The organism is Flavobacterium sp. KH_001 (genome assembly GCF_057840745.1).
Genome location: NZ_CM174520.1, coordinates 634,385 through 865,070, shown reverse-complemented (window position 1 = coordinate 865,070; position 230,686 = coordinate 634,385). Strand labels below are relative to the sequence as shown.

The window sequence follows — 230,686 nt, the reverse complement described above, 5'->3', positions numbered from 1 at the left end:
GTAGCCATGAATTTAATTTTTTGCCCTTTACGAATTTCTCCATTCATAACTCTGAAGATTACTTCAATTCCACGAAACGGATTGTAATGTGAATCAAAAATTAAAGCCTGTAAGGGCTCGTCCACATTTCCTTTTGGAGCAGGAATTTTTTCGATGATGGCAGCTAAGATGTTCTCAACACCAAAACCTGTTTTTCCAGAAGCATGAATAATATCTTCTAGTTTACATCCTAATAAATCGATGATATCGTCACTAACTTCTTCCGGATTAGCACTTGGTAAATCAACTTTATTCAAAACCGGAATAATTTCCAGGTCATTTTCTAAAGCTAAATATAAGTTCGAAATAGTTTGTGCCTGAATACTTTGTGCAGCATCAACAATCAAAAGCGCCCCTTCACAAGCCGCGATAGATCGTGAAACTTCGTATGAAAAGTCAACGTGACCAGGAGTGTCAATTAAATTTAAAATATATTCCTCTCCTTTATAAGTATATTCCATTTGAATGGCGTGACTTTTAATGGTGATTCCACGCTCGCGCTCCAGGTCCATGTTGTCAAGCAATTGTGCTTTTTCTTCACGAGCTGTAACGGTTTGTGTAGCGCCCAATAAGCGGTCTGCCAGTGTACTTTTACCGTGGTCAATGTGTGCAATAATGCAAAAGTTACGTATCTTCTTCATTTTATTATTTCAATTCTCTTATGCGAGTTTTAGTAATTTCCGGATATAAATTTGCCCAGTAGCAATTGCGTTAGAGCATGTTATTAAGGCGCAAAGATAGCGCAAAGTTTTGGATTCTGGAATGTAGTTGTCTGATTGTTGGATTCTCTAATTCAAAACAGGCTTTAAAATTCAAAATTAAATCCTTTTTCAGTCAGTTTCTTGTAAATATCAGGATCAAATTTGTACAATTTTGCGGCTCTGTGTGAAACATCTTGTTGTTTTTCATCTAGGGCAACTAACAATTTCATATGCAGAATTTTTCTGCGGAAATTTGATTTTTCCAATTCAATTCCTAGAATTTCTTCATACAAATGCATTAATTGTAATAAAGTGAATTTTTCAGGCAAAAGATTGAATCCAATTGGCGCTTGACGCACTCTGTTACGAAGTTGCATTAAGCTAAATTCTAGGATTTCATTGTGGTCAAAAATCAAATCTGGAATTTCATTGATCCTGCACCATCTTGCCTCCTTTACTGCTAAACTGGCTTTAACATCATAATCTTCTTGATTTACAAGAGTGTAATATCCAATAGTTACAATACGACGGTCTAAAACCCTTTTTGGATTTGTAAATGCCTTTAGCTGTTCCAGGTAAATATTATCAAGAGTAGTAAGTTCATAAAGAATTCTGTGTGCGGCATCATCGGCGCTTTCTTCTCTTTTCATCCAACCACCTAATAATCCCCAGTTTCCTTCGCTTTCTCCACTGGCATGCTGTACCAAAAGGACTTCAAGGCTGCCTTTTTTAAAACCAAAAATTACGCAATCAATTGAAATTCCATCAACTGCTGGTGTCGAACTATGTAAAACATTATCGATTTTAGAAATTTCTTTAGGATGTAATGATGCCATTCTTTGCTTGTGTCAGCGTGTTATTAAAATTCAAAATTGAAACCTTTTTCGGTTAGTTTATTGTAAATCTCTGGATCAAATTTATATAATTTTGCCGCTCTATGCGAAACATCTTGTTGTTTTTCATCTAAAGCAACCAATAATTTCATATGCAGGATTTTTCGTCTGAAATTTGATTTGTCCATTTCGATTCCTAAAATTTCTTCGTATAGATGCATTAACTGTAATAAAGTAAACTTTTCAGGCAAAAGATTAAAACCAATTGGGGCCTGACGAACTCTGTTTTGCAGATGTTTCAGACTGTAAGCCAGAATTTCGTTATGGTCATAAATTAAATCCGGAATAGCATCAATTTTATACCATTTGGCATCAGCTGCTGTAAAACCGGCTTTAATATTATAGTCTTCTCGTTTTACCAAAGCATAATATCCGATAGTGATAACACGTCGCAGCGGAAAACGATCCGGATCTCCAAATGCTTTTAGCTGCTCCAGATAAATATTATCAAGACCGGTAAGCTCATTTAATAAACGATGTGCTGCATTATCTGTACTTTCTTTTTTATAAATCCATCCTCCCGGAAGACCCCATTTCCCTTTGCTGATTCCTTCGCCATGTTGAACTAAAAGAACTTCTAAACTTCCTTTATCAAAACCAAATATGACGCAGTCAATCGTGATCGCATTCATTGCGTTCTGTTCACTTTTGATGATTGCATCGGCAGTTATATTTTTATCCATGTGCGATAGAAATTTCGACAAATTAAACAAATAAAATGCATAAGTGTCTTTGTTGATTACTTAATATTTTTTTAACATAGTAAAAATCTGATATTCAATTGTTTGAAATCCGAATAAAATTGAATTTAAAAATCAGAATTCTTTAAATGATTGATTATCAAAAATATAATTCAGTATTTTTTTGATATTATTTATTTCATTTTTGACTATAAACTTGTCAGATCGGTAAAATTGAATCTGCATAAATCCGAATTAGAAAAAAATAACCTTAATATTTTGCTAATATAGAAAAAAAGTTTTACACTTGTAGTCAAATTTACCATAAGATAAGTTCAAATTGACTATAAGTTTTAAAAGAACAATTTTAGTAGTAAAAAAAGCAATCGAAAATAGTCTTATCCATTAAATATTTTTTGTTGATGAACGCAAGAACACTTTAATCAGATATAACCGTAACTAACTTAATTTAACCAACTTTTATTTATTATGAAAAGCAAAAATTGTATGAAAACAACAATGTCCTCGTTTTGTACGGCGCTGTTGTTTAGCTTATTTATGATACAGGCGGGCGTTGCACAGGCGCAATCCCGAGCTGTAAGTGGAAATGTGACATCGGGCGTTGATGGAATGGGGATTCCTGGCGCAAGCGTTGCAGTACAGGGAACTAAAATCGGTGCTTCAACCGATTTTGATGGAAATTATAAAATAGAAGCAAAAGCCGGTGATGTGCTGGTATTCTCTTTTATTGGATTCAAAAGTCAAAAAGTAACAGTAGGAACGCAGCAAACTGTTAATGTGAAGTTGCAGGAAGAAACTGCAGAACTTAAAGAAGTAGTTGTTATAGGGTATGGCTCGCAAAAGAAAACACTTGTAACCAATGCTGTTACGCAGGTTAGCGGTGAAAATCTTGCCAAAACAAATACAACAAATGCACTTCAGGCACTTCAGGGACAGGCCGCCGGACTTCAGATTACTTCTACTTCAGGACAACCGGGAGAAGGTTTGAATGTGGTTATCAGAGGGGCTGGTTCAATTGGAGGCAGCAGTCCGCTTTATGTTGTTGATGGAATATTAACAGGTGATATTTCTTATTTGAGCAATTCAGATATCGAATCTATTTCTGTTTTAAAAGACGCGGCTTCAGCTGCAATCTATGGTTCACAAGCTTCAAACGGTGTTATTTTAGTAACAACAAAAAAGGGTAAGAAAGGTAGTGCAGGACAAATTACATTTGATCAGTATTATGGCGTTCAGTCTGTAGCAAGAAAAGTAGATTTGCTTGATGCAACAGAATATGGTGTCATTTTAAATGAAGCAGCCGTAAATTCAGGTAAAGCTCCTTATTTTACAAATGATCAAATTGCAGCATTAGGATCAGGAACAAACTGGATGGACAAAATGTTTACTGATAATGCAGCTACTAAGAATTTCGCTTTTGGCGCATCAGGTGGTTCAGATACTTCTGTTTATTCTACTTCATTATCTTACTTAGGACAAGAAGGAATTGTTGGCGGAAAAGATTTGTCGAATTATGACCGTTACAATTTCAGATTCAATTCAGAACATAAACTGTATAAAGATGTCGTTACTATAGGAGAAAATTTAAGTTTTGCCTATGTTGACAAAAACGGAATTGGTGTTGGAAATCAATACAGCAACTCTTTGAGAGGAGCCTTTCAGGCAACACCGTTATTACCAATGTATGACGAAAATGGTAATTTTTACGATACTAGCAATGACAATGAGCCATGGTTAACAGGTGTTGCAAATCCTTATGCTTTGATGACTTACAATAATCAAAATGAGAGTAATAATCAAAAATTATTAGGGAACGTTTATTTGCAAATTCAACCTATAAAAAACCTTACACTTAGAACAACTTTAGGTCTTGATTATAATGTTAGCGAAGGGCATTCTTACTCTCCGGTATATCAATTATCAATTTACGCAAATAGTGCTTTTGACAGAGTAAATCAAAATATGTTTAAAAGCAAAAGTATCAACTGGGATAATTTGCTAACATATAAATTTAATGTAGCTGACAATCATCATTTTGAAGCTATGGCTGGTACTTCTTATATTAAATACGATCAAAGTTCTATAGAAGCAGCCAATGCAGATTCTGTTTTTAACGATTTAGAGCACGCCTGGATAGATAATACTACAAATAAGGATGGTGCAAGAATGTCAATGAGAGGAAGTAAGTTTGAGAATATATTAATGTCTTACTTTGGAAGATTAAATTATAACTACAAAGAAACTTATTTGTTAAATGCAACGCTTAGAGCAGATGGTTCGTCAAAATTTGCTCCTGGAAATCAATGGGGTTATTTCCCATCTGTATCTGGTGGTTGGGTAGTTTCAAACGAAGAATTTTTAAGAGATTCAAAAGCACTAAACTTCTTTAAATTAAGAGCAAGCTGGGGTCAGGTAGGAAATCAAAGTATTCGTTCTTTCCAATATTTAGCACTTGTAAAATCAAATACTACTAACTATAGTTTTGGTGACGAAGAAGGTGTATTAACTCCGGGAAGTTATTTGCAAAACATAGCAAATCCTAATTTAAAATGGGAAACTTCAGAACAAATTGACCTTGGTTTTGATGCCAGATTTTTAGACAACGCATTAAGTGTAAATTTTGATGTCTACAAAAAAACGAATAAAGACTGGTTAATTTTAGCTCCAATCTTAGCCACTGCTGGTGCCGATGCTCCATTTATTAATGGTGGTGATGTAGTGAACAAAGGGGCAGAGTTAAGTTTAAACTACCAGAATAAAATTGGAGATTTTAATTATACCATCAGTGCAAACGGTGCGTATAATAAAAATGAAGTTGGTAAAATTCCTAATGCAGATGGAATCATTCACGGTTTAAGTAATGAACTTTATGATAATGCAGGTGAATTCTACAGAGCACAAAACGGATTCCCATTAGGTTATTTCTGGGGATACAAAACTGGAGGTGTTTTTCAAAATCAGGAACAAATCAATAATTATAAATCTGCCAGTGGTGTAGTGTTGCAGCCAAATGCAGCTCCGGGAGATCTTATCTATCAAAATGTTAATGGAGATGATAAAATAGATGCATCTGATAAAACAAGTATTGGAAATCCAAATCCTGATTTTACTTTTGGTTTATCTATTTCTGCTAGTTACAAAGCTTTTGATTTCTCAGCTATGGGGAACGGTGTTGCCGGAAACCAAATCGTTCAGTCTTATAGAAACCAGTCGGGTGCTTACGGAAATTATACTTCTGCAATATTAAGCCGTTGGCATGGAGAAGGTTCTTCAAACACAATGCCGAGAGTAACTGAAGACAACAGAAACTTCACTCAATTTTCTGACTTATATGTTCAGGATGGAGATTTCTTCAGAATCAGTACGATTACATTAGGATTTGATTTAGCGAAAATGAAGCAATCAAAACCATTTTTTGCAAGTCAGTTTAGAATGTACTTCTCAGTATTAAATCTTTACACTTTTACAAAATATGATGGTATGGATCCTGAAATTGGATTTGGTTCTTCAAATAATGATCAGAAATTTTCATCAGGTGTTGACGTAGGGTATTACCCAAGACCAAGAACATTCATGTTGGGATTAAATGTTAAACTTTAATAAATAAAAAAATGAAAAATACATATTTATATATTTTCTGTTTTAGCTTATTGTCTCTGGGTTCTTGCAGTTTAGAAACAGAGCCTTTAACACAACAAACAGATACAAATTTTTACAAAACTAAAGATGATGCTTATGCTGCTTTAGTAGGATGTTATGATGGTATGCAAGTTGCAACTGGCGCTTCTGGCTTGGGAGTTCCGGTTATCAGTGAGGTAATGTCAGACGATTGTTTTGGCGGAACTGGTGCCTCAGATGGTTACAACTACGCAGCTATAGATGAATTTGATATTACACGTTCACCTTCAGATGTAGACATGTTAAATAATAACTGGATAGCATATTATAAAGCACTTTATCGTTGCAATGTCTTTCTAACTAAAATGGATCAGATCCAATGGGATGGAGACACAGCCTTGAGAAATACGTATGAGTCTGAAACCAGATTTATCAGAGCTTATCTTTATTTTGAAATGGTTCGTTTATGGGGAAATATTCCTTTACTAACAGCGCCTTCGACTGAGAATATTCCACAGGCAAATCCAGATGAAGTTTATAAAGCGATCGCAGAAGATTTGGTTTTTGCTTCAGACAATTTACCTTCAGTAGCCTATAATGCTACAACAAGCGGACGTATAACGAAATGGGCAGCAAAATCGTTATTAGGACGTGTTTATTTATACTATACAGGTTATTATGGAAAAGCTGATTTAGCAGGAGTAGTTACTAAAGCTCAGGCTTTAGGTCATTTAGAAAATGTTATTGCAAATAGCGGACATGGTTTAGTGGCTGATTTCTCAACACTTTGGCCAGCAGCTTCTGTTGATAAATATGCAGGTGAAAATAATAAAGAAAACGTATTTGCTATAAAATATACTTTTACAAGTGATTATAATGGAAATACAGATGGTAACCATTGGTTGGTAATGTTTGGAATGAGAGAATACTCTTCGTACCCTTATGGACGTGGTTGGGGTATTACCGTAAATTCTAAATTATGGAATGCTTATAATGCCAATGATACTAGACGTGTTTCAACTATGATTGGAATTGAAGAAGAAGATATTGATTTTGATAAAATAAACAGCCAAAGAGAATATACAGGTTACTACAACAAAAAATATGCTCCAATGGTAGACAAAGATGGGAAAGATCTTCCGTTAACTATGGGTAGTCAATTTTGGGATATTAGTCAATTTCAGGATTATGTGGTGTTGAGATATGCTGACGTACTGTTAATGGCAGCTGAATTAGGAAGCGGAAATTCTCAGGCTTATTTTGATGAAGTAAGAAAAAGAGCTTATAAAGAGAGTTTTTCAACTTTACCTGTTACTGCTGAAAATATTTTGAAAGAAAGACATTTAGAGTTTGCACTTGAAGGTGTTAGATACTGGGATTTATTACGTCAGGGAATTGGAACAGCTTCTTCGACTATTGCTGAAACGACTACTTTATTAAGTGGAGGAGTTGCCGGAACAAAAACAATTACGGCTGCTAAAATTCAGGCAACAAAAGGATTACAGCAGATTCCGAATACTCAGATTACATTGTCAAATGGAGTATTAAAACAAAATGCCGGTTGGTAATTTTAATTAAAAAATATAAGAAAATGAAAAATATTAAATTATTAATGACGTCATTTTTGATGTTGGTAATGTTACTATCATCTTGTTCTCCTGAAACTTATTCGTTAGATGGTCAGATGAACAAATCAGATATTAAGTTTGAAATTACTCAGGATTTTGTAGCAGATCCAGGTGGAAATACTGTGATAATGAAAAATACAACCCCAGGTGTTATCTTAACCTGGGATTATGTAACTGGAAAATCAGACAAGGCTACTGAAACGGTAAAATATGCCTTTAAAGGAAATTATACTATAAAAGTTACAGCTGTAACCGGAGGTGGTATTGTTGAATTAGACCCTGTAACGATTACCGTTACTAAGGATAATTTAAACTATGTAAACGATCCTTTGTGGAATTTACTTTCTGGCGGAGTAGGAAAATCAAAAACATGGTATTTAGATTTAAATGCTGATGGGGTTTCAAAATATTTTATGGGACCGATGTATTTTTATGGTACTGACAACGCATGGTTAGAAGGTGGTGATAATGGATGTTATGGTGCAGATTGTTGGAATTGGAGTCCGGAATGGAAAGGCAATACATGGATTGCAGCTCAAGGTGATTACGGAAGTATGACATTTAGTTTAGATGGAGGTCCATTTTTAACAACAGATCATAAAATGAGTCCAGCTTATGGTAAAGAATCAGGAACATATTTTCTGGATATTAACGCAAAGACCTTAACTACTTCTAATGCTACTATTTTACATCCTAATGAAAATGAAAATTGTGTTGTTGATTGGAGATCGATGAAGATTATGTCATTAACTGAAAACACTTTGCAGGTTGGTGTTTTAAGAAAAGGCAGCTGTGAAGGTCCGGCGACTCTTGTTTTTAACTTTATATCAAAACAATATAGTGATAATTGGGTACCAGCAGTGGTTGCAGATCCAAATCCGGCTATTGATTTAAATGGAGGAACAGTAGATGATTTATTATCAACAACAACTACAACCACTAAAACATGGAGCTTAAGCAAAGACACTCCTTTTAACTGGACTGATTTGAATGGTGCACTTTTAAACAATTGGAATTCTGTTGCCGATTATGAAGCTGCAGGTTGGACAGGATATGTTGCTAGTGATCAAACAAACGTTGTTAAAAACAAAATAAGTTTCTCAAACGATGGTAAAGTATCAACTGTAGATAGCAATGGTGTAACAAAATCAGGTACTTATGCTACAGAATCAGGTACTAACATTATCACATTTAGCGGTATTTCACCAACATTCCCAATAGGAAGTTCTTGGGCATCAGTTTCTACTACAGAAGAGAACCAGTGGAAAATCGTGAAAACTGCAAAAACTGGAAATGTTGTTACGGATATCTGGTTTGGAAAAAGAGATCCAAGCAAGAGTGAATATATGGTTTTCCATTTTGTCTTAAATTAAAATTGAATTAAATAGTAATACATTTTGGTTTTTAAAAGGTTATTAGCTACCAGGAGTTAGAATTAACACTAAACTCCTGGTAGCAATTCCAGAATATTTAGGATCTGTTTTTAACGAAGAAATGTAGAACTAAAGAGTAATAATATAATGTATCGATAGGTGGTGTATTTTAAACACTTATCGATACATTTATATACTTTAAACCATTTAAGAAATAATGAAATATTTAAACCTTTTTAAAACACTTATTCTTTTTTCGCTTTTTGCACTTTTGAGTTGCAGTAAAGGGAACAATGATGTTTTTACTTCTAGAAAAATCTCTTTTAATACTGATTGGAGTTTTCATCTAAATGATAGCATCATAGATAAAGACACTATTGGATCTTCAACAAAATGGAGAACTTTAAATGTTCCTCATGATTGGAGTATTGAAGGGAAATTTGATGAAAAAAGCCCGGCCGGTTATGGCGGAGGAGCGTTAAACGGAGGTTTAGGCTGGTACAAAAAAACTTTTAAAGTTGCTGTTGAAGACAGCAGCAAAGTAACTTCAATCATTTTTGATGGAGTTTACAGAAACAGTGAAGTTTGGGTAAACGGACATTATTTAGGAAAACGCCCAAACGGATATATTGGTTTTCAATATGAAATTTCTCCTTACTTAAATTACGGAGACAAAAACAACGAAATAATTGTTAAGGTTGACAATTCAAAGCAACCCAATTCACGCTGGTATTCTGGTTCAGGAATTTTTAGAAACGTCTGGATCGAAACTACTGACAAACTTCATGTTGGACAATGGGGAACTTATGTTACCACTCCAAAAGTTACTGCCGAAAAAGCCTCGGTAAATTTTGAAACGACAATTCAAAATCAAAATTCAGCTTCAAAAAAAGCAACAGTAACCACTACTATTTTTAAAGAAGACACTAAAGTAACATCCGTTACTCAAAATATAACGATTGGTGCAAATACACATCAAACCATCAAACAATCTGCAGAAGTTGAATCACCAATTTTGTGGTCAGTTGAAAAACCGGAATTATACACCGCAGTTACTGAAATTGCTGTTGATGATAAAATCGTTGATCAATACAAAACCAATTTCGGAATCAGAGATTTTAAATTTGATTTGAACAAAGGTTTTATTTTAAACGGAAAACAAGTTAAAATCAAAGGAGTTTGTATGCATCATGATTTAGGTCCGTTAGGTGCTGCAATCAACACACGTGCTATCGAAAGACAGTTAGAAATCTTAAAAGAAATGGGTGTTAACGGAGTCAGGACTTCTCATAATCCTCCCGCTCCGGAACTTCTAGACCTTTGCGATAAAATGGGTTTCATTGTCATGGATGAAGCTTTCGATATGTGGAAGCAAACCAAAACCAAATACGATTACGGAAATGACTGGGACAAATGGCATAAGAAAGATTTAATTGATCAATTGCTTCGCGACCGTAATCACCCAAGTATTTTTGTTTGGAGCATCGGAAATGAAATTCCGGAACAATGGAACGAAAATGGTGTGAAAATAGCAAAAGAATTGGCCGCAATTACACGCCAATACGATAAAACGCGTCCACTTACGGCAGCAATGAATCCGCCGGTGAATATGAATATTGATGAAGTGACGTTACAGTTTGAGAAAAACAATGTATCGATTAATCCGCTTGCGGCATCTGGAGTTTTAGATCTTATTGGATACAATTATGCGCATCAAACGTACGAACATCACCTAAAAAACTTTCCAAATACACCTTTTATAGCAACAGAAACAACTTCAGGTTTACAGACAAGAGGCTATTATGATGCCGTTTCAGATACCATAAAAAAATGGCCGGTTAGTTGGGATAAAAAATTTGAAGGAGGAAATTCAGGAAATACCGTTTCAGCTTACGATCAGGTGCAGACGCCTTGGGGATCAACGCACGAAGCAACTTGGAAAGTAATTAAAAAACACGATTTCCTTTCCGGAATGTATATCTGGACAGGTTTCGATTATATCGGAGAACCAACTCCTTACGAATGGCCGTCAATCAGTTCCTATTTCGGAATTGTAGACTTAGCCGGTTTCCCAAAAGATGTTTATTATATGTACCAAAGTGAATGGACAGATAAAACGGTGCTGCATATTTTCCCACATTGGAACTGGAAAGCCGGACAAACCGTTGATGTTTGGGCGTATTATAATAAAGCGGATGAGGTTGAACTTTTCTTAAATGGAAAATCAGTCGGAATCAGAAGTAAAAAAGGAGATGATCTTCATGTAATGTGGAGAATTCCTTTTCAGGCCGGAACATTAAAAGCGGTTTCGCGCAAAAACGGAAAAACAGTTTTAGAAACCGAAATCAAAACGGCAGGAAATCCAGCCAATTTAAAATTAACGGCAGACAGAAGCAATATCAAAGCGGACGGAAATGATTTATCATTTGTAACCGTAGATATTTTAGATGCAAAAGGTGTTTTAACACCAAATGCCAACAATGAAATCAATTTCTCTTTAAAAGGAAACGGAAAAATAGTAGGTGTTTGCAGTGGAGATCCGGTAAGTCATGAACCTTACAAAGGATCTAAACACACAGCCTTAAATGGAAAATGTTTAGTAATTGTTCAATCTTCTGATAAAACAGGAAGATTAGAATTAACCGCTAAAGCGAATGGATTAAAACCCGCAACAATTGTAATCACAGCAGAATAAAATAATAGTAAAAGATACACGATGAAAAAAATACAACTAGCTTCTTTATCTCTATTCCTGGGATTGTTAGCGACGCCAAAAGCATCGGCACAAATTCAAAACGCAGATGTTTTGAATGCTCCAATAGACATCAGTAAAGATTTTCAGAATTACCTGAACACTTTTTATTTTGCTGATGAATTAACTGGTTTTGATCCGGCAACCGGAAAAGGGACTATAAAATATTTGAGATACAATTACAAAACGCGTCAGGCTTTCAACAACATGATGATGAAACCTGATGTGGAGAAACCAAACGAATTTCCAACAACAGAATATGATGTTTCGCCTGAATTGCCTTTCCAGATTCAATTTGTTTCAGACAGAACGATCCGAATCAAAACCACTTCCGGACCACAATTTCATCCGGAAAAAGAGTCTTTAATGTTGATTAACGGCGTTGCGCCAAATCATCCTGAATTATGGAAATATTCTAAAATCGAAGGTGGTCACAGTTATACGAGTAAACATGGAAGAGTTGAAATTTTGACAAAACCGTGGCACGTAAAAATCTATGATGAAACTGGAAAATTATTGACGAGTACGCTTCATGATTCAGATTTCAAAAATACCTATACACCAACACTTCCGTTCTCATATGTTCGCAGAAACAGCGATTACTCCAGAAGTATGGGCGCTGCTTTTAGCTTAGAACCAGACGAGAAAATATTTGGTTGTGGAGAATCTTTCACGCAATTCAACAAACGCGGGCAAAAAGTAGTTTTATGGACGGATGACGCGAATGGAATCCAGAATGAAACGATGTACAAACCGGTTCCATTTTACATGAGCAGCCGTGGTTACGGCGTTTTCATGCACCATTCAACACCCATTACAGTTGATTTTGGAAGATACTTTGGAAGTGCCAACGAAATGTATATTGGAGATGACGAAGCCGATTTATTTTTCTTTATCGGAGAACCAAAAGACATTTTAGATCAATATACAGATTTGACCGGAAAAGCAGCGATGCCACCACTTTGGTCGTTTGGATTCTGGATGAGCCGAATCACTTACTTTACTGAAAAAGAGGGAAGAGAAGTTGCCAAAGATTTACGTAAATATAAAATCCCAACTGATGTAATACATTTTGATACAGGTTGGTTTGATGTAGACTGGAGAAACAATTACGAGTTTGCAAAATCTCGTTTCCCGGATGCTCAAAAAATGATGTCTGATCTAAAAGACGATGGTTTCCATGTATGTTTATGGCAATTGCCTTATTTCACGCCAAAAAACACATTGTTTCCTGAAATCATGGAAAAAAATTTAGCAGTAAGAGATCGTAAAGGAAATCTTCCTTACGAAGATGCTGTTTTAGATTTCTCAAATCCTGAAACTGTTACCTGGTATCAATCAAAATTGAAGAAATTATTTGATCAGGGTGTTTCTGTTTTCAAAGTCGATTTTGGAGAAGCTGCTCCGCCTGACGGAATTTACCATTCAGGAAGAACAGGTTTCTACGAACATAATTTATACCCATTACGATACAATAAGGCTGTTGCTGAAATTACGCAGAAAGAAAAAGGATACACTTTAATCTGGGCAAGAAGTACCTGGGCAGGATCTCAGCGTTATCCTTTACATTGGGGTGGAGATGCTGAAACTTCAAACGGAGCCATGTCGGCTGAATTAAGAGGCGGACTATCCTTAGGATTAAGCGGATTCAGTTTCTGGAGTCATGATGTGGGTGGATTTGCAACAAAATCGCCTGAGAATTTATACAGAAGATGGGCGCCGTTCGGAATGTTTACTTCACACGTAAGAAGCCACGGTGAGCCTCCACGCGAACCTTGGTTATACAGCAAAGACTTCTTAGAAGGATTTAGAAAAGCAGATAATATGCGTTATGAATTGATGCCATATATCTACGCTCAGGCAAAAGAAAGTTCTCAAAAAGGTTTACCAATGATGCGTGCCTTATTTGTAGAATATCCAAACGATCCGGGAGCATGGTTAGTTGATAATGAGTATTTATTTGGTTCAAGTATGTTGGTTGCTCCGCTTTTTGAAGAAGTAACAGAAAGAGATGTTTATCTTCCGGAAGGAACATGGATTGATTACCAAACTAAAAAAGTATACCAATCAGGGTGGCATAAAATCAAAGCGGGCGAAGTGCCAATTGTGGTTTTAGTAAAAGACGGAACAGCATTGCCTCATATCGCTTTGGCACAATCAACAAAAGATATGGACTGGAGCAAATTAACGCTGAAAGTATATGCAAGTGATGCTACAACTTCGGCGAAAGCCAAAGTCTTTTTGCCTGAAGGAGATGCTGTTCAGGAAATTACAGTGACTAAAAAAGGTAGCAATTTTGAAGTTGCACCAAATGCATTAAGTGGAAAAACCACTTTTAAAACAGAGTGGATTAAATAAATCAGTTGTTTTTATCCCGTAGGGATTTAATGTCGGTAGCAATATCAATCATTGTCGTAATTTTTCCCGTTAGGGAATACACAAATAAGAATATGTAGTCCCTGACGGGACATTAAACCGGTTTTCTGTTTTTCTACCAACATTAAATCCCTACGGGATAAAAAAGTATAAAATGATTAAAGGTTGAGAATTAAAAATTAGAAATCTGCCAGATCTGCTAAATCTGCGTGAGACAAAAATTAAAAAATCATTTTGAATCTTTTATCCCGATAGCTATCGGGAGTGGCAAAAAAAACATCCCCAACAGGATAAAAAATAAGTTTTAGTTTAGTTTTTAAATCGGATGAAGTTTTGAGCGCTTCATCCGATTTATTTGAGAATTCAAGAAAAAATATCATGAAAAAAAATCTAGTTCTTTCCGCCGTACTGCTTTCCATTACGATTGGATACAGTCAGAAAAATAAAAATGCTTACGAATTGGCTTCGCCAAACGGGCAGAATAAAATAAAATTCGAGCTGGTAAAAAATGCTCCAAAATATGCTGTATCACACGGAAAAACCGAGGTGATTACGCCATCAGATATGGGGTTTTTATTAAAAGGAAATGAAAACTTAAGTTCTGACTTCGAAATCAAAAATGTAAAAAATACTTCATTTGATGAAACTTGGGAACAGGTTTGGGGAGAAAAGAAAAACATCAGAAATCATTACAATCAGCTTTCGGTTGAATTACAGCAAAAAAGCGGAAATAAACGTAAATTAGAAATTCAGTTTCGTGCTTTTGATGATGGAATCGCTTTTAGATATTTGTATCCAAAACAAAATGTAAAAGACAGTATTTTCATTATGGATGAAAAAACGACTTTTAACTTAAAAGAAGATGGAAAAGCCTGGTGGATTCCGGCAAACAGAGAAAACCGTGACGAATATCTTTTTAAAGATGCTCCTGTAAGTACGCTAGATACTGTTTTAACACCGCTTACAATCGAAAGTAAAAGCGGATTGGCATTGAGTTTTCATGAAGCCAATTTGGTAGATTTTGCCAGTATGACTTTGGTTAACACAACCGGAACACAATTGAAATCAGATTTAGTGCCTTGGGCAGATGGAGTAAAAGTTCGTGTAAAAGATACGTTTACTTCTTCTTGGAGAACACTGCAAATTGGAGAAACTCCGGGAGATTTAATTACATCTTATTTGATTTTAAATCTTAACGAACCAAACAAATTAAAAAATACAGCAAGTTATTTCCAACCCTACAAATACTTCGGAATCTGGTGGGGAATGCACATCGGGAAATATACTTTTTGGGAAAGCGACAAACAAGGAGCAACAACCAAACATGCCGAAGAATATATTGATTTTACAGCCAAAGAAGGTTTTCATCATTTATTGATTGAAGGCTGGAATAAAGGCTGGACACCTGCCTGGTATGAAAACCACATGCATATGTTCAGTTTCACAAAAAGTGCCGACAATTTCGACTTAGAAAAAGTGGTGGAATACGGAAACAAAAAAGGCGTAGCACTTATTGGTTACCATGAAACGGGTTCAAACTTAATTAACTATTTAAAAGAAGTAGACGAAGGTTTTGCATTGTACAAGAAATTAGGAATGCATTCGGTTAAAATTGGTCACGTAGGTTCTAAATTGAACATGAAAGAAAATCATTTCGGACAATTTGGAGTAAATTATTTCAGATATATTTTAGAAAAAGCAGCGCAATATGATTTAGCTGTTTTATACCACGAATCGATAAAAGATACCGGAGAAAGAAGAACTTTCCCGAACATGGTTTCGAGAGAAGCGGCACGTGGACAAGAGTATAACGCGTGGAGCGAAGGAAATCCACCTAATCACTTAACGATTATTCCTTTTACCAGATTACTTTCAGGTCCAATGGACTTCACACCTGGAATTTTTGATGTAGAAGTAAAACAAGGTTTCCCTGGAAAAAGAGTACACGGAACTGCAGCGCAACAATTGGCATTGTATGTAACGATTTATGCACCAATCCAGATGATGGCAGATTTACCTGAAAACTACGAAGGAAAACCAGCATTGCAGTTCTTAAAAGATGTTCCAACAGACTGGGAAGATACTAAAGTATTAGAAGGAGCAATCGGACAATATATTACAACAGTTCGTAAAGACAGAAAAAGCGCTGACTGGTATTTAGGAACAATAACAAATGAAAAAGCAAGAGACGTAAATGTTGCCTTGTCATTTTTAGATCCAACAGCAACTTACGAAGCTCAGATTTATGCTGATGCAGAAGGAACAGATGAAACACACAATCCTGCTGCAATTGCGATTTCTAAGAAAACGGTTAAAGCGTCAGATGTATTAAAATTACATTTAGGTGGTGCTGGAGGAACAGCAATTAGATTCAAAAAACTATAATTAATTTGATATCCTAACAGGTTTCTAAAACCTGTTAGGTATATTTTACGCTATGATTAGATTTCAAAAAATATAATTTATAAAAATTTAAACCCAGGGTTTAATAGACACATTTTTTTAAATGAAAAACCTTTCGCTACATATCGTTTTTCTTTTGTCGATCAATTTGATGTTGTCGCAGCAAAAACAATATCCTTTTCAGGATTCTAAATTAGATACTGAAAAGCGTATTGATAATTTGTTGTCATTAATGACACTAGACGAAAAGATTCAGGCCTTAAGCACGAATCCGTCGATAAAAAGATTGGGTGTTACAGGTACAGGTCATGTAGAAGGACTGCACGGTTTAGCTTTGGGCGGGCCGGCAGAATGGGGTGGAAAAAATAAACAACCAATACCAACTACCACTTTTCCTCAGGCTTATGGTTTGGGAGAAACCTGGGATGTTGATTTACTTCAAAAAGTGGCCAATGTTGAGGGTTACGAAACGCGATATGCTTTTCAGAAATACCATCGCGGCGGATTAGTTGTTCGTGCTCCAAATGCTGATATAGCAAGAGATCCACGCTGGGGACGTACCGAAGAAAGTTATGGAGAAGATGCTTTTTTTAACGGAAAAATGACCTTTGCTTTTGTAAAAGGTTTACAGGGAAATAATCCAAAATATTGGCAGACCGCTTCCTTAATGAAACACTTTTTAGCCAACAGTAATGAAGACGGGAGAACGTATACTTCATCTGATTTTGATGAAAGATTATGGAGAGAATATTATGCCCTGCCTTTTCAAATGGGAGTTGTTGATGGAGGATCGCGTGCTTACATGACGGCTTACAATAAAGTAAACGGAATTCCGGCAATGGTTCATCCGATGCTGAAAAACATTACCCAAAAAGAATGGGGACAAAACGGAATAATTTGTACCGATGGAGGCGCATTCAAATTATTGCTTTCAGATCATAAATATTATGCTGATAAATATCTGGGTGCTGCTGCAGCTATAAAAGCCGGAATCAATCAGTTCCTGGATGATTATACAGAAGGTGTTTATGGTGCTCTTTCGCATGGTTATTTAAAGGAAAAAGATATCGATGCTGTTATTCGTGGGAATTACAGAGTGATGATTCAACTCGGAATGTTAGATGTTACGGATGAAAACCCGTATGCCAAAATCGGAACAGGAAGAGACACCATTGATCCGTGGAAAACCGAGGCGCATAAAAAAATCGCTTTAGAAGCCACCCAAAAATCTATTGTTTTGCTTAAAAACGATACGAATCTATTGCCTTTACAAAAAGACAAATTAAAAACAATTGCGATAATCGGGAATCGCGCTGATGAAGTGCTTCTCGATTGGTACAGCGGAACACCTCCATATACGATCACACCTTTGCAAGGAATAAAAAATAAACTGGGCAACAACGTCGAAATTCTATATGCAAAAAATAATACAGATGGCAAAGCGGCTGAAATAGCTAAAAAAGCAGATGCAGTTATTGTCATAGTCGGAAATCATCCGGTTTGTAATGCGGGCTGGGCCAATTGTCCCGTTCCAAGTGAAGGAAAAGAAGCTGTAGACCGTCAATCGCTGACCTTGGAACAGGAAGATTTAATTAAAGTAGTATATCAGGCTAATCCTAAAACTATAGTGGCTTTAATAAGCAGTTTTCCTTACGCTATAAACTGGACGCAAGAACATGTTCCTGCTATTGTTCACATGACACAAAATAGTCAGGAAACAGGAAGCGCTTTGGCAGATGTTTTATTTGGAGACTATAACCCGGCTGGTCGTTTAACGCAGACCTGGGTAAAAAACATAACCGATTTACCGGATTTATTAGACTACAATATCCGAAACGGCAGAACCTATATGTATTTTAAAGGAAAACCTTTATATGCTTTTGGCCATGGATTAAGTTATACCACTTTTAAATACAATTCAATTGAAACGAGTTCGGAAACTATTTCAAAAAATGCTGAAATAAAAATTACAGTTTCAGTTACCAATACGGGAAACAGAGATGGAGATGAGGTAGTTCAGTTATACATAAAACAATTACAATCAAAAGTGGAGCGTCCTGAAAAAGAATTAAAGGCATTTCAAAGGATTTTCTTTAAAGCCGGAGAAACGAAGAATGTCGTATTGACTTTAAAAGCAAAAGATTTAGAATATTGGAATACAGTAAAACAACAATTTGAACTGGAAAACAATACTATTGAAATTCAGGTAGGAAGTGCCTCAGATGCTATTCTGCTCAATAAAAAAATAACCGTGAAATAATTGAAATGAAAAGAAAAGGGATCATACTGCTTATTTTAATATCACTTTACAATGCTGAAATGTTTGGACAGCAGACCAATGCTAGTTCAGACAGAATCATAAAAGTTGATTATAACAAAACTTCAGGAGCATTAAATACGATGTTCAAAGAATGTATTGGTGCCGGAAGAGCCAATGAAGGATTGCGTGCCGATTGGCAACAACAATTGGCAATGACCAAAAAAGAATGTGACTTTAAATACATCAGAATGCATGGTTTATTGTCTGATGATATGGCGGTTTACAGAGAAGATGCCAAAGGAAATCCTGAATACAATTACCAGTATATCGACGTTTTGTATGATTTTCTTCTGAGCATTAAAATGAAACCTTTTGTTGAATTAGGTTTTATGCCAGAGGCTTTGGCTAGTGGAAAAGAAACGATTTTTTGGTGGAAAGGAAATGTAACCCCTCCAAAAGACTATAAAAAATGGGAAGATTTAATTCGCAACTTAACACAGCATTTTACAGAAAGATACGGGGCCGAAGAAGTAAAAACATGGTATTTTGAAGTTTGGAACGAACCTAATTTAACGCCAGGTTTCTGGACGGGAACGCAGGCAGAATATTTCAAACTGTATGAATATGCAGCCCGAGGCATAAAAACAGTAAATCCAGCTTACAAAGTAGGAGGTCCTGCAACAGCGGGCGCAGGCTGGGTTCCGGAAACAATTGATTTTTGTGTTAAAAATAATGTGCCGTTAGATTTTATTTCGACACATACTTATGGAGTAAATCAAGGTTATTTAGATGAATTTGGAACTTCGGGAACGGTTTTAAGCAAAGATGATTCCAGTATAAGCGGTGATGTAATCAATTCCCGCAATCAAATTTCAAAGTCGGCTAAGCCAAAATTAGAATTGCATTATACAGAATGGAGTTCTTCTTATACTCCGGCAGATCCTATTCACGACAGCTATCATTCGGCAGCTTATATTTTGCAGAAATTAAAACAAGTTGGTAACGCGGCAAACTCAATGTCATACTGGGTTTTCACTGATATTTTCGAAGAACCGGGCCCAAGATTTACCCCTTTTCATGGCGGTTTTGGATTATTGAATACACAGGGAATTAAAAAACCGGCTTATTTCTCTTATTCTCTTCTGAATAAACTGGGAGAAACAGAACTTCAGAATAAAGATACTTCTTCATGGGCGGCTAAAAATTCAAAAGGAGATGTTCAGTTGTTGTTTTGGGATTTTACCAATACACATCCCGGAGATAAGGTTTGGAATCAGACGTATTATGTTCAGGATTTACCGTCTCAGTCAAAAGGAATTGTAAAAATTGAAGTCGAAGGCCTTCAAAAAGGGAAATACAATTTGGAGATTTATAAAGTGGGCTATAAATCAAATGATGCTTACGCCGATTATTTAGCCATGAATAAGCCAAATCAGCTTACTATTGATCAGGTAAAGAAAATTAAAGAACATAATAATGGAGCTCCAATTGCAATTGAAAAAGTAATAATTGATTCAAAAGGTACCTACCGTAAAGATTTTAAAATTAACGAAAATGATGTTGTTTTATTCAATTTCGTAAAGCAATAAACTATTAAAAACCACAAAGTATAAAATAAATTATCAAGTATGAAAAACAAAATAATATACCTGTCAGCAGCAGTAGCTTTTGGGTTGTTTGCTTCTTGTAAAAAAGACGTACAGTCATCAGATTCTAATGCAGTGCAGACAGAAAAGCACCAGGGAAAAGAGATCGGCTCTGAACACGATGAAGAAATAGATAAATTGGTTTCTCAAATGACATTGGAGGAAAAAATTGGAATGTTGCATGGTAACAGTATGTTCAGTACTGGTGCTGTAGAACGTTTAGGTATTCCTGAATTAAAAATGGCTGATGGACCTTTAGGAGTTCGTGAAGAAATTTCACGTGACAATTGGGCTCCAGCCGGTTTAACAAATGATTTTGCAACTTATTATCCGGCAGGAGGAGCATTAGCTGCAACCTGGGATGCAGAAATGGCTTATACCTTCGGGAACAGTCTTGGACAGGAAATGCGCGCGCGTGATAAGGACATGTTGCTCTCACCGGCAATTAATATGGTGAGAACGCCGCTTGGCGGAAGAACTTATGAATACATGAGTGAAGATCCGTTTTTGAATAAAAAAATTGCAGTGCCTTTAGTTGTTGGTTTACAAGACAATGATGTAATGGCGTGTGTGAAACACTTTGCAGCGAACAATCAGGAAACGAATCGTGATTTTGTTGATGTACAAATTGACGAACGTACACTTCGTGAAATTTATTTACCAGCATTTGAAGCTGCAGTAAAAGAAGGACATGCCTATGGAATTATGGGAGCTTACAATAAATTCAGAGGTGAGTACTTATGTGAAAATGATTATATGCTGAATAAAATTCTGCGTGATGAGTGGGGCTTTAAAGGAATTGTAGTTTCAGATTGGGCTGCGGTACATTCAACAGCTAAATCTTTAAAAAGCGGTTTAGATATTGAAATGGGAACACCAAAACCTTTCAACGAATTTTTTCTTGCTGATAAATTAGTTGCCGCAGCAAAAGCAGGCGAAGTGTCTGAAGCAGAAATTGATATCCATGTAAAAAGAATTTTACGCACTTTGTTTCAGGTAAAAGCTATGGGACCAGATAGTAAAAATCGTGTAAAAGGAAGTATTTCTACCGAAGCACATTATCAGGATGCTTACAAAATTGCTGCTGAAGCAATTGTTTTATTGAAAAATGAAAACAACGCATTGCCTTTAAAGTTAGACGGAGTAAAATCTATCGCTGTAATTGGAAACAATGCAACAAAGAAAAATGCTTTAGGCGGATTTGGTGCAGGAGTGAAAACAAAAAGAGAAATTACACCTCTTGAAGGTTTGAAAAACAGATTGCCATCATCAATCAAAATTAATTATGCTGAAGGATATTTAGAGCGTTATGATGAAAAAAACAAAGGAAAATTGGGTGATATTACACTTAACGGTCCTGTAACTATTGACGCATTAGATCCTGCAAAAGTGAACGAAGCGGTTGAAGCTGCGAAGAAATCTGATGTTGCGATTATTTTTGCGGGTTCAAATCGTGATTATGAAACAGAAGCTTCAGACCGTAGAACTTTAAAATTGCCTTTTGGACAAGAAGAATTAATCAAAAAAGTACAAGCAGTAAACCCGAGAACTATTGTTGTCATGATTGCCGGAGCTCCTTTTGATATTAATGAGGTAAGTAAAAATACTTCGACCTTGGTTTGGAGTTGGTTCAATGGTTCTGAAGGAGGAAATGCATTAGCAGATGTAATCTTAGGAAAAGTAAATCCGTCAGGAAAATTACCGTGGACAATGCCGGTAAACATTGTAGATTCTCCTGCACACGCAACAAAAAGTTTCCCAGGCGGAAAAACCGTTAATTATGCCGAAGGTATTTTAATTGGATACCGTTGGTTTGATACTAAAAATATTGCACCGTTATATCCTTTTGGATACGGATTGTCATACACCAATTTTGCTTTCGAAAATGCTAAAGCCGATAAAACTTCTTATGCTGAAAATGAAACTATCTCGGTTATTGTTGACGTAAAAAACACAGGAAAAGTAGATGGAAAAGAAGTGGTTCAATTGTATGCTTCAAAAGGAGATTCAAAAGTAAGCCGTGCTTCAAAAGAATTAAAAGGATTCAAAAAAGTATTAGTAAAAGCGGGTAACTCTGAAACAGTAACGATTAAACTTCCTGTAAAAGAATTGGCTTACTATGATGTGGCATCAAAAAAATGGGTCGTTGAAGCTGGAAAATATACTTTGAAAGTGGGTAATTCTTCAAGAGATATCAAAAAAGAAATTGCGATTACCATCAAATAAATAGATTTCACATTAATTGTGTGTGTTTTAATAGCTTAATGACAAGTGGTACTTGAAAAGTTATTTTCTCAAATGCATTTAATGATTTTTAGAATAATAATTAGAAACCACTTAATTAACTATAAAACCAAATTAAAATGAAAAGAATAATAAAAAGCTACCTGTTAAACACGATTTTGTGTTTATCCTGGATAAGCCTTTTGGCCTGTAGTTCTGATAAAGAAGCTACTCCGGATAATCCAGGTCCGATTGTAAAAACACTTACGGCTAATGTAGAGAAAATTGATTTTCAGAGCGCGGCAAGTACCTCAGAATTTATAGTTACAGCAAATGCAACTAATTGGACTGTTGCGGCATCAGAAGCAAGTTGGTTGACATTTACTCCGGCTACAGGCGTTTCTGGCAGAACAACAATTACAGTAAAAGCTTCAGAAAATACAAGTTCTGCAGTAAGAACAGCTGTAATTACAATCAGTTCAAGCGAAGTAGCATCAGTAAAAGTAACCGTTTCCCAAGCAGCAAATACTGGTGGTTTGTATCCAAATTATAATACAAATCCAATTGCTGCAGATGCTACAGGAATGAGCAGTACTGCAGTTCAATTAGCAGCTAAGATGAAAATGGGCTGGAATATTGGAAATACCCTTGAAGCTACAGGAAGTGAAACAGCCTGGGGAAATCCAAAAGTTACAAAAGCATTAATTGATCTTGTGAAAGCAAATGGTTTTAATGCTATTCGAATTCCGTGTGCTTGGAATCAGTATGCTAATGGTACAACTGCAAAAATCAGTGAAGTATGGCTGGATAGAGTTAAAGAAGTCGTTCAGTATTGTGTTGACAATGATATGTATGTAATTGTAAACATCCATTGGGATGGCGGATGGCTGGAAAAAAATGTTACCGAAGCCAAGAAAGTAGAAAACAATGCCAAACAAAAAGCTTTCTGGGAACAGATTGCAACTCATCTACGCGGATTTGATGAACATTTGCTTTTTGCAAGTGCAAATGAGCCGGATGTTAAAGATGCTGCGGAAATGGCAGTGTTAAAGTCATACCATCAAACGTTTATTGATGCTGTTCGCTCTACCGGAGGGAAAAATGCATATCGAAATTTAATTGTACAAGGGCCATCGACAGATATTGAAAAAACAAACCAATTGATGACCTCATTACCTACCGATTCAGCAGCAAACAGAATGATGGCTGAGGTTCACTTTTATCCTTATCAGTTTACTTTAATGACCGAAGATGCTGACTGGGGAAAAATGTTTTACTATTGGGGAGCAGGAAATCATTCAACTACAGACCCATCACGTAATGCGACCTGGGGAGAAGAGGCAGATGTAGATAAGTTTTTCCTAATGATGAAAACACAATTTACAGACAAAGGAATTCCTGTGATTTTGGGAGAGTTTGGAGCGATAAAACGTAATTTGACTGGTGATGCACTAACATTGCATTTAAAATCAAGAGCTGCATTTCTAAAATATGTTGTAAAACAGTCAAGAGTAAACGGCATGGTTCCATTCTATTGGGATGCCGGAAATTTAGGGACAAATACAATGTCATTATTTGACAGAAGTACTAACACTGTATATGATTCGCAGGCTTTAACTGCATTGCAGGATGGATTGAAATAAAAAGTATATATTTGATAACATAGATTGAACCGCAAAGTTCGCAAAGCAAGCGCCATGTACGCAAAGCTTAGCGAACTTTGCGTAATTCATAGCGAACCTTACGGTTAATTTTAAATCTAAAAAAAAATGAAAAAACATATAACCTTTCTTTTAGTGCTGTTGAGCATAGTAGCTAATGCCAATGTAAAAATGCCGTTATTGTTTTCGGACGGGATGGTACTGCAGCGCAATAAAGAAATCCCAGTTTGGGGTTGGGCTGATGCCAATGAAAAAGTCGAAGTTCATTTCAACAAACAAACCAAAACCATAGTTGCCGATAAAAACGGAAAATGGATGGTTCGTTTATCTGCTGAAAAAGCCGGAGGGCCTTTTGAACTAACCATTACAGGAAAAAACAAAATTGTTATAAAAGATGTTTTGGTTGGAGAAGTATGGATTTGCAGCGGACAATCCAATATGGAATTTCAGGTATCAAAGACCGTGAATGCCGAAAAAGAAATAGCTGATTCCAATTATCCTATGATCCGTCATTTTGGAGTAGCGCAGGATTTAAGCGGAAAACCAAAAGACGATCTAAAATCAGGAAAATGGGAAGTTTCAAGCAAAGAAACGGTTGGTAATTTTACAGCTGTTGGTTATTATTTCGCCAAAAAATTGTACGCCGAATTAAAAATTCCAATCGGAATCATCAATACTTCCTGGGGCGGAACCAACGTAGAAACCTGGACAAGCCGTGAAGCTTTCCAAAAAAGCGAAGATTTCAAAACCATGATTGCTGAAGTTCCAACATTAAATATGGATTCGATTTCAAAATTGTATGCCAGACAAATGAAAGAAAGAGTCGAAAAAATTCAGGGAACTCCAGTAAGTACAGAAAACGAAAACACTTTCAAAGAACCAACATTCAATGATACAAATTGGGGTGAATTAAATACGCCAAGTTTATGGGAAAATCAGCCTTTGGGCGATTTAGACGGAATTGTCTGGATGCGAAAAACCATTACACTTTCAGCAGAAGATATTAAAAATAAAGCCGTTTTAAGCCTGTCAAAAATTGATGATGAAGACATCACTTATGTAAACGGAATCGAAGTCGGCAAAAATAGCCAATGGGATTTCAAACGTGTGTACGAAGTTCCTGCAAACGTCCTGAAAGTAGGACAAAATGTTATTGCCGTAAGAATCGTCGATAACAGCGGCGGCGGCGGAATCTACGGAGATGCAGCCGACTTAAAATTAACTTTAGGAAACAAAACAATTCCGCTTGACGGGAAATGGAAATTCAAAGTGATAGTCGTAAAAACATCATTATCACCAAACAGTTATCCATCATTATTGTACAATGCCATGGTAAATCCGTTAGTTCCTTACGCGATCGAAGGCGTTTTATGGTATCAGGGAGAAGCCAATGTTTGGAGAGCCAATCAATACAAAAAAGCATTTCCGTTAATGATCAGCGACTGGAGAACAAAATTCAATCAAGGTGATTTTCCTTTTTACTTCGTTCAATTATCTACTTTTGATGAGTTCAAAGGCAACAGCAAAGTTGGAAGCCGTTGGGCAGAACTTCGCGAAGCACAGTCGGAGACTTTGAAACTGAAAAATACAGGAATGGCCGTAACCACCGATATCGGAAACGCAAAAGACATTCACCCAACCAACAAGCAAGACGTTGGATTGCGTTTGGCAGCAATTGCCTTAAACAATGTTTACGGTAAAAAACAAGTGTACAGCGGACCAACGTATAAATCGCAGGAAATAAAAGGAAACCAAATCATCCTGACTTTCGATAACATCGGTAGCGGTTTATCAGCTTCTGATAATTCCCAAAACCTAAAAGGCTTCGAAATCGCAGGTGCCGACAAAGTTTTTCATTCAGCGAAAGCGATAATTAAAGACAACAAAATAATCGTTTCAAGCGAAAATGTTTCAAATCCGGTTGCCGTTCACTACGGCTGGGCAGATGATGATACCGAAATCAATCTTTTCAACAAAGAAAAATTCCCGGCATCACCTTTCAGAACTGATAATTGGGAGATGATTACGGCTAATGAGAAGTATAAGGTTAGTAAATAGTTGGGCGTGCCACCAATATAAAAAGGGGCTGACTTTAGCACCGCTTAGTCGCCCCTTTTTATATTGCTGTCGGGCTTTCGCTGCTACTGCGGTAGCTTAGCTCTATCCCTCACGCGGGTGAGGGGTAAACAAGAAAATATCATTTTTATAATTGATTAAACGTATATTATAATCGAAAATAGTTCCATAGGAACGAAATATCGGTAGCAACGGATGTAAATCCGTTGGTAAAAAATGAACATCAGCATAAAGCTCCGTAGGAGCGACATATTTTAAACGCAACAAAAATGAACGCAAACCTCACAAAAAAAACATTTTTCATTTTACTAATCACATTTTTCTATACAAAGGGAAACGCACAATCCAATCATGTTTTATGGTACAATCAACCCGCTGAATTTTTTGAGGAAAGCCTTGTTTTAGGAAACGGAAAAATGGGAGCAACTGTTTTTGGAGGAGCCAATTCAGATAAAATCTATCTGAACGATGCAACGCTTTGGTCGGGCGAACCTGTAAATGCCAAAATGAATCCGGAAGCTTACAAAAATATTCCGGCAATTCGTGAAGCCTTAAAAAATGAAAATTATAAGCTGGCAGATGAGTTAAACAAAAAAGTGCAGGGTAAAAACTCAGAATCTTTTGCGCCTTTAGGAACTTTAGAAATCAATAATACTGAAAAAGGGAAAGCGGTAAATTACCATCGCGAACTGGATATTTCGAATGCCATATCAAAAGTAAGTTACGAAATGGCGGGCATAAAATATACCCGCGAATATTTTGTCTCGGCTCCGGACCAAATTATGGTAATCAAATTGACAAGTGATAAAAAAGGGGCTTTAAATTTTGATATTAATTTAAAGAGTTTATTAAAATCAAATGTTGAAGTTCGAAATAATATTCTCGTAATGACAGGTACTGCGCCCATTCATGAAAATCCGGGATACACTGTTTTACCAAAATATCTCGAAGTAAAAGAAAGAGGAACAAGATTTACCACTTTAGTCCAAATCAAAAAAACGGACGGAAAAATTACAAATTCCAGAGAATCCATAAGCTTAAAAGACGCAACAGAAGCTATTATTTATGTTTCTGCCGCAACAAGCTTTAATGGTTTTGATAAAAATCCTGCAACAGAAGGTTTAGACGATATAGCAATTGCATCACAAAATTTGAACAAAGCTTATGCAAAACCATTCGATAAATTAAAGGAATCACATATTGCAGATTATCAAAAGTTCTACAATCGTGTCAATTTGGATTTAGGCAAAACAACCGCTCCAGATTTGCCAACAGACGAAAGATTACTTAGATATTCAGAAGGAAAAGAAGATAAAAATCTGGAGATTTTGTATTTCAATTTCGGACGTTATTTATTAATAAGTTCTTCTAGAACAATGGGCGTTCCGGCAAATTTACAAGGAATTTGGAATCCGCATTTAAATCCGCCCTGGAGCAGTAATTACACTATGAATATCAATGTAGAAGAGAATTATTGGCTGGCCGAAAACACCAATCTTTCAGAAATGCATTTGCCGCTTCTAAGTTTTATTAAAAACCTTTCGGTAACCGGAAAAGTAACCGCAAAAACATTTTACGGTGTAAATGAAGGTTGGGCATCTGCACACAACTCTGATATTTGGGCAATGACAAATCCGGTTGGAACGTTTGGAAATGATGATCCAAGCTGGGCTTGCTGGCCGTTATCTGGTGCCTGGCTGAGTACACATATTTGGGAACATTATGTTTTTACCCAAGACAAAAGTTACTTGAAAAATGAAGGTTATCCAATTATGAAAGGCGCATCTGAATTCTTTCTGGGATGGATGATTACAGATAAAAACGGAAAATTAATTACATCGCCATCAACTTCACCTGAAAATAAATTTATTGCACCAGACGGTTATATTGGAGCAACAATGTATGGAGGAACTGCAGATCTGGCGATGATCAGAGAATGTTTTGATAAGACCATTAAAGCTTCAAAAGTTTTAAACATTGATTCAGCTTTCAGAACAAAACTCGAAACTGCGCTTTCTAAATTTCATCCGTATCAAGTGGGTAAAAAAGGAAATTTACAGGAATGGTATTTTGACTGGAATGACGAAGATCCAAAACACCGTCATCAATCACAGCTATTCGGACTTTTCCCAGGTGATCAAATTACACCTGAGAAAACACCAGATTTAGCTGCAGCATCCAGAAAAACACTCGAAATAAAAGGCGATGAAACCACTGGTTGGTCAAAAGGCTGGAGAATCAACCTTTGGGCAAGACTTTGGGACGGAAATCGTGCTTATAAAATGTACAGAGAATTACTTCGCTACGTAGATCCGGACGGAAAGAAAACGGAGAAGCCAAGACGAGGAGGAGGAACGTATCCGAATTTATTCGATGCGCATCCACCATTTCAAATTGACGGAAATTTTGGTGGAGCAGCCGCCGTTGCTGAAATGTTAGTTCAATCTGATGAAAATGAAATCAGATTATTGCCTGCTTTACCAGATGCCTGGGAATCGGGATCTGTGAAAGGAATCTGCGCCCGTGGCGGATTTGAAATTGAAATGGAATGGGGAAATAAATTACTTAAAAAAGTAACTGTATTTTCTAAAAATGGAGGGAAAACAACTTTAATAAGCGGTAATAAAAAGCAAGATATCACATTGAAAAAAGGAGAAAAACTAGAAGTGAACTGGTAAAATAATTCTGGATGTAATCTTTATCAAACCTAACAGGTTTTTAAAACCTGTTAGGTTTTGTTGTTTTAAATTATTCCTTTTCAGAAGTTTCCGTGGATTTTTTCTCAGATTCTTTAGCATGTTCTTCTTTAAAAGATTCATACCATTTTTCAATAGACGGATACACAAAAGCTGCCACTTTTTTTACCGGATTATAAAAAATAGATTTATCTAAAGTTTCTTTTTTCGCAAAAGTATTATTGAAGTTTATTTTCTCAAAAAGAGCAATAAAAACACTCATAATCAAAATGGTTTTCAAAACTCTGAAAAAAGCACCACCAAGTTTATTAGGTAATCCCAGGAAAGCGAAATCGGCAATTCCGGTAAGGATTTTGGCTAAAAAATAAACCCCTATTACAACCAGAATAAAAGTCAGGATAAAGGCAGTTATCTGAATCGTGTTGGGATTCCAGGAAACATGTTTCATGATTATTTCCTTCATTAAGGAAGAAAATTTAATCGCGATGTAAATTCCCAGCAATAATGAAATGAAAGAAGCAACTTCTACAAAAAGCCCATTTTTAAAACCTTTGTACAAACTAAAAGCCAAAAGTGCTCCAAAAATCATATCGAAAAAACTCATATATCTCTTGTTTTATTGAGGCGCAAATATAAAAGAATTATCTGTTTTTTGAGGCTCAGAGGTTCATAGATGCAAAGGGGCAAAGGTTTTTATTTTCTGATGTTTTATTTTTTAAGGTCATTGGATTTGAAGTCCGTATCTTTGCACTTCTAATTTTAGAGTTTAGATTGTAGATTTTAGATTTAAAAATCGAAAAATCGTTACGCAATCTAAAATCTACAATCTAAAATCATAAATTAAAAATGTCCAGAGATACACAATTAAAAGAGCGTTGGGAAAAGCTCGTCGATATACTATCCAATCAGTTTTCGCAAGGTGAAGACTTAGATTTAGATGCCATTATTTACTTAATCGGAGTTCAGGAACTCGGAAAAGTGCATCGTGAATTTAAAAAAGATGAAAAATTAAACTTAATGCACATTGCCATTTGCCGTTTATTAGAACCATACGGATTCTATGAATTCGAATATTTTGATGAAGACGGATGGCCGCATTACAGAGTAAAAGAAGAGTTACCGCCTTTAAAAGCAGGGGAACAATCGGTTTTGATGAAAGAAGCGATTGTGAATTATTTCTTAGAAAGAGAAGTTATTGATTAGTTTTTAGTAGCAGTCACAGTTATAAGATTGTCAATCACTGAAAACTGTGACTGCTACTGTTTACTTTCAACTAAAATCACTAAATTTGCTCTCTCAATTATTGAAGGAAAATGATAGACAAGATAAAACAGCATATAGAGGAAGCCAAAGCCTTTAATGATAAAAATAAAGAATCTTTAGAGCAGTTCCGAATTAAATATTTAGGTAGTAAAGGGTTATTAAAAGAACTTTTTACAGAGTTTAAAAATATTCCGAATGACCAGAAAAAAGATTTTGGACAGGTAATAAATACCTTAAAAACCGTTGCTGAAGAAAAAGTAAGAGTTATTCAGGAAGAGCTGGAAAGCAAACAGGAGACAAAAGGTATATTTGGTGATTTAACCAGATCTGCCGAGCCTGTAATTATTGGTTCGCGTCATCCTATTTCTATTGTAAAAAATCAAATTATAGATATTTTTGCCAATATTGGTTTCAACGTTTCTGAAGGTCCTGAAATCGAAGATGACTGGCATAACTTTACTGCCTTAAACTTACCGGAATATCATCCGGCTCGTGATATGCAGGATACTTTTTTCATCCAGACAAATCCTGATGTGTTGTTGCGTACGCATACATCATCTGTTCAGGTACGTTATATGGAAAATAACAAACCGCCTATTCGTACTATTTCTCCTGGGCGTGTATTTCGTAACGAAGCTATTTCTTCACGTTCACACTGTATTTTCCATCAGGTTGAAGGTTTGTACATTGACAAAGATGTTTCTTTTGCCGATTTGAAACAAACATTACTTTATTTTACTAAAGAAATGTTCGGAAAATCCAAGATTCGTTTACGTCCGTCATACTTTCCATTTACAGAGCCAAGTGCCGAAATTGATATTTATTGGGGTCTAAAAACAGAAACCGATTACCGTATCACAAAAGGAACTGGATGGTTAGAAATTGGTGGTTGCGGAATGGTTGATCCAAATGTTCTTAAAAATTGTGACATCAATCCTGATGAATTCAATGGTTTTGCTTTCGGAATGGGAGTGGAGCGTATCGCGATGTTATTGTATCAAATTGGTGATATCCGTATGTTTTACGAAAATGACGTTCGTTTCTTAGAGCAATTTAAAGCAAATATATAATTTAAGTCGTAAGGTCATAAAGTCGAAAGTATAAAGTCTCAACATAATGGCTTTAGACTTTCGACTTTATGACTTTTGACTTTTAAACTTTTGACTAATATGAAAAAAGACATAACAATCCCAGAAGTAGAAAACGTATTCCTTGCCGCTGTTCAGGAATGGAGTGACGATTTTATGGAAAAAGTGTGGTACGCTTATCTGGTAAACGATAGTGACTTTAATTTAGACAGCGTTATGGTTGTTTCAAAAGCATTTGGAACAATTGATGGCGAAATGAAAAAAACTTCTGTTTTACGTCATGCCTTTGTTGAGGTTCCAGCTGTTTCTGTAGTTAAAATAGAAATGATAGAAAAAAGCCTTTTGGTTTTAAATAACGAATTCATGGTGACTTTCTTCATCGGAAACACTTTGTACGACAAGAAATTTATCTTCAAATCAAACCTAATTAACGAGAACGATACGGAAGAAGTGCCGATTTTGTTTGTTGAAGGGGTGATGGTGAAGTAAGAAAATAGAGAATAGAACATAGAAAATAGAGAATAGAACATAGAATATAGAGCATAGAGAATATAGCATAGAAAATACAGTATAGATATAGACTTTAGATTCTACCTAAAACAAAAGAGTCAAGACAAAATTATTATATTCGTCTTGACTCTTTTTTATTCTTAGTAATTAGAAGTCTATATTCTATGTTCTATTCTCTATATTCTTTTTTCTTAATCCAAAGATTCCGTCAATTTCTTAAACACAGTCTTAGCATCCTTTCCTTCATATAAAACAGCATAAACAGCATCAATAATAGGCGTTTTAGCACCGTAACCCTGATTTAGCTTATAAGCACTTTTGGTAGCGTAATAACCTTCTGCAACCATGCTCATTTCCATCATGGCACTTTTTACCGTGTAGCCTTTTCCGATCATATTTCCGAACATTCTGTTTCTCGAGAAGACAGAATATCCAGTAACCAATAAATCGCCCAAATAGGCGGAATCATTGATATTACGTTTCATTTTATGAACCTTTCTGATGAATTTCTTCATCTCACGGATTCCGTTACTCATCATAACCGATTGGAAATTATCACCATAACCTAAACCATGGGCAATTCCGGCTGCAATTGCATAAATGTTTTTAAGCATTGCGGCATATTCAGTACCAATAATATCGTCTGAAATTTTAGCTTTGATATAATTTCCGGAAAGTGATTTTGCTACGATAGAAGCTTTTTCAGGATCTCCGCAGGCAATTGTCAAATAAGAAAGTCTTTCTAAAGCTACTTCTTCAGCATGACAAGGACCAGTTATAACTCCAATATTGTAATATGGAATATCGTATTGAATGTGAAAATGCTCGCCAACAATTAAACTCGTTTCAGGAACAATTCCTTTAATCGCAGAGAAAATAATTTTATCAGATAAAGAAACGGTCATGTTTTTCAATTCCGCATCTAAAAAAGCAGAAGGAATAGCAAAAATTACATAATCTGCGTATTCGATTGCTTCGTTGATATTGTTGGTTAATTTAAGCTTTTTGGTATCAAATTCTACCGAACTTAAATAGTTAGGATTGTGTTTGTATTTTTGAATGTGCTCTATTGCAGCGTCATTACGCATATACCATGCAATTTCGGAAAGATTTACGCAAAGCATTTTTGCAATTGCTGTTGCCCAACTACCTCCTCCAATTACTGCAAATTTTAAATTTTCGCTCATTATTTTAATAATTTGAAGCAAAAGTACTTAATAAAGTAGTAATAACACAAAATCTCATTTAAGAAATTTGTAATTGACCTTTAATTGCGAGGGTTTTCAGCTGATTAAAAAAAATATTAAAAATATTTTCATCATTAATACAATAAAGTTGATATCATTACGTTCTAAGTAGTTATAAATTAGAATTTAATGAGTTTAGCAAAAAATGAGTTAGTTAGTTTTGTTTTAGTATTTTAAAAAGGCGTTCCTAAATATTTTAAGAACGCCTTTTTTGTTAAACTCAAATTCCAATTTTCTGAAATTCCAATTTCAAAAAATAATTCCAAATCCCAATAACATATTCTAAGTATTGGAATTTGGAATTTCAAAATTTTGGAATTTTATTTATTAATAGCTCATCTCAACAATAGACTTCACTTTGTCCAAAGTCACCAATTGATTCTCGCCTAACCCTTTCCAGTTTCTTTCATCAAAACGTTTTACAATAAAATCAGCTGTTTCCTGATAATCGTTTGTGTATTGCGAAAGTTTAGTGTCCATTCCCATTGTATGGAAGAATTCTACGGTTTTATTGATCGCTTCTTTAGCAACTTCATCATCAGAACCTGTTAAGTTGAAGATTCTTCTTCCGTATTGCGCTAATTTTCCTTTTTTGGTATCAAACATCACTTTGTATAAACTTGGGCCAATAATCGCTAAAGTTCTAGCGTGATCAATTCCGTATAAAGCAGTTAATTCGTGTCCAATCATATGTGTTGCCCAATCTTGTGGTACGCCTTTCTGAATTAATCCGTTTAAGGCCATTGTACAACTCCACATAAAGTTTGAAGCCAAAGCATAATCGGCCGGGTTCTCAACAACTTTAGGACCAACTTCAATTAGCGTTTGTAAAATTCCCTCAGCAATTCTGTCCTGTAAAAAGCCTTCATGCGGATACGTTAAATATTGCTCCATTACGTGTGTGTACGCGTCGACAACTCCATTTTGCAATTGTCTTTTTGGTAAAGAAACAATAACGGTTGGGTCGCAAATAGAAAATTTTGGAAACAAGGCACTACCACCAAAAGCTAGTTTTTCCTGCGTTGCTGCAATAGTAACCACAGAACCAGAATTCATTTCGCTTCCTGTAGCCGGTAAAGTCAAAACGGTTCCAAAAGGCACGGCATTTTCTTTAATTAAAATTCTTTTTTGTAAAATATCAATCGGATTTCCGTCGAAATTAACGGCTGCCGAAATAAATTTTACACCGTCAATTACAGATCCGCCTCCAACTGCCAGGATAAAGTCTATTTTCTCGGCTCTGATTACTTCAACAGCTTTCATCAAAGTTTCAAAATGCGGATTTGGTTCTATTCCACCAAATTCCACAATATCAAAACCTTTTAGATTGTTGATTACCTGCTCGTGAACGCCATTTTTAAAAATACTTCCGCCGCCATAAGCCAATAAGATTTTGGCTCCTTGTGGAACTAAAGTGGAAAGTTTTTCAATTTGTCCTTTTCCGAAGATTAAATTCGTAGGATTGTATAATTCGAAGTTTATCATTTTTTTATTTTTAAGGTTCTGAGGTGCTAAGGTTCTGAGGTTCTAAGTTTTTTTGCCTTAGCAACTTAGTATCTCAGAACCTTAGAGCCTTTTTTTATTTTAAATTTTTATTAGTTAGTGAATAAGAGGTTAGTTTTTAAGTTACCAGCAGGAAAATCTTAGCATCTTAGTAACTTAGAACCTTAGTCCCTTATTTACCCAATTTTTGCAATAATTTACCAGCTACTAATTTTGATGATGCCGGATTTTGTCCTGTAATTAAAAGTCCGTCTTCAACAGCATAAGGCTGCCAGTTTGGTCCTTTTGAGAATTTACCTCCGTTTGATGAAAGAGCATCTTCTAGCAAAAACGGAACTACTTTGGTTAAACCAACAGCTTCCTCTTCTTCATTGGTGAAACCCGTAACTTTTTTACCTTTAACTAAGTATTCACCCTTTACTTTTACGTTTTTCAAAACGGCTGGAGCGTGGCAAACAAATGCAACAGGTTTGTTATGCGTGTAAAATGATTCGATTAAATCAATTGAGTTTTGATCTTCCACTAAATCCCAAAGTGGTCCATGACCTCCAGGATAAAAAACCGCATCATAATCTTTTTGATTTACAGTCGAAAGTTTTAAGGTATGTTTTAATTTTTCTTGTAAAACTTGATCAGCATCAAAACGTTTTGTGTCTTCTGTTGCTGATGCCGGATCAGCACTTTTTGGGTCAATTGGCGGTTGGCCCCCAAGTGGAGAAGCAATCGTAATTTCGACTCCCTGGTCTAATAGTTCATAATAAGGTGCAGCAAATTCTTCTGACCAAAATCCGGTTTTTTCTCCAGTGTTACCCAGTTTATCGTTACTGGTAACAACAAATAATACTTTTTTCATACCTTTTTTATTTGATTTTTGAGCCGTAGCTGTTATGCTACTGGCGGTGAATGCTATAATTGCGAGTAATGCTATTTTTTTCATAGTTTTAAATTTTCATCAAATTTACGGCTTAAGTGATATTAGTAAAAATAAAATAAACTATGTTTGTAATAAATATATTTATATCATGGTAAATCTGGAATGGTACAGAACCTTTAAGTCGGTTTATAAAAATGGTAATTTTTCAGTCGCTGCAAAAGAGTTGTTTATTAGTCAACCCGCAGTAAGTCAGCAGATATCAATGCTAGAAGCGCATGTAGGTTATAAATTATTCAATCGGAAGTCAAAAGGGGTTGAAGCAACCGAATACGCTAAGTTACTCAATAATTTAATTATTGATGCACTCGACAGATTAGAAAATGTTGAAAGCGGTTTTAGGGCTAAAGCAGAAGATTCTAAACGATTAATTTCGATTGGCGTGTCCAAAGATTTGTTTAATTGTTTTGCGAGCACCCTAATCTCGAAGTTTGATTTAATTGATTTTACTTTTGCTGAAGATGATGTTCTTTTTTCGCTTGTCGATGCTAAAAAACTCGATTTTGCGATCGTAACGAAAAGGTTTGATACGTTTGATACAATTTATGAAATCATCGGAAAGATTAAGCTGGTTGTAGTTGGTTCATCAAATTTAGATATAACCGATTTTCGCCAAAAATTAAAATCAGATAATGCTGCAGAAATAGAGCAGTGGCTTAACGATCAAAAATGGTACAGTCACGACGCGCGAATTCCACATGTGAAATTATTCTGGTTACACGCATTCAATAAAAAGAGACCTGCAATAGTGCCCAATTATATCATTCCATCAGAATCTGAGATGTTGGAAATGTTATCCAGAAATTCCGGAATTGCCATCACCTGGAATTGTAATTCACGAAAATATATCAAAGAAAATAAATTGCAACTGTTGTGGAATAGTTTTCACGTTCCGGAGGAGTATGTGTATTTGTTGAGTGCTAAGAACAATAATTTAAGCTCGTTTTTTGATACTATTTCTAAAGAATTAAAATTGTTTTTTGGAAATAGGATGTAGAGATTGTACTATTATGGAAGGTTTGGAATAGATTGAAATACATAAAATGAGAAATAAAATTGAATCTGGTTTATTTGGTTTAGCAATTGGAGACGCATTGGGCGTTCCTGTAGAATTTGAGTCCAGAAGTTATTTAAAACAAAATCCAGTTTCTGAAATGATTGGTTTTGGAACTCATTCTCAACCTTTGGGAACTTGGAGTGACGACAGTTCTTTGGCTTTTTGTTTGGCAGAGGTTTTATGTGGAGATTTTGACTTATCTAAAATAGCGTCAAACTTTGTAAAGTGGTACAGTACAGGATTATGGACTCCTCACGGAAAAGTTTTTGATATTGGAATTGCGACAAGAAAAGCAATTCATAATATAGGAAAAGGACATTTGCCCGAATTATGTGGGGGTTTTGAAGAAGGTGATAATGGAAATGGGTCATTAATGCGAATTTTACCTTTAGTTTTTCATCTAAATAATGAACAAGATATCGAGAAAGTCTATCAAAAGGTAAAAGCAGTTTCTTCCATTACACATGCTCATTTTCGCTCTGTATTTTCCTGTTTTATTTATGTGGTTTATTGTTTGGAAATTTTAAAAGGAAAAGAGAAAATTGTAGCTTTTAGGGATATGCAAATTATTTTATCAAATTTTATGGAAGATAAAAAGTTTAATCCGTTTGAAATTCAATTGTTTGATAGAATTTTAAAGAATGATGTTTCAGCTTATCATGAAGAGAATATTCATTCTTCAGGATATGTTCTTGATAGTTTACAAGCAAGTTTTTGGTGCTTTTTAAATTCTAATTCTTATGAAGAAGCTGTTTTAAAAGCAGTTAATTTGGGTGAAGATACAGATACAACCGGTGCAATTACTGGTGGATTGGCCGGTATTTATTATAGGATGGAAAATATTCCAAGTAAATGGGTCCAAAGTTTGGTCAGAACTAGTGATATTAAAGATTTAGCAGAGCGATTATCAAAAAAGTTAATGTTGTAGTTAAAGCGTTGTAATAAAAATGAAAAAAGCCTGAATTCTTAAAATTCAGGCTTTTTTTATTTCTTATAAAAATTATTGTGATCAATATATTCCCAAACCTTTGGAGGTAAAAGCGGTTGAATATTTTTCCCTTTCTTAATATTGTTTCGAATAAAAGTTGAAGAGATCTCCACAACTGGTGCATCAATAATATGAACTTTTGGATGCGATTTTAATTCGACATTTTCCGGTTCTTCAGAAATTCGTGGATAAACGTAGATTTCATAATGATCTAAAATCACTTCGTAGTTTTTCCACTTGTGAAGCGTTTTCAAATTATCTTCTCCCATAATCAGTGAAAATTCATTATTTGGATATTTCTCCTGCAAATGAACCAAAGTATTCACCGTATAGTTTGGCTGAGGTAATTTAAACTCGATATCTGAGGGTTTTATTTTCGGATAATCTTCTGTTGCCAGAAAGACCATTTCGAGTCTTTGATGATCGTCTAATAAAGTCGCTTTCTTTTTTAACGGATTATGAGGTGTAACCACCATCCAAACCTGATCTAAATCGGCGAACTCAGCCATGTGATTGGCAATAATCAAATGACCAACATGAATGGGATTATACGTTCCGAAATAAAGGCCTACTTTCATAGTTGTCTTGTTTCACAGATTCACGAAGATTTGACAGAGATTCGCAAAGTAATTTATAAAAATTTTGTGTATCTCTGCGTTTTACTTTGTGCAGCTCTGTGTAATAACTTATTTGTTTACAAAGTCTTTTACCAATTGATACGCTTCTTCTTTGGCAGTATCTAAATCGTAGTTTTTGATAATTGTGTCAAATTGTGGAGCAGTAGCCAATTCTACTGAAGCTTTTGCGATTCGCATATTGATTTTGTCATCACTTTCGGTAGAACGTTGTTTTAAGCGGCGCTTTAATTCATCAACACTTGGTGGTTTAACAAAAACAGCTAAAGTTTGTTCCGGGAATTTATGCTTGATACGCAATCCACCGGCAACATCAATATCAAAAATCACATTTTTTCCTAAAGCCCAGATTCTTTCAATTTCCGCTTTTAAAGTACCGTAAAAGTTATCGCGATAAACTTCTTCCCATTCCAGGAAATCTTCGGCTTTAATGTGTTTTTTGAATTGTTCCAACGAAATAAAATAATAATCTTTTCCGTGTTCTTCTTCTCCGCGTGGGTCGCGTGAAGCCGCCGAGATCGAAAATTCTAAGTTTAAATCTTCTTTCCCAAGTAAATGTCTTACGATAGTTGTTTTTCCTGATCCCGAAGGTGCTGAGAAAACAATTAATTTTCCTTTGTTCATTATGGTATGCTTTAGGCTTTAGGCAGTATGCTTTAAGCTTTATTACTTTGTATTTTTTTTGCTTAAAGCCTAATGCTTAAAGCTTACAGCTTTTTAAAGTACGTTTAAAACCTGCTCTTTAATCTTCTCCAATTCATCTTTCATCATCACAACCAATTTCTGCATTTGAGCATGATTTGATTTTGAACCCATCGTATTAATTTCACGACCCATTTCCTGAGTAATAAAACCTAGTTTACGGCCATTAGCTTCGGTTCCTTTAATGGTTTCTAAGAAATAGTCTAAGTGATTCGTCAAACGTACTTTTTCTTCTGTAATATCCAGTTTCTCTAAATAATAAATCAATTCCTGTTCGAAACGATTTTCATCCACATTCACTTTCAATTCAGAAATAGCAGTCTGCAAACGATCTTTTATAGCCTGAACGCGTTCCGGATCAAGTGCCAAAGCGTCGTTCATATATTGACGGATATTTCCAATTCTAAGATTAAATTCTTTTTCAAGCGATTCACCTTCGTCTTTTCTAAAAGTTAAGATGTTTTGTAAAGCTTCCTCAATGATAACCTGAATCTGATCCCAATCGTTTTCATCGATTTCTTCGCGCTCTGTTTTTAGGGTATCAGGCATACGAACGGCCATTTTCATTAGCTCCGTTTCATCGGCATCAGGGTAAACTTCTCTAAGTTGTGCAATATAATTTTTTACAACAGGAACATTTACTTTTGTCGAAGTTTGTTCAGAAGTACTTTCAATGTAAATTCCGAAATCAATTTTTCCTCGTTCAAGTTTTGTAGAGATTTGAGTTCTTAAACCTAATTCCATTTCGCGGTACAGCGACGGCATTCTTACGTTTAAATCTAAACCTTTACTATTTAAGGATTTTACTTCGACCGTAATTTTTTTTGTAGGCAATTGCAAAGAAGATTTGCCAAACCCTGTCATAGATTGTATCATATAATTGAGTATAAAGGCGCAAAGATACTAAAAAATTCACAGTGAGAGTTTCTAGTATTTTAAAGCCATAATTTTAGTTTTTTGGGCGTTCCCTCTGGGCCGGGCTATCCGCTCCAATCTTTTTTTGAGCAGAAAAAGCTCAAAAAAAGGATTTCCGCTGCAAACGAAGTTCACTGAACACTAAAATAAAATAAAAGTGGAGTGAAGTAATCCCTAACGCGCGTACCGTTTCTTTAAGAACTGTCAGGTATTATTTTTCCAAAGCTTTCATAGCTTGTAAAGTAACTGGCTGGCTGTTGCCAATATAAATTTTACCGTCAATAATAAAAACCGGACGACTCAGGAAAGTATAATGTTCCAGAATGTATTTTTTAAAATCAGCTTCCGTTAATGATTTGTTTTTTAAATCCATAGACTTATACAATTGCGCTTTTTTACTGAATAACGCTTCATAACTGCCAGCAAGTTTGTGCATTTCTTCCAATTCCGCTTCGGTAATCGGATTTTGTCTGATGTCATGAAATTCCAGATTGTGATTCGCCGGTAAACCTTTTATAATTTTTCTACAGGTGTCGCAAGAAGCTAAGTAATATATTTTATTCATGATTTTTAAATTTAGTGACTACAAAGAAAATTCATTTGAAACTGAAAAATGCCTAATTTTAGAAAAAAATTATAACTATGAATTCAGTTTTTGAAGTACAAAAAACCATTAGAGAAATTCTTTTGAAAATTTTAGACAATCATTCATTAGAACAGTTAAACAAAATCCCGACAGGATTTAGTAATAATTTGATTTGGAATATTGCACATTGCGTATCGACACAACAAGTTTTAGTCTATAAGTTATCAGGTTTGCCAATGAAGGTTTCAGAAGATTTTATAAACAAATACAGAAAAGGGACCAAACCGGAAGGCGATGTTTCGCAAGTAGAAGTAGATGAAATCAGGACTTTACTTTCTACAACTTTAGAGCAGGTTCAGAAAGATTTTGCTGATGGTATTTTTCAAACCTACACAGAATATACTACAAGTATGGGTTACACTCTTAAGAATATAAATGGAGCTTTAGATTTTAATAATTATCACGAAGGAATTCACACCGGAATCGTAATGAGTATTAGAAAGTTCGTATAAAAAAGAAATCCCGCCTTAGCGGGATTTTTTTATTCTACTATAGTCTCAATAGTGACTTTCATTGCGCCGGCACCTTTGCTTCGGGTAATGTCCATAAAAGCTCTTTTTGAAAGGTCTAATTCGCGAGTTTTAACAAACGGGCCTCTATCAGTAATTTTAACGATTACAAATTTTCCATTGGCTTCATTTGTTACTTTTATTCTGGTTCCAAATGGAAGTTTTTTGTGCGCAGCGGTGTATTTATTGTTGTCAAATCTGCTTCCGTCTGCAGTTTTTCTGCCTGTAAATTTATCGGCATAATAGGAAGCATGTGCATTTTTTTTGTATGGTTTTAATTTTAAACCATTGTCTGTAAAAACAGAATCGGTAGGTAAAGCGATTTGGCCTGTTTTGTTGGTTTTAATAGTGTCCTGCGTAATTTTAGGCTCTGTTGACCTGACTTGTTGACTCATAACGTAAGTAGCGCAACTTAAAAAAGTTATAGAAAATACGCTGAGTAAAATGTTTTTTTTAATTCTCATGGGTTATTCTTTTTCAGACTTGGGGAGTTTGTACAAATAATATGCCGAGATAAAAAAAGCCCTCTTTTTAGGGCTTTAATTGGTTTTTTAGAACCAAAGGTTCCAAGGGATTCTACTCAATATAAGTAATAATCCTAATCCGTAAAAAATAGCAAATGTTTTAAATTTTGCTTCGCTATTAAGTATTTTTTTATGTTTAGACCATCCAATAGTAATTAGGATGATAGCTATGATGTTGATTAAAGGGTGCTCTAATGATGTTAATCGAAGTTCAGCATTAGACATTTCTCCAAAAGCTGCTTTTCCAAGCGGAGATACAAAATAAAGAATTAAACCAATCAACAATTGAGTGTGTGTTCCGATTAAGGCAAACAAGGCGATTTTGCGGTCTTTTGCGGTAAACTCTTTTTTAGAAGTTAATCCTAAAATGGCATTTACAACGGCAATTAATAAAAGTAATAATGCCAGATAAGCCCATCCGGAATGGAATTTTTGTAGAAAATAATACATAAAACATTTTTTTTGTTCAAAACAAATATAACAAAAAAGGCTATAAAAAAACGGCATCAAACTTAAAAGTCGATGCCGTTTATGATATTTATTTAGATTCTAAATATTAGAAATCGTAACGTAGTCCAAAGTTCCAAGTTCTACCAAATCCGAAGTATACCTGATTAGTAGTAGCGATACCTTTGTATGTTGATACAGTTGGCACGTCAGCTGCGAATATGTTTGTTTTCGCTTCTGAAATGTAAGTATAATCAAATACGTTGTTTACGTTTAATCTGAAACCAACTGAATTGCTTTTAGTTTTTCCAACTAACCATTTGTATGATAAACCAGCATCAACTAAACCAAAAGCAGGTAATTCTAATGATCCTCTGTTATCTTCCTTTGTAAAGCTTCCTGGAGAAATTGCAGCATATAATTTTTCAGTATAGTTATAATTTGCATCTACAGTAAAACGAGGTAATATTTCGTATGTTGCTCCTAAAGCAGCAGTTAATTGTGCAGCATCACCTACTTTTACGCCATCAAGGAAAAGAATAGTGGTTGTTCCTCCACCAATATTATTGTTACCTGAATCGTAACGGTTACTTGTACTAGTTCCTTCATATTTCCAGTCTCCAATAGAGAACATTCCAGTGATGTTAAGTTTGTCTGTAACTCTTGCTCTTCCGTCAAACTCTAAACCTGAGTGGATTTCTGTAATTCCAGCGAAATCATAATAACCTCCCGGGTTTGTTGGGTCATTATCATTAGATCTTTGGTATCTGTCTTTCCAAGATGTACGGTAAACGTTTACGTTAGCAGTGAAGATTCTAGAACGGAAACCGTAACCAGCTTCTAAGCCAAAGATTTTCTCATTAGTTAAGTTACCATTTACTAAAGAAGCGTTGTTTGGGTAAACAGCGTTAAAGAATGGTTGTTTTGAGTAATAACCTGTATTAAAGTAAACATTATGGTTTTCATTAATGTTGTAGTTAGCTCCACCTTTTACGTTACCACCAAGAATGTTTTCGTAATCAGTGCTTGATAATGGATCTGAAGCTAAATATTTGAAATAATCAACTCTTTTGAATCCTTGTTGAGAAAGTGCACCTTGTACAAATACAGTTAAGTTATCGTTAGAATATTCTAATTGAGTAAAACCTCCGTACCATCTAACATCTCCATCATTATAGAAGTTGATCTTTTGTTCATCATCTGTGCTTTTGAAAACGTTCCAAGCTGGATAAGTTGAGTAAGTTTCTGTTAAAACTCTATTAGGATTATTTTTATCAAGATTATCAATATAAGAATCTGCTCCTAAAAGATTATTTAAATTTTGATAGTGAATTCCTTTATAACCTCTAACATCAACACCAATATCCCAAGTTAAGTTATCAGTGAATTTTTTGTTGAAGTTAACAATTGCTCCATACCAGTTGTGTGAGTTAACTGATGAAATTTGAGAAATACCTGATGTATTGTTATAAACTCCTGCACTGCTTCTACCTGTATCAACGCTGTTTTGAAACTGCCCGCTTGTACCATTTGTTGCACGAGTATAATCTACATTGTTGGCTCCTCTAATAACTTGTTGCCCTGTATTCCAGGCAACGATTTTATCATAATCAACTAAGCCGTCTGCTGTTCTAAATGCGTTACTAGCGTAGTTATTTGCCGCAGCACCACCCGCTCCTCTAGATCCTCCTCCACGTCCGAAAGAAACGTAAGCTACGGTAGATAATTTTGAAGTTTCGTTAATCTGGAAATCATAGTTTAACGAAATAACTGGCTTGTGATAGTAATTTCTTACCATATTAAATTCCTGTCCATTTTTATATCCCCAGTCAGAGTTATATTTGATATTTGGATCAGATTCTGTTCCGTATTTTTGATACTGTGCGATCGTGATAAAAGTTGATCTCTGATCGTGCCATTGTGGAGCACCTGTTATAGTAAGCTGAAAATCGTGCTTGTTGTTTTTTGTAGCGTAACCAAGACCAATATAGTAGTTGTCCCCGTTAAATTTTGTCGCGTCTACATAACCATCACCCTGAGTGTGGCTATACAATACAGATGCAGATAATCCGTTGTCTAATTTTCCTGTGTTGTAAGCAACGTTTGATTTGAAGAAATTATCATTACCAAAAGAAGTACCTACTGTACCACCTTGTTTCAAATCTGATGCTTTAGTAATGTAGTTCATAGTTCCTCCAACAGAAGCAATTGCTAATTTTGAAGACCCTAAACCTCTTTGTACCTGAATTGCAGACGTAACATCTGATAAACCAGACCAGTTACTCCAGTAAACAGATCCGTTTTCCATGTCGTTAACCGGCATACCATTAACCATTACGGCAATATTATTTTGGCTAAATCCACGAATAGTGATTCTTGAATCTCCGTAACCACCACCTGATTTACTAACATAAACTGAAGGTGTGCTTTTTAAGATTTCTGGAAGCTCTTGGTTTCCAAGTTTTTCCTGAATTTCTGAAGCTTTAATTGTAGAAACTGCAACAGGTGTTTTTCTGTCTTTTGCAATATCTACTGTAGTACTTTTTACTACAATTTCGCTTAGTTCGTTTGAATTAGAAGCTAAAACGATTGTGCCTAAATTAGTAGTAGCTCCATTAGATACTGAAAATCTTACAGTTTGGTTTTGATAACCTAAAAAAGAAATAACGATTTCTCCTGTACTACTTGTTGTGCTAAGTGTGAATTTACCGTCAAAATCTGTAGAAGTAGCTGTTGTAGAACCTTTAATCACTACGTTAGCTCCCGGCAAAGAACCTGTACCGTCGGTAATTGTACCAGTAATTTTTCCCTGAGAAAATGCGGTCGAAACTATCATGAACAACAGTCCAGTAAGTAACCAATTTTTCATTGTCTTCATTTGTTATTTAGTTTATTGTTTTTGGCAAAATTATAACAAATAACTCAGATAGTGTTATCAAAATGTTAAGAAAAGTCAGTTTTATCTATTGTGTTGCGCATTAAAATGATTTTTTCTTTTTTTGTTAATTAAAATAATGTTTTTTTGAATTTAAGCGCTTGTTTTTTGTTAAAATCATAATTATTCGAACAGTGCTGTAGGTCTAAACTTGCAATAATCAATGATTTAAGGTTTAAAAGTGGCTTATTTATACGAAAAAACGCCTTAATTTTAGTTAAATCAAGGCGTTTCAGTTTGTTATGAAAACTCTTAAGAATATACTATTTGTTCTTTAAAAAGTGGTTCAACAAAAATGATGTCGAACTATCATGACTTTTTACGGTTTTTGAATTTATTTCGTCTAAAATAGAATTAGCCAATTGTTTTCCTAATTCAACTCCCCATTGATCAAAACTAAAAATGTTCCAGATAACACCCTGAACAAAAATTTTGTGTTCGTATAATGCGATTAGTGAACCTAAAGATTTAGGTGTTAATTTTTGAATCAAAATGGTATTGGTTGGTTTGTTTCCTGTGAAAACTTTAAAAGGCAATAAGTATGATGCTTTTTCTGGAGAAAGTCCTTGTTTGTCAAATTCAGCCTGAACTTGTGCCGGAGTTTTTCCGTTTAATAAAGCTTCTGTCTGAGCAAAAAAGTTTGACATTAATTTATCGTGGTGATCTTCGTTTCCGTATAAAGGTTTTACGAATCCAATAAAATCAGTCGGAATTAATTTTGTTCCTTGGTGAATTAATTGGAAGAAAGCATGTTGCGAATTTGTTCCCGGCTCTCCCCAGATAATCGTTCCGGTTTGATAGTTTACCGGTTTTCCGTCACGGCCAACACTTTTTCCGTTACTTTCCATTGTTGCCTGTTGCAAATACGGAGCTAATTTTTGTAAATATTGAGTGTAAGGAATTAAAGCTTCACTTTCAGCTCCAAAGAAATTATTATACCAAACACTTAATAATGCTAAGATTACCGGAATGTTTTCATCAAATTCTGCCGATTTGAAATGTTCGTCCATTTCGTTAGCACCATTCAATAAATCATTATAATTATCAAAACCAACAGCCAAAGCAATACTTAAACCAACAGCGCTCCATAAAGAGAATCTTCCGCCAACCCAATCCCACATAGGGAAAACGTTGTCTGGATTAATTCCGAATTCGGTTACTTTTTGAATATTAGTAGAAACAGCTACAAAGTGTTTTGCAATATCTTCCTGAGAAGCCGATTTCAAAAACCATTCTTTGATAGTTTCAGAATTTGATAATGTTTCCTGAGTGGTAAAAGTTTTAGAAACAATTAAAAATAAAGTGGTCTCCGGATTTAATTTTTTGATTACTTCATTTACGTGATCACCATCCACATTCGAAACAAAATGTAAATTCAGGTGGTTTTTGTAAAATTGTAAAGCTTCAACCGCCATAACCGGACCAAGATCTGAACCTCCAATTCCGATATTAACAATATCAGTAAAAGCCTTTCCGGTGAAGCCTTTTCTTTGACCAGAAATTACTTCATTTGTAAAGTTTTTGATTTTGTTTTTTACTTCATAAACTTCTGGAATTACATTCTCACCATCAACTTTAATTGTTGCTGATTCCGGAGCACGTAATGCAGTATGTAAAACCGCTCTGTTTTCTGTTTGGTTGATGATTTCTCCACCAAAATATTGAGCAATTGCCTCTTTTAATCCAATTGAATTTGCTAATTCTAATAAAAGTGAAATGGTTTCCTGACTAATATTATTTTTAGAATAATCTACTAAAAAGTCATTCCATTGTAAATTGAATTTTTCAACTCGGGCATTATCTTGTTGAAACAATTCTTGTATAGTAGTTTCGTGAATTGCATTATAGTGGTTTTGCAGATTTTTCCACGCTTCAGTCCCGGTTGGGTTTGTTGTGTTTAAAGCCATTTTTGTATTTAATTTGAGAAAGTGGTTATATGTGGTTTCTAAAACACAAAAATACTGAAATAACTTTTAAAAGCTTTAAGCTTCACAATTATATAACAATTAGTTACGAAAACGTTTTATAGGATTATCGCTTTTGAATTTTTGTAGTTATGATTATAGCACCATCATTTTCTTTATCATTATATATTATGCGACTGCTGTTTTTGTTTAAGAAGTCTAAGCTTAATATGTCGGATTTTTTAAGGGGTAGTAAAATTGTATCTTGTTTTTTATTGTAATTAAAAGGATTTCCGTCTATTACAATAAAAGGCGATTTGCCAATTTGGTCTTTCTCAATTGCATGGTTGATTGATTCTAATACAAAGTATTTATTTTTATCTGAGTCATTTAAAACAAAAGCATGTTGGTTGGAACATCCGATTGCTAATATCGATGAAAGTAGTAATAAGGTTCGTTTCATTAAGTGATCCGATTAATTAAGATGAAATTTTCATTACCAAATCTTCCACCACGGTCTTTTGTTAACTTCAATGGTTTTTTTCTCGGTATTAATTTCGATTCTTTTTGATAACTCAATTTTGATTTTCGAATCGTCAAAAAACAATTCACCAGCATCATTCATTCCAAGAGGAGATTTTGTTCTTTCTTTCCATTCTTCAGTTTGTAGTGCTGTAACTAATGCCGAATGAATTTTATCCTTAAATTTTTTTCGTGCTTTTTCTATAATTTCTTCTTCCAGGTTTGAAGATGAATTTTTAAAAAGTGAAATCGAATTGTCAGGAATGTTTAAAAGGAAAACCTGCGTTTTGTTTTCTATTTTCTGAATATCCAATACTTTAAAATAAGCAATAGTATCTAATAGAAAATGACCAATTTTTGCAGAATCAGGGTTGAATTTCGATAAATCTTTTGGATGGGCACTTGCAATTAAATACCTGATATTTCCGGAAAGGCCGCCGCCCAATGATGACATATCAGTAAAACCCTTTTCCTGAATTATTTGGCCTACTTTATAATTAGAAATTAAATTGTCAGGTAAATCAGTATCTCTGTAAAATAGTTTTAAACCCGAAAAAGTTTCATTGTAAATTGCTTTAAGACGTGCATTTTTCATTAGACTTTCGATTTCAGATATTTACAAATTACCAATACTATCCAATTCTCTTTTTAGTGGTTCCATTTGTTTCATGAAACGGTTTTTGTCATTTCCAGTCAAAGATTCTCCGGTTGGTAAGTTCAGTCGAAGCGCATCAACCTGAATTCCGTTTTTCCAGAATCTATAACAAACGTGTGGGCCGGTTGCAAGACCGGTGCTTCCAACTAGTCCAATGGTCTGTCCTTGTGTTACACGTTGCCCGCGACGAACTAAAATTCGTGACATGTGCAAATATTGAGTAGAGTAGGTTCCGTTGTGTTTTACTTTTACGAAGTTTCCATTTCCAGCTGTGTATCCGGTTGCTTCTACAACTCCGGCAGCGGTTGTCGAAATAGGTGTTCCGGTTGGAGCAGCATAATCGGTTCCTTTGTGTGCTTTCCAGGTATGTTGTACCGGGTGGAATCTGTTTGCTGTAAATCGTGAGGTGATTCGACTAAATTTAATTGGTGTTTTTAGGAAGAAGTTTTTCAAAGTTTTACCCTGATCATCATAGTATTCAACTTTTCCTGAAAGTGTGTCTTTTTCAAAAGGAAAAGCATAAACGATTTTTCCTTTATATTCAAAAAAGGCAGCTTCAAGATCTTCAACACCATCATAAGTTTTTCCGTTGATAAAGCGTTCGGTGAAAATTAAACCGTAACGATCTCCTTTTTTTAGTTTGAAGAAGTCAATTGACCATGAAAATACTTTGGTGATTCTGCTGGCTAAAGCTGTTTCTACACTTGCATTTCCTAAAGTTTCAGATAATGAACTTTTTAAAACACCACCAATTATTTTACGTTTAAAAGTAACAGGTTTTATTTTTTTATACGCTTTTGCAATACTATCCCTTAAGTCAACAACATAATAGGTTAGTGCATCCGGTTGATAAATAAAGACTTGTAATTTATTGGTTTTATTTTTAGCGCGAAGGAGTGTATAAGGTTTGTTGTAACGAATCGTCCTAACATTAAAAGAATCTTTTACCTGTTCGACAATATTAAATACTTGTTTGTCACCAATATTTTGATTTTGGATGATGGATCCAAAGGAATCTCCTTTTGATATTGTATCATTAACAACATTAAAGTCGGCGTAATTAAAACCAAATTCTACTTTTTTAGTTTTTGGTTTAGTGATTTTAGTTTCAACTTTCTCATCAGTTTTATTGCATGAAAATATTGAGAATAAAACGATTATAATTACGAATGCTTTTTTCAAACTTTTATTTTTTGTGGAAAATTAAATGGTTTCTTCATTTCCCCAATTGGACAATTCTTCTTCGGTCCACAATTTAGGAAAAAAGATGCGTCTTTGGTATTTTGGATGCATATATTTTTGCCAGTCACTTCCACCGGTTGCTTCTCCGTTACCTTTTCCGCTTTCTAAAATGTATTTTCTTGCCGTGTTCAAATGCTGCATAACCCAAGTAATATTCACTGTTTTATCATAATGACGCATTGCATTTATTAGTTCTTCATTTTGCTGATCTGTTTCTGGTAATTGAGTGAATTTTTGCCAAATATTTTTAGTCTTAAAAGTAGACATTTGTCTTAAAAAGGTAACTTTATATTTGTTTTCAAATTCCTGAAGCAGGTATGATTTTTCACCTGTTTGATAATCTTTACCGGCAGCTTGCCAATAAAGGTGCTCAAAACTAGTTTCTAAATCAGTGTTTTCGTCAAAATTTGGCTTGTATCTGCGATCTGTTAAATTGATTACATCAGTCGATGCAAATTCAATCAATCTATATTGTGCACTTTGAAAACCACTTGCTGGCGTAAGTGTATTTCTGAATTTCATATATTGATCGACTTCCATTCCGTTTTCCATGATACTGAATGAATTAGTAAGCATGTCAAAATATCTTGTGATTCTTGATAATCTTTCGCTGAAAAAAGCAACCTGAATATTTTCGGTATTGGCAATCTGATCAATTTCCCATAAAATCATCTTGAAAATTAATTCATTTACCTGATGATACATAATGAAAACCATTTCATCAGGAAGTGTCGTGCGTTGTGTTTGTAAACTTAAAAGCGCGTCAGTTTGAATATAGTCCCAGTAGGTAATTGGTTTTGACCAAAGTAAGCCTTCAAGCTGCACATCAGTTTTTTGATTTATAGCTTGAAATTTAAGGTCAATTTCGTTTAAGATTGATTCTGAATGATCAGTAAGGTTCATTATTTTTTTGCTTTAAATGGATTTTTTAATCCTTTATATTCGTCGAGATCTGCTTTAAGCGACCCTACCGCAAGATCCGCTTTAATTCTAATCGGAACTTTGTTGTCGTCATCTGTTATCCAGAGTGTTAAGCTTTCTTTTTCTTTAAAAACTCTTCCTGTTTGTACCATTGGTTTAAATACCATTGTAGAAACGGTGCCAAATTTAGTTGTAATATCCTGACGACCTATATATTTTAACTTAAATTTTGTGATTTCATCATCAAAAAACATGTCAATCGTAATAGATTCACCCGATTTAAGTTTGTCTATATTGGGGTGATTTCGTAAAAAATAAAAAGAAGAAACGATATCCTGCACATTATCTGTTGTAATGATCGTTTTTTCTGACTTTCGTTTATAGTCTTTTACTAATACACGATTCTCTGCCTGATTAAAAATACCTTCCTGATTTTTAGTATAGCCGCCTTCGTCTATTTTTCGGATATATCTATAAGGACTTCCGGTTTCTTTGTCAAAATAGCTTTCGTATAAATCTTCTACTTTAAAAAAGAATTTTGACATTCCGGTTGTGTAACCTTTACCCACCGCATGATGCACTTTTTTATTATTTATTATAGCGTCTTTAATTTCGAGTGTGGCATAACCAGCATTGACAATTCCGTAATGGATCCTGAATTTGAAGAATTCTCCCGTGCCAAATGCATCTTCTTTTTGAGTGTCAAAAGCAAGAGTAGTGAGAATTAATATGATGAGAACTAGCTTTTTCATAGTACAATATTTACATTTCATTATAAAGATAATTAAATGCAAATTCTATTCCAAATGTACCAAAACAAAAAAACTCAGTCAAGGAATGACTGAGTTTTTATGCTATTAACTAACCAAAAAACTATAAATTATGAAATTTATATCAATTCGGAAGGAAACCACCCCTTCCTGATTTGCGAGTGCAAAGATATGCGGAAAGTTCAAAAAAGAAATAGCAAAAGGCAAGTTTAACATAATATTTGCATAAAAAGCATCGTTTTACAGAGAATTATCCTGTTTAATGTAAAAATTTTGCGCTTTTACAATGTTCCTCTCAATTCTTGCTCTCTCTCAATCGACTCAAAAAGGGCTTTAAAGTTCCCTGCACCGAAGCCTTTTGCTCCCATTCGTTGAATAATTTCAAAAAATAGTGTTGGCCTGTCCTGAACTGGCTTAGTAAATATCTGTAATAAGTAACCATCTTCATCGGCATCAACCATGATGGCTAGTTTCTCAATTTCGTTTAAATCTTCTTTCATCATGTCCATATGAACACCTAATCTTTCAGGGATCGCCTGGTAATAAGTATGTGGTGGAGCAGATAAAAAATCAACACCTCTTGCTTTAAGTTGCGAAACCGTTTTGATAATATCATCTGTCGCAATGGCGATATGCTGAATTCCAGGTCCGCCATAAAAATCTAAATATTCTTCAATCTGAGATTTTTTCTTTCCTTCAGCTGGTTCATTGATTGGGAATTTAATTCTTCCGTTTCCATTAGACATTACTTTACTCATCAAAGCTGAATATTCAGTATTAATTTGTTTGTCATCAAATGACAAGAAATTTACGAATCCCATAACGTCTTCGTAGAATTTTACCCAGGTATTCATTTCGTTCCATCCCACATTTCCAACCATATGGTCAATGTATTTCAATCCGGTTGGTTCTGGGTTGTAATCTGATTTCCATTCTTTATAACCTGGTAAGAAAACGCCGTTGTAGTTTTTTCTCTCTACAAAAATGTGAACCGTTTCTCCATAAGTATAAATTCCGGAACGAACTACTTCTCCAAATTCATCTGATTCAACAGTTGGTTCCATGAAAGAACGGGCACCTCGTTTCATAGTTTCTTCGTAAGCACTTCTTGCATCTTCAACCCAAAGAGCGGCTACTTTTACGCCGTCGCCATGTTTTTGAAGATGTGCGTGAATAGGAGAATCTTGTGTTAAAGGAGTTGTCAAAACAATTCTGATTTTGTCTTGTTTCAAAACATAAGAGGCTTTGTCTTTAACTCCGGTTTCTAATCCGGCGTAAGCTAATGATTGGTATCCGAAAGCAGTTTTGTAATAATGGGCAGACTGTTTTGCATTTCCTACGTAGAATTCTACATAATCTGTTCCTAATAATGGAAGGAAATCTTGTGCTCCTTCAAAGATTTTTTCTAATCCGTATTCTACTGATTTTACTTCTTTTGACATAATGTTTATTTGTTTAATCGGTTAATCGTTTATTTGATTTCCGAAATGTTTTTTAAGATTGTTTTTTTAACCGCAAAGTTCGCAAGGATTTTACGCTAGGTTCGCAAAGTGTATCATAGCGATCTTTGCGTAAAATCCTTGCGAACTTTGCGGTTAGATCGACTCGATGAATTTACTCCGTCCAGGATTTATAGTATTGTCCATCATCCAATCCCATAGCTTCTTCCGTAACCATCAATGGTCTGAAAGTATCAACCATAACAGCTAATTCCTGGGTTTCTTTATGACCAATGCTGCGTTCCATTGCGCCTGGTGCGGGACCATGCGGAATTCCTTTTGGGTGTAAAGTGATATGACCTTGCTCGATATTATTACGGCTCATAAAATCGCCATCAACATAATAGAGTACTTCGTCAGAATCTATATTGCTGTGATTGTATGGCGCCGGAATTGCTTTCGGATGATAATCGTAAAGTCTCGGGCAGAAAGAACAAACGACAAAAGTGGCCGTTTCGAAAGTTTGATGTACCGGAGGCGGTTGGTGAACACGTCCCGTTATAGGTTCAAAATTATGAATTGAGAATCCATATGGAAAATTGTATCCGTCCCAACCCACAACGTCAAAAGGATGTGTGGCGTAAACTACTTCGTGAATCATGCCTTCTTTTTTGATTTTAATTAAAAAATCACCTTTTTCGTCATGTGTTTCCAACTCATTTGGCAAAATAAAATCACGTTCGCAAAATGGCGAGTGTTCTAAATGTTGCCCCGATTGGTTTTTATAACGTTTTGGAGTATAAAAAGGAGAATAAGATTCAACGTAAAATAGTCGGTTTTCTTCCGTCTCAAATTCTATTTGGTAAATAATGCCTCTAGGGATAATAAGATAATCGCCATATTCAAAAGGAATATTTCCTAGCATGGTTCTTAATTTTCCTTTTCCTTTATGGATGAAAAGCATTTCATCGGCGTCGGCATTTTTGTAGAAATAATTTCGAAGTGATTCTTTAGGCGCTGCTAGTCCTATAATACAGTCTTTATTGACTAACATGGCTTTGCGGCTGTCTAAAAAGTCATTCTCCGGTTTTAATTCAAAACCTTTAAAAAGTAATGATTTTATGTTTTTTCCGATTGCAATTTTTGGTTCAACCGAATAAGAGTTTAAAATTTCTTTGACCTGTGTTGGTCTGTGAACATGATAAGACAACGACGAATGTCCGTGAAAACCTTCGGTACCAAACAATTGTTCGTAGTAAAAACCTCCGTTTGGCTTTTCGAATTGGGTGTGTCTTTTTTGAGGGAAATCTCCAAGTTTATGATATAATGGCATGGCTTTTCAATTAGATAATTTGTAAATTAGATAATTCGAAAAAGGTGAATTGTGTGAACAGAAAACCAGCCCAACTTTGTGCTGACTAATTATCTCAATTCGATAGCTTCACTCAGGATTTCTCTTGATGAGGAATTGAAGATATTCTAATAAACCTGTCCATTTTGTTTTCATTATAACAAATGTCGTAATTTTTATTGATTTAAATTATAAATCATATCATTTAAGAGCGCAAATTAATCTAAAATTTTCGACATTACAACGATATAGTTATAGAATAATTCAATTTTTTCTCAATTAAAGCAAAAAAAGGAACAGTTTGCAAAAGTTGCGACCAGTCAAAAAGATTTGATAACCTGAGCAGAAAAAAATTAACCGCAAAGTGCGCAATTTTTTTACTATTAGACTTTTATAAAAATAGAAAGTTCGCAAAGCCTTATTGATTAAGCTTTGCGAACTCTGTATTTTCTGAAGATTACTATCAGATAAAAATCATTGCGAACTTTGCGGTTAAAAATCAAAGTCAGGATTAAAACATAAATCCAATACTAAACCAGGTAAAACTTTTAGACAATTCAGGAGACCATGATTGTTTAATTTCAATTGGACCAATAATAGTCTCTAATCCATAACCTACTGCATAGCCCGAATATTTAGGCATCGACACCCAATCAACAGTAGAAAAAATGTCATCACCCAGATTGGCGTAATTAGCAGCAAAGTTGACATGATTCTTTTTGAAAATTTCATAATCAAAAGTAATTCCTGCTTTGATGAAACTGTTTCCGGAAATACTCAGGAAATCATATCCGTAGAAATAATTGAAGTTATTTATTTTATTATAACCGTATCCACCTAGGATATAATCGAAAAATGGAACACTGTCGTTTCCAAAAGTTAAACCTGCATCAGCTTCAAATTTAAAAGTTGCTCTTCTAAATAAAGTATTAGCTATGGCAACTTCAGCTTTTGCCATAGAATAAGGTTTAAAAGTTTTGGTGTAATCTGAAGATCCTAAATACGTCTGTACATCTGTTGAAAAGAACAATCCGGAGCGCGGAAAGCTTTTCTTGTCAAATGAATCATATTTTAAGTAACCAAAAGCACTAAAATAACTGCTTTTATCGATAACATTATCTGTATTGGACAAGGTTGGCGAATTTATTTTTAAATATTTGTATTCTAAACCACCACCCATCAAAAACTTTTGTACAAAAATGGTTTGAAAATAGGCCTGATTGCTAACATCCATAAAATCAACATTTATTAAATTGATATCAGGACTTGGAGAAGCAAAATTTCCCAGATTGCTGGTTACATTTCTGTTAAATTGGTTTAGTCTTGAACGAAATCCAAAGCTGATGTTAAAACCATTTTCGACATAATAGTTTAAGTCATATCTAAAATTATCTCCTAAAATGATATCTAACGAAGTAACGTCATTTTTCAGGAATGTTTTTTTATGTGTAAGATTCAATAGAATAGCACTTTTATAAAGTCCGTCATAATGCAATCCCAGTTTTAAATAGGTTTGGGTTGGGTTTTCTTTCAGCACAAGATCTAAATCGTCTTTTTCTCCATTTGGTTGTAAACAATAGGAGATAGTGCTAAAGTTTTGGGTTGCATTTAAATTATTGATTCCGGTTTTCAGGTCATCATAGGTTATAGTACTTCCTGGTTTAAAACGAAGTTTACCATTGATGTATTCTTTAGTGTAGTTGTCTAATTGGTCGCTATTAATTTTTTTGATTTCAATGGTGTCAGTTTCGACTTTTAATTTTGGTTTTTTATAAAAATTTTCTTCAGTAACTAATGATTTAATTTTTTCGTAAACCGCAAAAGTGGCCTCTTCTCCTTTTCTGATGATTTCTTCTCCTCTGTCAAATGAAATTACACCAAAGTCACGAATGTCTGGTTTTACATATACATCAGTATCTTTTATTTTACTTTTCATTTTATCAATCGACTGGAGATTGGTAATCTGAACTAAAATTCGGGTAGCGTTTTTAAGATTTTTTCTTTTTAACAAATCGTCCTGAACATCAACACCAATTATAATATCGGCACCAAGATTTCGGACTTCCTTAATGGGGTAGTTATTGACAACACCACCGTCGACTAATAAATTGCCGTCAATTTCGACTGGAGTAAATAAAGATGGAAAGGCTGAACTTGCCATCATAGCCTGAACCAGATTTCCTTTGTTTAGCAAAACCTCTTCACCGGTTTCGATATTGGTTGCAATACATAAAAACGGAGTTGGGAGTTTATTGAAGTCACGCACATGACGAACATTTCTGGTCAGACTGCTCAATAAATTATAATTGTACATTCCTTTTGAAAGTGCCTCCGGAATTCCAACTCTGAAATTACTAAAAGGCAAAACTATGGCATATAATTCATCATTTTTTTTGCCATAAAAGTTTTTAGAAGATCGTGGAATATAATCGTTTATTAATTCGTCAAAATTAGTTTGCTTAAAGATGGAATCGATTTGGGAGCCATTATAGCCAGAGGCGTAAAGTCCACCAATTACAGCTCCCATACTGGTTCCGCCAATGTAGTCAATTTTTATTCCGGCTTCTTCCAGAACTTTTAAAACGCCAATATGTGCAAAACCTTTTGCGCCACCGCCACTTAATACTAAACCTATTTTTGGACGTTTAACGCTGTCTTGTTTTTGTACTTGCGAGAAGGAGTTTTGAGAATTGAATAATAAAGTAAGAAAAACTATTATGCTCCAAAAGCTTCCGATAATTGTCGGGACAGAAGAAAATCCTTTCGACCGGGTATTTGAAATGGAAAGCTGAATTTGGCGCATAAAAATATACTAGTTGGTTTTGTAAAAGTCGACAATTTTTTTGGCTTTTGATACTCCTATAACGTCAGATATTTCTTTTTCTGAAGCTAATTTTAATCTTTTAACACTTTTGAAATGTTGTATTAAAGTCAGCATGGTTTTTTCTCCAATTCCCGGAATGCTTTCTACAGATGAATTAAGTGCAGCTTTGCTTCGTTTGTCACGGTGAAATGTGATTCCGAAACGGTGCGCTTCATTACGTAATTGCTGAATTACTTTTAACGTTTCTGATTTTTTATCCAGATACAACGGAATAGAATCTCCAGGATAAAAAAGTTCTTCCAGACGTTTTGCAATTCCGATAATGGCAATTTTCCCACGTAATCCTAAATCATCAATACTTTTTAAAGCTGCTGATAATTGTCCTTTTCCTCCATCAATAATAATTAATTGGGGCAAAGGCTCTTTTTCGTCCAATAATCTTTTGTAACGGCGGTATACAATTTCCGTCATCGACGCAAAATCGTCTGGGCCTTCAACTGTTTTTACATTAAAATGCCGATAATCTTTTTTGCTTGGTTTTCCATCTTTAAAAACAACACAAGCTGCAACTGGATTTGTTCCCTGAATATTCGAGTTGTCAAAACATTCTATATGTCGCGGCTCAACCGGCAAACGTAAATCTTTTTGCATTTGCGCCATAATACGATTAACGTGGCGATCCGGATCTACAATCTGTAATTGTTTTAGTTGTTCAATTCTATAGAATTTAGCATTTCTAATAGATAAATCTAAAATCTGTTTTTTATCTCCAAGTTGTGGAACGGTTGTTTTAATTTTTTCCCCTAAATCAACTTCAAACGGAACAATGACTTCTTTTGATAATAAATGAAAGCGTTCGCGAAGTTCAATGATAGCTAATTCCAATAATTCTTCATCGCTTTCGTCCAGCTTTTTCTTAATTTCTAAAGTATGCGAACGAATAATCGATCCGTGTGAAATTTGCAGAAAATTGACATAAGCTGCACTTTCATCAGATACAATCGAAAAGACATCGACATTGGTGATTTTCGGATTAACAATCGTAGATCTTGATTGATAATTCTCGAGAACTTCTATTTTTTCTTTAATTTTCTGGGCTTCTTCAAAACGTAAATCCTGTGCATATTGATTCATTAAACGCTTGAAGTCCTTCATACTTTCTTTAAAATTCCCTTTCAAAATTTCGCGAATCGCATCAACTTGTCGCTGATAATCTTCTAATGATTCTATTCCCTCACAAGGTCCTTTACAATTGCCAATATGATATTCCAGGCAAACTTTAAATTTACCGGAAGTTATATTTGATTCACTTAAATCATAATTGCAGGTACGTAGAGGATACAATTCTTTGATTAACTCCAAAATCGTGTGCACAGTTTTGAAATTAGTATACGGCCCAAAATATTCAGAGCCGTCTTTAATCATTCTTCGGGTAGAAAATATTCTCGAAAAAGGCTCTTTTTTGATGCAAAGCCAAGGGTAACTTTTATCATCGCGAAGCAACACGTTATAACGCGGTTGCAAGGTTTTGATTAAGTTGTTTTCTAATAAAAGGGCATCCGTTTCCGTAGGAACAACGATGTGTTTTATAGTCACTATTTTTTTTACGAGCACATTCGTTTTTGCCGTATCGTGAATTTTATTGAAGTAGGAGGAAACCCTTTTTTTTAAATTTTTGGCCTTCCCAACGTACAATATTTTTTCGTCTTTGTCATAATATTGATACACGCCGGGATTGTCCGGCAAGGTTTGTATTTGAAGTAATAAAGACGGTTTATGCATTCTGTTTTTGTTTCTGTAGATGGTCGAAAAGCATTCTGAAAAACCGTTCTGTTTTTCGGGAAAAGCTTAACATGGATTTAGATTCAAATTTACGAAATCAAAAGAATAATTTCTATATTTAGATTTTATAATTCTATATGAAAAATAACAAGCCCATGATTATTTTTGGCGAACCGGTTTTGCCAGGAGAAAATAGAACAATAAACGTTGAGATTGCCCGATTACACACGACCACAAAACTGAATATTCCGGTTATTGTGCGTCGTTCTAAAATAGATGGTCCGGTGGTTTTGTTCTCAGCCGGAATTCACGGTGACGAAATAAACGGAGTCGAAATTGTGCGACAGCTGATCAGTAAAAAAATAAATCGGCCAACACGCGGGACCATCATTTGTATTCCGATTATTAATATGTATGGTTTTGTAAATAAATCAAGAGAATTTCCTGATGGCCGTGATTTAAATCGTGTTTTCCCCGGAAGTAAAAAAGGTTCTCTCGCTAGTCGTTTTGCGTTTCATATTGTGGCTGAAATTTTGCCTGTTATTGATTATGCAGTCGATTTTCATGCCGGAGGCGCAAGCAGATTTAATGCACCACAAATCAGGATAAGTGAAAACAATCCGGAATTAAAACTTTTGGCAGATGTTTTTAATGCGCCATTTACCCTGTATTCAAAAAATATTACGGGTTCTTTTAGAAATACATCTGAAAAAGCAAATGTAAAAATGCTGCTTTTTGAAGGGGGAAAATCATTGGATATTAATAATGCTATCGCCAATGAAGGTGTAAAGGGAGTGAAGCGTTTGCTGAATTACCTGAACATGCTCGATTCAAAACAAATTGTTGAAGACGCTCTTTTTCCTTCAATTTACATTAAATACTCGGTTTGGTTGCGGGCTAAATGTTCTGGTTTATTGCACGATTATAATTTGATTGGAAAATTTGTAACCAAAGGAACAATTCTGGCGATTATAACAGATCCGTTTGGTAAATTCGAGCAAAAAGTAAAAGCGCCACATGATGGTTACATCATCAATGCCAATCATTCGCCAATTGTTTATGAAGGCGATGCTATTTACCATATTTCTAAAACCCTTCCTGATGGCGACGAATAAAAAAGAATTACGCTTACACTATAAAAATCTTCGAATAGAATTGTCAATAGATGATATCGAAGAAAAAAGTCTGGCTATTGCCAATGAAGTATTGAAATTGCCGATCTGGGAGAAAACCTATTACCATGTTTTTCTTCCTATTGAAGAACAAAAAGAAGTCAATACCGAATATATTCTACATTTGCTTTCTGGAAAAGATAAAGAAATTGTGGTGTCGAAAAGTGATTTTGAAACAAGGAAGATGTTTCACTTTTTATTGACTGATAATACTAAAATCAAAAAAAACGAATATAATATTCCCGAACCGATAAATGGCTTACCAGTTCCATCTGAAACTATTGAAGTTGTTTTTGTGCCACTTCTGGCTTTTGATGTTTTTGGAAATCGCATTGGATACGGAAAAGGTTTTTATGATAAATTTTTAGCCGAATGCAAACCGGAAACCATTAAAATTGGACTTTCGTTTTTTGAAGCGGTAAATCAAATTGATGATGTTTTTGAATCTGATGTAAAGTTGGATTATTGTGTGACGCCTGAGAAGGTTTATAAATTTTAAAAGAAGTAATTATTATTTAAATTTATGAGAAGCAGATTCCTTTTTAACTTGATGTTTTTTCTTGTTTTATTTGTAGGCTGTAAGTCCGATGATAAGGAAAATATAGAAAATGTTCTTTTAAAATCTGCATTGAAAACAGATGATAATAATATAAACGAGGTGTTTGTTGTTTTTTATGAGGGTAAAAAAGGAGTAGAGTTTCAATCTAAAAAGAATTTTACGTTTAGTCTTAAATATGGCAATTCTTCTTTTAAGTATAGTGATTTTTCTGAAGAAGGTCTTTTAAAAAAAAATAAGGATAGTATTTTAGTATCTCACGATGAAAAGAGAAAAATTGACAATTTTTTTAAACATGAAAATTTATTATTTAAAAATGTTTATGGGGACACGATAGGAGAGAAATCTCTTTGGAAAATTTACTTTATAAATAAAGAAGGATCAATTTTTAAATTTATGGATATTGACGGTGAAACGCAAGATCAAGAGATAAAATCCTTAAAATCTAGTTGTGATTTTTTACTAGAAAAGTTAAAGGACAAATCGTAAAATAAGGTATTTGAAGCTTGTATTTTTATTCTTAGTTATAAGTAAATGTGTGCTGTAGATAGATGAAAAATTAAGTTTACTTATATCACTTACATGGTTTAAATATGCAATAAAGAGTAAAATAAAAAATCCCAAACATCAATTTTATAATTGGAATTTGGGATTTTTATATTGTAATTTAAGAAATTTTATTTCACTTCCTTAATAGTCGAAGCATCAATCCAGCCTTCGGTTCCGTCTGTTAATTCTATTTTTTTCCAGTTTTGAAGTGTTTCCGTTACATAAACTTTCGCACCTTCATGCAATACAAAAATAGCCGATCCTGCTTTTTGTGGTTCGCTTCTAACTTCGCTAACTTCTGAAAAAACAATTGCCGGACGATCGTTGTCATAATGATCTTTCTCTGACATTGCTGCTGCAACACTTAGCAGTACACCAACCAGCAATACAAACATTCCAATAAAATATAATCTTTTTGAAAGCGTAAGCTGCGAAAAATAATACCCAATAAAACTCAATAAGAAAAGAAAAGCAATCCCTACAGCAATTTTAGCCCAGGTATTGTAATCGAAAATTCCTGTAAAGTTTTGGATCAATTTTGCAAAACCTACTTTCGGAACTTCTTTAATCTCGTCAATAGTTAGTTTTTTGGCGAATTTTAAGTTGTTTAAAGTCTGTTCATCGTGTGGTTTTAAAACCAATGCTTTTTCATAATTATAAATCGAGGGAGCCACCTTATTTAGTTTGTAATAGCAATTCGCCAAATTAAAATATAATTCAGCCGAGTGTTCTTTATTTTCTTTAAGAACATTTTCATATTCCTGCGCGGCTTGCTCAAACTTGTTATCCTGATACAAAAGATTCCCTTTTTCAAAGCTGCTTTGAGCAAAGAAAACCTGAGTAATTAATAAAAAGAGATATACTATATTTTTCATTCTTATTTTATTTAAAGGAAAGTTTTTTAGAGAACTCTCAAACTTTGTGAACTTAAAATCAACACAATCCAAATCACTTTTCTTAGCGCACTTTGTGGTAAAATTAACTTAGCGGTTAAAAAATTAAATGATCTGTTTTTCTAATTCAGAGATAATCAAAACAGCCTTATCAAAATCTTGCTGAATCGAAGCACTTGAAGCCGGAGCATAACGCGCAAATTCACAGTTCTCTGTCAAATTAATGAAACTCTGAACCGTTTCAGGGTTTGCATTTCTGGACAATAATAATTCACGAATATTGTCTTTGCTCATTTCTGAAGTTTCGATATGCAGTTTCGCTTTCAGGAAATTATGCATTGCTTTCTCCAAAGCAATATAAAATGGCTCTTTATTGTTAAGCTGTTTTTTAGCTTCAGACAAATATTTCTTAGCCAGCTTATTGTTCATTTTAATTCGGTTTCCGAAAACATCGCTGTCAATTGCTTCTTTCTTCTTTTTAACCAAAACAATAATTGGTAAAATAAGGAAAGGTGCTAATAACAATCCGTAATATAAATTTGAACCATAAAAATCATTTTTAGTCATTGATACTAAAGTAGTTTTTGGTTTGATGTATCTGAATTGTTCTGTTTTAGTAATCGCATTTTTCGCTGCACTTGCTGTTGCGTTTGCTTCTGCCTGCATTGGTCCGTCTAAAACGTCAACTGAAATTTCCTGAGAAGTAATGGTTTTATATGATCCGGAACTCAAATCAAAATATGAAAACTGCATTGGTTTTATAATGTACTTTCCTTTGTATTGCGGAATGATAGTATACTTGTCAGAAATTTTTCCTGACATTCCAGCCAATGAAGTGGTCACTTTTTCGTCATGAACAGGATCGTACATTTCTAATGCATTTGGAACAACTGGTTTCGGAAGTGTAAACAATTTCATGTTTCCGCTTCCTGCAGCACTTACAACCAAATCAAGACTTTCGCCATTTTTTAAAGTAGTTTTGGAAGGAGTAACCGTAAAATTGAATTTACCAACAGCTCCTGTGAAACCTTCAGGCTTACTACCTTCAGGAAGTGGTCTCACATTGATGGTTTTCGCTCCTGCTGAAACGACTTTATTATCCTCAGAAAGAATCATTTGACCAAACATGTCACGACGATTTGTGGGTAATTGCACCCCAATATCAAGTGAAAGAGGTTCAATTGTGAGTTTTCCTGATTTTTGCGGATATAAAATGGTCTTTTTCAAAACTACAAAATAGCATCTTTGTCCTCTGTAACTTCCTTCTTCAATAGCTAACTGTTTGATTTCTATATTCTGATTCCAGAAATCATTGTATTTTGGTTTTCCTAGTTCTTTAAAACCGGTAACATTAATGTTGTTGAAGTATAATTTATAAACCACAGTGATTGGTTCATTCAAATATGGATTTGTTTTTGAAATTTCAGCAACCAAATTCAATGTTTCACTTCCGGCGCCGCCTTGTGGTCTAGGATCGTTTGGATCTCTTTCTTCGGCAACAGCATTGGTTACAACGATTTTTTGAGGGGTCGTTTTGTATTTCTGACCATTAAACTCAATTGCAGCCTGTTTAATAGTTAAAGTTCCTTTTTGTGCAGGTTGTAATATATAAGAATATATTTTTTGAAAAGAGCTTCGTCCGTTAACCCAGGATTGACTTATCTGCTGACTTGGTCCTGCTACAATTCTAAATCCGTCAAATGAAGGCTGTTCGAAGTTATCCCCGTCAACATTCATGATGAAGTCAATACGAAGTCTCTCGTTTATACCAAGCGAGTTTTTGCTTACTCTGGCTTCAAATTGAACTTGAGCCATAAGCCCTTGAAAAGTGAATAGTAATAGAATTAAATATCTTTTCATTAAATTGTTTTCAGTTTTTGTTTAACTGTTTAATTGTTATTTGTTTAATCGGTTTTTTTAAAGTTTTATTGTCTATTCGAATAAACAGTTAAACGAATAAACGATTAACCCAAAAAATTACCAGTCTTTTTCTGTTTTCTTCGGACTTCCTTTTACTTTTTGAGCATTTACTTTGTCCTGAATTTTCTTTTCTTCGTTGTTAACGGCATCTAATAAATTCTGAACACGTTCTTTTGAAATTCCGCCAGGCTGTGGTTTTGGTTCTCCTTTGTTGTCTGATTTATCATCTTTCTTCGGATCATTTTTACCATCTTTCTTATCCTTGTCTTTGTCGCCTTTGTCGTCTTTTTTGTCTTTATCTTTATCCTTATTTTTGTCTTTGTCCTTGTCCTTATCTTTGTTTTTATCCTTGTCTTTGTCTTTATTCTTATCCTTGTTTTTATCGTTTTTCGGAGGATTTTCTTTTAATTTTTGTTTGGCCAAAGCATAATTATAACGCGTTTCATCATCAGTAGGATCATTGCGCAAAGCTTGTTTGTAAGCTTCAACAGCTTGCGTATAATCTTTCTCTTTCATGAAAACATTTCCTAAATTATGAAATGCCTTATGTTTTTCAGGTCTTGTTTTTGCGTTTTTAATCGCGCTTCCATAAGCAAATTTTGCCTCAGAAACCTGGTTTTGTTTGTAAATGGTATTTCCTAAATTATAAGAAGCTGCGGCTTTTTTTGGGAATTTTGACTTCGAAATTCTATAATTTGCCTCAGCATCAACAAATTTATTCTGCTTATATTCTTCATTGGCATCAGGCAATGTCTTGTCTTTTTCCTGAGCCGAAACAGCTAAAGAAAACGTTAGTAAAATATAAAGAAGTAAATTTTTCATTCTAATTTTTTTAATTTTTTGTTCCGAAATAAATTCCAAAACAATTATTTCTTTTCGTTAAATAAATTCAATTCTTTTATCCAGTTTGTTTTTCTTTCCAGAAGGAAAATATCGACAAACAACAATAAGAACGCAAAGCCTAAAAACCATTGAAATTGCGATTGGAAATCGGCCATTTGAGTTGCTTCGAATTCTGTTTTCTGAATGTTATTTAATGCATTTTTTACGTAATCTAAAACCTCTTTGGTACTTCCTCCATATACATAGCCGCCTTTTGTTGCTTTTGCGATTGCTTTCAGTCCGTCCTGATTTAGTTTTGTAATAACAACTTCTCCGTTTTGATCTCTCTGGAAGCTTTTTACGATTCCATTTTCTTTTAACGGAATAGTACCGCCTTTTTCTGTTCCGATACCAATTGTAATAATTTTCATTCCCAATTTGTTGGCTTCTTCCGCTGCTGCAGAAGCACCTTCAGAATGATCTTCTCCGTCAGAAATCAAAATCAATAACTTGCTTGTTTTGCTTTTTTCATCAAAATAAGTAGAGGATAATCGAATAGCTTCATCCAAAGAAGTTCCCTGAGATGAAACCATATCCGGGCTCATACTTTGCAGGAACATTTTAGCTACGCTATAATCGGTTGTAATTGGCAAAACCGGGAAAGCACTTCCCGCATAGGCAACAATTCCGATTCGGTCACTTCCTAAATTATTGATAATCTGCGAAACCAATTGTTTACTTTTTTCTAAACGACTTGGTGCCACATCTTCGGCCAGCATACTTTTAGAAACGTCGACTGCAAAAACAATATCAATACCTTCACGTTTTACGGTTTCCATTTTAGTTCCAATCTTCGGATTTACTAATCCGATAATCAAACACGCAAGTGCTAAAAGTAGTATGGATAATTTTAATACAGGTTTAAAAACAGAACGTTCAGGGCTCAGTTTTTTAACCATTTCCAAATCACCAAATTCACGTTGTTTTTTTCTTTTCCAATACATATTGAAAAGGAAAATACACACCACAATTGGCAGTAAGAATAAAAGGTATAAATATTTTTTTTCGTCTAATTCCATATAATTTTTAAATTCCAATTCCGATAGCTATCGGGACAAATTCCAAATTCCAATTCTTCTTTTTATTTAAAACTTTTCAAATTCCAAATTCCAATTTGTTATTTGGAATTTCAAAAATTGGAATTTTTTAATTTTGAAAAAATTAAATAAAGCTTCTGTAAACTGTATTTCTTAAACCAACTTCTAACAACAATAAAAAGGCTGCCAGTAAAACAAAACCTCTGTATTTTTCGTCGTAATCATAGAATTTTAATTCCTGAATTTCTGTTGTTTCTAATTTATTGATCGCGCTGTAAATTTGTGCCAAACGTTCGTTGCTTGTTGCTCTAAAATAGGTCCCGTCTGTTTTACGGGCAATACTTTTCATTAATTTTTCGTCAATTTCAACCTTTTGCATTTTGAATAAAAAACCTCCGTTTGGTGCGTATGCGTACGGAGATGGTGCCATTCCGTTGGTTCCAACTCCAATCGTATATACTTTTATACCGTATTGTTTTGCAATATCGGCAGCCGTTTCAGGCTCAATAAAACCGGCATTATTAACACCGTCTGTCATTAAAATAATGACACGGCTTTTAGCTTTGCTGTCTTTAAGTCTGTTTACTGCTGTTGCCAATCCCATTCCTATTCCTGTTCCGTCTACTAAAAGATTATCGTATTTAATTTCTTTTATCGCTTCTAAAATGATTGCTTTATCGCTTGTGACTGGAGTTTTGGTATAAGCTTCAGAAGCATATAAAACCAATCCAATTCTGTCATTTGGTCTTTCCTCAACAAATTCTCCGGCCACTCTTTTTAAGGCCTCCATACGGTTTGGCTTTAAATCTTTAGCCAGCATACTTCCTGAAACGTCAATTGCCATTACAATATCAATTCCTTTGGTTGTTTTAGTCTGATTGCTGATATCTACTGTTCTCGGCCTTGCCAATGCAATAATCAGAGAACTTAGCGCAATAATTCTGAATACGTATAAACAAGGTTTTAATTTTGTTAATAAGGATTCGCTGTTTTTAAAACCCTGAGTTGAACTCATTTTTAAAGTAGGCGATTGCTGATTTCGTTTCCAGAAAAACCAAGCGATTGCAATTGGAATTAAAAGAAACAACCAAAAAAATTCTGGATTTAAAAAAGTTATCTTTTCCATTAATTGCTCGCTTTTTGAAGTTCAACAGAATTTAAAATTCGGGTTGTAATGTCATTTGCATATTTGTCGCCTTCCTGATGTAAAATCATAATTTGCTGTAATCCCTGATCTTGTTTAAAAAGCAAAATTTCATAATATGCTTTTGTACTTGTCTTGCTGGCAGGATTTAAAACTGTCATTGTTCCATATCCTTTTAGACCCTGAATACCTGAATTAGTCTGGAAATCTTCTTGTTTTACAATAATATTTTGCCCTCCCTGGGCTTCAATAATTTTTAAAGTACCCTCTAAAGTTTTTGCTAAATCAAGTTCAAAAGGATTTTTAAATTTACTGGTTGAAACGGTAACATAGAAATTGTCAATCATACTTCCGTAGGCGAAAAGCTGCATTTCTTTGATCAAAGCCATCGCTTCTTTAGGTAATACTTTTTGGGTGTCCATTCGTTTTAAAACTTTTGGAGTTTCAATTTGAACAGCTGGATTTCCGTAAGCACTTTTTACCCATTCACCTTCTAATAATTCTTTTGAAGGATGACCAATAACATTATCCTTTACATAAGCGAAGCCTTTTGTTATAACGAAAAAGGTTGTTGTCGCAGTTAATAAGAATACAACTGTTGCCACGGCAAGAGTAATTCGTTTGTTGCGTTTTTTACGCAATTGAAGCTGAATTTGCTTTTGTCTTTGCGCTTCGTTCAATAATTGATCTTCTTCCTCAGCCGGAACTTCAGTCGGGATTGCATTATCAAGCGTTAAAATTACTTTCTGAATTTTATTTCTGTCATCCGTAATTTCAAAATCTAAAGGTTTAGATTTTGCAAATTTTACTAAATCCGCCTGACGTAAAACGCGTTCTAAATTCTCAACGGTTTCAGGAGTCAAAGTCATTTTCTTTTTGGTAGAAGCCAATCTTATCGCCTGAATCAATTCAGAAGTAGTGCTTTCCATTGCCGGAATATGAATCGCTTCTTCAATATAGTTACGGGCAATATCCGTCAGTTCACTATAGTATTCTTTGATTTCGCCTTTTTGAACTAATTCTTTTGATTCCAGGTTATTCAATAAACTCGTCGCTTTTTCGATTGGCGTTTTATAAACTTCTTCTTCGATTTTTTTCTTCTGATGTTTTTTAACATACCAATATACAAAAGCACCTATTGCAAGAATTACAATTACAATCAAAACATAAATCCACCAATCGTTATTACTTTCAGCACTGGAAATATCTTTGATGTCGTACATTTTTTGTTGTAAAGTATCCACTTTTACATTGGCTACTTCAACGCGAATAGAATCTGATAAATAAGGTTTTTTATCAATTAAAATTTTGATACCCGGAATGGTATATTTTCCTGAATCAAATTGGGTTAAGCCGTATTTTTTTATTAATTCGTAAGTGTCGTTTTTCTTAACGGTATCAATTGGATAGGATTGAATTACTTCTAAAGGACCAATGTTTTTTAACTTCGGAAAAACAACTTTCGATTTTGAGCTTACAACCGTTTTAAGCGTTAACTTAAATTCGGCTCCAATTTTATTTTTTGTAGTATCAATACTTGTTTCAACTTGTTTTTGTTGCGCAAAAACAGCTGAAGTAAGCAAAAATAGAAATATGTAAAATTTTAATTTCATTTGATTTTTGATTCAGATTTTAGTCTAAAACGAATGCTTATTTTTGAAAATTTATTTTTTTGAAACGTGATAATCGTCGAATTTTCAAATTAACGGGACTTGAAATAACCGAGTAATTTTGTCACGTAATTTTCGTCGACTCTTGTGTTTACAACACCAGCTCCTGATTTACTGAAAATATCTTTGAAATAATTGACTCTTTCCTGATAATGTTTTTCATAATTCATACGGACTGATTTAGATCCTGTATCGACCAATTGAATTTTTCCCGTTTCAGCATCAAGCATATGAACCATTCCTAAATTCGGGATTTTTTCTTCGCGGATGTCATATACTCGTACACCAGTAATATCATGTTTTTTAGAAGCAATTTTTAAGGTCTGTTCGTAATTTTCAGACATGAAGTCAGAAATTACAAAAACGATCGCTTTCTTTTTTTGCGTTCCTGATAAAAACTTCAACGCTTGCGAAATATCCGTTTTATGGCTTTTTGGTTCAAATTCGATCAATTCACGAATGATTCTCAAAACGTGCGAACGGCCTTTTTTGGGTGGAATATACAATTCGACATTATCAGAAAATAATATTAATCCGATTTTGTCATTGTTTTGTGTAGCCGAAAAAGCCATCGTTGCCGCAATTTCGGTGACGATGTCTTTTTTGAATTGACTTTTTGAACCAAAACCTTCAGAGCCCGAAATATCAACCATTAACATCATGGTCAATTCTCGTTCTTCTTCAAAAACTTTTACGTGGGCTTCGTTATAGCGTGCGGTTACATTCCAGTCGATGTTACGAATATCATCGCCATATTGGTATTGACGCACTTCGCTAAAAGTCATCCCGCGCCCTTTAAATGAAGAATGGTACTCTCCCGAAAAGATATGATTGCTCAGTCTTTTGGTTTTGATTTCTATTTTCCGTACTTTTTTTAAAAGCTCTTTTGTATCCATTTTTTATTAGTGTTCAGTGATCAGTTAGAAAGTGTTCAGTTTAGTTCAAATTCTAAAAGCTCTTCTGTCTTTTGTTAGTGTTCAGGGAATTAAAGCATCAGTTGTTACTGAATACTAAAATCTGAACACTGAGCACTTTTTTTAAGGTACTTCAATCTCGTTTACGATTTTGTTGATAATGTCTACAGAAGTAATGTTTTCGGCTTCAGCCTCATACGTTATTCCAACTCTGTGACGTAAAACATCATGTACAACTGCACGAACGTCTTCTGGAATTACATAACCACGACGTTTGATGAAAGCGTAACATTTTGCTGCATTGGCTAAATTGATACTTCCACGTGGTGATGCTCCAAAACTAATAAGAGGTTTTAAGTCTGCAAGTTTGTACTTCTCTGGATAACGAGTAGCAAAGATGATATCTAAGATATATTTTTCGATTTTTTCGTCCATATAAACTTCACGTACCGCTTCTTGCGCACGCAAAATTTGTTCTACAGAAACTACAGGATTTACTTTTTCGTAACTTCCTTTTAGGTTTTGACGAATTACAAAACGTTCTTCATCAATTTTTGGGTAATCAATTACCGTTTTCAACATAAAACGATCGACCTGTGCTTCCGGAAGCTGGTATGTTCCTTCTTGCTCCACCGGGTTTTGAGTTGCCAGTACTAAAAACGGACGATCTAGTTTGAAAGTCGTGTCGCCAATAGTAACTTGTTTTTCCTGCATCGCCTCCAAAAGTGCAGACTGAACTTTCGCAGGAGCACGGTTAATCTCATCGGCAAGTACGAAATTGGCAAAAATTGGCCCTTTTTTAATAGAGAATTCATTTGCTTTGATGTTGTAAATCATCGTTCCGACAACATCGGCAGGTAATAAATCTGGAGTAAACTGGATACGGCTGAAAGAACCCTGTACCGCTTGCGACAAAGTATTTATCGCTAAAGTTTTGGCTAATCCCGGAACTCCTTCAAGTAAGATATGCCCTTGTCCCAGAAGCCCGATTAATAAACGCTCGACCATATGTTTCTGGCCCACAATAACTTTGTTCATTTCCATTGTAAGAAGGTCTATAAAAGCACTTTCTCTCTCAATTTTTTCATTTATCGCTCTAATGTCTAAAGTCGTTGTATTTTCTTCCATATAAATATTTTTAAAACCTTTTTAAAACGTTGATTTTTATGCCTAGCTTTTGAGAGTGCAAATTGAATATTTTTTGAGAAGTAAGATGTTAAAGAATGGTTAAAACTTCGACCAATGCACTAATTTTAAGGACGAATTGTGAATCTATTTTTATATTTTTAAGAACTTTGATGATTATGCTCTACAAAAGCATATTTATTACCAAAAATAACGCAATAAAACCATGAGCAAAACAACGTTATCGCCTATAATTTCGGGCACTATGAATTGGGGAGTTTGGGATAAAAACCTTACAACTAAAGAAATGGAAAATATGATACAGATCTGTATCGAAAACAAAATTACCACTTTTGATCACGCTGATATTTACGGATCTTATACTACAGAAGCAGATTTTGGAAAAGCTTTCCACGCAAGTAAAATTTCAAGAGAAAAATTACAGTTAATTACGAAGTGCGGAATTCAGATGATTGCTGAAAAACGTCCGGAAAATAAAATCAAACATTATGAATATTCGAAGGAATATATTATCTGGTCTGCTGAGGAATCTCTTAAAAAACTAAAAACAGATTTTATTGATGTTTTTTTACTGCACAGACCAAGTCCGCTAATGCAGGCCGATGAAATTGCTGAAGCGGTGGAGAAACTAAAATCAGAAGGAAAAATTATTGATTTTGGACTTTCAAATTTTACTAGTTCTCAGACCGAATTAATTCGTTCAAAAACAGAAGTAAGCTTTAATCAGGTACAATTTTCGGCGACACATTATGAAGCGATGACGGATGGAAGCTTAGATTATATGCAGACGCACGGAATTCGACCATTGTCATGGAATCCACTTGGGACCGTTTTTAGAGAAGATACTAAAAAGACACGCCGTTTGAAAAAACTGCTTGCTGAATTGGTTCAAAAATACAGTTTTGGTTCCGATACACTTTTGTTGGCCTGGATCTTAAAACATCCTGCAGGTGTAATTCCGATCGCAGGAACGGTAAATATTGCCAGAATTCAGTCTTTGATGAAAGCAGCCGAGTTAGAAATGGACAAAGAAGACTGGTTTGCGATCTGGACGGAAAGTATGGGCGATGACGTACCTTAATTTTTTAAAATGAACATAAAAAAACAGCTATTCTAATTTTTGGAGTAGCTGTTTTTTATGTTTAATTATTTTTTATTCTAAAATCAGCGTGTTCATGTTTGAGATTTGCCCATTAACCACAACCACATTAGGAACCACTAAAGGTGGCAATTCCGAAGTTATGTCTGGCGTAATTGTTACGGTATAAGTTCCCGCCGGAATACCGTTTAGTTGAAATACTCCTAGTTCATTTGTATAAGCAGAAACAGTTGTGTCTCCAACCTGAACAGATACTACAGATTGAAAAGTGAAAGGCGTTACAATTCCTTTAATTATTCCAGATGTTGCGTTTGTAGATACTCTGATTACCGGATGCAAATTGAAGCCACCAGATCCGCCTGTCTCCACAACAACAGAATGTTCAACATCAAAATCTAATAAAAAGTCATAAGTTGCACCACCAGTCAAGGTTTGGTTAACTTTTAATTTTAAACCTGATTGTTGCGCACTTGGGGTTTTTAAAGGATAAGTAACTCCATCTTTTTTTACTGAATTATGTTCTCCAAGAATTAATCTGATTTGGCCTAAAAAACCCGATGGCACCTCGTTATCTGCTAAAAGAACATTTACACCACCAGTTAAATCAAGTAAATTGTATATTCCTGGTGTAATATTTCCAATGCTTACCCATCCTTCCTCTCCGGTTTCTGAAGTGCTTTTAATTTTAACATCTAATACTTCAACGTTTACTTCATCATAATCTCCCGGAGCATCCGTCATTCGCACGGTTACTTTCGAAGTTTGTGCGCTACCGTTATCGTCATTGTTACTGCAACTTGTTATAAACAAGGATAATACTACGGTGAGGAGAAATATTCTAAAATTAAGATTTACTTTTTTCATAACTTTCTTTTTTTTTAAATTAGTAAATTAATAACGCAGAATAAAATTCATTTAGTGCCTTAATACAGTAATTTTGCATAGTATTTAATCAAATCTTAAGGAAAAGTCGGACTATATCTTAAAAAGTCGGAAATTTAAAATATGAAAAATGGTGTATTTAGAAAAATTTGATAAAAAGTTTTATTCTGAATTGATCGACTCCATCAAAAATGCAAAAGATTTGATGCAATTTGGCGGACCGGAATTTACTTTTCCCTTAACGGAAGAGCAAATCGATAAAACACTTTCTGATGAAAACAGAATTGCTTTTAGAGTTGTCAATACTGCTGATGGAAATACTATCGGACATTGTGAAATTTATTTTAAAGATGATTCGGCAAAATTGGGCAGAATTCTAATTATTGATGAGAACCAAAGAAGAAAAGGGATTGGCGAAAAAATGGTAATTTTATTGCTGAAATTTATTCGGGAAAACAGGAAAGAACGAAATATTGAACTGAATGTTTTTGATTTTAATATTGGGGCTATAAAGTGTTATGAAAAAGTAGGTTTCACGATTAATCCGAATAAAAAACTATTTAGCGAAGTTGATGGCGAAACCTGGACGGCACTTAATATGGTATTGAATTTAGAAGATTGGAAAAATAATAACTAAAAGATAAAATATTTGCCAGAGATTAAAGGATTAAATTGATTTTTCAATCTGTGAGAATCCTTTAATCTGTGGCAAAAAATAAAACAAAATTTAGAATGAAAAAAACAGTTTTAATTACTGGAGCTACAAGCGGAATTGGAAAAGCAACCGCACAAATAATGGCAAAAAACGATTATAAAATTATCCTTTGCGGAAGACGTAAAGAACGTTTAGCTGAACTCGAAAAAGAACTTTCGGCATTTACTGAAGTGTATTCTCTTTCTTTTGATGTTCGTGATAAAGAGGCCGTTTTTTCAACTATAAATTCATTGCCAGCAGAATTTTCGCAAATTGACGTTTTAATTAATAATGCTGGAAATGCGCACGGCTTAGACCCAATTCAGAATGGAAATATTGATGATTGGGATGCTATGATCGATATTAATGTAAAAGGACTTTTGTACGTTTCTAAAGCGATAATTCCACAGATGATCGAGAGAAAAGCGGGGCACATTATTAATATTGGATCCATTGCCGGTAAAGAAGTGTATCCAAACGGAAATGTATATTGTGCATCAAAACATGCCGTTGATGCTATTAATAACGGAATGCGAATGGACCTGAATCCTTACGGAATCAAGGTAGGAGCAATTCATCCGGGAATGGTTGAAACCGAATTTAGCGAAGTGCGTTTTAAAGGTGATGCAGACAGAGCGTCTAATGTATACAAAGGTTTAGACGCCTTACAAGCGGAAGATATTGCAGATATTATTCATTTTGTGGTCTCAAGAAAATACCATGTAAATATTGCGGATTTAATTGTGTATCCAACGGCACAGGCCTCGGCAACGATAGTTAAGAAGAATATTTAGATTTTTAGACTAACTTAGACTTCTTAAGACAGCGAGACTATCGATATAAAAGTCTAAAAATCTAGCATCTAAGCAGTCTAAGTTAGTCTAAAAATCCAACAATCTAAGAAGTCTAAACAGATGATCAACAAACGCCTTTTAATAAAAAACCTGCTCGCTCATAATGATGAGAGCAGTTTTTATGATAAAAAAAGGCAGTTGAATTTACATACTCGGGAAGGAAAAGGAAAGTTTCTAAAACACATTTGTGCCCTATCAAATTCTAACCCAACCAATAATTCATATATCGTAGTTGGAGTTGAAGATCAGGATAATGAAATTGTCGGTGATGATTTCTTTGATGATAGCCGAATTCAAAATCTCGTCAATGCTTTTTTAGAAAATCCACCTAAAATTCAATATGAGAATGTACCGTTTCCGAATCTTCCAAAAGACAAAGTAATCGGATTGGTTACGATTAAACCCAAGAACAAAATTTCGTATTTTAAAAAAGGAATTCACACTATTTTAGCGAATAGCGTTTTTATTAGGCGCGGCAGTAATTCGGTTCCTATTGAAGGTGAAGTAGAGAAGAATTACCAGAATACAGAAACGGTAATTGGAATTGAAAACAGCTCCCGAAACAGTATTCAGTATACACTTGACGGCGTAATCGATTTTATGAATTTCAGGCACAAAGACATGTCGCCGAAATATCGGGTTTTTAAAGAATTATTTGTGATTTGCTGGGCAGGAGTTCCTAAGAAATCGCGTGATAAAACCTTTCTTTCCAGAGTTGATATTGAATTGATCAACGAACAAATTAAACTTTTTTATTCGGCGCAAGATGTTGTTACCATTGTTTTTGATGATGATAGTTTTACGATTACAGAATATGTTCCGTTAGGCTTAAACGATAAAACAAGTTATTATCCTTTAGAAGAACAAACCATTCGTTTTTTTGATAATGGTTATTACAAAATCGACCGGAAAATGCTTTTTCAACCACCGGAATTCAATCGAAAAATGCTGTATCATATTTACAATTCGAATATGGCATTACTTCAAAAATTACAAAAAGGATTTACATTGTCACAACGTGAAATGGTTGATCTGGAGAATCTTCCTTCGACTTTTATGATTTGTTATTTGAATGGTTTTGATGAAGCCAAGCAAAAACTAATCGATTCAAAATTGCTTTTGAAACCTTTTTCGCAGGTGTATTTGTCTTTTAAAGAAGCGCTCCGAATTCTGCGAAAGATGAAATATGATTTTCAGGAAGGAGCAAAGTAGCAAAGGTTCAAAGGTTTTCCGTAGAGGCGCACAGCAGTGCGTCTAACTCACAGTGTTTTTTTTAAAATTACTGATACAATAAAAACTTATCAACTTCATCATAAGGAAATAAAAGCTCTTTTGGGCCATCTGCGTAAGATGCAGCTTCATAGGAGTTAAAATATAAAAGCAAGCCTTCTTCTGTATAAAAAATGTTCTGAGGTAATTGAAATTTATCATTTTCGAACATTAAACCTGTTGCGTTAATGTTGGCTTTTGCAGGGATTTTATATTTGGCGCGGAAAGCTTTTTCGGCGAAAGCCTTAAACTCTTTTTCATTTTTAAAAATTTGATCTGAAAAAATAATTTTTCCTGTTTTCGGATTAAATAATAAAGAGCGATACCCCTGATAACCGTGCGCGCCGCCTGTAAATGTATAATGATCGATTTTTATATTAATTATTTGGGCGGATTCAAATTCTACATTTCCTTTAATTTTGCCTTCCCATCCAAAGGTTTCGTTTGCGAATTTTTGATGCATTTCTTCATAAGATTCAATGAAAGAAGCTGTTAGTGCTTTGTAGTCGTTTAGTTGTATTGGCTTTTCACCAAAATAAGTAATTTCTTTTATGACCAAAAATATTTTTTTGTTGATGCTGTCTGCTACAACGGGAATATTTTTTGCAATCGGAATGTCAATAGTAATTATTGGGCAATCTGTTTTGCAGGGAAGGTTGGATTTTTTCTCAAATGTTTTGTTTTCAAATGAAAGTTCTTTGCTACAGCTAGTGAATATTAAAAACAAAAAGACTAAAAAAGTATACTGTTTCATATCTAAAAGTGTTAATTATATATAAAGGTAAGAAGTTGTGTCCGGATTAGAATAAATTAAACGGTAAATTTGTACCAGAATTAAAGATTAAAAATTTGTAACTATATGAAATTCAATACTAAAGTAATTCATGGCGGTCAACATCATGATCCAAGTACGGGAGCAGTAATGCCACCGGTTTATCAAACTTCAACTTATATTCAAACAAGTCCGGGGCAGCCTTTGGGCGATTATGAATACAGCAGAGCTTCAAACCCAACTCGTTCAGCGTTAGAAAACGCTTTGGCCAGTATTGAAAATGGTACTCGCGGATTGGCTTTTTCATCTGGATTAGCGGCTACTGATTGTATTTTAAGAGGTTTAAAAGGCGGAGATGAAGTCATTGCAATGGATGATTTATACGGTGGAACTTACAGAATGTTCTCCAGAATTTATAAGGATTCCGGGATTAAATTTCACTTTGTTGATATGACCGATATTGCTAAATTGAAGTTATTAATCAATGAAAACACAAAATTGGTTTGGGTAGAGACGCCCACGAACCCGTTAATGAAATTGGCCGATATCGAAGAAGTTGCCAAAATTACCAAAGAGCATAAAATTTTATTTGCGGTTGATAATACTTTTGCAACACCATACTTGCAAAAGCCACTTGATTTAGGTGCTGATATTGTAATGCATTCTGCGACAAAATATTTAGGTGGACACTCTGATGTTATTGCCGGAGCTTTAATCGTAAAAGATGAAGCTTTAGGAGAACAATTACATTTTCAGCAATTTGCAACTGGAGCAACATTGGGGCCAATGGATAGTTTTTTGGTTTTAAGAGGAATTAAAACACTTTCATTAAGAGTTCAAAGACACTGTGAAAACGGAGAAAAAGTAGTGGAGTTTTTAACTAAACATCCTAAGATAAAAACGGTTTACTATCCTGGATTACCAAGTCATCCGTTTCATGAGATTGCAAAAAAACAAATGAAAGCTTTTGGCGGAATGGTTTCATTCACATTTGTTTCTGGTAAAAAAGAAGATTCAATTGCTTTCTTAGAGAAATTAAAAGTATTCACTTTGGCAGAATCATTAGGTGGAGTTGAATCGTTAGCGAATCATCCCGCTTTGATGACACATGCTTCTATTCCGGCAGATAAGAGAGCAGAAGTTGGTATTACCGATGATTTGGTTCGATTAAGTGTTGGTATCGAAGATGCAGAAGATTTAATCGCCGATTTAGAACAGGCATTAGCATAAAAAGCTAAATTCTAAAATAAAAAAAATCCCAAATTCCAATTAATTATTTTGGAATTTGGGATTTTTATATTTTGAGATTTCTTTAAAATTCTAAGTAATGAATGTAACCAACATTAAGCCAAACCTGCCAGTCATTTGCTTTGTTTTCTTTAAAAAGGTCTTTGTTTGGATTTAAACCGTCAACCCAGTCAGAACTAAAAGACTGAAAACGACATTCAAGCATTAAGTCGCTCATTGTTGTTAGTTTGTAATGTACACCTAAACCAGCTGTTGCTGATAAAACAATACCGTTTTCACTTGAAAAACCATACTGACGACCATCTGATGGGACTAGATATTTTACAGGGGTAGTTTCTATAGTTCCTAATGGTCCAAGGTCAGAGCTTACTTTAGTAGTGTAGTAACTTACTAAAAAACCTAAACTTATATAAGGACTAAAACTACCAACATTGTTTTCAAAATCATGTATTTTAATAAATGAGAATTCTCCTTGAGCACCAAGACTCAATATGTTAGATTTTCCATTCATAGCTCTCAATCGCAAGACTCCTAAAGTTGGTGGATTTTTTTCTACATAACGACCAAAATGCTCGAGGTTGGTGTTAGTAAAAGATAACTCTGATCTGATCTTTACATGTTCTGAAAAAAAAGTTTCGTGATTGTTATTTGCTGAAAAGTTAATAAAATGAACTAATCCAATACCAATACCTCTGTTTCCAACATTGGTTTCAAGGTCATGCCTTTCACCATAATCTGATTGAAGAGTAACGGGTCCGAATATTATTCCTACTTCTTGTGCAAAACTTTGCGCATTCGATACAGTTGAAATTCCGATGAAGGCGAATAATGTGAGTATTATAGGTTTAAACATATCTTTGGGGCTTTCAAATCAAGGCAAATATATAAAAAACATGTACGATTCAAAATATAATATTGTTCTATTAAAAAATAAGTAGCAAAATACTTAATTTGTTAACTTTAAGTTGGTTGTTTTGATGTAAAATTAGTAGTGTAAAATACTATTATTGGTAAAGTTTGAAAATTACACAATTCAACGCTGTAAACTAAAAAAAATCACATTAGATTCGCATTTTGTTATATCTTTGTGTGTTGAAACGAAAACGTTTTCTTAAACGTATTTTCTTATTTAATTGAGCGAAAATTAAAATAATTTATCTGAATAATTTATTTAAAAATGGAACAAAAAATAAATGAATTTATGGCTCTTGTAGAGTCTAAAAATCCGAACGAGCCAGAGTTTCTTCAAGCCGTTAGAGAATTTGCAGAAACGGTAATTCCATTTATTGCAGAACGTAAAAAATACGATGGAAAAAACTTACTTCTAAGAATTGCTGAGCCAGAACGCTCTATAATATTTAGAGTTCCATGGGTTGATGATAAAGGAGAAATAATTGTAAACAGAGGTTTTAGAATTCAGATGAATTCAGCAATTGGACCTTACAAAGGCGGAATTAGATTTCATCACTCTGTGAACCTATCAGTTTTAAAATTCCTTGCTTTTGAGCAGGTTTTCAAAAATAGTTTGACTACACTTCCAATGGGTGGAGGTAAAGGAGGTTCTGATTTTGATCCGGAAGGAAAATCGGATGCTGAGGTAATGCGTTTTTGTCAGTCTTTCATGACGGAATTATGTCGTCATATTGGTCCTGATTTAGATGTACCTGCTGGAGATATTGGTGTAGGAGCAAGAGAAATTGGATATTTGTTTGGTCAATATAAAAGAATTAGAAATGAATTTACTGGTGTTTTAACCGGTAAAGGAATTGCTTACGGAGGATCATTGATCAGACCTGAAGCTACAGGATACGGAGTTGTTTATTTTACAGATCAAATGTTGCGTACTATGGGACATGAGATTAAAGGTAAAAGAGTAGCAATTTCCGGATTTGGAAATGTGGCTTGGGGAGTGGCACTAAAAATAAATGAATTAGGCGGAAAAGTGTTGACTATTTCTGGTCCTGATGGTTATATTTATGATGAAGACGGAATCTCTGGAGAAAAAATTGATCATATGCTTGAAATGAGAGCAAGTGGTGATAATAGAGCAGAAAAATATTTGGAGAAATATCCAAATGCTGTTTTCCATAAAGGGAAAAGTCCATGGGAAGTAAAGGTTGATATTGCAATTCCATGTGCTACTCAAAATGAGTTAAACGGTGAAGATGCTCAAAAACTAATTGACAATGGCGTTTTATGTGTTACTGAAGCTGCAAACATGCCATCTACATTAGATGCAATTAAATTATTCTTAGATAATAAAGTATTATTTGCTCCAGGAAAAGCGGCTAACGCTGGCGGTGTTGCTGCATCTGGACTTGAAATGACACAAAATTCAATTCGTCTAAACTGGACAAGTGAAGAAGTTGATTTAAGATTAAAAGATATTATGGTTGGAATTCACAACCAATGTAAAAAATACGGTGTTGGAGAAGATGGTTATGTGAACTACGTAAAAGGAGCAAACATTGCCGGATTTGTTAAAGTTGCCGATGCTATGCTTGCACAAGGTGTAGTATAATTTTTATTACAATTTAGAAATGCCTTCATTTGTTTTACGACAAATCGAAGGCATTTTTTATTTATAAAAGAACAAAATTCTAATACTTTCGTTTGTATTATATTTGTCTATCTGAATATATCAAATAATGAAGAAAAGTTTTTTCTATATTTTGTTTTTACTTTTTATGCAATTTACTTTTGCTCAGAATTTGTCGTGGCAAGGCTACTTTTCGTTTAATGAAATAAAAGATGTTTCAGAATCTTCGACTACCGTTTATGCAGCATCGGAGAATGCTTTATTTTCAAAAAACGCTGCGACAAATACAGTTAAAATAACGACTACTGTTGAAGGACTTTCTGGTCAGACCATTTCTGCTGTATATTATAGTGAAGCATTCAAAAAAACAATTGTAGGTTATGAAAATGGTTTAATGATTGTAATCAATGAAACGGATGGCAGTATGCTAAAAGTGGTCGATATCATTAATAAGCAATTAGCTCCAAATCTGAAAAAGATAAATCATTTTATGGAACATAATGGTTTAGTTTATGTTTCTTGCGATTTCGGAATTGTGCAATTCAATTTAACAACTTTACAATTTGGTGATACTTATTTTATTGGTGATAATGGTGCAGAAATCAGTGTAAAACAAACTGCTTTTTTTAACGGATTTATTTATGCAGCAACATCAAGCGGTATTAGACGAGCAAATAGTACAAGCCCGAATTTAAATGATTTTAGTCAATGGTCCGTTGTGAATTCTGGTGATTGGTCAAGTGTTGAAGCCTTAGATACAGAACTCATTGCAATTAATACTGTTGGGTATATTCATAGGTTTAACTCCGCTATTTTTGTTGGTTTTTTACAGCTCCCACAACCTTCTGTAGATATGCGCACCAAAAATCATAATTTATTTATTACGATTCCTAATACGGTTTATATCTATAATAATCAAATGATTCTGAATCGGCAGATTTCAAATGCCCAGGTTTTAGATAATACAGTGGCTTTTACTTGTTCTACAGCTGTCGGAGATGTGATTTATATCGGCACGAAAGAAAACGGTTTGTATTCATCTTCTCTTTTAAGTAATGGTACTTTTGAAAATAATACGCCCACGGGTCCGGCACGAAACAACATTTTCTCCTTAGATGTAACTCCAAATGTGCTGTGGACGGTTTATGGTGATTATGATTCTTTTTACAATCCCTATCCTTTAGATAGTTATGGTATAAGTAAGTACAATACTTCTGGCTGGTTGAATATTCCTTATTCTGAAGTTTATGACGCCAAATCTATGACCAGAATTATTGTAAATCCAACAAATGAAAAGCAGGTTTATGCGAGTTCATTTTTCTCCGGATTATTAAAAATAGAAGATGATGTGCCGAATTTTTTATATGACGAAAAAAATAGTGGTTTGGAATCCATTACTACCGAAGGTCCAAATTATATAGATGTCCGAATTAATGGAGCTGCTTTTGATAAAACGGGAAATCTTTGGATAACCAATAGCCGGATTAAAAACGGATTGAAAGTTTTAAGAACCAATGGTCAATGGGGGAGTTATTCGATGACCTCAATTATTGATAATGCTGAAGCTTCAAGTTATGCCAATATTTTGGTTGACAGAAATAATGTAAAATGGATCGCAACCAATAGAGATGGAGTGGTTGGCTTTAATGAAGCAACAAATACCTTCAAAAAAATGACATTTGGTGCTGATGTAGGAAATCTTCCAATTGCAGATGTGAGATCAATCGCAATCGATGCTAAAAACCAACTTTGGATTGGAACAACAAAAGGATTGCGTGTTTTGTCGAATATAAGTAGTTTTCAGAATGACAGTCAATTAAAAGCAAACCCGATTATTATAATGGAGGATGATTTGGCTCAGGAATTACTTTATGAGCAATTTATTACTTCTATCGCCGTTGATGGTGCCAATAATAAATGGATAGGGACTGCCGATTCAGGTGTTTTTATGGTGTCGCCAAATGGTCAGGAAACAAAATATCATTTCACGATTAGCAATTCGCCTTTGCCAGGGAATGTTATAAATGATATTAAAATTAACAGCACAACCGGAGAAGTTTTCATTGCTACAAACAAAGGAATGATTTCTTTTAAAGGAATTGCAACCGGTGCCAATGAAGATTTAAACAATGTTTACGTGTATCCAAATCCGGTCCGACCAACGTATTCAGGAACTGTAAAAGTGGCTGGGTTAATTGATAAAGCCAATATTAAAATTACCGATATTGAAGGTAATTTGGTGTATGAAACTACTTCAGAAGGCGGAACAATAGAATGGGACACAACTGCTTTTGGAAGATATAAAGTGGCCTCAGGTGTCTATATGATTTTTATTTCTGCTCAGGATGGAGGAGAAACAAAGGTCAAGAAAGTGATGATAATTAGATAATTAGATAATTTTTTAATGTAATGTCTAAGAAGTCTAGTGTCTAAGAGGGCTAAAAATCCAATAATCTAAAAATCTAAAGTTGTTAGTCAAAACCAAAGCAATAGTAATCTCCTCTTTAAAATTTCAGGAAAAAAGCCTGATCGTGAAATGTTTTACGCTTTCAAATGGCCTGAAGTCTTACTTTGTGCGCGATGCTTTTTCTAGTCGGAAAGCCAGCCAGAAAATTGCTTATTTTCAGCCGTTTTCAATTTTGGAAATTGAGGCGGTTCATAAAAATAAAGGAACTTTAGAAAATTTTAAAGAAATCAAAACCGCAGTTCCTTTTCAGACTATTCATACGGATGTAGTGAAAAGTACAATCGTAATGTTTCTTTCAGAGATGTTGCATTATTCCATTCAGGAAGAAGAAAAAAACGAATCGCTTTTTGAGTTTTTAGAAACAGCATTGACCTGGTTAGACCATCATGATGAAATAGCTAATTTTCATTTAATTTTACTTTTAGAGGCAACAAAATACCTTGGTTTTTATCCGGATACTTCTGAAAATGATTTGCCGTATTTTGAAATGATTGAAGGTGTTTTTACACTTTTTAGCGGAGTAAATTCTTTAACAGAACACGAAACAAACCTTCTAAAAAAGCTAATTGATTTACGATTTGATAACGATCAAAAAGTTTTTCATGTGATAGAAAGACAAATACTGCTGAAAATTCTTATAGATTATTATAGTTTTCATTTAGATGGATTCAAAAAACCTAAATCTTTAGAGGTTTTAAAGGAGGTTTTCTCTTAAATCTTCAAAAACAACAATTTTTTTTGCGGAATATACCTGAAATTTCCTTTCAGTACTCTTTTTTCTGTCATCTTTTATCTATTTTCCTCAAAATTCCTTACTTTCGCACCTCGTTTAAGAAAAGGATAAAATGAGCACAAAATTTACTGAATACAAAGGACTTGACTTACCAACAGTAGCGTCAGAAGTTCTTGATTTTTGGAAGAAAGAAAATATATTTGAAAAGAGTGTAACTACTCGCGAAGGTGCAGAGCCTTACGTATTTTTTGAAGGTCCGCCTTCAGCAAACGGATTACCGGGAATTCACCACGTGATGGCGCGTGCGATTAAAGATATTTTTTGCAGATATAAAACTCAAAAAGGTTTTCAGGTAAAAAGAAAAGCCGGATGGGATACGCACGGATTACCTGTAGAATTAGGTACCGAGAAAGAACTTGGAATTACAAAAGAAGATATTGGTAAAACAATTTCTATCGAAGAATATAACGAAGCGTGTAAAAAAACCGTAATGCGTTATACCGACGTATGGAATGATTTGACCGAAAAAATGGGTTATTGGGTAGATATGGAAGATCCATATGTTACTTATAAACCAAAATATATGGAGTCTGTTTGGTGGCTTTTGAAACAAATCTACGATAAAGGTTTGTTGTACAAAGGTTACACGATTCAGCCTTATTCTCCAAAAGCAGGAACTGGATTATCTTCTCACGAAGTAAATCAGCCTGGAGCTTATAGAGATGTTACAGATACTACGATTGTAGCGCAATTCAAAACTTTACCAGAAACGCTTCCAGGCTTTTTACAAGGTTTTGGAGATATTCACATCTTAGCCTGGACGACAACTCCTTGGACATTGCCATCGAATACTGCTTTGACAGTTGGTCCAAAAATCGATTATGTTTTAGTAAAAACATTCAATCAATATACTTTTGAGCCAATCAATGTTGTTTTGGCTAAAAATTTAGTTGGAAAACAATTCGGAAAAGGATTTTTTGCAAGTGAAGATGATGCTGATTTCGACAAAGTAAAAAATGGCGACAAACAACTTCCGTATAAAATCTTAGCAGAAGCAAAAGGTGCGGATTTAGTTGAAATTCGTTACGAACAATTATTACCATACGTATTGCCTTATCAAAATGCTGAAAATGCATTTAGAGTAATTGCCGGAGATTTTGTTACAACTGAAGATGGAACAGGAGTTGTGCATACCGCTCCGACTTTTGGTGCTGATGATGCTAAAGTAGCAAAAGAAGCTAAACCGGAAGTGCCGCCAATGTTGGTTTTGGACGAAAACGGAACGGCAGTTCCTTTAGTAGATTTACAAGGTAAATTCACTTCTCATGTAGGTGATTTAGCTGGTAAATATGTGAAAAACGAATATTATGATGCAGGTCAGGCGCCAGAGCGTTCTGTAGATGTTGAAATTGCTATTCGATTAAAAGAAGAAAATAAAGCCTTTAAGGTTGAAAAATACGTACATAGTTATCCACACAGTTGGAGAACTGATGAGCCGTTATTATATTATCCACTAGACTCTTGGTTCATTAAAGTAACCGATGTAAAAGATAGAATGTTCGACCTGAACGAAACTATCAATTGGAAGCCTAAGTCTACTGGTGAAGGACGTTTTGGAAATTGGTTGAAAAATGCCAACGACTGGAATTTATCTCGTTCTAGATATTGGGGTATTCCGTTGCCAATTTGGAGAACAGAAGATAAAAAAGAAGAAGTTCTTATTGGTTCTGTTGAAGAATTGTACAATGCGATTGAAAAATCTATTGAAGCTGGTTTTCAAAAAGAAAATCCGTTCAAAGGTTTTGAAATCGGAAATATGTCTGAAACAAATTATGATTTAATCGACTTGCATAAAAATGTAGTGGATCAAATTACTTTAGTTTCGGCTTCAGGCCAGCCAATGAAACGTGAGAGCGATTTAATTGATGTTTGGTTTGATTCAGGAGCAATGCCTTACGCCCAATGGCATTATCCTTTTGAGAATAAAGATAAAATTGACGAGAATAAAGATTTTCCTGCGAATTTCATCGCTGAAGGTGTAGATCAGACTCGTGGTTGGTTTTATACTCTACATGCTATCGGAACTTTGGTTTTTGATAAAGTAGCATATAAAAATGTAGTTTCAAATGGTTTAGTTTTAGATAAAAACGGACAAAAGATGTCGAAACGTTTAGGAAACGCGACAGATCCTTTTGAAACAATTGCAGAATATGGTCCTGATGCCACACGTTGGTATATGATTTCAAATGCAAATCCGTGGGACAACTTAAAATTTGACATTGAAGGAATTGCTGAGGTTCGTCGTAAATTCTTCGGAACTTTATACAACACTTACTCTTTCTTTTCGTTATATGCGAATATCGATGGGTTTAAATACGCTGAAGCGGAGATCCCGTTAAACGAAAGACCTGAAATCGATCAGTGGATTATTTCTGAATTACATTCTTTAATCAAATTTGTTGATGAATGTTATGAAGATTATGAACCAACGAAAGCAGCGAGAGCTATTTCTGACTTTGTTCAGGAAAACTTAAGTAACTGGTACGTTCGTTTATGTCGTCGTCGTTTTTGGAAAGGAGAATATGCTCATGATAAAATTGCAGCTTACCAAACGCTTTATACTTGTTTATTAACGATAAGCAAATTAAGCGCTCCGATCGCTCCTTTTTTCATGGATAAATTGTACCGAGATTTAACGAGTTCTACAGGATCTGAGCAATATAGCAGTGTTCACTTGGCTGAGTTTCCAAAATTTGTCGAAAACTTTGTTAATAAAACGTTAGAAAGCAAAATGCAGAAGGCGCAAACCATCTCATCTTTGGTTTTATCGCTTCGTAAAAAGGAGATGATCAAGGTGCGTCAACCTTTGCAAAAGGTAATGATTCCGGTACTTGACGAAAATCAGAGAGCTGAAATTGAGGCTATTTCTGAGCTTGTAAAAGCGGAAGTAAACGTGAAAGAAATCATACTTTTAGATGATGATTCTGGTATTTTAGTGAAGCAAATTAAGCCTAATTTTAAGGCTTTGGGACCACGTTTTGGAAAAGATATGGGTCTGATTTCCAAAGAAATACAAGCTTTTTCGGCAGATCAGATTAATCAGTTGGACAAGCAGGGAGCGCTAGATATTGTTATTGCTGGAAAAAATGTAACTTTATCACTAGAAGACGTCGAAATAACATCGCAAGATATTGAAGGATGGCTGGTTGCAAATTCAAACGGAATTACGGTTGCGCTTGATATTACAATCACTGAAGAATTGAAAAACGAAGGAATCGCAAGAGAATTGGTAAACAGAATTCAAAATATCCGTAAAGATTCTGGATTTGAAGTTACCGATAAGATTAAGGTTCAAATAAAAAGAAGTGGTTTGCTAGAAGAGGCCATTCTTAAAAATGAAGACTATATTAAGTCTGAGACATTAACAGATGATTTGGTTTTTGTTGACGTTTTAGAAAACGGCACAGAAATTGAGTTTGATGATATTAAAACTGTGATATTAATTTCAAAATAATATAATAAAATGATAGATGAAATTACAAGATACTCTGATGCTGATTTAGCAGAGTTCAAAGAAATAATTCAAAATAAAATACAAAAAGCACAAGCCGATCTGGATTTAATTAAAAGTGCTTACATGAATGATTTGAATAACGGAACTGATGATACTTCTCCAACTTTTAAAGCATTTGAAGAAGGAAGTGAAACTATGTCTAAAGAAGCAAACTCACAGTTGGCTATCAGGCAGGAAAAGTTTATACGCGATCTAAAAAATGCATTATTCCGTGTTGAAAATAAAACATATGGTATCTGTAAAGTAACAGGTAAATTGATCAGCAAGGAAAGGCTTAAAATTGTTCCTCATGCTACAATGAGTATCGAAGCTAAAAACCTGCAACGATAATATTTGCAAATTGCAAAAGAATTAACGCTCCATTAGGAGCGTTTTTTTTGATTAAATTACTACTTTTGCGCATCAAAAATTCATAAAATGTCATTACGAAAAGCGTATATCCTTATATTTTTAGTTTTACTTGTTGACCAGATTTCAAAAATCTATGTAAAAACCAATTTTATATTAGGAGAAGAAGTTCAAGTTTTAAATTGGTTCAAAATTCATTTTATTGAAAATGAAGGAATGGCATGGGGGACAAAAATCCCTGGGGAATATGGGAAATTGATTTTAACTGTTTTTAGAATTTTTGCGGTTTTCGGAATCGGATATTGGTTGGCAGATGCCATCAAAAAGCATCAATCTACTTATTTGATTGTTGCAATTGCTTTGATTTTTGCAGGAGCAGCCGGAAATATTCTAGATTCTGTTTTCTATGGAGTAATTTTTGATGACAGCACGCATAATTTGGCAACACTTTTTTCGCCAACTCCATACGGTACATGGTTTCATGGTTTGGTAGTAGACATGTTTTACTTCCCAATCTGGGAAGGCAATCTTCCAACCTGGATGCCTATCTTTGGAGGTAAACATTTTATGTTTTTTAATGCTATTTTTAATGTTGCCGATATGGCGATTTCTACAGGTGTTGGTATTTTGCTTGTTTTTAATAAAAGAGCATTTCCAAAACACTAAACTTACTTTATAAAAATTCAAAAATAAATAAATTCCAAATTCCAATATTTAAATTGCTTCTTGCATATAAATATTGGAATTTGGAATTTTGCATTATTGGGATTTGATATTTATTGTGTTATTTTTACAACAGTAAAACCAAACTTATGCAAAGTCCGTCTTTCTCTATTTATGATGCCTCAGCAGGTTCGGGAAAGACCTATACTTTGGTTAAAGAATATCTTAAAATTATTCTTTCTTCTCCTAGAAATGATGCCTATCGTAATATTCTGGCAATAACTTTTACCAATAAGGCCGTTCATGAAATGAAAAGCCGTATCGTGGGCAGTTTGTCTGAGTTTGCCAAAGACGAACCTTCGGCGAAAGCCATGGATTTAATGGAGGACTTATCTCGAGATACCGGTCTTTCTGTAATTAAAATCAAAATAAAATCTCAAAACATTATTAAGCACCTAATTCATAATTATGCTGCTTTTGATATTTCTACAATTGATAAATTCACGCATAAAGTAATTCGGGCTTTTGCTCACGATTTAAATTTACCAATGACTTTTGAGGTGACGCTGGATACCGAGAATTTATTGGTAGAAGCTGTTGATGCTATTATTGCACAAGCAGGTCAGGATGAAACTTTAACCAAATTGCTGATTGATTTTACGATGGAAAAAACCGACGATGATAAGAGTTGGGATGTTTCGCGTGAAATTTTAGAAACAGGAAGGTTGGTTTTAAATGAAAACAATCGAAATGAAATTGTTCATTTTCATGATAAATCGATTGAAGAATTTGTTGTCATTAAAAAGAAAATGTCGGTTTTATGTGTCGACTTAGAAAAAGAGAACGCAGAATTAGCTTCTGAAGCTCTAGCTCTAATTGATAAAAATGGTATCGATTTAAAATCATTTTCAAGAGGAACTTTTCCGAATCACCTGGAAAGTATTCGCGAAGGGAAATTCAATCCGCGAAATAAAACTTTTCATGAATTTGATGATATCGCTATCAATAAAACCGCAAATGACCGCGCGTTGATTGAGAATATTATTCCTGAGCTGCTTTTGACTTTAAGCGGAATTTATAAAAACTTTGAAAAAAGAGATTTCTATAAGGCTTTTTTGAAAAATATAACCCCACTTTCTCTACTGAATACAGTAAGTAATGAGTTGGCTAAAATTCAATCAGAACAAAATATTTTATCTATTTCTGAATTTAATGCCATCATTCATCGTGAAATTCAGAACCAGCCGGCGCCTTTTATTTATGAACGTCTTGGTGAAAGATATCGTCATTTTTTCATTGACGAATTTCAGGATACTTCTGAAATGCAATGGCAAAATTTAATTCCACTTATTGATAATGCACTTTCGGGTCAGGATGATTTTGGAAACAAAGGTACACTGATGATTGTGGGCGATCCTAAACAATCCATTTATCGCTGGCGTGGAGGAAAAGCGGAACAATTCATTGAATTAGGTAAAGATTCAAATCCGTTTAATAATCCGGAAAAAGTAATTAAACATTTAGATACTAATTATAGGAGTTATAGTGAGGTAATTGATTTTAATAATGCTTTTTTTAAGCTAATTTCGGCCGAATTTTCTAATGATGATTATAAAGATTTATATGAAAATCATAGTCATCAGAACTCTAATTCAAAAAAAGGAGGGTATGTGAATGTTTCTTTTTTGCCAATAATTGAAAAGAATGATTTTGCTGACGAAGAAGAGGTTGTTGAAAAATCAGATTTGTATGTTCTGGCAACTTTAAATACAATTCAGAAAGTACTCCGTGATGGTTTTGAATATCGTGACATAGTAGTTTTAACTCGAAAAAGAGATCAGGGAATCGCCGTTGCGAATTACTTAACCGAACAAAATATTCCACTTTTGTCATCAGAAACTTTAATGATTCAGAATGCAACAGAAGTTCGGTTGATTATTCATTTATTAAAGTATCTGAATAATAGTATTGATTTGGAGGCTAAAGCTAATTTTCTTCATTTTTTGGCGACAACAAAAGAGCTTGAGCTGCCAATTCATGATTTTATAGCTGCCGGAATGGGGCATAGAAATGAAAATGAGTTTGAAAAATGGCTCTTAACTTTTGATGTTTCGCTTTCTTTTGAAGATGTTCGAAAAAAATCACTTTATGAAGCTGTTGAGATTATCATTTCTAAATTTGTTCTGTCGTCAGAAGGAAATGCTTATGTGCAATATTTCCTGGATATTGTTTTAGAGCGTGACATTAGAAATCAGGCTGGAATTGCAGATTTTTTAAGCTACTGGGATAAAAACGGAGAAAAATTTAGTATTCCTTCTCCAGAAGGAAATAATGCTGTTCGAATTATGACGATTCATAAATCTAAAGGTTTGGAATTTCCTGTTGTAATTATGCCTTTTGCAGAAGAAGATTATAGCAGAAAGCCAAAAGATAAATTATGGCTTGATGCAGAAGATGCTGATTTAGGCGTTCCAAAGGCTCTGATTGACAATAGCAGTGCCGTTGAAGGTTTTGGAGAAAGTGCTTCTGCTGTTTTTAATCTGAAAAAACAAGAAGAGCTACTTGATAATATTAATGTTTTGTATGTGGCCCTAACTCGTGCTGAGGAACAATTATATGTTATTTCTCAGACTATAAAAGAGAGAAAAGATGGAGAGTTTCCGGGTAATATGGCTTCTTTTTTTATTAAATATTTGATAAACAAAGGGATTTATGAGCCTGAAAAGCTGGAATATGAATTTGGAAGTAGAACAAAGCTTTCTGCTGTAGGTAAAACATTAGATTTGGTAAAGACAATCCCAATTGTTTCAGAAGTTTTGAATCCGAAAAATATTAAAATCGCTCAGAAGGAATCTTTGATGTGGGGAACGCATCAGCAAGAAGCGATTTCGTATGGAAATGTAGTTCATGAGATTTTGGCATTTGTAAAAGATAAATCAGATGTTGAATTAGCAGTTACAAAAGGAATCGAGAATGGTTTGATAACATTTGATCAAACAGAGATGGTTTTAAAAACGCTTTATGAAATTGTGTCGCATCCTGAATTAAGTATCTGCTTTGATGGGAAGAATAATGTTCTTACCGAGCAGACTATAGTTCAAAAGGAGGGTAGAATTTTAAAGCCGGATCGAATTGTTTTGACTGAAAATAAAGAGGCTTATTTGTTGGATTATAAAACGGGAGCAATAAACTCAAAATATACACAGCAAATTCAGGAGTATCAGGATGCAATTGAAGATTTAGGCTATAAAGTGTTAAAAAGAGCTTTGGTATACATAGGAACCGAAATCGATGTAGTAAATTTGTGAAAAAATTAATCAGTTGTTAATAGCTTAAGTGAGGTAAGTTGTTAATTTTTAACATATTAAATATAGTAAAATGTACGGTAAAATTAAAGAGCATTTGCAAAACGAATTGCAAACAATTGAAGAAAGCGGAATTTTTAAGAAAGAACGCATCATAACTTCAGAACAAGGAGCGGAAATAACTATTTCTACTGGAGAAACAGTTTTGAATTTTTGCGCCAATAATTATTTAGGACTTTCGTCTCATCCTGAGGTTGTTCAGGCAGCGAAAGATACAATGGATACACATGGTTTTGGAATGTCATCTGTTCGATTTATTTGTGGAACACAGGATATCCATAAAACACTTGAAAAAAAGATTGCAGATTTTTATGGAACAGAAGATACCATACTATATGCTGCAGCTTTTGATGCAAATGGTGGTGTTTTTGAACCTCTATTAGGAGAAAACGATGCGATTATTTCAGACAGTTTAAATCATGCTTCTATTATAGATGGTGTTCGTTTGTGTAAAGCAGCTCGTTATCGCTATGAAAATAGTAATATGGAAGATTTGGAACAACAATTAATAAAAGCAAATGAAGCTGGAGCTCGTTTTAAAATAATTGTTACTGATGGAGTGTTCTCTATGGATGGTCTTGTAGCGCCTCTGGATAAAATTTGCGATTTAGCAGATAAATATGACGCAATGGTTATGGTAGACGAATGTCATGCCGCTGGGTTTATTGGTGCAACCGGTAAAGGAACACTGGAGGCTAAAGGTGTTATGGGAAGAGTGGATATTATCACAGGTACCCTTGGTAAAGCATTAGGTGGTGCGATGGGTGGTTATACAACTGCAAAGAAAGAAATTATTGAACTATTGCGTCAACGTTCAAGACCATACTTGTTTTCAAATTCTCTTGCGCCTGCTATTGTGGGGGCTTCAATTAAGGTTTTTGACTTATTAGAAAAAGATACTTCATTAAGAGATAAATTAGAATGGAATACGAATTATTTTAAAGAGGGAATGAAAAAGGCAGGTTTTGATATCATTGATGGGGATTCAGCTATTGTTCCTGTAATGTTATATGATGCAAAACTGTCTCAGACAATGGCAAATGAGCTTTTAAAAGAAGGAATTTACGTGATAGGATTTTTCTTTCCGGTGGTTCCAAAGGACAAAGCAAGAATTAGAGTTCAGTTGTCTGCTGCGCACTCTAAAGAGCATCTAGACAAGGCAATAAGTGCATTTAAAGTTGTCGGAGAAAAGTTAAAAGTTATATAATTCCCATTTTAAATAATTTTTGTAGGTTTTTTTTAACATTTCATTTTGTATTTAAAAATTTTGGTGTTACTTTTGTCTGTAATTAACTAAATTGTAATTAAAAAAATTAAGTATGAAACATCTTAACAAACTTTTAGTTGCTGTGATGATGGTGATGGGTTTAAGTTCTCACGCACAAGACAGTAACAATCCATGGGCTATCTCTTTTGGAGTTAATGCCGTTGACACTAGAACCAGTTCTGGTGCAGGAAGTGGTTTCTTTGACCAACACTTTTCTCAATTTTTCGCTGCAAAAGACAACTGGAATATTCTTCCTTCTTTGTCTTACATTGGAGTGAATAGATATGTAGGTCACGGTTTCTCTGTTGGTTTACAAGGTTCTGTAAACAAAATTGATAAAGCTGTTTATTTCAGACCATCTGCTCCTGGGCATGACGGAAGAGGTAATGTAGTTACTAATCCTGGTGATTTAATGTATTACGGAATTGATGCTACTATCAAATATAGCTTCCAGGAATTAATTAAATCTAAAGTAATTGATCCTTCGTTATCTGTTGGTGGAGGTTATACTTTCTTAGGAGATGATAGTTTTGGAACGGTTAATCCAGGTGCTGGAGTTACTTTCTGGTTTACAGATGCTATTGGTTTAGAGCTTGCAACTAGATACAAATGGGCTGTTGCTGCTGGTTCTGGAGACAATGTTGGAAGAAATGATAAGAATGGAGAAATTGATACTCCATCTCATTTTCAACACACTTTAGGTCTTGTATTCAAATTCGGAGGTAAAGATACTGACGGAGACGGAATCTATGACAAAGATGATGCTTGTCCAGATGTTGCTGGTTTAAAACAATTCAACGGATGTCCTGATACTGACGGAGACGGAATCGTTGACGCTAGTGATGCTTGTCCAGATGTTTTTGGTTTAGCTGCATTAAACGGATGTCCTGATACTGACGGAGACGGAATTGCTGATAAAGATGATGCTTGTCCAGATGTTGCTGGTTTAGCTGCTTTAAAAGGTTGTCCAGATGCTGACGGTGACGGAATCGCTGACAAAGATGACAAATGTCCTACTGTTGCTGGTCCTAAAGAAAATGGTGGTTGTCCTTTCTTAGACGCTGATAAAGATGGTGTTGCAGATAAAGATGATGACTGTCCTACAGTTTACGGTCCTGCTTCTAACAGAGGTTGTCCTGAAGTAACTACTGAAGCTTTAGAAGATCTTAAAGTTCAAGCTAGAGCGGTATACTTTAACTCAGGTAAAGCTACTTTCAAAACTGGAGACAAAGAAACTCAAGCTAGATTAGATGCAATCAAACAAATCCTTATCAACTATCCAAACGCGAAATTCAGCATTGAAGGACACACAGATAGTACAGGTTCTGCTAAATTGAATCAAAAACTTTCTGAAGACAGAGCTGCTGCTGTAATGAACGCTTTAATTGAAAGAGGTGTTAACGCAGAGAACTTAACTTCTAAAGGTTTTGGACCTTCTCAACCAGTTGCAAGTAATAAAACTGCTGCAGGTAAAGCTCAAAACAGAAGAACAGAAATTAGACACATTGGTTCTAAATACCAAGGTAAACTATAATTTACTGTTTAAATAAATACTAAAAGCCATTCTTAATTGAATGGCTTTTTTTATTTTTATCAAATGATAAATACTTCTTTTTTAGAAAAAATTGCAACTGTTGTAATTCGTGATTTTTCTGCAAAACTTGCTGAAACAACTCTAGTTTTACCAAATAAAAGGGCTAAAGTCTTTTTGATAGAAGCTTTGAAAAAAGAAACGAACAAAACAATTCTTTCTCCTGAAATTATCAGTATTGAAGACTTTGTGCAGGATGTTGCTTCAATTCGCTCTGTAGATTCAATTGAATTACTATTTGAATTCTATGAGGTATATCTTTCTGTTACTGAAAAACAAAACCAACAATCATTTGAGTTATTCGCTAATTGGGCAAAAACACTTTTGCAGGATTTTAATGAAATCGATCGTTATCTTTTAGAACCGTCTCATGTTTTATCTTACTTAAAGGATATTGAGGATATTAAAAAATGGGGAATTGAAGTTGAAAACAAAACAAAGCTTTTAGAAAATTATATTGATTTTTGGAAACTTCTTCCCTTATATTATAATTCATTATATGAACATTTACTAAATAAATCAATTGGATATCAGGGTCTGATTTACCGCGAAGCAGTCAACAATTTAGAACATTTTTCGAATACAATTTCTAATCGGACTTTTATTTTTGCCGGATTTAATGCTTTAAATGCAGCTGAAGAAAAAATAGTACAGCATCTTCTTACTCTCGACCGGGGTAAGATATATTGGGATGTAGACCAGACTTTTTTAAACGATCCTTATCATGATGCAGGTCTTTTTGTACGACGTTTCAAAGAAAACTGGAAGCATTACAAAGCAAATCCATTTGAATGGATTGTAGATGACTTCTCTCAATCTAAGAATATTAAGGTAATAGGAACTCCAAAAACTATCGGGCAGGCAAAACTTGCAGGGAGTATTATAGAGAATATAATTATCGAAAATGAAATTTCTTCACTTGATAAAGTTGCAATTGTTCTTGGCGAAGAAAACCTGCTTATGCCGGTTTTGTATGCATTACCATCTTCTGTAGGTGCATTAAATATAACTATGGGTTATTCTGGTAAAAATAATCCCTCGCAAATACTGATTGCCAAATTGTTTAAAATGCATACTAATGCGCTTTCTAGAAAAGGCGAGAGCTATGTGCTTTATTACAAAGATATACTTGATGTTTTGACGCATCCTTTGGTTGAACCGTATGCTAATGCTAGTAATCTGGTAAAGATTATCAAAGAGAATAATTATACTTTTATTAGCCATAACAGACTTATTGAGCTTAATTTTAATCCATCAAATTTATTTTTCTTATTATTTAAAAAATGGGATAATGGGGCAGTTGCAGTTCTCGAAAATATTTCGAAACTTTTACTTTTAATAAAAGAAAACTTTAGTAATGATAATGAAGATGAAAAAATAGCTAAGGCTTTTGTGTATGCCATTTTTAAGGTCATTAATAAGTTGACTAATTATTACCTGCAACATAAGCATATTGATAATATCGATACTTTGTACGCGATTTATAAACAGGTTATTGATGTTGCTGAAGTATCGTTTGAAGGTGAACCTCTTCGCGGATTACAAATTATGGGAGTTTTAGAGAGTCGTGTTTTAGATTTTGAAACCGTAATTGTAACTTCTATGAATGAAGGAAAATTTCCGGCTGGGAAATCTCAAAATTCTTTTATTCCTTATGATGTAAAGAAAGAGTTAGGTCTTCCAACATTTAAAGAAAAGGATGCTATTTATACCTATCATTTTTATCACTTGTTACAAAGGGCAAAAAATATATATCTAATTTACAATACCGAAAACGACGGTTTAGATGCTGGTGAGCGTAGCCGTTTTATAACGCAGTTGGAAGTTGAAAAGCAACCTAAACATAATCTGACTTTTGATATTTATAACCCTGTTTTGCCCACGACAGCCTACCAGCCAATGGTAGTCCCGAAATCTGACGCGGTTATGGAGCGTTTAAGAGAAATTGCAGTATCAGGTTTTTCTCCCTCTGCATTAACAAGTTATATTCGCAATCCAATTGATTTTTATTTCCAAAAAATACTCCGTATCAGGGAGGTAGAAGAAGTTGAAGAAAACATTGCTTTAAATACACTAGGAACTATTATTCACGAAACCTTAAAAGCGCTTTACGACCCTTTCGTAGGTAAATTTATTTCAGAAAGCGACATTTCGAATTGCTTTAAATTGTTAGACGATGAAGTTTTAAAACAATTTAAATTGGTTTATAAAGAAGGTGAAATTAAAAAAGGAAGAAACCTTTTGGCTTTTGAAGTGGCTAAACGTAATGTATCTAACTTTCTGAGAATGGAGTTAGAATCAATTAAAAATGGCGATGCAATTCAGATTATAGCTTTAGAGCAAACATACGGGCGTGAACTCGTTCATCCAAACTTGCCATTTCCTGTCCTAATTAAAGGAAATGTTGATAGAATTGAGCTACGCAATGGAAAAATAAGAATCATTGATTATAAGACCGGAAAAGTCGAAAAGACGAATGTGATATTGAAATCCTGGAACGGATTAACACAGGAGCTTAAAAACGACAAAATTATTCAGGTTCTGGCTTATGCGTTTATGTTTGAAGAAGAAGCAAAAGATTTTCCAATAGAAGTAGGAATTATATCTTTTAAAAATTTAAAGTCAGGATTTTTGCCTTTTGGATTTAAAGAAGAAAAAGAATTGGATATAACCGTTACAAAAGAAATTCTGAATAGTTTTCTGGAAGAAATTGTAGTGCTGTTAAATGAAATCTTTGATGTTAGTATTCCTTTTGAAGAAAAAATTAATTAATGGACAGAAAGCTATTAAACATATTTGAGTTTTTTAAGACAACATTACCTGTGAATTTAACGATCTGTATAATCTCTGTTCTAATTGGGGGATTTGATTATTTTTTTATAATGTTTGTTGGATTTGGATTTTTAGTGAGTATTGGTTTTAGGGAATTATACCGTAAAAATGATTACTTGTTTTATGCGAATAATGGTATTCCAAAATGGCAGCTTTTATTTGTTTGCTATCTTTTTGCATGTTTTACGGTTGTTATTGTTGGTTTGATAGATTTTATAATAAGGAAGTTAATTTGAAAAAGCATATTCTGGAAGTCGATGGAATTCAAATCAGTTATAATGGTAAATTGCTGCTGTCTGATGTATATCTAAAGTGTGAAACTAATGAAATTATCGGTTTATTAGGGAGAAATGGTTCGGGAAAGTCAACTTTGTTAAAAATTATTTTTGGCTTGGTTTCATCGCCAAATAAATGTATTAGAATTGATGGAATTTCAAAGAACAACAAAAACATGTTTAGTGAAATTGGATATTTGCATCAGGACCAATTTATTCCTAATCATTTTTTTGTAAAAAAGGTAATTTCATTATCTATCGATAAAAAAGTAATGAAGGATTTTTGTGAAGACAAACTGATTCAGTCAATCTTCGAAAAAAAAATAAAATGTTTGTCAAGTGGTGAATTGCGCTATCTTGAAATTAAAATTGTACTTTTCAATTCCTCTAAATTTGTTTTGCTTGATGAACCCTATAATGGATTAGCTCCGTTAATGATTGACGTTGTTAATGAAATGATATTGAATAATACACATAAGAAAGGTATTATTATAACAGATCATAATTATCAAAATGTATTAAAGATTTCAAATCATTTAGTTTTAATTAAAGATGGTAAAACGCATCATCTTAAAGAAAAAAAAGAGCTTGTTGAAAAAGGTTATCTATTAAATTCCACTTCTTTATAATCAAGTCTTTTTGATTTTTCGTTTAATGTATTTTGCTTTTCTCCTTCCCGAAAACTAATTCGTATGACGTTTAACGAGATGGAAATTTTAGGAAATAACACTTAATTTCATCGTGAAAGAGAAATTAGAGTCTAATTATCAGATTGTTAATTAAGATTAACGAATCGTAATGTTATATTTTTAAAAGAATCCTTTCTTTTTGTTAAGATTTGTTATTTAGTCTGTTTTAAAAATAAAGAAAAGATAAAGTATAGACAAAAGTGAGTTTTAATCTTAAAATCAGGCTTTTTTTAACAAGTGTTTGTTGAACAATTACGAATATTAAAATATCTTTGGGCCATCTAAAAAAGGGTTGAACCGATTTGATAAAGAGCAATCGTATCTAAATCGAAAAATATATATTATTACAATAATTAAGATTTTTTGCCCCCACAAATGATAAAAAGGCTGTTTCAAAATTATTTTGAAATGGCCTTTTTTGATTTTATTTACTAAAGAACTCTTGTAAAATGGGTTTTAATTCTTCTTTATTTTCAATCTGGCTCATATGTCCATCTTCAAATGAAATTAATTCGACAGTTGTGTCTTCAATTTGAGAAAGGCTATCTTCATAATTTAAAACCGGATCTTTTTTTCCTAATATCAATAAAACCGGAAATCTATTTTCATGTAAAAGCGCTTCGCGATCTTTTCTAATTTTCATTCCCTCGAGAGAAGCAACAATTCCTTGTAAAGGAGTTTTTAAAGCTTCTTCTTTTACTTTTTCAATTTCATTGGCTAATCTTGCCCTATTATTCTCACTGAATAAATTGGCAATTGCCAAACTAACAAAACTTACATAATTCTGTTTTACCGCTTTTATCGCACGAGTTCGGTTTAGTTTTTTCTCGGCGCTGTCTTCTTTTGAAGTTGAGTTCAGCAAAACTAGCTTCTGAATATGCTGCGGATATAATTCGGCGAAAGCCAAACCAACATAACCGCCCATAGAATGTCCCAGAATAATTGCTTTTTCAATCTTTAACGAAGCTAAAACTTCCTGAACAGCATTTGCATTTTCTTCCATAGTATTCACATACCCTAAACAATCTGATTCACCATGTCCTAATAAATCAACTGTGATAACGCGATATTGTTTAGAAAAAAAATCAACGTATTCCTGCCACATTTTTTTGTTTTCCAGAAAACCGTGAAGCAGTACAATTGCATTTCCTTCGCCCGCATCGGTATACGATATTTTGGTGTTTTTATAAAGAATGTTTTTCAACATGAGAATTTAAATTTTAAATCACAAAGATAAGAAAGCGTAGGCGGTATAAGAAATATATATCCTTTTGAGTTGATATTTATTCAATAGTGTTATTACATTTTTTATATCAAGTTGTACTTTGAAATAAAAAAAACGGCTTTCAATCCTGAAAGCCGTTTGTAGTTTTTTATTCTTAATTTAAAAGCGATTGTCGCCATCTAGAAGGTTTCCAAGCCCGCCAAGCAGGCTTCCTTCTTCACGACTGTTTCCGCCTGATCGTGGTGCCGATGCAATGATTCTGTCAGCCAATCTGCTAAAAGGTAAAGATTGTATGTAAACGGTGCCGGGACCTTTTAAGGTTGCATAAAACAAACCTTCACCTCCAAAAATAGAGTTTTTGATTCCGCCTATAAATTCAATATCATAATCGACATCTTTAGTAAAGCCAATAATACAGCCCGTATCTACTTTTAGAACTTCACCAGCAGCTAATTCTTTTTTAGCCATTGTTCCGCCAGAATGAACAAATGCCATTCCGTCTCCTTCTATTTTTTGCATGATAAAGCCCTCTCCGCCAAATAAACCGCGGCCGAGTTTTTGTGAAAATTCGATTCCAACCGAAACACCTTTGGCGGCGCATAAGAAAGAACTTTTTTGACAAATAAATTTACCTTGAAATTGTGTCAGATCAATTGGGAGAATTTTTCCAGGATATGGAGAAGCAAATGAAACTTTACTCTTGGTATTTCCCTGGTTTAAGAAGGCTGTCATAAATAAGCTTTCGCCGGTAAGAACTCTTTTTCCGGCATTCAAAAGTTTTCCAAACAAACCTGAACCTGATTGTTGTTGGGATCCGTCTCCAAATATAGTTTCCATCTGGATATTGTTTTCCATCATCATAAAACTTCCAGCTTCGGCAATTACTATTTCTTGTGGATCAAGTTCTATTTCTACGTATTGCATTTCTTCTCCAAAAATCTTATAATCTATTTCGTGTGCTTGCATGATTTCTAGTGTTTTAGTTTTCTGAATAAGTCGAATGTGTGTTTGGAATGTTACAAATGAGATATTAAATTTAAGTGAAAAGAAAATTCACCAAAAGAAATTTTGTGCTTCCTGTAATAAAAAAACGGCTTTCATTTCTGAAAACCGTTTCTGTTTTGTTATTATTTTAAAAAAGAGTTGATCTCTCCAAAATAGTTCTCTTTTGCATCCAGCCATCCATAATGTCGGCAGTTTTCAAGCAAAATCAGTTTCGAATTGGGTAGTGTTTTTTGAGCCAGTTCTCCAATTTCATTGCTGATCACATCTTCTTTTCCCTGAATAATTAAAACCGGATTTTTAAAAGATTTCAATTTGGCTGCGCAGTCAAAATTAATCTTTTGCATATCCTGCCAAAGCAATCCATTTATTTTTGAATTTCCCTGAGTTAATCTTTCAGCAATAATCGGAACATATTTTTGATCGTAAACATAAGCCGGCGCCATCGCTCTTCCACGTCCTAATCGGGCAGCGTACGAAGTATCCCCTTTTTCGATTTTAGATTCCCAATAATTCATGGAGTCTTTTTCGATTTTGCTTAAATTTTGTTCAATCAAATTGGGTCCTTTTAATAAGCTCAGGTCAATTCCGCCAGACGATGATAAAACCAGTTTATTAATGCTGTTTGGATAAATCGTTGCGTAATAAGAGGCTAACATTCCACCAAAAGAATGCCCTAGAATATTCCATTTTTTAATTTTCAGATGTTTTCTCAAAGCTTCAATATCTTCAGCCATAATTTTCATCGAAATAGTTTTCGAATTCAATTCTTTCAATTCCGATTTGCCGGTGCCTCGTTGATCATAAATAATCGTTTCCTGAGTTTCCGCCAAAATCTTAGCCATACCTTCAAAACCATTACTGTTCATTCCGGGTCCGCCGTTTATAATCAAAAGCGGTTCGCCTTTTCCGAAAATTTTGTAATAGGTTTTGCTCGAATCATCGTTAGTAGAATAACCTTCAGTTTGAGCGAAAGTATTCACCAAAATCATCAAAAAAACAAATAGAAAAATCTTTTTCATCGTAAGATTATGAGTTCATTAAGCTTTCAATTTCATCTGCCTCAATCGGAATGTTGCGCATTAAGTTAAAAGGTGCTCCTTTTTCCTGAACCACAACGTTGTCTTCTAAGCGAATTCCGAAACCTTCTGCCGGAATATAAATTCCTGGTTCAACCGTAAAAACCATATTGGCTTTCATTGGTTCGTGAAGCAATCCGTAATCGTGCGTGTCTAATCCCATGTGGTGAGACGTTCCGTGCATGAAATATTTTTTGTAAGCTGGCCAATCCGGATTTTCGTTCTGAACATCCGCTTTATCAATTAAGCCTAAACCTAATAATTCCGAAGTCATGATTTTACCAACTTCAATATGATATTGTTTCCAAAGCGTTCCTGGAGTCAACATTGTTGTTGCTTCATTTTTAACTCTCAAAACCGCATTGTAAACTGCTTTTTGTCTTTCAGAGAATTTTCCAGAAACCGGAATCGTTCTCGACATATCGCTTGAATAATTAGCATATTCTGCCGCAACGTCCAGCAAAATCAAATCTCCAGCTTTACATTGTTGGTTGTTTTCGATATAATGCAAAACATTCGCATTATTTCCTGAAGCGATAATTGGTGTGTAAGCAAAGCCTTTAGAACGGTTACGAATGAATTCGTGCGCTAGTTCAGCCTCAATTTCATATTCCGTAACATTTGGTTTTACGAATGAAAGCAATCTACGGAAACCTTTCTCCGTAATATCACAAGCTTGCTGAATCAAATCGATTTCTTCGCTTTCTTTTACAGAACGAATGCGTTGCAAAATTGGGTTGCTTTTGGCCACATTGTGTGCTGGGTAACGTTCTTTCCACCATTTTATAAAACGAGCTTCACGTGTTTCAGTTTCAACAGTCGCACGGTAATGTTCGTTTGTATTGATGTACATCGTATCAGCATACGTCATCATTTCGTTCAAAACTTTATGAAAATCCTGCAACCAATAAACCGTTCTGATTCCCGAAACCTGATATGCACGTTCCTTAGTCAGTTTTTCTCCTTCCCAAACCGCGATATGATCGTTGGTTTCTTTCAGGAAAAGCATTTCTTTTTGATTCTCATAAGGCGCATCCGGAAACAAAAGCAAAATACTTTCTTCCTGATCAACACCACTCAGATAAAAAATATCTCTATGTTGTGCAAATGGCAAAGTACTGTCCGCACTAACCGGGTAAATGTCATTAGAATTGAAAACGGCAACACTGTTAGGTTTCATTTCTGCCGTGAATTTTTTGCGATTTTTTACAAAAAGAGCGCTGTTTATTTGATGATATTTCATAATAAATTGATTTTTGAACTTCAGATTTCAAAATTAGTGATTTTTGAAGAAGTGGTGCAAGATTGATTTATTAAAGTTTTCTTATTTGTTTTTGGTTTTGCCACGAAGGCGCTAAGGCACGAAGTTTTTTTAATTGAAAGGTGCGCCAGGGTTTACGGAAAGTATACAAGTTTATTTTTTTTCTCGCATAGTTTTGTCATCTTGACGAAGGAAAGATCACACAAGTAACTCTACAAAGATTGGCAAGTTTGTGTTATGCAGAATCTTAATACGGGCGTGTCCCTCCGGGCCGGGCTTTCGGCTATATTCCCGATTAACAAAAACTACGGCTAAAAAGCCTTGTTTTTCTAAATCGGGAGATACCGCCTCTATCCCTCACGCTCACGGTTTCATAAGGAGTTTATTGTTTATAGAGGAAATGAGTTCTTTCAATTGTGGGAATTTGTATATTGGCTTGCTAAAGATGTTTTATGAATATATTATATTTTAAAAGATATTTCGATGAGTCACGTATTGAAAAAAGTGAAAATTGGGGAACTTGTATTTATTATTTTGAAACGAATTTCAATGGAGAAATACTTCGCCAAATTGAAATTTACGAAAATGGGAAAGTGTTAAAATATAGTCATGAATTTATTGAAGATGAATATGGATTTCTGGCAGATCAAGAAATTGATCTATTAGAATTTAAAGAATTTAGCATAAATAAAAGCGAATTTGAAGATCAATGGAAAATATTATAAATTACATCAGTGGAGACGCTACAAATCCAATAATAGATGGAAATAAAGTAATTGTGCATATTTGTAATGATATTGGTGGTTGGGGTAAAGGATTTGTATTGGCAATTTCGAAGCGTTGGAAACAACTTGAAATTGAGTACCGAAAATGGTTTAATTCAAAAGACAATTTTTTACTTGGACAGGTACAATTTGTAAAAGTTGAAGATGATATTTGGGTTGTAAATTTAATAGGTCAGCATAGAATAAATAAAGATGAAAAAGGGAATGCTCCAATTCGTTATGAAGCTATAAAAATAGGATTTAAAAAAGTTGTTCAGTTTGCAAAGGAAAATAATGCATCTGCCCATATGCCAAGAATAGGTTGCGGGCTTGCGGGCGGAACTTGGGATAAAATAGAACCTCTTATCAATGAATCTTTCTTGAAAAATAACATTGGAACTTATATTTATGATTTTAATTTGAAGTAAAAAAATAATGTATTCAAACCTCCAAATAAGAAAAGTCAAAACACAAGACCTAGATTTCGTCTACAAATCAATCTGCGAACTTGAAAACGAAGAATTAAACTTCGAAGTCTTCGCGGCAATCTTCAATGAAAACATAGCCAACCCAAACAATATTTATCTAATAGTAGAAAACGACAACGAAGGTTTAGGTTTTATTAGTTTTCACACGCAAAATCTTTTGCATCATAACGGGCGAGTTGGCGAAATTCAGGAGTTTTTTATAAATCAAAATCATCGGGGCAAAGGTATTGGAAGACAACTTATAGAAAAGATCATGCAATATGCAGAAGAGCATAACTTAAAAAGCATCGAAGTAACCACAAATAAAAGAAGAGTAGAAAATGTCATGATTTACGAAAATCTTGGTTTCACTTTATCGCATAACAAGTTTACTATCTATAAATAAATAATGAAAGAACTAAATTCATCAATAAAACATCATTTGGTCGTTGGGCTTCTTATTGCCTTATGGATTTTTGCTTTCGCATTCATCATAAAACCTTTTGATGACGGAACTTTAAATTTCCGATCCTGGTTTTTCATTAGCTTTGGTTTTAGTGTTTTGGCCTTTTTGTGCTATAGCATTTTGGCGGTTCTTCAAAAAAGCATTTACAAGAAAATCTCAAAATGGAATCTCAGTTTAGAAATCGGAAGTATTATTTTCTTTTTTATAATTTACCTATTTGGAATTTATGTCTTTTATAAAAGTCCAATTTTAAAAGGCGGATATACTTTTACTGAGTTTTTCTCCATAATCTTCATCAAAATAGCATTGATTTTAACCCCGGTTATAATTCTGGCCAGAAGATATCTAATCAAACTCATTCCCGTAAAAGATGATATTCTGACATTCACAGGAGAAAATAAATTAGACATTTTAAAAATCAAAAAAGCAGATTTAGTTTGTATTTCCAATGCTCAGAATTATGTGGAGATTTTCTATCTCGAAAACGAAAAACTCCATTCAAAACTGATTCGTTCTTCGCTCAAAAAGATTCTCGATGATTTTACTTTTTTAATCCAAATTCATCGTTCTCATTTAATAAATCCGTCACACTTTAAGTCCTGGAGAAATTCAAATACTGTTATTCTGACTCAAATTGAGCTTCCGGTTTCTAAGAATTATAAAGAAAGTATATTGACTTTTTAATTCGTATCTAAAACAATTTGTTTGTGCTAACTAACAATTAATGGTAAGGGAAAGTGAAATGAAATCTATATATTTGAATTGATTTTTTAATCTTAACCCAAACTAAAATTAAATATGAAGAAGATTTTTACCTTATTTATTTTACTTTTTGTATTCAATATTTCTGCGCAAAATCAGCTTCAATTTGATAAAAAATTTGTTCAGAGTGAAGATAAATGGGTGGCATTTTCCCCAGACAGTACAGGTGCTCATCCGTACGGATTTATATACATCGATCCACAAGCCGGACTGACATTTGATTATGAAGGAACATTTAAAATAGATCAAACGGGTAAGTTTATTCCAAAAAGAAGAGAGATTGACGGACAGATGAAATATCGTTTGGAGCCAAATAACAATTTGGTAGCTTTTATTTCTGAATCAAAGTTTGAAGAATTGCATATTAATAAAACACCTGAATGGTTGAAGTTTTATAAAGAAGATGAAGGGACAGTCAAAAGACTTTACAATTGGGGTTTTATGTATAATGGTTGGAACGAATGTGAAAAAGGCCTGGAATATCTTGAGAAGGCTCAAAAAATAGATCCTGAATATAAAGGTCTTCGGGTTGAGTTGGCATTTTCTTATAATTGCCTGAAGCAGTATCAAAAAGCGGTTGATGTTTTGAAAATTGCATTACAAAAAGAACCTCTTGATGCTTATACGAATAAGGAATTAATTTATGCAGAAACTAAAAATGGTAATTTGCAAGAGGCAGAAAATGTATGCCGCAAAGTTTTTAAAGAATGTGCGGATAAAACGTATAATGCTGAAAATGCCTACAATGTCTTGCAGGCATATTACATTAAAAAAGATATTGAAAAATTCAACAAATGGTTCGCTGAAGCTAATTCTTATTTGATGAGTGATCAAAAAATTAAACCTTTAGCGGAACAAATGAAAATTGAACTGAAACAATAAAATTACAAGCATAAATTGAATAAACACCTAAAATACCTAATCTATCTCTTTCTGGCTTTCGTCGTGATTGCAAGTGATGGTACTTTAGTTTCTCAATCAAAATCGGCGGATTATTATCAATCTTCGTTTGTAATTTCAAGACGAGAATTAGATGCTGAAAAATCTCGTTTATACATATTCAATCAATTTGTTTCCCGAATTAAAATTTCGTTTTTAATTCCTGTAAATTATCTCGAGTTTAAACTGGTTCGCACTTTTCAAATTCAGATAATTCAAAAACTACAAAATCTTCTTTATCAAAATATTAATTCATTTATAAGACAAGCTGTTTTCATAAATGAAACAATCACTTCAAACAATTTATATAAAAGTTTATACAGCGCTTAGATAATTTCTGAGCATTTATGCGCTTCAACGCATAAGATGATACAATAATGTCTAATCATTTATCATTTTCAAAATGTATAAACACAAAAACAAAACACGTTTAGAGCAATCTAGGCGACCACTTCATTGGATAAAAAGAAAATTACTTTTAATTATAACTGCCTTTATGCTCGGAATGTCAAACGGAATGCATGTTCATGACGAGGCTCTTAAAGGAAATCAAACTTATACAGAACAGCATAAGAAGGATTGATTTTTTAGTTAACCGCGAAGTGCACAAAAGTTTTTATCTATGCACCGTCTTAAGATAAGTTCGCAAAGCTTTGCGAACCTTGCGTAATTCTTAGCGTCCTTAGCGGTTAAATTTAATAGTAAAGCATAAAAAAACCGAAACATTAAGCTTCGGTTTTTGTGTTTATTGGAATTTGGAATTTTATTAATTAATCCATTTATAATAACGAGCCCCAATCAAATTAGGAATCTCTTTTTCAATTCGATCTAAAACCCATTCGTTTTTAGGAGTTCGAACACTTTGTTTTTGTTGTTTTTTATGAAGGTTTTCATAAGTTTCGAAACCAATTTCAATACTTTCTTCCAGATTTTCAAAAAGTTTTACTTTCGCTAAAGCCGATTGCCATTGGGGTTGAATTGTTCCTTCAAAAACTTTCGATTTCGATCCGCTTCCGTACGCCAGGAATCCGAACTTAGTTCCGGCAACTTCTTGCTTTGTATCGTAATAATGAGCCAAAGTTGATAATAATCCCATGAAAATAGAACCGGTATAAAGGTTTCCAATTAAAGAAGAAGCTAATTCGGCAGGTTGCAATTTCTCGGTTACAAACTTTTTATAGTCATCAGATTTTCCAACTTCTTTAATTTTATTCTGATAATCTGCCGGTTCGATATTTTCGGCAATTATTTTATCAGCACTGTCTAAAGCATAGATTTCAGATAACATTCGTCGCCCCTGAAAAGAATAGGGAAGGTGCATGATAATGCTATTCCAGGTATTGTATAAAGTTTCGGTCGTATTTTTTAATTTCTTGAAAGAGAAATACGCATTACGCGTACGATCCATATAACATTGATTTGAATACTGACCGTCAAAAACCGGTTGGTCTTTATGGATTTCGATTTCAGCTTCTAAATTGTCAAACCACGGATCGTTGTTTTCGTTTTTCGTAATCGCTTCTTTCGAAAGTGTTCGGTAAGGTTTGAAAAAGTCAAAAACACCTTTTGTGCTTGTTGCCCAATTTTCATCAAAAGCAATAACTCTTGGGTTTGAAGTCACCAACATTGCCAAAGCTCCGGCACCTTGTGTATATTCTCCGGTTGAATTTAAATCGTATTTCGCAAAATCGGTAGTAACCACAATTGCTTTTTTCGTCGGATTCAATTTTACAAAATCAATACAGTTTTGTAAAGCGTCAACACCACCAATACAAGCAAAAGTAAAATCTACAACATCACATTCGGCAAGAGAATCTTCGCCAAATTTTTGTTCCATTAGGTTGATTAAATACGAGCTGATTGGTTTTGAACTGTCGATACCGCTTTCGGTGCCCACGTAAATCCGGCTGATTTCATTTAAGTTTATTTCGTTCTCCAGAATAAGTTTAGTTAAAGCATTTGCTCCAAAAACTACAGCATCCTGGTGAACGTCTGGTAATGTCATTTTAAGTAATCCGAGACCCTTTTCTAATTTTTCTGGTTCAATATTTCTGGCAACTGCCAAAGTTCTGATGGGTAAGTGTATGTTGGCTACATCAAAAGAGATAGCATCAATTCCTGTTTTCATTCTCATTTTTTTTGAAGCCGATAAAGGTAAAATTATGTAATGGAATGACCATTTTTTTCGTCTATAAAATTTCGAAGTGAAGACACTTTTGAAGAAAACAAATTAAAAGTTTGATTAAAATAGTAATTTGATAAAGTTTTGTGACTGTCTGTCGGGCTGATATAGGTGGTAAATACAATCTGTAAAGTGTATGTTTTTAGTTTTTTATAATAAAATTATTTGATATTAAGTATTTTTTATACGTAAAAGTACGTACTACGTAGTCTATTTTAAAATGATTATAAATAACAACGAAATGGTTGTAGTTCTTTGTTAATTGCGTTATTTTTGTCTAATTTTTTAAAACAAACTACTTAAACACTTATGGCACAATCTGCACAGTTGAATGCTTCCATCTTAAAGAAAGTGGCTATGGCTCTTTCGGGAATATTCTTAATCACGTTTTTAGCGCTGCATGTTACCTTAAATTTCATTTCTGTTATTAGTGAAAATGTTTTTAACGAAGCATCTCACTTTATGGGTTACAATCCGCTAATTCAATATGTAATGCAACCTGTTTTGGCATTCGGAGTAATTTTCCATTTCGTTATGGGATTTGTACTGACTGCTCAAAATACTGCAGCAAGACCAATTGCGTATGCAAAATACAATGGAGCAGCAAATGCTTCATGGAGTTCTAGAAATATGATTATTTCTGGATTAGTAATCTTGGCTTTCTTAGGATTGCACTTTTATGATTTTTGGTTTCCAGAAGTTAGTTATAAATACATTGCAGGTACTGCACCAGATGCTACAAGGTATTATGGAGAATTAGTGCACAAATTCCACGATCCAATTCGTACAGGATTATACTGCATTTCTTTCGTGCTTTTAGGTTTTCACCTTTGGCATGGATTCGCATCTTCTCTTCAATCAGTGGGAATGCACAATAAATACTCTAGGTTTTTAAGTAAAGTAGGTTACTGGTTTGCAGTTGTAGTGCCAGCACTTTTCGTAATTATCGCATTATTTCATCATTTCAATAATTAATATCAATTATAATGGCATTAGATTCAAAAATTCCAAATGGTCCTATTTCGGACAAATGGACAAATTATAAAGATCATATTAATTTAGTAAACCCTGCTAACAAGCGTAATTTAGATATTATCATTGTTGGTACAGGTTTAGCTGGAGGTTCTGCAGCAGCTACTTTGGCTGAGTTAGGATATAACGTAAAAGCATTTTGCTTTCAGGATTCACCAAGACGTGCGCACTCTATTGCAGCACAAGGGGGAATCAATGCAGCAAAGAATTATAAAGGTGACGGTGACTCAGTTTACAGATTGTTTTACGATACTGTAAAAGGGGGTGACTACCGTGCACGTGAGGCAAACGTTCATCGTTTGGCTGAAGTTTCGGCAAATATTATTGACCAGTGTGTTGCTCAAGGGGTGCCATTGGCTCGTGAATATGGCGGACTTTTAGATAACCGTTCTTTTGGAGGAACTTTGGTTTCTCGTACTTTTTACGCACAAGGACAAACCGGACAACAATTATTGTTAGGAGCTTATTCTGCAATGAACCGTCAGATTGGTCGTGGTAAAGTAAAAATGTACAACCGTCACGAGATGCTTGACATCGTAATCGTAAACGGAAAAGCAAGAGGTATTATCGCTCGTAACTTGATTACAGGAGAAATAGAAAGACATTCTGCTCATGCAGTAGTAGTTGGTTCTGGAGGATACGGAAACGTATTTTTCTTGTCAACAAACGCTATGGGAAGTAACGCAACAGCAGCTTGGAAAATTCATAAAAAAGGAGCGTTTTTCGCAAATCCTTGTTACACACAAATTCACCCAACCTGTATTCCGGTTTCTGGAGATCACCAGTCAAAATTGACTTTGATGTCTGAATCGTTACGTAATGATGGTCGTATTTGGGTTCCTGCAAAATTAGAAGATGCTCAGGCTATTCGTGAAGGAAAGAAAAAAGCAACAGATTTATCTGAAGCGGAAAGAGATTATTTCCTAGAAAGAAGATACCCGGCTTTTGGTAACTTAGTACCACGTGACGTTGCGTCTCGTGCAGCTAAAGAAAGATGTGATGCTGGTTTTGGAGTTAACAAAACAGGTGAAGCAGTTTACTTAGATTTCGCAGCAGCAATTAAACGTTACGGAACTGAAGATGCTTATGTAAAAGGTTTAGATGATAAAGATGCTGCTTTGGTAACTAAACTAGGAGCTGCAATCGTGAAAAGTAAATACGGGAACTTATTCCAGATGTATTACAAAATCGTTGACGAAGATCCTTATACAACACCAATGATGATTTACCCTGCGGTTCACTACACAATGGGTGGAACTTGGGTTGATTATAACTTAATGACTACAATTCCTGGATGTTTCTCAATTGGAGAATCTAACTTCTCTGATCACGGAGCAAACAGACTTGGAGCTTCTGCTCTGATGCAAGGTTTAGCTGATGGATATTTCGTACTTCCTTATACTATTGGAGATTATTTAGCTCCGGATATTAAAATGGGAGAAATTTCTACAGATTTACCAGAATTCGTAGAAGCAGAGAAAGCTGTAAAAGATCAAATCGACAGATTTATCAATAATAAAGGAACTCATTCTGTAGATTATTTCCACAAGAAATTAGGAAAAATCATGTGGGATAAAGTAGGTATGGCTCGTAACGCTAAAGGTTTAACGGAAGCTATCGAAGAAATTGCCGCTCTACGTGAAGAGTTTTATAAAGATGTAAAAGTTCCTGGAAGCGCTAACGAATTTAATCAGGAATTAGAGAAAGCGACTCGTGTTGCCGATTTCTTAGAGTTAGGAGAATTGTTCGCAAAAGATGCATTGCACCGTAATGAATCTTGTGGAGGTCACTTCCGTGAAGAATACCAAACTGAAGAAGGAGAAGCACTTCGTGATGACGAAAACTTTGCATACGTTGCAGCTTGGGAATACAAAGGAAAACCAAGTGATGCCGTATTACACAAAGAGCCTCTAGTTTACGAAAACATTAAATTAGTACAGCGTAGTTACAAATAGCAATTAGTCAAAAGACAAAAGTCTTAAAGTCTAATGGCAAATGTCAAGCGACTTTCGACTTTCGGCTTTATGACCTTCAAACTAAAACAGTATGAAACTTACATTAAAAATATGGCGTCAGAAAAACGCCCAAGATAAAGGGGGAATTGTTGATTACCCAATCGACGGAATCGAACCAGATATGTCTTTCCTTGAAATGCTTGATGTTCTTAACGAGCAATTAATCAACAAAGGAGAAGAGCCAGTAGCATTTGACCACGATTGTCGTGAAGGAATCTGCGGAATGTGTTCATTATTCATCAACGGAGAAGCACACGGACCAGACAGAGGAGTAACAACTTGTCAATTGCACATGCGTATGTTTAAAGATGGTGATACGATTTTTATCGAGCCATTTAGAGCAAAAGCTTTCCCGGTAATTAAAGATTTAGTTGTTGACAGAAGTTCTTTCGACAGAATTCAACACGCAGGAGGATTTATCTCAGTAAATACTTCTGGAAATACAATCGATGCAAATACAATTCCAATTAACAAAGACGACGCAGACAAATCATTTGATGCTGCTGCTTGTATTGGTTGTGGAGCTTGTGTTGCAACTTGTAAAAACTCATCAGCAATGTTGTTCGTTGGTGCGAAAGTTTCTCAGTTTGCTTTGTTACCGCAAGGTCAGGTTGAGGCTACTGATCGTGTATTAAACATGGTTCACCAAATGGATTTAGAAGGTTTTGGTAACTGTACCAATACTGGAGCTTGTGAAGTAGAATGTCCTAAAGGAATTTCTCTTGAAAATATTGCACGTATGAACCGTGAGTATTTAGCTGCAAGTTTAAAAGGATAATTTTAAGAAATAGTTTTACATATAAAAAACGCATTCATTAAGTTGAATGCGTTTTTTATATGTAATAATTTATTTTAATAAATATCCTATATTTAATTCCTAAACAAAACCATTAAATGAAAAGAATTTTACTTATTGTGTTGCTCATTTTAAGCTCGAAAAATTATTCACAGGTTGCTGTAACACCTTCTTATAGAGGGGAAAATGAAGAATTTGAAAACGGAGAGCTAGAAGATTTTAAAAAGACTACTACGATATTTGTATTGCCAAATATTTATAAAAAAGAAGAATACGAAGAAATTTTAAAAGAAGTTTGGACGGTTACACCTTATAAAGTTATTGATTTCAAGGAATTTAATCGATTGGATTTCATCAATGGCGATTATTCATTTGCAGAAATTTTTGGAGACATCTTAAGAAGTTCAAAAGGAACTATGTATTTTCATACAAATCTTTCAATAAAAGTTTTAGATAAAAAAGAGTTTTATAAGACATTTGAAAAACTTAAAACTGATGATAAAAAGTTTGATGAAAAATTAAGAAGTATTCTGAATGAAAATTCTTCATATATAGCTAGAATACCACTTTGTGCTACTAATAAATTTTTAAGAGATGCTTTGGGATCTATAGATTTAATGAGAATGAAGTTTCCAGATGAAAAAATGAATGACCTTTATCTTCAAATGTATACAGAACAAAGTTTTACAAACACAAATTTAGGAATGCTGAAGAATTATTTTCAGGAGGTTAATAGGATATTAAATAAAAATGAGCATTGTGGACTTTATGATGATTTTGTTACTCCAGAAATAAAAAAGCTAAAAGATTCTGATTTATATATTCCAGAAGCTTATTTAATGGAATACGATTCGTGGAGATTTTCGGAGAAAATCAGAGATGAGAAAGATATTAAGAAACTTTTCGAAGATTATAAATATAAATTCCAGTTTATAAAAGATAAAGATCTGGAAAGTAAAATTTTAAATAATGAGGAAATATACTATTTAAGATACGTTAGTATGAATGCTAATAAATATTTGCAAATCGTTAATGGAAGGACTGGGGAGCCAATTTATTACTTTTATGGTGCAATGACTTACAATTTAAAAGATGATGATTTTAAAAAAATTAATAAGGCAGTAGAGGCAAAGTAATTTATCTTAATATATATAAAACGCATCAGACATAACTAGCTGATGCGTTTTTGTTTTAATTGTTAAATAACTTAGACTTGTTTCTGTACCTCCTTTTTGCTTTACATACTGATAAAATAATAATTGATTACATTTGTTTTTGCTAAAAAAGGATTGAAATGAACGACAATGAATTAGTAAATTATACCAAGGAAGAACGAAAAAATCACATCATAAAAGAGATTAATCTGCACACGCGGGTAAGTTTTGAAACCTTATCTGCTAAGCTGGGAGTTTCGGAAGATACGGTAAGGCGTGATATTAACGAATTAGAGACAGAATCTTTGCTGATTAAGGTCAAAGGTGGTGCGATGACAAAAGGATATCATTACGCGTCTTCTAATCAAACTTATGAAATTGAGTCCAAACAGATAATTGCTCAGAAAGCGGTTAGTTTGCTACATGATGGTATGGTGTTATTGCTGGACGGCGGAACTACGATTAGAGAGTTTATCCGATTAATTCCAAACGATTTAAATCTTACCATTTTTACTATTACTGTTGTTACGGCTGTTCAGCTTCTGGACAAACCAAACATTAAAGTTATCATGATTGGAGGAAGCATATCTTCGTATAGTCAGATGTGTGTAAGTGGTGAAGTATATCACCAATTGGCTAATATCAAAGCAGATTTATTGATTTTAGGAACCAATGCTTTAGATGTTGAAGGTGGTTATTCCGATTCTGATTGGGAAACCGTACAGGTTAAAAAAGCTATGATTCAGGCGTCTAAAAAAACAGCAATTATTACTATTACAGAAAAGTTGAATACAGTTTTAAAAATGAAAATTGCAGGCTTATCAGAAGTTGATTATATAGTTACTGAAGTTGATCCGAAGAATAAAAAATTACAAGCTTATAGTAAGGCCTTTCCGAACTTAGTTTTAATTTGATTTCAGGCTAAAAAGTACAATATGAAAATCGCACTAATTCAATCTGATCTTTCTTGGGAAGATCCATCTGAAAACAGGAAAAATTTTGAATCGAAGATAAATCAAATCGATTCGGAGGTAAATCTTATTGTTTTGCCGGAAATGTTTTCGACAGGATTTACGATGAATGCTTCTGAAGTTGCTGAAACTATGCAAGGCGAAACCGTTCTATGGATGCAGTGTGTTGCTAAGCAAAGAAAGTGTGCTCTTGCCGGAAGTTTAATTATTGTTGAAAAGGATCAATTTTATAACCGAATGCTGTTCGTTTTTCCGTCAGGGGAAATAAGGCTTTATGATAAACGCCATTTATTCTCTCTTGCTGGCGAAGATCAAACGTATACAAGCGGAAAAGAAAAAGTAATCGTTGATTATTTAGGCTGGAAAATTTGCCTGCAGGTTTGTTATGATTTAAGATTTCCGGTTTTTGTGCGAAATGTCGAGAGTTACGACCTTATTTTGTATGTCGCCAATTGGCCAAAAGTGCGCGCCAATGCCTGGGATATTTTATTGAAAGCACGGGCTGTTGAAAACCTAAGTTATGTAGTTGGAGTTAATAGAATTGGTCTGGATGCTAATAATTATGAGCATATTGGACATTCACAGGTAGTTGATTTTTTAGGTAATTATGTATTGGAACCACAAGAAACAGAGGGAGTTTTTGTTGTAGAATTAGATAAAGACATAATGTTGGAAACAAGAAAAAAACTTGATTTTCTGAGTGATAAAGATGTTTTTGAAGTGAATATTTAAAACTCCTTTAGGACGAAAATTTCTTCTTTAGAATTTTTATTTCGAAGAATAATTTGCTTGTATTTCCATACCGTTCCAATTTTATCGGCAGAAATATCTAATTTACCATTTCCCTTAGTGCCTTTAATTCTAAAAGATAATGAAACTGAATTGTTGTTATTTGAATAGACGGCATTTCCTTCTAAAAGGGCTAATTTATCAATTGGCTGAATTATTCCGATGGACTGTACTATTCTTTTGTTGGAATTGGCCCTTTCAATAGCTTTTTCATAAAGTAAATTGTCATTATATGCCTGAACAATATCACTTATACCTTCGGGAGAATTTGAAGTCAGAAAAAATCCAAAAATAGAAATAATTAAAATAGTTGAGGGAATTGACCATTTCCAATTTCGTTTAAGCCAGCTTTCCTTTTCAACTAATTCATTTTCCATTTTTAATTGGATTCAGGTTAAAGTTTAAAAGGCTTTACTCTTCTTTGCTTGTTCTTTTTTCTTTTTGGCGTCTTCTTTTTTCTCCAGTTCCGGGTTATAAGGAATGCTCATATCAACCGTTTCGTCGACATCCCAATTTGTTCGGACATCAACTTCTTTTTGATAATAAAACACTTCTTCGGCATAGGTTTTCTTTAGGAAATTCCCTGAATCGTAGATTTTATTTTTATTGTCGTCGTAGGTTATTCTGAGTGTAAATGAACTAGGTTCAAGTAAATCAAATGTGAGTTTGGTTTCTCCTTCAGAATACTGACTCGCAAGAACCGCATCTCCTTTTTTATTGGTCATTTCAACAATAATAGGGAAACGTTTTACATTCTTTAAATTCAAAATTAAATTACCATAATCAGCATATTCTTTAGTAGTTAATTTGTACGATAAAGTGTCATTTGACTTATCGAAAAAATCGGTTAAAGCGCCTGGTAAAAAGGTGAACTTGTATTTTTGTAAAGGTTCTTTCTTGAAATCAACATAGAGCTTTTGGTCGAATTCATCATATTCGGTAGTAAAGTCGACTGCAACCGAATCTTTATTGATTAAATTAATCTTTGATTTGTCAAATTTAACCAAAGGAGTCGCCGTTTCTAATGTAAAACGGTCTCTAAAATTAAGAACGCCACTTTGCTTAGCAGTAATATTCAGTGTGTCTTTTTTCTGGTCTTTAATTTTAAAGGTGAATTTCTTATCGTAATTCTCACTGCTGATTTCCATTGATAAAGAATCGACTTTTATGGGCTTGTACCATACCTGCAAAGAATCCTTTTTAGGAAATCTGGTTACAATAGATTCTAAAATTTCACCATTGTTTTTAAGAACTACTTTAGGTTTAGAATTGGTGAAATCCTGTTTACTGTCGTACGGAAGGAATAATCGGTTTCCTGAAGCTTGTATTGGCTTTAGGGCCTTTAAAGGTTGTGATTCCTTAAAAAGCTCTAATTCAAAAAGAGTATCATTTGGTACTGTAATGTAATGTTTTATGAAACCTATTTTGTCATCTTTCGGATTAAATTTATTGTTGCTTCCTTTGTCTTTTAAAGCGACTAAAAGATACTTTCCGGCTTTTAAATTCTCTAATTTAAAAGTTCGTAAACTATCTAATGTGTTTGTAATATATCTTGGAAATTCTTTGTAAACAACAGAGTCTTTAAATTTGTCATTCACGTCATAAAGCATTACCGAAACAAAATTATCGGCATTTTTCTCGTACGCATCTTTTATTCTTCCGCCTATTGAAAGGGAGTCGATATAAGATCCGGTAGAGAAAACATATTTGAATTGATTGTATGCATTTCCTTCGTTGTTATCTGCAATACTTTGACCAAAATTCATACTGTAAGTAGTGTTGGGCTGTAAAGTATCTAAAATTTTTATGGTAATTTCTTTACTTGCAGTAGTTGGCAAAATGATCGGTTGTTGCTTCATTGGCGGCGAAATGATCAACTGCTTATTGGTATTTTTAAGTTTTACATATTCATCAAATGTCAAAACAATCTCTTTAGCCTTAAAATCAGTGCTGAAATTTTTAGGTGTGCTGTATTTTAAAACGGGAGCCAGCGTGTCTTTTAATCCTCCTGTGATACTTCCTCTTTTGGCACAGCTCATCGTTAAAAATATCAGTAAAAAGGGAATATATTTAAAGTTGTTTTTCAACATAACAGTTTTGAATTTGATTGCACAAAATAACGATTATATTTGCTTTAAGCGAAATTTTTTATCTATTTATTAGGATTTAGAGCATTTAAGTTTTTTCGTATTTCTTAAATTGAGAACGGGTAATTTAGTATAATTTCTTACTTTTGAGATCCAAAATATAATTTCTCTTCGTTTTGATTAAAAAGTCTTTTCTGATTTTCTTCGTTTTTTTACTAACCGCCTGTAGTAAAAATGATAAGCCAATTATTGCTTTCTATTATTGGAAAACGGTTTTTAGATTATCACCAACGGAAAAAGAAGTTTTAAAAGATAATAATGTTAAGAAACTTTATATTCGGTATTTTGATATCGGTTTGAATCCCAAAACTACAGAACCAATTCCTGTTAGTCCAATACATTTTCAGGAAAACATCAATAAATTTGATATTGTTCCAGTGGTTTTTATTCAAAATAAAGTCCTTTTAAAATCAAATATTGATATTGATGATCTGGCTGAGAAAACACTTTATTTAGTAGATCAGATTAATGTCAAAAACAGAATCAATTGCATCGAAATTCAAATTGATTGTGACTGGACACTCGGAAGCAAAGAAAATTATTTGAAGTTCATAGAACGATTTAAGAAACTTTCGCAGAAAAAACTCTCGGCGACAATTCGATTACATCAGGTTAAGTATTTTAAAAAGACTAAAATTCCGAATGTTGATTCAGGTGTTTTGATGTATTATAATATGGGGACAATTGCTCCCGATTCTGTAAATTCTATTTATGATCATGAAATTGCAGGAAGATATCTCAAGAGCCTGAAAAAATATCCATTGCATCTTGATATTGCGTTACCCATTTATTCGTGGGCAATTCATATCAGAAACCAAAAGGTGATTGGCCTGCGATCTAAGCTGAATGTGGCTGAGTTAAAAAAAGACAAAAATTTTGAACAGCTTAATACTTTGTTTTTTAAAGTAAAAAAGTCAAATTACAAAAATGGATTTTTTTATGAGGAAGGCGATGTCCTGAAGATTGAAGCAATTTCTGCTGAAGATTTAAAAACAATGGGAGAGGAGTTGAGTGAAAATGTGGCAAACACTCCAAAGGAAATTATATTTTACGATTTAGATGAATTCAATTTAAAAAATTATGAAAAGAATATTTTTGAGCAAGTTGTTTCTTGTTTCTAGTGTAGCCTTATTTACTGTTTACGGAATAATTTACGCTTGTGGGGGTGGAGACGACTGGGATTTCTTCGGTTATAATTCAAATTTTACTCCTGAAACCTTTACGGATAAATCGTATTCTCCGCTTTTTTTGTCAGGAGATGTTTTTTACGGAATTGGTTTTGATACACAACACAATTCAAGATTCAATGAAGATTTAAAATCAGACTGGAATACTTATTTGAAAGCAAATGTAGATACAGCAACCGTAAGATATTTTTTAATTGGAGATCTTACGCCAAGATATTCTGATGAAGCTAAAGCTGCGAAAAATAAAGCGGAGATTACAGATCTTCACGTATTTTTTAAGACTAAAAAAGCAAGTGCAGCTTCTCTAAAATGGGGAAAGAAATTAAATTTAAAAGACGATAAAATTAAGAGTTTTATCGAATTTTTGTATTTGGCACAAAAAATTGAAACGGTTTCTATCAATGAGGATTATTGGAGTTATGATCCTGTGGTAGCGAAGACTTTCAATGATTTAAAAATGATTCAGTCTATTGAGAATGTTTATAACACGACATCAGACGCTTTCTTGAAAAACAGATATTGGTTTCTAACGGTCAAAGCTTATTTTTATAGTAGCAATAAATCAAAAACAGTTGAATTTTTTAATAAAACTGAAAAATCAGTTCCTAAAAATACATTGTATTATCGTGCACTTTCTTATGTGGCTGGAATCAAATATCAGCAGAAAAAATATTCAGAATCCAATTATTTATATGCTCAGGTTTTTGACAAATGTCCTGAAATGAGAGTTGTGACGGCTTATAGTTTTCATCCGCAAAATGAAACGGACTGGAATAAGTCTTTGGTGATGGCAAAAGATAATAAAGAGAAAGCTGCACTTTGGGCGATTCATGGTTATTACAAAGATGAAACACAAGCTATTGAAAAGATTTATGAATTAGACCCTAAAAGTGAGCATCTGAATTATTTACTTACCCGATTGGTGAATAAACAAGAGCAGGATATCAATAATTCTTTTGAAGAAAGTGCGAAGGAAAATGTACCGGCAAAAAAGCTTACTGTTGCTGAAACCAAAGAATTAAACAAAAGTAAGATTGATAAAAAGGCTTTTGATTTAGTTTCGAAAATTACCATTGCATCAAACACTGAAAAGCCTTATTTGTGGAATATTGCTTTAGGATATTTGCAGACACTAAAAGGAGAGTACGCAAATGCTGATAGTAATTTTGACAAGACAGAGAAAATAATGCCAAAAACAGAACTGGCGAAATATCAGTTGAGACTGCTTCGTTTTGTAAATAACATGAGTAAAATTGATAAGCTGACCAATGCTAATGAGAGAACAATTTTAGCGGATCTGAATTGGTTGTATCAAGAGCTTCCTAAAACATATAAAGGACAGGAGTTTCGTTATCAGAACGCTTCCTCATGGAGCAGAAGTTATTTAGCGACACTATATAAAGCATCTGAGAACCCGGTGATGACTGAGATATTTGGAGAATCTCGTTACAGTTATTGGAATGACGGAAATGCTTTTTATGATAATGAAAAAAATCTTTTAGCGATGAAAGCCTTTTTAACTAAGTCGGATAAAACAGAAATAGAAAAAATAGGAGCCGGAATATATAGTTTGAAATTAAAAGATATTAATAATTTTCAGGCTGTTCAGGCTACTTTCAAAAATAAAATTCCTGAAGCAATTGCTTTTATTAAAGAAACAGATTCTGTTCAATATCATAATTTCTTAGGAAATCCGTTCAATGGAAATATTAAGGATTGCCATGATTGTGAACATGCGGCGTATCAGAAGAAGAAATATTCTCAAATTGAATTTTTGAATACTATAAAGACAATGCAGGACAAATTAGCTCAAAAAGAGGATGTTTATACGAATAGTTTGTTACTTGGAAATGCGTTTTATAATATCACCCATTTTGGAAACGGAAGAACTTTTTATGAGATTAGTATAGTAGGTTACGGTTCAAGCCCGTACTCCTTTAGGGATTCAATGAAAAAGATGATTACCAATTGTGACGTGTCTAAGATGTACTATCAAAAAGCATTTGAAGCGGCAACTACAAAAGAGCAAAAGGCAAAATGTATTTATTTATTGGCAAAATGCGAGCGCAATGATTACTATAATAAAAAGTATAATAATGTGACCAATTGGTGGAGTGTTGAAGATGATAAAATTAATTTTATCGCCTGGACTGGATTCAAAGCTTTAAAAAAGGATTATTCTGATACTAAATATTATCAGGATGTTATTGCTGAGTGTGGTTATTTTAAAACGTACATTAATCAATAAGCTATAGTTTATATTTGTATTATAATAATTAAAAGAGATGGTAAATAAAATTGAACATATAGGGATCGCAGTTAAAAATATTAATGATGCCAATGTATTATTCGAAAAATTACTGGGAGTTCCGTCTTATAAAGAAGAAGAAGTAGCAAGTGAAGGAGTATTGACATCTTTTTTTCAAACAGGAACAAATAAGATAGAGCTTCTAATGGCTACTAATCCAGAAAGTCCAATTGCGAAGTTTTTAGAAAAAAAAGGAGAAGGAATTCATCACATCGCTTTTGATGTGGAAGATATCTACTCCGAAATAGACCGTTTAAAAAGTGAAGGTTTTGTATTGATAAATGAAGTTCCGAAGAAAGGTGCTGATAATAAATTGGTGGTTTTTTTACACCCAAAAAACACAAATGGGGTTTTGGTTGAGCTTTGTCAGGAAATAAAGTAAAAAATCTTATTTACTTATTAAGAAATAATACATTGAAAATCAATTGCGTTTAGAAATAGTGAGGTTGTAATTTGAAATTAAATAGAAATCATATCTTAAAATATTTGCAGTGAATAAAAAATAGTAGTAATATTGCATCCTCAAACCGGTCCTATAGCTCAGCTGGTTAGAGCACCTGACTCATAATCAGGTGGTCCCTGGTTCGAGCCCAGGTGGGACCACGTAGTAAAAAAGCTTCATAAATTTTTTATGAGGCTTTTTTTTATGATTAAAGTTGTAATTTTAAGAAAAACTTATACATTTGCTTCAGAATTGTAGCAAAAAACTTGTTTTTTGTGAGAAATTTCTATAAATGACCCCAAGTCTAATTATAAATACGGTGCTAATTATTAGCATGTTAAACTTATGAAAATCAATAAAACTATTTTTTTTGCATTTTTTTTAGTTGTGGTTAATATATCAGCTGTTTTTGCTGAAGATAACCCGCTTCCGCAACCGCCGGAGCAGACGTCTAAGACGGCTAGAGGTGGTGGTTCAACTAATAGGCAGCAGCTTCCAGGTATGCCAATCGATCAGGATCTTATTTATCTTGTAGTGGCAGGACTTGCTTTGGGAATTGTGATGATTTATAAAGATAAAATAAAAAAAGCTTCAGTGTAAAACTGAAGCTTTTTTTGTAACTATTTTTTGGATTTATTTGTTGATAGAATAAAGTCTTGAAATGTATTTCCCTACAACATCAAACTCTAAATTTATTTTAGTGCCAACTTTAAAATTTTTGAAATTAGTGTTTTCAAAAGTATAAGGTATAATGGATACACTAAATTCATTTTCTTTAGAATTTACAACCGTTAAGCTAACGCCATTCACTGTAATTGAGCCTTTCTCAATAGTGATGTTGTTAAGGTTTTTGTCGTATTCAAAAGTGTAGTTCCAGCTTCCGTTCGCTTCTTCAATTTTAATACAGGTTCCGGTTTGGTCAACATGGCCTTGTACAATATGTCCGTCAAGACGATCGCCTAGCTTCATTCCTCTTTCCAGATTAACAATATCGCCCGTTTTCCAATCTCCAATATTTGTTTTTAAGATTGTTTCTTCAATAGCGGTTACGGTATAAAGTGAATCTTTTACAGCGACAACCGTTAAGCAGATTCCGTTATGAGAAACGCTTTGGTCAATCTTTAATTCGTTTGTAATAGAAGAGTCGACTGTGATGTGAAGATTATTTTGGTCTTTTTGTATTTCGTGAATCCTTCCAAGGGTTTCTATAATTCCTGTAAACATTGTTGTTTTATTTTACTAAATTTGCACATCAAAATTAGTAATAAATAATCTGAGCTCATGAATAAAAAAGCAGAAAATATAATTGTTGGAATTTCAGTTGGAGATTTAAACGGTATTGGAAGCGAAGTTATACTTAAAACATTCGAAGATTCTCGCATGTTAGAAATGTGCACGCCGGTTATTTTTGCAAATGCCAAAATACTTTCTTTCGTTAAAAAGAGCATGACTTCTACCATTCAGTTTCACGGAGTTGATAAGTTAGATCAGGTTTTGCCGGGTAAGGTGAATGTTTTTAATCTCTGGAAAGAAGGAGTTGATATTAATTTAGGGACTAACGATGAGAAAATTGGAGAATATGCCATAAAATCTTTCGTGGCTGCCACTAAGGCGTTGAAAGAAGGAACAATTGATGTTTTGGTTACGGCTCCAATTAATAAATATAATATTCAGTCAGAAGAGTTTAAATTTCCGGGACATACAGATTATTTAGATCAGGAATTGGAAGGTAATGCCTTGATGATGATGGTTCAGGATAATTTGAGAGTTGGTTTACTGACAGATCATGTTCCGTTAAATGAAGTTTCATCTCATTTGACAGAAGAGCTTATCACAAGAAAAATCGAAACGGTAAGAAAATCTTTGATTCAGGATTTTAGTATTGTAAAGCCAAAAATTGCTGTTTTAGGATTAAATCCGCATGCTGGTGATGGTGGAGTGATTGGAAAAGAAGATGATTTGGTTTTAAAACCAGCTTTAAAGAAAATATTTGATGCCGGAACGATGGTTTTTGGTCCTTTCCCTGCTGATGGTTTCTTTGGAAGTGGTCAATATGAAAAATATGATGCTATTGTAGCAACGTATCACGACCAGGGATTGATTCCGTTTAAAACATTATCTTTTGGTAAAGGAGTAAATTATACGGCTGGTTTAAACAGAGTAAGAACATCGCCAGATCACGGTACAGCCTACGATATTGCTGGAAAAGACATGGCAGATTATAATTCATTCAAGGAGGCAGTTTATCTTGCGATTGATATTTTTCGTTCGCGTAATCAGTATGAGGAGATTAGCCAAAAACCTCTTAAAATAAAAGAAAAACAGTTATAAACAAAAAAAGGTGAATAAGATTATTAGTTTTATAATAATTTTATATCTTTGCACCCCAATTCAGGTATCTGAGTTTTAGATATGAATTGGTCAAATTGATGTTAAGATGAGCAAATCAAAAGAATTTTTAATTCCTTTCATAGGATTAAAGCTGGGAAAACACCATTTTGAGTATCAAATAAGTAACGCGTTCTTTGAGAACTTTGATTACGACGAATTTCAAAGTTCGGATATCAAAGTGAGTTTAGTTTTAGATAAGAAAAGCAACATGTTAGAGTTGGAATTCAAACACAAAGGAACCGTAAACGTACCTTGTGATCTAACCGGCGAAGATTTTGATCTTCCTATAAAAGGGAAAATGAAATTAATTGTCCGTTTTGGAGATGAATTCAACAATGATAATGAAGAGTTGTTAATCTTACCGCACGGAGAGCATGAATTAGATGTTGCACAATACATTTATGAAATGATTGCTCTTTCGGTACCGCTAAAACGAGTTCATCCAGGAGTTAAAGACGGAAGTTTACAAACTGAAGCCTTAAAAAAACTAAATGAACTGACTGTAAAAGAAGTAAAAGAAGAGAAAAAAGAGAGTAAAAAAGAAGAAGATATTGACCCGCGTTGGGACAAATTAAAGCAACTATTAACGGATAAATAATATAGTAAAATGGCACATCCTAAGAGAAAAATCTCGAAAACAAGAAGAGATAAGAGAAGAACACATTATAAAGCTACTGTAGCTCAAATCGCTACATGTCCTATTACTGGAGAAGCACATTTATACCACAGAGCTTACTGGCATGAAGGTAAAATGTATTACAGAGGGCAAGTTGTTATCGATAAATCTGTAGCGGTTGCTTAATACGTTTTTGTAAATTATACTAGAACTCTCACATAGTGAGAGTTTTTTTTGTTGGTTATAATTTTCTTTTTTTAAGAAATTATCTACAAATTAATTTCGTTTTTTTTTGTAATTTTCAAGTCTTTTAAAAATTTTTCAAATATGCTGTATTTGAAAAGAAATAATAAAATATAATGAATACAATCACAGCCGCAATTACCGCTGTTGGAGCCTATGTTCCGGACTTTGTTCTTTCAAACAAAGTGTTGGAAACTATGGTCGATACTAATGACGAATGGATCACTACTCGTACCGGAATTAAAGAAAGAAGAATTCTTAAAGATGCTGATAAAGGAACATCGTTTCTTGCTATAAAAGCAGCACAGGATTTAATAGCAAAAGCTAATATCGATCCTTTAGAGATTGATATGGTTATAATGGCAACAGCTACTGCAGATATGCCGGTGGCCTCTACAGGAGTTTATGTTGCAACAGAAATTGGAGCTACTAATGCATTTGCATACGATTTGCAGGCAGCGTGTTCAAGTTTCTTATACGGAATGTCTACTGCTGCAGCTTATATACAGTCAGGACGTTACAAAAAAGTTTTATTAATTGGTGCCGATAAAATGTCATCAATTGTAGATTACACAGACAGATCTACTTGTATTATTTTTGGAGATGGAGCAGGTGCTGTTTTATTCGAACCAAATTATGAAGGCTTAGGCTTACAAGATGAGTATTTAAGAAGTGATGGTGTAGGACGCGATTTTCTTAAAATTTCTGCAGGAGGTTCTTTAATTCCTACTACAGCAGAAACTGTTCAAAACAGACAACACAATATTATTCAGGACGGAAAAACCGTTTTTAAATATGCTGTAACTAATATGGCAGATGCTAGTGAATTGATCGTTAAAAGAAACAATTTGACTAATGAAGATGTTGACTGGTTAGTACCACATCAGGCAAATAAGCGTATTATTGATGCTACTGCAAGCAGAATGAACCTTGAAGAGTCTAAGGTATTAATGAATATTGAAAAATATGGTAATACAACTTCAGCAACTTTGCCATTAGTATTAAGTGATTTTGAACACAAATTCAAAAAAGGAGATAATATTATTTTAGCTGCTTTTGGTGGTGGATTCACTTGGGGATCTATTTACCTGAAATGGGCTTACGATACAAAATAAATTAAAACTAAAAACGAATCATTATGGATTTAAAAGAAATTCAAAACCTAATCAAATTTGTAGCAAATTCGGGAGTTGCAGAAGTAAAGTTGGAAATGGATGATGTGAAAATCACAATCAGAACAACTTTAGAAGGAAATGTAACTGAAACTGTACAGCAATTGCCAGCTCAGGCTGCATTGCCACAAGCTGTTGCTCCTCAACAAGCAGCCCCAGCTGTTGTTAATGTAACGAGTGAGGCATCTGTTCCAGCTGAAGATTCTAAATTTATTACTATTAAATCTCCAATTATTGGAACCTTCTACAGAAAACCGTCTCCAGACAAACCAGTTTTTACTGAAGTAGGAAGCACTATCGCAAAAGGAGATGTTCTTTGTGTAATTGAAGCAATGAAATTATTCAACGAAATCGAATCAGAAGTTTCAGGTAAAATTGTAAAAATTCTTGTTGACGATATGTCTCCTGTAGAATTTGATCAACCTTTATTCTTAGTAGATCCATCATAAAAAATTTAGATTTTAGATTTTAGATTTTAGATTGATTTGCAATTTGTTAATCATCTAAAATTATCTAATGATCAAATTGTCTAATTATCTAATTAAAATAAGATGTTTAAAAAAATATTAATTGCGAATAGAGGAGAAATTGCACTTCGTGTAATTCGTACATGTAAAGAAATGGGAATTAAGACTGTAGCGGTTTACTCTACAGCTGATGCAGAAAGTCTACATGTAAAGTTTGCTGACGAAGCGGTTTGTATCGGACCTCCTCCGAGTAACTTATCGTATTTGAAAATGTCAAATATTATTGCTGCTGCAGAAATTACAAATGCAGATGCAATTCATCCAGGATATGGATTTCTTTCAGAGAATGCTAAATTCTCTAAAATTTGTCAAGAGCATGGAATCAAATTTATTGGTGCCGCTCCTGAAATGATTGATAGAATGGGAGACAAAGCTTCTGCAAAAGCTACAATGAAAGCTGCAGGAGTTCCATGTGTACCAGGTTCTGACGGATTATTAGAATCTTTCGAACAAACACAAAAATTGGCTAAAGAATTTGGTTACCCGGTTATGCTTAAAGCTACTGCCGGTGGTGGTGGAAAAGGAATGCGTGCCGTTTGGAAAGAAGAGGAATTATTGAAAGCATGGGAAAGTGCACGTCAGGAAGCTGCTGCTGCATTTGGAAATGACGGAATGTACATGGAGAAACTTATTGAAGAACCACGTCATATCGAAATTCAGGTTGTTGGAGATTCATACGGAAAAGCATGTCACCTTTCTGAAAGAGACTGTTCAGTTCAACGTCGTCACCAAAAGTTAACTGAGGAAACACCTTCACCTTTCATGACTGACGAATTGCGTACTGCAATGGGAGAAGCTGCTGTAAAAGCTGCTGAATTCATTAAATACGAAGGAGCCGGAACGGTAGAATTTCTTGTAGATAAACACAGAAATTTCTATTTCATGGAAATGAACACTCGTATTCAGGTTGAGCACCCAATCACAGAACAAGTTATTGATTATGATTTGATTCGTGAGCAAATTATGGTAGCTGCCGGAATTCCAATTTCAGGAAAAAACTATTTACCACAATTACACGCTATTGAATGTCGTATTAATGCCGAAGATCCTTATAATGATTTTCGCCCTTCACCAGGAAAAATTACTACACTTCATATGCCAGGAGGACATGGAGTTCGTTTAGATACTCACGTTTACTCAGGTTATAGTATTCCACCAAACTACGATTCGATGATTGCTAAGTTAATTACAACGGCACAATCTCGTGAAGAAGCGATTAGTAAAATGCGAAGAGCTTTAGATGAATTCGTAATTGAAGGTGTAAAAACTACAATACCTTTCCACAGACAATTAATGGATGATCCAAGATATATTGCAGGAGATTACACAACTGCATTTATGGATACTTTTAAAATGAATCCAATCGAATAATTATAAAGGCTGTCAATTTTGGCAGCCTTTTTTATTTTACATTATATTTTAAACCCGATAGATTTCGAAATCCATCGGGTTTTGTTGTTTAAAATGCTTTAGTAAACACTTAAAGTGTATACTTTTTACACATTATTTTTTCTAATTACACACTTTTTAATATTTCTCAATTTTGGCACACTGGTTATAAAGCCTTTAAAAATAAGGGTTTATGTGATTTTGTGCTTAATGTTTGGCTTGCGGCATAATAATTTCATTATCTAAAGCGTAAACAACTATTAAACTAAATATCATTATGAAAAATTTATTCTTATCAGCCGCTATTGTTTTGGGAAGTTTATCTTCATTCGCTGCTACAGCTCCAATGACAAACTCTATTATAAAAACGATTTCAATTCAAGATGAATATACTGAAATTAAATTAGAGGAATTACCGGCTCCTATAACGGAAGCTTTGAAAAAATCATTTCCGGATGCAGTACTTTCTAAAGCTTATAAAAATGCAAAATCTGAATACAAACTAGATGTAACTGTAGGAGAAAAAGTAGGTTCTCTATACGCTAATGCAGACGGAACCTGGATTAAAAAATAATTAAAATAAAAAGCGCTATGTTTATTCAGATAGCAAACACTAAAATAAAATTAAGAATACTAAAATACAACTATTATGAAAAATCTATTTTTATCAGCCGCAATCGTTTTGGGAGGTTTAACATCATTTGCTTCAACTTCTCCAATTTCAAATACAATCGTAAAGACAATTTCTATTCAGGAAGAATACACAGAAATTAAAGTTGTAGAATTACCAACTGCAGTTACTGATGCGCTTAAAAAAGCATATCCGGATGCAGTGCTTACTAAAGCATATAAAAATGCAAAATCAGAATACAAATTAGACGTTACTGTAGGAGACAAAGTAGGTTCTCTTTACGCTAACGCAGATGGAACATGGATTAAAAAATAATCTAGAACCATTCAGTTTAAATTTTAAATATTATACACACCATTAAATTAAATATCATGAAAAATTTATTTTTATCAGCCGCAATCGTTTTGGGAGGTTTAACATCATTTGCTTCAACTTCTCCAATTTCAAACACAATCGTAAAAACAATTTCAATTCAGGACGAGTACACTGAAATCAAAGTAGAAGAAGTACCAGCTGCAGTTACAGATGCGCTTAAAAAAGCTTATCCGGATGCAGTACTTTCTAAAGCTTACAAAAACACCGCTTCTCAATATAAATTAGAAGTTACAGTAGGTGACAAAGTAGGGGCGCTTTATGCTAATGCAGACGGATCTTGGGTTAAAAAATAATCAATTAACTACTAAAAAACTATCATTATGAAAAAGTTAATCTTATCGGCAGCAATCCTGTTGGGAGGGCTGTCAATGCAGGCAGGAGTTATTGATATGAAAAATACAATAACACAATCAGTAAATATTCAGGATGAGTACAAAGAAGTTGATGCTGTTCCGGCAGCTATTAAAACAGCTTTAGACAATGCTTATCCAGGTGTTAAACTTGAAAAAGCATATGTAAACGACAAAAAAGAGTATAAAATCGAGGTTACCGTAAGAGGTGAAAAATCGATTGTTTACACTGATGCAACAGGAAACATCATTAAAAAGTAACCATTAAAACCCCATAATATGAAAAAGTTAATTTTATCGGCAGCTATCCTTTTAGGAGGTTTGTCAATGAATGCAGCAACTCCGGTTGTTACAAATTCAATTATTTCAGTAAATATTCAGGATGAGTATACTGAAATTAAAGAAGACGCTGTTCCAGCTGCAGTTAAATCAACAATTGAAAAATCGTTTGTAGGTTCTAAATTGGAAAAAGCATGGAAAAATGCTAAGGATGAATATAAACTTGAAATTTCAAAAGAAGGTAAGAAATATACCTTTTTTACAGATGCTTCAGGAAACATCATTAAAAAATAATTAAAAAGAACATTATGAAAAAGTTAATCTTATCAGCAGCAATAATTTTGGGAAGTTTATCAATACATGCAACAACTACAGAAGCTGAAGGTGTAAAGATTGCTATCAATGTTCAGGATGAATACAAAGAAGTTGCTACAGATGCAGTTCCGGCTGTAATAAAAACAGCTTTAGAAACAGCTTATCCTGGCGCAAAGCTAGTGAAAGCTTATACAAATGAAAAAAAAGAGTATAAACTCGAAATATCAGTTGGTGACCAAAAGGCTACTGTGTATTCAGATGTCAATGGCAATTGGTTGAAAATATAATTAGGTGAATTAGATTTATGTTTTTGGTAAAAAAGAGGTTGCGACGTGCAATCTCTTTTTTTTTGCATAATTTTATGAAAATACAAGTTTAATAGTATTATTTTAGCAAAAAAGACCCTAAAAACAGATGTCAAAGATATTACTGATAGAAGATGATATTTCGTTTTGCAAATTATTAGAGAAATTTCTAATAAAAAAAGCATACGATGTAACCGTTGCTTTCTCGGCAGAAGAAGCCCGAGTGGCAGTGAAAAAAGAATCTTTCGATTTGATTCTGACAGATCTGCGTTTGCCAGATTCTGACGGCATCGGACTTATGTCTGAATTTAAAACAGCTTACCCTGAAATTCCTGTTATACTTATGACTGGATATTCCGATGTTAATACTGCAGTTAAAGCCATTAAAAATGGTGCAGCCGATTATATTTCTAAACCGTTTAATCCTGATGAGGTTTTATTGGTCATTACAAATGCTTTAAATAATTCTGTAGCAGAAGAAGTACCGGCAAAAGAAAAAAAAGCTCCAAAAAAGAAAGAAACTACTTCTTCTGAAAATGAATTTGTAAGAGGTATCTCTGTTGCCTCCAAAAAATTATTAGATCATATTCACTTGGTTAGTCCAACGGACATGTCGGTATTAATTATTGGAGAAAGCGGAACAGGAAAAGAAATCATCGCCAAAAGCATTCATCAGCAGAGTACGCGTAAAAACAATAATTTTATTGCAGTTGATTGTGGTGCTATTCCGAAAGAGTTAGCGGCAAGTGAATTTTTCGGACATTTAAAAGGATCTTTCACAGGAGCCATTAGCGACAAGATGGGTTATTTTGAAGCGGCAAATGGCGGAACTCTTTTTTTAGATGAAATAGGAAATCTTTCTTATGAAAATCAAATTCAGCTGTTGAGAGCACTGCAGGAACGAAAAATAAAGCCTGTTGGAAGTAATAAAGAAATTAACGTCGATATCCGCATCATAACGGCTACAAATGAAGATTTACGTGAGGCAGTAAAAAACGGCGATTTTAGAGAAGATTTATACCATAGAATCAATGAATTCTCTATTCTGTCTCCTTCGTTAAAAGACAGAGAAGAAGATTTAATGGTTTTTGCTGATTACTTTCTTGAAAAAGCCAATCAACAATTAAATAAAGAAATTATCGGTTTTTCTCCAGAAGTCGTTGCTATTTTTCAAAAATACAATTGGCCGGGGAATTTACGTGAATTGCAAAACTGTGTTAAACGCGCCACACTTTTATCCCGAGGAGATTATATTGAAAGTGATGTTTTGCCAGCTGAGTTTTTTCAGGTTCAAAAAACGAATCAGCAAAATTCAAATGAGACTTTTTCATTATCTGAAAATGAAAAAGAAACTATTATTCACGCTCTTTCAAGAACTCAGAATAACAAATCAGAAGCAGCAAAATTGCTTAAAATTACCAGAAAGACACTTTACAATAAATTAAAGCAATATAACATAGACTAAACAATCTCTTTTTGAAGTGCTTTAAAAAGTGATTCAGTTTTAGCTTTTAAAGCCTTGAAAATATCTTTCAAATCAGAAATTTCAAAATCATTTTTATCTAAAACTTTTAAAATTCCACCAATTTCATAAGCTTCAATTTGATTAAACATTGGAGCAATTCGATGAGCAATAGCATTTATTTCTGAGACATTTTCTTCTGTAACGGCACTTTCTAAATGAGTCAAATTTTCATTGGTACTTTCAATAAATGATTTTAAAACTTCTTTTAAAGCCTCATCATCGTTACCTAAAAATTCTTTCAAAGTTTCTAACGAATAAGATTTTGTAGCGATTTTTTGTTCGCTATCGTTAATGTCAACTGTTGGCAAAGTGTCATTTTCTAAAATGAGATGTATGGTTTCCAGCAATATTTTCGGTGAATACGGTTTTTTAACCACAGTTGTAAAACCAGCTTTTGCATAAACTGAAGCGTCTAAGTCAGTTCTTCCGGTTAAGGCAATTACCGGTTGGTTTTTGTAAATAGCGCTATTTTTAAGTTTTTGAAGAAACATAAAACCATCCATTTCCGGCATTTGAATATCGGTAATGATAAAATCAAAATTGGTTTTTTGAATTGCTTCCAAAGCTTTACTCGCATTATTGAAAGATAATACCTGATGGTTTTCCTGTCTTAAAACGCCACTCGTTAAATTTAGAAGGTTGATATCGTCATCAATCACAAGAAAAGTTTGTTTTTGAGTGTTACGAACAATGGATTTTTTAGTTTCAGGAAGTGAATTTATACTTGTGTCAAATAACAACGGAAGTTGTATTTCAAAAGTACTTCCTTTTCCAAAAGTGCTTTCAAGTGCTAAAGTTCCACCCAAAATCGAAATTATTTTCTGGCAGATTGATAATCCCAAACCAGTACCACCGTATTTCTTTTCGATGCCTTCATTAGCCTGAGCAAATTCTTCAAAAACTAATTTCTGGTTTCCTTTTTCAATTCCTATTCCGCTATCTTCAATTGTAATCGTGAAAAATTGGTCATTTTCACTTAAGAAAGCGCTAATTCTGATGAAACCTTCTTCTGTAAATTTATAAGCATTTCCGATAATATTACTCAGGATTTGTTTCAGTCGAAATGGGTCTCCAACAATTTTACTGTTCAGCTTTTCATCAACATTAATTATAAGCTCGATATTTTTTTGTTTGTAAACGGTCTGAATGCTTTTAGCAACTTCGTCAATAATCTCAGGTAAAGAAAATGGAACTTTTTCAATCGTAATTTTTCCGGCTTCAATCTTCGAAAAATCCAATAAATCCTGCACTAATTGTGTAATATATTCAGATGAGTTTTTAATATTTTTAATGAAATAGGATTGCTTCGTATTCACATCAGAATTGCCCAAAAGTTCTGAATAGCCGACAATGGTACTCAAAGGTGTTTTTAAATCGTGACTTACTGTCGAAATTAATTGTTCACGGCTTTTAAGCAGGTTTTTTGTTTTGAAGTTCGCAATCTCAAGCTGTCTTTTATAGACTTGCGACTTCGAATAATCGCTGACAATTAAAATCGAGAAAAATAACGTCAACACCAAGCCAATAATAGCTGATGCTGTAACAATCTCGTTGACTTTTTTAAGGGATTTTTCTTTTAGGGAATTGTTTTTAATCGAATTGATAATGATTTCCCGCTCAATAATTCTAAGCACTTTTCGAAGCTGTTCCGAAATTGCAATTTCGTTTTTAAGTAATTTGTTTTCCTGGAAATTCAAAGATTCTTTTTTCTTTTCTGCTTTTAGTTTTACATTACTTAAAAGCTTTTTCGAATTGGCCAGGATCGAATCAGAAGCTTGTTTGCTCAGCGTATTGGTGCTGTCATCCGGAATGTTCTGATTGAGGTAATCCACATATTTCTGAAGTACATTTCGCTGGTAGCTTCCTAATTGATTGGGGTTTTTATTAAAGTCCTGAAGTTCCAGTTTACGAAGTTTAAACTCCATTTTGGTAATTTCATCAATGGCAGAATTTACTGAAACTTCGTCATCGGCTTTATTTTTTATGGTCTTTAATTGCTGAATGTTTTTGGTTTTTTCAGATAAGTAATAGTTAACACTATCCAGTAGTGTTTTTTGATATTGTGTAGTTACAATTTGTTTTAAAGTGTCAATTCTGGAACGTAAAGAATCGGTTTCGATAAGATAACTTTTGAAATCACTTTCAGAGTTGGTCTGAATGGTTTTTCGGGCTAAACTTTCTGTTTTGTAGACATTCGAAAATAATTTACTGACTCTTAAAATCTTGGTTTTTTCGAAGGCAATTTTATCTTCCAATTTGTTATAAACCACATTTTCAGAATATAAAAACCATCCCACTGTCACAACCAAAGCGAGTAATGCAACATAGCTGAAAAGCACTTTGATCGCTGTGTAACTTCTTTTACTCTCCATATATTGTTATTGTTGGGATTGGGGTATTTTCAATTCGAATTCCCTGCAATTTATTCAAAAAAAACTATTTTAAAAAGGGAATCAAGGCGAATCTGTTACATAATTCAAACATCTGAAAAACAAAATAGCCGCAAATTATATAATAATTTACGGCTATTAAATATTTATGATACTTAGCTTATAGTGTTTCGCTCAGCCATTTGAAAAATTCACCTTGCCAAACCTGAGCATTTTGTGGTTTTAAAACCCAGTGATTTTCGTCCGGGAAATAAACAAATCTACTTTTAAGACCTCTTAACTGAGCAGCCTGAAAAGCTTCTTGTCCTTGTCCGATTGGCACACGGAAATCTTTTCCTCCCTGGAAAATTAAGATAGGTTTGTTCCACTTCTCTACCATAGTTGCAGGGTTAAATGTTGTATACGCTTTTTGAGCAACAGCATTGTCTTTTTCCCAATAAGCACCACCAAAATCCCAGTTGTTAAAGAAAACTTCTTCTGTAGTTCCCAACATACTTACGGTATTGAAAACACCATCGTGAGCGATAAACGTTTTGAAACGGTTGTTGTGAATTCCAGCTAAATAAAATACTGAATATCCACCATAACTTGCACCAACGCAACCTAAACGGCTTTTATCAACATAGCTTTCTTTGGCAACATCATCAATTGCAGAAAGGTAATCGTCCATAACTTGGCCACCCCAATCTTTACTGATTTTTTCGTTCCATTCTACTCCGTGTCCTGGCATACCGCGACGGTTTGGCGCTACAACTACGTAACCTTTAGCAGCCATTAAAGAGAAATTCCAACGGAAAGAGTACGATTGTGTCAACGCAGATTGTGGTCCACCCTGGCAGAATAACAAGGTTGGATATTTTTTTGTAGCATCAAAATTTGGAGGTAAAATTACCCAAACCAACATTTTTTTACCATCAGTTGTCGTTACGTAACGTTTTTCTGTTTTGCTTAACGCTACTGTTTTGTACGTATCTGTATTTACATTTGAAAGTTGTTTCCAGGTGTTTTTCTTCAAATTAAAAGAATAAATCTCCGGAGCATGGTTCATGTCATTTCTGGTAACGATGATGTCATCTCCCGCGAAACCAACTAAATCATTTACGTCAAAATCTCCTTTTGTAATTTGACGAACCTGAATGGCAATTCTGGTCAATCCAGGAAAGTTTACTACAAAAAGTTGTTTTGTACCGTCTACTGGTGCTACAAAATAAACGTTCTTACCATCTTTACTCCAGATGAAATTGTCTACAGTTCCGTCCCAGTTTGCAGTAAGATTCGTTTTGATTCCTTTAAACTCAACAATAATATCATTTTTGTCCGCTTCGTAACCATCACGTTTCATTTGTAACCAGGTCAAATTTCCTGTTGGAGAAAATTGCGGAGCCGTATCGTAACCTAAATTATCTTCGGTTCTGTTGATCGTTTTTTGAGTCTCTAAATTGTACTCGTAAATATTCGTGTTTGTAGAAATTGCATAATCAGTTCCTGCTTTTTTCTTGCAAACGTATAAGATGCTTTTTCCGTCAGGAGACCAGATGTAATCTTCGTCGCCGCCAAAAGGTTTTTGTGGAGAATCAAAGTTTTCACCTTTTAAAATGTCAATTCCGGCAGCACCTTCTTTGTTTTCTTTATAAAAAACGTGGTTGAATTTCCCTTCGTTCCAGGTGTCCCAGTGACGGTAATCTAAACCATCATAAATTTGAGCGTCTGACTTGCCAAGGCTTGGGTAGAAATCTTTTCCTAAAACTTTTTCCAGTTTCACTTCTTCATTGTACACTAAAAATTTTCCGTCAGGCGAAACATTTTTGTCTGCCAGGACATCTTTAGTATCTTTAATTTCAGTTGCAGTTCCGCCATTTACTGGCAAGATGTAAAATTTTGAAGACGATTTGTTTTCTTCTACCGAAGGAGTAGAAACTTTAAAAACAACATTTTTTTCATCTTTCGAAAGTCCAAGTGCAGTCACTCTTCCTAATTTCCATAACAATTCTGGTGACATCACATTCTGTCCGATAGCGTTTAAACTCATCATTATTAAGGTTGTAAATAATACTTTTTTCATAATAAAATTCTAATATTCGTGGGGCTAAAAGTACAAATATATTTTAGCAACTAAATGTTAAAAAAGTTGAACCATATAAGTAATGTAAGTTCATTTAATTGAGAATGGCAACACAAGATAATTTCTTTGTAAACTTCTATGCGCTTAGGCTGACAAAGATTTAAGCCATAAAATTAAATGAGCTTACATTACTTATATGGTGAAAAAAAAATCATTATTTTTATAAAAATTTGGCAAATGGAATTAAGTTATTGGGAACTTAAAAATTGGTTCACGAATGTTGATTATACTATCGTAGGAAGCGGAATCGTAGGTTTGCACGCCGCATTACGCTTACGCGAAAGATTTCCAACGGCGAAAATTCTGGTTTTAGAAAAAGGAATGTTACCACAGGGAGCCAGTACCAAAAATGCCGGTTTTGCCTGTTTTGGGAGTATTTCTGAAATTATGGAAGATCTCAAAACACATACAGAAGAAGATGTGATTGCCTTAATTGAAAAACGTTGGCAAGGTTTGCAATTACTCCGAAAAAGATTAGGGGATACTGCAATAGATTTTAAACCTCATGGCGGATATGAATTGTTTTTGAAAGAAGACGAAAGAGGTTTCAATGAATGTGTCGCGCGATTGCCTTTTATTAATGAAATTTTAAAACCACTTTTTAAGACGGATGTTTTTACCAAAGAAATAGACCGATTTGGTTTTGAAAACATTCAGGAATACTTAATTTTTAATCCGTTTGAAGCGCAGATCGATACCGGAAATATGATGCAGGAATTGCTGAAACAAGCTGTTGCTGCAGATATCCTGATTTTGAATCAGCAAACGGTAACGGGATATGCAGATTTAGGAAATCAGGTTGAAATTGCATTGAACGATTTTAGTTTTACATCCAAAAAAATATTGTTTGCAACAAATGGGTTTGCCAATACGTTAACAAAAGGAGCTGTACAACCCGCAAGAGCGCAGGTTTTGATAACAGAGCCAATTCCGAATTTGGATATTCGAGGCACTTTTCATTTAGATCGCGGATATTATTATTTCAGAAATATAGGCGACAGAATCCTATTGGGCGGTGGCCGAAACTTAGATTTTGAAACAGAAAACACCACTGAATTTGGTCAAACCAAAATTGTGCAAAATAAGTTGGAAGATTTGCTGAAAAATGTAATTTTACCGAATCAGGAATTCCAGATTGCGCACCGTTGGAGCGGAATCATGGGAATAGGAAATAGTAAAAAACCTGTTGTGTCACAACTGTCTGAAAACGTGTTTTGTGGAGTGCGTTTAGGTGGAATGGGCGTCGCAATAGGAAGTTTAATAGGAACAGAATTAGCAGATTTAATATAATGGCAGCAACCAAAAAACCAGCACCAAAAAAGACAACCGCAAGCAAACCAAAACCAGCAGCAAAAAAGAAAACTAATCGTACGTTTGGCGAGAAGGTTAAATGGTTTTTTATTAAATTACTGTTGTGGTTTTTCGGACTCTCGATTGGATCCGTTATATTTTTTAAATATGTACCGGTTCCTTTTACTCCTTTAATGGTAATTCGCGCCATTGAAAATAAAATGGGAGGAAAAGAAGTGTACTTTGACCACGATTGGGAACCGATTGAAAAAATTTCGATGAATCTTCAAAAAGCGGTTATTGCCAGTGAAGACGGAACTTTTTTATACCACAATGGTTTCGATTTCAAAGCGCTTCAAAAAGCCTATAAAAGCAACGAACGCGGTCGCCGAATTCGCGGCGGAAGTACCATCTCACAACAAACCGCCAAAAATGTGTTTTTATGGCAGGGAAAAAGTTATTTCCGAAAAGGCTTGGAAGCTTACTTTACCGTTTTGATTGAAATTATCTGGGGCAAAGAACGCATCATGGAAGTGTACTTAAATAGTATCGAAATGGGGGATGGTGTTTACGGCGCTTATGCAGCAACAGAACATTGGTACCGTCGTGACGCTTCGAGTTTAACACAAATGCAGGCCGCCGGAATTGCAGCAATATTACCAAACCCAAGAAAATTTAAAGCAACAGGTTCTTCAAGTTATATCAATCGACGCAAAGAACGAATTGTTCGCGAAATGCGCGCTGTTGGAAAAATAAATTATAATGGGAAATAGAAACGCCTTTTTTGCGCTCTTCCTATTGACAACAATTTTAGGTTTTGGTCAGTCAAAAACAAAAGAATTTGGTTTTATTACAGACAATGATTTATACACTTCGTCTAAAAACGACATGTATTACACGAATGGATTAGAGTTTTTCTTTAGATATCTTTCCAAAAACGAAAACGAAAAAATCAATAAAAAGATTACCGAATTTCGTGTTGGACAATACATTTATAATCCCAGATTTATTAATGAAACAGCTGTTGATGTTAACGACCGTCCTTTTACCGGTTATCTTTTTGCCGAGGCCGGGCGCAGTTTTTTCTACAACAGCGAATCGGTTTTAAAGACCGATTTTCAGTTGGGTTATATGGGGCCGAATGCTTTTGGCCGTGAAACACAGGAAAGTTTTCATCATATTATTGGGTATAAAAAAGTGTATGGCTGGGAAAACCAACTTCATAATGCGTTGGCTGTACAGGCGCATGTTATGTATTCGAAGAAATTATTCCCAGGTAAACACAATGATTTTGTAGATCTTCATTTTCAGTCAGAAGTGAATTTGGGGACTATTTTTGATGGTGTTTCTACAGGATTTCTGGCCCGAATAGGTTTTAAAAAATTACTTCCTGTTTACGATTCTAATTTGCACGACGCTTCTGTAAGTGCTCAACCGCAATTTGATGTGAGGGAATTCTACTTTTATGCAATGCCAAGCGTCAATTACCAATTTTACGACGCTACTATTGAAGGCAGTATGTTCAGTGACACTAGTCCGGTAACATTTGAGTTGGAACCACTTCGTTTCAACGCCGAATTTGGTTTAAAATACCGTCACAACAATTTTAATATTTCGTATTCTTTTCTGTACCGCGGCCGTGAATTGAAAGATCCTGAAACGAATACGAATTCAGGTTATTTTTATGGGTCGATCCGATTGGGGTTTTTGATTAAGTAAGGGGTTTTGCCACGAAGGCGCTAAGGCACTAAGTTTTTTTTTAACCGCAAAGTGCGCTAAGGGTTTACGCAATCCCGATAGCTATCGGGAGCAAAGTTTCTTTGTCGGTGAGGTCGCAAAGCTGCCTTGCGTTACCGTAATATTGTCATTTCGACGAAGGAGAAATCCTCGCAAGAAACTCGACAAAGTTACCGCAATATTGTCATCCTGACGAAAGAAGGATCACACTAGAAGCTCGACAAAGTTGCCACAAAGTTTTGTTAATTTATAAGTTTATAAACCTGATAAAAAATAAAAACATGCTAACATATTTTTTTGAGTTCGCTTTTTTAATTGGTCTTATTTATGCAAATTATAGATGGGGTACCTTTTTGCTTTCAGATTTAGTTACTGGTTTTATTTTATTGATATTCTTTACCAATTTTCATTTTCAGGGACATACAAGATATAAAGAAGAAATTCTTGTATTTTTATTCAATCTGTTTTCTTATGTTATAATATTTCTTTCCTCTTTGTTTATCTATTTCGATGATGAAAATGAAAAAAGGCTTTATTATATATTTCCAACGCTTTTATATTTCTTGTTTTTATTAATAGAAAAACAATTTAGTGATTTTAATGAATCTTTTAGCGCTATGTATGTTCCTGTTTTTTTAGCATTTTTCCCTGTTTATTTTTTAAAGTATTACAGAAAATATATAAAAGAAGAAGTATGATTTTAAGTTACCTCCCATTTGAAAATCGTGAGCTAACGATAGAAAAAGTAATGGCAGGAGCAGTTATGTTATTTGTTTATTTTATACCAACGATTATGTCATGGAATAAAAAAAACAGCAAATACTTATTCGTGTTTAATCTTCTTACCGCATGGACAGTGCTTTGCTGGTTTGTTTCTTTTATTTGGGCGCTACAAATAAACAGACAACATGCAAGAATTTTGGCTGAAGAGAAGAAAGTCAGGAAAAAAGATAAAAAACTTAAATCTTCTATAACTTAAGTTTAAATCTCAGATTGTTTTTCAGGTAAAAGTACGTAGTCTATTGGGTAGATAAAAGGTTACTTTTGATTTAGACTTTGTTATTATGGTTTTCCGTAATGGGACGGTCAGAAAAATAAGGATATTTGTTTTTTAGAGCAGAATAAATAAATCAAAAATAAATTTAAAACTATGGCTATTATAAATTGTCCAGAATGCGGTTCAAGTGTTTCTGATAAAGCTGAAAAATGCCCTAAATGTTCATATCCACTACAGTCAAATACAAAACCGCGTGAAGGATTATTTCTTCAATCTCTTAATTTCGGATGTATGTTTATACTCGTTACTGTTGGTGTAATAATTTTGTTTTTTATTTTGGTTACTATGTTTAGTTAAAAACAAAAAAGCTAAACAGAAAAATGGTCTTGTACTTGGGAAGTTTAGGCAAATCCGAAAATAAGGCTTAATTTAATACCAAACTTCCTGTAGTAGGGGACTTTGGCGATAATATTACCAAAAAGAAGGTGATTAAATATATCATCAGTTTAAAAATGATATTATTTTTAAACTTATAATATTTTGAAATGAAATTAATAGCACTTTATATTCTAATCATTATTTCTTCGTTCTCGGCATGTAATAGCAATTCTGTAAAAGAAAAAAGCAATGTGATAGAAGGAACTTACGAAGCAACAGAAACTGGACTCGTATCTCAAATTGGGATATGGGTATTTTCGCGAGATGAAATTACTATTTTAATAGGTCATGATTTGAAAAACCCTTTTTCTACTTTAGGCTTGGTAGCAGTTCAAAAATATTATATAAAAGATGATATTATTTATACTTGTCTTTGTAACTCTCAAGATTGTTTAGATAAAGGAAATAACTATGAGAAAGTCTGGAAAATTGAATCAATAAGTCAAACTAACAACAAAAGAACCATTTTACTTACCAATGTTTATAACCCTGCATTTAAAGTAAAACTAGAAAAAGATAAAGGGATCGGTTTAGACGTAAAAAATTGGAATTAGCAAGTAAAATACTCCCGCCAACACACGCTACAAACAAGTTTATGAAAAACGAGGAAATAAGAGATCTTATTGCAAAAAATGACGATGATAAAATGAGTTTTTATCTTTCAACGTTATTGTCTAAATGTAAGGACATTGAGAAAGAAAATAATTTTATTGCTCTACTAATGATAATTTTGATATTATTATTTTACTCAACAAATTTTGCACAATTAGAAAGTCTCCAAATTGGCCCTTTATCTGTAAAAGACGTTAATTCTGTAAAAGTTTTTATTCCATTGGTATTCTCATTCCTCATCTTTAGATACATATTAATCAACAATCATAAAGGTGAAATCGAAAGAATAATTAAAAATTTCACAAAAGAGTTTTTTAATTATGAAGATATAAAGATTGATATAAATACACAAATTGATGATTTTACAAGAACAATTCTTCCAATTTCAAATTATGCGGAAATTAGCCACTTAACAACGAAAGGAATATCCAAATTTGGTTGTTTTGGTGCAATTTTAATTATACCGTTAACGCTAATAGTTTTGATACCATTTTCTTTAGAATATATTTGGATAAAAGATTATTTAAATGACTTTCTTAAATTTAATTTTTTTCAAAAAGCTTCAATAATATTGAGTATTTGGATAAATATAGTTTCTATATACTATATAATTCATAGAGTAATAATAAGTTATAAAGAGAACCTATAAAAAAAACCTGTTGGTAACACCTACTACAATAAATTTGGGTAATTAATCTAATTACTAACTTAGTTTTGTGCTTTGAAAATTTGTTTTTAATGGTAAAAACACGCATTTTTATTCTTGAATATCTCTAATTACTAGAACTTTATGTGTAAGCATGACCCCAAATGCTTAAAAACAAAAAAAACACATAAAAAGTAAAAATGAAAACAGTTAGTTATGGGGACTATACTTTTTATAATTATTGCAATAGTTGCATTTGCATTAAAACGTTTTATGTTCGATAGGGAGCGTCAAAATCGGCGTGACTACTATAAAAATGTTTATCTCAAATCAGACGCATGGCAACGTAAGCGTTATTTAGTTCTAAAAAGAGATAATTGGCGTTGTGTTTATTGTGGTGGAAAGCTACTCAAGTTCATCATAAGAGATACACAAAAAATAATATAGGAAGAGAACCAATAGAATGGTTAGTCTCAATTTGTAAGTCTTGTCATGAACAGCAACATAAGTGAGAATGAACAGTCTGTACAAGTTTGTTTTGTATTTGCGATGATTTGGTAAATCCAAATAATGAACTTAATTTAGACCCAAACTGGCTTTTGTAGCAAAACGTTATGTGCAAGTTTTTTGAAACGTTGGCAACAAAACAGAATCTAATTAGTAATTTTGAAAAAAAAATTTCTTGAAAACAGAGCATAATATAAACAGAATTCAATATTTGTTATCATTATACAATATGACAAAGGACGATCTATTGTCCTCTGTGAATGAAGGTCTTAAAAAGAAAATAGAAATAAGTGATATTTATTCTGAAGAAATAAAATTAAGTGTTTTAAAAAGAATCGATAAAATTTTTAATAAGGGTTTAAACTTTTATTTAGATCCAAAAGACATAGAAGTTAATAAAGAAGCAAGTATTTTTTTTAGAAAAAACCATTTCCATTCAGATTTAAATATTGGCACAAAAAAAATAGTCAATCATTTTGAAGAGTTAAAATTAAATCTTTCGACTATCTCTAAACTTTCTGATTTAAGTTTTGAAAGAAAAATTGAAATCTATAAAACATCTGATTCGCCATTTAATGTTGCAAATGAATTAAGAAGTATATTATACCCTGAATCTACATTGAATTCACGTGATTTTTTAAAAGGTTTTATTGGAAAACTTGGTGCAAATAATATTTTCGTTTTTGAATTTATTGAGACTTGGAACAAAAAAGAAAAAGCTAATATTGATGGTTTTTTTCTGCAACCTAATTTCATTGTTTTAAAAAGACAACAAAAATCTTTTAAACGAGAAATTTTCACTTTAGCCCACGAGCTTGGTCATTATTTATTAAATAAAGAAGAAGTTGAACAAGTAACAACTTTAAATATTGCAAGTGAAAACTTAAGCAAAATTGAAAGATGGTGCAATGATTTTGCCTATTATTTCTTAATTAATAACTACGAAAAATTTATTAGCGAAATAAAATTCGCAAATTCCCAAAACGATTATTATTCCCAAAAAATTGAAGAAATTTCTAAGTTTACACATCTAAGCAAACTATCCCTTTACACTCGTTTATTATATGAAAATAAAATTTCAAAATCTTCCTACAATAACATAAGAGAGGATTTTGACAATCAATATAGATTACGAATTGCAGAAGAAGGCAGAAAAAAAGAATTAGATAAATTAAATGGTATCAAAATCGGGGGAGCTGTTCCTAAGCCAATTAATTCGCCATTATTTATTTCAACTATACAGACTGCTTATTACGAAGGTGTCATAAATGAATACGAAGTATGTAAACGATTAAATATTAAACCTGAAAAATTAGAAGCGTTCTTATGAAAATAGTTATTGATACAAATTCACTATTATCATTAGTACGATACTATTTGCCTTTTGATAATGAAAATCATTTAATTGATTTTTTTAAAAACAAAATAGGCAATGGAGATATTGTCATAATTGATAAGGTATATCAACAATGTCAATATCAAGCTAAAGGGGTAATTTTAGATAAGTTAGTGTTTTTAAAAGAGAAGGACTTTTTAAAAGCATCGAAACAACCATTTAAAACTTCTGATCTATTAATACCAAATCCAAAAAAATTCTTTCATTTATTGGATAATAATTTTGTGAACTCCATTGTTAAAAAACAAAAACAAATTAGCGATGCTGAATTTGAAGTGGAGAAAGAGCGTTTTTTAGAAGATGCAGATATGAAACTTGTAATAACTTCTTTAAATTTTATTCAAAAAGGGGAAGATGTATTATTAATTACAGAAGAAACCAGTTCTAGCAACGATAATAAACTTTTTAATAAAATACCACTGATCTGTTATGAACTCAATATAACAACCAAAACGCTTCCTGAATTAATAAGTATGTTTAACGATGAAATAAAATTCAGCATCGTAAAATAAAATTTATGCATATTACGATACAAAAACTTTGAGTAGTAGATTAAGAATGGCTTTTGATTTGAAACTTTATGCTAATTATGAGGAATACATTTTATTTGTTCCACTATATTAACAGAAACGTAAACGATAATATGGTAAAAATTAATATCTGGCTGCCAGAGACTATAAATGTTGGACATTGTTCACTGGAAATTACTTGCAAAAATGGAATTTATTCCAGATACATATCATGGTGGCCAACAAATGATAAATTATACAAATCTCATTTAGGAGGCACTAACAGTTTTGCAGAAGATGTAAAAACTGAGGGCGCCTTACCTAATTTAGTTTGGGATTTTGATTTATTGGATGAAGCAAAGATTGCGGAATGGTGGGATGTTTTTTTAGCAAGTGGGAAAAGTAATTACAATTTGGCTTCAACTAATTGCTCTTGGGCTGTAATAGAAGCTCTCCGAGTTGGTGGTTCAGATTCTAAAATTCCTTGGACAAGATTTGCGACAAAGTATAATGTTATCTTTGGTTTTCCAACTTTGAGTAACATCCTATATAAATATTCTGTAATTGCTTATAAAACATATAAACATACAAGTAATACAGCTATGTCATTAAAACGTCCTCTTGTCGATATTGGAGATGAATATTCCACAGTTTGGTCTCCAAAAGATGTTAACTCATACTGTGATATTTTGGATAAGTCATTGAAAGGGGAAAAGAATCCTTTTAAAAATTTTAAATCAACAATTAAAACTTCTTTTAAGGGGTTTTGGCAATAGGTTTAATGGAAAGGCGGTATTTTCTTGTAGTATTTAAGTAAATCTGAAAGCGGTGTTAACTTATAATTACACGTTTCAAATTAAGGCAGTATTGTACTCCTGTGTTAAATTATACCCAATAGCGCGGATTTACAATCCGTACTCAAAAACTAAATGCACAATCTAAAGAAATCCCGAAATTTTAATTTAGAGATTTATTATTTAAGGACTTAAGTCAGGCAGTTTAGGTTTGAAACCTAAAACTAAATCCACAACCAAGCTCAAACATCTTATAAAAACAAAAACTTCTAATCTAGCCCCGATAGAACTGGAAATCCTTTTATGCTGGGGTTCAGCATAAAAGATTGGAAGGGATAGCGGGACAGGTGGTATTTTGAAAACGAAACTTTCTGCTCCAGATTCAAATAAAAAACAGATCACTGTCTGAAAATAAAAAGTGACTTTAATAAGTATTATATTAGCATTCTTAAAAATACCAAGAAAATCCTAAATCTATTGTAAATCAGTAAATATGAAGAGAAAATTACTTATCCTTTCACTTGTTATAATTGCTTTGTTTCAGCTGACTGTCATTAGCTGTTCGAACGATGAAACTGAACCGGAAAAACCTGTGGTTGTTGTACCGGAAGAGCCTAAACCGGAAGAGCCTGAAGTACCAGTTTCGACGGTTCCAAAATCTGAAATGATGAAGGCAGCGATTCGCAATGTTAGTGCTTCGGCTAGTAAAATGGGAAAGAGTGCTGCAGAGCAAAAACGCTTGGTAAGATCAATTAAATATGCGCAAAATATTGGAACTAATATTTATACCTACCATTTTAATACTGATTTAATAAACGATTACAGAGCTTTGCCGTCGGAGAATTTATACGATCCTGGAGAAAAGGAGTTGAATGTAGATACAGAACGCGATAATGTAATAGTTTATAAATACAATACTTTAGGTCAATTAACCAATATTGAAGCAGAGACTGTTTATACCAACAACGGACATACTAATCCACCTGAGGAATTTAGTTTTGAATACAATGCGGATGGGACATTAAAAAAGGCAGTAGGTTCTTTTGACTTTGGAGCCAGTTACAGTTATAATGACAAAGGATTAATTGATAAGAGAATAGAAGCAGATGGATCTGTGAGTTATACTTATGAGTATGATGATAAGGGCCGAATTGTAGATTCGTATTTTTATGTAAATACAATAAGTAACGGCAGAATTCCGCAAATGCATTTCAAATATCTCTATCCTGATGAAACGTCTTACGTTAAAACTTTGTATGAAATTAATGCAGATCAAACGGAGACCAATAGAAATTATGTGATTTATACTTTTGATCCGGCAAAAGCCGGGGTTTATAATAAAGAGCCTTATTACCAAATAGACAATCAATATCTGCATGTGGTAAAATTGGAATCTCATATATTATATAACGGAGCCTGGCAATTGCAGTTTGAAAGTGTTCCGAAGTATTTTTATGATGCAGATGGATACTTAATAAAGTACGATTCGGCTGGATTTAATTATACTACAGATATTAGGGTATTTGAGTATGAATAGGAAATGATTTTCTTAATGGAAATAAAAAAAAGACCGTATTACAATAAAGTGATGCGGTTTTTTTGTTTTCAGGAGCAGAAGTTTTGTTTTTTAAAAGACGAGCAGTCCCGCTATCCCTTTCAATCTTTTATGCTGAACCCCAGCATAAAAGGATTTCCAGTTCTATCGGGGCTAGATTAGAAGGATTCGTTTTCATAAGGTTTGATATTTCCATAAAAAAAAACCGTATCACAATAAAGTAATACGGTTTTTTGTGGAGAATACCGTCCCGATATATCGGGAGAACCGGTCACCCTCCCGATGCATCGGGATACACTAGCCTTTTGTTTCGATCAAATTTTCGATATATTTTCGACTTTTCATTTTTTTGATTTGTAATTCTCTTTGTGTGGCTTCGCTTCTAGTTTGGAAAGTTTCAAAATATTTTAGTTCCCAATCCTTAGCTACTTTTGTGTATTTGCTTCTACTATTTAAGTGGTCTTGTAATCGTTGATGAACATCTTGGCACGAACCAACATAGTATTTGTTAATCGCAGATGAATAAATGATATAAGTGTAAAACATAACTAGTATAAATGAAAATACCCAAACAGAAAAACTGTTTGGGTATTTTTTTGTTGAAAATATTTGTGGAGAATATCGGATTCGAACCGATCACCTCTTGCCTGCCAGGCAAGCGCTCTAGCCAAATGAGCTAATCCCCCTTTTTTTGTTGGCTTTGTAAAACTTGAATCGGTCACCTTCCCGATTACCATCGGGGCGCTCTAGCCAAATGAGCTAATCCCCCTTTTTTGTTGACTTTGTAAAACTTGAATCGGTCACCTTCCCGATTACCATCGGGGCGCTCTAGCCAAATGAGCTAATCCCCCTTTTTTGTTGACTTTGTAAAACTTGAATCGGTCACCTTCCCGATTACCATCGGGGCGCTCTAGCCAAATGAGCTAATCCCCCAAAGCGTTAGCAAATAAAGTCAATTAATTTTCAAAAAACAAATTTCAAAAGGCTTCGGGTGAAATTATTTTTCAAAACCGTAACTTTACGTTCAAAACTATTTTTATGAGTGCAGAAATTCAAAACGGTTCTTTACAAACTACTTTTCAAAATGCCGTTGCGACGGTGCAATTTGGTCATCCGGCGAGTAATTCTTTTCCGCGTGAATTGTTGAATCGGTTGACATTGGAAATTAACGATTTAAGCCGAAATGAAGCGGTTTCGGTTATTGTTTTACAGAGCGAAGGTTCGAAAGCTTTTTGTTCCGGCGCTTCGTTTGATGAACTTTTGCAAGTGGAAAATGAAGAACAGGGAACGGAGTTTTTCTCTGGTTTTGCGCATTTGTTAAATGCCATGCGAAACTGCTCGAAATTGATTGTGGGCCGCGTTCAGGGAAAAGCGGTTGGCGGTGGTGTCGGCATTATTGCGACTTGCGATTATGTTTTGGCTACGAGTGAAAGTGCGATTAAATTATCGGAACTGACGATCGGAATTGGTCCGTTTGTGATTGAACCGGCTGTTTCGCGTAAAATTGGTAAAACGGCGATGACCGAAATGACGTTGGCAGCAACCGATTGGAAATCGGCAGCATGGGCTTTGGAGAAAGGACTTTATGCATCGCTACATAATGCTGAGGAATTGGACGCTGCTGTGGAGAATTTTGCTCAAAAACTGAGTTCGTACAATCCAGAAGCTTTATTCGAAATGAAGAAAATCATTTGGGAAGGCACAGAGCAATGGGAATCGATATTGATTGAACGCGCAGCCATTACAGGGAAATTGGTTTTGTCTGATTTCGCGAAAGAGGCTTTGACACAATTTAAGAAGTAATTTTTTTGCCACAGATCGCACAGATTTAATAGATTAATCTTTTTAATCCTTTAATCTGTGGCAACTCTTTATAAATATTTTGCGCTAGTGTGAAAGCTAGCTTTTTAGTTACCGTTTGAAAGTATAGGATCTGTTTTTCTTTGTGTTTATTTTTTTTTGCCACAGATCGCACAGATTTGATAGATTAATCTTTTTAATCCTTTAATCTGTGGCAACTCTTTATAAATATTATGCGCTAGTGTGAAAGCTAGCTTTTTGGTTACCTTTTGAAAGTATAGGATCTATGTTTCTATGTGTTTATTTTTTTTGCCACAGATCGCACAGATTTAATAGATTAATCTTTTTAATCCTTTAATCTGTGGCAAGTAATTTAAAAGATTTCAAGCTGTTTTTAATATAAATGTATTGAATATGAAAATTATCCCTTTAGTTGTTCAGGTTGATGTTGCGGAGAAAATTAAGAACGCTCCTGATGGCGGTTATCAGATTGGAGTGATCATTGGATCGTTTATTCCTTTCGTGATTTTAATCGGAATTGCGTACTGGATGTATAACCGTGCCAAAAAAAGAGATGAAAACGGTTATTAATTCGTAAATTTGCAACCTAAAATTCAAATCGATGAGTAATATCAGAATTACAAAACAATTTAACTTCGAAACCGGGCACGCTTTGTACGGTTACGACGGAAAATGCAAGAACGTTCACGGGCACAGTTATAAATTATCGGTAACGGTTATTGGTTCGCCAATCACGGATCGGTCGAATGTGAAATACGGAATGGTCATTGATTTTTCGGATCTAAAGAAAATTGTAAAAGAAGAAATCGTCGATCAGTTTGATCATGCAACTGTTTTTAACGAAACAACACCGCATATCGAACTGGCAAATGAATTGAAAAACCGCGGACATCACGTAATTTTGGTAGATTACCAACCCACAAGTGAAAATATGGTGGTTGATTTTGCTGAAAGAATTATCGCAAGACTTCCTGCCGGAATTACCTTATTCTCTCTTAAACTTCAGGAAACAGAATCGTCGTTTGCAGAATGGTACGCTTCAGACAACTAGTCGAAAGTCTAAAGTCTAAAGTCTAAAGTCGAAAGTTTCCAAACAGAAATCAAAAAAGTCTAAGATCTAATATTCTAAGAAGTCTCACAATCTAAAAATCTAAATGAAAAAAATATATTTCGCTTCTGATCAGCATTTTGGTGCTCCAACTCCTGAGTCTAGTTTACCGCGTGAAAAGAAATTTGTGGCCTGGCTTGATGAGGTAAAGGAAGATGCAGAAGCTATTTTTTTATTGGGTGATTTATTCGATTTTTGGTTCGAATATAAAACGGTTGTACCAAAAGGTTTTGTGCGTATTTTAGGCAAATTGGCCGAGATTCGCGACAGCGGTATTCCGATTTATTTCTTCGTTGGAAATCATGATTTATGGATGAATGATTATTTTGAAACCGAATTGAATATTCCGGTTTATCATGATAATAAGGAATTTACTTTTAACGGGAAAACCTTTTTAATTGGCCACGGCGACGGAAAAGGTCCTGGTGACAAAGGCTATAAACGAATGAAAAAGGTATTTACAAATCCGTTTTCAAAATGGCTTTTCCGTTGGCTACATCCTGATGTTGGCGTTAGTTTAGCGCAATATTTATCGGTTAAAAACAAACTGATTTCAGGTGACGAAGACGTGAAATTTTTAGGGGAAGAAAACGAATGGCTGGTTTTATACGCCAAACGTAAACTCGAAACCAAACATTACAATTACTTTATTTTCGGCCACCGTCATTTACCTATGATTATTCCGGTTGGAGAAGAATCCAAATATGTGAATCTGGGCGACTGGATTGGTTATTTTACTTACGGTGTTTTTGATGGCGAAACTTTTGAATTGAAAAAATTCGAAAAGTAAATCTTTATTTAGCCGGATAAATTCCAATTTTATGCGTTCTCAGAATATAATTCGACAATTGTTTGCTGTCAGAAAGCTGAAATTTAATCGCACCAGATGATTTTTTCGGCATATGACATTCTACACAATTACTAGCCAATAAACTTCCTGACATTGTTTTAAGTGTTTTATCGGTATGTTTTCCACCTGCTTGGTGACAACTCATGCACATTTTAGAGTAAGAAGCTAAGTTTTTAGAAGCATTTTCGTGTGGATTATGACAGGTAATACAATCCATTTTTTCGCTGTTGATGAAACATTTACTTTGCGCCATCAAACGAAATTGATTTCCGTGAACGTCAAACGTAGCGGTGTCTGTAACGCTTCTTGTACTTCTGTAAAATTCCGATAAATTATCTCCTGGTTTAAAATCAAAACGCGATTTCAATTTCATTCCGTCATTTCCGCCGTGACATAAGGCACAGGCATCTAATTTTTGTTGTCTGTTTAAGTTTTTCAAGCTGGTAATGCTGTTGGCCACTTTTACGTTTGGATTTTTCAGGTGAAATTCGGCGTGTTGTTTGGCCGGGCCATGGCATCGTTCACAATCAATTCCATAAACTATCGTTTTAGGATCAATTATATCTTCAACATCCATTGACATTAGATTTTTCTCAGCTGAATTTTGCTGCACACTGCGACTGCTTGCGTTTGAAGCATGACACGAATAACAATCTTTAACCACCATTCGGTCAAAGTAAGGTTTGTCAGCTGGGAATCCCGGACTTGTGGCCCAGCCTTTTATAGAATGGTAATAAGAAATGGGTAGCTCGTAGGTATTCTTATTTCGCCAATAAACAGAGGTTTGGGCATGTTTAGCTCCAAAAACAATATCAAAACGATGTGCTTCAACTTCTTTTCCGTTTTTATACAAAACCTGATAAAGACTGTCGTTGCGTTTTTCTATGACTAATTTGGTGTTTTTATCGTAGATGAAAGTATGATTTCCTTTGTCGAAATCACCTAAAATATTTTCGAGAGAGGCGGGAGCAGTTGCTTTGAAATGCGAACTTTTTAAAGCCATGTCATATTGGGTCTGATGACACTGAATACAGCTTTCGGAGCCGGCATAATCGGTTCCGCGAGGGTCAATATATTCATCTGATTTGTTCGAGCAGTTGGATAGAAAAACGGCTAAAACAGTAATGGCAAAAAGAATGCTTAATTTTTTCATTGCTGTAAATATACTTTTTTCTGAAGAAAATAAAAATATATCTCAATAATGAAAAAATGGAGTTAAAATCTTTAGAATATTTCTTAATTCATCCCAACACCGTAAACATATTCATCCAGTTCAATTCGGAATAAAGAACCTTCTACCAAATCTTTAATTGATTTTAATTCTTTTATAGAAACCGCTAAATCAATTTGGGCGCAAGGTGTTTTAAGTAGAAATTTGTGACAGGAGTTTTTTAGTTCACAAGCTTCGCAACAGGCATTTTCGATCATGCTGTCTTCGATCAAATCACAAAAGTAATTCAGTTCCTGAACTGTAAAATAGAATCCGGTTTCTTTAAAAACCAATTGTACTTTGTCAGTAATGGTTTCGTTCTCCTTTTTCCAGTAAAAGGAAATTCCAAAATTGTTATGGTATAATTGTTCTATTTCTCTCATTGCCATCCATTATTTCAACAAATATAAATATTATTTATATTAATTCTAAATAGAAAATCATAAAATTTGGAAAAATTATTTCACCATATAAGTCATGTAAGAAAATTAAGTTTGGCTTTAAAAGCTTATATGACGTATATGGTGAAGTAAAATTATTGGCACATAGTATTGAGGTAGAAGGTAAGGCTTTGGCCGCTTTTGTACCAGGTGCTCCTATTTCTTTCTCTGGAAAAACTGGTTTCAGTTGGTGCTACAGCAGTTGAAATCGCGAAGAATTTGCTTTTTTCATCTTTCTTTACGCTTTCTATCCATTGGATGGTTACGGCAATTTCTCCCATTTCTTTATCTAAATAAATATCATACGGTTTTAGATCTAAGGTATATAATCCTCGAAATCCATCCTTTACTTCAAAGAGAATGTCTTTTTCGACAATAATTTTTGATGGTAAATCATTTTCGACTTTGTAAAAATTTAATCTGAATTTGACTGTTTTAAAGTCATTTGCTGTAATGTTGAAATTAAAATCAGTGACCTTGCAATCTTTTTTGATTTTGAATTGCATTCCTTTTTCCCGACTTAATCGATCATCAATGGTTTTATCCATCGCGTAGAAAAAATTAGCATGCATAAGGGAAAGACCTTTTGCGCTTCGGCCAAATTGTTTTGATCTTGGTTTTTTGAATTGTACTACCACTTCTTTTAAAGTGTTTTCAGAAGGTTCCAGAATTATTTTATTATGGTCTGACTTCAGTTGACTGACCAGTATTTTTTTAGTCTCAAAACCAATATGCGAAAATACAATCGTATCGTTCGGAGTGACTTTGTCATTCAATTTTAAATTGAAATTTCCCTTTGCGTCAGAAATCGTTCCGGTATTTTTGTCCGAAATACCGATATTGACATAATCTAAATTTGAGTTGTTTTTGGCATCTTTTATTTCGCCGGAAATTGAATTTTCCTGAGCCGTTATTCCAAAAGTAAGCAAGAAGAATAGGAGAGTAATGTTATATTTCATTTACAATTAATTTTCTTATAAAGAAATGAAATAAGTTGGCTGTTCAAAATTACTTTATCCTAAGTTTAACATTTTCAATGATTTGAATTTATTAAGCATAAATAAAATGATTCCGAAAGACTATTTGCTATAAATTTTATAATAGGATAATGGGTTTGTAGAATTTTATTTAAGCCATTTCTTAATATTTTGGAGAAACTCATTTTGCTGATCGACAAATAAATAATGCGAACAGTTTTCCAATAATACAAAATGATTTTGCCCGGCTATACCTTTTGTAGAATTGATTTGTGCCGATGAAAAAACACCATCTTCTTTTCCGTAAATCGCATAAATAGGAATCCCCTTTTTCTTTATTTTATTTAAAGATTGTCTGGTTTCAATGTTGTTTTGCTTTTCATTTTTGTAGAAAAGGAATGGAGCATTTTTGTTTCGGATATTCGTTTTGAAGAAATCGCTTGCTTCATAATCACTGTACAGTTTTTTTGAAGCTTCCGTTGGATTTGGCATTTTGAAATAATTATTTTCACTTGCCAGATCAAAACAAGCTTTTCGATATTCAGCAGAATTTTTACTGAGCTTTTCGATTGCCTTTATTTTCGATAACTGAGTTGTATCTTTTTTAGCGGTTGCAATTTTTGTAACCGAATTTAAAATATGATCGTAAGTTTCCTGTTGCGAGAATAAGGCTCCAACCATGATGAGGTTACTCACATTTTGAGGATATTTCTCTGTATAAAGTGTGGCGACCAAACCGCCAAAACTGTGCGCCAGAAGTGTGGCTTTTTTGAGATTGTATTTTTTGTAAATCAAATTTAAATCGTCAAAGGCTTCTGCATAGGTAATTTTAGCTTCAGGATCAGCAGATCTTCCTTCGCCTCTTCGGTCGTAAATGATTACGTAAAATCCTAAATCAGCTAATTTTTGAGCCGTTGTGCCTTCAAATAAAGTGGAGTTGCCACTCGGGCCGCCATGAATAAAAATTAGGACTTTCTCTTTTTTGTTTCCGTACGTTTTGATGTAGAGATGCTGTCCGCTTGCAAAAAGGGAAATGGTAAAAAAGAAAGCCAATAATAGTTTTTTCATTATTCCATATTTTGATGATCTTCCATATCTTTTTGAAGATCTAAATTTCTAAAGGTAGGCGATGCTACTCCGAAGCCTAAAACAGTCAATAAGGTCATACTTCCACCAAAAACTACTGACGTTACTGTTCCCATTAATTTGGCTGTTAAACCGCTTTCAAAAGCGCCTAATTCGTTTGATGAACCCACGAACATAGAGTTTACTGCCGCAACACGTCCACGCATATGATCAGGCGTTTTAAGCTGTAAAATCGTCTGGCGGATTACGACTGAAATTCCATCAGCAACACCGCTTAAAAACAGCGCCACAACAGATAGCCAGAAAATGGTTGAAACTCCAAAAACAATAATACAAAGTCCGAAGATGAAAATAGCAATCAACAGTTTCATTCCGGCTTTTTTGTATAACGGAACGTAAGCTGAAATCAGCATCGTAATAAAAGCACCAATTGCAGGCGCAGCTCTTAAAACACCAAAACCTTCCGGGCCGACTTTTAAAATATCCTGAGCAAAAACAGGTAATAAAGCCACGGCGCCACCAAAAAGAACGGCCACCATATCAAGAGAAAGTACTCCTAAAATAGTTTTATTATTGAAAACGAATTTAATTCCTTCCTTTAAACTTTCCATAACCGGTTCGCCAATCTTCGGATTCAGAATTGGTTTTTTCTCGATTTGAGTTAAAGCAATTAAGGCTGAAACAGAGAAACCAACAACAAGACACATTGACCAGTGAACTCCTATCCAATTGATAGAAAACCCAGCAACAGCTGGTCCTAAAACCGAACCAATCTGCCAAACCGAACTACTCCAGGTTGCAGCATTTGGATAAGCTTTTTTAGGTACAATTAAAGATAAAAGCGAGAATATCGTTGGGCCAAGAAAAGCACGAACTAATCCGCCCAGAAATACTAAAAAGTAAATTGAATATAAAATAAGATCATGTGATGCATCGCCGACAACTGCAGGCCAGGTTAATAAAAATAAACCAAAACTAATGACGGTAAAACCTAAAATACACCATACCAACATTCCCTTTTTCTCTCTTTGGTCGACAATATGTCCGGCAAATAAGGCCATTGAAACGGCTGGAATTACTTCCATCAAACCAATAATTCCAAGTGAAAGCGGGTTCTTGGTTATGCTGTAAACTTCCCATTCAATAACAATAAACTGCATGGACCAGGCAAAAACCATTGCAAAACGCAATAATAAAAACATATTAAATTCTCTAAAACGAAGTGCCTGATACGGGTCGTTTTTCTTTTGTTTATTTTCCATTTGTCCGAATATCTTTTAACATAAGTTGAGTGGAAATATTTCCGTTCCACTCGTTTTCAGCAATAGTGTAAGCCAGCTGAAAAGTATTTTGATTTTTTGTAATGTCTAATTTTTTTCCAAGTCCGAAGCCAATTGCGGCAATTCCTTCTGAGTTATTTTGCTTCGCAAACAATCTCAAATGTTCCTCTTCTGAACCCAGCGTTTTAGCGTAACCAGTATCTTTTACATCTGTAGTCATAAAAACCGGCGTCATATTCAATGGGCCAAAAGGCTCAAATTGTTTTAAAATCCGGATGAGTTTTGGGGTAATGTCTGAAAAATTAATCTCTGCGTCGATTTCAATTTCCGGAGTTCGCATTTCAGGTAAAATAGTTTCTTCGACCTGTTTTTCGAAAGCTTCTTTAAAAGGCTTATAATTCTCTGCTTTCAATGTCATTCCGGCCGCGTACATATGACCTCCAAATTGTTCCAAATGATGCGCGCAGGCATCTAAAGCATTATAAACATCAAAACCTTTTACCGATCTTGCCGAAGCTGCGTATTTATCACCGCTTTTAGTGAAAACCAAAGTCGGACGATAATACGTTTCGATTAGTCTCGAAGCGACGATTCCGATAACGCCTTTGTGCCAGTCTTCCTGAAAAACAACCGTCGAAAAACGTTCTTCTTCCTGATTTTCTATAATTTGCTGAAAAGCTTCTTTGGTGATTTTTTTATCTAAATCTTTTCGGTCTGCGTTGTACTGTTCAATTTCTGAAGCAAATTGCTGTGCCTGATCAAAATCAAATTCGGTTAACAGTTCAACAGCATGATTACCGTGTTTGATTCTGCCCGCCGCATTAATTCTCGGCGAAATAATAAAAACAACATCTGTAATATCTAAGACTTTCTTTTTTACCTGATGCACCAAAGCTTTAATTCCTGGTCTTGGATCGCTGTTGATTACCTTTAATCCGAAGTAAGCCAAAACACGATTTTCGCCTGTGATCGGAACAATATCTGCAGCAATTGCCGTAGCAACTAAATCCAGATAAGGAACCAGATCTTCGATGGTTTCGTCTCGATTTTGACCTAAAGCCTGAATCAATTTAAAACCTACGCCACAACCGCACAATTCATCGTAAGGGTAGGAGCAGTCTTCTCTTTTCGGATCTAAAATAGCAACCGCATCCGGCAGCGTATTTCCGGGTCTGTGGTGATCACAAATGATAAAGTCAATGTTTTTTTCTTTTGCGTAGGCGATATGATCAATGGATTTTATTCCACAGTCGAGTGCAATAATTAAGGAGAAACCGTTATCATCTGCAAAGTCAATTCCTTTAAAGGAAATTCCGTAACCTTCGTCATAACGATCCGGAATATAAGTGGCAATGTTTGGATAATGCGATTTCAAATAAGAAGAAACCAAAGAAACAGCAGTCGTTCCATCAACATCATAATCGCCGAAAACCAAAATATTCTCTTGATTTTCAATAGCCGATTCGATTCGGGCAACCGCTTTGTCCATATCTTTCATCAGATAAGGATCATGAAGATGTTCTAATGAGGGGCGAAAGAAATTTTTGGCATCTTCAAAAGTTTCAATCCCACGCTGAATCAAAAGTGTTGCTACAAAATCTTCTACATTTAAGGCTTGCGCCAAATGTTTGACTTTATCTTCAGAAGGTTTTGGTTTTAATGTCCAACGCATTTTAATTGTAGATTTTTGATTTTAGATTTTAGATTGGAGAAATCAAAAATCGTTTAATCTGATATTTATTTTTTTTGCCACAGATTAAAAGATTTAAAAGGATTTTTTAATCTGTGCTAATCTTTTAATCTGTGGCAAATGTTCTGCTTTAACTTTATTACGGTCTTTTAGAGTGTATCAGTTTTCAAAAAAATCTAAAATCTACACTCTAAAATCTAAAATTATTTTGCTTCTAGTGCATTTCCTTCAAACTGAATTCCGTCCCAACCTAAGTTGATGAAATTTCTAATGTTTTGATGGTTTGTTCCGTTTGGATCTTTTAAAACTTCTTCGAAATAAAAAGCACCAAAACAAGCTAAAGTTTCTTCTTTGCTTAAGTTTTGCAATTTGGCAAAAGAAAATAATTTACAAGAACCTGAGTTTTCTCCGGCTGCATTGTGCTGGGTTCCGTTTTGAAAAGCAGTTTGTGTAAAATTGTAGTTTTCCTCAATTACTGCGATAGTTTCCGGGAATGTTATTTCGTTTGGAGTTTGTTTTACTTTTTCTAAAAAGGCTTGGATGCTCATGATTATATTTAGTTTTTTGTCTTTTTGCTAATTATTTCTTCGTGTCTGATAAGTGATCTTGAAGCGTCAAAATAAATTTCTTTAGCTTTATAAAACTCACTTGGTTCGTTTATAAATTTATCACACATTCCTGATAATGATTGACGTTCTAATTTCGAAATTTCAAAATAGTCGTACATGATATTGTATTCGTCCGAAACGTATATAACCTTAAATGCAGAATCACAACTCAAACCATTGCCGCTTAAAGCAATTACTTTTCGAAAATCTCTATATCTTTTTTGATATTTTTTCCATTCAGATTCAGGTTTTCCTAACTTAAACAAGGCATAACCCATTTTGTTGTTTGCAACTAAACTGATTGGGTTTTTATCGAGGATTTTTTGACATTCAATTCTCAGTTTTTCATATTCCTGTTTGTTTGCGAAATCGTCAAGTTGTTCTTCTTGAGGCTTGTTTTTTAAGTAATCGTCTTGGAATGAAAATCCATAATATATAAGTGCATTTTCTTCTAAAGATAATGTAGCGTCAAAATCATTAAATCTTTTTAATAGTTTTGGATAATAACTTTCTGAATTTATATCTTCTACTTTCGATCTGATTTCATCAAAGTTTATATTTATTTGATCTTGACCAAATGAAATCTCAAAAAAGCATAAAGCAATTAGTAAGAACACGTATTTTGTCATTATTTGTAAGTGCTATTTTAAAGATTACTCTTCTTCATCCTTAGAAAACTTACTTTTCTTAGGTTCTTTAATTATTGTTTTTCCGGCAACCACCACAACGATTTCGCCACGTGGCGCTGTTTTTTCAAAATGAGTTAAAACTTCTCTTGCTGTTCCGCGTACATTCTCTTCGTGCATTTTTGATAATTCTCTCGAAACGCAAACTTGTCTGTCTTCTCCAAAATATTGAATAAACTCCGCTAAAGTCTTAACGAGTTTGTGTGGAGAAACGTATAAAATCATTGTTCTGGTTTCTTCGGCTAAAGCCAAAAATCGGGTCTGACGCCCTTTTTTATCAGGTAGAAAACCTTCGAAAACAAATTTATCATTTGGCAGTCCGCTGTTGACCAATGCCGGAACAAAAGCCGTTGCTCCTGGTAAACATTCTACTTCGATTTTATTTTCGACACAAGCGCGCGTCAATAAAAATCCGGGATCAGAAATCGCCGGAGTTCCTGCATCTGAAATTAAGGCGATGGTTTCGCCAGCTTTCAAACGTGCAATTAAATTCTCAGTTGTTTTGTGTTCGTTGTGCATATGATGGCTGTGCATGTGCGTGCCAATTTCAAAATGCTTCAACAGTTTTCCACTCGTTCTGGTATCTTCGGCCAAAATCAAATCGACTTCTTTAAGAATCCGTATGGCACGAAAAGTCATGTCTTCAAGATTGCCAATTGGCGTTGGAACGATATATAATTTAGACATAGTTTTTTGTTAGTGAAAATGTAAAATGTAATTTGTGAGAGGTGAAATGTTATGAGAATTTTTTCTCTACAATTCCTAAGAAGCGCTCCGCGTAATCGTCTTTTCCTTCCCAATTGTTATAATCTGGTTTTACCATATTTTCGATAAATTCCTGAGCTTCACCATAAGTGTCAAAAGTCAATAATTGATTTAAAACACGGCTGTAATCTTCAGCACTGTTTCCGAAAAGATTTTTAGTGAAAGCAATTCGGTCATTCAGATCAATATGAAAACCTTTTGCCAGTTTTTCGTTTAATGTTGCCGCTTTTGGTTCAGCGGGAGTTTCCAGGACCTCTGTTTCAATTTTTGTCTCCTGAATTTCATTAAGTGATGGAAAAGAAGATGAAGGAACAGGTTCAAAACTGTCTACTTTTACAAACTGCGCATCAGCATAATTAATTCCGAAATCTTCAAATGCAAGCGGAAGCGGATTTGATTTTGATGTGGTTTGAATTTTTGGTTCTTCTTTTTCTTCGATTTTTTCTTCTGACTTATCTAATTCAAAAGCGGGTTTAAAATCCGGAATTGGGTTTATATCGCTGCTTGTTTTAAACGAAAAATCTTTATTTGCTTCGATTGTCCTTTTAGCTTCAAGAACAGCTTCGTTGATTTTTTCAATAATTGGATCTTTAACACTTTCGACAGTTTTAGTTTCCTCAATTGTTTCCACTTCTTCTGTTTCAATAACAGCTTCCGGCTCTTCAATTGTTTCAGCAATCGGTTCTTCGATAGCTTCTTCAGCAGGTTCCGGAGTTATTTCTTCCGGAATTTCAGCAACTATTTCTTCTGCAATCACTGGTTCAGGAGTTTCTTCAATTACAGTTTCTTCAGCAACAATTGGAGCTTCTTCTTTAATTTCCGCCGGAGTTACCTCTTCTTTTTCAAAAATAGTTTCAATTTGAGAAGTGATTTCACCGTGGCTGATGGTTGGTTTTGCACCTTCAAAGTTTTCGTCTATAAATTTTAGAACCGCCAGTTTCTCATATAATTTCTGCGTTTCAAGATACAATTGATTGATATCGGATTTGTTTTTAAGTTTTAAAATTCGATGTGCAATGCTGATTAAATCGGCTTCCAATTTTTTTTTCATAGCTGTAGAAATTATAGTGAATAGGGGTAATTTATATGTTTTGTAATTGAATGTCTTTATTACGGAAAGAAATCAACAAGATTTTTTTTTATTTCTGTTAATAAGCGATTGCGAATCTCCGATTTGATAAAAATTTTCTACTTTTGAAAAAGTGTAAAAACAGCAATTTTTCACGTCGATTTATTACCAGTACAAAGTAATAAAAACTATTCATTTTTAAAGGTAGAAAAATACAAAATGTTTCTCGAAAATACAGTAAATCACAAAGAACAATTTGGTTGGATTGAAGTTATTTGTGGATCAATGTTTTCGGGTAAAACCGAGGAGTTAATCCGCAGATTAAAACGCGCCCAATTTGCCAAACAAAAAGTCGAAATCTTTAAACCTGCTATTGATACCCGCTATCATGACGAAATGGTGGTATCGCATGATTCCAACGAAATTCGTTCAACGCCCGTTCCGGCTGCAGCCAATATTGCTATTTTAGCACAAGGATGCGATGTTATCGGAATTGATGAAGCGCAGTTTTTTGATGATGAAATCGTTACGGTTTGTAATGATCTTGCCAATCAGGGAATTCGTGTGATAGTGGCAGGACTTGATATGGACTTTAAAGGAAATCCTTTTGGACCCATGCCGGCACTTATGGCAACAGCCGAATATGTAACGAAAGTGCATGCTGTTTGTACGAGAACCGGAAATTTGGCCAATTATAGTTTCCGTAAAACGGATAATGATAAATTGGTGATGTTGGGCGAAACGGAAGAGTATGAGCCATTGAGCCGTGCTGCCTATTATAATGCAATGAAAAAGAGTCAGGAGAAATAGATTTATTCTTTAAGCCATAAATAACAATGCAGGACAAGAAAAATAGAAGAAAACAAAATATCCTAGTAGTAGGTGTAATTGGAGTTGCAGTGGCTTTAGCGGTTTATTTTCAGTTTTTTCTTTCTGAAACAGCCGTTGAAACAAAAACTGAAGTAAAAGAACTAGTTTCAAAATACAATAAAAATTGTCCGCTGAAAATTCAGGAAGGCATTCGGTTAGATAGTGTAAGCTTACCTGATTTACCAGAGGAAGAAGCAGTTCAATACAATTTAACGTTGCTGAATGTAGAAAAAGAAACGGCAGAGATTGAGGTAATAAAGACTGAAATCGAAAAAAGTTTGATAAGTACTGCGAAAGCAAATCCGGGACTTCAGGTTTTTAGAGATAATGATTACAGCTTGATTTATAGTTATAAGGATAAAAAGAATGTTTTTTTGTTTGATGTGAAAATATTGCCTGATCAATATAAATAATTTAGAAAATCCTATATAAAACAAAACCCGACAGATTTTAAATTTGTCGGGTTTTGTTTTGTACGGACAAAATCATTACATTTGTACGTATATAAGTATGGAGCCATGGATGCGAAATTAACATTGAAATTAGATAAAAGCGTAATTGAAAAAGCTAAAATATATGCGGCTCAACATCAGCATAGTTTATCACTTTTGGTTGAAAATTATTTAAAGGCAATTACTGAAACTGAAAAAAAAGAAAATACAAAAGAAATTGAAATAAGTTCTTTTGTTAAAAGTCTAACAGTAGGTAAGGGGCAGGTTCCAGTGGATTTCGACTATAAAAAAGATCGTCAGGATTATTTGTCTCAAAAATATAAATAATTATGAATTTATTTTTAGACACAAATGTATTAATCGATTTGATTGATAAAAGAGAGCCATTTTATAATGATATAGCTGTCATTGCTTCAATGGCGGAAAATAAAGATTTCAAATTAGCAGCTTCTTCTTTGTCTTTTGTAAATACGGTTTATGTAGTTTCAAGGAGTATAGAAGAGAAATTAGTTTTAGAAGCTTTAAAAAAGTTTAGAATTATATGTGATGTTTCAAATGTTGATGAAATTGTGATTGACAAAAGTTTAATTTCAAATTTTAATGATTTTGAAGATGCGGTTCAATATTTTAGTGCTTTGCATCATAAATCTGATATTATTCTAACTCGGAATAAAAAAGATTTTAAAAACTCTGAAATTCCAACAATGACTCCTTCTGAATTTCTTGCTTCTTTATAAAATAATAAAACCCGACAGATTTTAAAATTTGTCGGGTTTTGTTTTATAAAAGTTTGATTATATCTTCTTCCTCATTCTCGCAACCGGAATATCCAATTGCTCACGGTATTTTGCAATCGTTCTTCTCGCAATCGGATAGCCTTTTTCTTTTAAGATTTCAGCTAATTGATCGTCTGGCAAAGGTTTCTTTTTATCTTCTTCTTCAATTGTATTTTTAAGGATCTTTTTGATTTCTAAAGTTGAAACATCTTCTCCCTGATCATTTTTCATCGCTTCAGAGAAAAATTCTTTGATCAGTTTTGTTCCGTATGGCGTTTCCACATATTTACTGTTGGCAACACGCGAAATAGTCGAAATATCCAAGCCAACCATATCGGCAATGTCTTTTAAGATCATTGGTTTTAGTTTGGTTTCGTCGCCGTCTAAAAAGTATTCTTCCTGATAATGCATAATCGCATTCATCGTTACAAATAGTGTTTCCTGACGCTGTCTGATCGCATCGATAAACCATTTAGCCGAATCAAGCTTCTGTTTGATAAACTGAACCGCATCTTTTTGTGCAGACGATTTATCACGAGAATCTTTGTACGTCTGCATCATTTCCTGATAATCCTTAGAAACGTGCAACGAGGGAGCATTTCTTCCGTTTAAAGTCAATTCCAGTTCGCCATCTACAATTCTGATCGCGAAATCAGGAACTACGTTCTCCGTTACTTTATTGTTTCCAGTGTACGATCCGCCCGGTTTTGGGTTTAATCTTTCGATTTCGTGAATCGCTTTTTTAAGCTGTTCGTTCGAAACCGCATATTTCTGCAATAATTTATCGTAATGTTTTTTGGTAAAAGCATCAAACTGATTCTCGATAATATCAATCGCTAAATCAACATATTCCGTTGGCGTTTTGTGCTTTAATTGCAATAACAAACATTCCTGTAAATCACGCGCACCAACTCCAGAAGGTTCCAGTTCGTGAATAACATGCAGCATTTTTTCAACCATTGCTTCATCAGTATAAATTCCCTGAGTAAAGGCCATGTCGTCGACCATATCGGCAACGCTTCTGCGGATGTAACCCATATCATCAATGCTTCCAACAAGGAATTCAGCGATTTCACGCTCTTCGTCATTCAGAATAAAAGTATTCAACTGATTGATTAAATCCTGATGAAAACTAATTGGCGATGCAAAAGGCGTTTCGCGTTCTTCGTCTTCACTATAATTGTTAACCTGAGTTTTATAATCCGGAGTATCGTCGTCGCTTAGATATTCATCGATGTTAATGTCGTCTGCTTCGATTCTGTCTGATTCTGCATCATCATAATCGTCGTAGTCTTCATTAGCAAATTCATCAGCTTCGTATTCGTCTTCTTTACCAGCTTCCAAAGCCGGATTTTCGTTCATTTCTTCTAATAAACGTTGCTCAAAAGCTTGCGTAGGCAATTGAATTAACTTCATCAGCTGAATTTGCTGTGGAGATAATTTTTGTGATAATTTTAAATTTAAAAATTGCTTTAGCATAATAAGGCACTAATTTTTTTAGCCACTAAGACGCGAAGGCGCAAAGTTTTTTATTTTTTAATTGCCTCAAAGGCTTTTACTTGAAATCTTTTAAAATACTCTTTTCGTGTTTATAAATCTTTTAATACCACTTTTGATCAATGGTACATTGAAATTAATTAAAAAGCCTAAATCTTTATTTAACAATTTTAATTGACTTATAATTTGTGCTTCCCAAACTGGATTTATTTGTTCAACTGCTTTTATTTCTATTATTATAGAATCTTCAATAAGCAAATCTAATCTTAATCCTTCTTCAAATTCAATTCCGTCATAAAAAATCGGAATATCAACTTGTCGTTTTACATCAAGACCAGCTTTTGCAATTTCATGAGCCAAACAAACTTCATAAACTCTTTCTAATAATCCCGGTCCAAGTTGTTTATGAACTTTAAATGCTGAGTTTACTACTATTTTTCCAATTTCTTCCGTTCTTTCAGAGAGCATATTTTTTAAGGTTTTTTGCCATGAAGGCACAAAGACGCGAATTTATTTTTCTTTAAAGATTAAGCTTTAAAAAATAAAAATACATGTTGACTTTCTTTGTGTCTTCGTGGTATTTTTATTTTTTTAGAATCTTTATTAAGCAAAATTTAAAAAACTTTGCGCCTTTGTGCCTTCGTGGCAAATTCCTTTTTTCTTAGAATTCCGCGTTTCCTGGAGTTCTCGGGAAAGGAATTACGTCTCTGATGTTTGTCATACCTGTTACAAACAATACCAAACGCTCAAATCCTAAACCGAAACCTGCGTGCGTCGCAGAACCAAATCTTCTGGTATCTAAATACCATGATAATTCTTCTTCGTCTATTTCTAAAGCTTTCATTTTTTCGATTAGAACATCGTAACGCTCTTCTCTTTCAGAACCACCAACGATTTCTCCAATTCCTGGGAAAAGTATATCCATTGCACGAACCGTTTCTCTTCCAGGTTCTGTGTTGTCATTCAAACGCATGTAAAAAGCTTTAATATTTGCCGGGTAATCGTATAAAATTACGGGACATTTAAAGTGTTTCTCAACTAAGAAACGCTCGTGTTCTGATTGTAAATCAGCTCCCCATTCGTTAATGATATAGTTGAATTTTTTCTTCTTATTTGGAGTTGAATCTCTCAGGATATCAATTGCTTCGGTATAAGAAACACGTTTGAAGTTGTTCTCCAAAACGAAGTTCAATTTCTCTAATAAAGGCATTTCGCTTCTGTCCGCTTGAGGTTTTGATTTTTCTTCTTCAATAAGTCGACCTTCTAAGAACGCCAAATCATCTTTACAGTTGTCTAAAGCATATTTAATTACGTACTGAATAAAATCTTCAGCCAAATCCATGTTGTCATCAAGATCGTTGAAAGCAACTTCCGGCTCGATCATCCAAAATTCTGCAAGGTGACGAGAAGTATTTGAATTTTCTGCTCTAAAAGTTGGTCCAAAAGTATAAATCTGACCCAAAGCCATCGCAAAAGTTTCTCCTTCTAATTGTCCAGAAACCGTTAAGTTTGTTTCTTTTCCGAAGAAATCTTCTTTATAATTTACTTTTCCGTCTTCCGTTCTTGGTGTGTTGTCGAAAGGCAAAGCTGTAACTTTAAACATTTCTCCCGCACCTTCAGCGTCAGAACCCGTAATGATTGGCGTATTTACATACACAAAACCTTTATCCTGAAAGTATTTATGAACTGCAAACGACAATACCGAACGCACACGCATAATGGCTCCAAAAGCATTGGTACGAACACGTAAATGTGCATTTTCTCTTAAGAATTCCAAAGAGTGTTTTTTAGGCTGCATTGGGAATTTCTCAGCATCAGAATCTCCAAGAATTTCAAGCGTTTTCACCTGAATCTCATATTTCTGACCCGCACCTTTGCTTTCAACCAAAGTTCCAATTACAGAAACCGCAGCTCCGGTTGTGATTCTTTTTAAAGTTTCTTCCGGTGTATTTTCAAAATCAACAACACATTGTATATTATTAATGGTAGAACCGTCATTAAGCGCGATGAACTGATTATTTCTAAAAGTTCTCACCCATCCTTTTGCATTTACTTCCTGTAGCGTCGTCGTACTGTTTAATAAGTCTTTAACTTTTGTGTGTTTCATTTTAATTTTAGATTTTAGATTGCTGATTTTAGATTAAGATAAAATCAGTATTTTTTATATCGAATTGCAAATATAAACGATAATAATTAATTTTTGAAGCTGTTTCCTGCTATCCGCTATATCTTTTTAGGCAGAACGTTTACGGTAAACGAGATATTTCCGATTGCCTAAAAAGGATACCGCTGCTATCAGGGCTAGGGCCCCAGTTTTCAAAAGAAGCAATTTCCCTTTTTTTTGTTATTTCTCTCATTTTTGTCATTCCTCGTTCCTTGAAAAGACAAGATTGTATTTCAATTCTTGTTTAACCTTCAAAATAGAAATAAAAAATCATTACAAAAAATAGCACTGATAAAAAGGTTATTACAGCTGTGGTTAGAAAAGTACTATTGTTTATTTTTTTACCAAAAATTATTATCGTCTTTTTTGTCAATATCAATTTTAAAATAAATCTTGAAATTATGATATAACAAACAATACTGGTTAAAATTACAATAGAACGAACCAGATTCATAATATTGGCTAATTCATTCAAACCAATGTCCTGTCCTTCAGCGTGACAATTTGCATTGTACAAAAGTAAAGAGGCAAGTGTTATTATACTTTTCTTCATCAATTTTTCACAACCTTTTAATCCGTGCTAATCCGTGAAATTAGTGTTTCCTTCCAATCCCTCTAAATCCTCTTTCTTAGCCTTCTTCTTCTCAAAAGTCAAAACCAAAGCAGGTAAAACCAATAAATTCGCAAACATTGCAAATGCCAATGTACAGGAGATTAATCCACCAAGGGCAATCGTTCCGCTGAAACTAGAAAGCGTGAAAGTAGCAAATCCTAAAATTAAAACCACTGAGGTGTAAAAAGTACTGATTCCGGTTTCTCTTAAAGCACTGAAAACAGATTTTTTTACTTTTCCGTTGCTTTGAATTAAATCATGCTTGTATTTCGCCATAAACTGAATCGCATTATCCACCGAGATTCCAAACGCAATACTGAATACTAAAATAGTCGAAGGTTTTAGCGGAATTCCGAAATAACCCATTAATCCGGACGTAATACAAAGCGGTAAAACATTCGTAATGACCGATGCAAAAACCATTTTGAACGATCTAAATAAATAAAGCATCAAAATAGCAATCACTAAAATAGCAAAAATCAACGATTCAATTAAATTGTCAACCAGGTAAGATGTTCCTTTTTGGAAAACCAATGCTTTTCCGGTAACGGTAACTTCGTAACGATCTTTCGGGAAAATTTCATCAATTTTTGAATGTAATTTTTTCTCGACTTTCGCCATTTCATCGGTACCAATATCTTTCATGAAAGTGGTGATTCGGGCATATTGTCCAGTTGAATCAACGTAAGCTTTCATTAGATTTTCTTTGCTGTTTTTTGTTGCATTTTTAGCATAACCCAAAATAAAAGTCTGCTCTTGCGAAGTTGGTAATTGGTAATATTCAGGATTTCCATTATAAAAAGCCTGTTTTGAATATTTAACCAAATTCACAATCGAAACTGGTTTTGCCAATTCAGGCATTTCCTCAATTGTATTTTGCAACTCATCCATTTTACGAATAGTTGACGCTTTCATAACACCTTTTTTCTTTTTGGTGTCAATCATGATTTCAAGCGGCATGACACCGTTGAATTCTTTTTCGTAGAATAAAATATCTTTAAAGAAAGAAGCGCTTTTTGGCATTTCACCAATCAAACTTCCTGAAACTTTCATTTGCGAAACTCCAATAACACTAAAAACCAAAAGTAAACCGTAAATCGTGTAGATTACTTTTCGTTTGTTTTTTACCACATTTTCTACAAAATCTAACAATGTCGAAATGTAGGTTTTAGTTAAGTGATATAAATGTTTTTCTTTTGGAAGTGACATGAAACTGTATACAATCGGCACAATTAAAAGCGTCAATAAATACACTGAAATTACATTGATTGAAGTTACTAAACCAAATTCAAAAAGCAAATCATTTCCGGTAATCATAAACGTTGCAAAACCTATCGCAGTCGTTAAATTCGTCATTAAAGTCGAAACTCCAATTTTAGAAATAATACGCTGTAAAGCTTTTGCCTGATTGTTATGCAATTTAATTTCCTGCTGGTATTTGTTGATCAGGAAAATACAGTTCGTGATTCCGATTACGATAATTAGGGGCGGAATAATAGCCGTTAAAATCGTGATTTTATAATGAAATAATCCAAGCGTTCCAAACGACCAGATTACTCCAACGATCAAAATACAGATTGAGATAAACGTTGCTCTGAACGAACGGAAAAAGAAAAAGAAAATCAAAGAAACCGTAAATAAAGCGGCTCCAATAAATAATCCGATTTCACCTTTCATATCCGCAGCGTTGATCGTTCTGATGTACGGCATTCCTGAAACTTTCAAATCGATTCCGGTTGTTTTTTCGAATTTATCAATCTTCGGAACTAAATTTTCAAGGATAAAAGTCTTTCTTTCAGCAGTATTTACAAGTGCCTTGTTCATGTAAATTGCCGAACGGACACTTCCGCTTTCTTTATTAAAAAGTAATCCTTCGTAAAAAGGCAAGTTATTAAATAAATCGTACTGAACGGTTTTTAAATAAGCCGGATCAACCGTTTTGCTTTGATCAATAAACGGACTAAGAACGAATTTTTGGTTTACCGTATCTTTCTCTAATTTTTTCAAATCATTTAGAGATACAACCAGATCAACTTCTTTTGATTTTTTTAAACCGGTCATCAACTCATTCCAGGCGGCATAATTTTTTGGAGTAAAGAATTTTTTGTCCTGAAAACCAATTACAATAAGGTTTCCTTCTTCACCAAATTTGTCCAGGAATTTTTGATAATCTTTATTTGCAATATGATTTTTTGGAAGTAAATTAGCTTCGGTATACGTCATAGCAAGGTTTTTCCATTGGAAACCAAGGAAAATTGTCAGGGCCGCAACCAAAACCAATATTGTTATTCTGTTTTTAAGAATAATTCGGGCTACTTTTTCCCAAAAACCAACGTGAATAGCGTTTTTCATAAAATCTTTAAAAATGGTTGCAAATGTAGTGAAAACTGCTCTAAATCATAAACAATCGAGGGTATTTTACTTAATGTTAACACAAAATTGAAAGATCCTGGCTTGCGATAATTTTTTGATTTTTGCTGTTTACTCAGTAGCTTTTCTCATCTTTGTACTTAATATAAAAATGAGACGAAAATGAATTGGATTTTATTAATCATTGCGGGCCTTTTTGAAGTAGGTTTTGCATCCTGTTTAGGCAAAGCCAAAGAAACCTCAGGAATTATTTCAACTTATTGGATGGCTGGATTTTTTGTCTGTCTGTCCATTAGTATGATTTTATTATATAAGGCCACGCAGGAATTACCAATTGGAACCGCCTATGCCGTTTGGACAGGAATTGGAGCTGTCGGAACTGTTTTAGTCGGAATATTTATTTTTAAAGAACCGGCGACATTTTGGAGGATATTTTTTCTTTCAACATTAATTGCTTCGATTATTGGGTTGAAGTTTGTTTCTAGTCATTAAAATATTTTTATGGATTCTAAAAAGATTAAATTGATAACGGTTGTACTGAGTTTAATCGTTTTTATTATTTCTCTTACTCAAATTGCGTTAGTAAGAAACTACAATGATAAGATAGGCCCAGTTTCATCTTTAGAACTTTTTTTCATGGGAAGTACCGCTTTTATTGGTGGAGGATTACTAGAACAAATTATTTGGTTAGCAAATCCTTTGAGTTTATTTGCAATTGTTTATCTATTTAAAGATAACCGAAAGGCAATATTGTTAAGTTTAATAGCATCTTTTTTAGCGATTTCTTTTTCATTTTGGAGAGAGATGTTAGGCGCGGAAAGCGGCTCTATGGCTAAAATCATTTCTCTTGGATTAGGTTATTATCTTTGGTTGTTAAGTATCTTGATCTTGACAATTGGAATTTTAATTTATTATAAAGTTTCGTTGAAAACAATTTTAGAATCTTAAAACATGCAAGAAAACAACACCATCACTTTTATTTTTTTAGCGATAATTTTATTGCTGGTCATCATCATTTGTTTTATGGTGTATCAATTAATGCAGGCCAAAAAATCAAAAGATGATGCCGAAGAAAGTTTTTATGCTTTAGAAAGAAAAGTGAATGACTTGCAGTTAGAAACGTTAGAATCAAAACTGAATCCGCATTTGTTTAAGAATATTTTGAATTCAATTCAGTCGCATGCGTACCAAACGTATTTTGCTTTGGATAAACTGGCCAACGTTCTGGATTATATTTTATACGAAAGCAAAAAGAAATTCGTAACGGCAAAAGAAGAAATTGATTTTGCACTGAATCTAATCGAAATCAATAAAATTAAGATCAGTCCGCTTTTTGAGTTGAAAATCAAAACCAACATCAACAAAGAAGATAAATTATACGAACAGCCTTTACTGGCGCCGCTAATTTCGATTGATTTAATTGAAAATGCTTTTAAACATGCTGATCTTCAAAGTGCCGATGCTTTTATTTCGGTTGTTTTTGAGTTCAAAGACAATGCTTTTTCGATGACGGTTTCGAATAAAATCTCTGATAAAAAAGTACTGAAAAAGGAACGAAGCGGTTTTGGCCACGCAACTTTGGAGCATCGTCTTAAAATTATTTATAAGAATAATTTCAAACTAGACCGATTCGTAGAAAATGATATTTATATTGCTCATCTAAAAATAGATTTACTTGAATACAAAACTGAAATGCTTGCTGCTGGACGATGAGTTGCCTGGATTAATGTACCTGAAAATGCTTTGCGAACAAATTCCCGAATTAGAAATCGTAAAAACATTTAATAATCCTGAAAAACTTCTTACTGATATTCCGAGTCTCGATTTTGATTTATTAATCTCAGATATCGAAATGCCGGGAATCGATGGCTTACATTTGGCAGAAATGCTGGACAATAAATTGGTGATTTTCTGCACCGCCTATAAAGAGTATGCTGCCGATGCTTTTAATATTGATGCGGTAGATTATATTACAAAACCTGTAAAATTAGAACGTTTGCAAAAAGCAATCTCAAAAGCTTTGGAACGATTCAATAAACCGGAAACGGCCAAAAAATTCATTCAGTTAAATACGGATAAGGGAAAAACGTTGTTGTATTTCGATCAAATTCAATTGATAAAAACAGCAATCAGCGACAGTCGTGATAAAACGGTTTTGCTTTCTGATGGCAGTTTTCTGAATTTGAAAAATGTAAAATTTGATACACTTTTACAAGAATTACCGGAAGCCGATTTCTGTAGAATAAATAAAAAAGAAATTGTGGCGGTAAAGGCAATAAAATTCTTTAATCATAATGAAATTGTTTTGCATCACTTAGAAGAAAACAATAAAAATACTACCCTGATTTTGAGCGAAACCTATCGTTCTGACTTTTTAAAAAAGGTAAAAATCTAACTTATTACAAAGTTTTTCGGACTTGTTACATAGATTGAAAATTAGGTATAAATTTACTTTTTCACTAGACTTTCAGTGCTGATATTTGCGGCAATAAATCAAAAAAACGAGTTATGAATAATATTAAAAACTCTTTATTTTATGTTACTATTATCGGAGGTTTCGGCGCTCTGATCTATTGGGTAATTTCGCAAGGTGCAGCATTAGAAGTTGGGCGTAACATTGTTAAGAAAAAAATTGAAAGCAATCATTGGAATGATTTTCTACATTCAATGGTGGAAAATTTACAGCATCCATTAGCAATTTTACTCGCTCAGATTGTAACCATAATTTTAGTAGCCCGTTTGTTTGGATGGATTTTCAGAAAAATTGGGCAGCCATCTGTAATTGGTGAAATGATTGCCGGAATTGTTCTCGGGCCCTCTTTGGTCGGAATGTATTTCCCGGAATTTTCAGCCGCTTTATTTCCAAAAGAATCTTTAGGAAACTTACAATTCCTAAGTCAGATTGGTTTGATTCTTTTTATGTTCGTTATCGGAATGGAATTGGATTTGAAAGTGCTGAAAAATAAAGCGCACGAATCGGTGGTAATTAGTCACGCGAGTATTGTAATTCCGTTTGCTTTAGGATTAACTTTTGCTTATTTTATATATGGAACTTTTGCGCCTGAAGGTGTAGAGTTTTCGTCTTTCGGATTATTTATGGGAATCGCTATGAGTATAACTGCGTTTCCGGTTTTGGCCAGAATTGTTCAGGAAAGAGGCATGCAAAAAACAAAATTGGGAACGATTGCGATAACCTGTGCCGCTGCAGATGATATCACGGCCTGGTGTATTTTGGCAGTTGTAATTGCAATTGTAAAAGCAGGTTCATTTACAAGTGCTTTATATGTTATTGGCTTGGCTATTTTGTATGTAATCGTTATGCTGAAAATAGTTCGTCCATTCTTAAAACGTGTCGGTGACTTAAATTCGACTCGTGAGAGTTTGAACAAACCAGTTGTTGCGATATTCTTTTTAACGCTTTTATTTTCTGCTTACGCTTCAGAATTAATCGGAATTCACGCTTTGTTCGGAGCTTTCTTAGCCGGAGCAATTATGCCGGAGAACAACAAATTCAGAAATATTTTTATCGAAAAAGTAGAAGATGTTTCCATCATCGTTTTATTACCATTATTCTTTGTGTTTACAGGTTTACGTACACAAATTGGTTTATTGAACGATCCTTATTTATGGAAAGTAACTGCTGTAATTATTGCCGTTGCCGTAACGGGTAAATTCTTCGGAAGTGCTTTGGCAGCAAAATTTGTGGGTCAAAACTGGAAAGACAGTTTAGCCATCGGAGCCTTGATGAATACACGTGGTTTAATGGAATTAGTTGTCTTGAATATTGGTTATGATTTAGGAGTTCTTTCTACTGAAATTTTTACCATGATGGTTATTATGGCTTTGGTGACGACATTCATGACCGGCCCGGCATTAGACTTTATTAACTTTATTTTTAAAGATAAAGTTACGACTGTTCCGGAAGAAATTGGCAACAAAAGCAAGTACAAGATTTTGCTTTCGTTTGCAACTCCGGAAAAAGGAAAAAAACTATTGCAGATTGCGAACAGCTTAGTTAAAAAACAAGGGGATAATTCAATTGTAACGGCGATGCACTTGTCTTTAAGTACTGAGATACATTCATTTGATGTCAAAGATCATGAACGCAAAATGTTAGTTCCTGTTATTGAAGAATCACAGCGTTTGAATCAAAATATGTTAAGTGTTTTTAAAGTAACAAACGACATTGATACCGAAATTATAGATACAGCCAATCAAGGCGAATATGATTTATTATTAGTTGGTTTAGGTCAGTCTATTTTTGATGGAACATTACTAGGAAAGATTCTTGGTTTCACAACCCGAATCGTAAATCCGGATCGTTTGATTGATAAGTTTACCGGAAAAGAAGGTTTGTTTGAAAATTCTCCTTTTGATGAAAGAACACGTCATATTATTGCAAAAAGTAAAATGCCGGTTGGGATTTTTATTGATAAAGATTTAGAAGAAGTCAATCAGATTTTTATGCCGATTTTTAGTCAGGAAGATGCCTTTCTGATTGATTACGCGAAGAAATTAATCAATAATAACGGATCTCAAATAACGGTTTTAGATGCCAGCGGAGAAGTAAAAAGTACCCGTGATATTCAGGAAAGTATACGTTCGATCGAACAAATTGCTCCAAATCATATCATGATTATGCACGACAGAACGATCAAAAAAGAATTTTTAGAAACTCAGAACTTAATGATTATAAGTCTTGACAGTTGGAAAAAATTGATTGAATCTCAAAGTACCTGGTTGAATAATACACCTTCGGTTTTGATTTTGAAACCATAGAGTTTTAAAAATTTCAAATATTTAAAAAATCCCAAATTCCAATTCTATGATTGGAGTTTGGGATTTTGTTTTTTCTTTCTTTATTATAATTATGGAATGACAAACTGAACGTTTTAGTGTAATTTAAATAATGTGATTTTTCTATAGTGATCTTTTGAAAATGGGTGCCCTAGCCCTGATGGGAGTGGCATCCTTTTGTGCCGGGGTTCGGCATAAAAGATACAGCGGACAGCAGGAAATAGCTCCTAAAAATATACTTAATTATAACCCCAAATCAAGTACATAAGAAATTTTAACAGCAATATTATCTTCAAATCTCGGCAATTGATTTGGTCCGTAACGGTAAAATCCACCTAAACCAAAACCTTTGAAGATTCGGTTTAATTCGATTCCTGATTCAAAGAAACCTTTGTCTAAAGTTTTATAGGCAGGTCCAACATGCTGTTCTGGTTTTTCCATATTTCCCCATGCCATTCTTGTTACTAATACCAAGGAAGGACGGACTTTTTTCATAATTTTAATTCGGTCAAAACCATGCTTAACTTGAAAAAACACATATTGACTTGAGAAAAACTCATTAAAAAACATGGTTTCAAAACTGTTTCTTCCGGCAAAAGTAATACGCTGGATAATGGTTTCTTTAGTCAGGTTATTTGGCATTGTGTTGTATAAATGGGTAATAGGAACATCTCCCATTGCAATACCTCCTTGTAAAAGCAGACTAGTTTTTTGTCCGTTTAAGTACTTTTTTTCATACTCGGTTTTAAAATCTATTTTGCTGAAAGTAAAATCATTTTCTAAAACATTTGGTAAAGATTGCGTGTATTGAAAAGTAAATCTCGGAAACCTTTTTTCTGTTTCCGTTCTTCCGGTTGGTGTTTGCATGAAATCGCTAAACGGTGCCCAAACAATTGAGGCCATAGCCGTTGTCATGACATAGCTCGAGTAAAGCTGTCCATTTAAATTGTATAAATAATCAAATTTTGGTTCAACATCTGTTCGCGCTAATTCAAAAACCGCTTCGGTTTTCGGAATTATTTTTGTCTGTACATTCGCCTTCCAGCTAATGTATTTATAAAAAGTACTAATATTGATGGGGCGCGGATCGTAAATTTTGAAAACACGTTTATCAACAGCGAAAACTGTACTTGCAATCTCTCGCACATCGTCAGTGTATGATCCGTTAAGCCAGGTATTGGTTGATTTATCCAATAAAACGCCGGAGCCTAAGCTGTATTTGAAATTACCGTCTTTTGTTCCATATGCGGTATAACCTTCGATTCTGAAGTTTTTAGAAAAACGGTCGTTTGTAATTCCGCCAACGCCTAAACGAAATCCTTCATAATTATTGTAACTGATGATTTTCTTTAAATCAAGATCAATCGGACCAATAGGCAAATAACCATTTATAATTTTTCGGCCAAGACCTAAACGTTTTTCAATTCTCTTACTTATTGAAATACTATCTAATAATTGATATGTTTTCTGGCTTTTTAAGTCTAAACTTTCTTTTCTGTAAGTATCCCAGAATTCTTCTGGCTTTTTGCTGGCATCGTCTTTAATTTCGATATAAAGCGATGGATCCTTTATTGGAGAATTGGTGTTGTAATGAATGTCGAAATTATTACTTTCCGAAAGCAAATAAGTGAAATCTGAAGCCGATTTTTTTCGAGGTTCAAAATTGTCTTGTATATCTCCGTCAAACTGAATAGTTCCACCTAAAATTTTGATATCATCATTACTTTTTCCTTTTACAATTTTGAAAGTAGTTTTGCTTTGAAACCAAATTTTCTCATCCGGAACATAGTCAAATTCATGAATACCGCTAATATCCAAAACGCCTTTGATTCGCATTACCGCTTTCGCAACAGCGAAATTCTCCTGATCAATGTATAATACCCCTTCAAGTCCGTTTGATTTCCTTTTTTTCTTGTTTTTAAAGTAAATCATGTAGGTGTTTCTCCCTTTTATCGGAACGGTGTCGAGTAATTTATAGTTGTAATCGGCAAAGGCATTGTCTGCAATTGGACTCTGGTGTTTGGTTTCGAATAATTCATACTTCGAACCATAAACCGAAATAGACTGTAGATTAAAAGCAATGATTTCGTAAACAGGTTGTTTAAAACCTGCCATTTTGGTGCCGAGAATAGTTTCTTTCAACTTGTTGTTTCCAAACTGATATTGAGAAACTTTTTCAGTCTGAAATAAATGCTGCTTGCTTATAATTTCTTTAAACTTATAGTCGGACGAATCTACATTTATCGTTTTTTTATTGAAATCTTTATAGGCTGCGGAGGAATCAATCCTGCCATCAATAGAATCCGGATTGGCCGTAACGATAAGTTTATTGTAGGTTTTGTATTCGAAACTGCTGAGTTTCTTCTGTGGATTGTTTAAATTTTTATTTGCAATAACTTTCTTTATAATGGTTAAAGCCGGATTTTCATTAGAAACAACAACTTCCTTTAAATCATCTGTTTTTTGAGAAAGTGAAATCGAATAAAACTTTTTGTTAGCTGTTAAAGCAATAATTTTAGTTTGAAAGCCAATATAAGAAACTGCAAAAGTGCTAGTATTTGCATTGATTTTCAGATCAAATTTTCCATCAATATCTGTGATGGTATTGTGGTTGTCTGAAGTAGTGATTGTGGCAAACGGAAGAGGTTTTCTGTTTGAGTCAGTTACAATTCCGTTTATTTGAAATTGCGCTTGAATAGTAAGCGTAAAAAACAAAGTCAATAAACAAAATAGCTTCATACTGAGGATTATAGTTTCAAAAACGAAAACATTCTAATTTTGGTATGCAAAAATAAGAATAAAAAAATCCGTCTAGTATAATTTAACCAAACGGATTTTTAATTTATGTTGAATAAAAATTAGACCTTCATGATTTCAGCTTCTTTCGCAGCCAATAATTCGTCGATTTTTTTGATGTAAGCATTCGTTAAGTTTTGAACTTCTTCTTCAGCAGATTTACAAACATCTTCAGAAGTTCCTTCTTTTTCTAATTTTTTAATATCAGTGTTGGCATCTTTACGTACGTTACGAACACCAATTTTTGCGTCTTCCGCTTCAGATTTAGCTTGTTTAGCTAATTCTCTACGACGATCTTCTGTCAAAGGCGGAACACTGATGATAATCATGTCTCCATTATTCATTGGGTTGAAACCAATATTAGCAATCATAATTGCTTTTTCAATAACGTGAAGCATGTTTTTTTCAAACGGCTGCAATGTAATTGTTCTTGCATCTGGAACACTAATTTTTGACACTTGCGAAAGCGGCGTTGCAGATCCGTAATAATCTACAAAAACACTTCCCAACATAGCAGGAGAGGCTTTTCCTGCACGAATGTTTAGGAATTCTTTCTCTAAATGCGCAATTGAGCCATTCATTGATTCTTCAGTACTCTCTAATATAAAATCTATTTCTTCACTCATTTTTTTAGATTTTTAGATTTTTAGACAATTGGATTTTAAAATCGCAATCCTCTAATTTACTAACTAATATAATTTTATTTTTTTTAATTACTTTAAAGATCATCAGGATTTCGTAAAAATATAATGATCTAACATCTAATAATTTAAGAAGCTTAAATATTAACTACAGTTCCGATGTTTTCTCCTTCGCAGATTTTCAATAAGTTTCCAATTTTGTTCATATCAAAAACAACGATTGGCAATTTATTTTCCTGGCTTAATGTGAAAGCTGTAGTGTCCATAACGTTTAATCCTTTTTTCAAAACATCGTCAAACGAAATGAAATCAAATTTTACTGCAGAAGCATTTTTTTCAGGATCGCAGTCGTAAACACCATCAACACGAGTTCCTTTCAGGATCACATCAGCATTAATTTCGATTCCTCTTAAAACAGCAGCAGTATCAGTTGTGAAATATGGATTTCCGGTTCCGGCTCCAAAAATTACGATTCTTCCTTTTTCAAGGTGACGGTCGGCTCTTCTTTTGATGTATGGCTCTGCAATAGATTCCATTTTCAAAGCAGTCTGCAAACGCGTTTTCATTCCTTTGTCTTCAAGAGCGCCTTGTAAAGCCATTCCGTTAATTACGGTAGCAAGCATTCCCATATAATCGCCTTGTACTCTGTCCATACCGGCACTTGCACCAGCAACGCCTCTAAAAATATTTCCTCCTCCAATAACAATAGCAATTTCTACTCCTTTACTGTGAATTTGCTTAATTTCTTCAGCATATTCGGCTAATCTTTTAGGGTCAATTCCGTATTGTAAATCACCCATTAAGGCCTCGCCGCTAAGTTTTAGAAGAATTCTTTTATATTTCATGTTTGTGTTGCGTTAATTTGTGCAAATATAGACATATTCTGATTTTTAAAAATAATGTTTACAAAAAATTAATTGCTCTTTATATATTTAATTCTGAAAGACTTTTAGACTTTATTTGATTGAATCTGATAAAAGTCATTTGGTTGTCTTTTTAAATTTCTTAAATTTATAAAACCAAAACGAAAGAATTATGAAAAGTATCGTCGCTAAAGCATTATTCAACAGTCATTCCTATGCCGAATATCGAAAATTAGTAACCGATTTATTATCTGAAGGAAAATCTACCGGTGATGAACAATCTGAAAGTTTAACGCACTATACAAGTCTCAATGAAGCACGAATGAATCGATTGGAAAAAACGATTAAAATTTCTGAAGAGACCATAACAAAACTTCAAAATTTAGACAACCATTATATTTGGTTAGTGATTTCTGAAGGCTGGTGTGGTGATGCTGCTCAGATACTTCCTGTTATCCATAAAATGGCAAATGAATCAAATAAAAAAGTCGATCTCCGAATTGTTTTACGTGATGAAAATGATGATTTAATGAGTCATTATTTGACAAACGGTGGAAGGGCAATTCCAAAAGTTATTGTGATTTGCAAGGAAGCCGGAATTGTTCGTGCCGATTGGGGACCAAGACCAAAAGGTGCTACAGAATTAATGGCCAATTATAAAAAGGAATTTGGTGTAATCGATGAAAAAATCAAAACCGATTTGCAATTATGGTATCTGGCTGACAAAGGAATTTCCGTTCAGGAAGAATTGCTTCAGATTATGGAAAACATAAAATACGATAGATTGTAGGTTCTTGTATGAAATAAAATCGGTGAAATCCCTTGTTTTTAGGGTAATCTACTGAAAACAAGAATTTTAGTAATAAATAATCCGTTAAAATATTTTTTTCTGATTATAATATTTTGTACCTTGTTGTCATAATCCCACTTCTATTATTATTTTTTGATTTACTCTTTTTACTGGTGTTTGTTTATTTAATGTCTAACAATTAAAAATACACTGCCATGATGAAGTTATTCGACAAATTTTACGATTTTATTTCAGGTTTATTGTTTGGGGGGAAAAATATGACACATTATTAACCTCAAAAAAACAAGTCCGGAGAACAAAATTATTTTAGAAGTTGGCACATTACTATCGCCTCATTCCGTAATGTGCTATTTTGTTTTTACTCCAATTTTAGGCTTTCTTCAAACAAAGTAATATCGATGGCATCTTTTACGTCGTAATCACCAATTTTAGTTCGGCGTAAAACAGTTAGGTGCGAACCTGAATTCATGGCTTTTCCAAAATCAAAAGCCAGGGAACGAATGTATGTTCCTTTACTGCAAACCACTCTAAAATCAATTTCAGGTAATGCAATTCTGGTGATTTCAAATTCGTGAATTGTGGTTTTTCTACTGGCAATTTCTACTGTTTCTCCGGCGCGTGCGTGCTCGTATAAACGAACACCATCTTTTTTTATGGCTGAAAAAATAGGTGGTTTTTGATCAATTTCTCCTAAAAACTGTTTTACAGTTTCATGAATCAAAGCCTCATCAATATGATCCGTTGGAAAAGTATGGTCGATTTCGGTTTCTAAATCATACGATGGAGTAGTAGCTCCAATGTGGAAAGTTCCCTTGTATTCTTTGGCCTGGCCCTGAAGTTCAGAAATTCTTTTGGTAAATTTTCCGGTACAAATCAATAATAATCCAGTTGCTAAGGGATCTAAGGTTCCGGCGTGACCAATTTTGAACTTTTTTGGAAGTCCAACTTTATTGATTAAAAGGTATTTTAATTTATTGACAGCTTGAAACGAACTCCATTTTAAAGGTTTGTCTATCAGCAAAACTTGTCCGTCTAAATATTCTTCAGTTGTCATTATATTATGGTAAGCGGGTGAATGAAAAAGTGGATAATCAATAAAACGATTCCGGCAAGAATTCGGTAATAACCAAAAACTTTAAAACCGTTTTTAGTCAAAAATCCAATGAAGGTTTTAATGGCTAAAAGGGCTACAATAAACGCTACTACGTTTCCAATAACTAATAGGTTAATCTGATCATGAGATAATTCAAATCCCGCCTTGTAATAATCGTAGCATTTTTTTACTGTTGCTCCCAACATTGTTGGAACAGCCAAAAAGAATGAGAATTCAGCAGCAGTTGTTCTTGATAATTTTTGCGACATTCCGCCTACAATACTTGCTCCACTTCGTGAAACTCCGGGAATCATGGCGATACACTGAAATAATCCAATTTTAAAAGCTTGTAAATACGTGATTTCCTGAGAAGTTTCTGCTGTATTTGGGTTGTTGAACCATTCGTCCACTTTCAATAAAATCAAACCTCCTATTAAAAGCGAGATTGCAACTGTAACAGGGTTTTCTAATAAGCCATCAATAAAATCACTCAATAATAATCCTAAAACTACGGCCGGAATAAACGCAACCACAAGTTTAAAGTAAAACTCAAGTGTTTGAAAGAAACGTTTGAAATATAAAACAACAACAGAAAGGATAGCACCAAGCTGAATAACAATGGTAAAAAGTTTTGTAAAGTCTTCGTGTGCAATTCCGAAAAAAGAAGAGGCAATAATCATGTGACCAGTTGAAGAAACAGGTAAAAACTCTGTAATACCCTCAATAATGGCAAGAACGATAGCTTGTAATGTATTCATGTATTAGATTGTTAGATTTTAGATTTTTAGACTTCTTAGATTTTCAGTAAAGATTAATCTAATAATCTAAAGATCTAAGAAGTCTAAGAAGTCTAAAAAAAGTCTATTTAGATTTTTTGAAGATCGAGTAAATCGTGATTCCAAAACCAATTAAAACCGTTGTTGGAGCTAAACGAATACGTCTGAAGCTAAAAACATCTTCATTAAAAACATTCGGGTTATCACTTCCTCCACCAGACATTAAGATAAATCCAAGCGCGATTACACCAATTCCAATCAATAAGATTTTGTAATTGATACCGTCAAAAAGAAATTCTTGTTTTTGAGGATATTGTTCTTCTTTATTGCTAATATTTTTCATTTTTTCATTGCGAGGAACGAAGCAATCGCCCTCTTTTTATGAGTTTATTTTTAAATCAAATCTATAATCTAAAGTCTGCAATCTAAAATCTAAAATTAATAAAGATCGTCTGTTCTTAAATTCAGGAAACGTTGTGTTGCAAAATGCGTACTTACCCAGGTAATCAAAACTCCTAATCCGAAAACGGCCAATAAAACCAATCCGATTAAAACTTTGTCTTCTAAAATTCCTAAGCCAGGGAAATTAGTTTCCACATAAAGTAATAGTCCAATTAGAGCAACAATAGCCAATCCGGCACCTAACATTCCTAATTTTACACTGCGCATTACAAAAGGTTTACGGATAAACGATTTTGTTGCGCCAACCATTTGCATGGTTTTAATGATAAAACGATTTGAATGTATAGATAAACGTAATGAACTATTGATTAATAAGACGGCAATTACCGCAAGGAAACCACTAATAATCAAAATCCACATACTTACTTTTTTGATGTTGTCGTTTACCAGATTTACTAATTGTTTGTCATAAACAATATCTTCAATCATGGTGTTTTGACGCAGACTACTTTCAATTTTAGATATGCTGTCTCGCTCAACATAATCTGCTTTTAGGTGAATGTCGTACGAATTCAATAATGGATTTTCTCCCAAAAAGGTCAGGAAATCTTCTCCGATAATATCAGTATGTTCTTTTGCTGCTTTTTCTTTAGAAACATAAGCATAAGATTTTGCGAAAGGCGCTCTTTTCAATTCGGTATTGAATGCTTTGATAACACTATCATTAGCTTCATTTTTAAAGAAAACCGTCATGGCGATTTTTTCTTTAAAATCATTAGCCAGTTTTTTAGAATTGATAATGAATAATCCCAGTACTCCCAAAAGGAATAACACCAGAAAAACACTTAATACGACCGAAAAATAAGAGGAAATTAACCTGCGCTTTTGAAATTTATCAAAGTTAGAACTCATAGTATGCTTAAATTATGTGGTAAAAATAATAAAGTATTTCTTTATTTGAAGTTAATAACGTTCAAAGTTTTAACTTTCTTACCATAAATATACGATTCAAACATGAATAAATCAATTTAAAAAGCTTAGTAACTTAGAATCTTTGCAACTTAGAGTCTAAATTTTAAATTTTGGGTTTCTTTTAAAGCAAAATCTTTAATGCGTTTTTCGATTTCGTAGAAAACGGTAATCGCTTTTTCTCCGGCTTCGGTCAATTTTGCGCCACCGCCTCCTTTTCCGCCAAGCAGTTTTTCTACTAAAGGGCTTTCAGCACGCTGGTTCATTTCTTCAACTAATTGCCAGGCCTGACGATACGCCATTTTCATTTCTTTGGCCGCATTGGTTATAGAACCCGTTTTACGAATATTCTCAAGCAGCCAGATTTTTCCAATTCCTAAAAAAGCGCCTTCAGTTTCTTCAATCCAAACCCGAACTTCAACTTTGTATTTTTTGCTGTCAGCCATTTTTATTTTTTTAATGCTATTCAAAAATAGGCATTATTATTCTTTATTTTAAACTGGACTGAAGTCCAGCCCTACAATATAAGTCGTTCCTCCGGAACTTTTTAGATTTTTACAATCTTAAACAAAAAGATTTTTTTCTAAGTATTAGAGTATAGAAATACGTGTTTTTACTTAATTGAAAATACGTATTTTGTTATTTTATTTGTTTGTCGCGAAATAGCTTTGGTACAAACGACAATAAATGTAAATTTGCCGCTAATTAATTAGTGAAAAGCCTTAGAGCCTTAGTCACTTAGAATCTTAGTCACTTAGAAATGAAATACAATCCAAACGAAATCGAAGAAAAATGGCAAAAATATTGGGCTGAAAACCAAACTTTTGCTGCAAGTAATAATTCTGAAAAACCTAAACATTATGTTTTAGATATGTTTCCTTATCCATCCGGAGCAGGGTTACACGTTGGGCATCCGCTGGGTTATATTGCTTCAGATGTTTATTCTCGTTTCAAAAGACATCAGGGTTTCAATGTTTTACACCCAATGGGATATGACAGTTTTGGATTGCCTGCAGAACAATACGCGATTCAGACAGGACAACGTCCGGAGGATACAACACGTGTAAATATTGATGGTGGAGTTGATAAAGAAGGAAAACAAATTGCCGGATACAGAAAACAATTAGATAAAATCGGATTTTCATTTGATTGGAGCCGTGAGGTTCGTACTTCAAATCCGGATTATTACAAACATACACAATGGATTTTTATTCAGTTGTTCAATTCATGGTATTGCAGAAAACAAGGAAAAGCTTTTGATATTTCAGAACTTGTAACTGTTTTTGAAGAAAGTGGAAATGCATTGGTTGAAGCAGTTTGCGATGATAATGTTGCGATTTTTACTGCAGCGGAATGGAATTCTTATTCTGAAGACCAAAAAGAAAAAATCCTTTTACAATACAGAATGACGTATTTGGCAGAAACAGAAGTAAACTGGTGTCCTGGTTTAGGAACTGTTTTGGCTAATGACGAAATAGTGAACGGTGTTTCTGAGCGTGGAGGATATCCTGTTATTAGAAAAAAAATGACACAATGGAGTATGCGAATTTCTGCTTATGCAGAGCGTTTGTTGCAAGGTTTGAATGATATTGACTGGAGTGAATCTATAAAAGAATCACAAAGAAACTGGATCGGAAAATCAGTTGGTGCTATGGTTTCTTTCAACGTGAAAAATCATGATGAAGTAATCGACGTATTTACAACTCGTCCTGATACTATTTTTGGAGTGACTTTTATGACTTTGGCTCCGGAACATGATTTGGTAGCTAAAATTACAACTCTTGAACAAAAAGCGATTGTTGAAGCTTATATCGAAAAAACAGCAAAACGTTCAGAGCGTGAGCGTATGGCCGATGTAAAAACCATTTCTGGAGTATTTACAGGAGCTTATGCTGAACACCCTTTTACCAAAGAAGCAATTCCGGTTTGGATTGGAGATTACGTTTTGGCAGGTTACGGAACAGGTGCTGTAATGGCGGTTCCTTGTGGAGACGAGAGAGATTATGCTTTTGCAAATTTCTTCAAAGGTCAAAACGGAATGCCGGAAATCAAGAATATTTTTGCCAATGTTGACATTTCTGAAACGGCTTACGGTTCAAAAGACAATGTTGAAATTGCAAATTCTGATTTCTTAAACGGATTAAATTATAAAAATGCAACTCAGGCTGTAATTACAGCTTTAGAAAAAATAGGGCAAGGAAGCGGAAAAACAAATTACCGTTTGCGTGATGCTGTTTTTTCCCGTCAGCGTTATTGGGGAGAGCCATTCCCTGTTTATTACGTAAACGGATTGCCAAAAATGATCGACGCGCAACATTTACCAATCATTTTGCCAGAAGTTGAGAAATATTTACCAACCGAAGATGGTTTGCCTCCGTTAGGAAATGCAGCTGTTTGGGCTTGGGACAGTGTTAAGTGTTCAGTAGTTAGTACGCAGTTGATTGACAATGTAACTATTTTTCCTCTTGAATTGAACACAATGCCAGGTTGGGCAGGAAGTTCATGGTATTGGATGCGTTATATGGATGCACACAATGAAAATGAATTTGCAAGTAAAGAAGCTTTAGCTTATTGGGAAAGTGTCGATTTATATATTGGAGGAAGCGAGCACGCAACCGGACACTTATTATACTCTCGTTTCTGGAATAAATTCTTAAAAGACAAAGGTTTTGCTCCAACAGAAGAACCATTCAAAAAACTGATCAATCAGGGAATGATTTTGGGAACTAGTGCTTTTGTTTATAGGATTGAAGGAACGAATAGTTTTGTTTCAAAAAATAAAATAGGAGACCATAAAGTACAGCCAATTCACGCTGATGTTTCAATGGTTAATTCTTCTGATGAATTAGATGTTGAAAAATTTAAAGCATGGAGAGAAGATTATGCTGATGCTGAATTTATCACAGATGATAACGGAAAATATATTGTAGGTCGCGAAGTCGAAAAAATGTCGAAGTCAAAATACAATGTAGTAACGCCGGATGATATTTGTGCTGAATATGGTGCTGATACCTTACGTTTGTACGAAATGTTTTTAGGTCCTTTAGAGCAGGCAAAACCTTGGAATACTGCCGGAATTTCTGGAGTATTTGGTTTCCTGAAAAAACTATGGCGTTTGTATATTGATGAGAACAACGGTTTAATCGTAAACAACGACGAACCAACAAAAGACAACTTAAAATCACTACACAAAACCATCAAAAAAGTGGCAGAAGATATTGAGAATTTCTCTTTCAATACTTCGGTTTCTCAGTTTATGATTTGTGTAAACGAATTGTCGTCTCAAAATTGTCATTCACGAGCGATCTTGGAACCTTTAGCAATTTTGGTTTCGCCTTATGCACCGCATATTGCAGAAGAATTATGGGCGCAATTAGGGCATACCACTTCAATTGCGACAGTTGATTTTCCTGTTTTTGAAGCGAAACACTTGGTAGAAAGCAGTAAAGAGTATCCAGTTTCTTTCAACGGAAAAATGCGTTTCACTATCGAATTGCCTTTAGATTTAACAGCTCCGCAAATCGAGGAAATTATCATGAAAGACGAAAGAACATTACGTCAATTAGATGGAAGAACTCCAAATAAAGTGATTATTGTTCCTGGAAAGATCATTAACCTTGTGGGGTAAATAAAAATTCCAATATTTTAAAAATTCCAAATTCCAATTTTACGATTGGAGTTTGGGATTTTTTTCATCCAGTTGTCATCCTGAGCGAAGTCGAAGGATCGCATTAAAAATCAATTTGAGAATTAAAACTTTTTTTAGTAATATAAGATTTTTCGTAAATTCGTTCTTTTAATTTAAAACCAAAAAAAAAAGAATGAAAAAACATGAAGTGCATATTTTAAAAAAGACAGCTGGTTTTTCTGGGATGAAAGATGAATTGGCAAATGAGGTTGAAGGTTTCTTAAATAAAAAATCTGCGGAAGGTTATGAAATTATAAATGTCTCGTTTACTTACTATGAAACCACTGAATTGGTAGCTTTTATTACAATTTGTAGGTAACAATAATAATAAAGGCTGCATTATATAAATTTAAAAAATCCCAAATTCCACTTTTACGATTGGAATTTGGGATTTTTTGTTTTTCACACACAGTTTGTCATCCTGACGGAGGAAGGATCACACTAGAAGCTCGATAAAGATTGGCGACTTTCTATGCGGAGTTCCGCGTGTGATCCTTCCTCTGTCAGGATGACAAAATTGTCGTGTTTCTTTGGCTTTTTCCGCCACGAATTACGCAAATTTCCACAAATTCAATTCGTGCTAATTCGTGAAATTCGTGGCGAAAACTTCCGTATTAATTGGAATTTGGATTTTTTTTATTGAAATTTTCATTTTAGTTGTAACATTTTAAATCTTCTCGTATCCAAAGGGCGGATCCCGATTATTTAACAACTTAAAATTTATAAAAATGAAAAAGTATATTTTGATTATCGCCCTTTTATTTTCTGCATTATGTTTAAATGTTGTTGCACAGACAAAACAATACCCGTTTGAAGTTTCTAAAACCGGAAAAGGCAAGCAAGCTCTTATATTTATTCCCGGATTTGCTTCTTCCGGAGCGGTATGGGATGAAACTAAAGCAGTTTTCGAAAAAGACTTCACTTGCTACACTTTAACAATGGCGGGTTTCGCCGGAGTAAAACCACAGTCAAATCCTTCTTTTGAAAATTGGAAAAATGAAATCGCCAATTATATCAAAAACAATAAAATTGAAAAACCAATCTTAATTGGCCACAGTATGGGAGGTGGACTTGCGCTTGCCATTGCTGCTGATTTTCCGGATTTAATTGGAAAAATTGTAGTTGTAGATACGCTTCCGTGTTTGGCGGCTTTGAGTGATCCTTCTTTTAAATCAAAAGAGAATAACGATTGTTCTGCAATGGTTACTCAAATGACAGCAATGAATGAAACTCAGTTTTATGATATGCAAAAACAAATGATGCCGAGACTTTTGGAGGATAAAGCTAAGTTAGAAACGGTGGTAGATTGGAGCGTGAAATCAGATCGGGTAACGTTTGCTCAAATGTATTGTGATTTTTTCAATATTGACTTAAGGGAGAAAATTGCCACTATAAAATGTCCGTCATTAATTTTATTAGAATCTTATTTTATAAATTTAAAACCAACAATTGAAGGACAATATAAAAATTTAAAAATAGCTAATTTTCAATATGCCAGTAAAGGAATGCATTTTATAATGTACGACGACAAAGATTGGTATTTGGGACAATTGAATAATTTTCTAAAATCGTAATGATGGAATTTGAACAAATCTATAAAACCTATTGGGATCGAATATTCAGGCTTTGCATGGGTTTTGTTAATGATTATGACATTGCCCAGGATCTGGCTCAGGAAACCTTTATAATCGTTTGGCAAAAGTTGGAAACGTTTAGAAATGAGTCCAGCATCGGAACATGGATTTTCAGAATTGCTTCTAATAATTGCCTGAGGCAGATTGAGAAAGACAAACGTTTTCTCAAATCAGATTTACCGCATCATCTTACAGAAGAAAAACAACAATCGTTAGAACCACAGATTCAGTTTTTATACAAATGTATAGCGGAATTACCGGAAACAGAGCGTATTATTATTTCGCTGGAATTAGAAGACGTCAGGCAGGCAGAAATCGCTACAATTGTTGGGCTTTCAGAAGCCAATGTGCGGGTAAAAATCCACAGGATAAAAGAAAAACTGACTCAAAAATTTAAAGAAAATGGACAACAATAATATAGATTTCAAAGATTTATGGAAAAAACAAACCGTAAGTCAGCCTAATATCGAAGATTTGATGGCGAGAGTAAAACAGTTTAAAAAAGGGGCAGTACGCAGTTTATGGATCACCAATATTTTGCTTCTTGCAACTTCTGTTTTTATCCTTTTTGTTTGGTATTATTATCAGCCGCAGTTTATTTCGACTAAAATAGGAATCATTATAACAATTTTGGCTATGGTGATTTATTTATTCACTTATAATAAATTATTGGGTAAATATAAAAATATTGAAACTACACAAACGAATAACGAATACCTCCAGAACTTGATTTTAATTAAAAAGAAACAACAATTTTTGCAAACCAAAATGATGACTTTTTATTTTATAGCACTTACGACTGGAATTTGTTTGTATATGTATGAATACGCAAGCAGAATGACTCTTTTGGGAGTAAGTCTGACCTATGGATTAACTTTGTTCTGGATGATATTTAACTGGTTTTATATTCGCCCGAAACAAATTAAAAAACAACAGGATAAAATAAACAGTCTTATTGAGAAGTTTGAAGAAGTCAACAACCAGTTAGAGCTATAAAAAAAAGAAGCTTCGCGATTTGCGAAGCTTTACTTTTACCAAAAACAAAAATCTAAATTCTAAACTAAAATTTATTGCGGGAAAACATATGGGGTAAGAGTTAATACTATAATACCTTCACTATTTGCTGTTACAGTTAGTTCGTTTTCTAATTTTCCGCCAATGTAAATTTTTCCAGTTAATGTTTGTCCTGCAACACCTCCGTAGCCACTAGCGCTTAGTGATGCTCCCATAGATTTTGCTTCTGCAGTAAATTCTTTTGTCCAGGGAAGACTTGTAAGGTCTTCGTTTAATGCATTTCCTCCTTTTTCAAAATAAGTAACAGACGATGTTCCTGTAAAGTTTCCGGTTATTTCGTATTTTACATCTCTTGAAGCCGGAGCTGAGTTATCTTCGTCGTTGTCACTGCTGCAGGAAATTGCTGTAAAAGAAAGAGTCAATACAATTGCTAAAGTTTTTAAAATCGATTTCATAATAAAATTCTTTAATTAAAATTTATAGTCAAACAAAAGTAAACCCTCGTCAAAGAGATACCAATACCTGATAAAGTGTATTTTTTATTACCTGATATCAGGTAAAAGGGGTCGGTTTTTTTTGAAATTCATTAAGCTTTAATAACTTTGAGTAAATGCCTTTTTTATGAATAAAATCCACACTTTACTCTTTTTTTTGTTTTTTTCGGCGATTTCCTATTCTCAGGTAATTCTTTCCTTAGATGATGATACCGTTTACATTGATAGTATTGCTAAATTCACAAAAAATGTAAAGTCAGACAGTATCAAATGCTTAAATAGTTTTCGATTATCCAAATTGTATTTGATGGTTCAGGATACAAAAAGTTATAAAGATTATCTGGATCAGGGAAATCAGCTAAAAACAAAATCTCAATTTTTAGAAGATGTATCGCTTTATTATAACGCTTACAATTTTGTCGAAAAAGGCGATTTAGAAGGCTATGAAAAAGCATTGCTGAAGGCTAATGAAAAACTTAAAAAATACCGTAGTAAAGAAGCGTACAGAATTCGGGCTATTATACTGCAGAATTATGGTATTATGCAGCAACGTAAGAATAACGAAAATGAGTATATGCGTCTGCTTGTCAATGAAGCGATTCCTATTGCTAAAAGAAGTGGTGATTACGAATTGATAAGTGGTTTAGATAAAGCAGTTGCTATTATTTTTATGAATAATGGTGAACGCGAAAAAGCAGCAGAATATCTTGGTCAGGCTCAGAGATATATCGAAAATGCCACTAAAAGATCGGCAACGCTGGCAGAGTCTAAAATGGAGACTTATATTATTAATGCAGAGAATTTAGTAGAACTCAAACATTTTTATGACGCAAAAAGTATCCTGGATAAAGCTTTTTTAATTTTAAAAAATTATTCGGAATCTAATTTGAATGATTCTTATTTCTACTCAGAAGGGATTTATTATGCAAAACAGAATAAGCACAGCGCAGCGCTTATTAGTTTTGAGAAAGGAATAAAATCAGCAGAGAAACATGGTAATTCAATCGCATTAAACAGATTGAAATTTGCCGAATATGAAGTGCTTTTTAAACTTAAAAATTACAGTAAAGCAAAAAAGAACTTAGAATACTTAGTAGGAAACACAGCTTTTATTATTGATAAAAAGAATTATTATAAAGAATTGTCAAAAGTCTACAACGCCACAAAAGAGTATCCGAAAGCTTATTTTTATTCTAATAAATACAATGTTATAAATGACAGTTTAAACGAGGCCAGTTTAAAAAACGAAATTGTAGAACTTGAAGCAAAATACAAAAAAGCGGAGAGTGAGAAAAAGATCTCTTTACTACAGTCGGAAAACGAAAAAGCAGTTTTACAAGTCAATAATAACCGATTGAATTCAATGCTTTTTGCGGTGCTTTCGTTTTTGTTGTTTCTCACCGTTTTGTTTTTGTGGATTTATAATAATTATCAAAAAAAATTGAGTTTTCAAAAAGAAGTCAATTTGCAGCAAGAATTATCTGCGTTGGAAAATCAGCAGAAATTATCTATTTCAAACGCTTTAATTCAGGGGGAAGAAATCGAAAGAAAAAGAATTGCAAGAGATTTGCATGACGGACTCGGAAGTATGCTTTCGGGGCTTAAAATGCACTTGAGTCTTGCGGATCGGGATAATCGGGAAAATAAGCCAGATATTAATGAAATGCTCAACGATTCTATTAAAGAACTTCGCAATATTTCTCAGAATTTACTGCCGGAAAGTTTAATGAAATTAGGGCTGGAACATGCACTGAAAGATTTATGTGCCTCACATTCCAGTTTAAAAACTGCAGTTGAATTTCAATATTTAATAAAAAAATCGAATCTGCCTCAGCATCTTGAAATCATGATTTACAGAATTATTCAGGAACTTTTGAATAATGCATTAAAATATGCCAAAGCTTCGCAGATTTTAGTTTCGTGCTCACAAAATAAAGATGTTTTTTTTATCACGGTAGAAGATGATGGTATTGGGTTTAATGTAAAACATGCCGAAAAACGTGAAGGAATGGGATTAAGAAATATAAAAAACCGGGTTGCATTTTTAAATGGTAAACTAGAAATAGATTCGGTTATTAATAAAGGGACTTCGACTTATATTGAATTGAAGATATAACTATAGACTATAAATATGATATATAATGCAGTAATTGTAGACGACCATCCAATTGTGATTTCGGGAATAGAGGGGTTATTATCGGGATTAAATACAATAAAAATCGTAGAAAAATTTGAATCAGGACTATCACTTTTAGATTATATCGAAGAAAATGCGGTCGATCTTATTTTGATGGATATTTTTCTGCCGGTAATAAATGGTGTGGATTTGTGTAAAACTATTAAGCAAAAACATCCTAAAATTGTGATCATTGGTATGAGCAGTCAATCGGAGCGGAGTTTGGTAATGCAATTTATTCAGAACGGAGGTAACGGATATATTCTAAAAAATGCTTCGTTTGATGAATTTAAAGATTGTATTTATAAAGCTTTAGATGGAGAAATTGTGTTTAGTGAAGAAGTTAAAACGATAATCAGTCAGCCATTGTCTGAAGATCTGGAGCGTATTCCGGGTTTGAGCAGGAGAGAGCGTGATATTGCTTTGCTTCTTTCTAAAGGAAAATCGACACAGCAAATTGCAGACGATTTATTTTTGAGTTTCCTGACGGTACAAACACATCGGCGAAATATTCTTCAAAAGTATAAAATGAAAAATGTGGCAGAATTGATTGCTTTTTTGCTAAAGAATAATATGCTGAACTGAGACAAAAATGGTCTAATAATGTCAAAATGACATTTTGTTAAAGTGGTTCATAATTTGCTGTCTCTTTTGTAACTTTAAAGATAAATTAAAAAATATATAGAGATATGGGAAGCGGATATTTAATTATTGCCGGGGCAATTATGTTGTTCAGTTGGCTTGTGAGTTCAAAGTTGAAGAGTAAATTCGAATTATATTCTAAGCTGCAATTAAGAAACGGAATGAGCGGCGCAGAGATCGCCGAAAAAATGCTGGCCGATAATGGAATCAGAGATGTTCGTGTTATTTCGACTCCTGGTCAGCTAACAGATCACTACAATCCGTCAGACAAAACAGTTAATTTAAGTGAGGCCGTTTACAATCATCGTAATGCGGCGGCTGCAGCTGTTGCGGCACACGAATGTGGCCACGCGGTACAACATTCGATAGGATATGAATGGCTGACCATGCGTTCTAAGTTGGTGCCAATTGTTAGTGTTGCGTCTAATTATGTGCAATGGATTTTATTGGCAGGAATTTTAATGATCAAAACTTTTCCACAATTATTGTTAATCGGAATCGTCATTTTTGCTGCAACAACATTATTTACAATCATTACTTTGCCTGTAGAATACGATGCGAGTAACAGAGCATTAGCCTGGTTAGAAAATAAACACATGCTGACACAAGAAGAGCAGGCAGGAGCAAAAGATGCCTTAAAATGGGCCGCAAGAACGTATGTAGTCGCGGCGATTGGGTCAATTGCAACATTGCTGTATTATATTTCAATTTATTCTGGAAACAGGAGGAATTAAATAATGTGCCAATTAGATAATTTATTAGCAAACCCGATAGGTTAAACTTGTCGGGTTTTTATTTTGTCTTAATTGGTGAAGTTTAATATGATAAATATTAAAATCCATATTCCGGATATCAAGTAAATAGAATTTAGGTATTCTTTGTTTTGAGATCTATAGTATTTTAAAAAAAGGATCAGAGTGTAAATTATACTTATTGGAACGGAAAGCATAAATAATACAAAACCCGGGCCTGGCGTGCATACTCCACTTGGACTTGTTTTGTCATATATAAAAGCAATAGTAAAGTATAATATGAAAAAAATTAATGTTTTAAATTCAGGTCTAATATTTATCAAGAGTTCTAAAAATTATCTAATTATCAAATTGGCACACTATCTAATTAAAGTTGAATCTGCCTGTCAATCTGCTGATCTAATGAAATAAAGGTTTCTGTTCTTGAAACTCCTTCAATAGCCTGAATTTTAGTATTCAATAGCTGCATTAAATGTTCGTTGTCGCGACAAATAATTTTAATTAGAACTGACCAGTTTCCAGTAGTATAATGACATTCTAAAACTTCCGGGATTTTTTTTAAGTCTTTTACGGCTTCAGAGTTTCGGGAAGCTTTGTCCAGATAAACGCCAATAAACGCCATGGTGTTATAGCCTAAGACTTTTGGATTTACGGTGAATTTTGATCCTGAAATCACACCCGATTGCTCCAGTTTTTTCAATCGCTGATGAATCGCAGCTCCGGAAATGCCTATTTTGTTAGCAATTTGTAAAATAGGTTTTCGGGCATCGTCCATTAAGTAACGCAGAATTTCTTTGTCGATACCGTCAATTTCAATTATAAGCGAGTTGATTTTCATGAATTGTAATTTGAAACTAATTTAGTTGTTTAGGTTTTAGTTAGAAATCAAATGTACTTAAAATGCTGTAAAAAAGAAAATTCCTATACTGAAATCTCAAATTCCAACTTGTTAAGATGAATCTGAAATTTAAGACGCAGATCTGATCTTATGAGAATGCTATTAGAGATCAATTGTATGATATAGCCCACGGTTTCAACCGTGGGTGCTCTAATGATTAACAGTGATGGGACATTAGCAGTTGTGTTTGTTTAGGCTGCAGTTAAAAAAAATTCCAAATCCCAACAGAAGTTGGAATTTGGAATTTATAATTTAGAATTTTATTTTGTAAAAGGATTATTTCCCTTTGTTTGCTTCACTAATGTATTTTTCTAAAGCCATTGTCATAGAAGGTGTTTCAGGTGTTGGAGCAAGAATATCAATTCTTAAACCATGATCTAAAGCTTCTTTTTGAGTTGTGCTTCCAAAAACAGCAATTCTGGTATTGTTTTGTTTAAAGTCCGGGAAATTTTTAAATAATGATTTAATTCCGGTTGGACTAAAAAACGCTAAAACGTCATAATAAACATCAGCCAAATCAGATAAGTCACTCATTACCGTTTTGTAAAAAATAGCTTGTGCCCAATCTACTTTTAAGTTGTTTAAGGTAACAGGTGCATCTGCATTCAATTGATCAGAAGCTGGTAACAAGAATTTTTCATCCTTGTATTTTTTAATAAGAGGGGATAAGTCCGCAAAATCTTTTGCTCCTACGTAAATTTTACGCTTTCTGTACACTACATACTTTTGCAGATAAAATGCAACAGCTTCAGATTGACAAAAATACTTCAATCCTTCTGGAACTTTGTAACGCATTTCATCAGCCACTCTAAAAAAATGATCTACAGCATTTCGACTTGTTAAAATGATCGCAGTGTAATGATTAAGATCGATTTTTTGCAATCGAATCTCTTTTGCGCTAACCCCTTCCACATGAATAAATGGTCTGAAATCAATTTTTATTTTGTGTTTTTGTTGGAGCTCAAAGTAAGGAGAATTCTCCACTTTAGGTTCAGGCTGTGACACCAAAATTGTTTTCACTTTCATATTATAAACATTTTCTAAGCACTCCCTTTTGTAATCCAATAATAGAGAAAATAATAAGGGGCTATTTCAAGAGCGCAAAGATATAAAATAAAATAAAATAACTTGCCGATTATTACATTTTGATATGTTTTAATCGAAATAAAATACGAGTAGAGGCTTAGACACAGCGAAACGCCTATTATTGCTAGCGGAATAATTTTGGGAATATTCTCATAATAGAACAAAACAGCATTAATTGGCAGAATTAAAACTCCAATATAGGTTCTATAGGTCACTTTTTGTAAGTTAAAAAGGTCTGCAAAGTCATCAATATTGAAAGAAGTTGCTACAATTTTCTCAATTAAATACTTCGCAAGAATGAAATAAAGTAAAAAGGTTGCGATCTGAATGAATAAAATCCAGTCGGTTTTTAATATACTATAAGTTCCGGTTTTTGGATCCTGTGAAAAAATATGCATCGTAAGCTGAATGAAAAAAGCAAACGAAATAACCTGAACGAAAAACAGGCCAATGGTAAAACTGCTTTTTAAATTGTTATTGTCACGATAAATTTTTGCGTATTTATCCGAAAAAATAAGCTTACTGAATTCGCTGAATCTGGTTTCGTAAGCTGATTTTGTCATTGCAACAACGGCAAAGGTCACCACAAATAAAAGTGTTGCCCAATCTTTGTTTTCTAGAATTCTGGGAGTAAGTTGTTCAATCATAACGACACAAAATTAGTAATTTTTTGTCTCAATACTTTTATTATATATTTATTATGAATCAAATGCTATAAAAAGTTTACTTTTGCGGTGAAATTACCGAGAAAAATGAATGATTGTATTGTCATAATTCCCACTTACAACGAAATCGAAAATATTGAAAGTATAGTTAGAGCTGTTCTTTCGCAACATAAACCTTTTCATCTTCTAATTATTGATGATAATTCACCAGATTTCACTGCCAATAAAGTGATTGCATTACAGGAAGAATATCCTGGAAGATTGTTTTTAGAAAAAAGAGCCAAAAAATCAGGTTTAGGAACAGCTTATGTTCATGGTTTCAAATGGGCTTTGGAACGGAATTATGATTTTATTTTTGAAATGGATGCCGATTTTTCCCACAACCCCAATGATCTTGAAAAATTGTATGACGCCTGTCATTTTGGAGGTGCATCATTAGCTATTGGATCGCGTTACGTAACGGGCGTGAATGTGGTAAACTGGCCGCTAAGCCGAGTGCTAATGTCTTATTTTGCTTCGGTTTATGTGAAATTCATTACCGGAATGAAAATTCATGATGCAACTGCAGGTTTTGTTTGTTATAAAAGAGAGGTTTTAGAGAAGATAAATCTGAACAAAATTAAATTTGTTGGATATGCTTTTCAAATCGAAATGAAATATCGAACATATTGTGGTAAATTTGAAATAACAGAAGTTCCGATTATTTTTACGGATCGGACTAAAGGAGTTTCAAAAATGAGCAATGCCATTATCAAAGAAGCTATACTTGGAGTAATTTCTCTTCGATTAAAAAAATTATTCAATACATTATAAAGCCAGGGCGATGAACAGGATTTTAATCAAAAATGCTAAAATTGTAAACGAAGGATCAATTTTTGAAGGTGATGTATTGATCGAAAACGACTTAATAGTTGAAATTTCAGATAGCATCAGCCTAAAAACATCTGATTGTAAAGTTATAGATGCCGAAGGAAGTTATTTAATTCCGGGTGCAATTGATGATCAGGTTCACTTTAGAGAACCGGGATTAACACACAAAGGAGATATAGAATCAGAATCAAGAGCGGCAGTTGCGGGAGGAATTACTTCTTTCATCGAACAGCCAAATACAGTTCCAAATGCCGTTACTCAGGAAATTCTTGAAGATAAATACGTGATTGCTTCCGAAAAATCATTTGCGAATTATTCGTTTATGATGGGCGCAACCAATGATAATTTGGAAGAAGTTTTAAAAACGAATCCAAAAAATGTTGCCGGGATTAAAATATTTCTTGGTTCTTCTACCGGAAATATGCTGGTTGATAAAGAAGAAACTTTAGAGAAAATTTTCTCAAGTACACCAATGTTAATTGCGGTTCATTGTGAAGATGAAACTACAATTCAAAATAATCTTGCTGAATACAAAGAACAATATGGTGATGATATTCCGGTAACGGCGCATCATTTAATCCGTAGTGCGGAAGCTTGTTATATTTCGTCTTCTAAGGCTGTTGCTTTGGCGAAAAAAACAGGAGCAAGACTTCATATTTTTCATCTTTCAACGGCGAAAGAAATGGAGTTGTTCACGAATAAAATTCCATTAGAAGATAAAAAAATTACGGCTGAGGTTTGTGTACATCATCTTTGGTTTACCGATGAAGATTACAAAACAAAAGGAAATTTCATTAAATGGAATCCGGCTGTTAAAACCGCTGAAGATCGTGCTGAACTTTGGAAAGCTTTGAATGATGGACGAATCGATGTTATTGCAACAGATCACGCGCCTCATACCAAAGAAGAAAAAATGCAGTCGTATTTAAAAGCCCCATCTGGAGGTCCGTTAGTACAACATGCTGTTGTTGCTATGTTTGAAGCGCATCATCAGGGGAAAATTACAGTAGAAAAAATCGTGGAGAAAATGTGCCATAATCCGGCTAAAATATTCAAAATTGAAAAAAGAGGTTTTATCAAAGAAGGTTATTTTGCCGATTTGGTAATCGTGAATCCGAGTTTGCCATGGAGTGTGAAACCGGAGAATATTTTGTATAAATGTGGTTGGTCACCGTTTGAAAATTTTACTTTTAAATCGAGAATCACCCATACTTTTGTAAACGGAGAAATGGTTTATAATAATTTCAAAGTAAAAGACATCCGCGCCGGAAAAAGATTATTGTTTGACAGATAAAAAAGATAAATGAAGAATTTTGTATTTATAATATTGGTATTGTTTCTTTCTGTAAGTTGTAAAAAAGAATTGGTTAAAGAACCAAAACGACTTATTGAGAAAGAGAAAATGGTTGATATTATGTATGATTTGTCTCTTTTGGATGCAATGAAATACCAAAATCCATTGTCTTTAGATTCTATTGATGCCGATCCGAAGAAATTTATTTTAAAAAAATATAAGGTTGATAGTTTGCAGTTTGCACAAAGTAATATTTATTATGCAGCTGATTATGATACCTATAAAGATATGTTTGACGAAATTAGTAAACGTTTAGCGGTACAGCAGAGGGCAGCCGATTCAATTGTGAAAATTGAAGAAAAGAAAGCTGCGAAAGCTGCTGCTAAAAAGCCTAAAGTAAAAACGAATGTAAACGATTCTATAAAAAAACCTTCAAGACGTATAAATATTGATTCAATAAGAAGGACAAGACAGATAAGATAGTTTTTTTACAACTTCGAATCTTTTATATATTGATGAACATCCAGAAAAACCGTTCCCAGAGCGGTTTTTATTTTTTCATTTGAATAGGGATTTTTAGAATAAGAAGCTTTTGCGGTTGCTTTGGTCATGCGTCTTTTTTGAAAAAATAAAGTTGAAAATATTCCGTCAGCTATCCAAAGGAAATTCATGAATATTGGTGTTGCGTGAATAGTTGGTTTTTTTACTTTTAAAGTATCAGCAATTGTATTTAGGATATCTCTGAAAACAATATTATCGGCAATTAAAGTAAAACGTTCATTTTTGATGTCGCTTTTCATTAATTCAAAAGCAATTCTAACTACATCATTTACTGTTATAAAGCCAGTGTTCCCTAATGTGTAAAACGGAAGCCCACCAGCGACTTTCCGATACAGTTCATTGCTGCCCTCAAGAAAAATTCTTGTTGTTGCAATTGGTCCTAAAATTACACCTGGATTTATTATAATAATATCTAAACCTTCCTGAACAGCTCGCCAAACTTCCATCTCGGCACCATATTTAGAAATGGCATAATCGCTGTGTGGTTTTTCGGGGTTCCAATCTGTTTCTTCGGTAATATAAGTTTCATGCGGAGCCAAATCTCCTAAAGCGGCAATCGAGCTAACATAACAGAATTTCTTGATTCCTTTGGCAAGAGAGAAATTGACCATATTAGCAGTTCCTTCAATATTGGTCTTTCGCAGTATATCTTCATCTTTTGGATCAAATGAAATGAAAGCGGCGCAATGGTAGACGAATTCAATATCAATAAAAGCAATTTCGAGAGAAGGAACGTCTAAAATATCGGCTTCAAGCCAATTAATTTTTTCAAATAAATCAGTTTTTTCATAAAGTTCAAAAACCGATTTTGTTTTCTGAATGTTATTTGGGGTGCGGTAAATTGCACGGACATTTTCTCCGTTTTCAATTAAATGAAGTAATAAATGCGCACCAACTAAACCTGTTCCTCCAGTTACTAATACCATTTTGTAAAGATAAGTTTTTGCTTTTTTGCCACAAAGGCGCAAAGGCACAAAGTTTTTTCATTTTGCACCAAAGTTTTAAATTTTTGCAATTCTTCTTTGTGTCTTAGGGCCTTTGTGGCAATTACATTGAAATTGTTTTTTGATATTGATATTGACATTGTTTACATTTGCACAAATTATTTTAAAAATGAAGAATCTAGTTGAAGAATTAAAGTGGCGCGGGTTATATCATGATAGCATGCCAGGAACGGAAGAACAATTGCTAAAGGAAGTAACTACGGCGTATATTGGTTTTGATCCAACGGCAGATTCACTACATATTGGTAGTATGGTTCAGATTATTTTATTGGTACACTTAAACAGAACTGGTCATAAAGCAATTGCTCTAGTTGGTGGTGCGACCGGAATGATTGGTGATCCATCTGGAAAATCTGACGAAAGAAATTTACTGAACGAAGAAACTTTGGCTAAAAACGTAGCTGGAATCAAAAGTGTTTTGTCTCGTTTCTTAGACTTTAATTCAAAAGAAGCAAATGCTCCGGTTATGGTAAATAACTATGACTGGATGAAAGAATTCTCGTTTATTGATTTTGCCCGTGAAGTTGGAAAACGTATCACAGTGAATTATATGATGGCGAAGGATTCTGTAAAAAAGAGATTAAGTGGAGAAGGGGAAGGAATGTCTTTCACAGAATTCACCTACCAATTGATTCAGGGTTACGATTTTTACCATTTATATAAAAACAATGGCTGCCTTTTGCAAATGGGAGGTTCTGATCAATGGGGTAATATTACCACAGGAACAGAATTAGTACGTAGAATGGGTGGGGAAAATGCAAAAGCATTCGCCTTAACAACACCGTTAATTACAAAAGCTGACGGATCTAAATTCGGAAAATCTGAAGGTGGAAATGTTTGGTTGGATGCTGATAAAACTTCAGTTTATAAATTCTACCAATTTTGGGTAAACGCAACAGATGTTGATGCTGAAAAATATATTAAAATCTTTACTTTCTTAGACAAAGAAACAATTGACACTTTAATCGAAGAGCACAAAGCGGCTCCACATTTAAGAGTATTGCAAAAGAAACTGGCTGAAGAAATCACGATTTTTGTTCACAGTAAAGAAGAATTAGAAAAAGCGATTCAGGCTTCGAATATTTTATTTGGAAACTCAACTTCAGAAGATTTGAAACAATTGGATGAGGCTACTTTTTTAGAAGTTTTTGACGGAGTTCCTCAGGCAGAAATTGCAAAAGCTGATCTTGAACATGGTTTGGATATTGTTACTGTTTTAAATGAAAAAACAGGTTTCTTTAAATCAAACGGAGAAGCGAGACGTGCTTTAACAGCAAATTCAATATCTGTAAACAGAGAAAAAATCAAAGAAGATTTTGTTCTAACAGCAAATGATTTAATCAACAATCAGTTTGTGTTGTTGCAAAGTGGGAAGAAAAACTATTTTGTGATTAGAGTGGTTTAATTACAAAACCATTAAGTTACAACCACGAATATCAGAATTATCAAAACGTCCCAATACCTCGAAAGAGTTGTTGGGATATTTTTTGCCCAAATCCTGCGTGGCAATAAAAGAGCATGAATTGATATTGGCCAAATCAATAACATTAATTCCGCCGGTTTTTCCGTCATTCACGTAAGTGAGGGCATCTTCGGGATCGCGAACTAAAATATGCATCCAGGACGGACATTCGAAAATACCTTCACCTAAAGAATAGGCTTGTGCCAAAAGTTCTGTCATTCCATATTCGGAATGAATAGAAGAAACACCAAAACCTTTGCAAAGCTGTTCGTGTAATTCTTCACGAATCATTTCTTTACGTTTTCCTTTCATTCCTCCGGTTTCCATGATAATGGTATTTTGAAGGTTGAATTGATGTTTTTCAATCAAATCTAACAAAGCGTAGGTAACACCAATCAAAATCACATTTTGCCCGGATTCATCTAAAGCGGTTAGTTTTTTAATCAGGTCATCGTGATTGTGCAAATAAAACCCACTCTCGGCCTGATTGGATAGTTTTATTAGGTCTTCGACCATATAAATTAACGAAGAACCGTCGCGTTCCAAATAAGACGGCAAAAGGGCTAAAACAACGTAATCTTCGATATTGCCATAAAACTGCGAGAATCCTTTTCGGTAGCTTTCTTCATATAGGGAAACATCGGTCACTAAATGTCGGCTGGTGATCATTCCGGTTGTACCGCTGCTGGTAAAAGTAACCTGAGGAGAATCTGAATTGGAAACTACTTCGTGGCTTTTGAAAAACTGTATCGGTAAAAACGGAATTTGTTCCAGTGATTTTACCTGTTGTGGATTCACTTTTAAAAAATCACAGAAATCACGATATACCTTATTATTCTCGTGCTGAAAACGAAACACTTTTAGTGCTATTTTTTCAAATTGTTTCTGACTTGAAATGGTAAAGATATCGTTGGCTGTAATCAAAACTTTTTTGTGCAAAGATATTAATAATTGGAAGAAGTAAAGACAATAAAAAAGCTCCAATGTTTATTTTGGAGCTTTGTTTTTTTATGTTTTACCGAATAATGAGCTTTCGGGTTGCAGAGGCATCTTGTTCGTATATTTTGATGATATAAACGCCGGGAACCAAATCAGAAACGTTTAATTCTTTTGAAGACAAATGGGTTTGGATTACTTTTTTTCCTAAAACATCAAAAACGATCACCTCTTTTTCTAAATCATTTTTAGAAGAGATATAAACCTTTCCGTTTGTCACTGGATTAGGGTACAAGCTTAGACCCTCAATAGTTGTGGGCTCTTGAGGTTTTGGTAATTGCTTACTGTCTTGTGCTGAAACACTTACAGTAAAGAAAAATGCCAATAAGAATGTAATATAAAAGTAGTTTTTTGCCATCGCGTAATTTTGGTTACAGTAAATATACAAAAAAGTTTTCAAAAATTACGCCAAAAAAAAACATCCTAAATATTTAGGATGTTTTTAACATTTTGATTGTGATGACTATAGCTTTTCTAATAAGTTAACACCGTCAACGATTGCCCACGCTCCAGGAGTTAAAGCAGCTCCAGTTGCAGTTGTACTTGTTGTGAAGTTTCCTGTAGGGAAAGCTACTGTAAATCCTGCAGCACCAGTTCCTGTTAAAGGAGTTGCAGCTTCAGCAACTTTTACGTTTAACATTTTTATTTTTCCACCAGCAACCTGATTTGTATTTGTAGCAGCTTCCTGAATTCTTACTGCAACAGATCCTGTTGTAGTATATCCTGATATTACAACATTTGAATATTCACCGTTTCCTTCTTTTTTGAATTGGATTGCATCATATTCTACAGAACCTGAAGCTTCAGTTGTTGTTCCAGCAGCTCTTCTTAAAGTAATGTTAGAAACTTTAGGAAAAAACAAATTGTTTACGCTTTTTGCTTCGATTTCCATTCCGAAATTTCCAGCACCAACTTGGTAAGCATACCAGTTAGTGTTAGCCTGGCCTTGCCATCCATCTTGCCAGTCAAACGAATCATCTGTGTTTCCGTAAGAAATTAAGTTTTTAGCACTTACAGTTCCTCCGTAAAATTCGAAACCATCATCAGCACCTTTGTAAGCAACTAAGTTTTCTAAAACTGTTCCTGAACCTACTGCGTAAAATGAAAAACCATTCATTTCTGAATTTCCATCAAGAATCTTTTTTCCAGCATATTCTACACGAACATATTTTAATGAACCACTGCTGTGAGTAGGATTAGAACCACCATAAACGATGTTTGTTCCATCTTCTGAAGTAGCAGTAGTTATCGGTGTTCCATCAGCAGTTTTTCCTGAAACGATTGGAGCATCACCAAACATAATTATTCCACCCCATGAACCTGCAGTTTTAGATTTTTCTGTAAAAACAACTGGTTCTGCTGCAGTACCTGCAATGTTTAAAATACCACCTTTTTCAACTAATAAAGCATCTGAACCGTTAGTTGCATCAGCAGTGATTGTAGATCCTGCGTCAAATGTTAATGTTACACCACTTTTTATTCTTACTGTACCACTTAGGGTATATGTTCCTTTGATAAAAGTTTTTGAAGCTGTAATATCTCCTGTAATTTCACCTGAACCAGTAGCTGGAGGCGTTACAACATCATCGTCGCTAGAAGAACAACTTGCGAAAATCAAGCTTATTAGAGAAAGACTTAAGACTAATTTTTTCATTTTTAATGATTTTAAAATTATTTTTTTGTGTTATTTATTTGATTCAAAAGTACTATTGAGGTTTCTAAATTTAGTTAGCTAATTGTTACTAAAGTATTATATAACAATTAGCTGTATGTAAATTTTATGTTACGTGCTAAAAACAAAAAAGAGCCTTACGACTCTTTTTTGTTTTTATTAAAATGTGTATCCAAGATTAACAGAAAATCCAACTCCTTTTTTATAATCACGAACGATTAATGAACTTTCAGTAATATCTATAGTACTGTCTTTTCCTAATTCTTTTTTATAGTAAGGATTCAGTAAATTTTCTGCACTAAATTTTAATTCGATATTTTTTGAAAGATTACTTGTCCAGATAAAATCTAATTTGCTAAATGATTTTTCATAAATGTGATCCATTCCTGAAGAACCTACAGCGAAGATTCTGTCTCCATAAACATTATAAACTAACGTCATCGAGTTTTTCCAGTCATTGTTTAATTTAAAGTCATACTTAAGGTCACTGTTTATAATCCAGTTTGAAGCTCCCTGAAGTTTACGATGAGTGCTGTTTTCAAGCTCGTTTCCTTGTTGTGTTAAATCAATCTTAACATCAGTACTCATTACAGAAGTATTGAATCCGAAAGTAAAGTTAGATAGTGATTCATTAATTCTGCTTAATTGTAAACTCATTTCCAGTTCAGCACCGTAAATTATAGCTTGCTCAGAATTTTTGAAGGTTGTGATCTGGCCACCACTATTAGCAGTTGGTTTAAAAACTCTTTCGATTGGATTCTCAATCATTTTTCCGAATGCGCCAATAGCAAAAACTTCTTTACTATTAGGAAATAATTCGTATTTGAAATCAACATTGTAGTTGTCGCTGTCTAATAAATCTGAATTTCCACTTTCAGAAGTTCCATCAGCATTGATGTAGTTGATCGGAAGTAATTCCATTGCAACTGGTCTTGTGATAGTTTTGCTTAAAGAAGCACGTAGATTGCTGTTTTCGTTTAAAGCATATTTACTGTTTAAAGATGGTAGGAAATCCAGCTTGTCGTCATTTTTAGTTCTGTAAGGGCTTCCAAAAGGGTCTCCTAATTGTCTGTATTTAATTTCGCGGGTTGAACTTTCAGCTCTTAATCCAGCATTTAAATCAAATTTTTCGCCAAATGTCCAATATAAATTAAGGTAACCAGCATTAACGAACTGATTTAATTTTACTTTGTAATCTCCGTTAGATTCTTCCTGTACGTACAAAATCCCGTTATCGATATCCTGATTAATTTCAGAACTAATTGTATTTAGGTTGGCAGTATAATTTTTCTCTATATTCTTTCTTCCAGAGAAAAAACGGTAGCTTGATTCCATGTCATTGATGAAATTGTTATATCCTACAGTAAGATTGTTCATCTTTTCTTTGTCACCAAATTTAAGGCTGTACTCTGCAAGAGCCGAGAAATAAAAGTTTCCACTTACATCTAAATACTGACGGTTTAAGTTGTTACCTCCATAAGACATATTGATCTCATCATCATTCAGTTTTGAACCTGTAATAAATTTTCTGTCAGGCTGTTGGAAACCCGTTTTTACGTATGAACCCCCTGCTTTAATAGTTTGTTTTCCGTCTTCAGTCAATTTGTAATCACCAAATAATTGCGTATTCCAATATTGAGATTCTTCAAATTGATTCATTCTGATAAGATTGTTGGTTACGTTTGCCAAACTGTTAGTGTAACCTAACTGATCCTGGATTTTGCTTTCAGTAGCCTGAATAAACAAGGTGTTGAAGTTCAGGTTCAAACGATTTGTTTTATATTTTAAACCCGCTAAACCAGAAAACGTTGTTTGGTAAGCATATGTTGTGTTATATAAGTTGTTGTCGTAATTACCCTGACCAAGGTTAAAAGTTCTTTCAACTCCTTCTCTAAAAATATATTTATTGTCAAAGTTAACCGAGATGATGTAACTTATGTTTCTTTCTTTTTCAAGACTAAATTTTTGCGAATGTAAAAAGCCAATACTAGAATTTAACGGACTGGCAGTTTCATCAACATCCCAGTTTTTATCTCCATAGGCATTATGGTATTGATCCGGAGATAATTTTATACCACTAGGAACTGATCCAAAAACAGATGGAAGTTCTCTTTTATTTCCTAAAAGTCCAAAAGTTCCTTCAGTTGTATTGGCATCATCCGATAGAAGGAATTTCTTTAAATTATTGTTTGTAGTATATCCAAATCCAACATTCAATTTAGTAATGTTTTTTGGCTGGCTGGTTTCGATATTAACAGTAGCTCCTGCAAAATCACCTGAAATATTTGGATTAAATGTTTTATAGATATTTAAAACTCCTACAATGTCAGTTGGAAATAAATCTAATGGAATTATTTTTTTGAAAGGACTGTTCGAAGGCGTTTGTAAATCATTTACCAATAAATTGTTGTAGCGATCCTCAAGTCCTCTGATAAATAAACCTCTACCGTCAACTTTTGTGATTCCGGTAACTTTAGTTAATCCATCTTCAACATCACTTACTCCTTTTCTAGACATCTCTTGTGCACCAATACTTTGTTTGATAACAACAGCGTTTTTTTGGTCTAGTAATAAGGCAGTTTCTTTTTCTCTACTGCTAGTGTTTTTTACTACAACATCTTTAAGAGTATAACCTCCTGAAGAAAGGACCTGGTCTAAAGTAACAGTTTCATTTGCTTTAACAGTTACAGGTTTTTCTACAGATTCATATCCTATGAAGCTAAAAATAATAGTATAAGTTCCAGGATTTACGCTTAACGAATATTTTCCGTCAATGTCTGTGTTAGCGCTAATGTTAGTTCCTTTAAGAAGGACATTTGCAAATGGTAAAGGCTGATTGTTAGATTCTTTGTCTGTTAATAAGCCAGAAATTGTACCTTTGTTTTGTGCGATTGAAATCGTACAGATAAATAATGTGAATAATAGAAATTTTAAATTGAATTTCATTTCAGTGTTGTGTTTAATTTATTTTTGTGCAAAGAAATGACCGTACTGTAAAGTTCATGTTAGCTACTTGTTATGTTTTTGTTCCTTGAAGATTATCAAATTGTTACCAAATTAAATTACCGTTAACACGAATTTTTAACCGTTGATTTATTGTTATATTTACCATCGCAATTAAAAATCATCGGATTTAGAAGAATAGAATTTGATGAAAAAAACTCAATTTTTGCTATTTTATGAAAAAAACACAAACCAAGATCTTATTAGTTGACGATGAACCGGATATCCTGGAAATTGTAGGCTATAACCTTGCTCAGGAAGGCTATCAAATTGTAACAGCTTCAAATGGAAAAGACGCCATAGCAAAAGCTCAAAAAGAATTGCCGGACTTAATTATTATGGATGTGATGATGGCTGAAATGGACGGAATGGAAGCCTGTGAACACATCAGAAAAATTCCTGAATTAAATAATGTTATCATAACATTTTTAACAGCCAGAAGTGAAGATTATTCTCAAGTTGCTGGTTTTGATGCAGGTGCGGATGATTATATTACCAAGCCAATAAAACCAAAATTATTGGTCAGCAAAGTAAAGGCTTTGTTAAGAAGGTTAAAAGAACAAGAAGTGGTTAGCGATACCTTAAACGTTGGCGGCATCGAAATTAACCGTGAAGAATATAAGATCATTAAAGGTAATGTCGAAATCGCTTTGCCAAGAAAAGAATTCGAATTGTTCTACTTATTAGCTTCAAAACCCGGAAAAGTTTTTAAAAGAGATGAAATCCTTGATAAAGTTTGGGGTAACGAAGTAGTTGTAGGAGGAAGAACAATCGATGTTCACATTAGAAAACTACGTGAAAAGATTGGAGAAGATCTTTTTAAAACAATAAAAGGAGTAGGGTACAAATTTGAAGTCTAAATCTTCAATTTAAATTTAAACCATATAAGTGATATAAATTCATTTTAATTATGGTCTCTACTTTTGTAATCAAAGTCAATCTTTGTCAAAATTAAATTTTGATAAAGATTGACTTTTTTAAAATTCTTATTTGATTCACAGAAATAAGCTTTACTTTTAAATGAGCTTATATTTCTTATATGGTGAAAAGAATAATTTATAAATGGTTATCAAATATTTCAATGAAAATTAATTTTAAAAAAACATACAAGTTTGCTGTAAAATCGGCATTATACATAAGCCTTTTTGCTACTGCATTCGTACTGATGTTAATGTCGTTATTTTATAAAGGCCAATTGAATCATCAGATCGCTTTTGGAATAATTTTTATTTTGTCAATTTATATTTTCTCTTTTTTGGTTCTTCAATATCGTGTAGAACGCTTCATCTATAGAAGAGTGAAAAAAATCTACGATGAGGTTTCTTTATTAGAATCCACTACATTAATCAATCAGCCAATTACTACGGATATGGAAACGCTTTCACGAGAAGTGAAAAAGTTTGCAACCGATAAAAAACTGGAAATCGAAATGCTCGAAATTCGTGAGCAGTACAGGAGAGAGTTTTTAGGAAATGTTTCGCATGAACTTAAAACCCCTTTGTTTACTGTTCAGGGTTATGTTTCTACTTTATTGGATGGCGCTATGGACGATAAAAACATCCGAAAAAAATATTTAAAACGTGCCGAAAAAGGAGTTGAGCGTCTTATCTATATTGTCGAAGATTTAGATATGATTACCAAACTAGAATCCGGTGATCTGGATTTGAACATAACCGATTTTGATATTGTAGAATTGATTCAGAATGTTTTTGATCTGTTAGAAATGAAAGCGGACAAAAAGAAAATCAAACTGGCTTTTGAAAGCCGAAATGTAAAATCAGTTATTATTCGAGGGGATCAGGACAGAATTCAGCAAGTTCTCGAGAATTTGATTGTGAACTCCATTAAATACGGAAAAGACGGTGGTCTGACCGAAGTGGGTGTTGTGAATTTAACCAAGAAAAAAGTCCTAATCCGTATTAGTGATAATGGTGAAGGCGTTGAAAAACAAAATATCCCAAGACTTTTTGAACGTTTTTACAGAGTAGATAAAAGCGGAACCCGATCTGAAGGTGGTTCTGGTTTAGGTTTAGCGATTGTAAAACACATTATTGAAGCGCACAAAGAGAAAGTTTATGTAGAAAGTGAGTTCGGAATTGGCTCAGAATTCTCTTTTACACTAGAAAAAGCGAATAAAACAATAAAAGCGGAGGTTAAATAATTGTAACTTCAATCAACATAAAGTCGCGTAGAATATGACATATTGATCTCAGTAATAATTGCCTAACTATTTCGAAACAAATATTCTCATAATGGTAACATCCTGTTAATGATTTCTTAACATAGATGGTTACATCTTTGCACCCGAAATTGAGTGTCAAAGAAAAAAGAAATAATGAAAATAAAACTTTTAGCAATTTTACTGTTATTGACTTGTGTCTCAAATGCACAAGAATTAAGTAAAGAAGATGTAAAAAAAGAAGTAGTTCGACTTCTTGATTCTATAAATAAAGCAAAACTTCCGGAAACTAAATCTGGAGGTGGGATCGAAGAACATTGGTACGATAAAATTTCTTTAAGAGGTTATGCTCAAATTCGTTACAATGGTTTGTTTTCGACAAACGATAAAGTTGCTTGCGACCAATGTGACAGATCTTGGGGAACAACATCAACCGCTCCAGACGCAAAAGCAAACAACGGACTCTTTATTCGTCGCGCTCGTTTAGTGTTTTCAGGACAGGTTCATCCTAATGTTTTCTTTTATTTCCAACCTGATTTTGCCAGTTCACCAGTAACTGGAATCCAAAATTTCGTTCAAATTCGTGATTTATATTTTGATCTTTCTTTTGATAAGAAAAGGGAATATCGTGTTCGTGTAGGGCAAAGTAAAATTCCGTATGGATTCATAAACATGCAGTCTAGTTCTCAACGTTTAACTTTAGACCGTGCTGATGGAATAAACAGTTCAATAGCAAATGAACGTGATTTGGGGGTCATTTTTTATTGGGCCCCAGCAGAAATCAGACAACGTTTTGAAATGCTAGTAAAAGATGGTTATAAAGGCTCAGGCGATTTTGGAGTTTTTGCCTTTGGAGTTTATAATGGACAAATCGCCAATAAAATTGATGCCAACAGAGATTTGAATGTTGTGGCAAGAGTAAGTTATCCTTTTGTGATTGGAAGTCAGATTATTGAACCTGGTATTCAGGCTTATGATGGAAAGTGGGCTTTTACAGACGAAATTTCTACAGGCGTTACTGTCAATAATCCAAAATACGTAAAGGATGAAAGAGTAGGTGCAACTTTTGTTTTGTATCCAAAACCTTTCGGAATCCAAACCGAATATAATATTGGTAAAGGCCCCCGATATAATACTGCAACAAAAACAGTTGATGTATCTAGTTTGAATGGAGGGTATGTTTTACTGAATTATAAATGGGATATCAAAAAACAGCATATTTATCCCTATGCCCAATTTCAATATTATGATGGAGGCAAAAAATATGAAAAAGATGCCAGAAGTTACGTCGTGAGAGATTACCAATTTGGTATCGAATGGCAACCAATCAAAGCATTTGAATTAACTGCAGAATATGTTATCGCCGACAGAACTTTTGAAGACAGTGCGCGCCCTATTAACAGACAAGAAGGAAATTTATTGCGTTTACAAGCGCAGTTTAATTTCTAAACTAGTCTTCGAAAACAGAAAATAACTTGTCCCAATCGATTTCATTTTTAAATTGAGACAAACCTTTAAACGACTTTACTTTTGAAAGATCTTCAATGGTAAAGTCGTCTTGCATTGCGTAAGGTACTAAATTCTCTTCCTGAAGTTTAATCGCCAGATATTCCTGCTCATATTGTCCCGGAGTCGGGATAAAAAAAGCTTTTTTACCCAATTTTGCCAAATCCATTACTGTTGTATAACCAGAACGGCACAGCACAAACTCACTCTCATTAAAAGTTTGTTCCAGTTGTTTTGAGTTCATGAAATTATAATAGGTAACGTTTCCGGCTTGCCATTTGTTTTGTGTTTTCTCCACAATTCCCTGTACAAAAACAACTTTGCCATTAAAGTTTACAATTTCCTTTTGTAATTTTTCGTCCAGATAAGTACGTTGAGGCTCTGGTCCGGACAAAATAACCATTAAATCGTATACTTTCGGCGTTTCCTTTTGACGCATTCTGCTTAACGGACCAATATATTTTAAGTTCAGGTCAGTATTTTTTAAATGTCCTAATTCACCAGTAAGATTGGCGCCTTCATTGGTATCAGGAACCCAGCATTCGGTATATTTTTTAATAATATGCTGATGACATTTACTGGTAAACCAAGTGGTGTTTCCAGTCATCACATTCAATTGATGTGTCATAAAAACAGATGGAATTCTTCGGCTAAAAACTCCCAAACGATTGTCTGAGATAATACCGTCAATTCCGTGTTTCTTAATCCAGGAATTCACTATTTTTTTCTCATCCAAAATGGCTGTAATCATTTTCGGAAGATTCTTAATCAGTTTCCATTTGAAATTTTTACCATTTTTAGCATATTCAATATGGTAAGAAGGTAATTCTAAGGTTTGTATGTAAGGAAATTCTTTTCGAAGTAACGCAAGCGCAACTCCATCAGAAGCTATAATCGGAATAAAATTATTTTCCTGAAGCGCTTTTATAATCGGGATGCATCTAGTGGCATGGCCTAATCCCCAGTTTAACGGAGCAACTAAAATTGTTTTGTTCGCAGAGTAGTCAATGCTCATAGTTTAACGCTTTTTAAAAACGAAGATAAAGAAATATGTTTTTTATGGTATTTCGCACACATTACTAAATTATTAACTGTATATTTTATTTAAGGTTCTAAGTTGCTAAGCAGCTGAGGGACTAAGGTTTGACAAATAAAAAAGCCGAACATAAGTTCGGCTTCAAAGTTTTGTATCTCACAATCTCAGCATCTCAGAGCCTTAGCACCTTAGTACCTCTGAACCTTCCTCTAATCCTGAATATAGGTCTTATTTCCATTTTTATTAATGTAGTATTTTCCACCTCTTGGGCCTGTGTATACTTTTTTGCCATTGTATTCTCCCGTAACCTTGTCCGGTACAGATGGTGCTTTTTCGTTCGTTTCTTTTAAAGTTTTACTAGCTGTTTTTGAAGCTGTTTTTTTAGTTGCGGTTGCCTCTTTTTTAGCAGATTTTGATGCTGCATTGGCAGTGGCTGCACTAGTTTTGGCTTTATCAGCACTGCTTTTTGCTTTTGCTGCTTCTTTGTCTGTTGTTTTTTTAGTAGAACTTGCTGCTTCTTTTTTAGCTTTTGATGCCGCTACAGTTGCGTCATCTGCTGATTTTTTTGCTTTTGCAGCTTCTTTATCTGCTGTTTTTTTAGTGGAGGTTGCTGATTCTTTTTTAGCTTTTGATGCTGCCGCAGTTGCATCATCTGCCGATTTTTTAGCTTTTGTTGATTCTTTTTTTGCATCGGCTGCTGCTTTATCTGCATCAGCTTTTTTCTTTTTAGCCGTTGCTTCACTCTTGGCTTTTGTTGTGGTTGCAGTTTCCTGAGCATAAAAATTACCAGACAAAACAACTAAAAAACAAAGTAAAAATAATTTTTTCATGAGGTTAAGAGTTTAAAATTCAATTAAAATTAATCAATTTATCAGTAGCTTTTTCGTAAAGCATTAAAAATAAGCACGAAGCTGGATGTTTCCTGTATGAACTGTTGTCCCAGTCTCGCTTTTACGGCCTTGATAGTTTAAATTTACGTCCAAAAATTGCGTAATGTTTTTCTGCAAAAGCAATTTCCATACTAAGTTTTGCCCAGCCTGAAGTCCTTCCAACATTTGAAAACCTACGGATGAAAATTCATTTCCATCAAATTTATTTTCATAGAAAGAAAACTCTCCATTTACCGTAACTTTTTTTTCACCTGCATAAGAAAAGGATGTTCCAAGCCGGTTTTGGCGCAAAGTTTCTAAATTTCCAATCTGATTTTCTTTGTTCTGAAATTCATAAAAGAAATCTAAACTCGTGTTTTTTGAAAACAAATAACTGATTTTTGGTGCCAATTGATACCCTTTTAAATCGTAGTTTTTTTCGACAAAATCTTCTGAAACCAAATCGGTTTTAATGGTTTTGGTAAAGAAATTAAACAGCCAGCTTTTTTGATATAAATGTGTGTATTGCAATTGGTGCGAGTTGTTTGTGACCGTTTGTGAGCCAACTGAAAGCAAATTTTTTCCTTTATTGACCAGATAGGAATACGTAACTGAATGTTTCTGTTTACCTCTATTGTAAAATAAACTGTTTCTGAAACTCGAATTTAATCCCAAAATGTTTTCTTCAGAAGAAGCAAACGGATTCAGTTCTAAACGCTCGCCTTCACTTTTTACTTTTCGATCCATGATAAAGGAAGTCTGATTGTAAAAATAGGAAGCAAACTTTTTAAGTCCTTCTTCATTTTGCCATTGCAAAGGATTCAAAGCCACAGATTGTGAAAATTTATTTTGATTGGTTTTGATGTAAACCTGATTTGGTAAAAAGATCCTGATAAATCTGGCCTGATCCGAAAATTGGGCAATTTCAAACTCTTCCAATTCCTGAATTCCGTTACCATTATAATCGTTCCAGGTATAAACGCCCTGGCCGGTTGGAACTTCAATATAAGTGAATTCCTGTTGCGCAATAGTTCCTGAACTCGTTTCGTAGGCCGTTCCAAGTTGCATCAACTGATTAAAAAAACGGTCAGTGTATAGAATTCTCGAATTTAACGAAGGTTCATTTTTTCGAGTAGCGTCCGTAAAATCTAAAGTTCTGTAACTTGCATAAACAGCTAAATCTGTTGTTTTGTTCTGAATCAATTTTGATCGGAAATAATATGTTTGCGAATTGTTTACATGCTGCAATAATCCATTTTGTAAACTGTCGTTGCGTCGCTGTAAAAAACCAATCTCAGCAAAAACTTTCGTACTATCACCACGACCAATAAAAGCACCATATTCTGAAAATCTTTGGCTCAAAGCCGAAAACTGATTGGTAACCTTATCTTTTTCCTGATTGTCTTCAATTTGAAAGCTGCCTCCAATCCAGTTTTTTCCAAAATGATATTTGGTTTTGGCTTGATTTCTAATGAATTTCGATGTTGACGTCGTGGCATCAGAATTCAAAAAACTACCCTGATTTTCGATAGTCCATTTGTTTAACTTAAAAAATGCGGTTGTAGTATGTCGTGCTCCCGAATAACTTTCGGTATAGTCTAACTTTTCGAATTGATAGCTAAATAATCCAATATTCGAAGTTTCTTTTTTAGCAAACAAATTAAAATTCAAACCGGTTACCAACAGACTTTGATTTCCAAAAAGAGTAGTGTTTAAATTCCAGTCACGGTTAAATTCAATATTATACAAACGCTCCACAGATCTAAAATCTTCCTGTACGAATTGATAATTTGCAAATCCGTCTAAAGTCCAGGTTCGTGTAAAAAGCCGTTTTTTGATGTTGGTTTTAAGCGCAATTCCATCGTTATTTGCATCGTCAATACCAGAAAATAAATTTTTATCGTTGTTGCTCATTGCAATTTCAAAATCAACATTGGTTTTTTCGTCAGGATTGTATTTTCCTAAAAAAGTAGCAACCTGAATTTTTATTGGCGAAACCAATTGTACGATTGGTTCATAATTTCCTTGTGGAATTCCATCAACAGGAGCAATATATTCGAAGATTCGTTCGACTGTATTACTGTTTTGAATGATGTAATTCCCAAGATTATTTCCCACAAGACTAAACTTTACATTATATAAAACCTCATTAGAATCGCTGGAATATTCATAAATTTCAACTGAATTGACCAATGTTTTCCTGTACAGAATTTTGTTATCGGCATATTTGTCCACATAAGCAGATGGTGCAGTCATAAGTGTGGGATCGTCTCCCGCCTGACTTAAAATTTGTACCTGTTCTGGTGAAAGATTCTGTTGTAAAGGCTGATTTTTTAAATCATTTTCAGAATATAAATAACCTCCAAAACTCCAGCTTTTGTTTTCATGTGTTGCGCCGGCGTAGGTTACTAATCGATTGTAATTTCGTTCTGAATATTGATACTCAACATTAATTCTCATTTCAGACGTGATTGTAAAAAGGGAAGTAAACACAATTTCCCCAGCATTATAATCAATCACATAATCATTGTTTTCACCACGTTTTAATAAGACACCATTAACGTAAACGCGTTCCGAACCGGAAATAACTAAAACATATAATTCTCCATTTTGTCCTTTTAATTTATAAGGACCCTGATTGCCTTCCTGTCCAGTAAAAGTACTTTTAGCATATTGTCCTTTTACAAAAGCAACCGATGCAAAAACGTTGGTTTTACTTTCGTCATTCCCAAAATTAAAACTGGTTGAAAGCCCCTGCACCTTTTTATTGAAACTTAAAAATTGCGTTTTTCTGTTTTCTAAAAAAACATCGCCTGCGCGTATGTTCCAGTCATCGCTAAAGAGTTCCATGAAAATATTATCAAACTGATCCAGTTTTTGTGAATATCCGCCATCCTGCAGCGGAATATTGCTATCCTGAAGTGAAGCTCGTAAACTGACTTTGTCTGATATCTTTCCGGTAATCTGAAGATCAAGATTGGAGTTTAAAACAGTATTTTGGTTGTTACCGATCGTGACGCCGCGTGTAATACTTCCGGAGGTATTCAAGCCATCAAACGGAGTGACTTTTTTCGCGTTTGGATTTTCTATTTTATACAATTTTTCCGTTCCAACGTCATTACTAACTACCTGGCTTTCCTTATAAAGACCATATTCTTTGGTTAAGAAATCTGGATATTTTAGGTAATTAACAATTAAAGTATCTGAAGTTGATGAAAATTTTTCGTTTAAAAGTAGAGTTCCTTTTTGGAAATCAATTTTATAAAAGGTTGAATCAATAGGTTCGTTTTTGGTATTCAAAAGCTGAAAAAAACCTGAATTAATACTGAATTCTTCAAGATGAATAGTATCGCGGGTTGCTATTACTTTTTTGGTTTTATACGCTGATTCTGTTTCCTGGGCATGAAGTCCAGAAAACCAGAGAATAACCGTTAAAAACAGTAATTTTTTCAACATAAATACTTTAACTCTAAAAAGCCAAAAGTAGTATTTATAATTGGGAAATTTTGGATGTATAGTTTCGCTCTTTAGAAAGGAATACTATTTGTAAAAATGAAATGCCAAACCAAAAATTATCTGGTATTCCTTATTTGATTTATCATTAAAATAAAAAATGAAACCGTCAGAATAATTGAAATTATCATTTTAATATTATTGGTATCGTGACTGGAATGGTAAAAAAAGTAAGCTAAGTAGGTGCAGAAAAGAATTGCAACACTATATTTTAAAAGATATAATTTCATGTTTTCAGGAATGACAGTGGCTTACTTATTTGACATTTATGAAAAAATAAAAGCGATGGCAATTATGACGATGACTAAAAATACCGAATTTGGATTGGCAAAGTTAATCGTCCATCCTAATTGTTTGATTCTCTTAGGAGGAAAAAGTCGGCTATCTTCAGGGTTATAATAAAAAAATCCCCAGATCCAGTTGTCCGGATCGTTTTGCCATTTGTCCAGATTTTCGGGGTCGTTATTAAAATTCATGGTTTAACTTCTAAAGTATTCCTAATAAGGCTAAATTACAGTTTTGTAAACGTTTATATTATGCGATTATCGGGTAAAATGTGCTATTTGTGTTTTTTTCTTTTTAAAAATAAATTATTTTTTGTGAGTATATATTTATAAAAGTGTCCTCTATTGTTTTGAAAGGTAAACAACGGAATTATGAATAGTCTAATAGGAAATAAACTCAAATTATTGAGAAAAAATAAAGATATGTCCCAAGAAGAAGCGGCAGATTATCTCCATATGTCACAATCGGCTTATGCCAGAATGGAAAGTGGTGAAAGTGGTTCGTGGGCAAATCATATTTTTAGAATCTGCAAAATTTTTGATATAACTCCAGAAGAGTTATTGAAAAGGGAAAAAAATCAAAAAGAAATTCCTTCTTCTGATGGTACTACTCAAATATCAGATAATATAATTGAGCAATACGAAGAACGAATAAAGCATCTGAAAAAGGTAATTAAAGATTTGAAAGCGAATAAAAAACAAGAATAGCCCATAATTTTTTTTAGCTTTGTCCTGATAAAATAAACTTATATTATGGATACAGGTAAGGAACTTTTATTCTTTTTTAGTGCTTTGGGAGTTTTTAACGGAATTATTTTAGGTGTTTATTTTTTCTTCTTTACAAAGAAAAAGTACCTGACCAATTATTTCCTTGGAGCACTTTTATTCGCCCTAAGCATACGAATTGGGAAATCGGTTTTTGTGTATTTTGATTCGGCTTTGCCAAAAATGTATCTGCAATTTGGACTTACAGCTTGTTTTTTTATTGGTCCGTGTTTGTATTATTTTCTTAAATCGGCAATTGAAGAAATCAATATAATGCCGAAGCTCTGGAAACTCACACTTCTTTTCTGGGCGATTCTTATTATTACTGTAGGTATTTTATTTCCGTATGAAGAATACCCTGAACTCTGGCGTGGTTATTTTATAAGAATTATTTATTTTCAATGGTTTGTGTACATTGTTTTTTCAGGTTTTGCGATCAAAGATATATTGGCAAAAATCATAAGTAGAAAACACAAGTCAACTCCGGCAGAAACTTGGTTTGGAATGCTTTTTCTAGGTAATTTTTTATTATTTCTTTTTTACTTTCTGTCAATAATGGGAGCTCCGGGAGCAACTTACATTAGTGGTGCCGTGGTTTTCTCTTTCATTCTGTATCTAATTATTTCGATTCTTTTATACCGAAAAAAAACAGATGATTTGTTTCTTTTGAATAATCAGAAGTATTCCGGTAAGAAAATAGATTCAGCAGAAGGAGCAATATTATCCCAAAAATTGGAAAATGTAATGACTGAGAAAGAATTGTTTAAAAACGCTAATCTAACTTTACAGGATTTGGCTAAAGAAGTGAACATTTCAAGTCATCAACTCTCTCAATTTTTAAATAATAATCTGGGGAAGAATTTTACGAGTTTTATCAACGAGTTCAGAATAAATGAAGCCTGTGAAATTATTAAATCAAGTGATAAATTTACTTTAGAAGCTGTAGGTTATGATGTAGGTTTTAATTCTAAATCAGCTTTTTTTGCTGCTTTTAAAAAACATACAGGAAAAACACCTTTAAACTACCAATTGCAGGTTTTATAACTATTAAACAGAGTAGCGATTTATAAATCCGTACTCCTGATTTCTCTTTCGGGGACTTCCTTTAGCGATTTTCGATTGACTTTTGTCTCATAAAAGTCAAATTTATAATCGCTTAAATTTATGAAATTCCAAGTTTCAGTTCTCTTCTCCATTTGCAGTCTGCTTTTGTATCCCACAGAAGCAAATGCACAGACAGCACAAGCTATTACAGATAAGACCATCGTTAAGAATAATGAGTTAAATGAGGTTGTCATTAAAAAACAAACGCAATTAGTAAAGCATTCTTCAAACGGAACAATCGAAGTAAATGTGGCCAATACATTGCTTTCGACCAGTAGTTCTGTAAATGAATTATTAAGCAGGGTTCCAAATGTAACTGTTGCGGAAGGGCAGATTAGTGTACTCGGAAAAGGAGAAGCGATCATTTACCTTAACGGTATATTGATTAACTACGAAAGGTTTGCCGCAATCCCGGTTTCGCAAATTTCGAAAATTGAAGTAATTCCAAATCCTTCAGCAAAGTATGATGCCGAAGGGAAAGCAGTAATTAATATTATTACCAAAAAAAATATTGAAAATGGAATTATGGGAACGGCGAGTCAGCAAGTAACGGTCTCTGAATTTGCCGGGACAAGTACCAATACACTACTTGATTTTAATTACACAAAAGGGAAATTTTCTTTTATAACCAATTATGGCTTGCAATTAGGAAGAGGGAGAGAACTCTTGTACACAACCAGAACACGACCAGATCCGGAGGAGTTTATGAAATCAGAATTGACTACAGATTGGAAGCGTCAGTTTAATAACTTTTCTAATTTCGGATTTGGGGTTCAATATACTTTTTCCGAAAAGAATTACATTTCACTTGCCTATAGTGGTAATATTGAAGATTTAGGCGGAGTTGTTGAAAGTCGAAATTCAATAGAAAGTAATACAGGGAATAGCTTTTATGCTACTGATATTGATAAAAATGACGTTTTGCTGAATCAGTTTGTGAATTTGAATTACAATGCAATAACGGATAAAAAAGGGTCATCTTTATTTATTGGATCGCAATATTCTAATTATAACGGAACCATAAAAGATTTTATTGATGAAAAGGGCTTGGTAAATGACGACATTACACAAAAGTATCTTAAGAATAATGTTGGTAATACTATAAATATAATAGCCACTCAGGTAGATTATTCAAAAAAAGTTAAAGAAGACACCAGACTGGAAACGGGAGTGAAGTATAGTTATGCGACTATAAAATCAGCTACAGATTTTTTGATTGCGGATATAGATGATATGAACTTTGAGTTTGATGACGAACTATCAAGCGATTTTAAATATCAGGAACGTATTGGCGCGGCCTATTTTAATTACGGAAGTTCAATAGGTGACAAGTTTGATTTTTCTGTTGGCGCAAGAGGCGAATGGACGAAATATAATTTGTACACGAATGCAAACGGGGTTCAAAAATTCGAGAAAAACTATGGAAATCTTTTTCCCAACGTACTTTTAAATATGAATTTTTCTGAAGATTGGAAAGGTCATTTTTCGTATGTGTCAAGAATTACCAGACCAAGATATCAGGCGCTAAATCCGTATGTTATTTATCAGGATCCGTTTACAACCATCGAAGGAAATCCTGATTTGCTTCCGGAAAAAATTCATGCATTTGAAATTGGAACAATGTATAAAAAGTTTGATTTTAAAATAGGTTACACGTATAAAATTGACCCTATTTCTGGAGCAGCTTTGCGGGGAAATACCCCAAACAGTTATATTTTACGATCGTTAAATCTTGATAAAGGACATGTGTTTTTCACTTCACTTTCAAGATCTTTTAATGTAAAATGGTGGAATTCTACTAATACAGTAAGCATGAATTTGACCAAATCCGTAGATGATTTTTATGAGTTTGAATTGGGTCCGGTTAAACCCCAGATTTATTTGTACTCGAATAATACATTTACAATTCCAAATCTTTTTAAGCTACAGCTGCTTGCCTGGTATTTAGGAGATAGGAGTTATGGATTGGGAAGTGATAATAGCCGATCGACAATAACAGTAGGAATCGAAAAAAACTTTTTTAAAGAGGCGCTAAAACTGAATTTCACCGCAAATGATATTTTTCATAACTTTATGGTTTCGGGAGATTATAATGTCGGGCAAACTCAAATATATTATCATAGAACGTATACAACAAACTACTTTAGACTTATGGCAACCTATAGTTTTGGGAATTCGAAAAAAACAAATTATAAGAAGTCAGAAATTGAGCAGACTGAGAATAACAGGGCACGTTAAGATTCAAAAAAAGGCTTCACGATTCGTGAAGCCTTTCTATAAATATATTGAATTGAAATAATTACCTTTTATGAAGCAATATTAATTGAGTTCTTTAGTTACAATCTGCATTGTTTCTCTACTCACTTGTTTTAATAAAACTTCTTTATTGTCTTCAACGGTTTGTGCAGCTTGTTCTGTAAAATGACGAATAGTGTACAAAGTCACATTTTCATTAAAATCAACTTTGAATTTTTTAGAAAGGATGGCATTCAAGTCATTAAAATTCCCAAATTTATCTTCTACACAAACAGAAAAACTAATAGCAGAATTCTGAATTAAATTTACTTTGATTTTGAATTCGTGGAATAAACCAAAAATCTCACTGATGTTTTCTTCCATGATAAAAGAAAAATCAATTGAAGAAAGCGAAATCAAAAGCTGTTCTCTTTTTACGATAAAACAAGGATATTGTGGTTCTAAATCAACACCTTTAGAAACACAAGTTCCTTTTAATAATGGGTTGATAAACGATTTTACATATAATGGAATTTCTTTTTTCTGTAGCGGTTGTAATGTTTTTGGGTGAATTACCGTCGCTCCGTAAAAGGCTAATTCGATTGCTTCGCGATATGAAATTTGATTCAACAAACTTGCATTTTCAAAATAACGCGGATCCGCATTCATAACTCCGGGAACGTCTTTCCAGATTGTTACACTTTCAGCATTTAAGCAATAAGCAAAAATCCCTGCAGTATAATCAGAACCTTCACGGCCTAATGTGGTTGTGAAATTATTTTCATCTGCACCTAAAAATCCTTGTGTGATGTTTAATTGTTTTCTTGGTACATTTTTGCTGATAAGTTGTTGTGTAGTTTCCCAGTCAACTTCAGCATCACGATAGTTAGCATTGGTTTTAATGAAGTTGCGAACGTCAAGCCATTGTGTTTTAATTCCCATGAAATTCATGAAATGACTTAAAATTGTAGTCGAAATCAACTCTCCAAAACTCACAATCTGATCGTAAACAAAATTGTAATTTGGAGATTTATTATGTGCTAAAAAATATTCTAATTCTGTGAATTGATCCTTTACAGCTGCAAAAACAGCATTTTTTTCATCTTCAAATAAATCTAATAATATTTGATTGTGATATTTCTTGATTTCCTGAACAGAGGAATTCAGCTCGGCCGATTTGTCAAAATAATTCTTGATCACAACCTCAAGAGCATTTGTTGTTTTTCCCATCGCCGAAACAACCAAAATCACATCTTCGTAACCTACTTTTTGTAAAACGTCATAAACGTTTTTAATTCCATCTGCATCTTTTACTGATGCTCCTCCAAATTTAAATACTCTCATTGTTAATTTTAGATTTTTAATTTTAGATTTCAGATTAATGAAATCTGATATTTTTTTATAATTTTTCCAGAAATGAATTAATTCCTGCTTCATCCATTTGAACTACTTGCCAGTCTTCAAGAATTCTCGCGCCTGAATTCTTGTAAAAGTTAACTGCAGGTGTATTCCAGTCTAAAACATTCCAATCAATTCTTCTCACATTATCTCTTTTTCCTTGCTTCATAATTTCAGCATAAAGTGCAGAACCTAATCCTGTACCACGCATTTTTTCTTTCACAATTAAATCTTCAAGATGTATTGTTTTTCCTTTCCAGGTTGAGTAACGATAATAATATAATGCAATTCCAACAATTTCTTTCTGTTGTTCATTATTCTCAATCTCTGCAACAAAGACATGAAATAATGGTTTTTCACCAAAACCATCGCGTATTAAATCAACTTCGGTTATTACAACAGCTTCTGGTTCTTTTTCGAATATTGCCAACTCCTGTATCAATCCTAAAACTGATTTCATATCCTCAGGATTTCCTTTTCTAATATTCATAATTTGTAAAATTTATTTTCAGTATTGTCCTTTGTTTTAAAGTGTTTATTTGTGTAAACTTTTTCTTAAGGTCAATTCCTATATTCTTATTATTAAGTGTTTATTAGCTAAAAAAGTGTGTTTTTACTACGTGCTTTCCAGCTTTAATTAGCAAATATACAATAGTAGCAAACTAACAAAATAATTTTTAAATCATTCTCACAAAATAAACGATATTTGTGACTTAAAAATAAATCTACAACGATATAGTAATGGAAGAACGCAATAAAACACTGGGAGAGTTTATTATTGAGAACCAAAAAGCATTTCAGTATTCGTCGGGGGAGCTTTCCCGAATTATCAACTCTATACGTTTGGCGGCAAAGGTTGTCAACTATAAAGTAAATCAGGCTGGATTAGTCGATATTATTGGCGCCGCAGGCGAACAAAATATCCAGGGCGAAGACCAGCAAAAATTAGATGTCTATGCAAACGAAGTATTTATTCAGACGTTAATAAACCGTGAGATTGTCTGTGGTATTGCTTCAGAAGAGAACGACGATTTTATAACTGTTCAGGGGAGCGACAACAGTCATAATAATAAGTACGTGATCTTAATGGATCCGCTTGACGGATCTTCAAACATTGATGTAAATGTTTCAGTGGGAACTATTTTCTCTGTTTTTAGAAGAATTACACCAATTGGAACGCCGGTAACAAGCGAGGATTTTTTACAACCGGGAATCAATCAGGTAGCAGCAGGATATGTAATTTATGGAACGTCAACAATGTTGGTTTATACAACCGGACATGGTGTGAATGGTTTTACGTTGAATCCGGCAATCGGAACATTCTATCTTTCACATCCAAATATGAAATATCCGAAAGACGGAAATATCTATTCGGTAAACGAAGGGAATTATGTTCATTTTCCGCAAGGAGTAAAAAATTACATCAAGTATTGTCAGCGTGAAGAGGATGATAGACCTTATACTTCAAGATATATTGGAAGTTTAGTGTCAGATTTTCACCGAAATATGATTAAAGGAGGTATTTATTTATATCCGACAAGCTCAAAAGCGCCAAAAGGGAAACTACGTTTATTATACGAATGTAATCCGATGGCTTTTATTGCTGAACAAGCGGGAGGAAAAGCAACAGATGGTTTCGGTAGAATTATGGAAATCCAGCCAACGGAATTGCATCAAAGAGTTCCGTTTTTCTGCGGAAGTTATAATATGGTAGAAAAGGCTGAAGAGTTTATGGCAGCTGAGTAGGTTTTAGTATTCAGTGTTCAGTTTTTAGTATTCAGTCGCAGATTTTGAGGCTAAGCAAACCCGACAGGTTTTTAAAACCTGTCGGGTTTCTTTTGCGGTTATGTTACGTTTTAACTTAAAACAGAAAAACCCGAAAGATTAAAAATCTCTCGAGTTTATATTTTAATTTCAGCTTAAAAACTGAATACTAAAAAACTGAATACTGAATACTATTTATTCATATTTTCCATTTCGAAAAGGAATGTATCCAAATCTACTTTTTTGTCTACTAAAGACAAAGCTTTTCTAATAATATGGTTTACGTTTCCTGGCGTAAATCCTAAAGCTAATCCCATACGGGTTAACATAACTTCTTGTTGGTCTCCTAAATGGTGGTCAACGTGAACCATTCTCGCTAAGTCGTACAAACGCTCTAAACGCTGCGCATATAAATAAGGAGGATTTATAGAATGTTGCCAAGGATCTTTAAGGATTTCTGTATATTCTTCTTCTGAAATTTCTAATCTTGAAGCTAGTTTGTCTAAAAACGATTTTTCCTCGTCATTAATTTTTCCGTCAGCATAAGCTACACGCACAATTGCAGAGAAATGACCTCTGTTTCTTTGTTTGAATTCGTTATCAAATAATTCTGAAAATGGCATAATTAATAGGGTTTTATATAGAACAAAGATAAATCTTATTTTAATTTAACATTTTAAATTTCTCATAAAATTTAACTTATTTTTCTGCGTTGTTTTAATAGTACGGTTTCTTTACTTTTCAAAATAAATCGTAAGTTTACATCCCCTTAATCAATTAATACCATTACCCCTATGTCAGAATTTTGGATTTATTTTCAGATAGGATTAAAACACGTTTTAGATATCCACGCCTACGATCACGTTCTTTTTTTAATCGCCTTAACTATTCCGTATTTGTTTAAAGACTGGAAACGCATTTTGCTTCTGGTTTCACTTTTTACGATCGGTCACACTTTGGCTTTGTTGCTTTCAGTTTTTGGAATCATCGCTATAAAAGTAAATATAGTGGAGTTTTTAATTCCGATTACCATCTTGATAACCGCCATATTTCATCTTTTTACGGCAGGAAAAGCGACCAAAAATGAAGGTGTGAATTTAATTTTTATGGTAACCCTGTTTTTCGGAATAATACACGGACTTGGTTTTTCTAATTATTTTAAGACTATTTTAGGAGGGTCGCCAAGCTCAAAATTATTACCTTTAGGCGAATTTGCGTTAGGAATCGAAGCAGCGCAGTTAGTTGTTGTTTTTGTAGTTTTGATACTATCCTATATTGTGCAGACCGTATTTCGTTTTTCAAAACGAGATTGGGCACTTGTAATGTCGGCTTTTATTATCGGAGTTGTGATTCCGATGATCATTGAAAGCCCAATTTGGAACAGATAAAATAAATGGATTTAAAAAAAATAAATAAGTACGATAAAGCGTACCTTCGTATTGCAAAAGAATGGGGTGCCCTTTCTTACTGCAAACGTAAACAGGTTGGTGCCATTATTGTAAAAGACCGGATGATTATTTCTGATGGTTATAACGGAACACCATCCGGATTTGAGAATTGCTGCGAAGACGACGAAGGATTAACCCGTTGGGAAGTTCTTCATGCCGAAGCCAATGCAATTTTAAAAGTGGCCAGATCAACACAATCTTGTGAAGGCGCTACTTTGTATATTACACTTTCACCCTGTAAAGAATGTAGCAAATTGATACATCAATCCGGGATAAAGAGAGTGGTTTACCAAAATGGATATCGCGATGATGCCGGAATTCAATTTTTATTAAAAGCAGGTGTTGAAGTTGAACATCTTCCTGTTTTAGAAGAGTAAATGAAATTTAATTCGAAATATTTGCCAATCGTAATCGGAGCTACTTTTGCTCTCGGAACTGTCCTCGGAAGCCTAATGAATGCTCCCGTTGATGACGGACTTTTGGCTAAAAATTACTCCAAAACAAAACTTAATAAACTGATCGATTTTATCAATAACGAATATGTCGACAGTATCAATACCGATTCAATTGTAAACCTGACAGTTGATAATATCTTATCCAAATTAGATCCACATTCTGTTTATATTCCGCCAAGCGAACAGGCAGAAGTGGCGGAAAGCATGAAAGGTGATTTCGTTGGAATCGGAATTAATTTTTATATGTATAAAGATTCTGTTGCGATCATAAAACCAATCGAAAATGGCCCTTCGGCGAAAGCCGGAATAAAATCAGGAGACCGAATTTTATTTGCCGGAAAAACGAAATTATATGGAAGAAAATTGCCTTCAGATAGTTTGTTTTCGAAGTTGAAAGGATTGCAGGGTTCTGAAATTGAATTGACCGTTTTTAGAAAATCGGAACAAAAGAAACTGAAGTTTAAAGTAAAAAGAGATGTTATTCCGATAAAAAGCGTTGATGCTTCTTTATTACTTGGAAATAATGTCGGTTACATCAAAATAAATCGTTTTGCCGAGACTACTTTTAATGAATTTAAAACCGGTTTAACAAGATTAAAACAAAGCGGAATTCAGTCGCTTGTAATCGATCTTCGTGATAACGGCGGTGGTTATATGGAAGAAGCGGTCGCTATTGCCGATGAATTTTTGAAAGACAAACAATTGATCGTTTTTACTAAAAATAAAAACGGAACAACAGAGAAAACATATGCAACAAAAGCCGGAAGTTTTGAAACCGGAAAAGTATATGTTTTGATTAATGAAAACAGCGCCTCTGCAAGTGAAATTTTGGCAGGAGCATTACAAGATAACGATCGTGGAATTATTGTAGGACGCCGTTCTTTCGGAAAAGGTTTGGTACAACGTGAAATGGATTTCAACGACGGATCTGCTGTGCGTTTAACGGTGGCAAGATATTACACGCCAACCGGAAGATCAATTCAGAAACCGTATAAAAAAGGAAACGAAGAATATTTTAAAGAATCAGAATCTCGTATAAAATCGGGTGAACTTTATGCTAAAGACAGTATAAAAGTAGCTGATTCATTAAAATTTAAAACACCAAAAGGTAAAATCGTATATGGTGGTGGCGGAATCGTGCCGGATGTTTTTGTTCCGATGGAAGCAGAGCACGGAAATGAAAACGTTGGTTATTTGCTTCAAACCGGAGTAGTCGGACATTTTGTTTTTGAAGAATTAGATAAAAACCGAAAAGCTTTTGCCGGACTAAAGTTTAATGAGTTTTTGGCTGAAATGAAAAACTCTGATGTTTACTTTAAGAAATTCAAAAACTATATTTTCATGACAGGTCTGGATTTGAAATTAGACAAAACCAAACCTTTAGTGAATCGTTATATCACTGCTGAATTTGCCAGACAATTATATGGTGAAATATATTACTACGATGTGATTTTGAAAGAAGATGCTATGATTAAGGCAGTTCAGAATCCGAAAAAATAACGCTGAAAACTTTTTAATATGAAAATAGAAGCCGTTGTAAATGCTGAAATAGAACTTTTGACTGCTGTTAAAAATGCTGATGTTTTGTTTTTAGAAAAAATCCTTCACGACGATTTGCTTTTTAATTTACCTGATGGAAATACGATTACAAAAGAATTTGATTTGGCTTCTTATCGTTCGGGGAAAATGAAAATTACTACTATTGAAGCTTCCGATCAAACCATAAATCTAATTGGCGATACGGCTGTAGTTGCAGTTACAGTTTCATTAAAAGGTTCTTTTGATAATAGTCCTATAGATGGTGTGCTTCGGTATATCAGAGTTTGGAAACAATTTGATGAAAACTTAAAAGTTATTGCGGGAAGCTGCATTCAATTACAATAAATAATAATAATTTATTAAAATATAATGTAACGAATCTTAGCTGATATAGTTCGAGATTTGTGGTTAAATATATAATATGAAAAATCTAAAAAAAATAAGCTTTCTATTCGTTTTAATGACTTTTGTAATTTCTTGTAAAACTATGAAAGATAGCAGTTCTAATACAGTTACCGGAAAAGTAGATTCAATAGAAGCTGGAAAAGATGGTTATACAGCTAAAATCTCTACAGCTGCCAAAGAAGTGTATTTCGCAACAATCAGTATTGTAAATGTTGGTGGTCCTGAAAATTACAAACAATTAAAAATTGGAGATAATGTTTCTGTAAAAGGAGAAATCTGGAAAACAGAAGATGAAAAACACATTAAAGTTACTGAGATTGTTTCAGTAAAATAATAAGTGAGAAATAAAAAAAATAAACCATTAAGAGATTAAGTTTATTAAGCGCAAAGTCTTAATTTTCTTAATCTCTTAATGGTTTAATTATATAAAAACTTATGTTTTAAATTTTATCGAATACTATCGTGGGCATGAGTCTGTATGCCATTATTCCATAAAGTAAGAATATCTGTGGCAACAGCAGCGCCGCTTCCTGCAGCAATAGCTAATTGACTTCTCCAGCCGGCTAAAGTTCCAATAACGTAAATACCTTCGGCTACTTTGTGATCGTCGTTTTTAAGCTGAATACGTTGTTTTTCGGGAAGTGCTTTTTTGTGTGGTTCAACATACTGCATTAAGCCTTCGATATCAAAAGTATTGGCAGAACCAATTCCGATTACAATGCTTTTAGTTTTGTATGTGTTTTTATTTGTAGTAACAGTAAATTCAGGATAAGTTCCTTCAACTTTAATTACTTTCTCGTTTGGAATCTGAGTAATATGAGGGTAAGTCATGGCGAGATCTTGTGTACTTTCTACAAGTAATTCAGATCCTAATTTACCAGGAGTTATTCCGTATGCATTATAGAAGATCGCTTCCTGCAGCGAAGAATTCTTTTGATGCGTGAAGATTCCGATTTTTTTATCGGTAACAAAAGCTTTGTTTTTGGCAGAACCTAAAACGAGAGCACAAGACATGCCTGATACGCCTCCGCCAATAATTAGAACGTCAAACATATATTTATTATCTGTTGTCGTGCATTTTTTCTTCAATTCTTTTTGAAATTCTAAAAATCAAAAGAATTAATACTGCGCAAAATGCAGCTGCGATCCCAATAAGTGCTACACCGCTATCTCCCTGAAAAGGATTTTTGAAGTCTAATTGCGTAATATTAAAAACAATTAAAGCTAATGCTAAAAGCACTAAGATTGAAGTAAAGATTTTCATAATGGTGGTTTGTTTGTCTAAAAATTAAACTAAAACTCTACGCATATTGTAAATATGTTAAAAGTTCTGTTTTAGAAATTTTATGGGGTAAATTTATAAAAATATCCGTTAGACGAACAAACCTTTAACATTAGCAGCGAATAATTTAACAGCAATTGCTAAAAGTATGACTCCAAATGTCTTGCGTACTACGCCAAGTCCGTTTTCTCCTAATAAATTTTCTATTTTTTTGGATGATTTCAAAACGATATATACTAAGATAATATTCAACAAAATCGCTATGATAATATTGATGGTGTGAAATTGAGATCGAAGTGAAAGTAAAGTCGTCATTGTTCCTGCTCCTGCAATTAGTGGAAAAGCAAGTGGTACAATAGAAGCTGATCCTGGTTCTTCATCACGATAAATTCGGATACCTAAAATCATTTCCAATGCCAAAAAGAATAGTACAAAAGATCCGGCCACGGCAAAGGAATGCACATCAATTCCAATAAGATTTAGTAAACCTTCTCCAACGAAAAGAAAAACAATCATAATCATTCCGGCTACAATTGAAGCTTTTTCAGATTCAATATGTCCCACTTTTGCTCGTAAATTGACAATAATGGGAATAGATCCTACGATATCAATTACAGCAAAAAGAACCATTCCGACAGTAATAATTTCTTTAAAGTCAATTTCTAACATATTACTTTGATTTTAAGCGTTTAAAATTTTTGCAAAGGTAGAGAATAAAGATAGGTGTTTTTTGAATACGATGCATTATTGTTATAAAAATACGTTTTATCGGTTAAAAAAGTGATATTTGTAACAAAAAGTCAATTGTACCACAGAGATTCGCAAAGGTTAATTGTTTTTTACCACAGAGTGGCACAAAGTTTTTTTCACAGAGTTACACAAAGATTTCAATAAATTAATCTCAAATTTCGTGAACTTAAACTTCGCGCTGCTCTGTGAAAAACTCTGCGAATCTCTGTGGTACAATTTCTTTGCGATTCTCTGTGAAAAACCTTTGTGTGACTCTGTGGTAAAATAGTACCACGTACTGCAGTGAAATTTAATCTCATTTCATCTGCTTTCTTTGACTATCTTTGCACTTTATAAATTACAGTACTTTATTATCATGTTTCAATTAGGGAAAACCATTATTTCAGAAGATATTCTTGAAAAAGAATTTGTGTGCAACTTGTCAGCTTGTAAAGGAGCCTGCTGTGTTGACGGAGATGCCGGTGCGCCTTTAAGCGAAGCAGAGACTAAAATTCTGGAAGAAATCTACCCAAAAGTAAAACCCTTTTTAAGAAAAGAAGGAATTGCTGCAATCGAAGCACAGGGTACTTGGGTAAAAGGAACTGATGGTGATCTTGAAACACCATTAATAGATGAAAAAGATTGTGCTTACGTTATTTTTGACGGAAAAACGGCCCTTTGCGGAATCGAGCAAGCTTACAATCAGGGAATCGTAGATTGGAAAAAACCCGTTTCTTGTCATTTGTACCCAATCCGTGTAAAAGATTTTACGGAGTTTGCTGCGGTGAATTATGATAAATGGGATATTTGTGATGATGCCTGTTCTTTAGGAAAAGAATTAGAAGTTCCGGTTTATAAATTTGTCAAAGAAGCTTTGATTCGCCGCTTTGGTGAAGACTGGTATTTGGAACTTGAAAAAGTAGCGGAAGAGCTTAAAAATTCGAAATAATCAAAGGGCTATAGTTACCGCTTTAAGTGGATATATTTTAACTCAAAAAATAAAGTTTTAACTCAAAAAAAACTTTTTAAAAACAATTAAAATTTCTTGCTTATTATTCCAAAAAGTCTATATTTTACAGGGGCTTTAGGGGTAAATGACTATATTAAATGACTCATTTACAAATATTTAAATATTGTCTGAAAAGTATCTCATTTTTTAGGCGTTGTTAAAAACTACATCGAATTGTGAATAAGTTTGGCTTTCATTTTTGGCTACAAATGACAATCTTTGTAATCGTTCTGAATAAGTAAAAATTCAGCATAAAAATTAAATAAAACAGTCATGTCACAAGTCGAGCCAATATTACAAGAAAATAAAAATCGTTTCGTTATTTTTCCTATCAAACATCATGATATTTGGGAATGGTACAAAAAGATGGAAGCTAGTTTTTGGACTGCGGAAGAAATCGACTTACACCAGGATTTGACAGATTGGAACAATAAATTAAGTGACGACGAAAGATATTTCATTAAACACATTTTAGCATTTTTTGCTGCATCTGATGGAATCGTAAATGAAAACCTTGCTGAGAATTTTGTAAATGAGGTACAATATGCTGAAGCGAAGTTTTTCTATGGTTTCCAAATCATGATGGAGAACATTCATAGTGAAACCTATTCATTATTGATTGATACTTACGTAAAAGATGAAGCTGAAAAAGCAGAGTTGTTTAATGCTTTGGAAGTATTCCCTGCAATTAAGAAAAAAGCAGACTGGGCTTTAAAATGGATCGAGTCTGATTCATTTGCTGAAAGACTAATCGCTTTTGCTGCTGTTGAAGGTATTTTCTTCTCAGGTGCTTTCTGTTCTATTTATTGGTTGAAGAAACGTGGATTAATGCCAGGTTTAACTTTCTCTAATGAGTTGATTTCTCGTGACGAAGGTGTACACTGTGATTTTGCAGTTCACTTGCATAATCACCATTTGATTAACAAAGTACCAAAAGACAGAATTAAAGAAATCATCGTTGATGCTTTAGATATCGAAAGAGAATTTGTAACAGAATCGCTACCGGTAAGTTTAATTGGAATGAATGCGACTTTAATGACGCAATACTTAGAATTTGTTGCAGACAGATTGTTAGTAGAATTAGGTTGTGATCGTGTGTATGGATCAGCGAATCCGTTTGATTTCATGGATATGATTTCTCTTCAGGGAAAAACTAATTTCTTTGAAAAACGTGTTGCCGAGTATCAAAAATCTGGTGTGATGAACACAGACAGCGATGCTCAGAAAATTTCATTTGACGCAGATTTCTAGACAACAAAATATTTTAGCGATCCCAAAAACGCTAAAAGAATAAAATCATTTTTTTTAGATTGAATCTCTTTCCCAAATCGTAGATTCAGTAACATTTTTTTGCATTTTCGATCTATTTCATAGGTCGGGAGCAGACGACTATTGAGGATTCGATAATTCTCAAAAAATAATTTAAAAACACGCAATGTTTAAGGGCTGGAATTCGTTTTCTAGTGTCTTTCATTTTTTCAATAACTAATAAATAGTAAGCTTATGTATGTAGTAAAAAGAGATGGCCACAGAGAGCCCGTAATGTTTGATAAGATTACAGAAAGAATCAAAAAATTGTGTTACGGCTTAAATGAGCTTGTAGATCCTGTTAAGGTAGCCATGAGAGTTATCGAGGGATTGTATGATGGGGTTTCTACTTCTGAACTGGATAATCTTGCGGCAGAAACGGCGGCTTCTATGACTATTGCGCATCCAGATTATGCACAATTAGCAGCGCGTGTGGCAATTTCAAACCTACATTCAAATACTAAAAAATCTTTCTCAGAAACGATGAAAGATATGTATCACTACGTAAATCCAAGAAATGGACAAGAGGCACCATTGCTTTCAGATGAAGTATTTAAAGTGATTCAGGAGAATGCTGCGTTTTTAGATTCTCATATTATTTATACAAGAGATTTCAATTACGATTACTTTGGTTTCAAAACCTTAGAGCGTTCATACTTACTTAAAATAAACGGAAAAATCGTAGAAAGACCACAGCATATGTTGATGCGTGTTTCTGTTGGTATTCACTTAGACGATTTACAATCGGTAATTGAAACTTACGATTTAATGTCTAAAAAGTTCTTCACGCATGCAACGCCAACGTTGTTCAATGCCGGAACTCCAAAGCCTCAAATGTCTTCTTGTTTCCTTTTAGCAATGCAGGATGATAGTATTGACGGTATTTATGATACTTTAAAACAAACGGCTAAAATCTCGCAATCAGCGGGAGGAATTGGTCTTTCTATTCATAACGTTCGTGCTACTGG

209 protein-coding genes and 2 tRNA genes (2 of these 211 cut by a window edge) are annotated in these 230,686 nt (G+C 34.0%); 122 read left to right on the top strand and 89 right to left on the bottom strand.

The genetic code is table 11. From position 1 onward, the window contains the following. The 3 genes from lepA to AC3ITQ_RS03980 all read right to left on the bottom strand — a co-directional run. On the bottom strand, positions 1–680 hold the 5' portion of the coding sequence (lepA, locus tag AC3ITQ_RS03990; RefSeq protein WP_310300617.1) for a translation elongation factor 4. It extends 1,117 nt beyond the left edge of the window; 680 of the gene's 1,797 nt are visible here — the first part of the coding sequence; it begins with the start codon at positions 678–680; its stop codon lies off the left edge, out of view. A 164-nt stretch (positions 681–844) separates the two neighbouring features. Further along, the gene (locus tag AC3ITQ_RS03985) at positions 845–1,576 is read right to left on the bottom strand and encodes an NUDIX hydrolase (RefSeq protein ID WP_072969843.1); all 732 of its coding nucleotides are present in this window, start codon (positions 1,574–1,576) and stop codon (positions 845–847) included. Between the two features lie 23 nt (positions 1,577–1,599). Next, positions 1,600–2,316, bottom strand: coding sequence for an NUDIX hydrolase (locus AC3ITQ_RS03980; protein ID WP_072969842.1), 717 nt, complete (start codon positions 2,314–2,316; stop codon positions 1,600–1,602). A 504-nt stretch (positions 2,317–2,820) separates the two neighbouring features. On the opposite strand from AC3ITQ_RS03980, the gene AC3ITQ_RS03975 reads away from it, so the two are divergent. From AC3ITQ_RS03975 to AC3ITQ_RS03920, 12 genes are all read left to right on the top strand, one after another. Next, positions 2,821–5,934 (top strand): SusC/RagA family TonB-linked outer membrane protein, encoded by a 3,114-nt coding sequence (locus AC3ITQ_RS03975; protein WP_489236907.1) that lies wholly within the window; start codon positions 2,821–2,823, stop codon positions 5,932–5,934. Between the two features lie 11 nt (positions 5,935–5,945). Beyond that, a complete protein-coding gene (locus tag AC3ITQ_RS03970) occupies positions 5,946–7,520 on the top strand; it encodes a RagB/SusD family nutrient uptake outer membrane protein (RefSeq protein ID WP_489236906.1) in 1,575 nt (524 codons plus the stop codon). 23 nt (positions 7,521–7,543) lie between these two features. Beyond that, positions 7,544–8,953: a hypothetical protein gene (locus AC3ITQ_RS03965; protein ID WP_489236905.1), complete on the top strand. Its 1,410-nt coding sequence runs from the start codon at positions 7,544–7,546 to the stop codon at positions 8,951–8,953. A 217-nt stretch (positions 8,954–9,170) separates the two neighbouring features. Next, positions 9,171–11,648 carry a glycoside hydrolase family 2 TIM barrel-domain containing protein gene (locus AC3ITQ_RS03960; RefSeq protein ID WP_489236904.1) on the top strand — a complete coding sequence of 826 codons (2,478 nt, stop codon included), beginning with the start codon at positions 9,171–9,173 and terminating at the stop codon, positions 11,646–11,648. A 21-nt stretch (positions 11,649–11,669) separates the two neighbouring features. Continuing rightward, entirely contained in the window at positions 11,670–14,063 is a 2,394-nt protein-coding gene (locus tag AC3ITQ_RS03955; RefSeq protein ID WP_489236903.1) for a glycoside hydrolase family 31 protein, read from the top strand. Positions 14,064–14,459: 396 nt separating this feature from the next. Then, positions 14,460–16,466, top strand: a complete 2,007-nt coding sequence (locus AC3ITQ_RS03950) for a glycoside hydrolase family 97 protein (protein ID WP_489236902.1) — start codon at positions 14,460–14,462, stop codon at positions 16,464–16,466. 121 nt (positions 16,467–16,587) lie between these two features. Beyond that, on the top strand, positions 16,588–18,744 hold the full coding sequence (locus AC3ITQ_RS03945; RefSeq protein ID WP_489236901.1) for a glycoside hydrolase family 3 C-terminal domain-containing protein: 2,157 nt from the start codon (positions 16,588–16,590) through the stop codon (positions 18,742–18,744). Between the two features lie 5 nt (positions 18,745–18,749). Further along, positions 18,750–20,333, top strand: a complete 1,584-nt coding sequence (locus AC3ITQ_RS03940; RefSeq protein ID WP_489236900.1) for a GH39 family glycosyl hydrolase — start codon at positions 18,750–18,752, stop codon at positions 20,331–20,333. A gap of 39 nt (positions 20,334–20,372) precedes the next feature. Then, positions 20,373–22,616 (top strand): glycoside hydrolase family 3 C-terminal domain-containing protein, encoded by a 2,244-nt coding sequence (locus AC3ITQ_RS03935; protein WP_489236899.1) that lies wholly within the window; start codon positions 20,373–20,375, stop codon positions 22,614–22,616. Positions 22,617–22,753: 137 nt separating this feature from the next. After that, complete coding sequence (locus AC3ITQ_RS03930) at positions 22,754–24,256, top strand: cellulase family glycosylhydrolase (RefSeq protein ID WP_489236898.1); 1,503 nt, start codon at positions 22,754–22,756, stop codon at positions 24,254–24,256. A 126-nt stretch (positions 24,257–24,382) separates the two neighbouring features. Beyond that, the gene (locus AC3ITQ_RS03925) at positions 24,383–26,332 is read left to right on the top strand and encodes a sialate O-acetylesterase (RefSeq protein ID WP_489236897.1); all 1,950 of its coding nucleotides are present in this window, start codon (positions 24,383–24,385) and stop codon (positions 26,330–26,332) included. Between the two features lie 287 nt (positions 26,333–26,619). Continuing rightward, positions 26,620–29,028: a glycoside hydrolase family 95 protein gene (locus tag AC3ITQ_RS03920; RefSeq protein WP_489236896.1), complete on the top strand. Its 2,409-nt coding sequence runs from the start codon at positions 26,620–26,622 to the stop codon at positions 29,026–29,028. 70 nt (positions 29,029–29,098) lie between these two features. Here AC3ITQ_RS03920 and AC3ITQ_RS03915 read toward each other — a convergent pair whose 3' ends face one another. Then, entirely contained in the window at positions 29,099–29,650 is a 552-nt protein-coding gene (locus tag AC3ITQ_RS03915) for a CvpA family protein (RefSeq protein WP_489236895.1), read from the bottom strand. Positions 29,651–29,892: 242 nt separating this feature from the next. On the opposite strand from AC3ITQ_RS03915, the gene AC3ITQ_RS03910 reads away from it, so the two are divergent. The 3 genes from AC3ITQ_RS03910 to AC3ITQ_RS03900 all read left to right on the top strand — a co-directional run bounded on the left by AC3ITQ_RS03910 (position 29,893) and on the right by AC3ITQ_RS03900 (position 31,886). Then, positions 29,893–30,249 carry a hypothetical protein gene (locus AC3ITQ_RS03910; RefSeq protein ID WP_074660669.1) on the top strand — a complete coding sequence of 119 codons (357 nt, stop codon included), beginning with the start codon at positions 29,893–29,895 and terminating at the stop codon, positions 30,247–30,249. 110 nt (positions 30,250–30,359) lie between these two features. After that, a complete protein-coding gene (pheS, locus tag AC3ITQ_RS03905) occupies positions 30,360–31,379 on the top strand; it encodes a phenylalanine--tRNA ligase subunit alpha (protein WP_194657553.1) in 1,020 nt (339 codons plus the stop codon). 99 nt (positions 31,380–31,478) lie between these two features. After that, positions 31,479–31,886: a hypothetical protein gene (locus AC3ITQ_RS03900; RefSeq protein WP_072969826.1), complete on the top strand. Its 408-nt coding sequence runs from the start codon at positions 31,479–31,481 to the stop codon at positions 31,884–31,886. Between the two features lie 212 nt (positions 31,887–32,098). On the opposite strand, the gene AC3ITQ_RS03895 is transcribed toward AC3ITQ_RS03900, so the two are convergent. The 3 genes from AC3ITQ_RS03895 to AC3ITQ_RS03885 form a co-directional block, all read right to left on the bottom strand. Continuing rightward, on the bottom strand, positions 32,099–33,094 hold the full coding sequence (locus AC3ITQ_RS03895) for an NAD(P)H-dependent glycerol-3-phosphate dehydrogenase (protein WP_489236894.1): 996 nt from the start codon (positions 33,092–33,094) through the stop codon (positions 32,099–32,101). A 387-nt stretch (positions 33,095–33,481) separates the two neighbouring features. Then, positions 33,482–34,639 carry an iron-containing alcohol dehydrogenase gene (locus AC3ITQ_RS03890; protein WP_489236893.1) on the bottom strand — a complete coding sequence of 386 codons (1,158 nt, stop codon included), beginning with the start codon at positions 34,637–34,639 and terminating at the stop codon, positions 33,482–33,484. 190 nt (positions 34,640–34,829) lie between these two features. Continuing rightward, positions 34,830–35,594 carry a type 1 glutamine amidotransferase domain-containing protein gene (locus AC3ITQ_RS03885; RefSeq protein WP_489236892.1) on the bottom strand — a complete coding sequence of 255 codons (765 nt, stop codon included), beginning with the start codon at positions 35,592–35,594 and terminating at the stop codon, positions 34,830–34,832. A gap of 85 nt (positions 35,595–35,679) precedes the next feature. On the opposite strand from AC3ITQ_RS03885, the gene AC3ITQ_RS03880 reads away from it, so the two are divergent. Further along, positions 35,680–36,585 (top strand): LysR family transcriptional regulator, encoded by a 906-nt coding sequence (locus AC3ITQ_RS03880; RefSeq protein WP_489236891.1) that lies wholly within the window; start codon positions 35,680–35,682, stop codon positions 36,583–36,585. Between the two features lie 46 nt (positions 36,586–36,631). Continuing rightward, on the top strand, positions 36,632–37,573 hold the full coding sequence (locus tag AC3ITQ_RS03875; RefSeq protein ID WP_489236890.1) for an ADP-ribosylglycohydrolase family protein: 942 nt from the start codon (positions 36,632–36,634) through the stop codon (positions 37,571–37,573). Positions 37,574–37,629: 56 nt separating this feature from the next. Here the strand turns inward: AC3ITQ_RS03875 and nadD are convergent, their stop codons facing one another. The 4 genes from nadD to AC3ITQ_RS03855 form a co-directional block, all read right to left on the bottom strand. Beyond that, positions 37,630–38,211, bottom strand: a complete 582-nt coding sequence (nadD, locus tag AC3ITQ_RS03870; RefSeq protein WP_489236889.1) for a nicotinate (nicotinamide) nucleotide adenylyltransferase — start codon at positions 38,209–38,211, stop codon at positions 37,630–37,632. Between the two features lie 108 nt (positions 38,212–38,319). Next, complete coding sequence (gene gmk, locus AC3ITQ_RS03865; RefSeq protein ID WP_194657546.1) at positions 38,320–38,892, bottom strand: guanylate kinase; 573 nt, start codon at positions 38,890–38,892, stop codon at positions 38,320–38,322. A gap of 93 nt (positions 38,893–38,985) precedes the next feature. After that, on the bottom strand, positions 38,986–39,846 hold the full coding sequence (locus AC3ITQ_RS03860) for a YicC/YloC family endoribonuclease (RefSeq protein WP_489236888.1): 861 nt from the start codon (positions 39,844–39,846) through the stop codon (positions 38,986–38,988). 250 nt (positions 39,847–40,096) lie between these two features. Then, positions 40,097–40,450, bottom strand: a complete 354-nt coding sequence (locus AC3ITQ_RS03855) for an arsenate reductase family protein (protein ID WP_026983658.1) — start codon at positions 40,448–40,450, stop codon at positions 40,097–40,099. A 77-nt stretch (positions 40,451–40,527) separates the two neighbouring features. On the opposite strand from AC3ITQ_RS03855, the gene AC3ITQ_RS03850 reads away from it, so the two are divergent. After that, positions 40,528–40,983 (top strand): DinB family protein, encoded by a 456-nt coding sequence (locus AC3ITQ_RS03850; protein WP_489236887.1) that lies wholly within the window; start codon positions 40,528–40,530, stop codon positions 40,981–40,983. 29 nt (positions 40,984–41,012) lie between these two features. Here the strand turns inward: AC3ITQ_RS03850 and AC3ITQ_RS03845 are convergent, their stop codons facing one another. The 13 genes from AC3ITQ_RS03845 to uvrC form a co-directional block, all read right to left on the bottom strand. Then, entirely contained in the window at positions 41,013–41,504 is a 492-nt protein-coding gene (locus AC3ITQ_RS03845; protein WP_489236886.1) for a septal ring lytic transglycosylase RlpA family protein, read from the bottom strand. 87 nt (positions 41,505–41,591) lie between these two features. After that, positions 41,592–42,014 carry a hypothetical protein gene (locus tag AC3ITQ_RS03840; RefSeq protein ID WP_489236885.1) on the bottom strand — a complete coding sequence of 141 codons (423 nt, stop codon included), beginning with the start codon at positions 42,012–42,014 and terminating at the stop codon, positions 41,592–41,594. Positions 42,015–42,120: 106 nt separating this feature from the next. After that, positions 42,121–44,889, bottom strand: coding sequence for a TonB-dependent receptor (locus tag AC3ITQ_RS03835; protein ID WP_489236884.1), 2,769 nt, complete (start codon positions 44,887–44,889; stop codon positions 42,121–42,123). Between the two features lie 320 nt (positions 44,890–45,209). Next, positions 45,210–46,853 carry a glucose-6-phosphate isomerase gene (gene pgi, locus AC3ITQ_RS03830; RefSeq protein WP_489236883.1) on the bottom strand — a complete coding sequence of 548 codons (1,644 nt, stop codon included), beginning with the start codon at positions 46,851–46,853 and terminating at the stop codon, positions 45,210–45,212. 124 nt (positions 46,854–46,977) lie between these two features. Next, a complete protein-coding gene (locus tag AC3ITQ_RS03825) occupies positions 46,978–47,313 on the bottom strand; it encodes a hypothetical protein (protein WP_489236882.1) in 336 nt (111 codons plus the stop codon). A 33-nt stretch (positions 47,314–47,346) separates the two neighbouring features. Continuing rightward, positions 47,347–47,967: a hypothetical protein gene (locus AC3ITQ_RS03820; protein WP_489236881.1), complete on the bottom strand. Its 621-nt coding sequence runs from the start codon at positions 47,965–47,967 to the stop codon at positions 47,347–47,349. Positions 47,968–47,988: 21 nt separating this feature from the next. After that, positions 47,989–49,209: a M23 family metallopeptidase gene (locus tag AC3ITQ_RS03815; protein WP_489236880.1), complete on the bottom strand. Its 1,221-nt coding sequence runs from the start codon at positions 49,207–49,209 to the stop codon at positions 47,989–47,991. A 21-nt stretch (positions 49,210–49,230) separates the two neighbouring features. Next, positions 49,231–50,172, bottom strand: coding sequence for a tryptophan 2,3-dioxygenase family protein (locus AC3ITQ_RS03810; protein WP_489236879.1), 942 nt, complete (start codon positions 50,170–50,172; stop codon positions 49,231–49,233). Beyond that, the gene (locus tag AC3ITQ_RS03805; protein ID WP_489236878.1) at positions 50,172–50,942 is read right to left on the bottom strand and encodes a DUF3108 domain-containing protein; all 771 of its coding nucleotides are present in this window, start codon (positions 50,940–50,942) and stop codon (positions 50,172–50,174) included. Before AC3ITQ_RS03805 ends, AC3ITQ_RS03810 begins: the two co-directional genes overlap by 1 nt. Before the next feature lie 299 nt (positions 50,943–51,241). Next, positions 51,242–52,402, bottom strand: a complete 1,161-nt coding sequence (gene hppD, locus AC3ITQ_RS03800) for a 4-hydroxyphenylpyruvate dioxygenase (protein WP_489236877.1) — start codon at positions 52,400–52,402, stop codon at positions 51,242–51,244. 172 nt (positions 52,403–52,574) lie between these two features. Then, positions 52,575–53,732 (bottom strand): homogentisate 1,2-dioxygenase, encoded by a 1,158-nt coding sequence (locus AC3ITQ_RS03795; RefSeq protein ID WP_110837013.1) that lies wholly within the window; start codon positions 53,730–53,732, stop codon positions 52,575–52,577. 529 nt (positions 53,733–54,261) lie between these two features. Next, positions 54,262–56,553 (bottom strand): patatin-like phospholipase family protein, encoded by a 2,292-nt coding sequence (locus tag AC3ITQ_RS03790; protein WP_489236876.1) that lies wholly within the window; start codon positions 56,551–56,553, stop codon positions 54,262–54,264. Between the two features lie 9 nt (positions 56,554–56,562). After that, positions 56,563–58,356: an excinuclease ABC subunit UvrC gene (gene uvrC / locus AC3ITQ_RS03785; RefSeq protein WP_489236875.1), complete on the bottom strand. Its 1,794-nt coding sequence runs from the start codon at positions 58,354–58,356 to the stop codon at positions 56,563–56,565. Positions 58,357–58,493: 137 nt separating this feature from the next. Between uvrC and AC3ITQ_RS03780 the strand changes: the two genes are divergently transcribed. The 3 genes from AC3ITQ_RS03780 to AC3ITQ_RS03770 are packed head-to-tail and all read left to right on the top strand — an operon-like array spanning position 58,494 to position 60,573. After that, positions 58,494–59,471 carry a succinylglutamate desuccinylase/aspartoacylase family protein gene (locus AC3ITQ_RS03780; RefSeq protein WP_194657529.1) on the top strand — a complete coding sequence of 326 codons (978 nt, stop codon included), beginning with the start codon at positions 58,494–58,496 and terminating at the stop codon, positions 59,469–59,471. After that, the gene (locus AC3ITQ_RS03775) at positions 59,458–60,027 is read left to right on the top strand and encodes a 5-formyltetrahydrofolate cyclo-ligase (protein ID WP_489236874.1); all 570 of its coding nucleotides are present in this window, start codon (positions 59,458–59,460) and stop codon (positions 60,025–60,027) included. Before AC3ITQ_RS03780 ends, AC3ITQ_RS03775 begins: the two co-directional genes overlap by 14 nt. 24 nt (positions 60,028–60,051) lie before the next feature. Further along, positions 60,052–60,573 (top strand): hypothetical protein, encoded by a 522-nt coding sequence (locus tag AC3ITQ_RS03770; protein WP_489236873.1) that lies wholly within the window; start codon positions 60,052–60,054, stop codon positions 60,571–60,573. A gap of 188 nt (positions 60,574–60,761) precedes the next feature. Here the strand turns inward: AC3ITQ_RS03770 and AC3ITQ_RS03765 are convergent, their stop codons facing one another. The 8 genes from AC3ITQ_RS03765 to AC3ITQ_RS03730 all read right to left on the bottom strand — a co-directional run bounded on the left by AC3ITQ_RS03765 (position 60,762) and on the right by AC3ITQ_RS03730 (position 70,221). Then, the gene (locus tag AC3ITQ_RS03765) at positions 60,762–61,508 is read right to left on the bottom strand and encodes a tetratricopeptide repeat protein (protein WP_489236872.1); all 747 of its coding nucleotides are present in this window, start codon (positions 61,506–61,508) and stop codon (positions 60,762–60,764) included. A 123-nt stretch (positions 61,509–61,631) separates the two neighbouring features. Next, positions 61,632–63,386 carry a BatD family protein gene (locus AC3ITQ_RS03760; protein WP_489236871.1) on the bottom strand — a complete coding sequence of 585 codons (1,755 nt, stop codon included), beginning with the start codon at positions 63,384–63,386 and terminating at the stop codon, positions 61,632–61,634. A 117-nt stretch (positions 63,387–63,503) separates the two neighbouring features. Further along, the gene (locus tag AC3ITQ_RS03755) at positions 63,504–64,268 is read right to left on the bottom strand and encodes a tetratricopeptide repeat protein (protein WP_489236870.1); all 765 of its coding nucleotides are present in this window, start codon (positions 64,266–64,268) and stop codon (positions 63,504–63,506) included. 44 nt (positions 64,269–64,312) lie between these two features. Further along, positions 64,313–65,347 carry a VWA domain-containing protein gene (locus AC3ITQ_RS03750; RefSeq protein ID WP_489236869.1) on the bottom strand — a complete coding sequence of 345 codons (1,035 nt, stop codon included), beginning with the start codon at positions 65,345–65,347 and terminating at the stop codon, positions 64,313–64,315. Between the two features lie 142 nt (positions 65,348–65,489). Next, entirely contained in the window at positions 65,490–66,491 is a 1,002-nt protein-coding gene (locus AC3ITQ_RS03745; protein ID WP_489236868.1) for a vWA domain-containing protein, read from the bottom strand. Then, positions 66,491–68,122: a hypothetical protein gene (locus AC3ITQ_RS03740; RefSeq protein WP_489236867.1), complete on the bottom strand. Its 1,632-nt coding sequence runs from the start codon at positions 68,120–68,122 to the stop codon at positions 66,491–66,493. The genes AC3ITQ_RS03745 and AC3ITQ_RS03740 overlap by 1 nt, the downstream gene beginning before the upstream one ends. An 89-nt stretch (positions 68,123–68,211) precedes the next feature. Continuing rightward, positions 68,212–69,075, bottom strand: coding sequence for a DUF58 domain-containing protein (locus AC3ITQ_RS03735; protein ID WP_489236866.1), 864 nt, complete (start codon positions 69,073–69,075; stop codon positions 68,212–68,214). Positions 69,076–69,216: 141 nt separating this feature from the next. Next, positions 69,217–70,221 (bottom strand): AAA family ATPase, encoded by a 1,005-nt coding sequence (locus AC3ITQ_RS03730; protein ID WP_007807095.1) that lies wholly within the window; start codon positions 70,219–70,221, stop codon positions 69,217–69,219. 223 nt (positions 70,222–70,444) lie between these two features. Here AC3ITQ_RS03730 and AC3ITQ_RS03725 point away from each other — a divergent pair, with 223 nt between their 5' ends. Continuing rightward, positions 70,445–71,320, top strand: coding sequence for an aldo/keto reductase (locus AC3ITQ_RS03725; protein ID WP_375034381.1), 876 nt, complete (start codon positions 70,445–70,447; stop codon positions 71,318–71,320). 72 nt (positions 71,321–71,392) lie between these two features. On the opposite strand, the gene AC3ITQ_RS03720 is transcribed toward AC3ITQ_RS03725, so the two are convergent. Next, complete coding sequence (locus AC3ITQ_RS03720) at positions 71,393–72,202, bottom strand: DUF4382 domain-containing protein (RefSeq protein WP_489236865.1); 810 nt, start codon at positions 72,200–72,202, stop codon at positions 71,393–71,395. A 148-nt stretch (positions 72,203–72,350) separates the two neighbouring features. On the opposite strand from AC3ITQ_RS03720, the gene AC3ITQ_RS03715 reads away from it, so the two are divergent. The 3 genes from AC3ITQ_RS03715 to AC3ITQ_RS03705 all read left to right on the top strand — a co-directional run bounded on the left by AC3ITQ_RS03715 (position 72,351) and on the right by AC3ITQ_RS03705 (position 74,980). Further along, positions 72,351–72,857, top strand: a complete 507-nt coding sequence (locus AC3ITQ_RS03715) for a GNAT family N-acetyltransferase (protein WP_489236864.1) — start codon at positions 72,351–72,353, stop codon at positions 72,855–72,857. Positions 72,858–72,952: 95 nt separating this feature from the next. Next, positions 72,953–73,708, top strand: coding sequence for an SDR family NAD(P)-dependent oxidoreductase (locus AC3ITQ_RS03710; RefSeq protein ID WP_489236863.1), 756 nt, complete (start codon positions 72,953–72,955; stop codon positions 73,706–73,708). A 120-nt stretch (positions 73,709–73,828) separates the two neighbouring features. Then, positions 73,829–74,980 carry an ATP-binding protein gene (locus AC3ITQ_RS03705; protein ID WP_489236862.1) on the top strand — a complete coding sequence of 384 codons (1,152 nt, stop codon included), beginning with the start codon at positions 73,829–73,831 and terminating at the stop codon, positions 74,978–74,980. Between the two features lie 67 nt (positions 74,981–75,047). Here the strand turns inward: AC3ITQ_RS03705 and AC3ITQ_RS03700 are convergent, their stop codons facing one another. Then, a complete protein-coding gene (locus AC3ITQ_RS03700) occupies positions 75,048–75,791 on the bottom strand; it encodes a DUF3298 and DUF4163 domain-containing protein (protein ID WP_489236861.1) in 744 nt (247 codons plus the stop codon). A gap of 105 nt (positions 75,792–75,896) precedes the next feature. Between AC3ITQ_RS03700 and AC3ITQ_RS03695 the strand changes: the two genes are divergently transcribed. Then, entirely contained in the window at positions 75,897–77,039 is a 1,143-nt protein-coding gene (locus tag AC3ITQ_RS03695) for a cystathionine gamma-synthase (protein WP_489236860.1), read from the top strand. 82 nt (positions 77,040–77,121) lie between these two features. Here the strand turns inward: AC3ITQ_RS03695 and AC3ITQ_RS03690 are convergent, their stop codons facing one another. Further along, on the bottom strand, positions 77,122–77,910 hold the full coding sequence (locus AC3ITQ_RS03690) for a THC0290_0291 family protein (RefSeq protein ID WP_489236859.1): 789 nt from the start codon (positions 77,908–77,910) through the stop codon (positions 77,122–77,124). A 324-nt stretch (positions 77,911–78,234) separates the two neighbouring features. On the opposite strand from AC3ITQ_RS03690, the gene gdhA reads away from it, so the two are divergent. The 11 genes from gdhA (at position 78,235) to AC3ITQ_RS03635 (ending at position 97,340) form a co-directional block, all read left to right on the top strand. Continuing rightward, positions 78,235–79,578 (top strand): NADP-specific glutamate dehydrogenase, encoded by a 1,344-nt coding sequence (gene gdhA, locus AC3ITQ_RS03685; protein WP_375034390.1) that lies wholly within the window; start codon positions 78,235–78,237, stop codon positions 79,576–79,578. A 127-nt stretch (positions 79,579–79,705) separates the two neighbouring features. Further along, positions 79,706–81,985 carry a type IX secretion system anionic LPS delivery protein PorZ gene (gene porZ, locus AC3ITQ_RS03680; protein ID WP_489236858.1) on the top strand — a complete coding sequence of 760 codons (2,280 nt, stop codon included), beginning with the start codon at positions 79,706–79,708 and terminating at the stop codon, positions 81,983–81,985. 79 nt (positions 81,986–82,064) lie between these two features. Then, positions 82,065–82,778, top strand: a complete 714-nt coding sequence (gene recO, locus AC3ITQ_RS03675; RefSeq protein WP_072969789.1) for a DNA repair protein RecO — start codon at positions 82,065–82,067, stop codon at positions 82,776–82,778. A 130-nt stretch (positions 82,779–82,908) separates the two neighbouring features. After that, entirely contained in the window at positions 82,909–86,310 is a 3,402-nt protein-coding gene (gene ileS, locus AC3ITQ_RS03670) for an isoleucine--tRNA ligase (RefSeq protein WP_489236857.1), read from the top strand. A 9-nt stretch (positions 86,311–86,319) separates the two neighbouring features. After that, positions 86,320–86,700, top strand: a complete 381-nt coding sequence (locus AC3ITQ_RS03665; protein ID WP_026983623.1) for a TraR/DksA family transcriptional regulator — start codon at positions 86,320–86,322, stop codon at positions 86,698–86,700. 87 nt (positions 86,701–86,787) lie between these two features. Next, positions 86,788–87,384 (top strand): lipoprotein signal peptidase, encoded by a 597-nt coding sequence (locus AC3ITQ_RS03660; RefSeq protein ID WP_489236856.1) that lies wholly within the window; start codon positions 86,788–86,790, stop codon positions 87,382–87,384. Positions 87,385–87,530: 146 nt separating this feature from the next. Next, complete coding sequence (locus tag AC3ITQ_RS03655; protein WP_489236855.1) at positions 87,531–90,689, top strand: UvrD-helicase domain-containing protein; 3,159 nt, start codon at positions 87,531–87,533, stop codon at positions 90,687–90,689. 70 nt (positions 90,690–90,759) lie between these two features. After that, complete coding sequence (gene kbl, locus AC3ITQ_RS03650) at positions 90,760–91,953, top strand: glycine C-acetyltransferase (protein ID WP_489236854.1); 1,194 nt, start codon at positions 90,760–90,762, stop codon at positions 91,951–91,953. A 112-nt stretch (positions 91,954–92,065) separates the two neighbouring features. Continuing rightward, positions 92,066–93,547: an OmpA family protein gene (locus AC3ITQ_RS03645; protein WP_489236853.1), complete on the top strand. Its 1,482-nt coding sequence runs from the start codon at positions 92,066–92,068 to the stop codon at positions 93,545–93,547. A 63-nt stretch (positions 93,548–93,610) separates the two neighbouring features. After that, positions 93,611–96,376, top strand: coding sequence for a PD-(D/E)XK nuclease family protein (locus tag AC3ITQ_RS03640; protein ID WP_489236852.1), 2,766 nt, complete (start codon positions 93,611–93,613; stop codon positions 96,374–96,376). Between the two features lie 205 nt (positions 96,377–96,581). Then, entirely contained in the window at positions 96,582–97,340 is a 759-nt protein-coding gene (locus AC3ITQ_RS03635) for an ATP-binding cassette domain-containing protein (protein WP_489236851.1), read from the top strand. A 484-nt stretch (positions 97,341–97,824) separates the two neighbouring features. Here the strand turns inward: AC3ITQ_RS03635 and AC3ITQ_RS03630 are convergent, their stop codons facing one another. From AC3ITQ_RS03630 to AC3ITQ_RS03615, 4 genes are all read right to left on the bottom strand, one after another. Further along, positions 97,825–98,604, bottom strand: a complete 780-nt coding sequence (locus tag AC3ITQ_RS03630) for an alpha/beta fold hydrolase (protein WP_489238885.1) — start codon at positions 98,602–98,604, stop codon at positions 97,825–97,827. Between the two features lie 180 nt (positions 98,605–98,784). Beyond that, positions 98,785–99,591: a TIGR00266 family protein gene (locus AC3ITQ_RS03625; RefSeq protein ID WP_072970553.1), complete on the bottom strand. Its 807-nt coding sequence runs from the start codon at positions 99,589–99,591 to the stop codon at positions 98,785–98,787. A gap of 161 nt (positions 99,592–99,752) precedes the next feature. Further along, positions 99,753–100,649 carry an alpha/beta fold hydrolase gene (locus AC3ITQ_RS03620; protein WP_489236850.1) on the bottom strand — a complete coding sequence of 299 codons (897 nt, stop codon included), beginning with the start codon at positions 100,647–100,649 and terminating at the stop codon, positions 99,753–99,755. Positions 100,650–100,656: 7 nt separating this feature from the next. Next, complete coding sequence (locus tag AC3ITQ_RS03615) at positions 100,657–101,949, bottom strand: aminopeptidase P family protein (protein WP_489236849.1); 1,293 nt, start codon at positions 101,947–101,949, stop codon at positions 100,657–100,659. A gap of 470 nt (positions 101,950–102,419) precedes the next feature. Here AC3ITQ_RS03615 and AC3ITQ_RS03610 point away from each other — a divergent pair, with 470 nt between their 5' ends. The 7 genes from AC3ITQ_RS03610 (at position 102,420) to AC3ITQ_RS03580 (ending at position 105,948) form a co-directional block, all read left to right on the top strand. After that, positions 102,420–102,692, top strand: coding sequence for a hypothetical protein (locus AC3ITQ_RS03610; RefSeq protein ID WP_489236848.1), 273 nt, complete (start codon positions 102,420–102,422; stop codon positions 102,690–102,692). Then, the gene (locus AC3ITQ_RS03605; RefSeq protein ID WP_489238883.1) at positions 102,686–103,159 is read left to right on the top strand and encodes a macro domain-containing protein; all 474 of its coding nucleotides are present in this window, start codon (positions 102,686–102,688) and stop codon (positions 103,157–103,159) included. The genes AC3ITQ_RS03610 and AC3ITQ_RS03605 overlap by 7 nt, the downstream gene beginning before the upstream one ends. A 7-nt stretch (positions 103,160–103,166) precedes the next feature. Beyond that, positions 103,167–103,604, top strand: a complete 438-nt coding sequence (locus tag AC3ITQ_RS03600; RefSeq protein ID WP_489236847.1) for a GNAT family N-acetyltransferase — start codon at positions 103,167–103,169, stop codon at positions 103,602–103,604. Between the two features lie 3 nt (positions 103,605–103,607). Then, the gene (locus tag AC3ITQ_RS03595) at positions 103,608–104,348 is read left to right on the top strand and encodes a LytTR family transcriptional regulator DNA-binding domain-containing protein (protein WP_489236846.1); all 741 of its coding nucleotides are present in this window, start codon (positions 103,608–103,610) and stop codon (positions 104,346–104,348) included. A gap of 114 nt (positions 104,349–104,462) precedes the next feature. Next, a complete protein-coding gene (locus tag AC3ITQ_RS03590) occupies positions 104,463–105,308 on the top strand; it encodes a tetratricopeptide repeat protein (RefSeq protein WP_489236845.1) in 846 nt (281 codons plus the stop codon). A gap of 15 nt (positions 105,309–105,323) precedes the next feature. Continuing rightward, positions 105,324–105,695: a hypothetical protein gene (locus tag AC3ITQ_RS03585; RefSeq protein WP_489236844.1), complete on the top strand. Its 372-nt coding sequence runs from the start codon at positions 105,324–105,326 to the stop codon at positions 105,693–105,695. A 73-nt stretch (positions 105,696–105,768) separates the two neighbouring features. After that, positions 105,769–105,948 carry a hypothetical protein gene (locus AC3ITQ_RS03580; RefSeq protein WP_133526167.1) on the top strand — a complete coding sequence of 60 codons (180 nt, stop codon included), beginning with the start codon at positions 105,769–105,771 and terminating at the stop codon, positions 105,946–105,948. 183 nt (positions 105,949–106,131) lie between these two features. On the opposite strand, the gene AC3ITQ_RS03575 is transcribed toward AC3ITQ_RS03580, so the two are convergent. Continuing rightward, positions 106,132–107,493 carry a hydroxymethylglutaryl-CoA synthase family protein gene (locus AC3ITQ_RS03575; RefSeq protein WP_489236843.1) on the bottom strand — a complete coding sequence of 454 codons (1,362 nt, stop codon included), beginning with the start codon at positions 107,491–107,493 and terminating at the stop codon, positions 106,132–106,134. Between the two features lie 363 nt (positions 107,494–107,856). Between AC3ITQ_RS03575 and AC3ITQ_RS03570 the strand changes: the two genes are divergently transcribed. The 6 genes from AC3ITQ_RS03570 (at position 107,857) to AC3ITQ_RS03545 (ending at position 114,247) form a co-directional block, all read left to right on the top strand. Then, complete coding sequence (locus tag AC3ITQ_RS03570) at positions 107,857–108,522, top strand: succinate dehydrogenase cytochrome b subunit (protein ID WP_194657491.1); 666 nt, start codon at positions 107,857–107,859, stop codon at positions 108,520–108,522. 11 nt (positions 108,523–108,533) lie between these two features. Next, positions 108,534–110,534, top strand: coding sequence for a fumarate reductase/succinate dehydrogenase flavoprotein subunit (locus AC3ITQ_RS03565; RefSeq protein ID WP_489236842.1), 2,001 nt, complete (start codon positions 108,534–108,536; stop codon positions 110,532–110,534). 91 nt (positions 110,535–110,625) lie between these two features. Further along, positions 110,626–111,372 carry a succinate dehydrogenase/fumarate reductase iron-sulfur subunit gene (locus tag AC3ITQ_RS03560; protein ID WP_489236841.1) on the top strand — a complete coding sequence of 249 codons (747 nt, stop codon included), beginning with the start codon at positions 110,626–110,628 and terminating at the stop codon, positions 111,370–111,372. Between the two features lie 116 nt (positions 111,373–111,488). Beyond that, positions 111,489–112,526 (top strand): hypothetical protein, encoded by a 1,038-nt coding sequence (locus AC3ITQ_RS03555; RefSeq protein WP_489236840.1) that lies wholly within the window; start codon positions 111,489–111,491, stop codon positions 112,524–112,526. A gap of 158 nt (positions 112,527–112,684) precedes the next feature. Next, on the top strand, positions 112,685–113,458 hold the full coding sequence (locus AC3ITQ_RS03550) for a DeoR/GlpR family DNA-binding transcription regulator (protein ID WP_489236839.1): 774 nt from the start codon (positions 112,685–112,687) through the stop codon (positions 113,456–113,458). A 21-nt stretch (positions 113,459–113,479) separates the two neighbouring features. Beyond that, positions 113,480–114,247 carry a nitrilase family protein gene (locus tag AC3ITQ_RS03545; RefSeq protein ID WP_489236838.1) on the top strand — a complete coding sequence of 256 codons (768 nt, stop codon included), beginning with the start codon at positions 113,480–113,482 and terminating at the stop codon, positions 114,245–114,247. Here AC3ITQ_RS03545 and AC3ITQ_RS03540 read toward each other — a convergent pair. Next, positions 114,244–114,681, bottom strand: coding sequence for a cytochrome c oxidase assembly factor Coa1 family protein (locus AC3ITQ_RS03540; RefSeq protein WP_489236837.1), 438 nt, complete (start codon positions 114,679–114,681; stop codon positions 114,244–114,246). The genes AC3ITQ_RS03545 and AC3ITQ_RS03540 overlap by 4 nt on opposite strands. A gap of 24 nt (positions 114,682–114,705) precedes the next feature. Next, positions 114,706–116,394: an Ig-like domain-containing domain gene (locus tag AC3ITQ_RS03535; protein WP_489236836.1), complete on the bottom strand. Its 1,689-nt coding sequence runs from the start codon at positions 116,392–116,394 to the stop codon at positions 114,706–114,708. 173 nt (positions 116,395–116,567) lie between these two features. On the opposite strand from AC3ITQ_RS03535, the gene AC3ITQ_RS03530 reads away from it, so the two are divergent. From AC3ITQ_RS03530 to AC3ITQ_RS03510, 5 genes are all read left to right on the top strand, one after another. Next, positions 116,568–117,572 carry a hypothetical protein gene (locus AC3ITQ_RS03530; RefSeq protein WP_489236835.1) on the top strand — a complete coding sequence of 335 codons (1,005 nt, stop codon included), beginning with the start codon at positions 116,568–116,570 and terminating at the stop codon, positions 117,570–117,572. After that, positions 117,532–119,886, top strand: a complete 2,355-nt coding sequence (locus tag AC3ITQ_RS03525; protein ID WP_489236834.1) for a hypothetical protein — start codon at positions 117,532–117,534, stop codon at positions 119,884–119,886. The genes AC3ITQ_RS03530 and AC3ITQ_RS03525 overlap by 41 nt, the downstream gene beginning before the upstream one ends. A gap of 37 nt (positions 119,887–119,923) precedes the next feature. Beyond that, on the top strand, positions 119,924–120,328 hold the full coding sequence (gene mce / locus AC3ITQ_RS03520; protein WP_489236833.1) for a methylmalonyl-CoA epimerase: 405 nt from the start codon (positions 119,924–119,926) through the stop codon (positions 120,326–120,328). 147 nt (positions 120,329–120,475) lie between these two features. Then, positions 120,476–120,549 (top strand) — tRNA-Ile (locus AC3ITQ_RS03515). A 184-nt stretch (positions 120,550–120,733) separates the two neighbouring features. Then, positions 120,734–120,988, top strand: a complete 255-nt coding sequence (locus AC3ITQ_RS03510; protein WP_489236832.1) for a hypothetical protein — start codon at positions 120,734–120,736, stop codon at positions 120,986–120,988. 33 nt (positions 120,989–121,021) lie between these two features. On the opposite strand, the gene AC3ITQ_RS03505 is transcribed toward AC3ITQ_RS03510, so the two are convergent. Beyond that, positions 121,022–121,612 (bottom strand): riboflavin synthase, encoded by a 591-nt coding sequence (locus AC3ITQ_RS03505; protein ID WP_489236831.1) that lies wholly within the window; start codon positions 121,610–121,612, stop codon positions 121,022–121,024. A gap of 57 nt (positions 121,613–121,669) precedes the next feature. Here AC3ITQ_RS03505 and pdxA point away from each other — a divergent pair, with 57 nt between their 5' ends. From pdxA to AC3ITQ_RS03440, 13 genes are all read left to right on the top strand, one after another. Next, positions 121,670–122,719 carry a 4-hydroxythreonine-4-phosphate dehydrogenase PdxA gene (gene pdxA, locus AC3ITQ_RS03500; protein ID WP_489236830.1) on the top strand — a complete coding sequence of 350 codons (1,050 nt, stop codon included), beginning with the start codon at positions 121,670–121,672 and terminating at the stop codon, positions 122,717–122,719. 106 nt (positions 122,720–122,825) lie between these two features. Continuing rightward, positions 122,826–123,377, top strand: coding sequence for a YceD family protein (locus AC3ITQ_RS03495; protein WP_489236829.1), 552 nt, complete (start codon positions 122,826–122,828; stop codon positions 123,375–123,377). 9 nt (positions 123,378–123,386) lie between these two features. Further along, positions 123,387–123,581, top strand: coding sequence for a 50S ribosomal protein L32 (gene rpmF / locus AC3ITQ_RS03490; RefSeq protein ID WP_007137315.1), 195 nt, complete (start codon positions 123,387–123,389; stop codon positions 123,579–123,581). Between the two features lie 173 nt (positions 123,582–123,754). Beyond that, positions 123,755–124,753 carry a beta-ketoacyl-ACP synthase III gene (locus AC3ITQ_RS03485; protein WP_489236828.1) on the top strand — a complete coding sequence of 333 codons (999 nt, stop codon included), beginning with the start codon at positions 123,755–123,757 and terminating at the stop codon, positions 124,751–124,753. 23 nt (positions 124,754–124,776) lie between these two features. Then, complete coding sequence (gene accB / locus AC3ITQ_RS03480) at positions 124,777–125,259, top strand: acetyl-CoA carboxylase biotin carboxyl carrier protein (RefSeq protein ID WP_489236827.1); 483 nt, start codon at positions 124,777–124,779, stop codon at positions 125,257–125,259. Positions 125,260–125,361: 102 nt separating this feature from the next. Continuing rightward, positions 125,362–126,708, top strand: a complete 1,347-nt coding sequence (accC, locus tag AC3ITQ_RS03475; RefSeq protein WP_072969753.1) for an acetyl-CoA carboxylase biotin carboxylase subunit — start codon at positions 125,362–125,364, stop codon at positions 126,706–126,708. 295 nt (positions 126,709–127,003) lie between these two features. Beyond that, positions 127,004–127,300: a hypothetical protein gene (locus AC3ITQ_RS03470; protein WP_194657469.1), complete on the top strand. Its 297-nt coding sequence runs from the start codon at positions 127,004–127,006 to the stop codon at positions 127,298–127,300. Between the two features lie 75 nt (positions 127,301–127,375). Further along, positions 127,376–127,672, top strand: coding sequence for a hypothetical protein (locus tag AC3ITQ_RS03465; protein WP_489236826.1), 297 nt, complete (start codon positions 127,376–127,378; stop codon positions 127,670–127,672). 56 nt (positions 127,673–127,728) lie between these two features. Further along, positions 127,729–128,025, top strand: a complete 297-nt coding sequence (locus AC3ITQ_RS03460) for a hypothetical protein (RefSeq protein ID WP_489236825.1) — start codon at positions 127,729–127,731, stop codon at positions 128,023–128,025. A 27-nt stretch (positions 128,026–128,052) separates the two neighbouring features. Next, positions 128,053–128,343, top strand: coding sequence for a hypothetical protein (locus tag AC3ITQ_RS03455; protein WP_489236824.1), 291 nt, complete (start codon positions 128,053–128,055; stop codon positions 128,341–128,343). 18 nt (positions 128,344–128,361) lie between these two features. Next, positions 128,362–128,655 carry a hypothetical protein gene (locus AC3ITQ_RS03450; protein ID WP_489236823.1) on the top strand — a complete coding sequence of 98 codons (294 nt, stop codon included), beginning with the start codon at positions 128,362–128,364 and terminating at the stop codon, positions 128,653–128,655. A gap of 14 nt (positions 128,656–128,669) precedes the next feature. Then, a complete protein-coding gene (locus tag AC3ITQ_RS03445; protein ID WP_489236822.1) occupies positions 128,670–128,963 on the top strand; it encodes a PepSY-like domain-containing protein in 294 nt (97 codons plus the stop codon). Positions 128,964–129,090: 127 nt separating this feature from the next. Further along, complete coding sequence (locus AC3ITQ_RS03440; protein WP_489236821.1) at positions 129,091–130,446, top strand: sigma-54-dependent transcriptional regulator; 1,356 nt, start codon at positions 129,091–129,093, stop codon at positions 130,444–130,446. Here the strand turns inward: AC3ITQ_RS03440 and AC3ITQ_RS03435 are convergent. Next, positions 130,443–132,878, bottom strand: coding sequence for an ATP-binding response regulator (locus AC3ITQ_RS03435; RefSeq protein ID WP_489236820.1), 2,436 nt, complete (start codon positions 132,876–132,878; stop codon positions 130,443–130,445). The two genes, AC3ITQ_RS03440 and AC3ITQ_RS03435, sit on opposite strands and share 4 nt — an antisense overlap. Before the next feature lie 178 nt (positions 132,879–133,056). Next, positions 133,057–134,958 (bottom strand): S9 family peptidase, encoded by a 1,902-nt coding sequence (locus AC3ITQ_RS03430; RefSeq protein WP_489236819.1) that lies wholly within the window; start codon positions 134,956–134,958, stop codon positions 133,057–133,059. A 237-nt stretch (positions 134,959–135,195) separates the two neighbouring features. Between AC3ITQ_RS03430 and AC3ITQ_RS03425 the strand changes: the two genes are divergently transcribed. From AC3ITQ_RS03425 to AC3ITQ_RS03365, 13 genes are all read left to right on the top strand, one after another. Then, a complete protein-coding gene (locus AC3ITQ_RS03425) occupies positions 135,196–136,308 on the top strand; it encodes an NAD(P)/FAD-dependent oxidoreductase (protein WP_489236818.1) in 1,113 nt (370 codons plus the stop codon). Continuing rightward, a complete protein-coding gene (gene mtgA / locus AC3ITQ_RS03420) occupies positions 136,308–137,081 on the top strand; it encodes a monofunctional biosynthetic peptidoglycan transglycosylase (RefSeq protein WP_489236817.1) in 774 nt (257 codons plus the stop codon). The genes AC3ITQ_RS03425 and mtgA overlap by 1 nt, the downstream gene beginning before the upstream one ends. Then, positions 137,071–138,027: a lipid A deacylase LpxR family protein gene (locus tag AC3ITQ_RS03415; RefSeq protein ID WP_489236816.1), complete on the top strand. Its 957-nt coding sequence runs from the start codon at positions 137,071–137,073 to the stop codon at positions 138,025–138,027. Before mtgA ends, AC3ITQ_RS03415 begins: the two co-directional genes overlap by 11 nt. Positions 138,028–138,326: 299 nt before the next feature. Next, entirely contained in the window at positions 138,327–138,743 is a 417-nt protein-coding gene (locus tag AC3ITQ_RS03410) for a hypothetical protein (protein WP_489236815.1), read from the top strand. Continuing rightward, positions 138,740–139,024 (top strand): superinfection immunity protein, encoded by a 285-nt coding sequence (locus AC3ITQ_RS03405; protein WP_489236814.1) that lies wholly within the window; start codon positions 138,740–138,742, stop codon positions 139,022–139,024. Before AC3ITQ_RS03410 ends, AC3ITQ_RS03405 begins: the two co-directional genes overlap by 4 nt. 171 nt (positions 139,025–139,195) lie before the next feature. Beyond that, positions 139,196–139,399 carry a zinc ribbon domain-containing protein gene (locus tag AC3ITQ_RS03400; RefSeq protein WP_489236813.1) on the top strand — a complete coding sequence of 68 codons (204 nt, stop codon included), beginning with the start codon at positions 139,196–139,198 and terminating at the stop codon, positions 139,397–139,399. A gap of 188 nt (positions 139,400–139,587) precedes the next feature. Then, positions 139,588–140,034, top strand: a complete 447-nt coding sequence (locus AC3ITQ_RS03395; protein ID WP_489236812.1) for a hypothetical protein — start codon at positions 139,588–139,590, stop codon at positions 140,032–140,034. 41 nt (positions 140,035–140,075) lie between these two features. Next, on the top strand, positions 140,076–140,741 hold the full coding sequence (locus AC3ITQ_RS03390) for a hypothetical protein (RefSeq protein WP_489236811.1): 666 nt from the start codon (positions 140,076–140,078) through the stop codon (positions 140,739–140,741). 374 nt (positions 140,742–141,115) lie between these two features. Then, positions 141,116–141,250: an HNH endonuclease gene (locus AC3ITQ_RS03385; protein ID WP_489236810.1), complete on the top strand. Its 135-nt coding sequence runs from the start codon at positions 141,116–141,118 to the stop codon at positions 141,248–141,250. Positions 141,251–141,420: 170 nt separating this feature from the next. Then, positions 141,421–142,575 (top strand): ImmA/IrrE family metallo-endopeptidase, encoded by a 1,155-nt coding sequence (locus AC3ITQ_RS03380; RefSeq protein ID WP_489236809.1) that lies wholly within the window; start codon positions 141,421–141,423, stop codon positions 142,573–142,575. Beyond that, entirely contained in the window at positions 142,572–143,153 is a 582-nt protein-coding gene (locus AC3ITQ_RS03375) for a DUF4411 family protein (protein ID WP_489236808.1), read from the top strand. The genes AC3ITQ_RS03380 and AC3ITQ_RS03375 overlap by 4 nt, the downstream gene beginning before the upstream one ends. Positions 143,154–143,230: 77 nt before the next feature. Further along, positions 143,231–143,926 (top strand): hypothetical protein, encoded by a 696-nt coding sequence (locus AC3ITQ_RS03370; RefSeq protein WP_489236807.1) that lies wholly within the window; start codon positions 143,231–143,233, stop codon positions 143,924–143,926. Between the two features lie 511 nt (positions 143,927–144,437). After that, a complete protein-coding gene (locus AC3ITQ_RS03365) occupies positions 144,438–145,481 on the top strand; it encodes a hypothetical protein (RefSeq protein WP_489236806.1) in 1,044 nt (347 codons plus the stop codon). Positions 145,482–145,796: 315 nt separating this feature from the next. Here the strand turns inward: AC3ITQ_RS03365 and AC3ITQ_RS03360 are convergent, their stop codons facing one another. After that, entirely contained in the window at positions 145,797–146,045 is a 249-nt protein-coding gene (locus tag AC3ITQ_RS03360; RefSeq protein WP_489236805.1) for a GIY-YIG nuclease family protein, read from the bottom strand. A 66-nt stretch (positions 146,046–146,111) separates the two neighbouring features. Continuing rightward, positions 146,112–146,185: transfer RNA gene (locus AC3ITQ_RS03355), tRNA-Ala, on the bottom strand. 352 nt (positions 146,186–146,537) lie between these two features. On the opposite strand from AC3ITQ_RS03355, the gene AC3ITQ_RS03350 reads away from it, so the two are divergent. From AC3ITQ_RS03350 to AC3ITQ_RS03335, 4 genes are all read left to right on the top strand, one after another. Next, entirely contained in the window at positions 146,538–147,302 is a 765-nt protein-coding gene (locus AC3ITQ_RS03350) for an enoyl-CoA hydratase/isomerase family protein (protein ID WP_489236804.1), read from the top strand. 411 nt (positions 147,303–147,713) lie between these two features. Further along, positions 147,714–147,890, top strand: a complete 177-nt coding sequence (locus AC3ITQ_RS03345; protein WP_489236803.1) for a hypothetical protein — start codon at positions 147,714–147,716, stop codon at positions 147,888–147,890. 31 nt (positions 147,891–147,921) lie between these two features. Next, positions 147,922–148,371, top strand: coding sequence for a 6-pyruvoyl trahydropterin synthase family protein (locus tag AC3ITQ_RS03340; RefSeq protein WP_072969736.1), 450 nt, complete (start codon positions 147,922–147,924; stop codon positions 148,369–148,371). Between the two features lie 103 nt (positions 148,372–148,474). Then, positions 148,475–149,218 carry a UDP-2,3-diacylglucosamine diphosphatase gene (locus AC3ITQ_RS03335; RefSeq protein WP_026983567.1) on the top strand — a complete coding sequence of 248 codons (744 nt, stop codon included), beginning with the start codon at positions 148,475–148,477 and terminating at the stop codon, positions 149,216–149,218. 4 nt (positions 149,219–149,222) lie between these two features. On the opposite strand, the gene AC3ITQ_RS03330 is transcribed toward AC3ITQ_RS03335, so the two are convergent. From AC3ITQ_RS03330 to AC3ITQ_RS03285, 10 genes are all read right to left on the bottom strand, one after another. Further along, positions 149,223–150,431: a cytochrome c3 family protein gene (locus AC3ITQ_RS03330; RefSeq protein WP_489236802.1), complete on the bottom strand. Its 1,209-nt coding sequence runs from the start codon at positions 150,429–150,431 to the stop codon at positions 149,223–149,225. An 83-nt stretch (positions 150,432–150,514) separates the two neighbouring features. After that, positions 150,515–150,871: a hypothetical protein gene (locus AC3ITQ_RS03325; RefSeq protein ID WP_194657449.1), complete on the bottom strand. Its 357-nt coding sequence runs from the start codon at positions 150,869–150,871 to the stop codon at positions 150,515–150,517. Positions 150,872–151,023: 152 nt separating this feature from the next. Then, positions 151,024–151,887 (bottom strand): carboxypeptidase-like regulatory domain-containing protein, encoded by an 864-nt coding sequence (locus AC3ITQ_RS03320; protein ID WP_489236801.1) that lies wholly within the window; start codon positions 151,885–151,887, stop codon positions 151,024–151,026. Between the two features lie 165 nt (positions 151,888–152,052). Further along, positions 152,053–152,973, bottom strand: coding sequence for an alpha/beta fold hydrolase (locus AC3ITQ_RS03315; protein WP_489236800.1), 921 nt, complete (start codon positions 152,971–152,973; stop codon positions 152,053–152,055). Continuing rightward, complete coding sequence (locus tag AC3ITQ_RS03310) at positions 152,973–154,253, bottom strand: MFS transporter (RefSeq protein WP_489236799.1); 1,281 nt, start codon at positions 154,251–154,253, stop codon at positions 152,973–152,975. The genes AC3ITQ_RS03315 and AC3ITQ_RS03310 overlap by 1 nt, the downstream gene beginning before the upstream one ends. Further along, positions 154,243–155,943, bottom strand: a complete 1,701-nt coding sequence (recJ, locus tag AC3ITQ_RS03305) for a single-stranded-DNA-specific exonuclease RecJ (RefSeq protein WP_489236798.1) — start codon at positions 155,941–155,943, stop codon at positions 154,243–154,245. Before recJ ends, AC3ITQ_RS03310 begins: the two co-directional genes overlap by 11 nt. 221 nt (positions 155,944–156,164) lie before the next feature. Then, positions 156,165–156,509, bottom strand: coding sequence for a HopJ type III effector protein (locus AC3ITQ_RS03300; RefSeq protein WP_489236797.1), 345 nt, complete (start codon positions 156,507–156,509; stop codon positions 156,165–156,167). 8 nt (positions 156,510–156,517) lie between these two features. Next, complete coding sequence (locus AC3ITQ_RS03295; protein ID WP_489236796.1) at positions 156,518–157,198, bottom strand: DUF4919 domain-containing protein; 681 nt, start codon at positions 157,196–157,198, stop codon at positions 156,518–156,520. A gap of 24 nt (positions 157,199–157,222) precedes the next feature. Continuing rightward, on the bottom strand, positions 157,223–157,942 hold the full coding sequence (rsmI, locus tag AC3ITQ_RS03290) for a 16S rRNA (cytidine(1402)-2'-O)-methyltransferase (RefSeq protein WP_026983559.1): 720 nt from the start codon (positions 157,940–157,942) through the stop codon (positions 157,223–157,225). A 49-nt stretch (positions 157,943–157,991) separates the two neighbouring features. Then, positions 157,992–159,071, bottom strand: coding sequence for a DUF8457 domain-containing protein (locus AC3ITQ_RS03285; protein ID WP_489236795.1), 1,080 nt, complete (start codon positions 159,069–159,071; stop codon positions 157,992–157,994). 237 nt (positions 159,072–159,308) lie between these two features. Here AC3ITQ_RS03285 and AC3ITQ_RS03280 point away from each other — a divergent pair, with 237 nt between their 5' ends. The 4 genes from AC3ITQ_RS03280 (at position 159,309) to AC3ITQ_RS03265 (ending at position 161,148) form a co-directional block, all read left to right on the top strand. Continuing rightward, on the top strand, positions 159,309–159,899 hold the full coding sequence (locus tag AC3ITQ_RS03280) for a thymidine kinase (RefSeq protein ID WP_026983557.1): 591 nt from the start codon (positions 159,309–159,311) through the stop codon (positions 159,897–159,899). Between the two features lie 26 nt (positions 159,900–159,925). Beyond that, positions 159,926–160,372 carry a hypothetical protein gene (locus tag AC3ITQ_RS03275; protein ID WP_489236794.1) on the top strand — a complete coding sequence of 149 codons (447 nt, stop codon included), beginning with the start codon at positions 159,926–159,928 and terminating at the stop codon, positions 160,370–160,372. A 105-nt stretch (positions 160,373–160,477) separates the two neighbouring features. Then, positions 160,478–160,738 (top strand): DUF6364 family protein, encoded by a 261-nt coding sequence (locus AC3ITQ_RS03270; RefSeq protein WP_375033949.1) that lies wholly within the window; start codon positions 160,478–160,480, stop codon positions 160,736–160,738. A 2-nt stretch (positions 160,739–160,740) separates the two neighbouring features. After that, a complete protein-coding gene (locus tag AC3ITQ_RS03265; RefSeq protein WP_489236793.1) occupies positions 160,741–161,148 on the top strand; it encodes a type II toxin-antitoxin system VapC family toxin in 408 nt (135 codons plus the stop codon). Positions 161,149–161,205: 57 nt separating this feature from the next. On the opposite strand, the gene rpoN is transcribed toward AC3ITQ_RS03265, so the two are convergent. The 5 genes from rpoN to AC3ITQ_RS03240 all read right to left on the bottom strand — a co-directional run bounded on the left by rpoN (position 161,206) and on the right by AC3ITQ_RS03240 (position 167,813). After that, entirely contained in the window at positions 161,206–162,666 is a 1,461-nt protein-coding gene (rpoN, locus tag AC3ITQ_RS03260; RefSeq protein WP_072969726.1) for an RNA polymerase factor sigma-54, read from the bottom strand. A 90-nt stretch (positions 162,667–162,756) separates the two neighbouring features. Then, complete coding sequence (locus tag AC3ITQ_RS03255) at positions 162,757–163,152, bottom strand: GxxExxY protein (RefSeq protein ID WP_489236792.1); 396 nt, start codon at positions 163,150–163,152, stop codon at positions 162,757–162,759. 193 nt (positions 163,153–163,345) lie between these two features. Beyond that, a complete protein-coding gene (asnS, locus tag AC3ITQ_RS03250) occupies positions 163,346–164,791 on the bottom strand; it encodes an asparagine--tRNA ligase (protein WP_489236791.1) in 1,446 nt (481 codons plus the stop codon). A gap of 301 nt (positions 164,792–165,092) precedes the next feature. Continuing rightward, positions 165,093–165,401: a hypothetical protein gene (locus AC3ITQ_RS03245; RefSeq protein ID WP_489236790.1), complete on the bottom strand. Its 309-nt coding sequence runs from the start codon at positions 165,399–165,401 to the stop codon at positions 165,093–165,095. A 27-nt stretch (positions 165,402–165,428) separates the two neighbouring features. Next, positions 165,429–167,813 carry an efflux RND transporter permease subunit gene (locus AC3ITQ_RS03240; protein ID WP_489236789.1) on the bottom strand — a complete coding sequence of 795 codons (2,385 nt, stop codon included), beginning with the start codon at positions 167,811–167,813 and terminating at the stop codon, positions 165,429–165,431. Positions 167,814–167,993: 180 nt separating this feature from the next. Between AC3ITQ_RS03240 and AC3ITQ_RS03235 the strand changes: the two genes are divergently transcribed. From AC3ITQ_RS03235 to AC3ITQ_RS03215, 5 genes are all read left to right on the top strand, one after another. Further along, entirely contained in the window at positions 167,994–168,323 is a 330-nt protein-coding gene (locus AC3ITQ_RS03235) for a DMT family transporter (RefSeq protein WP_194657438.1), read from the top strand. Positions 168,324–168,332: 9 nt separating this feature from the next. Further along, positions 168,333–168,779, top strand: a complete 447-nt coding sequence (locus AC3ITQ_RS03230; RefSeq protein ID WP_489236788.1) for a hypothetical protein — start codon at positions 168,333–168,335, stop codon at positions 168,777–168,779. Between the two features lie 3 nt (positions 168,780–168,782). Continuing rightward, positions 168,783–169,544: a sensor histidine kinase gene (locus tag AC3ITQ_RS03225; RefSeq protein WP_489236787.1), complete on the top strand. Its 762-nt coding sequence runs from the start codon at positions 168,783–168,785 to the stop codon at positions 169,542–169,544. After that, positions 169,507–170,226, top strand: coding sequence for a LytR/AlgR family response regulator transcription factor (locus tag AC3ITQ_RS03220; protein WP_489236786.1), 720 nt, complete (start codon positions 169,507–169,509; stop codon positions 170,224–170,226). Before AC3ITQ_RS03225 ends, AC3ITQ_RS03220 begins: the two co-directional genes overlap by 38 nt. A 113-nt stretch (positions 170,227–170,339) precedes the next feature. Then, positions 170,340–172,610, top strand: coding sequence for a cation:proton antiporter (locus AC3ITQ_RS03215; RefSeq protein ID WP_489236785.1), 2,271 nt, complete (start codon positions 170,340–170,342; stop codon positions 172,608–172,610). A gap of 261 nt (positions 172,611–172,871) precedes the next feature. Here AC3ITQ_RS03215 and AC3ITQ_RS03210 read toward each other — a convergent pair whose 3' ends face one another. The 3 genes from AC3ITQ_RS03210 to pyrH form a co-directional block, all read right to left on the bottom strand. Next, positions 172,872–175,367 (bottom strand): DUF5686 family protein, encoded by a 2,496-nt coding sequence (locus tag AC3ITQ_RS03210; protein ID WP_489236784.1) that lies wholly within the window; start codon positions 175,365–175,367, stop codon positions 172,872–172,874. A gap of 119 nt (positions 175,368–175,486) precedes the next feature. Next, on the bottom strand, positions 175,487–176,050 hold the full coding sequence (frr, locus tag AC3ITQ_RS03205) for a ribosome recycling factor (RefSeq protein WP_026983544.1): 564 nt from the start codon (positions 176,048–176,050) through the stop codon (positions 175,487–175,489). Positions 176,051–176,202: 152 nt separating this feature from the next. Beyond that, positions 176,203–176,910 (bottom strand): UMP kinase, encoded by a 708-nt coding sequence (gene pyrH / locus AC3ITQ_RS03200; RefSeq protein WP_026983543.1) that lies wholly within the window; start codon positions 176,908–176,910, stop codon positions 176,203–176,205. A gap of 190 nt (positions 176,911–177,100) precedes the next feature. Between pyrH and AC3ITQ_RS03195 the strand changes: the two genes are divergently transcribed. Next, positions 177,101–177,718: a thioredoxin family protein gene (locus tag AC3ITQ_RS03195; RefSeq protein WP_489236783.1), complete on the top strand. Its 618-nt coding sequence runs from the start codon at positions 177,101–177,103 to the stop codon at positions 177,716–177,718. A gap of 379 nt (positions 177,719–178,097) precedes the next feature. Here AC3ITQ_RS03195 and truB read toward each other — a convergent pair whose 3' ends face one another. The 5 genes from truB to AC3ITQ_RS03170 all read right to left on the bottom strand — a co-directional run bounded on the left by truB (position 178,098) and on the right by AC3ITQ_RS03170 (position 181,425). Next, positions 178,098–178,793: a tRNA pseudouridine(55) synthase TruB gene (gene truB / locus AC3ITQ_RS03190; protein WP_489236782.1), complete on the bottom strand. Its 696-nt coding sequence runs from the start codon at positions 178,791–178,793 to the stop codon at positions 178,098–178,100. Next, positions 178,793–179,590 carry an undecaprenyl-diphosphate phosphatase gene (locus tag AC3ITQ_RS03185; RefSeq protein ID WP_489236781.1) on the bottom strand — a complete coding sequence of 266 codons (798 nt, stop codon included), beginning with the start codon at positions 179,588–179,590 and terminating at the stop codon, positions 178,793–178,795. The genes truB and AC3ITQ_RS03185 overlap by 1 nt, the downstream gene beginning before the upstream one ends. 103 nt (positions 179,591–179,693) lie before the next feature. Further along, a complete protein-coding gene (locus tag AC3ITQ_RS03180; RefSeq protein ID WP_489236780.1) occupies positions 179,694–179,951 on the bottom strand; it encodes a DUF3098 domain-containing protein in 258 nt (85 codons plus the stop codon). 95 nt (positions 179,952–180,046) lie between these two features. Then, positions 180,047–180,922, bottom strand: coding sequence for a cell division protein FtsX (locus AC3ITQ_RS03175; RefSeq protein ID WP_489236779.1), 876 nt, complete (start codon positions 180,920–180,922; stop codon positions 180,047–180,049). 149 nt (positions 180,923–181,071) lie between these two features. Then, positions 181,072–181,425, bottom strand: coding sequence for a winged helix-turn-helix domain-containing protein (locus AC3ITQ_RS03170; protein WP_375033965.1), 354 nt, complete (start codon positions 181,423–181,425; stop codon positions 181,072–181,074). Between the two features lie 314 nt (positions 181,426–181,739). Here AC3ITQ_RS03170 and leuS point away from each other — a divergent pair, with 314 nt between their 5' ends. From leuS to AC3ITQ_RS03145, 5 genes are all read left to right on the top strand, one after another. After that, entirely contained in the window at positions 181,740–184,607 is a 2,868-nt protein-coding gene (gene leuS, locus AC3ITQ_RS03165; protein WP_489236778.1) for a leucine--tRNA ligase, read from the top strand. 193 nt (positions 184,608–184,800) lie between these two features. Further along, positions 184,801–184,986: a hypothetical protein gene (locus AC3ITQ_RS03160; protein WP_489236777.1), complete on the top strand. Its 186-nt coding sequence runs from the start codon at positions 184,801–184,803 to the stop codon at positions 184,984–184,986. A 409-nt stretch (positions 184,987–185,395) separates the two neighbouring features. Further along, the gene (locus tag AC3ITQ_RS03155; RefSeq protein ID WP_489236776.1) at positions 185,396–186,241 is read left to right on the top strand and encodes an alpha/beta fold hydrolase; all 846 of its coding nucleotides are present in this window, start codon (positions 185,396–185,398) and stop codon (positions 186,239–186,241) included. Between the two features lie 2 nt (positions 186,242–186,243). Next, positions 186,244–186,717 (top strand): RNA polymerase sigma factor, encoded by a 474-nt coding sequence (locus AC3ITQ_RS03150; RefSeq protein WP_489236775.1) that lies wholly within the window; start codon positions 186,244–186,246, stop codon positions 186,715–186,717. Next, complete coding sequence (locus AC3ITQ_RS03145; protein ID WP_489236774.1) at positions 186,704–187,297, top strand: hypothetical protein; 594 nt, start codon at positions 186,704–186,706, stop codon at positions 187,295–187,297. Before AC3ITQ_RS03150 ends, AC3ITQ_RS03145 begins: the two co-directional genes overlap by 14 nt. 71 nt (positions 187,298–187,368) lie before the next feature. Here the strand turns inward: AC3ITQ_RS03145 and AC3ITQ_RS03140 are convergent, their stop codons facing one another. Further along, a complete protein-coding gene (locus tag AC3ITQ_RS03140; protein ID WP_489236773.1) occupies positions 187,369–187,770 on the bottom strand; it encodes an MmpS family transport accessory protein in 402 nt (133 codons plus the stop codon). Positions 187,771–187,936: 166 nt separating this feature from the next. On the opposite strand from AC3ITQ_RS03140, the gene AC3ITQ_RS03135 reads away from it, so the two are divergent. The 3 genes from AC3ITQ_RS03135 to AC3ITQ_RS03125 all read left to right on the top strand — a co-directional run bounded on the left by AC3ITQ_RS03135 (position 187,937) and on the right by AC3ITQ_RS03125 (position 191,361). Continuing rightward, the gene (locus tag AC3ITQ_RS03135) at positions 187,937–189,925 is read left to right on the top strand and encodes a sensor histidine kinase (RefSeq protein ID WP_489236772.1); all 1,989 of its coding nucleotides are present in this window, start codon (positions 187,937–187,939) and stop codon (positions 189,923–189,925) included. Between the two features lie 15 nt (positions 189,926–189,940). Then, positions 189,941–190,570, top strand: a complete 630-nt coding sequence (locus AC3ITQ_RS03130) for a response regulator (RefSeq protein WP_489236771.1) — start codon at positions 189,941–189,943, stop codon at positions 190,568–190,570. A 104-nt stretch (positions 190,571–190,674) separates the two neighbouring features. Continuing rightward, on the top strand, positions 190,675–191,361 hold the full coding sequence (locus tag AC3ITQ_RS03125; RefSeq protein ID WP_489236770.1) for a zinc metallopeptidase: 687 nt from the start codon (positions 190,675–190,677) through the stop codon (positions 191,359–191,361). Between the two features lie 385 nt (positions 191,362–191,746). On the opposite strand, the gene AC3ITQ_RS03120 is transcribed toward AC3ITQ_RS03125, so the two are convergent. The 3 genes from AC3ITQ_RS03120 to AC3ITQ_RS03110 all read right to left on the bottom strand — a co-directional run bounded on the left by AC3ITQ_RS03120 (position 191,747) and on the right by AC3ITQ_RS03110 (position 194,010). Next, on the bottom strand, positions 191,747–192,217 hold the full coding sequence (locus AC3ITQ_RS03120) for an Lrp/AsnC family transcriptional regulator (protein ID WP_041518480.1): 471 nt from the start codon (positions 192,215–192,217) through the stop codon (positions 191,747–191,749). A gap of 336 nt (positions 192,218–192,553) precedes the next feature. Then, positions 192,554–193,303 carry a uroporphyrinogen-III synthase gene (locus tag AC3ITQ_RS03115; protein ID WP_026983527.1) on the bottom strand — a complete coding sequence of 250 codons (750 nt, stop codon included), beginning with the start codon at positions 193,301–193,303 and terminating at the stop codon, positions 192,554–192,556. 14 nt (positions 193,304–193,317) lie between these two features. After that, on the bottom strand, positions 193,318–194,010 hold the full coding sequence (locus AC3ITQ_RS03110; RefSeq protein WP_375033972.1) for a DUF4271 domain-containing protein: 693 nt from the start codon (positions 194,008–194,010) through the stop codon (positions 193,318–193,320). Between the two features lie 105 nt (positions 194,011–194,115). Here AC3ITQ_RS03110 and AC3ITQ_RS03105 point away from each other — a divergent pair, with 105 nt between their 5' ends. Genes AC3ITQ_RS03105 through AC3ITQ_RS03095 form a run of 3 tightly spaced genes read left to right on the top strand, consistent with a single transcriptional unit; the run spans position 194,116 to position 196,675 of the window. Then, a complete protein-coding gene (locus AC3ITQ_RS03105; RefSeq protein WP_026983525.1) occupies positions 194,116–194,841 on the top strand; it encodes a polyprenol monophosphomannose synthase in 726 nt (241 codons plus the stop codon). A gap of 10 nt (positions 194,842–194,851) precedes the next feature. Then, positions 194,852–196,192: a dihydroorotase gene (locus tag AC3ITQ_RS03100; protein WP_489236769.1), complete on the top strand. Its 1,341-nt coding sequence runs from the start codon at positions 194,852–194,854 to the stop codon at positions 196,190–196,192. 9 nt (positions 196,193–196,201) lie between these two features. Further along, entirely contained in the window at positions 196,202–196,675 is a 474-nt protein-coding gene (locus tag AC3ITQ_RS03095) for a DUF4296 domain-containing protein (RefSeq protein WP_489236768.1), read from the top strand. A 5-nt stretch (positions 196,676–196,680) separates the two neighbouring features. Here AC3ITQ_RS03095 and AC3ITQ_RS03090 read toward each other — a convergent pair whose 3' ends face one another. Next, complete coding sequence (locus AC3ITQ_RS03090) at positions 196,681–197,679, bottom strand: NAD-dependent epimerase/dehydratase family protein (protein WP_489236767.1); 999 nt, start codon at positions 197,677–197,679, stop codon at positions 196,681–196,683. Positions 197,680–197,866: 187 nt separating this feature from the next. Between AC3ITQ_RS03090 and tyrS the strand changes: the two genes are divergently transcribed. Next, positions 197,867–199,162, top strand: coding sequence for a tyrosine--tRNA ligase (gene tyrS, locus AC3ITQ_RS03085; RefSeq protein WP_489236766.1), 1,296 nt, complete (start codon positions 197,867–197,869; stop codon positions 199,160–199,162). On the opposite strand, the gene AC3ITQ_RS03080 is transcribed toward tyrS, so the two are convergent. The 4 genes from AC3ITQ_RS03080 to AC3ITQ_RS03065 all read right to left on the bottom strand — a co-directional run bounded on the left by AC3ITQ_RS03080 (position 199,163) and on the right by AC3ITQ_RS03065 (position 204,833). Then, a complete protein-coding gene (locus AC3ITQ_RS03080) occupies positions 199,163–200,143 on the bottom strand; it encodes a LuxE/PaaK family acyltransferase (protein ID WP_489236765.1) in 981 nt (326 codons plus the stop codon). A 91-nt stretch (positions 200,144–200,234) separates the two neighbouring features. Next, a complete protein-coding gene (locus AC3ITQ_RS03075; protein ID WP_072969701.1) occupies positions 200,235–200,573 on the bottom strand; it encodes a T9SS type A sorting domain-containing protein in 339 nt (112 codons plus the stop codon). 105 nt (positions 200,574–200,678) lie between these two features. Further along, entirely contained in the window at positions 200,679–201,869 is a 1,191-nt protein-coding gene (locus AC3ITQ_RS03070; RefSeq protein WP_489236764.1) for a hypothetical protein, read from the bottom strand. Between the two features lie 177 nt (positions 201,870–202,046). Beyond that, complete coding sequence (locus AC3ITQ_RS03065; RefSeq protein ID WP_489236763.1) at positions 202,047–204,833, bottom strand: TonB-dependent receptor; 2,787 nt, start codon at positions 204,831–204,833, stop codon at positions 202,047–202,049. 233 nt (positions 204,834–205,066) lie between these two features. Here AC3ITQ_RS03065 and AC3ITQ_RS03060 point away from each other — a divergent pair, with 233 nt between their 5' ends. The 3 genes from AC3ITQ_RS03060 to AC3ITQ_RS03050 all read left to right on the top strand — a co-directional run bounded on the left by AC3ITQ_RS03060 (position 205,067) and on the right by AC3ITQ_RS03050 (position 208,518). Next, complete coding sequence (locus tag AC3ITQ_RS03060) at positions 205,067–205,750, top strand: response regulator transcription factor (protein ID WP_026983516.1); 684 nt, start codon at positions 205,067–205,069, stop codon at positions 205,748–205,750. A 221-nt stretch (positions 205,751–205,971) separates the two neighbouring features. Further along, entirely contained in the window at positions 205,972–207,051 is a 1,080-nt protein-coding gene (locus AC3ITQ_RS03055; protein ID WP_489236762.1) for a sensor histidine kinase, read from the top strand. A gap of 171 nt (positions 207,052–207,222) precedes the next feature. Beyond that, positions 207,223–208,518, top strand: a complete 1,296-nt coding sequence (locus AC3ITQ_RS03050) for a porin (RefSeq protein ID WP_489238881.1) — start codon at positions 207,223–207,225, stop codon at positions 208,516–208,518. A gap of 1 nt (position 208,519) precedes the next feature. On the opposite strand, the gene AC3ITQ_RS03045 is transcribed toward AC3ITQ_RS03050, so the two are convergent. The 4 genes from AC3ITQ_RS03045 to AC3ITQ_RS03030 form a co-directional block, all read right to left on the bottom strand. Beyond that, positions 208,520–209,590, bottom strand: coding sequence for a glycosyltransferase (locus AC3ITQ_RS03045; protein WP_489236761.1), 1,071 nt, complete (start codon positions 209,588–209,590; stop codon positions 208,520–208,522). 230 nt (positions 209,591–209,820) lie between these two features. Beyond that, entirely contained in the window at positions 209,821–210,441 is a 621-nt protein-coding gene (locus tag AC3ITQ_RS03040) for a hypothetical protein (protein WP_489236760.1), read from the bottom strand. Positions 210,442–210,504: 63 nt separating this feature from the next. Further along, positions 210,505–213,936 carry a DUF8818 domain-containing protein gene (locus AC3ITQ_RS03035; protein ID WP_489236759.1) on the bottom strand — a complete coding sequence of 1,144 codons (3,432 nt, stop codon included), beginning with the start codon at positions 213,934–213,936 and terminating at the stop codon, positions 210,505–210,507. A 323-nt stretch (positions 213,937–214,259) separates the two neighbouring features. Beyond that, complete coding sequence (locus AC3ITQ_RS03030; RefSeq protein WP_489236758.1) at positions 214,260–214,469, bottom strand: DUF5808 domain-containing protein; 210 nt, start codon at positions 214,467–214,469, stop codon at positions 214,260–214,262. A 180-nt stretch (positions 214,470–214,649) separates the two neighbouring features. Between AC3ITQ_RS03030 and AC3ITQ_RS03025 the strand changes: the two genes are divergently transcribed. The 3 genes from AC3ITQ_RS03025 (at position 214,650) to AC3ITQ_RS03015 (ending at position 218,384) form a co-directional block, all read left to right on the top strand. Next, a complete protein-coding gene (locus AC3ITQ_RS03025; protein ID WP_489236757.1) occupies positions 214,650–214,985 on the top strand; it encodes a helix-turn-helix transcriptional regulator in 336 nt (111 codons plus the stop codon). Between the two features lie 45 nt (positions 214,986–215,030). Further along, on the top strand, positions 215,031–216,086 hold the full coding sequence (locus AC3ITQ_RS03020; RefSeq protein WP_489236756.1) for a helix-turn-helix domain-containing protein: 1,056 nt from the start codon (positions 215,031–215,033) through the stop codon (positions 216,084–216,086). Between the two features lie 120 nt (positions 216,087–216,206). After that, a complete protein-coding gene (locus tag AC3ITQ_RS03015; protein WP_489236755.1) occupies positions 216,207–218,384 on the top strand; it encodes a TonB-dependent receptor domain-containing protein in 2,178 nt (725 codons plus the stop codon). 81 nt (positions 218,385–218,465) lie between these two features. Here AC3ITQ_RS03015 and AC3ITQ_RS03010 read toward each other — a convergent pair whose 3' ends face one another. Then, positions 218,466–219,725 (bottom strand): aspartate kinase, encoded by a 1,260-nt coding sequence (locus tag AC3ITQ_RS03010; protein ID WP_489236754.1) that lies wholly within the window; start codon positions 219,723–219,725, stop codon positions 218,466–218,468. Positions 219,726–219,780: 55 nt separating this feature from the next. Further along, on the bottom strand, positions 219,781–220,269 hold the full coding sequence (locus tag AC3ITQ_RS03005; RefSeq protein ID WP_489236753.1) for a GNAT family N-acetyltransferase: 489 nt from the start codon (positions 220,267–220,269) through the stop codon (positions 219,781–219,783). Between the two features lie 251 nt (positions 220,270–220,520). Here AC3ITQ_RS03005 and fbp point away from each other — a divergent pair, with 251 nt between their 5' ends. Then, positions 220,521–221,525 (top strand): class 1 fructose-bisphosphatase, encoded by a 1,005-nt coding sequence (gene fbp / locus AC3ITQ_RS03000; RefSeq protein ID WP_489236752.1) that lies wholly within the window; start codon positions 220,521–220,523, stop codon positions 221,523–221,525. Positions 221,526–221,734: 209 nt separating this feature from the next. Here fbp and AC3ITQ_RS02995 read toward each other — a convergent pair whose 3' ends face one another. Then, complete coding sequence (locus tag AC3ITQ_RS02995) at positions 221,735–222,166, bottom strand: TerB family tellurite resistance protein (RefSeq protein WP_194657400.1); 432 nt, start codon at positions 222,164–222,166, stop codon at positions 221,735–221,737. Positions 222,167–222,337: 171 nt separating this feature from the next. Between AC3ITQ_RS02995 and AC3ITQ_RS02990 the strand changes: the two genes are divergently transcribed. The 5 genes from AC3ITQ_RS02990 to AC3ITQ_RS02970 all read left to right on the top strand — a co-directional run bounded on the left by AC3ITQ_RS02990 (position 222,338) and on the right by AC3ITQ_RS02970 (position 225,724). Continuing rightward, a complete protein-coding gene (locus AC3ITQ_RS02990) occupies positions 222,338–222,931 on the top strand; it encodes a HupE/UreJ family protein (RefSeq protein WP_194657399.1) in 594 nt (197 codons plus the stop codon). 5 nt (positions 222,932–222,936) lie between these two features. After that, on the top strand, positions 222,937–223,368 hold the full coding sequence (locus AC3ITQ_RS02985; protein ID WP_194657398.1) for a deoxycytidylate deaminase: 432 nt from the start codon (positions 222,937–222,939) through the stop codon (positions 223,366–223,368). Next, positions 223,369–224,946, top strand: a complete 1,578-nt coding sequence (locus AC3ITQ_RS02980; protein ID WP_072969685.1) for a S41 family peptidase — start codon at positions 223,369–223,371, stop codon at positions 224,944–224,946. It begins immediately after the preceding gene. Between the two features lie 18 nt (positions 224,947–224,964). Beyond that, entirely contained in the window at positions 224,965–225,330 is a 366-nt protein-coding gene (locus tag AC3ITQ_RS02975) for a nuclear transport factor 2 family protein (protein ID WP_489236751.1), read from the top strand. Between the two features lie 76 nt (positions 225,331–225,406). After that, positions 225,407–225,724: a hypothetical protein gene (locus tag AC3ITQ_RS02970; protein WP_489236750.1), complete on the top strand. Its 318-nt coding sequence runs from the start codon at positions 225,407–225,409 to the stop codon at positions 225,722–225,724. A gap of 113 nt (positions 225,725–225,837) precedes the next feature. Here AC3ITQ_RS02970 and AC3ITQ_RS02965 read toward each other — a convergent pair whose 3' ends face one another. The 3 genes from AC3ITQ_RS02965 to AC3ITQ_RS02955 form a co-directional block, all read right to left on the bottom strand. Next, positions 225,838–226,443, bottom strand: a complete 606-nt coding sequence (locus AC3ITQ_RS02965; RefSeq protein WP_489236749.1) for an FAD-dependent oxidoreductase — start codon at positions 226,441–226,443, stop codon at positions 225,838–225,840. A 7-nt stretch (positions 226,444–226,450) separates the two neighbouring features. Continuing rightward, positions 226,451–226,654, bottom strand: a complete 204-nt coding sequence (locus AC3ITQ_RS02960) for a hypothetical protein (RefSeq protein WP_056187321.1) — start codon at positions 226,652–226,654, stop codon at positions 226,451–226,453. Between the two features lie 108 nt (positions 226,655–226,762). Beyond that, entirely contained in the window at positions 226,763–227,341 is a 579-nt protein-coding gene (locus tag AC3ITQ_RS02955; protein ID WP_026983494.1) for a MarC family protein, read from the bottom strand. 436 nt (positions 227,342–227,777) lie between these two features. On the opposite strand from AC3ITQ_RS02955, the gene AC3ITQ_RS02950 reads away from it, so the two are divergent. From AC3ITQ_RS02950 to AC3ITQ_RS02940, 3 genes are all read left to right on the top strand, one after another. Continuing rightward, positions 227,778–228,350: a DUF3109 family protein gene (locus AC3ITQ_RS02950; protein ID WP_072969681.1), complete on the top strand. Its 573-nt coding sequence runs from the start codon at positions 227,778–227,780 to the stop codon at positions 228,348–228,350. 333 nt (positions 228,351–228,683) lie between these two features. Continuing rightward, positions 228,684–229,661: a ribonucleotide-diphosphate reductase subunit beta gene (locus AC3ITQ_RS02945; protein WP_072969680.1), complete on the top strand. Its 978-nt coding sequence runs from the start codon at positions 228,684–228,686 to the stop codon at positions 229,659–229,661. A 252-nt stretch (positions 229,662–229,913) separates the two neighbouring features. After that, positions 229,914–230,686 carry the start of a ribonucleoside-diphosphate reductase subunit alpha gene (locus AC3ITQ_RS02940; RefSeq protein WP_489236748.1) on the top strand. Its footprint extends 1,621 nt past the window's final position, so only the first 773 of its 2,394 coding nucleotides appear in the window; its start codon is at positions 229,914–229,916; its stop codon lies beyond the right edge, outside the window.

Coding starts and splice junctions, on each gene's coding strand:
- AC3ITQ_RS03570 (WP_194657491.1), top strand. CDS start 107,857: ATGGCACAATCTGCACAGTTGAATGCTTCCATCTTAAAGAAAGTGGCT.
- AC3ITQ_RS03210 (WP_489236784.1), bottom strand. CDS start 175,367: ATGAAGCTATTTTGTTTATTGACTTTGTTTTTTACGCTTACTATTCAA.
- AC3ITQ_RS03720 (WP_489236865.1), bottom strand. CDS start 72,202: ATGAAAAAAGTAAATCTTAATTTTAGAATATTTCTCCTCACCGTAGTA.
- AC3ITQ_RS03225 (WP_489236787.1), top strand. CDS start 168,783: ATGCAAGAAAACAACACCATCACTTTTATTTTTTTAGCGATAATTTTA.
- AC3ITQ_RS03930 (WP_489236898.1), top strand. CDS start 22,754: ATGAAAAGAATAATAAAAAGCTACCTGTTAAACACGATTTTGTGTTTA.
- frr (WP_026983544.1), bottom strand. CDS start 176,050: ATGAGTGAAGAAATAGATTTTATATTAGAGAGTACTGAAGAATCAATG.
- AC3ITQ_RS03695 (WP_489236860.1), top strand. CDS start 75,897: ATGAAATTCAATACTAAAGTAATTCATGGCGGTCAACATCATGATCCA.
- AC3ITQ_RS03055 (WP_489236762.1), top strand. CDS start 205,972: ATGAAAATTAATTTTAAAAAAACATACAAGTTTGCTGTAAAATCGGCA.
- AC3ITQ_RS03115 (WP_026983527.1), bottom strand. CDS start 193,303: ATGAAAGTGAAAACAATTTTGGTGTCACAGCCTGAACCTAAAGTGGAG.
- AC3ITQ_RS03365 (WP_489236806.1), top strand. CDS start 144,438: ATGAAGAGAAAATTACTTATCCTTTCACTTGTTATAATTGCTTTGTTT.
- AC3ITQ_RS03825 (WP_489236882.1), bottom strand. CDS start 47,313: ATGAAACGAACCTTATTACTACTTTCATCGATATTAGCAATCGGATGT.
- nadD (WP_489236889.1), bottom strand. CDS start 38,211: ATGAAAGTAGGCCTTTATTTCGGAACGTATAATCCCATTCATGTTGGT.
- AC3ITQ_RS02955 (WP_026983494.1), bottom strand. CDS start 227,341: ATGTTAGAAATTGACTTTAAAGAAATTATTACTGTCGGAATGGTTCTT.
- AC3ITQ_RS03415 (WP_489236816.1), top strand. CDS start 137,071: ATGGGAAATAGAAACGCCTTTTTTGCGCTCTTCCTATTGACAACAATT.
- AC3ITQ_RS03445 (WP_489236822.1), top strand. CDS start 128,670: ATGAAAAAGTTAATCTTATCAGCAGCAATAATTTTGGGAAGTTTATCA.
- AC3ITQ_RS02990 (WP_194657399.1), top strand. CDS start 222,338: ATGTCAGAATTTTGGATTTATTTTCAGATAGGATTAAAACACGTTTTA.
- AC3ITQ_RS03090 (WP_489236767.1), bottom strand. CDS start 197,679: ATGGTATTAGTAACTGGAGGAACAGGTTTAGTTGGTGCGCATTTATTA.
- AC3ITQ_RS02965 (WP_489236749.1), bottom strand. CDS start 226,443: ATGTTTGACGTTCTAATTATTGGCGGAGGCGTATCAGGCATGTCTTGT.
- AC3ITQ_RS03735 (WP_489236866.1), bottom strand. CDS start 69,075: ATGGATACAAAAGAGCTTTTAAAAAAAGTACGGAAAATAGAAATCAAA.
- mtgA (WP_489236817.1), top strand. CDS start 136,308: ATGGCAGCAACCAAAAAACCAGCACCAAAAAAGACAACCGCAAGCAAA.
- AC3ITQ_RS02950 (WP_072969681.1), top strand. CDS start 227,778: ATGTTTCAATTAGGGAAAACCATTATTTCAGAAGATATTCTTGAAAAA.
- AC3ITQ_RS03140 (WP_489236773.1), bottom strand. CDS start 187,770: ATGAAATCGATTTTAAAAACTTTAGCAATTGTATTGACTCTTTCTTTT.
- AC3ITQ_RS03325 (WP_194657449.1), bottom strand. CDS start 150,871: ATGAGAGAAATAGAACAATTATACCATAACAATTTTGGAATTTCCTTT.
- AC3ITQ_RS03435 (WP_489236820.1), bottom strand. CDS start 132,878: ATGGAGAGTAAAAGAAGTTACACAGCGATCAAAGTGCTTTTCAGCTAT.
- AC3ITQ_RS03025 (WP_489236757.1), top strand. CDS start 214,650: ATGAATAGTCTAATAGGAAATAAACTCAAATTATTGAGAAAAAATAAA.
- AC3ITQ_RS02980 (WP_072969685.1), top strand. CDS start 223,369: ATGAAATTTAATTCGAAATATTTGCCAATCGTAATCGGAGCTACTTTT.
- AC3ITQ_RS03625 (WP_072970553.1), bottom strand. CDS start 99,591: ATGCAAGCACACGAAATAGATTATAAGATTTTTGGAGAAGAAATGCAA.
- AC3ITQ_RS03620 (WP_489236850.1), bottom strand. CDS start 100,649: ATGAAAAAGATTTTTCTATTTGTTTTTTTGATGATTTTGGTGAATACT.
- pgi (WP_489236883.1), bottom strand. CDS start 46,853: ATGGCTTTAAACACAACAAACCCAACCGGGACTGAAGCGTGGAAAAAT.
- AC3ITQ_RS03970 (WP_489236906.1), top strand. CDS start 5,946: ATGAAAAATACATATTTATATATTTTCTGTTTTAGCTTATTGTCTCTG.
- AC3ITQ_RS03005 (WP_489236753.1), bottom strand. CDS start 220,269: ATGAATATTAGAAAAGGAAATCCTGAGGATATGAAATCAGTTTTAGGA.
- AC3ITQ_RS03665 (WP_026983623.1), top strand. CDS start 86,320: ATGATAGATGAAATTACAAGATACTCTGATGCTGATTTAGCAGAGTTC.
- AC3ITQ_RS03780 (WP_194657529.1), top strand. CDS start 58,494: ATGAAAAATAACAAGCCCATGATTATTTTTGGCGAACCGGTTTTGCCA.
- AC3ITQ_RS03545 (WP_489236838.1), top strand. CDS start 113,480: ATGAAAATCGCACTAATTCAATCTGATCTTTCTTGGGAAGATCCATCT.
- AC3ITQ_RS03810 (WP_489236879.1), bottom strand. CDS start 50,172: ATGAACCTTACTGATCATTCAGAATCAATCTTAAACGAAATTGACCTT.
- AC3ITQ_RS03405 (WP_489236814.1), top strand. CDS start 138,740: ATGATTTTAAGTTACCTCCCATTTGAAAATCGTGAGCTAACGATAGAA.
- AC3ITQ_RS03595 (WP_489236846.1), top strand. CDS start 103,608: ATGAAAGAACTAAATTCATCAATAAAACATCATTTGGTCGTTGGGCTT.
- AC3ITQ_RS03525 (WP_489236834.1), top strand. CDS start 117,532: ATGAAAAGAATATTTTTGAGCAAGTTGTTTCTTGTTTCTAGTGTAGCC.
- AC3ITQ_RS03805 (WP_489236878.1), bottom strand. CDS start 50,942: ATGAAAAAGCTAGTTCTCATCATATTAATTCTCACTACTCTTGCTTTT.
- AC3ITQ_RS03635 (WP_489236851.1), top strand. CDS start 96,582: ATGGCAGCTTTTATTTGTTTGCTATCTTTTTGCATGTTTTACGGTTGT.
- AC3ITQ_RS03175 (WP_489236779.1), bottom strand. CDS start 180,922: ATGAGTTCTAACTTTGATAAATTTCAAAAGCGCAGGTTAATTTCCTCT.
- AC3ITQ_RS02960 (WP_056187321.1), bottom strand. CDS start 226,654: ATGAAAATCTTTACTTCAATCTTAGTGCTTTTAGCATTAGCTTTAATT.
- AC3ITQ_RS03615 (WP_489236849.1), bottom strand. CDS start 101,949: ATGAAATATCATCAAATAAACAGCGCTCTTTTTGTAAAAAATCGCAAA.
- porZ (WP_489236858.1), top strand. CDS start 79,706: ATGAAGAAAAGTTTTTTCTATATTTTGTTTTTACTTTTTATGCAATTT.
- AC3ITQ_RS03095 (WP_489236768.1), top strand. CDS start 196,202: ATGAAGAATTTTGTATTTATAATATTGGTATTGTTTCTTTCTGTAAGT.
- pdxA (WP_489236830.1), top strand. CDS start 121,670: ATGAATAAAAAAGCAGAAAATATAATTGTTGGAATTTCAGTTGGAGAT.
- AC3ITQ_RS03935 (WP_489236899.1), top strand. CDS start 20,373: ATGAAAAACAAAATAATATACCTGTCAGCAGCAGTAGCTTTTGGGTTG.
- AC3ITQ_RS03565 (WP_489236842.1), top strand. CDS start 108,534: ATGGCATTAGATTCAAAAATTCCAAATGGTCCTATTTCGGACAAATGG.
- fbp (WP_489236752.1), top strand. CDS start 220,521: ATGGAAGAACGCAATAAAACACTGGGAGAGTTTATTATTGAGAACCAA.
- AC3ITQ_RS03895 (WP_489236894.1), bottom strand. CDS start 33,094: ATGAGCGAAAATTTAAAATTTGCAGTAATTGGAGGAGGTAGTTGGGCA.
- AC3ITQ_RS03460 (WP_489236825.1), top strand. CDS start 127,729: ATGAAAAATTTATTTTTATCAGCCGCAATCGTTTTGGGAGGTTTAACA.
- AC3ITQ_RS03040 (WP_489236760.1), bottom strand. CDS start 210,441: ATGAAAAAATTATTTTTACTTTGTTTTTTAGTTGTTTTGTCTGGTAAT.
- AC3ITQ_RS03645 (WP_489236853.1), top strand. CDS start 92,066: ATGAAACATCTTAACAAACTTTTAGTTGCTGTGATGATGGTGATGGGT.
- AC3ITQ_RS03240 (WP_489236789.1), bottom strand. CDS start 167,813: ATGAAAAACGCTATTCACGTTGGTTTTTGGGAAAAAGTAGCCCGAATT.
- AC3ITQ_RS03790 (WP_489236876.1), bottom strand. CDS start 56,553: ATGCGCCAAATTCAGCTTTCCATTTCAAATACCCGGTCGAAAGGATTT.
- AC3ITQ_RS03235 (WP_194657438.1), top strand. CDS start 167,994: ATGAATTGGATTTTATTAATCATTGCGGGCCTTTTTGAAGTAGGTTTT.
- AC3ITQ_RS02995 (WP_194657400.1), bottom strand. CDS start 222,166: ATGCCATTTTCAGAATTATTTGATAACGAATTCAAACAAAGAAACAGA.
- AC3ITQ_RS03450 (WP_489236823.1), top strand. CDS start 128,362: ATGAAAAAGTTAATTTTATCGGCAGCTATCCTTTTAGGAGGTTTGTCA.
- mce (WP_489236833.1), top strand. CDS start 119,924: ATGGTAAATAAAATTGAACATATAGGGATCGCAGTTAAAAATATTAAT.
- AC3ITQ_RS03135 (WP_489236772.1), top strand. CDS start 187,937: ATGAATAAAATCCACACTTTACTCTTTTTTTTGTTTTTTTCGGCGATT.
- AC3ITQ_RS03835 (WP_489236884.1), bottom strand. CDS start 44,889: ATGAAGACAATGAAAAATTGGTTACTTACTGGACTGTTGTTCATGATA.
- AC3ITQ_RS03155 (WP_489236776.1), top strand. CDS start 185,396: ATGAAAAAGTATATTTTGATTATCGCCCTTTTATTTTCTGCATTATGT.
- gdhA (WP_375034390.1), top strand. CDS start 78,235: ATGGAACAAAAAATAAATGAATTTATGGCTCTTGTAGAGTCTAAAAAT.
- AC3ITQ_RS03185 (WP_489236781.1), bottom strand. CDS start 179,590: ATGAATACATTACAAGCTATCGTTCTTGCCATTATTGAGGGTATTACA.
- AC3ITQ_RS03880 (WP_489236891.1), top strand. CDS start 35,680: ATGGTAAATCTGGAATGGTACAGAACCTTTAAGTCGGTTTATAAAAAT.
- accB (WP_489236827.1), top strand. CDS start 124,777: ATGGATTTAAAAGAAATTCAAAACCTAATCAAATTTGTAGCAAATTCG.
- AC3ITQ_RS03940 (WP_489236900.1), top strand. CDS start 18,750: ATGAAAAGAAAAGGGATCATACTGCTTATTTTAATATCACTTTACAAT.
- AC3ITQ_RS03130 (WP_489236771.1), top strand. CDS start 189,941: ATGATATATAATGCAGTAATTGTAGACGACCATCCAATTGTGATTTCG.
- AC3ITQ_RS03470 (WP_194657469.1), top strand. CDS start 127,004: ATGAAAAATTTATTCTTATCAGCCGCTATTGTTTTGGGAAGTTTATCT.
- AC3ITQ_RS03710 (WP_489236863.1), top strand. CDS start 72,953: ATGAAAAAAACAGTTTTAATTACTGGAGCTACAAGCGGAATTGGAAAA.
- AC3ITQ_RS03610 (WP_489236848.1), top strand. CDS start 102,420: ATGAATATATTATATTTTAAAAGATATTTCGATGAGTCACGTATTGAA.
- AC3ITQ_RS03745 (WP_489236868.1), bottom strand. CDS start 66,491: ATGGAAAAGATAACTTTTTTAAATCCAGAATTTTTTTGGTTGTTTCTT.
- AC3ITQ_RS03640 (WP_489236852.1), top strand. CDS start 93,611: ATGATAAATACTTCTTTTTTAGAAAAAATTGCAACTGTTGTAATTCGT.
- AC3ITQ_RS03295 (WP_489236796.1), bottom strand. CDS start 157,198: ATGACAAAATACGTGTTCTTACTAATTGCTTTATGCTTTTTTGAGATT.
- AC3ITQ_RS03840 (WP_489236885.1), bottom strand. CDS start 42,014: ATGTATTATTTTCTACAAAAATTCCATTCCGGATGGGCTTATCTGGCA.
- AC3ITQ_RS03690 (WP_489236859.1), bottom strand. CDS start 77,910: ATGTTTAAACCTATAATACTCACATTATTCGCCTTCATCGGAATTTCA.
- AC3ITQ_RS03195 (WP_489236783.1), top strand. CDS start 177,101: ATGAAAAGTATCGTCGCTAAAGCATTATTCAACAGTCATTCCTATGCC.
- AC3ITQ_RS03070 (WP_489236764.1), bottom strand. CDS start 201,869: ATGAAAAAATTAGTCTTAAGTCTTTCTCTAATAAGCTTGATTTTCGCA.
- AC3ITQ_RS02970 (WP_489236750.1), top strand. CDS start 225,407: ATGAAAAATCTAAAAAAAATAAGCTTTCTATTCGTTTTAATGACTTTT.
- AC3ITQ_RS02945 (WP_072969680.1), top strand. CDS start 228,684: ATGTCACAAGTCGAGCCAATATTACAAGAAAATAAAAATCGTTTCGTT.
- AC3ITQ_RS03230 (WP_489236788.1), top strand. CDS start 168,333: ATGGATTCTAAAAAGATTAAATTGATAACGGTTGTACTGAGTTTAATC.
- uvrC (WP_489236875.1), bottom strand. CDS start 58,356: ATGCATAAACCGTCTTTATTACTTCAAATACAAACCTTGCCGGACAAT.
- AC3ITQ_RS03270 (WP_375033949.1), top strand. CDS start 160,478: ATGGATGCGAAATTAACATTGAAATTAGATAAAAGCGTAATTGAAAAA.
- AC3ITQ_RS03920 (WP_489236896.1), top strand. CDS start 26,620: ATGAACGCAAACCTCACAAAAAAAACATTTTTCATTTTACTAATCACA.
- AC3ITQ_RS03795 (WP_110837013.1), bottom strand. CDS start 53,732: ATGCCATTATATCATAAACTTGGAGATTTCCCTCAAAAAAGACACACC.
- AC3ITQ_RS03600 (WP_489236847.1), top strand. CDS start 103,167: ATGTATTCAAACCTCCAAATAAGAAAAGTCAAAACACAAGACCTAGAT.
- AC3ITQ_RS03465 (WP_489236826.1), top strand. CDS start 127,376: ATGAAAAATCTATTTTTATCAGCCGCAATCGTTTTGGGAGGTTTAACA.
- AC3ITQ_RS02975 (WP_489236751.1), top strand. CDS start 224,965: ATGAAAATAGAAGCCGTTGTAAATGCTGAAATAGAACTTTTGACTGCT.
- AC3ITQ_RS03540 (WP_489236837.1), bottom strand. CDS start 114,681: ATGGAAAATGAATTAGTTGAAAAGGAAAGCTGGCTTAAACGAAATTGG.
- AC3ITQ_RS03150 (WP_489236775.1), top strand. CDS start 186,244: ATGGAATTTGAACAAATCTATAAAACCTATTGGGATCGAATATTCAGG.
- hppD (WP_489236877.1), bottom strand. CDS start 52,402: ATGTCAAAAGAAGTAAAATCAGTAGAATACGGATTAGAAAAAATCTTT.
- AC3ITQ_RS03345 (WP_489236803.1), top strand. CDS start 147,714: ATGAAAATTATCCCTTTAGTTGTTCAGGTTGATGTTGCGGAGAAAATT.
- AC3ITQ_RS03960 (WP_489236904.1), top strand. CDS start 9,171: ATGAAATATTTAAACCTTTTTAAAACACTTATTCTTTTTTCGCTTTTT.
- AC3ITQ_RS03425 (WP_489236818.1), top strand. CDS start 135,196: ATGGAATTAAGTTATTGGGAACTTAAAAATTGGTTCACGAATGTTGAT.
- AC3ITQ_RS03125 (WP_489236770.1), top strand. CDS start 190,675: ATGGGAAGCGGATATTTAATTATTGCCGGGGCAATTATGTTGTTCAGT.
- AC3ITQ_RS03265 (WP_489236793.1), top strand. CDS start 160,741: ATGAATTTATTTTTAGACACAAATGTATTAATCGATTTGATTGATAAA.
- AC3ITQ_RS03705 (WP_489236862.1), top strand. CDS start 73,829: ATGATCAACAAACGCCTTTTAATAAAAAACCTGCTCGCTCATAATGAT.
- AC3ITQ_RS03700 (WP_489236861.1), bottom strand. CDS start 75,791: ATGAAACAGTATACTTTTTTAGTCTTTTTGTTTTTAATATTCACTAGC.
- AC3ITQ_RS03335 (WP_026983567.1), top strand. CDS start 148,475: ATGAAAAAAATATATTTCGCTTCTGATCAGCATTTTGGTGCTCCAACT.
- AC3ITQ_RS03330 (WP_489236802.1), bottom strand. CDS start 150,431: ATGAAAAAATTAAGCATTCTTTTTGCCATTACTGTTTTAGCCGTTTTT.
- AC3ITQ_RS03020 (WP_489236756.1), top strand. CDS start 215,031: ATGGATACAGGTAAGGAACTTTTATTCTTTTTTAGTGCTTTGGGAGTT.
- AC3ITQ_RS03320 (WP_489236801.1), bottom strand. CDS start 151,887: ATGAAATATAACATTACTCTCCTATTCTTCTTGCTTACTTTTGGAATA.
- AC3ITQ_RS03430 (WP_489236819.1), bottom strand. CDS start 134,958: ATGAAAAAAGTATTATTTACAACCTTAATAATGATGAGTTTAAACGCT.
- AC3ITQ_RS03060 (WP_026983516.1), top strand. CDS start 205,067: ATGAAAAAAACACAAACCAAGATCTTATTAGTTGACGATGAACCGGAT.
- AC3ITQ_RS03510 (WP_489236832.1), top strand. CDS start 120,734: ATGAAAATCAATAAAACTATTTTTTTTGCATTTTTTTTAGTTGTGGTT.
- asnS (WP_489236791.1), bottom strand. CDS start 164,791: ATGAAACACACAAAAGTTAAAGACTTATTAAACAGTACGACGACGCTA.
- AC3ITQ_RS03315 (WP_489236800.1), bottom strand. CDS start 152,973: ATGAAAAAACTATTATTGGCTTTCTTTTTTACCATTTCCCTTTTTGCA.
- pyrH (WP_026983543.1), bottom strand. CDS start 176,910: ATGAAATATAAAAGAATTCTTCTAAAACTTAGCGGCGAGGCCTTAATG.
- AC3ITQ_RS03755 (WP_489236870.1), bottom strand. CDS start 64,268: ATGAAAAATTTACTTCTTTATATTTTACTAACGTTTTCTTTAGCTGTT.
- AC3ITQ_RS03455 (WP_489236824.1), top strand. CDS start 128,053: ATGAAAAAGTTAATCTTATCGGCAGCAATCCTGTTGGGAGGGCTGTCA.
- AC3ITQ_RS03370 (WP_489236807.1), top strand. CDS start 143,231: ATGAGGAATACATTTTATTTGTTCCACTATATTAACAGAAACGTAAAC.
- AC3ITQ_RS03950 (WP_489236902.1), top strand. CDS start 14,460: ATGAAAAAAAATCTAGTTCTTTCCGCCGTACTGCTTTCCATTACGATT.
- AC3ITQ_RS03945 (WP_489236901.1), top strand. CDS start 16,588: ATGAAAAACCTTTCGCTACATATCGTTTTTCTTTTGTCGATCAATTTG.
- AC3ITQ_RS03300 (WP_489236797.1), bottom strand. CDS start 156,509: ATGAGCATCCAAGCCTTTTTAGAAAAAGTAAAACAAACTCCAAACGAA.
- AC3ITQ_RS03310 (WP_489236799.1), bottom strand. CDS start 154,253: ATGGAAAATAAACAAAAGAAAAACGACCCGTATCAGGCACTTCGTTTT.
- AC3ITQ_RS03555 (WP_489236840.1), top strand. CDS start 111,489: ATGAAAAGAATTTTACTTATTGTGTTGCTCATTTTAAGCTCGAAAAAT.
- AC3ITQ_RS03820 (WP_489236881.1), bottom strand. CDS start 47,967: ATGAAAAATGCACGTCTTAAAGCAATTTACAATGAAACTTTTTCGGGT.
- AC3ITQ_RS03030 (WP_489236758.1), bottom strand. CDS start 214,469: ATGAATTTTAATAACGACCCCGAAAATCTGGACAAATGGCAAAACGAT.
- AC3ITQ_RS03875 (WP_489236890.1), top strand. CDS start 36,632: ATGAGAAATAAAATTGAATCTGGTTTATTTGGTTTAGCAATTGGAGAC.
- AC3ITQ_RS03955 (WP_489236903.1), top strand. CDS start 11,670: ATGAAAAAAATACAACTAGCTTCTTTATCTCTATTCCTGGGATTGTTA.
- AC3ITQ_RS03100 (WP_489236769.1), top strand. CDS start 194,852: ATGAACAGGATTTTAATCAAAAATGCTAAAATTGTAAACGAAGGATCA.
- AC3ITQ_RS03390 (WP_489236811.1), top strand. CDS start 140,076: ATGAAAAACGAGGAAATAAGAGATCTTATTGCAAAAAATGACGATGAT.
- AC3ITQ_RS03015 (WP_489236755.1), top strand. CDS start 216,207: ATGAAATTCCAAGTTTCAGTTCTCTTCTCCATTTGCAGTCTGCTTTTG.
- gmk (WP_194657546.1), bottom strand. CDS start 38,892: ATGAACAAAGGAAAATTAATTGTTTTCTCAGCACCTTCGGGATCAGGA.
- kbl (WP_489236854.1), top strand. CDS start 90,760: ATGTACGGTAAAATTAAAGAGCATTTGCAAAACGAATTGCAAACAATT.
- AC3ITQ_RS03275 (WP_489236794.1), top strand. CDS start 159,926: ATGCAGGACAAGAAAAATAGAAGAAAACAAAATATCCTAGTAGTAGGT.
- AC3ITQ_RS03105 (WP_026983525.1), top strand. CDS start 194,116: ATGAATGATTGTATTGTCATAATTCCCACTTACAACGAAATCGAAAAT.
- rpoN (WP_072969726.1), bottom strand. CDS start 162,666: ATGCTAAAGCAATTTTTAAATTTAAAATTATCACAAAAATTATCTCCA.
- AC3ITQ_RS03485 (WP_489236828.1), top strand. CDS start 123,755: ATGAATACAATCACAGCCGCAATTACCGCTGTTGGAGCCTATGTTCCG.
- AC3ITQ_RS03400 (WP_489236813.1), top strand. CDS start 139,196: ATGGCTATTATAAATTGTCCAGAATGCGGTTCAAGTGTTTCTGATAAA.
- ileS (WP_489236857.1), top strand. CDS start 82,909: ATGAGCACAAAATTTACTGAATACAAAGGACTTGACTTACCAACAGTA.
- AC3ITQ_RS03855 (WP_026983658.1), bottom strand. CDS start 40,450: ATGAATAAAATATATTACTTAGCTTCTTGCGACACCTGTAGAAAAATT.
- AC3ITQ_RS03975 (WP_489236907.1), top strand. CDS start 2,821: ATGAAAACAACAATGTCCTCGTTTTGTACGGCGCTGTTGTTTAGCTTA.
- accC (WP_072969753.1), top strand. CDS start 125,362: ATGTTTAAAAAAATATTAATTGCGAATAGAGGAGAAATTGCACTTCGT.
- truB (WP_489236782.1), bottom strand. CDS start 178,793: ATGACAACTGAAGAATATTTAGACGGACAAGTTTTGCTGATAGACAAA.
- AC3ITQ_RS03110 (WP_375033972.1), bottom strand. CDS start 194,010: ATGATTGAACAACTTACTCCCAGAATTCTAGAAAACAAAGATTGGGCA.
- AC3ITQ_RS03915 (WP_489236895.1), bottom strand. CDS start 29,650: ATGAGTTTTTTCGATATGATTTTTGGAGCACTTTTGGCTTTTAGTTTG.
- AC3ITQ_RS03660 (WP_489236856.1), top strand. CDS start 86,788: ATGTCATTACGAAAAGCGTATATCCTTATATTTTTAGTTTTACTTGTT.
- AC3ITQ_RS03505 (WP_489236831.1), bottom strand. CDS start 121,612: ATGTTTACAGGAATTATAGAAACCCTTGGAAGGATTCACGAAATACAA.
- AC3ITQ_RS03965 (WP_489236905.1), top strand. CDS start 7,544: ATGAAAAATATTAAATTATTAATGACGTCATTTTTGATGTTGGTAATG.
- AC3ITQ_RS03075 (WP_072969701.1), bottom strand. CDS start 200,573: ATGGCAAAAAACTACTTTTATATTACATTCTTATTGGCATTTTTCTTT.
- AC3ITQ_RS03725 (WP_375034381.1), top strand. CDS start 70,445: ATGAGCAAAACAACGTTATCGCCTATAATTTCGGGCACTATGAATTGG.
- AC3ITQ_RS03145 (WP_489236774.1), top strand. CDS start 186,704: ATGGACAACAATAATATAGATTTCAAAGATTTATGGAAAAAACAAACC.
- AC3ITQ_RS03395 (WP_489236812.1), top strand. CDS start 139,588: ATGAAATTAATAGCACTTTATATTCTAATCATTATTTCTTCGTTCTCG.
- AC3ITQ_RS02985 (WP_194657398.1), top strand. CDS start 222,937: ATGGATTTAAAAAAAATAAATAAGTACGATAAAGCGTACCTTCGTATT.
- AC3ITQ_RS03280 (WP_026983557.1), top strand. CDS start 159,309: ATGTTTCTCGAAAATACAGTAAATCACAAAGAACAATTTGGTTGGATT.
- pheS (WP_194657553.1), top strand. CDS start 30,360: ATGATAGACAAGATAAAACAGCATATAGAGGAAGCCAAAGCCTTTAAT.
- AC3ITQ_RS03770 (WP_489236873.1), top strand. CDS start 60,052: ATGAGAAGCAGATTCCTTTTTAACTTGATGTTTTTTCTTGTTTTATTT.
- AC3ITQ_RS03255 (WP_489236792.1), bottom strand. CDS start 163,152: ATGCTCTCTGAAAGAACGGAAGAAATTGGAAAAATAGTAGTAAACTCA.
- AC3ITQ_RS03065 (WP_489236763.1), bottom strand. CDS start 204,833: ATGAAATTCAATTTAAAATTTCTATTATTCACATTATTTATCTGTACG.
- AC3ITQ_RS03120 (WP_041518480.1), bottom strand. CDS start 192,217: ATGAAAATCAACTCGCTTATAATTGAAATTGACGGTATCGACAAAGAA.
- AC3ITQ_RS03170 (WP_375033965.1), bottom strand. CDS start 181,425: ATGGCTGACAGCAAAAAATACAAAGTTGAAGTTCGGGTTTGGATTGAA.
- AC3ITQ_RS03340 (WP_072969736.1), top strand. CDS start 147,922: ATGAGTAATATCAGAATTACAAAACAATTTAACTTCGAAACCGGGCAC.
- AC3ITQ_RS03885 (WP_489236892.1), bottom strand. CDS start 35,594: ATGAAAAAAATAGCATTACTCGCAATTATAGCATTCACCGCCAGTAGC.
- leuS (WP_489236778.1), top strand. CDS start 181,740: ATGAAATACAATCCAAACGAAATCGAAGAAAAATGGCAAAAATATTGG.
- rsmI (WP_026983559.1), bottom strand. CDS start 157,942: ATGTCTAAATTATATATCGTTCCAACGCCAATTGGCAATCTTGAAGAC.
- AC3ITQ_RS03285 (WP_489236795.1), bottom strand. CDS start 159,071: ATGAAAAAAAAATTGGAAGCCGATTTAATCAGCATTGCACATCGAATT.
- AC3ITQ_RS03575 (WP_489236843.1), bottom strand. CDS start 107,493: ATGAAAACAGGAATTGATGCTATCTCTTTTGATGTAGCCAACATACAC.
- AC3ITQ_RS03590 (WP_489236845.1), top strand. CDS start 104,463: ATGAAGAAGATTTTTACCTTATTTATTTTACTTTTTGTATTCAATATT.
- AC3ITQ_RS03550 (WP_489236839.1), top strand. CDS start 112,685: ATGAACGACAATGAATTAGTAAATTATACCAAGGAAGAACGAAAAAAT.
- AC3ITQ_RS03760 (WP_489236871.1), bottom strand. CDS start 63,386: ATGAAAAGATATTTAATTCTATTACTATTCACTTTTCAAGGGCTTATG.
- AC3ITQ_RS03560 (WP_489236841.1), top strand. CDS start 110,626: ATGAAACTTACATTAAAAATATGGCGTCAGAAAAACGCCCAAGATAAA.
- AC3ITQ_RS03910 (WP_074660669.1), top strand. CDS start 29,893: ATGTCCAGAGATACACAATTAAAAGAGCGTTGGGAAAAGCTCGTCGAT.
- AC3ITQ_RS03985 (WP_072969843.1), bottom strand. CDS start 1,576: ATGGCATCATTACATCCTAAAGAAATTTCTAAAATCGATAATGTTTTA.
- AC3ITQ_RS03410 (WP_489236815.1), top strand. CDS start 138,327: ATGCTAACATATTTTTTTGAGTTCGCTTTTTTAATTGGTCTTATTTAT.
- AC3ITQ_RS03010 (WP_489236754.1), bottom strand. CDS start 219,725: ATGAGAGTATTTAAATTTGGAGGAGCATCAGTAAAAGATGCAGATGGA.
- AC3ITQ_RS03160 (WP_489236777.1), top strand. CDS start 184,801: ATGAAAAAACATGAAGTGCATATTTTAAAAAAGACAGCTGGTTTTTCT.
- AC3ITQ_RS03245 (WP_489236790.1), bottom strand. CDS start 165,401: ATGAAGAAAAGTATAATAACACTTGCCTCTTTACTTTTGTACAATGCA.
- AC3ITQ_RS03375 (WP_489236808.1), top strand. CDS start 142,572: ATGAAAATAGTTATTGATACAAATTCACTATTATCATTAGTACGATAC.
- AC3ITQ_RS03045 (WP_489236761.1), bottom strand. CDS start 209,590: ATGAGCATTGACTACTCTGCGAACAAAACAATTTTAGTTGCTCCGTTA.
- AC3ITQ_RS03495 (WP_489236829.1), top strand. CDS start 122,826: ATGAGCAAATCAAAAGAATTTTTAATTCCTTTCATAGGATTAAAGCTG.
- recJ (WP_489236798.1), bottom strand. CDS start 155,943: ATGCGTTGGACATTAAAACCAAAACCTTCTGAAGATAAAGTCAAACAT.
- AC3ITQ_RS03750 (WP_489236869.1), bottom strand. CDS start 65,347: ATGGAATTAGACGAAAAAAAATATTTATACCTTTTATTCTTACTGCCA.
- rpmF (WP_007137315.1), top strand. CDS start 123,387: ATGGCACATCCTAAGAGAAAAATCTCGAAAACAAGAAGAGATAAGAGA.
- AC3ITQ_RS03860 (WP_489236888.1), bottom strand. CDS start 39,846: ATGATACAATCTATGACAGGGTTTGGCAAATCTTCTTTGCAATTGCCT.
- AC3ITQ_RS03580 (WP_133526167.1), top strand. CDS start 105,769: ATGTATAAACACAAAAACAAAACACGTTTAGAGCAATCTAGGCGACCA.
- AC3ITQ_RS03350 (WP_489236804.1), top strand. CDS start 146,538: ATGAGTGCAGAAATTCAAAACGGTTCTTTACAAACTACTTTTCAAAAT.
- AC3ITQ_RS03925 (WP_489236897.1), top strand. CDS start 24,383: ATGAAAAAACATATAACCTTTCTTTTAGTGCTGTTGAGCATAGTAGCT.
- AC3ITQ_RS03535 (WP_489236836.1), bottom strand. CDS start 116,394: ATGTTGAAAAACAACTTTAAATATATTCCCTTTTTACTGATATTTTTA.
- AC3ITQ_RS03765 (WP_489236872.1), bottom strand. CDS start 61,508: ATGAAAAATATAGTATATCTCTTTTTATTAATTACTCAGGTTTTCTTT.
- AC3ITQ_RS03890 (WP_489236893.1), bottom strand. CDS start 34,639: ATGATAAACTTCGAATTATACAATCCTACGAATTTAATCTTCGGAAAA.
- AC3ITQ_RS03775 (WP_489236874.1), top strand. CDS start 59,458: ATGGCGACGAATAAAAAAGAATTACGCTTACACTATAAAAATCTTCGA.
- AC3ITQ_RS03655 (WP_489236855.1), top strand. CDS start 87,531: ATGCAAAGTCCGTCTTTCTCTATTTATGATGCCTCAGCAGGTTCGGGA.
- AC3ITQ_RS03360 (WP_489236805.1), bottom strand. CDS start 146,045: ATGTTTTACACTTATATCATTTATTCATCTGCGATTAACAAATACTAT.
- AC3ITQ_RS03715 (WP_489236864.1), top strand. CDS start 72,351: ATGGTGTATTTAGAAAAATTTGATAAAAAGTTTTATTCTGAATTGATC.
- AC3ITQ_RS03440 (WP_489236821.1), top strand. CDS start 129,091: ATGTCAAAGATATTACTGATAGAAGATGATATTTCGTTTTGCAAATTA.
- tyrS (WP_489236766.1), top strand. CDS start 197,867: ATGAAGAATCTAGTTGAAGAATTAAAGTGGCGCGGGTTATATCATGAT.
- AC3ITQ_RS03980 (WP_072969842.1), bottom strand. CDS start 2,316: ATGGATAAAAATATAACTGCCGATGCAATCATCAAAAGTGAACAGAAC.
- AC3ITQ_RS03730 (WP_007807095.1), bottom strand. CDS start 70,221: ATGGAAGAAAATACAACGACTTTAGACATTAGAGCGATAAATGAAAAA.
- AC3ITQ_RS03845 (WP_489236886.1), bottom strand. CDS start 41,504: ATGAGAATTAAAAAAAACATTTTACTCAGCGTATTTTCTATAACTTTT.
- AC3ITQ_RS03900 (WP_072969826.1), top strand. CDS start 31,479: ATGAAAAAAGACATAACAATCCCAGAAGTAGAAAACGTATTCCTTGCC.
- AC3ITQ_RS03850 (WP_489236887.1), top strand. CDS start 40,528: ATGAATTCAGTTTTTGAAGTACAAAAAACCATTAGAGAAATTCTTTTG.
- AC3ITQ_RS03180 (WP_489236780.1), bottom strand. CDS start 179,951: ATGAAAAATATTAGCAATAAAGAAGAACAATATCCTCAAAAACAAGAA.
- AC3ITQ_RS03215 (WP_489236785.1), top strand. CDS start 170,340: ATGAATAATATTAAAAACTCTTTATTTTATGTTACTATTATCGGAGGT.
- AC3ITQ_RS03740 (WP_489236867.1), bottom strand. CDS start 68,122: ATGAAATTAAAATTTTACATATTTCTATTTTTGCTTACTTCAGCTGTT.
- AC3ITQ_RS03035 (WP_489236759.1), bottom strand. CDS start 213,936: ATGTTGAAAAAATTACTGTTTTTAACGGTTATTCTCTGGTTTTCTGGA.